The sequence below is a fragment of the Bifidobacterium sp. ESL0775 genome (assembly GCF_029395475.1).
Taxonomy (GTDB): Bacteria; Actinomycetota; Actinomycetes; order Actinomycetales; family Bifidobacteriaceae; genus Bifidobacterium.
On record NZ_CP113917.1, the window covers coordinates 1,957,394 to 2,188,079 of the forward strand.

At 58.5% G+C, this 230,686-nt stretch carries 183 protein-coding genes, 4 tRNA genes and 1 pseudogene (2 of these 188 cut by a window edge); 43 read left to right on the forward strand and 145 right to left on the reverse strand.

Annotated features, from left to right (window positions below):
- From OZX73_RS07610 to OZX73_RS07620, 3 genes are all read right to left on the reverse strand, one after another.
- Window positions 1-192, reverse strand: partial view of a glycosyltransferase family 1 protein gene (locus OZX73_RS07610; RefSeq protein WP_277149059.1) — the 5' portion only. The gene continues 978 nt to the left of window position 1, outside the view; 192 of the gene's 1,170 nt are visible here — the first part of the coding sequence; its start codon is at window positions 190-192; its stop codon lies beyond the left edge, outside the window.
- Window positions 193-395: 203 nt separating this feature from the next.
- Window positions 396-947, reverse strand: coding sequence for a low molecular weight phosphatase family protein (locus OZX73_RS07615; RefSeq protein ID WP_277149060.1), 552 nt, complete (start codon window positions 945-947; stop codon window positions 396-398).
- Window positions 948-959: 12 nt separating this feature from the next.
- Window positions 960-2,807, reverse strand: a complete 1,848-nt coding sequence (locus tag OZX73_RS07620; RefSeq protein WP_348519480.1) for a DUF4012 domain-containing protein — start codon at window positions 2,805-2,807, stop codon at window positions 960-962.
- 342 nt (window positions 2,808-3,149) lie between these two features.
- Between OZX73_RS07620 and OZX73_RS07625 the strand changes: the two genes are divergently transcribed.
- Together OZX73_RS07625 and OZX73_RS07630 are read left to right on the forward strand one after the other, a co-directional pair.
- A complete protein-coding gene (locus OZX73_RS07625; RefSeq protein ID WP_277149061.1) occupies window positions 3,150-4,841 on the forward strand; it encodes a sugar transferase in 1,692 nt (563 codons plus the stop codon).
- A 183-nt stretch (window positions 4,842-5,024) separates the two neighbouring features.
- Window positions 5,025-6,776, forward strand: coding sequence for an MFS transporter (locus tag OZX73_RS07630; RefSeq protein ID WP_277150968.1), 1,752 nt, complete (start codon window positions 5,025-5,027; stop codon window positions 6,774-6,776).
- Between the two features lie 206 nt (window positions 6,777-6,982).
- Here OZX73_RS07630 and OZX73_RS07635 read toward each other — a convergent pair whose 3' ends face one another.
- From OZX73_RS07635 to dapE, 13 genes are all read right to left on the reverse strand, one after another.
- Window positions 6,983-7,693, reverse strand: coding sequence for an HNH endonuclease family protein (locus OZX73_RS07635; protein WP_277149063.1), 711 nt, complete (start codon window positions 7,691-7,693; stop codon window positions 6,983-6,985).
- A 408-nt stretch (window positions 7,694-8,101) separates the two neighbouring features.
- The gene (rplA, locus tag OZX73_RS07640; protein ID WP_277149065.1) at window positions 8,102-8,797 is read right to left on the reverse strand and encodes a 50S ribosomal protein L1; all 696 of its coding nucleotides are present in this window, start codon (window positions 8,795-8,797) and stop codon (window positions 8,102-8,104) included.
- Window positions 8,798-8,811: 14 nt separating this feature from the next.
- The gene (gene rplK, locus OZX73_RS07645; protein WP_277149067.1) at window positions 8,812-9,240 is read right to left on the reverse strand and encodes a 50S ribosomal protein L11; all 429 of its coding nucleotides are present in this window, start codon (window positions 9,238-9,240) and stop codon (window positions 8,812-8,814) included.
- 416 nt (window positions 9,241-9,656) lie between these two features.
- Window positions 9,657-10,568 carry a transcription termination/antitermination protein NusG gene (nusG, locus tag OZX73_RS07650; protein WP_277149069.1) on the reverse strand — a complete coding sequence of 304 codons (912 nt, stop codon included), beginning with the start codon at window positions 10,566-10,568 and terminating at the stop codon, window positions 9,657-9,659.
- 30 nt (window positions 10,569-10,598) lie between these two features.
- Window positions 10,599-10,826, reverse strand: a complete 228-nt coding sequence (gene secE, locus OZX73_RS07655) for a preprotein translocase subunit SecE (protein ID WP_277149071.1) — start codon at window positions 10,824-10,826, stop codon at window positions 10,599-10,601.
- 29 nt (window positions 10,827-10,855) lie between these two features.
- Window positions 10,856-10,931: transfer RNA gene (locus tag OZX73_RS07660), tRNA-Trp, on the reverse strand.
- A 171-nt stretch (window positions 10,932-11,102) separates the two neighbouring features.
- Window positions 11,103-12,308 (reverse strand): pyridoxal phosphate-dependent aminotransferase, encoded by a 1,206-nt coding sequence (locus OZX73_RS07665; RefSeq protein WP_277149073.1) that lies wholly within the window; start codon window positions 12,306-12,308, stop codon window positions 11,103-11,105.
- A gap of 266 nt (window positions 12,309-12,574) precedes the next feature.
- A complete protein-coding gene (gene proB, locus OZX73_RS07670) occupies window positions 12,575-13,717 on the reverse strand; it encodes a glutamate 5-kinase (RefSeq protein ID WP_277149075.1) in 1,143 nt (380 codons plus the stop codon).
- Between the two features lie 58 nt (window positions 13,718-13,775).
- Entirely contained in the window at window positions 13,776-15,488 is a 1,713-nt protein-coding gene (gene obgE, locus OZX73_RS07675; protein ID WP_277149077.1) for a GTPase ObgE, read from the reverse strand.
- A 171-nt stretch (window positions 15,489-15,659) separates the two neighbouring features.
- Window positions 15,660-15,911 carry a 50S ribosomal protein L27 gene (rpmA, locus tag OZX73_RS07680; RefSeq protein ID WP_277149079.1) on the reverse strand — a complete coding sequence of 84 codons (252 nt, stop codon included), beginning with the start codon at window positions 15,909-15,911 and terminating at the stop codon, window positions 15,660-15,662.
- A gap of 42 nt (window positions 15,912-15,953) precedes the next feature.
- Entirely contained in the window at window positions 15,954-16,262 is a 309-nt protein-coding gene (rplU, locus tag OZX73_RS07685) for a 50S ribosomal protein L21 (protein WP_277143582.1), read from the reverse strand.
- 209 nt (window positions 16,263-16,471) lie between these two features.
- On the reverse strand, window positions 16,472-19,570 hold the full coding sequence (locus OZX73_RS07690; RefSeq protein ID WP_277149082.1) for an Rne/Rng family ribonuclease: 3,099 nt from the start codon (window positions 19,568-19,570) through the stop codon (window positions 16,472-16,474).
- Between the two features lie 262 nt (window positions 19,571-19,832).
- Complete coding sequence (gene dapE / locus OZX73_RS07695; RefSeq protein ID WP_277149083.1) at window positions 19,833-21,020, reverse strand: succinyl-diaminopimelate desuccinylase; 1,188 nt, start codon at window positions 21,018-21,020, stop codon at window positions 19,833-19,835.
- A 117-nt stretch (window positions 21,021-21,137) separates the two neighbouring features.
- Between dapE and OZX73_RS07700 the strand changes: the two genes are divergently transcribed.
- The gene (locus tag OZX73_RS07700) at window positions 21,138-22,079 is read left to right on the forward strand and encodes an AEC family transporter (RefSeq protein ID WP_277149085.1); all 942 of its coding nucleotides are present in this window, start codon (window positions 21,138-21,140) and stop codon (window positions 22,077-22,079) included.
- Between the two features lie 127 nt (window positions 22,080-22,206).
- On the opposite strand, the gene OZX73_RS07705 is transcribed toward OZX73_RS07700, so the two are convergent.
- The 9 genes from OZX73_RS07705 to OZX73_RS07745 form a co-directional block, all read right to left on the reverse strand.
- A complete protein-coding gene (locus tag OZX73_RS07705) occupies window positions 22,207-23,694 on the reverse strand; it encodes a Maf family protein (RefSeq protein ID WP_277149087.1) in 1,488 nt (495 codons plus the stop codon).
- 133 nt (window positions 23,695-23,827) lie between these two features.
- On the reverse strand, window positions 23,828-24,106 hold the full coding sequence (locus OZX73_RS07710) for a type II toxin-antitoxin system YafQ family toxin (RefSeq protein WP_277149089.1): 279 nt from the start codon (window positions 24,104-24,106) through the stop codon (window positions 23,828-23,830).
- Window positions 24,099-24,365, reverse strand: a complete 267-nt coding sequence (locus OZX73_RS07715) for a type II toxin-antitoxin system RelB/DinJ family antitoxin (protein WP_277149091.1) — start codon at window positions 24,363-24,365, stop codon at window positions 24,099-24,101. Before OZX73_RS07715 ends, OZX73_RS07710 begins: the two co-directional genes overlap by 8 nt.
- 118 nt (window positions 24,366-24,483) lie before the next feature.
- Window positions 24,484-25,560, reverse strand: a complete 1,077-nt coding sequence (thrB, locus tag OZX73_RS07720) for a homoserine kinase (RefSeq protein WP_277150969.1) — start codon at window positions 25,558-25,560, stop codon at window positions 24,484-24,486.
- A gap of 106 nt (window positions 25,561-25,666) precedes the next feature.
- Window positions 25,667-27,049: a homoserine dehydrogenase gene (locus OZX73_RS07725; RefSeq protein WP_277149093.1), complete on the reverse strand. Its 1,383-nt coding sequence runs from the start codon at window positions 27,047-27,049 to the stop codon at window positions 25,667-25,669.
- 95 nt (window positions 27,050-27,144) lie between these two features.
- On the reverse strand, window positions 27,145-28,761 hold the full coding sequence (locus OZX73_RS07730; protein ID WP_277149095.1) for a diaminopimelate decarboxylase: 1,617 nt from the start codon (window positions 28,759-28,761) through the stop codon (window positions 27,145-27,147).
- Between the two features lie 172 nt (window positions 28,762-28,933).
- Entirely contained in the window at window positions 28,934-29,344 is a 411-nt protein-coding gene (locus tag OZX73_RS07735; RefSeq protein ID WP_277149097.1) for a GNAT family N-acetyltransferase, read from the reverse strand.
- 110 nt (window positions 29,345-29,454) lie between these two features.
- Window positions 29,455-31,365, reverse strand: a complete 1,911-nt coding sequence (argS, locus tag OZX73_RS07740) for an arginine--tRNA ligase (RefSeq protein WP_277149100.1) — start codon at window positions 31,363-31,365, stop codon at window positions 29,455-29,457.
- Between the two features lie 252 nt (window positions 31,366-31,617).
- Window positions 31,618-32,463 carry a DUF3800 domain-containing protein gene (locus OZX73_RS07745; protein WP_277149101.1) on the reverse strand — a complete coding sequence of 282 codons (846 nt, stop codon included), beginning with the start codon at window positions 32,461-32,463 and terminating at the stop codon, window positions 31,618-31,620.
- A gap of 121 nt (window positions 32,464-32,584) precedes the next feature.
- On the opposite strand from OZX73_RS07745, the gene OZX73_RS07750 reads away from it, so the two are divergent.
- Window positions 32,585-32,782: a hypothetical protein gene (locus OZX73_RS07750; RefSeq protein WP_277149103.1), complete on the forward strand. Its 198-nt coding sequence runs from the start codon at window positions 32,585-32,587 to the stop codon at window positions 32,780-32,782.
- Between the two features lie 175 nt (window positions 32,783-32,957).
- Here OZX73_RS07750 and OZX73_RS07755 read toward each other — a convergent pair.
- Window positions 32,958-33,031, reverse strand: a tRNA-Arg gene (locus tag OZX73_RS07755).
- A 282-nt stretch (window positions 33,032-33,313) separates the two neighbouring features.
- Here OZX73_RS07755 and OZX73_RS07760 point away from each other — a divergent pair.
- Entirely contained in the window at window positions 33,314-33,940 is a 627-nt protein-coding gene (locus OZX73_RS07760; protein ID WP_277149105.1) for a hypothetical protein, read from the forward strand.
- Window positions 33,941-34,097: 157 nt separating this feature from the next.
- On the opposite strand, the gene OZX73_RS07765 is transcribed toward OZX73_RS07760, so the two are convergent.
- The 3 genes from OZX73_RS07765 to OZX73_RS07775 all read right to left on the reverse strand — a co-directional run bounded on the left by OZX73_RS07765 (window position 34,098) and on the right by OZX73_RS07775 (window position 37,859).
- On the reverse strand, window positions 34,098-35,069 hold the full coding sequence (locus OZX73_RS07765) for a tetratricopeptide repeat protein (protein ID WP_277149107.1): 972 nt from the start codon (window positions 35,067-35,069) through the stop codon (window positions 34,098-34,100).
- Window positions 35,070-35,199: 130 nt separating this feature from the next.
- Window positions 35,200-36,207, reverse strand: a complete 1,008-nt coding sequence (locus tag OZX73_RS07770; protein ID WP_277149109.1) for a hypothetical protein — start codon at window positions 36,205-36,207, stop codon at window positions 35,200-35,202.
- Complete coding sequence (locus OZX73_RS07775) at window positions 36,204-37,859, reverse strand: hypothetical protein (protein WP_277149111.1); 1,656 nt, start codon at window positions 37,857-37,859, stop codon at window positions 36,204-36,206. The genes OZX73_RS07770 and OZX73_RS07775 overlap by 4 nt, the downstream gene beginning before the upstream one ends.
- A gap of 115 nt (window positions 37,860-37,974) precedes the next feature.
- Here OZX73_RS07775 and OZX73_RS07780 point away from each other — a divergent pair, with 115 nt between their 5' ends.
- Window positions 37,975-38,952: an FKBP-type peptidyl-prolyl cis-trans isomerase gene (locus OZX73_RS07780; protein WP_277149113.1), complete on the forward strand. Its 978-nt coding sequence runs from the start codon at window positions 37,975-37,977 to the stop codon at window positions 38,950-38,952.
- Window positions 38,953-39,038: 86 nt separating this feature from the next.
- On the opposite strand, the gene nucS is transcribed toward OZX73_RS07780, so the two are convergent.
- The 10 genes from nucS to metA all read right to left on the reverse strand — a co-directional run bounded on the left by nucS (window position 39,039) and on the right by metA (window position 48,766).
- The gene (gene nucS / locus OZX73_RS07785; protein ID WP_277149115.1) at window positions 39,039-39,836 is read right to left on the reverse strand and encodes an endonuclease NucS; all 798 of its coding nucleotides are present in this window, start codon (window positions 39,834-39,836) and stop codon (window positions 39,039-39,041) included.
- Between the two features lie 183 nt (window positions 39,837-40,019).
- The gene (locus OZX73_RS07790; RefSeq protein ID WP_277149118.1) at window positions 40,020-40,304 is read right to left on the reverse strand and encodes a F0F1 ATP synthase subunit epsilon; all 285 of its coding nucleotides are present in this window, start codon (window positions 40,302-40,304) and stop codon (window positions 40,020-40,022) included.
- Window positions 40,304-41,797, reverse strand: a complete 1,494-nt coding sequence (gene atpD / locus OZX73_RS07795; protein ID WP_277149120.1) for a F0F1 ATP synthase subunit beta — start codon at window positions 41,795-41,797, stop codon at window positions 40,304-40,306. The genes OZX73_RS07790 and atpD overlap by 1 nt, the downstream gene beginning before the upstream one ends.
- Before the next feature lie 8 nt (window positions 41,798-41,805).
- Window positions 41,806-42,795 (reverse strand): F0F1 ATP synthase subunit gamma, encoded by a 990-nt coding sequence (locus tag OZX73_RS07800; protein WP_277149122.1) that lies wholly within the window; start codon window positions 42,793-42,795, stop codon window positions 41,806-41,808.
- 3 nt (window positions 42,796-42,798) lie between these two features.
- Window positions 42,799-44,427 carry a F0F1 ATP synthase subunit alpha gene (gene atpA / locus OZX73_RS07805; protein WP_277149124.1) on the reverse strand — a complete coding sequence of 543 codons (1,629 nt, stop codon included), beginning with the start codon at window positions 44,425-44,427 and terminating at the stop codon, window positions 42,799-42,801.
- 81 nt (window positions 44,428-44,508) lie between these two features.
- Window positions 44,509-45,336, reverse strand: coding sequence for a F0F1 ATP synthase subunit delta (locus OZX73_RS07810; protein WP_277149126.1), 828 nt, complete (start codon window positions 45,334-45,336; stop codon window positions 44,509-44,511).
- Window positions 45,337-45,418: 82 nt separating this feature from the next.
- Entirely contained in the window at window positions 45,419-45,949 is a 531-nt protein-coding gene (locus OZX73_RS07815; RefSeq protein WP_277149128.1) for a F0F1 ATP synthase subunit B, read from the reverse strand.
- 73 nt (window positions 45,950-46,022) lie between these two features.
- Window positions 46,023-46,253 carry an ATP synthase F0 subunit C gene (gene atpE, locus OZX73_RS07820; RefSeq protein WP_277149130.1) on the reverse strand — a complete coding sequence of 77 codons (231 nt, stop codon included), beginning with the start codon at window positions 46,251-46,253 and terminating at the stop codon, window positions 46,023-46,025.
- A gap of 132 nt (window positions 46,254-46,385) precedes the next feature.
- Window positions 46,386-47,201: a F0F1 ATP synthase subunit A gene (atpB, locus tag OZX73_RS07825; protein ID WP_277149132.1), complete on the reverse strand. Its 816-nt coding sequence runs from the start codon at window positions 47,199-47,201 to the stop codon at window positions 46,386-46,388.
- 524 nt (window positions 47,202-47,725) lie between these two features.
- Complete coding sequence (metA, locus tag OZX73_RS07830) at window positions 47,726-48,766, reverse strand: homoserine O-succinyltransferase (RefSeq protein WP_277149134.1); 1,041 nt, start codon at window positions 48,764-48,766, stop codon at window positions 47,726-47,728.
- A gap of 106 nt (window positions 48,767-48,872) precedes the next feature.
- Between metA and OZX73_RS07835 the strand changes: the two genes are divergently transcribed.
- From OZX73_RS07835 to OZX73_RS07845, 3 genes are all read left to right on the forward strand, one after another.
- Window positions 48,873-48,949, forward strand: a tRNA-Met gene (locus OZX73_RS07835).
- 1,217 nt (window positions 48,950-50,166) lie between these two features.
- Window positions 50,167-50,664 carry a hypothetical protein gene (locus OZX73_RS07840; RefSeq protein ID WP_277149136.1) on the forward strand — a complete coding sequence of 166 codons (498 nt, stop codon included), beginning with the start codon at window positions 50,167-50,169 and terminating at the stop codon, window positions 50,662-50,664.
- Window positions 50,640-53,144 carry a BspA family leucine-rich repeat surface protein gene (locus OZX73_RS07845; protein ID WP_277149138.1) on the forward strand — a complete coding sequence of 835 codons (2,505 nt, stop codon included), beginning with the start codon at window positions 50,640-50,642 and terminating at the stop codon, window positions 53,142-53,144. The genes OZX73_RS07840 and OZX73_RS07845 overlap by 25 nt, the downstream gene beginning before the upstream one ends.
- A gap of 291 nt (window positions 53,145-53,435) precedes the next feature.
- On the opposite strand, the gene OZX73_RS07850 is transcribed toward OZX73_RS07845, so the two are convergent.
- Window positions 53,436-53,741, reverse strand: a complete 306-nt coding sequence (locus OZX73_RS07850) for a helix-turn-helix transcriptional regulator (protein ID WP_277149140.1) — start codon at window positions 53,739-53,741, stop codon at window positions 53,436-53,438.
- A gap of 11 nt (window positions 53,742-53,752) precedes the next feature.
- The gene (locus OZX73_RS07855) at window positions 53,753-54,037 is read right to left on the reverse strand and encodes a type II toxin-antitoxin system RelE/ParE family toxin (RefSeq protein WP_277149142.1); all 285 of its coding nucleotides are present in this window, start codon (window positions 54,035-54,037) and stop codon (window positions 53,753-53,755) included.
- Here OZX73_RS07855 and OZX73_RS07860 point away from each other — a divergent pair.
- Window positions 54,014-54,628, forward strand: a complete 615-nt coding sequence (locus OZX73_RS07860; protein ID WP_277149145.1) for an addiction module antidote protein — start codon at window positions 54,014-54,016, stop codon at window positions 54,626-54,628. The two genes, OZX73_RS07855 and OZX73_RS07860, sit on opposite strands and share 24 nt — an antisense overlap.
- A 14-nt stretch (window positions 54,629-54,642) precedes the next feature.
- Here the strand turns inward: OZX73_RS07860 and OZX73_RS07865 are convergent, their stop codons facing one another.
- From OZX73_RS07865 to OZX73_RS07880, 4 genes are all read right to left on the reverse strand, one after another.
- A complete protein-coding gene (locus OZX73_RS07865; RefSeq protein WP_277149148.1) occupies window positions 54,643-55,107 on the reverse strand; it encodes a hypothetical protein in 465 nt (154 codons plus the stop codon).
- Between the two features lie 699 nt (window positions 55,108-55,806).
- Window positions 55,807-56,523, reverse strand: a complete 717-nt coding sequence (locus tag OZX73_RS07870) for a hypothetical protein (protein WP_277149150.1) — start codon at window positions 56,521-56,523, stop codon at window positions 55,807-55,809.
- A gap of 296 nt (window positions 56,524-56,819) precedes the next feature.
- A complete protein-coding gene (locus OZX73_RS07875) occupies window positions 56,820-61,523 on the reverse strand; it encodes an LPXTG cell wall anchor domain-containing protein (protein WP_277149152.1) in 4,704 nt (1,567 codons plus the stop codon).
- 425 nt (window positions 61,524-61,948) lie between these two features.
- Entirely contained in the window at window positions 61,949-63,031 is a 1,083-nt protein-coding gene (locus tag OZX73_RS07880) for a hypothetical protein (RefSeq protein ID WP_277149154.1), read from the reverse strand.
- Between the two features lie 319 nt (window positions 63,032-63,350).
- Here OZX73_RS07880 and OZX73_RS07885 point away from each other — a divergent pair, with 319 nt between their 5' ends.
- The gene (locus OZX73_RS07885; protein WP_277149156.1) at window positions 63,351-65,507 is read left to right on the forward strand and encodes a maltotransferase domain-containing protein; all 2,157 of its coding nucleotides are present in this window, start codon (window positions 63,351-63,353) and stop codon (window positions 65,505-65,507) included.
- Between the two features lie 230 nt (window positions 65,508-65,737).
- On the opposite strand, the gene OZX73_RS07890 is transcribed toward OZX73_RS07885, so the two are convergent.
- The 5 genes from OZX73_RS07890 to OZX73_RS07910 form a co-directional block, all read right to left on the reverse strand.
- Window positions 65,738-67,228, reverse strand: coding sequence for a Na+/H+ antiporter NhaC family protein (locus OZX73_RS07890; RefSeq protein WP_277149158.1), 1,491 nt, complete (start codon window positions 67,226-67,228; stop codon window positions 65,738-65,740).
- A 24-nt stretch (window positions 67,229-67,252) separates the two neighbouring features.
- Window positions 67,253-68,785 (reverse strand): amidohydrolase family protein, encoded by a 1,533-nt coding sequence (locus OZX73_RS07895; RefSeq protein WP_277150970.1) that lies wholly within the window; start codon window positions 68,783-68,785, stop codon window positions 67,253-67,255.
- 81 nt (window positions 68,786-68,866) lie between these two features.
- The gene (locus OZX73_RS07900) at window positions 68,867-69,583 is read right to left on the reverse strand and encodes a GntR family transcriptional regulator (RefSeq protein ID WP_277149160.1); all 717 of its coding nucleotides are present in this window, start codon (window positions 69,581-69,583) and stop codon (window positions 68,867-68,869) included.
- 83 nt (window positions 69,584-69,666) lie between these two features.
- Window positions 69,667-70,494: a PfkB family carbohydrate kinase gene (locus tag OZX73_RS07905; RefSeq protein ID WP_277149162.1), complete on the reverse strand. Its 828-nt coding sequence runs from the start codon at window positions 70,492-70,494 to the stop codon at window positions 69,667-69,669.
- A 1-nt stretch (window position 70,495) separates the two neighbouring features.
- Window positions 70,496-71,464, reverse strand: coding sequence for an SIS domain-containing protein (locus OZX73_RS07910; protein WP_277149164.1), 969 nt, complete (start codon window positions 71,462-71,464; stop codon window positions 70,496-70,498).
- A gap of 253 nt (window positions 71,465-71,717) precedes the next feature.
- On the opposite strand from OZX73_RS07910, the gene OZX73_RS07915 reads away from it, so the two are divergent.
- Together OZX73_RS07915 and OZX73_RS07920 are read left to right on the forward strand one after the other, a co-directional pair.
- Window positions 71,718-72,212, forward strand: a complete 495-nt coding sequence (locus OZX73_RS07915) for an inorganic diphosphatase (RefSeq protein WP_277149166.1) — start codon at window positions 71,718-71,720, stop codon at window positions 72,210-72,212.
- Window positions 72,213-72,359: 147 nt separating this feature from the next.
- Window positions 72,360-72,929: a manganese efflux pump MntP family protein gene (locus tag OZX73_RS07920; protein ID WP_277149168.1), complete on the forward strand. Its 570-nt coding sequence runs from the start codon at window positions 72,360-72,362 to the stop codon at window positions 72,927-72,929.
- Between the two features lie 5 nt (window positions 72,930-72,934).
- On the opposite strand, the gene OZX73_RS07925 is transcribed toward OZX73_RS07920, so the two are convergent.
- On the reverse strand, window positions 72,935-73,843 hold the full coding sequence (locus tag OZX73_RS07925; RefSeq protein ID WP_277149170.1) for a hypothetical protein: 909 nt from the start codon (window positions 73,841-73,843) through the stop codon (window positions 72,935-72,937).
- A gap of 420 nt (window positions 73,844-74,263) precedes the next feature.
- Here OZX73_RS07925 and OZX73_RS07930 point away from each other — a divergent pair, with 420 nt between their 5' ends.
- The 4 genes from OZX73_RS07930 (at window position 74,264) to valS (ending at window position 80,723) form a co-directional block, all read left to right on the forward strand.
- Window positions 74,264-75,031, forward strand: coding sequence for a response regulator transcription factor (locus OZX73_RS07930; protein ID WP_277149172.1), 768 nt, complete (start codon window positions 74,264-74,266; stop codon window positions 75,029-75,031).
- A gap of 320 nt (window positions 75,032-75,351) precedes the next feature.
- Window positions 75,352-76,020, forward strand: coding sequence for an endonuclease III (gene nth, locus OZX73_RS07935; RefSeq protein WP_277149174.1), 669 nt, complete (start codon window positions 75,352-75,354; stop codon window positions 76,018-76,020).
- A gap of 303 nt (window positions 76,021-76,323) precedes the next feature.
- Window positions 76,324-77,853: an ABC transporter substrate-binding protein gene (locus tag OZX73_RS07940; RefSeq protein ID WP_277149176.1), complete on the forward strand. Its 1,530-nt coding sequence runs from the start codon at window positions 76,324-76,326 to the stop codon at window positions 77,851-77,853.
- 119 nt (window positions 77,854-77,972) lie between these two features.
- Complete coding sequence (valS, locus tag OZX73_RS07945; RefSeq protein ID WP_277149178.1) at window positions 77,973-80,723, forward strand: valine--tRNA ligase; 2,751 nt, start codon at window positions 77,973-77,975, stop codon at window positions 80,721-80,723.
- Window positions 80,724-80,828: 105 nt separating this feature from the next.
- On the opposite strand, the gene OZX73_RS07950 is transcribed toward valS, so the two are convergent.
- From OZX73_RS07950 to rmuC, 15 genes are all read right to left on the reverse strand, one after another.
- Entirely contained in the window at window positions 80,829-81,710 is an 882-nt protein-coding gene (locus OZX73_RS07950) for a hypothetical protein (protein WP_277149180.1), read from the reverse strand.
- Between the two features lie 189 nt (window positions 81,711-81,899).
- The gene (locus OZX73_RS07955) at window positions 81,900-82,313 is read right to left on the reverse strand and encodes a chorismate mutase (RefSeq protein ID WP_277149182.1); all 414 of its coding nucleotides are present in this window, start codon (window positions 82,311-82,313) and stop codon (window positions 81,900-81,902) included.
- A gap of 133 nt (window positions 82,314-82,446) precedes the next feature.
- Complete coding sequence (gene rho, locus OZX73_RS07960; RefSeq protein ID WP_277149184.1) at window positions 82,447-84,495, reverse strand: transcription termination factor Rho; 2,049 nt, start codon at window positions 84,493-84,495, stop codon at window positions 82,447-82,449.
- A gap of 234 nt (window positions 84,496-84,729) precedes the next feature.
- Complete coding sequence (locus tag OZX73_RS07965) at window positions 84,730-86,412, reverse strand: NAD(P)/FAD-dependent oxidoreductase (protein WP_277149186.1); 1,683 nt, start codon at window positions 86,410-86,412, stop codon at window positions 84,730-84,732.
- 572 nt (window positions 86,413-86,984) lie between these two features.
- On the reverse strand, window positions 86,985-87,299 hold the full coding sequence (locus OZX73_RS07970) for a DUF2469 domain-containing protein (RefSeq protein ID WP_277149187.1): 315 nt from the start codon (window positions 87,297-87,299) through the stop codon (window positions 86,985-86,987).
- The gene (locus OZX73_RS07975) at window positions 87,296-88,507 is read right to left on the reverse strand and encodes a GNAT family N-acetyltransferase (protein ID WP_277149189.1); all 1,212 of its coding nucleotides are present in this window, start codon (window positions 88,505-88,507) and stop codon (window positions 87,296-87,298) included. The genes OZX73_RS07970 and OZX73_RS07975 overlap by 4 nt, the downstream gene beginning before the upstream one ends.
- Before the next feature lie 191 nt (window positions 88,508-88,698).
- Window positions 88,699-92,409: a leucine-rich repeat domain-containing protein gene (locus OZX73_RS07980; RefSeq protein WP_277149191.1), complete on the reverse strand. Its 3,711-nt coding sequence runs from the start codon at window positions 92,407-92,409 to the stop codon at window positions 88,699-88,701.
- 562 nt (window positions 92,410-92,971) lie between these two features.
- Window positions 92,972-94,471 (reverse strand): Asp-tRNA(Asn)/Glu-tRNA(Gln) amidotransferase subunit GatB, encoded by a 1,500-nt coding sequence (gene gatB, locus OZX73_RS07985; protein WP_277149193.1) that lies wholly within the window; start codon window positions 94,469-94,471, stop codon window positions 92,972-92,974.
- A gap of 24 nt (window positions 94,472-94,495) precedes the next feature.
- Window positions 94,496-96,034: an Asp-tRNA(Asn)/Glu-tRNA(Gln) amidotransferase subunit GatA gene (gatA, locus tag OZX73_RS07990; protein ID WP_277149195.1), complete on the reverse strand. Its 1,539-nt coding sequence runs from the start codon at window positions 96,032-96,034 to the stop codon at window positions 94,496-94,498.
- Complete coding sequence (gene gatC, locus OZX73_RS07995; RefSeq protein WP_277143481.1) at window positions 96,034-96,333, reverse strand: Asp-tRNA(Asn)/Glu-tRNA(Gln) amidotransferase subunit GatC; 300 nt, start codon at window positions 96,331-96,333, stop codon at window positions 96,034-96,036. The genes gatA and gatC overlap by 1 nt, the downstream gene beginning before the upstream one ends.
- 284 nt (window positions 96,334-96,617) lie before the next feature.
- The gene (locus OZX73_RS08000) at window positions 96,618-97,616 is read right to left on the reverse strand and encodes an ABC transporter permease subunit (RefSeq protein ID WP_277149197.1); all 999 of its coding nucleotides are present in this window, start codon (window positions 97,614-97,616) and stop codon (window positions 96,618-96,620) included.
- A gap of 11 nt (window positions 97,617-97,627) precedes the next feature.
- Window positions 97,628-98,623, reverse strand: coding sequence for an ATP-binding cassette domain-containing protein (locus tag OZX73_RS08005; RefSeq protein ID WP_277149199.1), 996 nt, complete (start codon window positions 98,621-98,623; stop codon window positions 97,628-97,630).
- A gap of 119 nt (window positions 98,624-98,742) precedes the next feature.
- Window positions 98,743-99,534, reverse strand: coding sequence for a TrmH family RNA methyltransferase (locus OZX73_RS08010; RefSeq protein ID WP_277149201.1), 792 nt, complete (start codon window positions 99,532-99,534; stop codon window positions 98,743-98,745).
- A 153-nt stretch (window positions 99,535-99,687) separates the two neighbouring features.
- On the reverse strand, window positions 99,688-100,314 hold the full coding sequence (locus OZX73_RS08015; protein WP_277149203.1) for an orotate phosphoribosyltransferase: 627 nt from the start codon (window positions 100,312-100,314) through the stop codon (window positions 99,688-99,690).
- Window positions 100,311-101,660, reverse strand: coding sequence for a DNA recombination protein RmuC (gene rmuC, locus OZX73_RS08020; RefSeq protein ID WP_277149204.1), 1,350 nt, complete (start codon window positions 101,658-101,660; stop codon window positions 100,311-100,313). The genes OZX73_RS08015 and rmuC overlap by 4 nt, the downstream gene beginning before the upstream one ends.
- Before the next feature lie 133 nt (window positions 101,661-101,793).
- On the opposite strand from rmuC, the gene OZX73_RS08025 reads away from it, so the two are divergent.
- A complete protein-coding gene (locus OZX73_RS08025) occupies window positions 101,794-102,909 on the forward strand; it encodes a hypothetical protein (protein ID WP_277149206.1) in 1,116 nt (371 codons plus the stop codon).
- A 241-nt stretch (window positions 102,910-103,150) separates the two neighbouring features.
- On the opposite strand, the gene clpB is transcribed toward OZX73_RS08025, so the two are convergent.
- The 13 genes from clpB to OZX73_RS08090 form a co-directional block, all read right to left on the reverse strand.
- The gene (gene clpB / locus OZX73_RS08030) at window positions 103,151-105,784 is read right to left on the reverse strand and encodes an ATP-dependent chaperone ClpB (RefSeq protein ID WP_277149208.1); all 2,634 of its coding nucleotides are present in this window, start codon (window positions 105,782-105,784) and stop codon (window positions 103,151-103,153) included.
- Window positions 105,785-106,175: 391 nt separating this feature from the next.
- Window positions 106,176-106,991 (reverse strand): fumarylacetoacetate hydrolase family protein, encoded by an 816-nt coding sequence (locus tag OZX73_RS08035; protein WP_277149210.1) that lies wholly within the window; start codon window positions 106,989-106,991, stop codon window positions 106,176-106,178.
- A gap of 74 nt (window positions 106,992-107,065) precedes the next feature.
- Window positions 107,066-107,389 carry an acylphosphatase gene (locus OZX73_RS08040; protein WP_277149213.1) on the reverse strand — a complete coding sequence of 108 codons (324 nt, stop codon included), beginning with the start codon at window positions 107,387-107,389 and terminating at the stop codon, window positions 107,066-107,068.
- Window positions 107,390-107,429: 40 nt separating this feature from the next.
- Complete coding sequence (locus OZX73_RS08045) at window positions 107,430-108,275, reverse strand: YggS family pyridoxal phosphate-dependent enzyme (RefSeq protein ID WP_277150971.1); 846 nt, start codon at window positions 108,273-108,275, stop codon at window positions 107,430-107,432.
- 297 nt (window positions 108,276-108,572) lie between these two features.
- A complete protein-coding gene (gene trpA / locus OZX73_RS08050; protein WP_277149215.1) occupies window positions 108,573-109,412 on the reverse strand; it encodes a tryptophan synthase subunit alpha in 840 nt (279 codons plus the stop codon).
- Complete coding sequence (trpB, locus tag OZX73_RS08055; protein ID WP_277149217.1) at window positions 109,405-110,604, reverse strand: tryptophan synthase subunit beta; 1,200 nt, start codon at window positions 110,602-110,604, stop codon at window positions 109,405-109,407. The genes trpA and trpB overlap by 8 nt, the downstream gene beginning before the upstream one ends.
- A 223-nt stretch (window positions 110,605-110,827) precedes the next feature.
- Window positions 110,828-111,637, reverse strand: coding sequence for a phosphoribosylanthranilate isomerase (locus OZX73_RS08060; RefSeq protein ID WP_277149219.1), 810 nt, complete (start codon window positions 111,635-111,637; stop codon window positions 110,828-110,830).
- A 9-nt stretch (window positions 111,638-111,646) separates the two neighbouring features.
- Window positions 111,647-112,498: an indole-3-glycerol phosphate synthase TrpC gene (gene trpC, locus OZX73_RS08065; protein ID WP_277149221.1), complete on the reverse strand. Its 852-nt coding sequence runs from the start codon at window positions 112,496-112,498 to the stop codon at window positions 111,647-111,649.
- A gap of 102 nt (window positions 112,499-112,600) precedes the next feature.
- Window positions 112,601-113,647, reverse strand: a complete 1,047-nt coding sequence (gene trpD / locus OZX73_RS08070; RefSeq protein ID WP_277149223.1) for an anthranilate phosphoribosyltransferase — start codon at window positions 113,645-113,647, stop codon at window positions 112,601-112,603.
- Window positions 113,648-113,735: 88 nt separating this feature from the next.
- Window positions 113,736-114,323, reverse strand: a complete 588-nt coding sequence (locus tag OZX73_RS08075; protein WP_277149225.1) for an aminodeoxychorismate/anthranilate synthase component II — start codon at window positions 114,321-114,323, stop codon at window positions 113,736-113,738.
- Entirely contained in the window at window positions 114,320-115,906 is a 1,587-nt protein-coding gene (locus OZX73_RS08080; RefSeq protein WP_277149227.1) for an anthranilate synthase component I family protein, read from the reverse strand. The genes OZX73_RS08075 and OZX73_RS08080 overlap by 4 nt, the downstream gene beginning before the upstream one ends.
- A gap of 325 nt (window positions 115,907-116,231) precedes the next feature.
- Entirely contained in the window at window positions 116,232-117,485 is a 1,254-nt protein-coding gene (locus tag OZX73_RS08085; protein WP_277150972.1) for a glutamate--tRNA ligase family protein, read from the reverse strand.
- A 149-nt stretch (window positions 117,486-117,634) separates the two neighbouring features.
- A complete protein-coding gene (locus OZX73_RS08090) occupies window positions 117,635-118,675 on the reverse strand; it encodes a DUF3152 domain-containing protein (protein WP_277149229.1) in 1,041 nt (346 codons plus the stop codon).
- A 481-nt stretch (window positions 118,676-119,156) separates the two neighbouring features.
- Here OZX73_RS08090 and OZX73_RS08095 point away from each other — a divergent pair.
- Window positions 119,157-119,230: transfer RNA gene (locus OZX73_RS08095), tRNA-Lys, on the forward strand.
- A gap of 67 nt (window positions 119,231-119,297) precedes the next feature.
- Here the strand turns inward: OZX73_RS08095 and OZX73_RS08100 are convergent.
- From OZX73_RS08100 to OZX73_RS08130, 7 genes are all read right to left on the reverse strand, one after another.
- Window positions 119,298-120,944 (reverse strand): MFS transporter, encoded by a 1,647-nt coding sequence (locus OZX73_RS08100; protein ID WP_277149231.1) that lies wholly within the window; start codon window positions 120,942-120,944, stop codon window positions 119,298-119,300.
- A gap of 340 nt (window positions 120,945-121,284) precedes the next feature.
- A complete protein-coding gene (locus tag OZX73_RS08105; RefSeq protein WP_277149233.1) occupies window positions 121,285-121,980 on the reverse strand; it encodes a PAS domain-containing protein in 696 nt (231 codons plus the stop codon).
- Window positions 121,981-121,999: 19 nt separating this feature from the next.
- Window positions 122,000-122,377, reverse strand: a complete 378-nt coding sequence (locus tag OZX73_RS08110) for a Rid family detoxifying hydrolase (protein WP_277149235.1) — start codon at window positions 122,375-122,377, stop codon at window positions 122,000-122,002.
- 25 nt (window positions 122,378-122,402) lie between these two features.
- Window positions 122,403-123,530 carry an aminotransferase class V-fold PLP-dependent enzyme gene (locus tag OZX73_RS08115; protein ID WP_277149237.1) on the reverse strand — a complete coding sequence of 376 codons (1,128 nt, stop codon included), beginning with the start codon at window positions 123,528-123,530 and terminating at the stop codon, window positions 122,403-122,405.
- A 10-nt stretch (window positions 123,531-123,540) separates the two neighbouring features.
- Entirely contained in the window at window positions 123,541-124,320 is a 780-nt protein-coding gene (locus OZX73_RS08120; RefSeq protein WP_277149239.1) for an amino acid ABC transporter ATP-binding protein, read from the reverse strand.
- The gene (locus tag OZX73_RS08125) at window positions 124,317-125,153 is read right to left on the reverse strand and encodes an amino acid ABC transporter permease (RefSeq protein ID WP_277149240.1); all 837 of its coding nucleotides are present in this window, start codon (window positions 125,151-125,153) and stop codon (window positions 124,317-124,319) included. Before OZX73_RS08125 ends, OZX73_RS08120 begins: the two co-directional genes overlap by 4 nt.
- A 107-nt stretch (window positions 125,154-125,260) precedes the next feature.
- The gene (locus OZX73_RS08130; protein WP_277149242.1) at window positions 125,261-126,241 is read right to left on the reverse strand and encodes an ABC transporter substrate-binding protein; all 981 of its coding nucleotides are present in this window, start codon (window positions 126,239-126,241) and stop codon (window positions 125,261-125,263) included.
- Between the two features lie 237 nt (window positions 126,242-126,478).
- Between OZX73_RS08130 and OZX73_RS08135 the strand changes: the two genes are divergently transcribed.
- From OZX73_RS08135 to OZX73_RS08145, 3 genes are all read left to right on the forward strand, one after another.
- Window positions 126,479-127,516, forward strand: a complete 1,038-nt coding sequence (locus tag OZX73_RS08135; RefSeq protein WP_277149244.1) for a LacI family DNA-binding transcriptional regulator — start codon at window positions 126,479-126,481, stop codon at window positions 127,514-127,516.
- A gap of 136 nt (window positions 127,517-127,652) precedes the next feature.
- Entirely contained in the window at window positions 127,653-128,693 is a 1,041-nt protein-coding gene (locus OZX73_RS08140; protein ID WP_277149246.1) for an ROK family protein, read from the forward strand.
- A 1-nt stretch (window position 128,694) separates the two neighbouring features.
- A complete protein-coding gene (locus OZX73_RS08145) occupies window positions 128,695-129,288 on the forward strand; it encodes an SIS domain-containing protein (RefSeq protein ID WP_277149248.1) in 594 nt (197 codons plus the stop codon).
- A gap of 128 nt (window positions 129,289-129,416) precedes the next feature.
- Here OZX73_RS08145 and ptsP (OZX73_RS08150) read toward each other — a convergent pair whose 3' ends face one another.
- The 13 genes from ptsP (OZX73_RS08150) to rpsF form a co-directional block, all read right to left on the reverse strand.
- Window positions 129,417-131,036: a phosphoenolpyruvate--protein phosphotransferase gene (ptsP, locus tag OZX73_RS08150; RefSeq protein WP_277149250.1), complete on the reverse strand. Its 1,620-nt coding sequence runs from the start codon at window positions 131,034-131,036 to the stop codon at window positions 129,417-129,419.
- Entirely contained in the window at window positions 131,036-131,296 is a 261-nt protein-coding gene (locus OZX73_RS08155) for an HPr family phosphocarrier protein (RefSeq protein ID WP_277149252.1), read from the reverse strand. Before OZX73_RS08155 ends, ptsP (OZX73_RS08150) begins: the two co-directional genes overlap by 1 nt.
- A gap of 69 nt (window positions 131,297-131,365) precedes the next feature.
- The gene (gene alsE, locus OZX73_RS08160; protein ID WP_277149253.1) at window positions 131,366-132,100 is read right to left on the reverse strand and encodes a D-allulose 6-phosphate 3-epimerase; all 735 of its coding nucleotides are present in this window, start codon (window positions 132,098-132,100) and stop codon (window positions 131,366-131,368) included.
- 172 nt (window positions 132,101-132,272) lie between these two features.
- Window positions 132,273-133,394 carry a PTS fructose transporter subunit IIC gene (locus tag OZX73_RS08165; protein WP_277149255.1) on the reverse strand — a complete coding sequence of 374 codons (1,122 nt, stop codon included), beginning with the start codon at window positions 133,392-133,394 and terminating at the stop codon, window positions 132,273-132,275.
- 20 nt (window positions 133,395-133,414) lie between these two features.
- Window positions 133,415-133,726: a fructose PTS transporter subunit IIB gene (locus OZX73_RS08170; RefSeq protein WP_277149257.1), complete on the reverse strand. Its 312-nt coding sequence runs from the start codon at window positions 133,724-133,726 to the stop codon at window positions 133,415-133,417.
- 86 nt (window positions 133,727-133,812) lie between these two features.
- Window positions 133,813-134,277 carry a fructose PTS transporter subunit IIA gene (locus tag OZX73_RS08175; protein ID WP_277149259.1) on the reverse strand — a complete coding sequence of 155 codons (465 nt, stop codon included), beginning with the start codon at window positions 134,275-134,277 and terminating at the stop codon, window positions 133,813-133,815.
- A gap of 89 nt (window positions 134,278-134,366) precedes the next feature.
- On the reverse strand, window positions 134,367-134,810 hold the full coding sequence (locus OZX73_RS08180) for a PTS sugar transporter subunit IIA (protein ID WP_277149261.1): 444 nt from the start codon (window positions 134,808-134,810) through the stop codon (window positions 134,367-134,369).
- Window positions 134,807-136,315, reverse strand: a complete 1,509-nt coding sequence (locus OZX73_RS08185) for a transcription antiterminator (protein WP_277149264.1) — start codon at window positions 136,313-136,315, stop codon at window positions 134,807-134,809. The genes OZX73_RS08180 and OZX73_RS08185 overlap by 4 nt, the downstream gene beginning before the upstream one ends.
- Window positions 136,316-136,651: 336 nt before the next feature.
- Complete coding sequence (locus tag OZX73_RS08190; RefSeq protein WP_277149266.1) at window positions 136,652-138,070, reverse strand: MFS transporter; 1,419 nt, start codon at window positions 138,068-138,070, stop codon at window positions 136,652-136,654.
- A 326-nt stretch (window positions 138,071-138,396) separates the two neighbouring features.
- Entirely contained in the window at window positions 138,397-138,843 is a 447-nt protein-coding gene (gene rplI, locus OZX73_RS08195) for a 50S ribosomal protein L9 (protein WP_277149268.1), read from the reverse strand.
- A 16-nt stretch (window positions 138,844-138,859) separates the two neighbouring features.
- Complete coding sequence (gene rpsR / locus OZX73_RS08200) at window positions 138,860-139,108, reverse strand: 30S ribosomal protein S18 (protein ID WP_277143412.1); 249 nt, start codon at window positions 139,106-139,108, stop codon at window positions 138,860-138,862.
- A 77-nt stretch (window positions 139,109-139,185) separates the two neighbouring features.
- Window positions 139,186-139,821, reverse strand: coding sequence for a single-stranded DNA-binding protein (locus OZX73_RS08205; RefSeq protein ID WP_277149270.1), 636 nt, complete (start codon window positions 139,819-139,821; stop codon window positions 139,186-139,188).
- A gap of 86 nt (window positions 139,822-139,907) precedes the next feature.
- On the reverse strand, window positions 139,908-140,204 hold the full coding sequence (gene rpsF, locus OZX73_RS08210; protein ID WP_277149272.1) for a 30S ribosomal protein S6: 297 nt from the start codon (window positions 140,202-140,204) through the stop codon (window positions 139,908-139,910).
- A gap of 233 nt (window positions 140,205-140,437) precedes the next feature.
- Between rpsF and OZX73_RS08215 the strand changes: the two genes are divergently transcribed.
- From OZX73_RS08215 to OZX73_RS08225, 3 genes are all read left to right on the forward strand, one after another.
- On the forward strand, window positions 140,438-142,636 hold the full coding sequence (locus OZX73_RS08215) for a zinc-ribbon domain-containing protein (RefSeq protein WP_277149274.1): 2,199 nt from the start codon (window positions 140,438-140,440) through the stop codon (window positions 142,634-142,636).
- Between the two features lie 426 nt (window positions 142,637-143,062).
- The gene (locus OZX73_RS08220; protein WP_277149276.1) at window positions 143,063-146,083 is read left to right on the forward strand and encodes a heme utilization protein; all 3,021 of its coding nucleotides are present in this window, start codon (window positions 143,063-143,065) and stop codon (window positions 146,081-146,083) included.
- A 227-nt stretch (window positions 146,084-146,310) separates the two neighbouring features.
- Window positions 146,311-147,324, forward strand: coding sequence for a ribose-phosphate diphosphokinase (locus OZX73_RS08225; RefSeq protein WP_277149279.1), 1,014 nt, complete (start codon window positions 146,311-146,313; stop codon window positions 147,322-147,324).
- A 159-nt stretch (window positions 147,325-147,483) separates the two neighbouring features.
- Here OZX73_RS08225 and OZX73_RS08230 read toward each other — a convergent pair whose 3' ends face one another.
- The 8 genes from OZX73_RS08230 to OZX73_RS08265 form a co-directional block, all read right to left on the reverse strand.
- A complete protein-coding gene (locus OZX73_RS08230) occupies window positions 147,484-148,497 on the reverse strand; it encodes a ribokinase (protein WP_277149281.1) in 1,014 nt (337 codons plus the stop codon).
- Window positions 148,498-148,531: 34 nt separating this feature from the next.
- Complete coding sequence (gene rbsD / locus OZX73_RS08235) at window positions 148,532-148,927, reverse strand: D-ribose pyranase (protein WP_277149283.1); 396 nt, start codon at window positions 148,925-148,927, stop codon at window positions 148,532-148,534.
- 115 nt (window positions 148,928-149,042) lie between these two features.
- Window positions 149,043-149,996, reverse strand: a complete 954-nt coding sequence (locus tag OZX73_RS08240) for a D-ribose ABC transporter substrate-binding protein (protein ID WP_277149285.1) — start codon at window positions 149,994-149,996, stop codon at window positions 149,043-149,045.
- A 63-nt stretch (window positions 149,997-150,059) separates the two neighbouring features.
- The gene (locus OZX73_RS08245; RefSeq protein ID WP_277149287.1) at window positions 150,060-151,049 is read right to left on the reverse strand and encodes an ABC transporter permease; all 990 of its coding nucleotides are present in this window, start codon (window positions 151,047-151,049) and stop codon (window positions 150,060-150,062) included.
- Window position 151,050: 1 nt separating this feature from the next.
- Window positions 151,051-152,571: a sugar ABC transporter ATP-binding protein gene (locus OZX73_RS08250; protein ID WP_277149290.1), complete on the reverse strand. Its 1,521-nt coding sequence runs from the start codon at window positions 152,569-152,571 to the stop codon at window positions 151,051-151,053.
- 219 nt (window positions 152,572-152,790) lie between these two features.
- Complete coding sequence (locus OZX73_RS08255; RefSeq protein ID WP_277149292.1) at window positions 152,791-153,792, reverse strand: LacI family DNA-binding transcriptional regulator; 1,002 nt, start codon at window positions 153,790-153,792, stop codon at window positions 152,791-152,793.
- Between the two features lie 414 nt (window positions 153,793-154,206).
- The gene (locus OZX73_RS08260) at window positions 154,207-154,776 is read right to left on the reverse strand and encodes a DNA-3-methyladenine glycosylase (RefSeq protein ID WP_277149294.1); all 570 of its coding nucleotides are present in this window, start codon (window positions 154,774-154,776) and stop codon (window positions 154,207-154,209) included.
- Between the two features lie 66 nt (window positions 154,777-154,842).
- The gene (locus tag OZX73_RS08265) at window positions 154,843-157,464 is read right to left on the reverse strand and encodes a phosphomevalonate kinase (protein ID WP_277149296.1); all 2,622 of its coding nucleotides are present in this window, start codon (window positions 157,462-157,464) and stop codon (window positions 154,843-154,845) included.
- Between the two features lie 443 nt (window positions 157,465-157,907).
- Between OZX73_RS08265 and OZX73_RS08270 the strand changes: the two genes are divergently transcribed.
- A complete protein-coding gene (locus OZX73_RS08270; RefSeq protein WP_277149297.1) occupies window positions 157,908-158,261 on the forward strand; it encodes a phenylpyruvate tautomerase MIF-related protein in 354 nt (117 codons plus the stop codon).
- A 1-nt stretch (window position 158,262) separates the two neighbouring features.
- Here the strand turns inward: OZX73_RS08270 and OZX73_RS08275 are convergent, their stop codons facing one another.
- The 9 genes from OZX73_RS08275 to ptsP (OZX73_RS08315) form a co-directional block, all read right to left on the reverse strand.
- Window positions 158,263-159,042, reverse strand: a complete 780-nt coding sequence (locus OZX73_RS08275; RefSeq protein ID WP_277149299.1) for a hypothetical protein — start codon at window positions 159,040-159,042, stop codon at window positions 158,263-158,265.
- A gap of 8 nt (window positions 159,043-159,050) precedes the next feature.
- The gene (locus OZX73_RS08280) at window positions 159,051-160,616 is read right to left on the reverse strand and encodes a formate--tetrahydrofolate ligase (protein ID WP_277149301.1); all 1,566 of its coding nucleotides are present in this window, start codon (window positions 160,614-160,616) and stop codon (window positions 159,051-159,053) included.
- A gap of 539 nt (window positions 160,617-161,155) precedes the next feature.
- Entirely contained in the window at window positions 161,156-162,772 is a 1,617-nt protein-coding gene (locus OZX73_RS08285; protein ID WP_277149304.1) for a C69 family dipeptidase, read from the reverse strand.
- Window positions 162,773-163,013: 241 nt separating this feature from the next.
- Window positions 163,014-163,571, reverse strand: a complete 558-nt coding sequence (locus OZX73_RS08290) for a YbhB/YbcL family Raf kinase inhibitor-like protein (RefSeq protein ID WP_277149306.1) — start codon at window positions 163,569-163,571, stop codon at window positions 163,014-163,016.
- A 233-nt stretch (window positions 163,572-163,804) separates the two neighbouring features.
- On the reverse strand, window positions 163,805-164,455 hold the full coding sequence (gene deoC, locus OZX73_RS08295; protein ID WP_277149308.1) for a deoxyribose-phosphate aldolase: 651 nt from the start codon (window positions 164,453-164,455) through the stop codon (window positions 163,805-163,807).
- A gap of 207 nt (window positions 164,456-164,662) precedes the next feature.
- A complete protein-coding gene (locus OZX73_RS08300) occupies window positions 164,663-166,192 on the reverse strand; it encodes a PTS ascorbate transporter subunit IIC (protein WP_277149310.1) in 1,530 nt (509 codons plus the stop codon).
- A 153-nt stretch (window positions 166,193-166,345) separates the two neighbouring features.
- The gene (locus OZX73_RS08305; RefSeq protein WP_277149312.1) at window positions 166,346-166,618 is read right to left on the reverse strand and encodes a PTS sugar transporter subunit IIB; all 273 of its coding nucleotides are present in this window, start codon (window positions 166,616-166,618) and stop codon (window positions 166,346-166,348) included.
- 117 nt (window positions 166,619-166,735) lie between these two features.
- The gene (locus OZX73_RS08310) at window positions 166,736-167,200 is read right to left on the reverse strand and encodes a PTS sugar transporter subunit IIA (protein ID WP_277149314.1); all 465 of its coding nucleotides are present in this window, start codon (window positions 167,198-167,200) and stop codon (window positions 166,736-166,738) included.
- Between the two features lie 80 nt (window positions 167,201-167,280).
- Window positions 167,281-168,936, reverse strand: coding sequence for a phosphoenolpyruvate--protein phosphotransferase (gene ptsP / locus OZX73_RS08315; protein WP_277149316.1), 1,656 nt, complete (start codon window positions 168,934-168,936; stop codon window positions 167,281-167,283).
- Window positions 168,937-169,170: 234 nt separating this feature from the next.
- Here ptsP (OZX73_RS08315) and OZX73_RS08320 point away from each other — a divergent pair, with 234 nt between their 5' ends.
- Together OZX73_RS08320 and OZX73_RS08325 are read left to right on the forward strand one after the other, a co-directional pair.
- A complete protein-coding gene (locus OZX73_RS08320; protein WP_277149318.1) occupies window positions 169,171-169,437 on the forward strand; it encodes an HPr family phosphocarrier protein in 267 nt (88 codons plus the stop codon).
- Between the two features lie 126 nt (window positions 169,438-169,563).
- Window positions 169,564-170,640 carry a LacI family DNA-binding transcriptional regulator gene (locus OZX73_RS08325; RefSeq protein ID WP_277149320.1) on the forward strand — a complete coding sequence of 359 codons (1,077 nt, stop codon included), beginning with the start codon at window positions 169,564-169,566 and terminating at the stop codon, window positions 170,638-170,640.
- 131 nt (window positions 170,641-170,771) lie between these two features.
- On the opposite strand, the gene OZX73_RS08330 is transcribed toward OZX73_RS08325, so the two are convergent.
- The 5 genes from OZX73_RS08330 to topA all read right to left on the reverse strand — a co-directional run bounded on the left by OZX73_RS08330 (window position 170,772) and on the right by topA (window position 176,897).
- A complete protein-coding gene (locus OZX73_RS08330; RefSeq protein ID WP_277149322.1) occupies window positions 170,772-171,923 on the reverse strand; it encodes a DNA polymerase III subunit delta' in 1,152 nt (383 codons plus the stop codon).
- A 210-nt stretch (window positions 171,924-172,133) separates the two neighbouring features.
- Window positions 172,134-172,760, reverse strand: a complete 627-nt coding sequence (tmk, locus tag OZX73_RS08335) for a dTMP kinase (protein WP_277149323.1) — start codon at window positions 172,758-172,760, stop codon at window positions 172,134-172,136.
- 107 nt (window positions 172,761-172,867) lie between these two features.
- Entirely contained in the window at window positions 172,868-173,140 is a 273-nt protein-coding gene (locus tag OZX73_RS08340; RefSeq protein ID WP_277149324.1) for a DUF4160 domain-containing protein, read from the reverse strand.
- Entirely contained in the window at window positions 173,133-173,366 is a 234-nt protein-coding gene (locus tag OZX73_RS08345) for a hypothetical protein (protein WP_277149325.1), read from the reverse strand. The genes OZX73_RS08340 and OZX73_RS08345 overlap by 8 nt, the downstream gene beginning before the upstream one ends.
- A 561-nt stretch (window positions 173,367-173,927) precedes the next feature.
- Window positions 173,928-176,897: a type I DNA topoisomerase gene (gene topA / locus OZX73_RS08350; RefSeq protein ID WP_277149326.1), complete on the reverse strand. Its 2,970-nt coding sequence runs from the start codon at window positions 176,895-176,897 to the stop codon at window positions 173,928-173,930.
- A gap of 81 nt (window positions 176,898-176,978) precedes the next feature.
- Between topA and OZX73_RS08355 the strand changes: the two genes are divergently transcribed.
- The 6 genes from OZX73_RS08355 (at window position 176,979) to OZX73_RS08380 (ending at window position 183,321) form a co-directional block, all read left to right on the forward strand.
- Window positions 176,979-177,155, forward strand: coding sequence for a hypothetical protein (locus OZX73_RS08355; protein ID WP_277149327.1), 177 nt, complete (start codon window positions 176,979-176,981; stop codon window positions 177,153-177,155).
- Between the two features lie 141 nt (window positions 177,156-177,296).
- Window positions 177,297-178,697 (forward strand): MATE family efflux transporter, encoded by a 1,401-nt coding sequence (locus OZX73_RS08360; protein ID WP_277150973.1) that lies wholly within the window; start codon window positions 177,297-177,299, stop codon window positions 178,695-178,697.
- Between the two features lie 457 nt (window positions 178,698-179,154).
- Complete coding sequence (locus OZX73_RS08365) at window positions 179,155-179,547, forward strand: helix-turn-helix transcriptional regulator (RefSeq protein WP_277149328.1); 393 nt, start codon at window positions 179,155-179,157, stop codon at window positions 179,545-179,547.
- Between the two features lie 65 nt (window positions 179,548-179,612).
- Window positions 179,613-180,938, forward strand: a complete 1,326-nt coding sequence (locus OZX73_RS08370) for a type II toxin-antitoxin system HipA family toxin (RefSeq protein WP_277149329.1) — start codon at window positions 179,613-179,615, stop codon at window positions 180,936-180,938.
- A 313-nt stretch (window positions 180,939-181,251) separates the two neighbouring features.
- Window positions 181,252-181,725, forward strand: coding sequence for a MarR family winged helix-turn-helix transcriptional regulator (locus OZX73_RS08375; RefSeq protein ID WP_277149330.1), 474 nt, complete (start codon window positions 181,252-181,254; stop codon window positions 181,723-181,725).
- A gap of 183 nt (window positions 181,726-181,908) precedes the next feature.
- A complete protein-coding gene (locus OZX73_RS08380; protein ID WP_277149331.1) occupies window positions 181,909-183,321 on the forward strand; it encodes an MFS transporter in 1,413 nt (470 codons plus the stop codon).
- 169 nt (window positions 183,322-183,490) lie between these two features.
- On the opposite strand, the gene OZX73_RS08385 is transcribed toward OZX73_RS08380, so the two are convergent.
- Together OZX73_RS08385 and OZX73_RS08390 are read right to left on the reverse strand one after the other, a co-directional pair.
- Window positions 183,491-184,048 carry a type 1 glutamine amidotransferase domain-containing protein gene (locus OZX73_RS08385; RefSeq protein WP_277149334.1) on the reverse strand — a complete coding sequence of 186 codons (558 nt, stop codon included), beginning with the start codon at window positions 184,046-184,048 and terminating at the stop codon, window positions 183,491-183,493.
- Window positions 184,049-184,147: 99 nt separating this feature from the next.
- Window positions 184,148-186,325: a DUF6541 family protein gene (locus OZX73_RS08390; protein WP_277149337.1), complete on the reverse strand. Its 2,178-nt coding sequence runs from the start codon at window positions 186,323-186,325 to the stop codon at window positions 184,148-184,150.
- Window positions 186,326-186,640: 315 nt separating this feature from the next.
- Here OZX73_RS08390 and OZX73_RS08395 point away from each other — a divergent pair, with 315 nt between their 5' ends.
- Together OZX73_RS08395 and OZX73_RS08400 are read left to right on the forward strand one after the other, a co-directional pair.
- Complete coding sequence (locus OZX73_RS08395; protein ID WP_277149339.1) at window positions 186,641-188,083, forward strand: ABC transporter permease; 1,443 nt, start codon at window positions 186,641-186,643, stop codon at window positions 188,081-188,083.
- On the forward strand, window positions 188,080-189,366 hold the full coding sequence (locus OZX73_RS08400; RefSeq protein ID WP_277149341.1) for an ATP-binding cassette domain-containing protein: 1,287 nt from the start codon (window positions 188,080-188,082) through the stop codon (window positions 189,364-189,366). The genes OZX73_RS08395 and OZX73_RS08400 overlap by 4 nt, the downstream gene beginning before the upstream one ends.
- Window positions 189,367-189,558: 192 nt before the next feature.
- Here OZX73_RS08400 and OZX73_RS08405 read toward each other — a convergent pair whose 3' ends face one another.
- The 6 genes and pseudogenes from OZX73_RS08405 to OZX73_RS08425 all read right to left on the reverse strand — a co-directional run bounded on the left by OZX73_RS08405 (window position 189,559) and on the right by OZX73_RS08425 (window position 198,990).
- Window positions 189,559-190,374, reverse strand: coding sequence for an HD domain-containing protein (locus OZX73_RS08405; protein WP_348519481.1), 816 nt, complete (start codon window positions 190,372-190,374; stop codon window positions 189,559-189,561).
- A pseudogene (locus OZX73_RS08835) lies at window positions 190,360-190,539 on the reverse strand (phosphohydrolase); the annotation flags it as partial. The pseudogene OZX73_RS08835 and the gene OZX73_RS08405, both read right to left, overlap by 15 nt.
- Before the next feature lie 146 nt (window positions 190,540-190,685).
- Entirely contained in the window at window positions 190,686-193,406 is a 2,721-nt protein-coding gene (locus OZX73_RS08410; RefSeq protein ID WP_277149345.1) for a KUP/HAK/KT family potassium transporter, read from the reverse strand.
- A 236-nt stretch (window positions 193,407-193,642) separates the two neighbouring features.
- Window positions 193,643-196,465 (reverse strand): KUP/HAK/KT family potassium transporter, encoded by a 2,823-nt coding sequence (locus tag OZX73_RS08415; RefSeq protein ID WP_277149347.1) that lies wholly within the window; start codon window positions 196,463-196,465, stop codon window positions 193,643-193,645.
- 228 nt (window positions 196,466-196,693) lie between these two features.
- On the reverse strand, window positions 196,694-197,650 hold the full coding sequence (locus tag OZX73_RS08420) for a TatD family hydrolase (protein WP_277149349.1): 957 nt from the start codon (window positions 197,648-197,650) through the stop codon (window positions 196,694-196,696).
- Window positions 197,651-197,661: 11 nt separating this feature from the next.
- The gene (locus tag OZX73_RS08425; protein ID WP_277149351.1) at window positions 197,662-198,990 is read right to left on the reverse strand and encodes an ATP-binding protein; all 1,329 of its coding nucleotides are present in this window, start codon (window positions 198,988-198,990) and stop codon (window positions 197,662-197,664) included.
- Window positions 198,991-199,247: 257 nt separating this feature from the next.
- Here OZX73_RS08425 and OZX73_RS08430 point away from each other — a divergent pair, with 257 nt between their 5' ends.
- On the forward strand, window positions 199,248-200,156 hold the full coding sequence (locus tag OZX73_RS08430) for a HipA domain-containing protein (protein ID WP_277149354.1): 909 nt from the start codon (window positions 199,248-199,250) through the stop codon (window positions 200,154-200,156).
- Between the two features lie 117 nt (window positions 200,157-200,273).
- On the opposite strand, the gene OZX73_RS08435 is transcribed toward OZX73_RS08430, so the two are convergent.
- Together OZX73_RS08435 and rsmI are read right to left on the reverse strand one after the other, a co-directional pair.
- The gene (locus tag OZX73_RS08435; RefSeq protein ID WP_277149355.1) at window positions 200,274-201,983 is read right to left on the reverse strand and encodes a hypothetical protein; all 1,710 of its coding nucleotides are present in this window, start codon (window positions 201,981-201,983) and stop codon (window positions 200,274-200,276) included.
- Window positions 201,984-202,396: 413 nt separating this feature from the next.
- Window positions 202,397-203,437 carry a 16S rRNA (cytidine(1402)-2'-O)-methyltransferase gene (gene rsmI / locus OZX73_RS08440; protein WP_277149357.1) on the reverse strand — a complete coding sequence of 347 codons (1,041 nt, stop codon included), beginning with the start codon at window positions 203,435-203,437 and terminating at the stop codon, window positions 202,397-202,399.
- 275 nt (window positions 203,438-203,712) lie between these two features.
- On the opposite strand from rsmI, the gene OZX73_RS08445 reads away from it, so the two are divergent.
- Complete coding sequence (locus OZX73_RS08445; protein ID WP_277149360.1) at window positions 203,713-204,537, forward strand: alpha/beta hydrolase; 825 nt, start codon at window positions 203,713-203,715, stop codon at window positions 204,535-204,537.
- 129 nt (window positions 204,538-204,666) lie between these two features.
- On the opposite strand, the gene OZX73_RS08450 is transcribed toward OZX73_RS08445, so the two are convergent.
- The 7 genes from OZX73_RS08450 to OZX73_RS08480 form a co-directional block, all read right to left on the reverse strand.
- A complete protein-coding gene (locus OZX73_RS08450) occupies window positions 204,667-205,704 on the reverse strand; it encodes a LacI family DNA-binding transcriptional regulator (protein WP_277149362.1) in 1,038 nt (345 codons plus the stop codon).
- A gap of 171 nt (window positions 205,705-205,875) precedes the next feature.
- Complete coding sequence (locus OZX73_RS08455) at window positions 205,876-208,176, reverse strand: glycosyl hydrolase family 65 protein (RefSeq protein ID WP_277149364.1); 2,301 nt, start codon at window positions 208,174-208,176, stop codon at window positions 205,876-205,878.
- Between the two features lie 137 nt (window positions 208,177-208,313).
- Entirely contained in the window at window positions 208,314-209,216 is a 903-nt protein-coding gene (locus OZX73_RS08460) for a carbohydrate ABC transporter permease (RefSeq protein WP_277149367.1), read from the reverse strand.
- Window positions 209,213-210,196: a sugar ABC transporter permease gene (locus OZX73_RS08465; RefSeq protein ID WP_277149369.1), complete on the reverse strand. Its 984-nt coding sequence runs from the start codon at window positions 210,194-210,196 to the stop codon at window positions 209,213-209,215. Before OZX73_RS08465 ends, OZX73_RS08460 begins: the two co-directional genes overlap by 4 nt.
- A gap of 223 nt (window positions 210,197-210,419) precedes the next feature.
- Complete coding sequence (locus tag OZX73_RS08470; RefSeq protein ID WP_277149371.1) at window positions 210,420-211,799, reverse strand: ABC transporter substrate-binding protein; 1,380 nt, start codon at window positions 211,797-211,799, stop codon at window positions 210,420-210,422.
- Between the two features lie 200 nt (window positions 211,800-211,999).
- Window positions 212,000-212,848 (reverse strand): histidine phosphatase family protein, encoded by an 849-nt coding sequence (locus OZX73_RS08475; RefSeq protein ID WP_277149373.1) that lies wholly within the window; start codon window positions 212,846-212,848, stop codon window positions 212,000-212,002.
- Window positions 212,849-213,076: 228 nt separating this feature from the next.
- Entirely contained in the window at window positions 213,077-214,165 is a 1,089-nt protein-coding gene (locus OZX73_RS08480) for a glycoside hydrolase family 172 protein (protein ID WP_277150974.1), read from the reverse strand.
- Between the two features lie 971 nt (window positions 214,166-215,136).
- Between OZX73_RS08480 and OZX73_RS08485 the strand changes: the two genes are divergently transcribed.
- Window positions 215,137-218,031: a BspA family leucine-rich repeat surface protein gene (locus OZX73_RS08485; protein WP_277149375.1), complete on the forward strand. Its 2,895-nt coding sequence runs from the start codon at window positions 215,137-215,139 to the stop codon at window positions 218,029-218,031.
- Window positions 218,032-218,813: 782 nt separating this feature from the next.
- Here OZX73_RS08485 and OZX73_RS08490 read toward each other — a convergent pair.
- A complete protein-coding gene (locus OZX73_RS08490; RefSeq protein ID WP_277149377.1) occupies window positions 218,814-220,295 on the reverse strand; it encodes an ATP-binding protein in 1,482 nt (493 codons plus the stop codon).
- Window positions 220,296-220,703: 408 nt separating this feature from the next.
- On the opposite strand from OZX73_RS08490, the gene OZX73_RS08495 reads away from it, so the two are divergent.
- On the forward strand, window positions 220,704-221,420 hold the full coding sequence (locus tag OZX73_RS08495; RefSeq protein WP_277149379.1) for a VTT domain-containing protein: 717 nt from the start codon (window positions 220,704-220,706) through the stop codon (window positions 221,418-221,420).
- Window positions 221,421-221,436: 16 nt separating this feature from the next.
- Here the strand turns inward: OZX73_RS08495 and OZX73_RS08500 are convergent, their stop codons facing one another.
- Window positions 221,437-221,607, reverse strand: a complete 171-nt coding sequence (locus OZX73_RS08500) for a hypothetical protein (RefSeq protein WP_277149381.1) — start codon at window positions 221,605-221,607, stop codon at window positions 221,437-221,439.
- A 316-nt stretch (window positions 221,608-221,923) separates the two neighbouring features.
- Here OZX73_RS08500 and OZX73_RS08505 point away from each other — a divergent pair, with 316 nt between their 5' ends.
- The 3 genes from OZX73_RS08505 to OZX73_RS08515 are packed head-to-tail and all read left to right on the forward strand — an operon-like array spanning window position 221,924 to window position 225,419.
- Entirely contained in the window at window positions 221,924-222,748 is an 825-nt protein-coding gene (locus OZX73_RS08505; protein ID WP_277149384.1) for a (Fe-S)-binding protein, read from the forward strand.
- Window positions 222,745-224,712, forward strand: coding sequence for a LutB/LldF family L-lactate oxidation iron-sulfur protein (locus OZX73_RS08510; protein WP_277149386.1), 1,968 nt, complete (start codon window positions 222,745-222,747; stop codon window positions 224,710-224,712). Before OZX73_RS08505 ends, OZX73_RS08510 begins: the two co-directional genes overlap by 4 nt.
- Window positions 224,713-224,717: 5 nt before the next feature.
- Window positions 224,718-225,419 (forward strand): lactate utilization protein C, encoded by a 702-nt coding sequence (locus tag OZX73_RS08515; protein ID WP_277149388.1) that lies wholly within the window; start codon window positions 224,718-224,720, stop codon window positions 225,417-225,419.
- 190 nt (window positions 225,420-225,609) lie between these two features.
- On the opposite strand, the gene OZX73_RS08520 is transcribed toward OZX73_RS08515, so the two are convergent.
- The 5 genes from OZX73_RS08520 to OZX73_RS08540 all read right to left on the reverse strand — a co-directional run.
- Entirely contained in the window at window positions 225,610-226,302 is a 693-nt protein-coding gene (locus OZX73_RS08520; protein WP_277149391.1) for an L-ribulose-5-phosphate 4-epimerase, read from the reverse strand.
- A gap of 249 nt (window positions 226,303-226,551) precedes the next feature.
- The gene (locus tag OZX73_RS08525) at window positions 226,552-227,910 is read right to left on the reverse strand and encodes an MFS transporter (protein ID WP_277149393.1); all 1,359 of its coding nucleotides are present in this window, start codon (window positions 227,908-227,910) and stop codon (window positions 226,552-226,554) included.
- Window positions 227,911-227,973: 63 nt separating this feature from the next.
- Complete coding sequence (locus tag OZX73_RS08530) at window positions 227,974-228,924, reverse strand: sugar kinase (RefSeq protein WP_277149395.1); 951 nt, start codon at window positions 228,922-228,924, stop codon at window positions 227,974-227,976.
- A gap of 500 nt (window positions 228,925-229,424) precedes the next feature.
- On the reverse strand, window positions 229,425-230,093 hold the full coding sequence (locus OZX73_RS08535) for a 3-keto-L-gulonate-6-phosphate decarboxylase UlaD (protein ID WP_277149397.1): 669 nt from the start codon (window positions 230,091-230,093) through the stop codon (window positions 229,425-229,427).
- 5 nt (window positions 230,094-230,098) lie between these two features.
- Window positions 230,099-230,686, reverse strand: the 3' portion of a protein-coding gene (locus OZX73_RS08540; RefSeq protein WP_277149399.1) for a hypothetical protein. It continues 402 nt past the right edge of the window; 588 of the gene's 990 nt are visible here — the last part of the coding sequence; the start codon falls outside the window, past its right edge; the stop codon is at window positions 230,099-230,101.

Below are 230,686 nucleotides of genomic sequence, written 5' to 3' on the forward strand. Positions count from 1 at the left end.
GACGAACACTCGGCCGCCAAGTGATTCAATCTCTTCACGCGGAACGAGTGTGGAGTCGGAATCAATGACAAAGTCGAACTGGACGCGACTACGGTCAATGAAACGATAATGGTTCATGATGGTCGCTTCGACACCACCACCAACCATGTGCCCCATGACCTGCATCACCCGAATAGGCGACTTTGCCGACATTACTCCACAACTCCTATGCTCTCTTGAATCTACTCTTTTAAATCACTCGAAGTTTCATTCCGCGATTACTTGGCCCACAAAATCAAACATCTGTGCAACACCACATTAGCGGATAATGTGTATATCAAATGGCGGTAATCGTTTTAGAACTTCTATTCTTCCAGAATCTCTCTATAAGCACAGCTGTAAATGGATATACCTTATTATTTAGTAACAATTGCTATGTCACTAACGATGCTGCGTAACGCATCATTCGTCTGGATTCCGGCTGCGTAGAACGCGGGAAACTCCTTGCCATGAGGGTCGTCAATGTCTGGTTGAGGCGCGATTTGTGGCCTGATGGACGGTGCCGCGGCGATGACCGAAAGCAGACGATCCTCAAGACCCGCCCCCTCAATCAGCCCTTGCCTGGCGGCATAGTCACATAATGCCGCAAACTCGGTAAGCGTGAACGTGTACTTCACCGCCTGAGGTGCCAAGACCACCACATCATGCCGTTGTCGGCGTTCGAAGCAAAGCAACAAATCAGCATTATTGGCAAGATTGGCAGTAAGACGACGGGACCTAAACGAGCTGGAATCGATGCCTACACTATCGAGCATCCGCGCGCTGTAGACCTCAATCGGATACGCATCAAGCCCTTGAGTGCCGGCGCTGGATACTGTAATGCCCGTTCCCTGCAAATATCGGCGCATCAGCAACTCACCCATTGGCGACCGGCTGATATTGCCGGTACATACGAACATAATGTGCATAAGTTCCTACGTCTACTTTCCGGTTGAGACTTCCCTGTCATCATCATCGACCATCGTGACCGCAGGATCTGCCCAACCCATGGGAGTCTGGTCGATGCCCAAATCGGTAATGGCCGAAGCATCAGTCGTCACATCAAAGGAGAGCACAACTGACGCTTCCGGAGCCACTTGTGCGACGGTGGCATAGAATGATTTTCCGTTCATCTGTTTCTGAACTGGTTTTGAAGCGTTGCCGGTAATTTGAAGCTTGGTGATAACACCACCTTTAGGCGGATAAAGCAGAACTTTCTCTACCCCCACTCCCTGTGGCTGACCAGCCTGATGGATACCGATGATGTAATCGGGAAGAGTATGCACCAAGGCTTCTGAAAGAGTGTTCTTCATGGTGTATTCGACGTGATAAGTTCGTTTGCCATCCTTGGCGACTCCCCGACTAGTGATACGCGAGAAACGGTGGATATACCAATCCATCTTTGATGCGTTCTGCTCGGTCAGATAGACACCGACATTGGGATGCGCAGCGTCACTCGGAGTGTGCGCCGTGTATCCTGCCTGGTCAAACCCTTTCTCCGTTTCTACATCAAATGAATACGCTGAAAAATGACGCCCTTGAGACATAGTGCCCATAATGTCGCTAACTTCCAACAATTTCTGTGTGCTCAATCCAGAAAACATGCCAGAAATCGACTGTTGAGCCACCATGCCGAAATATGCGTCCTGTGCACTAGGAGGATATTTCTGATAAATCGTATTCAGAAGAAACTCGGCAGTGTTATCGCCAGTGAGCACACGACCATCGGGTAACTTGACATTGCCATTGGATTTGAGTAGTTCTTGTAGAAATACAGGATCGACAAGCATCACTCCATCAAGCTGCTGTTTTGCACCCCAAGGAGTACGGCCCCAGATAGCCCGCATTGCTTCAGCCGAACGCTGGGTGTCTGGGAACACTGCAGAATCTCGGATATCAAAAGACATATTAAGAGGACCCCAGGCTTGGAATATCGCCCTTTCATCAGAACTCGGATCACCATCGCCATAAGGTTCGTAAGCTGTATTCGGCTTAAAATCCCCCACGGAAATCTTACCATTCTGGGCTGTGAGTACACCAACCGAACCAATGAGTCCACCTGAGGAACGAGCTTCGGAAGTAGTCATCGACATAATCGCATAATGGCGAGTTTGCGTTGAACCCAAAAAATTCGGCAATGATCTGAACAAACCAGCCATCTGACCGACTTTCCCGGCTATCAAATCTAGCTGAGAACCGGCTTTTTTATAAATCTCTTGCACCTTCCCTATCCGCGATTTGTTTTTCCCGGCAGGAAGCTGATGATAATTCTCCACCTCTCGTTGCAACACATCGTTAGCTTGAGACATGGCCTTCTGCGAGTTCAAGATGGGTTGCAAATCCAATTGTCCTGAATCCGTCATCAATTTGGCTGATTCCATGGCATCAGCTTCACTGACTAACTTTGGCATCGAATCATTTATAATTCCATCGAATGTAACCGTCATACCTTGCACTGTGGTGACATCATCACCAATCAAGGGGATTTTCGCAGCAACCTTCCACAGTTTTCGATGCGCAATGCAGTCGGCGCTTTTGGCTTCCTTGCCCGCTTGTGGAAGCCTTTGGGAAAGCCCGTCGAACATATTTATGTTACCGCTCCCCGTCACAGGAGCACTTGTAAGCGCGTCAACCGCAGCCTGCTCATGTGCCTTAACTTGTCTGACCTGGCCCACAAAATCTATCGCGCACCAAGCCAAAGCTACCAACAACGCCAAAATTACCAGCAAAATCCACGGCCATATACGATGCTTTATCCGGGCTCCCGGCAAGGAATGCTCCGCCTTCACTCTCTTCAATACAAATCCTTCCGAAGTGCTGTATCATTCCCACACGTTTATTTTCTCATCCATTATTTCAATGACCACGAACAAACAATGCTACAAACACCGATGTTTATTATGTCCTTATCTCTATTTCGCATTGTCGACAATAAAGTGCGGCCTGCCACAGCCATTGAACCCAGATTGCGACCAGACGTCAATCCAGCCACCATGTCATTATGGAGCATTGTCAAGAAAAGGTCGAAAGGAAGAATCCGTCCACTAAAACCAGCAAGCAGCTAAACATGCATATCAAACCATACATATATCATGTTGACGAAGGAATATCAAAAGGAGAGTAGCCAGACGATGACCGATGATGCAAATCGCCGAAACAATGGGTCTACTTCCTCCGTTGCCGACGATAAGGCTCAGCGAATAAGCCAATCGGAATCACATCGATTGATATCTTCATCACAAACCCAAACCGCAAGAGAGGAATCGCCAGACCACAAAGATTTTTTTGATGGTTCTTATTTTTCTGCGGGCGAGTCGGAACCTCAGAATAAGTTCCTTTTCGATTACTCACAGCCTGCGTGGGCTTATCTATATAATCTTTGCCTTTTTGCCCTTGACATTCTAATGACGCTTATCGCGTCGACAATCACTTTTTTCATCAATCCCCATAGTTTCTATTATTTGCAACGGCGCGCGCCGCACAACAACGCGATTTTGGAATTCATCCTTTTAGCTGTGTGCGCATGGATCATCAGCCTGATGATATGTGAAGCATATTCACGTCATACTATGGGCGAAGGATATGAACTCTACAGCAAAATCCTTAAGGCAACGTTAATCGACTTCGTCATGATTTGCACGCTGGGTTATATTCTCAAACTTGAGATTCCGCGTTTCCTGACCATTTTCGTACCGCTTATCACTGGCACATTGACTTTACTGGAGCGTTGGCTTATGCGCCGCTCCTTGCATTACAATCGGCGAAAAGGCGAATTCGTCTACTCGACCGTTCTGATCGGCTCACCGAAGGCGATTCACCAAATCTGCAAGCAACTGCAAAAAGATTCCGGCATTGGTTACAAGCCGATAGCTGTATGCCCTGTGGCGCTGGTTCCATCAGAAAAATCCTCCCAATCAAACACCCAACAACTGATTTCGGTTCCCTTTGTCCCGCAAAACGAGGAGGAAGCCAAGCTGAGGGTGCTTCCGGTGAATTCGCATCTTGCGGAAACCGCCAAAGGCCTCAAGGCCCGCACCGTCCTCATCACCGACGTGCTTTCACGTAATTCGGAAACGACGCGCACGTTGTCGCTGGCCGTCGAATCAATGGGCATCGAGCTCGCCATCGCCACTTCCGTGGCTGACCTCGGCGGAGCCTCCCTCCACTTCCGCAACGATCCCAACATGCCGGTGCTGACCGCGAAATTGCCGCAATACACGACACGGACACGCGTACTCAAACGCATCATGGATGTCGTCCTCTCGCTTGTCGCCATCATCATCACCGGCATCCCGATGCTCATCATCGCCTATAAAATCCATCAGGAAGACAAAGGACCGGTGATTTTCTCACAGAAGAGAATCGGCATTCTCGGCAAGCCGTTCACCATGTACAAGTTCAGGTCGATGTGCACCGACGCCGAAGAACTCAAAGACGAGCTCGCCAAGGAGAACGGACTCGAGAACCGCTTCATTTTCAAGATGAAGGACGACCCCAGAATCACCAAGTTCGGGCACTTTATCCGCAAGACCTCCCTCGATGAGCTGCCGCAATTCTTCAATGTGCTCAAGGGTGACATGAGCCTGGTCGGACCGCGGCCGCCGCTGCCCGAGGAAGTGGCCAGATACAACACACTCTATTCCTCCCGTCTTTTGGTGAAGCCCGGCATCACCGGCCCGTGGCAGATATCAGGGCGAAGCGCGCTGAGCAAGGAGCAATCGGAATTCGCCGACGTCTCCTATATTCAAAACTGGTCATTCACCGGGGACATCGCCATTTTGCTCAAGACCGTCATGGCTGTGGTGCGCGGCACCGGGATGTGACACCGAACCGTTCCTCCATCCGGCTGTTGGTGTAGTCTGAACCGAGAAAATCGAACGATGCTGAAGGCAAAAACCTCCTTCGCTGTCGTCATCAGCAAATGTTTTTTGGATATAGTGGGATACGTATGCAGACAACAATGAAAATTCCAACGCAGCAAAGAAGGAGCGACTGAACCAGTGCGAATATCAGCGAAATCCTCCTCCAAACAGCCGCTGTCAAAAGTCCTCACCAAAGAGGAATCGTACGTCGACGGACATCTGAGCCACGCGGCTTTCGTCTCCATCGCCGTGCTCACCTTCATCACCTTCATCGGCAACTTCACCCAGCTGCAGCTGAGCGCCGCGCTGCCGACCATCGTCCACGAGTTCGGCATCAACGTAACCACCGGCCAGTGGCTCACCTCCGTCATCCAGCTCGTGCAGGGCGTCATGGTGCCGCTGACGGCCTACCTCACCCGCCGCTTCTCCACCCGCCAGATCGTCATCACCTCGATGACCATCTTCACTTTGGGTTCGGTGCTCGCCTGGCTCGGGCCCACATTCAGCCTCGTGCTCGCCGGGCGTACGCTCGAGGCCATCGGCTCCGGAGTGATGTGGCCGGTGCTGCAGATTATCGTCTTCTCCGTCTACCCCATGTCCAAGCGCGGCGTGGCCATGGGCACCGTCGGCGTGGCCATGAGCGTCGCCCCGGCCATCGGCCCGACCTTCGGTGGCTGGCAGACCGACGCCAACGGCTGGCGCTCCATCTTCGTCTCGCTGACCATCGTCGGCGCCCTGGCCCTGGTGCTCGCCATCTTCTTCATGCACAACTTCAGCGAGCGCGACAAGGACGCCAAGGCCGATTTCTTCTCGGTATGCCTCTCCGTCATCGGTTTCGGCGGCCTGCTGTTCGGCTTCACCAACATCGAGACCTACGCGTTCTTCAACCCCATCGTCTGGCTGCCCATGACCGTCGGCCTCGTTGGTATCGTCTGGTTCGTCGTCCGCCAGGTCAAGGGTGCCAAGCGCTACAAGGCCGAGCTGCATGCCCTCATCGCCGGCTTGGAAGAAAACGAGCATCTGCAGAAGGAAGCGAACCAGCCCAAGAGCGTGGCAGAGCTGCGCGCGGCCATCAAGAGGCTCAAGGCCGACCCGGACTCCGCCGCCAAGGTCGAGGAACATTTCAAGACGTCCAAGGTGCGCGGGCAGATCGAGAAGATCCGCAAGCTGCAGCCGCCGCTGCTCGACTTGACGGTGCTCAAGAACAAGAACTTCCGCGTCGGCACCATCACCGCCGCCATGAGCTTCTTCGCTTTCAGCTCCATCACCGTCATCATTCCGCTGTTCATCCAGAACGACCGCGGCTATTCGGCGACGATCTCCGGCCTGGTGATGCTTCCCGGCGCGCTCGGACAATGCATCTCGCAGTTCGGCGGCGGACGGCTTCTGGATAGGTTCGGAGCGCGACCGGTCGCGCTCATCGGCTCCATCACGCTGATGACCGGCACCATCATGATGAGTTTCATCGGCATGGGCGTGCCGATCTGGTGGGTCTCGATCTGCCAGTTCACGCGCCAGATCGGTATGGGCTTCGTGCTGATGCCCATCACGACGTGGTCGCTCAACTGCCTAGCGGCGGGAAGCGTTTCCGCCGGTTCCGCCGTCACCAACACGGTCCGGCAGATCTCCGGCGCCATCGGCGCGCCGGTCCTGGTCATCCTCATGGAAGAGTTCACCAAGATCTTCCAGCGTTCGCTGGGTTCCGGCCACGCCAACGCAATCCTCGCCAACGTCTATGGCATCAGGGTGTCGCTCATCGTCAGCTCGTTCATCGCGCTGGGCATGGTCCTGCTGGTCACCTTCGGCGTGCGCGGCCAAGGCGCCGGCTCCGCCCGCGATCTCGCCAACCGCACCCTGCGCCACGTCCGCGTTCCCCGCGTCCACCTGCACAAGTAAGTCTCACGGGCTGAAAACCAATAAGCCGTCGATGCGTTGATGAAACCAACGTATCGGCGGCTTTTCGCATCCCTCGTTCTTATAGCTATCCGGGCGAAACATTGTATTACCGAAAACGGCTTTTCACGCCCCTGTTCTTATAACCCTTGTTCCATGGCTCTATGGCATCAATCCCCCGTGTTCCATCATTCCCCAGTCAAGGGGTCTCAGCGCTTGGGAATTTGCTGGGCAGGGCACGTCCGCAGGACCTTGGAGATGGCCTGTTTCTCAGCGGTGGTCACCGTGAGGTCATACTTCTCTTTGACTCCGACCTGACGGGCGACGTATGCGCAACGGAATTGGCGGTTCGCCGGCAGCCAGTAAGCGGCGGAAGCGGAACCCTTCTGCTGGTTCGCGGGGCCATCGACGGAGAGAAGGTTATAGGGATCATTGCCGTATTCCTGTTTTTGGGCCGCGTCCCATTTGTTCGCGCCGGACTGCCAGGCGTTTTCGAGCGCCACCACATGGTCGATCTGCACTGCGGCGCTCGTCTGCCTGCCTCGCACGAAATGGATGGTCTTGCCGGTGTATGGCTCCCGCAAGCTGCCTGATTTGACCTGGCAGGCGCTCGGCGCCTTATATTTGATCGCCGTCATGTCACGCTTGAGGATGTCGTCGCGGATGGTGCAGCCGTCGCCATCGTCGTCCGTGGTGTTGTAACCGAAAGAATCACGGTCATAACCGCGCGTGCTCGGGTGGTCGTCGACCGGCAATGTCGCCAACGCTTCCGCCACCGGCCCCGTCGCCACGTATTGGCCGGTCATCTGCGCCAGCGGTCTGCTCACTTTCGGCAGCACGAGCCCGACGGCGACGCCGATGAATCCGGCGATCAGCAGCAAAATCAGGAATCGCGTCACCAGACTGTCGAGGTTGATCACCCTCCGCCTAAAATGCGCGTTGCCACCCCCTCTGCCGCCTTGAAACGGCCGATGACCATAGTTATTGGGGCTAGCCCCAATCGTTCCTTTAATGCCTCTAATCGTCATGCCTTCCTATATTCCTTTTCTGATATTAACTATCACAATAAACAACTAACGAAATAACCACTTGCCCTGGTTAAGGAATATAAGAAATTTCGAGGAAACGCAAGGATCGAGCGTCATTTTTATGAAAAATCAAGATTTCTTGATATGGCGTCCACAGAAAACGCATTAAAAGCCGGCGCGACCAATCAGCCGAACCTGCAAGCATCGCATCCACAACCCGCAAAATCAAAGTTGCCCGGCACCTCTTGCGAAGTACCGGGCAACTGTTAATCAACTACGCTTTAAAACGCGTCACACGCCTCAGGAAAGCGGGGCGAGATCCAGCGGAACGCCGGGGCCCATCGTCGAGGTGAGCGTCGCCTTGGAGATGTAGCGGCCCTTCACGGTGGAAGGACGCAGACGCTTAATCTCGTTGGCAACGGCCTGGAAGTTCTCTTCCAGAGCCTTCTGGTCGAAGGACTTCTTGCCGATGATGAACGACAGGTTGCCGTTCTTGTCGACGCGGAACTCGATCTTGCCACCCTTGATGTCCTTGACGGCCTTGGCCACATCCATGGTCACGGTGCCGGTCTTCGGGTTCGGCATGAGGCCACGGGGGCCGAGCACGCGGCCCAAACGGCCGACCTTGCCCATCATGTCGGGAGTGGCGACCACGGCATCGAAGTCGAGGAAGCCGCCCTGCACCTTGGCGACCATGTCGTCGTCGCCGACCAGGTCAGCGCCGGCTTCAGCGGCTTCGGTGGCCTTCGGACCACGTGCGAACACGAGGACCGTTGCGGTCTTGCCGGTGCCGTTGGGCAGGTTGACCACGCCACGGACCAGCTGGTCCGCCTTGCGCGGGTCGACACCCAAGCGGTAGGTGGCTTCGATGGTCTCATCGAAACCGCGCTCAGGCATGCTCTTCAGCAGAGCAATAGCTTCGGAAGCGGTGTACAGATTGCTGCCGTCGACCTTCTCGGCCGATTCACGATATTTCTTGGAATGCTTGTTAGCCATCTGTTTATCCTCCCTCAGCCTTCGACCGTGATACCCATCGAACGGGCGGTGCCCGCGATGATCTTCATTCCGGCCTCGACGTCGCGAGCGGACAGATCGGCCATCTTCGTCTCGGCGATCTCACGGACCTGAGCCGAAGTGACAGAACCGACCTTGTGGGTCAGCGGGTTGTCGGTGCCCTTCTTGATACCGGCGGCCTTGAGCAGAAGCGCTGCGGCTGGCGGGGTCTTAAGGATGTAATCGAAGGAACGATCCTCATAGACGGTGATTTCGACAGGGATGACCTGTCCCATCTTGTCTTTCGTCGCTTCGTTGTAGGACTTGCAGAAGTCCATGATGTTGACGCCATGCGAACCGAGGGCAGGACCGAGCGGCGGGGCAGGATTGGCCTTGCCGGCCTCGATCTGCAGCTTGATCAGCGCAGTGACCTTTTTCTTAGCCATGGAAATGGCTCCTTTTCGTTGTCCGTGCGGTAATGACGGTCGCCCACGACACCTTGCGATATATCAGGTTCCAGCCATCTCAGTTTGTTGCTTTTCTTGCGAAAACAACAGACCAGACTACGGCAAAACCTTGGTATATCAAGTGTCACGGGTCTCCTCCCGCAACTGATATTGCTGTGCTGTGCTAGCGGGTCTCCCCTCCAGACACAAGCCTTTCTATTATTCCAAGTAAGCCCGACAAAATGTTCCGATCTTTATCCGACAAATCGCATCATTCCTACGCTATTGAATCGACTTAAGCGCCCAACTATGGTGCAAATGACAATTTGTAATGACAAGAATGAATGAACCATACAAAACAAGAATGCCGCAGACCTTGCGACCTGCGGCATCATCGAAAAACTAAACGAAGCGAATCAGACGATCTTCTCGACCTGGCTGAAACCCAGCTCGACCGGCGTATCACGGCCGAAGATGGAGACCAGGACGGTGAGCTTCTGCGTGGTGGGCTCGACGTCGGAAACCGCGCCGGCCATCGTGGCGAATGGTCCGTCGATAACGGTGACCTGATCGCCGACCTTGTAGGAGACCTCGACGGTGCGCTTCTTGGCAGCGGCAGGCTTATCGCCCGCCTCCTTCAACGCCTGGGAAGCAATCATCGGAGCCATCATCTTGACGACTTCCTTGCGGCTCAACGGCGCGGGCTCCTTGGTGGGGCCTACGAAACCGGTGACACCTTCCGTCTCGCGGACGATGCGGCGGGCGTTCTCGTCGGGCCACATGCGGATGAGCACGTAACCGGGCACGCGCACGCGGGTGACGACCTTCTTGCCCTTGTCGGTATGCTTCTCAACCTCTTCCATCGGCACTTCGATCTGGAAGATCTGGTCTTCGAGGCCATAGCTCTGGATACGGGACTCGACGTTGGCCTTCACACGCTTCTCATAGCCGGAATAGGTGTGGAGCACATACCACTTGCCATCCAAGCCACGCAGGCTCTTGGAGAACTCTTCGACCGCTTTGGCGCCGATGTCGTCAGCGTCCTCGCCCTCGGCGTCCGCCGAAGTGGCGTCGGCAGGCGTTTCGGAAGCCGTATCTGTTGCCTCAGCGGCTTTTTCAGACGTACCATCGGCCGCCTGTGAATCCTCAGCGGAAGCCGTATCTGCGGCGGAATCGTCAGAAGCCTTATCGGCGTTGCCCTCGGTCCCGATGTCAGCGACCGCATCCTGCGCAGCGCTATCAACGCCATCAGCAACGGCCGCAGACTGATTGTCGTCCGGCAAATCAGGCAATGCGTCCAAGCCTTCGAGATTTACTTCATTATCCATGCTGTCAGTCACCTTTAAAATCGTTTACGCTCAGCCGAAGATCCAGAGGGTCAGTCTGCCGAGACCAAAGTCCATCGCCGTGACGAGGACCATCAACAACACCACGAAAATGAACACGGCGATCGACCAGCCGGCCAGCTCCTTGGCGCTCGGCGTGACGACCTTGCGCAGCTCATCGATAACCTGCTTGATGAACAAGCCGATGCGCATGAAAATGTTCGGCTTGACGCTCTTTTCAGCTTCCTGTGCCTTCGCCATATCCGTCCTTCGTTTGGCTTGTGATTACTTGGCAGGGAAGGCGGGACTCGAACCCACAACCTACGGTTTTGGAGACCGTTGCGCTACCAATTGCGCCACTTCCCTAGGTGAACTCTGTCCACGATACTCGAAGCACGAGACCATGCGACATAAACCGCCGAGGAAATAGTCTAACCGCAAATCCGGTTTTCGTCCACTCCGTATGTCGCGCGGAAGATGCGGTATCGGGCATAAAAAGAACGTTCGGATTCAGCCAGTCGCGTGAACCAGTGGATTTCAGCCGACCCACTCTTTGAAGCGGCGCATGCCTTCGGCCAGATCTTCGTCTGCGAGCGCATACGAGAAACGCAGGAAGCCGGGGGCGCCGAACCCTTCTCCGGGGACGGCCGCGACATGGGCTTCCTCAAGGAGCAATGTGGCCAGTTCGGAGGAGGTCTTGGCAACCGTTCCGTTCTTGCCGAGCGGACGGTTCAACAGCGCTGTGACATCGGGAAGCGCATAGAACGCGCCTTTGGGCGTGCGACAGGTGACGCCATCGACGGCGTTGAGACCGGCGACGATGGCCTTGCGGCGCTTGTCGAAGGCCTTGCGCATCGTGGCGACCGCGTCAAGCGAGCCGGAAACCGCCGTAAGCGCGGCCTGCTGGCAGACATCGGCGACGTTCGAAGTCATGTGGCCTTGCAGCTTTGCCGCAGCCTTCGCCGCTGGAACGGGGGCGATCAGCCAGCCGACACGCCAGCCGGTCATGGCGTAGGTCTTGGCCACACCGTTCATGACGATAAGCTGGTCGCGCACTTCCGGTACGACGGCACCGATATATGCGGTTTTTTCGCCGTCATAGGTCAGGTGCTCGTAGATCTCGTCGCTTAAGACCCAAACGTGGTGTTCCACGGCCCACTCGCCCACGGCACGCACCGTCTTCTCGCTCCAGACCGCACCGGTCGGGTTCGAGGGAGTGTTGACGAACATGGCTTTGGTACGTGGCGTGCGTGCTGCCTCAAGCGCCTCGACTGTTGGCTCGAAACCGTTTTCGGCACCGCTGAAAACTGTGACGGGCTTGCCACCGGCCAGCTTCACGGCCTCGGGATACGTCGTCCAATAGGGAGCGGGAATGATGACCTCGTCGCCGGGATTGATGAGTATCTGCAGCGCCTCATAAACAGCCTGCTTGCCGCCGTTGGTCACCACGACCTGGTCGGGTGAGACCTCGTAGCCGGAGTCACGCAGGGTCTTCGCGGCAACAGCCTTACGCAGCGGCGGCAGACCCGGTGTCGGGGTGTAACGATGATTCTTCGGGTCGCGACACGCCGCGGCGGCCGCGTCGACGATGTAATCGGGAGTAGGGAAATTAGGCTCGCCAGCGCCGAAACCGATGACGTCGACGCCGCTTGCTTTCATCGCCTTCGCCTTGGAATCCACGGCCAACGTGGCACTCGGCGCCACACAATTGATACGGTCACTCAACGTCTGCCACTCTGCCATTTTTATCTCCCGCAAACTCGTTGATAATTTCCAACTTAAGACTAGACCGCAGTGGCGAATTGGCTAGGCGGATGTGCGTATAACGGAATTAGAGCACATTTCGCATAATTATTGCCACAAGCGTTATATAAAAAACGCCAATCGCGTCTATTCCCACATTCTGTGATTAACAACCAAAGATAGTCAACCATTCTCGATTTTGTATTACATCGAGTTTTGTGGATGGACTGTCAACTATTCCTTTAAGAAAATACCCGATGAAGCGGCTACAGCAGGACCAGATTGTCGCGATGGACCAGCGGATGGGCATATTCCTCGCCAAGCAGGCGCTTGAGCTGGGAGGTGTCGCGGCCGAGGGTGTGCGGAATCTCGTCGGAATCGAAGCTCGACAGGCCTTTGGCGATATGCTTGCCACCTTCGTCATCAATCCAAACCGGATCGCCGGCGGAGAAATCGCCATGTACCTCCAATACGCCGGCTGACAACAGACTGGCCTTGCCTCCGAGCACCGCTTTGATGGCGCCTTTGTCTCCAACCAACGAACCACGCGGATTCGCCGCGAAACCGATCCACAGACGACGTGAGGAATCGCGGTGGGCTGTCGGCGCGAAAGCCGTTCCTGTGGGTTTTCCTTTCAGAGCGTCTGCAATATTATTGGCGCTGGTAAGCACGACGGGAATGCCGGAATTGACCGCTATACGCGCAGCCTCAAGCTTGGTGACCATTCCGCCACTGCCGACACCCGACGAACTGCCGCCAACCGAAACCTTATCCAGAATCTCGTCGACGTCCGGCACGAAACCAATTCGCTTGGCGTCAGGCGTGGAAGGCGGAGCGGTATAGAGGCCATCGACGTCGGTGAGCAAAACCAACGCGTCGGCACGCACCAGATTGGCGACCAACGTGGAAAGATGGTCGTTGTCGCCGAAACGGATCTCGTTGGTCGCCAGCGCGTCGTTTTCGTTGACGATGGGCACCACGTTGAGGTCGAGCAGACGCCGCAGCGTGCGTTGGGCGTTGCGATAGCGCGAAGAACGCATCGTGTCGTCGGCTGTCAGAAGAATCTGGCCGACACGCACGCCGTAACGCGCGAAACCGGTCTCATAATGCTGCATCAGCACACCTTGGCCCACCGAAGCCGCAGCCTGCTGTGTCGAGACGTCGTCTGGCCTCGCGTCGAATCCCAACGGGCCGAAGCCCGCGGCGATGGCGCCGGACGAGACCAACACCAAGCGAGTCCCGTTTTTGGTGTGCTGTGCCAAAACCTCAACCAGCGCGCCGACCTTGTCCGTATCCAAATGGCCGGAAGGCTTGGTCAATGAGCTGGAGCCGACTTTGACCACGATGGTCCGAGCGTTCGCCACGGCAGCACGTACCTTTTCTTCCGTCTGCGTTTGAGTTTCCGACATTTTCCCTGCCACGCCTCGTGATTATTCTTCTACTGCTCGAAGGATCGCCGTGCGAACCTTATTTTTCGCCGGTTTCCGGCTCGCTGTTGTCATCATCAAACTCATGGCCGCCAAGAATCGCGTGCTCGTCGTGGCGGTCGTCGTCAACGCTTGGATCGGCCCAGTGGCCGGCGGAACGTTCCTGGCGCATCGCCTCGCGCACGGCGGTTTTGGCATCCATCATCTCGTGGTACTGGCGACGACGCTCGGCGTTGGTGCGGCGTCGGACTCGGTTGCCGTCGGCACCGTCATCCAAACGCAGATCCTTGCCTCGGGCACCCAGCTGGGCGCCGTCAAGCATTTCCGCGCCGGCGGCGATGGTCGGGTCCCAATCAAAGGCGACCGCGTTCTCGCCCTTGCCGATACGAACCTCATCGCCGGGTTTGGCTCCATGGCGACGCAATTCGTCCTCCACGCCCAAACCGGCCAAACGATCGGCGAGATAGCCTACGGCCTCGTCGTTGTCGAAATTGGTCTGGCGCACCCAGCGTTCCGGCTTCGCGCCGGTGACGGTGAACCACACCGTTCCCCTGCGGTTGCTTTCACGCTCAACCTTGAAATCAAGCGAGGTGCCACGTTCGTCATCGGAACGACGGCGGCGACGCGCCGTCTGCTCCAACGGCTTGATGACCACGCGTTCCTCGTCACGTTCGGCTTCCTCTTTGGCCAGCTTCACGCGTAGTTCGGTGACCATCTTGCCCAGAGCGAAGCCAAGCTCCTTCAAGCCCTCATGCGAGGCGGTGGAGACGATGAACGTCTTGAGCCCCATCTTCTCGAACTCGGGGCGCACGAACTCCGCCAATTCCTTGGCCTCGGGTACATCGGCCTTGTTGAGGATGATGACGCGCGGGCGTTCAGGGATCGGAATGACGCCGAGCGGCAGCTTGAGCTGGGCTGCGTATTTCGCCAGTTCCTCTTCCAGCGCGTGGTAGTCGGAAATCGGGTCGCGGTCCGGCTCGAGTGTGGCGCAATCGATGACGTGCGCGATGATTTCGGTGCGTTCGATATGGCGCAGGAACTCAAGGCCGAGCCCCTTACCTTCGGAGGCTCCTGGAATAAGCCCCGGCACATCGGCAATGGTATAGCGGTATTCCTCAAGACTGACCACGCCGAGGTTCGGCACCAGCGTGGTGAACGGGTAATCGGCGATTTTCGGCTTGGCCGAGCTCATCGCGGCGATCAGGCTGGACTTGCCTGCCGACGGGAAGCCCACCAAAGCAACGTCCGCGATCGACTTGAGTTCAAGTATTACATCACGTTCCTCACCTGGCTCACCTAGCAACGCGAATCCGGGAGCACGACGCGTCTTATTGGCCAGCGCGGCGTTGCCCAAACCGCCCATGCCGCCTGCAGCGGCGAAGAACCTGTCACCGACGTGGCGCAAATCGGCCAGCTCACGGCCGGGGTGCTTGGCCTTGCCTTGCGCGCCTTTGGCCTCGAAAATCACGGTTCCCGGCGGGACGGGCAGCACCACATCGGCGCCTTTCGAGCCGTCCTTGGTATCGCCCAGACCCATCGTGCCGCTTTCGGCCTTGCGATGCGGGACAAAACGATAATCCAAAAGGTTGTTGGCGTTTGCGTCGGCCACGAAGATGACGGAACCGCCATCCCCGCCGTTGCCGCCATTCGGGCCGGCCAGCGGCTTGTATTTCTCGCGCTTGACGCCCGCGGACCCATTGCCGCCATCCCCGCCCCTGACGTGGACGGTCACTCTATCTACAAAGTCTGTCATATTTCCTTACCTTACCGGTGGGTATTCATCTTCCCATATCCCCACCACGAGCCGCAGGATTATCGTTTTGGGCAGAAGTCGGCGTGGCTATATGGATTATTAAGACATGCAAAGAGGTCGCACCCGTGCGGGTACGACCTCTTTGATAAAAGCTAGTTAAGCTCGACTATCTCACTCGGAGACTACGTCGACGACCTTGCGATCGCGGCGAACACCGAACTTCACGTTGCCGTCGGACAGCGCGAACAAGGTGTGATCCTTGCCGGTGCCGACGTTCTGGCCGGCGTGGAACTTGGTGCCACGCTGACGAACGATGATGTTGCCGGCGACGACAGGCTCGCCACCGAACTTCTTCACGCCGAGGTATTGCGCGCTTGAATCGCGACCGTTGCGGGAAGCGGATGCGCCCTTCTTATGTGCCATTGTCTGTTCCTTTCAGTCTTTAAAACTTTCCGTTTCCTAAAATCAGGCGATCGCCGTGATCTTGATGACGGAAAGCGGCTGACGATGACCCTTGCGACGGGCGACACCAGTCTTGTTCTTGAACTTCTGAATGTTGATCTTCGGACCCTTGGCCTCATCGTCAACGACTTCAGCCTTGACGGAAACCTTGGCAAGATCCTTGGCGGCGAGCGTCACCTTGGCGCCGTCGACCACGAGCGCGACCGGGAACTCCACGGTATCGCCCTTCTTCGCATTGAGACGGTTGACCAGGATGACGTCACCGACCTCGACCTTTTCCTGATGGCCACCGGCCTTCACAATCGCGTACATATCTCGTTCCTTGCTATTTCGAAAGCTAAACTGCCCAGCACGTCTTCGACTTCCACGGCCAGACACCAGTCTTTTAGAGTACACCGACCCACGTACTAACGTCAACCAATATTAACGGCATGTCGGTACGTTGCGGACGACGCGGGGTGTTGTGTTCCCGATTTCACAAAAGAACAGGCAAAGCGGAATCAGGAACGCGGTTGATTCTTTCAGTCCTTGTCAACCGAGGACTCAGAGGACGAATCCGAATCGGACTCCTCTTCCTTTTCCTCATCGTTGGCCGCCACCGCAGCCGCGGCGATCTGCGCCAGCTTGGCCTTGACCGCCGGGCTGGAGCCCTTCGGGGCCTGCACTTCGGGGGCGCTGCCGTGTCCATGCTTGTTGGTGTGGACGAACGGGTCGCCGCCCTTCATGGCGTACGGATCGGCGTAATCGGCAGAAATCGTGGGTTCGTCATGGAGGATGAAACCGCGGCCCTTGCAAGTCGGGCATTCCTCGGAGAACGCCTCCACCAAACCCTGGCCGATACGCTTGCGGGTCATCTGCACGAGGCCCAGCGAGGTGACCTCGGCCACCTGATGCTTGGTACGGTCGCGCGCGAGGCACTCGACCAAACGCCGCAAGACGAGGTCGCGGTTGGCGGGCATCACCATGTCGACGTAATCAATCATGATCATGCCGCCGATGTCGCGCAGGCGCAGCTGACGCGCGATCTCTTCCGACGCCTCAAGGTTGCAACGGGTGACCGTCTCCTCGAGCGACTTGCCTTTGCCGATGAACCGGCCGGTGTTGACGTCGATGGTGGTCATGGCCTCGGTGCGGTCGATGACGATCGAACCGCCGCTGGGGAGGTAGACCTGACGTTCCATGCCCTTGCGCAGCTGGGAGTCGATCTGCCACTTGTCGAAGACATCCTTGCCCTGATGCTCCTCAGGATCCCACTTTTCAAGGCGGTCCTTCAAATCGGGGGCCATGGTGTCGAGGTATTCCTCGATGCGCTCGTAGACCTTGTCGCCTTCGACGATGAGCTTGGAGAAGTCGTCGTTGAAGATGTCGCGCACCACGCGGATGGCGACGTCGGGCTCGCCCTGCAGAAGCTTCGCACGCTTGCCGTTGTGATAGAGCTTGCGCTTGTCCTCGATCTTGCTCCACTGGCGCTTGAGGTTTTCGAGGTCCTTCTTCAACGCGTCCTCGCTGGCACCGTCAGCTGCCGTACGGATGATGACGCCCATGTCCTTCGGGGCGATCTTGGCGACGATGGACTTGAGCCTGCCGCGTTCGCGTTCCGGTAGCTTGCGGCTCACGCCGGTCATGCCGCCTGAGGGAACGAGCACGAGGAAGCGACCCGCGAGCGTGACCTGCGAGGTCAGGCGTGCGCCCTTGTGGCCGATCGGATCCTTGGTGACCTGCACGAGCACCGGATCGCCAGACTTGAAGGCGAGTTCGATGCGTCGCGGCTGGCCTTCGAGGCGCGTGGCGTCCCAGTTGACCTCGCCGGCGTAAAGCACGCCGTTGCGCGGCTGGCCGATGTCGACAAACGCGGCCTCCATGCTGGGCAGCACGTTCTGCACGCGGCCCAGATAGATGTTGCCGACGGTGGCGACCTCTTGGATATCGGAAACGTAGTGCTCGACGAGCACGTTATCTTCGATGACGGAAATCTGAGTATGCTGACCCTTTTCGCGCACGACCATCAGGCGGTCGACGTTCTCGCGACGGGCGAGGAAGTCCTGCTCGATCAGCTGGTTCTGGCGGCTGCGTTCACGGCGGTTGTCGCGGCGGCGCTGTTTCTTGGCCTCGAGACGCGTGGAACCTTCGATATCGGTGATTTCGTCGATATATTGCTGTTTGCGCGAACGACGGGAAGTTGAACGAGACGACGAATCACGCCCGCTCTCGCTTTCCTCGCCCTTGGAACCACGATGACGGCGGCGACGACGGGTCAGCGGCTGGTCGTCACTGTCTTCATCGGATTCGCGCCTGCGACGGCGACGGGTTTCACCACGGCCTGACGAATCCTCGTCACGCTCATTGTGCGATCCACGCCCACGGTTGCCACGGCTTTCGTTCTCGTCTTCCTCGGCCTCGTCATCCTCGCGTTCGCCACGGCTGGACCCGCGTCCACCGCGGGTGCGACGCGAGCCACGATCGTTTGAACGTTCACTTCCGCGGCCTCGACGCGACCGTGAAGCGGACTGTTCGGCCTCGACATCGTCGATGGGACGGTAGGTGATGTCGTCGTCCTCAAGGTCTTCCTCGATCTGTTCGACCTCATCGGCGGCATGGCGTTCCTCGGCGTTGAGTCTGCGGCGGCGATGGGTGCGGCGCTCGGCGTGTTCGGCAGCCTCTTCGTCATAGATATCATCGTCATCATCGCGGCGCGAGCGACGAGAGGAATGACGTGGAGAGTCCTCCTCATAGTCGCGTTCGTTTGCCCGGCCGCGTCTGGAACCGGACCTGCCGCCACGTTCCTCACGTGCCTCATCCGAATCCTCGTCGGCCCGCTCGGCATCGCGACGCGAATGGGAACCGCGGGAGGAACGACGGGAACCGCGCTGCGGACGATGCTCGTCATCCTCGTCATCGTCCTTGCCACGCGAACGGCCAGAACGGCGGGTATCTGCCGTCTCTTCTTGCTCCTCATCTCCCGGAAGCACCGGCTCGCGGAACAGCAATGAGGTCATCGGACGCGGCGTATGGTGGCTTTCATGGCCTTTTGGAAGTCCTTCGACGGCATCGAGAACACGGTCCTCGGTAGCCTCGATCTTGGATTCCGCGTCATCGTCATGTGAGGGTGCGGAACTTTTGGACACGCCGCGCGAACGCGAACGGGTGGTGCGACGATCGCGGTTCGATGCCGCGTTCTCGTCATCCTTGCCGCTTCTCGCGCTCCTACGACGTGAAGGGGAATCTTCATCGGATTCTTCGTCATCACGAACACGGCTGCGCGTGCGGGTCCTTTTCGTCGTGGAGGAACCGCGCGAAGCCGACGTGGATTTCCGCGTCCTGCCAGTTCCGATTTTCGGCGTTTCGTCGGAAGAACCGTCCTCATCGGACGCTTTCCCGGCGATTTCCGCCGCTTTGGCACTTTCGCGCTCCTCGACCTTCAATGCCACGTCGGCACCGGCCGCGCCCGCGCCACGGACTACACGGCGACGGACGACACGGCGACGGGTGGTGGACTCGGCATCGCCCGAAGAAGCGGATGCGGATGCAGAAGAAGATGAATTGGTATCGTTTAATTTGGCGTCGTCGACTTGGTCGACCCCGCCTCGGGTTGCTCTGGGCACAATGCTCCTTGACGACATGCTGCAACCATGTCGGCTTATCCGGCCGTCTACGGCTCTCACACCGCGCTCTCACCGCGGCCGCGCAACGGTTGCGCTCGTAGCCGGCATTCTAAAAGTCATACGTTCACGACGGCGGACACCGGCACTTGCGGATTGACACGCGAGGGGATCAACGCCAACGGAATTCGGCAACTTGCAGAATTACCAACTTTTATTATACGTCCTGCACGCGCCATTGCGGACAGAATTATCATATTGGCCGCAAATTCGACACCAAATGTCAGCGCAGCCAGTCCTCGAGGACGTCAGCCATAAGCGTGAGCTGGCTTTCCGGGATCTGCTCGTCGGCCTTGTGGGCCAAAAGCGGCGAACCCGCGCCCAGATTGACGGCAGGAACGCCGATGGACGAGAATCGGGCGACGTCGGTCCAGCCGAGCTTGGCCTGCGGAGCCAGTCCCGTCTTCTCCTCGACCAACTTGGCCAGGGAACGCGCGAGCGGGGCGTCCATGCCCGGGCGGGCGGACGGCGATTCATCCTTCATCTCGATGTCAAAGCCCTCGAACATGCCACCAGTGGCCTTGTGCTCACCGTTGCCCATTTCCGCCCCCGCGTCGGCACCCATCATCAACGCCTTGGCGGTGGGCAGATCCTTGTCGGGCGCGAAACGGTAATTGACATGCACACGACACTCGTCAGGAATGACGTTGGTGCCCTTGCCACCGGAAATCAAAGTGGCGTTGACTCCTTCGCGGTAGGTCAGGCCGTCCACTTCGACGTCCTTGGGAACGTAAGAGGCAAGCCGGTCCAAGACTTCGGCGGCCTTGTGAATGGCGTTCTCGCCCATCCAGGCGCGTGCGGAATGGGCGGCGACACCGTGGGTGACGACATCGAAGCGCATGGTGCCGTTGCAACCGCCTTCGATGCCGCAATCCGTGGGCTCGCCGATGATGGCGAAATCTCCTTGTATCCAATCAGGATGGGCCTTCGCCACTTTACCGAGGCCGTTTTTTTCGGCTGTCACTTCCTCGTGGTCATAGAAAACGTAAGTGAGGTCGTATTTCGGGTCCGTCATCGTCGCCGCGAGATAAAGCATCACAGCGTCGCTGGCCTTCATATCCGTCGCCCCACGGCCGAACATCACACGTTCGCCGGGATTCGCTTTCGCCACGTCCTCGCGGATGCGCTTGTCGCCCGGTTCAAGCCAGACCGGTGGGAAATTGTCGATGACCGGAACCGTGTCAAGGTGGCCGGCAAGCACGACCCGCTGCGAGCGCCCGAGCGAGGTCGAGGCGACAACCGTGTCGCCTATGCGATGAATCGTCAGATGCGGCTGCTGGCGCAGGAACGCCTCGACCTCGTCGGTGAGCGCCGTCTCATCGTCGGAGACGGAATACGACTTCATCAATGTTTCGAACAGACCGCTTAACGCTGCTTCGCGCGTGCCACCTTGCTTTATCGTCAAACTCATTCTTTCATCCTAGCTTGGACGATACACGTTGTGAGATTGGTCTTCACAAATTAGGGATAATGAGGCACTATATTAGGGTAAGCGTGGTTTATTCGACCACTCAAAGGGAGAGATTTCATGGGCTTGCTGAGCGCGATGCAGGGATTCGTGGTCATCGCCATCATCATCGGAACCGGATACGTCGCGGCGCGCTTCAACATCGGCGGGTCCACGGCGCAGATGGTCCTGAACCGTTACGCCTTCTTCGTCACCAACCCGTTTTTGATGTTCGCAATCCTTTCCAAAGAGCCGATCATGGAGATCTTCCACCCTTCGATTTTCGTCGCGTTCTTCTCGGCGCTGGCCGTGGGCGTGATCTTCCTGATCCTGAACAAGATGTTCTTCCACATGGGCCCGGCCGACGCGACGGTGGGCGCGCTCAACTCGCTTTACCTGAATTCGAACAACATCGGCCTGCCAATCGCCACCTACATTCTGGGCAACCCCGCGCTGGTCGCGCCGATTCTGGTGATGCAGCAGGCGATTTTCACGCCCATCGCACTGACGGTTTTGGACTACACGACCACCGGCAAGATGTCAGTCAAGAAGGCGCTGATGCAGCCCTTGCACCAGCCGTTGCTCATCGGCTCGCTCGGCGGGATCCTGGTCTCGGCCATCAGCGCATGGATCGGCTTCTACCCGATTCCGAAATTCATCTACGACCCGGTCAACATGATCGGGCAGGCGGCGGTGCCGATGATCCTGATGGCGTTCGGCATGTCGCTGCACGGCACACGCCCGATGCAGAACAAAAGCTCGCGCTCGGCGGTCATCGCGGTCACCGTTCTGAAGAACGTCGTGATGCCATTCATCGCCTTTTTGATCGCGTTCTTCATCATGGGCTTCCGCGGCAAGGTGCTTTACGCCTGCGTCGTGCTCGCGGCGCTGCCCGCCGGCCAGAACGTCTACAATTACGCGGCCCGCTACAATGTCGGCATGGCCTTCGCCCGTGACGGCGTGCTGATCTCGACGGTTTCCAGCCCCATCGTCATCGCCATCATCGCCGCGATTCTGAGTTGAAAACCGTGGGAATCGCTTTTGATGATTGCGGTTTTCTATATTTTATTCTTGTTTGACATCAAAAAAAACAGCTAAAACGTGAATACTTCATAGCTGCTTAATGTAATACATATTAAACACAGGACCTTTATTTATCGCGGTAATCGTTGGCCAGGATGTTGAGGCGTTCGACAAAATGGGGCCAATCGGCGTTCATCGCGGTCAAGAGCTTGCGCTTGGGCACCTCTTCAATCGGAATCCAGGCGATCTCCATGCTTTCGTCGTCATTGGGATGCGGATTGACCTCGCGGCCCGGCTTCTCGAAGGCGAAAACCGTGGTGTAGGCCCACGGGCCATGCTCCTCGCGATGCGTGCCGACGACCTCGATATCCTCCGGGGTGATGTTGGCCTCCTCGTAGCTTTCGCGCAACGCGCCCTCGATCGGGCTTTCGCCGTCCGCGAGCGCACCACCGGGGATGCCCCACGTGCCGCCTTCCGCGCTCCACATCGCGCGATGCTGCATGACGACGTCGGTGACCGCTCCGGTTTCCTCGCTGCGACGGGCGAGTAACACTCCGGCAGCACCGTTCAGGCCCCAATGGCGACGTCCGCAAGCGCACTGGACCCATCCGTCGCCGGGCTGGTGGACGTTGTCTTTCGGCGGCACCACCGACGCGGCCTGCGCCTTGGCGGTAGCGGTCTTGGTTTTGGCAGGTCCGGCCGAAAGCGATCTGGCATCAGCTTCCAGTTTCACCGCGGCCACCTTACCGAGGCCGACGTTCCACAGATCCGTCCACGCCACGCCCATTTTCCCAACCATGCGGCGCAACAGCGGCAGGCTCAGGCCGAGCACACCGCTCGGATCGCCGTCGATGCCATCGATGAAGGCGCCGCCAAGGCCTTCCAGCGTGAAGCAGCCCGCCACTTCCAGCGGCTCGCCGGACGCGATATAGGCCTCGATGTCGCGATCGGAATAATCACCGAAACGCACTGTGGCATGGCTGGAGGCCAGCTCCTGGCGGCCGGTGGCGAAATCGATGAGGCAATGGCCGGTCCACAACTCCCCTGACTTGCCACGCATCGCGCTCAGACGTTCGCGCGCGATTTCCGGCGTGTGCGGCTTACCCAACGCGACGTCATCGAAAAGAAACATGGAATCGCAACCGATGATCAGCGGGCCGACTTTGGCGTTCGTGAACCCGGGATGTTCGGCCAAAGCCTCTTTCATCAGTTCGGCCTCGACTGGAACGGCGACGTCTGAAAAATCGCGGGTTATCGTCGTCACATCGCCATTCGCGGGCTTCGTATTCGATTGGGACGCGGCCTGGGTCTCAGAATCATCATTCATTCCGGCCTCAAGCGGATAGGCGGTCACCTGCTCGCCGCTGGCGTCGCGAGCGGCCTCGGCGACCTGCCGATACGCCCGATAGACGCTCTGCGCCTTGGCCTGAGCGAGAATCATCACGCGCTGCTCGCAGCTCAGATCACCGACCGCGATGCCACGGGCTTTCGCCTCGGCGGCGACGGCGGCTGGCTCATCGACGTGCGAGACGTGGATAGTCGGGCTGATGCCAGCGGCATTGAGCACATTGCGCCGCGAAGGCGATTGCGAGGCAAGAATCAGCGGAATCGACATAACACTCCAAACATTGGCCGGCACAACCGGCATAGAACGTATCCACGTCTACCCTACCCAAATTTCGCACGAAATGTCAGGGCAAACCATATCAATGCGGGAAATCGAGGGCACTACCGCCAAATAAAATAATTCAGAACGTATCATCATGACCTGAAGTACTCATCAGGGTCAGCACAAGCCGCTTTTTCTCACGTCGATAAACCAGAAGCCAATCACCTTCGATATGCAATTCATGGTAACCGCGATAATTTCCCTTGAGCTGGTGGTCCCGGTATTGGCGCGTCAACTGAGACAAGTCATACACCCTTAAATCATCAAGAACCCGATACAGCTTTCGCAAATCATAGTGTTTCTTTTTAAGACGTTTCACATCCTTGATGAATTTACCGGTGTATTCGAACTCATACATTGTCGATAATCCGTTTCATGGCTTCGGCATCGCCCGCATAATACACCGGAGAGGCTTCAGCCTCGGCGATGTCCCGTTCCAGCGGAGTGAGGCTCGCGCGGAAAGGCAAACCACCATCACGCACAGACTGAGCCAGAAACATATTAATCGCGGTGCCCATGTCGAGACCCAGCTTGTCAAACAGCTCCGTTGCCTGATCCTTAAGGCTCTTTCTTGTCCTGATCTGAATACGCGAGATATCTTGTACAGCTTGTGCCATGTTGACTCCTTTATAGCAGATTTATACACAATACTGCTTTATTATAGTCATATTTGAGCCATTTTGGCTCTCTAAAGTCAAAACATTCGCGCCTTGAATACTTTCAAACCCTCAAACTTCATCCTTCAAGCTCGACCTGGACGCCTTGGGAGCTGACGGGGAGATGGAGGACGCGCCAGTGGCCGCCCTCGAGTTGGGTGGCGGCGGTTTCATCGATTCGGGCGGAGGCATCGCCGTAATGCAATACCAAGACGCAGGGGCCGGCTCCGGAAACTGCGGCGGCGAAACCCTTGGCACGCAACGTCTCGATGAGCTTCCAGGATGGGGCCATCAGCCCTTTGCGGTAGAGCTGGTGCAACCTGTCCTGCGTGGCGGCGAACAGCAAGGCGTTGGAACGGGAGGCTGAATCGCCATCGCCTGCGCCAGATCCATCTCCAGCTTTTTCCCGTTCGCCGCTCGACTTGGCCGCCAGAATCTGCGGGTTCATCGCAGCAGGGAGCAACGCCACACGCGAGACATTGAACACCGCATCCTTATAGGGCAACTTGCGTGGCAGGGCTTCGCGCGCCTTTTGTGTTGACAGTTCGAAATCGGGCACGAAAACGGCAGCGGTCATGGCCTCGGCCACCGGGTAATTGACCGTATGGAAACCAGCACGCAACGGCTCGCCGCCGGGGATTCCCACGGATCCCACGCCTTCGGCTGTCTCGAAATTCCATGAGACCGTGAGTCCTCCATAAACCGCGGGAGCCACATTGTCGGGATGCCCCTCGATGGAGGCGGCCATTTGGAAAATCGTCTCGCGATTGAGATCAGCGTCGCCTTGGGCGAAGGCGGCAGCCGCCGCGATGCCGGCGACGATGGCCTCGGCTGATGAACCCATGCCGCGGGCCTGGGGAATGTTGTTTTGCGCTTCCAAAGTGAAGCCGAAGCGGCGCAGGCCAAACGCCTCGCAAGCGCGACGGAATGTGGAGACCACCAAATGCGTCTCGTCGCGGGGCAACGTGTCCTCGCCCTCGCCGTGAATGATTACTTTGACGCTGGTATCTGAGTCATCATCAGTAACGTCTGTATTGAGCTTGAAGGTGAGCTCGTCGTGATAATCCAACGCCAAGCCGACGGTGTCGAAACCGGAACCGAGGTTCGCGCTCGTGGCCGGAACCCGCACCTTGACCTGCTTTGCCTTCGGCAACATTGACGCCATAGCCATCTCCTCGTCCATTCACACAACCGTTGAGGGCTGTGCTATACCGATACGTCTTGGTAGCAACAGCATAACGCAGACTTGAGGAAACCGGACCTTACATCTCGCGTAGGATCGAGGGATCGCCGATGACGAAATCGAACTTGCAGACGTCATCGACCGTCTCACGCAGCGTGTTCTCGTTGCACTGGTGCGTCACCACACGCAGGGTCTGCAACTCACCCGAATAACCCGGATCGTGCGGCGTAGGCCTCAAATCCTGGTTGATGCCGTTGATGGAAATGCCATGGTCGGCGAAGACCTTGGAGATCGCGGCGAGGATGCCGGGTCGGTCGCAGACGCGGAAACGCACAGCGAATTCGGCGCTTGACGCGCTCAATGGGGCCTTGGGCAGGTTCCGGTACATCGAGATCTGCGGGCCCGTGCCGCCCTGGACGATATGGCGCGCGACGGTGACGATGTCGCCCAAAACCGCGGAGGCCGTGGGAGCGCCGCCGGCGCCGCGGCCGTAGAACATGAGGTCGTCGGCTTCATTGGCGTGGACGAACGCGGCGTTGAAGCTGCCGTGGACGCTGGCCAGCGGATGGTCGTCGGGTATCAGCGCCGGATAGACGCGCGCGGAGACGCCGTCCTCGTCGTTGCTCACCACGGCGAGCAGCTTGATGACCTTGTGCTCAGCCTTGGCCAGGGCGATGTCGTCGGCGGTGATACTTGTAATACCTTCCATGGTGACATCATCAATGCTCACCGGGGTATGGAACGCGAGGGAGGCGACGATGGCCGCCTTGTTGGCCGCGTCCTCACCTTCGATGTCGCCGGTCGGGTCCGCCTCGGCGTAGCCCTTGGCCTGCGCATCCTTCAACGCAATGTTGAAATCGAGGCCTTTGGTGGTCATCTCATCAAGAATGTAGTTGGTAGTGCCGTTGAGCACACCCAAGACGCTGGTGACCTTGTCGCCCACCAGAGACTCGCGCAAGGGACGAATCAGCGGAATCGCGCCGCCCACGGCCGCCTCGAAGTAGATGTCGACGCCGTCTTCCTCGGCGGTGCGATAGATCTCCGGACCATATTTCGCCAGCAGCGCCTTGTTGGCAGTGACCACGGAAGCGCCGCTGTCGAGCGCCTTCAAGACAAGGCTGCGAGCGGGCTCGAGGCCGCCGATGAGCTCGACCAAGATGTCGCTGTGGGTGGCGACGTATTTGCTGTCGGTGGTCAGAAGCGATTTGTCGATCCACGGGGCGTTGACCTCTTCAGGGTGGAGGCAGGCGATGCCAGAAATCTCCAGCGGCTGGCCGATACGCTGCTGCAAATCGTCTTTTTGCTCGGTCAGTATCCTGGCGACCTGGGAGCCAACGGTGCCCACACCCAACAGACCCACGCGGATCGGAGTCGTGCTGTTGTGGATGCCTTTGCGCGGCGTCTCCACATCATCGCTTCGACCATCCGCCTGCTGCCGCGACAAACCTTCCAGCTGACCCATGTCACTCCCCGCTCTCATCGCTTTTACTGCACCGCTTTATATAGACGTACCAATCCTAGAAAATGAATCCGACAGATAACGAAAGCCGGATATCGTCAGCTCACATCGAGGGCGAGCAGGTCATCGATGGTCTGGCGACGGAGCATCAGATGCGCGTCCTTGTCGCTCACGGCGACCACCGCCGGAATCAACGCCTGGTTGTAGTTGCTGGCCATCGTGCGACCATAGGCACCGGTGACGGGGACGGCGAGGATGTCGCCACGTTTGAGGTCGCTCGGCAGTCGGCATTCTTTCACGAGGATGTCGCCGGATTCGCAGTGCATACCGACCACGCGGGCGAGCATGGAGTCCTTGAGATCGCCGTTTTCGTCTTTCTCGCCGCCGCAATCGCGATTGGCCAGCATCGCTGTGTAATCCGCGCCGTAGAGCGCCGGACGGATGTTGTCGCTCATGCCGCCGTCGACCGAGACATAAGTTCGTTCGTCAATCGGGTTGCCGGCCTCGTCTTTCGTGCCCTTCGGCAACGCGACGTGCTTGATGGTGCCGACGCGGTAGAGGGTGACGCCTGCGGGGGCGACGATCCAGCGGCCGGGCTCGAAGGAGATGACCGGGGCAGGCATGCCGAGCGCCTTGTTGATCGAGGTGACGGCCGACGCCAAGCGACCGAGCTCCACGTCGATGTCCATGGAATCCTCGGCATCGGTGTAGGCCACGGAATAGCCGCCGCCCAAATCGACTTCGGGCATCGTGTAGGCATCGGTGGCGTAGAAGGTCTTGCGCAGGAGCATCATGCGCCGCGCGGCTTCGATGAACGCGTTGGCGTCGTGTATCTGCGAGCCGATATGGGAATGGATGCCGACCAGCTCGAGGTCTTCCTGGCGCTTGTAGATGTCTTTGAGCACTGCGAGCGCTGGTCCGTCGGCCACGGCGTTCATGGCTTCGGCAAGCGCGCGTTCCTCGTCGGAGACCTTGACATGGCTGGTATCGTAGGGATATTTGACGGAGTAATCGAGCTTTGGCTTGTACGGAGTATTCACCGGCGCTGAGGCTGACGAGGCAGAACCACTGGCAGTTGTATTGTTCGGCTTGTTTTGGTCATTGCCGAGTTTGCCGAGAATATCAAGCATTTCCGGACCGACGCCGGCTGGCAGCAGCGGGACGCCGAATTTCTGGTCCTCGTGGGCGGTGGAGATGTATTCGTGGCCACCGGCGTGGATGCCAGAGGTGACACGCAACATGACGCGGGCGCGTTTGCCCAGGCGATGGGCGATGGCGGCGATGCGGGCGGGTTCGTCGGGCGAATCGACGACGATCTTCGAGAAGCCTTCCTTGATGGCCAGCTCGATCTCCTCGTCGGACTTGTTGTTGCCGTGCAGCACCAGCCTGCGTCCGGGAGCACCAGCGGCGAGCGCGATCTTGATCTCCCCCATCGAACAGGTGTCGACGTGCATGCCGGCCTGTGTGACGATGCGGACGATCTCCTTGGAAAGGAAGGCTTTGCCAGCGAAGCTGACGTGGGTGGTGTTGGTATTGAAGGCCTTGGCGGCGGAACGCACGAACTTTTGCGCACGGTTGCGCACTTCGTCGGTGTCAATCAGATAAAGCGGCGAACCGAACTCGCCCAGCAACGACTCGGCACTGTGACCATGGAATGTCAGTTCGCCGTTGCTATTGAACGCCGTCGCTTCCGGCCAAATCGGAGTGATGCCCATATCCGCCTCTTCTATTCGTGTGTCACATATTTTTGCTGTACATAACGATAGCGAATCGGCGTGAAAATGCAGGAATCATCTCACCTTGACGACTTATTTGCAGTAATCGCACAAGAAATCCCCTAAAGGGAATGCGATATATAAGGCAAATGCGAAAGCACAGTGAAAACATTCACCCGTTGCAAATCTGCATGGCGACGCCATCCGGCATGATCTCGAACCCATGCTTTTGATAAAACGCCGCGTTCTTGCTTTCCTCGGGCATGACTTCGATATAGAAATAATCGGCATAGCGCTGCTTGACCATCTCAACCATATGGCCGGCGATGCCCCGGCCTTGGTATTCGGGGTCAACCAGTACGTAATGCATATATGCCATCATCGAGGTGTCATCCAGAACGCGCACCAGTCCGACGAGCCTACTGCCGTCCCACGCGGAAAAGACCGTGGAAGAACCCATCAAGGCCTTATACAAACGTTCCGGGTACTTTCCGGAAACCCAACCGACGGAAAGGAAGAGACGCTCGACCTGATCCTGCGTGAAATGCTTTTCATCCGTGAATTTGAAGCCTTCGTTGGCCATTTTCTCTCCTTTGCTTCACTCTCTTCGTATTGAGCCTACCCAACACATACAAAAATCGGCCGCGTCGTTCCACAATGGAAAACGCGACCGATTCGTTATATATTCTTCTCTTACATCTTGTCGGGGGCGGTGACACCAAGCATTGCCAAGCCAGAGGCGATAACGCGCTGGACGGCATCGTTCAACTGCAGACGGGCTGCAGCGCGGGCCGGCTCCGGATTTTTGGCAACGCGCAAAGCCTCAAGCTTGGCAGCGTTTTTTTCGCGGGCTTCGAGATCGGTCAGATCCATCGGCACCACGCGTTCGAGGTTGTACCACTTGTGGTAGGTGCCCGCGAGCGCCTCGAGATAATGCGCAATCTTGTGCGGAGCGCGCAGGTCACCGGCGTCCGAGACGACGGACGGCCACTGGGCCAAAGCGCCGAGCACTTCGCCATCGGCAGGAGTGTCGAGCAGCGACAGATCAGCGGCATTCGCATCGATCTTCGCGGCTTCGGCGTTGCGGTCGACGTTGCAGCTGCGGGCATGCGCGTACTGAACGTAATACACTGGGTTCTCGTTGGTGTGCGAGGCAAGCACGTCGAGGTCGATGTCGACGCTGGTGTTGTAGTCGGTACGGGCGAGCGAGTAACGCGCTGCATCCACGCCCACGGCCTCGACCAGATCATCGATGGTGACGACGTTGCCGGCGCGCTTGGACATGCGCACGGCCTTGCCGTCCTTCATCACATTGACCAGTTGGCCGATAAGGATCTGCATGTTCTCGCCTGGTTTGTCGCCGAAGGCGGCGCACATCGCCATCATGCGGCCGATGTAGCCATGGTGGTCGGCGCCGAGCATGTAAATGGCGATGTCGGCAGGAGCGGAAGGCTTGCCATTACGGTGACGCTTGTTGTAGTAGTAGGCGATATCGGCTGCAAAGTAGGCATACTCGCCGTTGGACTTGATGATGACGCGGTCCTTGTCGTCGCCGTGCTTGGTGGAGGCGAACCAAGTGGCCCCATCCTTCTCATAGATGTCGCCCTGCTCGCGAAGCTTGGCGATGGCTTCCTTCACGGCACCGTCTTTATACAGGCTGTTCTCGTGGAACCATACGTCGAAGTTGACACGGAAATCCTTCATGGACTGCTGGATTTCAGCGAACATCATCGGCACCGCGCGCTTGCGGAACTCCTCGCGCTGCTCGGAATCCCCCTCGCCAAGAGGCTTGCCATCTTTATCGAGACCACCATCGACGCGCGGCAGGTTCAAAACATCGACACCGTCGGCCTTGGCCTCGGCGATGACGCGGTCGGCGATTTCGTTGATATACGTTCCCTTGTAACCATCAGACGGGGTTTCCTCACCGTGGGCCGCCGCGACGAGCGACTTGGCGAAGCGGTTGATCTGCTCGCCGTGGTCATTGAAGTAATACTCGCGCACAACCTTGGCGCCGTTGGCTTCGAGCACACGGGCCATCGAGTCGCCGGTCGCCGCCCAGCGCACGCCGCCGATGTGGATCGGACCGGTCGGGTTGGCCGAAACGAATTCGAGGTTGAGCGTCTTGCCACCCAAATGGTCGTTCAGGCCGAACTTGGTGGAATGAACGGTTTTCGCTTCAGTCCCAGTTCCAGCAGCTTCGGTAGCGCTGTCCTTGCCTTTCCAGACCTCCACACCTTTATCGACAGGCTCAACCTCAACAGCCTGATCGAGAATCTGCGAGACCACGGCAGCCGCAGAAGCGGAATCAAGCGTGATATTGATGAATCCAGGACCGGCCACCTCGACAGAGGCGATGCCATCGGCATCCCGCAACTTCGCCGCAAACGCCTCAGCCAGATCGCGTGGCTTCATACCGGCCTTCTTGGCCAGTTGCATCGCTACGTTCGACGACCAGTCGCCATGTGCGCGGTCCTTCGGCCGCATCACCGCCATCTTTTCAATCGGCGGAATCAGTTCAACAGTCAGTTCGCCGGCATCCCCCGCCGAAACCAACTCGTGTGCAATATCAGAAATAAGTTCACTCAACGCTTCAGGATTCATGTTCCACAGTCTAGCGTGTCTAGTGAACCAATCGAGCCCCAACCAAACGGCTGGAGCCCAATCTATAGTATCGCGGTTTTTCAACCGGCTACTTGTATTGTAAACCAAGATAACGAACAAAAGTCGTGCCAATCAAAAACTTGCCTTCTTTTTGCATGACATTGTTGACTTTGCTCAGCGAACTCCTGTATAATGAAATCACGATGAGCTTAGGTAAGAATTACCTTTGATTGTTGTCCCGCTCGGGGATTCTTATTGAATCCCCGAAGCTAATTCTGGTAGCAAATATTGAAACTTCCCCTCTGACAAATAAGAGATGCCAGATGTTCTATGCAAAACCGGGATTAAAATCTGCGCTATTTTCAATACTTCTCTATCTCCTTTTGAAACCATATTTTCCCTGTTTAACCGTGCGGCCCTATTGAGTATAAACAATGCTGTATCAATGGCCTGCAAACCAAAATGAGCCTTAGAATCCTCCCAATGAAATGGGAAATTTATCTTATCTAGCGGAGAAGAAATATAGCCTTCTGCCATACTCATTGTTTTATATTGCAATAAACGGCCTTCCTGAGCCGCCGGATCTCCAACTTTATCGGCTACAACCTCAATTTGTTTTATATTTTCCGTTTCCGCATAATAATTGACACGTTCAAGACAAAATTGCAACGCAAACGCATGAGGATTATAAGAACGCATTCCATATCTAAGAACGAGCTGTCGCTTATGTATTCCACGAACGAATAATTTCGCCCCACTACCAGCAATCGCTCTCATCAATGCTTTGTAGATAGCGACCGATGCACGGTGCTTACCTTTTAAAGGTTTCCAATCCTCTTTATATTGAAACATGCACTGCCCGTGAAATTCCGCATCAAGGGCAATGCCAAATTGTTGGTTTACCCTTTGAAGGATACTCACAAACGCATTATTTATATATGAAAGCTGCGCTTCGTCGACTAACAGACAGCCTATGTAATAAATGCCGTAACCTGAAGGCTCAGGGTTACCGACCCCATGAGGAGATTCTGATTCATCAATGAACGCGTAGTACATATCTATATCATACTGTACAAAAACATACAGCCGGGGAGCCATGACACTCCCCGGTTCGCATTATGAAATCGTTTATATTACGCCCTCCGCTAGGCGACCTGCCCATGAACAGGTCTACGGGAATAACGACTCTACGAGTCGATTCGCCCATTCCCTGGACTAGATGCCTTCCTACGTGGCCGCCATCGACAGCGGTATAAAGCATCACGACGGAAAATTCCACTTTGCAAAGCGTTCGCACGATGTTTACCACCATCAACAAAGCGCTTCCTTTACAATCTATCAGATAAAAAGAACTGCCGCAAGACAATTTTTGACTGTTCGCGTCGTACTTGAGGCACAAAACAAGGCAAAGGAATAAAGTATACTGAAAACTTTTTGATATTTGACGAATAGTTTAAAGTATACTGAAAACTTTTCGGAATCTAGCGGATAGTTTTAAGTACAGTGAAAACTATTTTATTCGTAGTTCACTGCGGTGTAGCAATTAATAATTCCCTGGGATTTTTAAGATCACAACGGCATCGCTGAATTTGTGGGCCCAACGGGATTCGAACCCGCGACCTTTCGCTCCGGAGGCGAACGCTCTATCCAGCTGAGCTACGGACCCAAACAACTTCTACAGCATAGCACCGCAACCGACCAACGGCGTGGCTTCGAGGCATTGGCTTGGCTGCTGGGCTTCCGGACGCATCCCGGGCTTTGGCGACATCCTTGTAAACCGCCAAACGGCAATGACTCGTCGGCCAAGACCGCATTGTTTTTCGTTGCCATACAAAATCATATCCATAACAGACGCTTGGAAATGAGCATTCTTGCGCATTTTGCCGTTCCGAATCGCATATATGCATAAGTAAGTGCGCAACGCCGCCATTTCGTCTAGACTTGGGTTATGGCTCCTGAAATGAACGATTTCGAATTCGACCGGCGGTTCTTCTGCCGGCACATGCCCGAGGAACTGGACGACGGCAGCGCGCCGACGCTCATCGTGCAAAGCTATTACGTTCACTCCGACAATTACGCGTTACGTGTACGGCTCATCAGCCGGAAAATCCGCATCGAGATGAACGCCGGCACCGACGCGATGGCGGTGCTCGACCAATACCGTGACGATTTCACCGAGGCGTCCGTCGCCATCAAGGGCCCGTCCGTAGGCGGAACCCGTTACGAGGCGCGGCGTGCCATCGACGCCAACATCGCGGCGGAGCTTATCAAGCGCGGCGGCGAAGTCATCATCAAGAACCGCTTCACGGCGTGGATCGGCGAGGACGGCTGGGACATCGACGTGTTCGGCGGATCCAACGCACCGCTCGTGGTGGCCGAGGCCAAACGCTCAAGGCCGTTGACGAACCTCATCATCCCCGACTTCTGCGTCACCGAGATCACTGACCAGACTCGTTTCTCCAACGATGGGTTGGCCGGCAAACCGTTCGGCACCTGGAGCGCGGACTTCGATTGCGAGCTGGCCGAACAAGGCCCCCACTTCGAGCAGATCTACGGCCGCAACCGGCACGAATGAATACCCCCGATGCATCTTTTCTAGCGGCAACGTTGCAAAGATGCGATTTGCAAATATCTAAGAGTAAAACAAACGGCACGATTCCGGTTGCAGGATTTGATTCTGCAGGGGAATTGTGCCGTTTGTATTATGCAATAAAAATTAGAGTTTGAATATATCAGTACATCAGCGTGGAGAGGCGGCGACGGGCGGCCTTGAGGCGTGGATCGTCGGGCTCGGGGATGACGAAGTACTCGAGCAAGCGCTTGCGCACCGGCTCCAAGTCGGCCTTGTGGCCGGCGGCGAGGAAATCAAGCAGGCGCGAGAACGCGTCCTCGATCTGGCCACCGATCATATCGACATCGGCGACGGCGAGCTGCGCATCAACATCATCAGGATGCTCGGCCGCGGCGGCGCGGACCTCGCGCACGTCGGCGTTGCCGGAACGGGCCAGCAACAAGGCCTTGGAACGCTCGCGCGCGGCCAGGGTATCGTTCGGATTGGCTTCAAGCACTTGAGCGTATGCCTCGGCGGCACCGGCATAGTCGCCGTCGGCCGCAAGCTGGTGGGCCTGCTGGTGCTCTGGCGGAACCTGCTCGGCCGCGTCCGATCCCTCGCCTGCTGCGGCGTCGGCATCCGGGTCGCCGGAATACGGCGCGGTACCGGTGACACCGGCCTGCTGAGCCAGTTGCACGATCTGCGGCAACAGGGTATCCGTAATCTGCGTCAATTCCTCGGCGCTCGGCAGACCCTCGAGAATCGGCATCGGCCGTCCGCCGATAAGCGCGAACAACGCGGGCGCCCCTTTGATCTGGAAGGCCTGGGCGATGCCGGGCTCAGCGTTGATGTCGACGCGAGCGAGCTGCACCTGTCCCTTCATACCATTGACGGCGTCCCCGAGTGTCTTGGCCATGGCGAACAGGCGGTCGTCGGTGGGAATCCACAGCAACAGCACCACGGGATAGGTGGCGGAGGTCTGCAGAACCGCCTGGAACGTGGATTCGGTGACGTCGATGACATAGCCACCGGCGCTCGGCGCACCACCGGCCTGTCCAGGTTCGGCCTGCACCTGATGCTTAATCGAGCTCAAATCGACCGCGCCAGCCAATGAGATACCCGGATTGGTCTGTGAATTGTTTGCTGCTGCCAAAAGTGCCTTCTTTCCACCTGCGTCTTTGCGACACAAAACTCGCTATCTACCCGATACCGTATATGACAATGTCTAATCTACCTGTTTCCCGACCCAGCACGGCGGCGCTTTGCCTGATGGCGGACCAGCTCTACAGCGCCTCGACCTTGATTGGCTGGCGTTCGGCGCCCACGGCGACGGCCTTCTTGCCTGATTTGGCCGGCGGCACGTAGAACGCGACCACATTGACGTAGGTGACCTTCATGGTCCCCGTGGCCTTGCCCTGGCCGAACAGGGCACGCTCGGCGTCACTGGCCGGCTGGGACTCGCGCCCTTCGCCGGCGGTGCGGGTCCATTCGGAATCGATCTGGGCGATGACCAGGTCGCCGCCGTCAGTGGAGCGCATGACCGCGATCTGGTCCTTGACGGGGGTGAACGTCTGGATCTGCGTGCCATGGTTGCGTTCCATGCCCTGCTGGACGGTCTGGGAGAGCTTGGTCAGGTCGTCGCGGAAGTAATCGCTCGCGAAATCGTTGAAATACTTGCTCTGTTGGCCCTTGACCAGCACGTCGGCATAGTCGTCGACGGTCTGCTTGGGCGAAAGCAACAACCCTGAGTCATCGGCGCTGCCCATGCTCGACCCAATCGAGGGGATGGCGAATTGCGGCAACTTGGCGCCTTGGAAAAGCCTCACCACACCCCACAGCTTGTAGTTGCTGCGCGGGCTTTGCTGCGTCAACACCAGCAGGCGCTTGGACTGCTGGTCCTGCGTGGTGGTCGTGATCGAGAAGATCGAACGCGGCCAGCCGGACTGGGTGGGGATGATCGTCTGGGCGATGTCCTTGGGAATGGTGGCCTTGGGGTCGAGGTTGCCGGTGGCTTGGGCGATCGCCAGTTCGCTGGTACGCACCTGAAGGGCCGGGCCGGTGACACGTTCGCCAAGCCCGTCCGGGCTCTTGGCTTTGTCGGCGGCATCAAGCGCGGAAAGCGTCGCGCCACGTATCTTCTTTTCCTGAGCTTCGGTGATGTCAGGGGTCTGCACCGATGATTGGCTGCCCTGCGGCTGGGGGGCTTGGTCTCCGCACGCGGCGGCGCCGATGAGGGTGGTCGCGGCCAATGCCGCAGCCGTCAACGTTCTCAGCAGTTTCTTGCCATTCATGCGTTCATCCCTCCCTTGTCGTCTTGCGGCTCGTCGCCAACGTCGTCTGATGACCTATCCGTTTCTGCGTCCGTCGTCTGGCCTTCATCCGTTTCATCCGTGGTCTTGTCTTCGCCGTCCTGCACGGAATCGTTGTCGGTCTCCGTGTCCTCCTGCGAGAACCGAGCGAAGTACGCGCGCAACTCATCGGGTGTGATGACGCCGGTCTCGTCCTCGGTATGGCCTTCGTCAATCATGGCGTCGGCGCTCGAAGTCCGTCTGCCCTCGCCGTCCCCATTCGCGGCATGGACGTCATCCGGCGTTCTGGACGATTCATCCAGCGATACGGCGACGGGAGCCGGCACGGGCGCGACGTTTTTCTCGCCGTCCTCGGAAGGACGGCTATGCCTGCCGACCTGCGTCTCCTGGTCACCATTGGATTCGGGTTCCTGCTCGGCCTTGCCACGGTGGCGACCAAAACCGTTGCCCGCCCCGCCATCTTCTTTAGGGTTCGTGGATTCATCGCCATCGTCGCGCATCTGCATATCCGCCACGAGATTGCGCCGGGTCGGATCGATGATGCTTGGGATTGACGGAGTCTCGTCATCGGCGTCGCCGCCAGCGTTGGCTGGCATGCTGCCAGTGGAGGCAGCCACGTTATCATCGCCATTTGTTCCAATATCCGCGTCGGATGCGCCGGACGTATCCGCAGAAGCGACCTTGTGCGAGGGCCGGTGGTTGTGGCTGGTATGCGCGATACTGGTGCGCAGCACGGCAATGCTGCCGGTCATCGCCTCCGAAATGGAGACCTCCTCGGCCTTCGCCGCCTCGCGCTTCTCACGACGGGCCTCGCGTTTGCGTTTGACCGACTCGTTGGCCGAGATGGCGAACAACGTAATCGACAATACCGTGAGCAAGACGCAGACCCCAGCCGCGATGAAGAACGGCAAGGCGTGGTTCGGCACCTTGTCGCGCACCCAATGCATGGTGATCGTCAGCTTGGGTTGCGTGGCTTTCTTGCCAGATTCCTTGGTATCGGATTGACTGGCGTCATCAGACTTATCGGCCCCGGCGGCAGAGCTGGCATCAGACGCGGATTTCGCCGAAGAGACCCCGGTATCGATGACCACGACCTGATCGGCCTTGACGTCGTTCAAGGTCATCGGAATCGTCCCGTTGCCGCAGCTGACGGACGTCCACATATCCGAATCCTTGAACGCCACCTCGTCGCCTGCGGCCCCGGCCGAGGCGAGCTTCTGCCCTTTGGCGGTTTTATTGGTAAGCGTCTTCCATTTGTGCAGGCCGGTGATGCGTGTATAGCTCTGCCCGGCCAGCCAACCCATGGCGTCCTTGGAGCTGCCCTGCGCGACGCAGGTCTTGGGGGCGGATTTGCCGGCGTTCTTGCGGTTTTCCGTGGTTCCCACCTTGACGTTCACCGTCTTGCCCAGAAGATTGAGCACGCCTGGATCGGTGACCACATATCGTGTTCCGGAGATCGAAGTGTCCGCGGTGACTTCGCTGGCGGGCTTCCAAATGGTCGCGTTCAACGCGCCCAACACGATGAACAGCACCGCCAGAAGACCGAAAATGGGCGCGACGACTCCACGCATGATGGTCGCATGCTTCGTGGGTTTGGCGTTGGGTTTACGCTGTTCGTCTTGTGTTGAAGTCATATTGACATATATTCTACAAGGTGTATCCGATAGAAAGCTGGGAATCCGCACGAAAGCTCTCCCATCCTAAGCGAATCCGGGCATAAATCAAGGTTCGGGGCTAAGGTGGTGAACCATGCATAACAACAATCTTTCACGGCGGTTCGGCCGCGCCCTCGCGGCGGCATGCGCCATCGCCTTGTCATTCGGTTTGGCGGCCTGCGGGTCGGGCAAGAGCGACAATTCCGGCAAATCCGCCGATTCCTCGAACGGCATCCAGATGGCGGGCGTCAAGGCCACCGGAGAACCCGGCAAGAAGCCGAAGATCACCTTCCACACCCCGATGAGCGTGGTCAACAGCTCATACGCGGTGCTGCAGAAAGGCAACGGAGCGACCATCAAGAAGAACAACCACGTCTGCGTGCAGGCCGTGGCGCTCAACGCCAAGGACGGCAGCGAGATGATGAGCACCTGGGAGAAGAACACCCCGGACTGCTCGATGGTGATGAATGAGCAGGGCATCAACAAAACGTATTACGATGTGCTCAAGAGCCAGAAGATCAACTCGACCGTGGCATTCGGCATCAACGACAAGAACAACGCCAAGACGTCGTACATCATGGCGCTCACCCTGGTCTCGCAATCCAAGCCGATCACCCGCGCCGAGGGCGACAAGGTCACCGACGTGCCGGCGAACCTGCCCAAGGTGACGCTTGGGAAAAATGGCGCGCCGTCCATTGACTTCAACGGCTACAAGCCCGGCAACGACCTCGTGGTCCAGCCGCTTATCAAAGGCAAGGGCAAGAAAGTGGCCGAGACCGACACCATCGACGCGCATTACACCGGCTGGGTGATGGGCCAGGATGGCAAGCCCTCGAAGTTCGATTCCTCATGGGACAAGGGCAAGGTCGCGAACTTCCCGCTGCAGAATGTCGTCGCGGGCTGGAAGCAAGGCCTAGCCGGCCAGACGGTCGGCTCACAAGTGCTGTTGGTCATTCCGCCGGCTTTGGGCTATGGCAACCAGGCACAGGCCAAGATTCCCGCCAACTCGACACTCTACTTCGTGGTCGATATCCTCTACGATTACGGCGAGACGCAACAATCCGGCCAGTGAGAAGGCTTGGAAGGCTGAGTTTTTCTAGCTGATAGGAAAATCCCGGACACCACTTCAATGTGGGTCCGGGATTTTTCATATCCGTTTCAGAACAGGCGCAGACTGTCGTCGTCGGTGCCCTTCATGTCCTCGTAGTCGAGGATGAGGCACTCGAAACCGCGCTCGGTCGCCAGGACGCGGGCCTGCGGGGTGATGGTCTGGGCGGCGAACATGCCACGGACGGGAGCGAGCAGCGGGTCCTTGTTGAGGAGCTTCACATAGCGGGTGAGCTGTTCGACGCCATCGATGCCGCCATGCCGCTTGATCTCGATGGCGACATGCTGGCCGTTGCCGTCGATGGCCATGATGTCGACCGGGCCGACAGGAGTCGGGTATTCGCGGCGCACGAGCTTCGCGCCCTTGCCGATGCGTTCTATCTGCTGGGCCAAATAATACTGGAGATGGTCTTCGACGCCATCTTTGACGAGACCCGGGTCCTCTCCCAAATCGTAGGTCTCATCGGAATAGACGTGCTGCACCGTCACCTCGAGGACGTCGGTCGACTTCTGCGCGGCCACACGGAACACTTTCTCCGGCACCGCCTCGGCACCCGCGTCGATATCGGTTTTGGCGGAATCCTCCGCAACGACGTCCCCTTCCGGATCCACCGACACCTCGGTTTCCTCTTTCTGGCTTACCGACACCATGCCATCGCCTTGTTCGGGCGTGACTTCCCTGATGGTGCAGGGCGCGGCCATCCAGTTGAGGGGCTTGTAGGAACCGAGTTCGGAGAAGATCAAGAGGCTCTGGTCGGCTTTGATCATCAGCACACGTTTGGCCATGGGCAACGAGGCGTTGAGCCTTCCGGAATAGACGGCGGAGCAGTCAGCAACAATAATTCGCACCCTGCTACTTTATCCGGGCCTCTGGGCGAGACTTCAAAACACGGCTCATCATTAATCTGCCATCGTCATATTTTGTCATACAGTTGAACACGCAACACACGATATATAGCAAAAGTGGAGACACCGATACGTTCGGTATCTCCACTCATTTGACGAAAGATGCCAACGACTGCGGCTATTCGGCTACTGCGTCACACTCTTCTTGACGTCATCGCCGGTTTCGGCGGCGACCGTCAGCGAGTTGGAATCGAACGACGCGAAGCCGTCGGAAACCTCGAAGCTGTGGCGGTTGCCGTCGACGTCCACGGCCGAGACGATGCCCTTGTCGATGACGGTCATCATCGGCTCATGGTCAGGAAGAATGCCCATGCCGCCCTCGCTCGCGGGGACGGTGACGGACTTCGCCTCGCCGACCCACAACGGACGCTCGGCGCAGACGATATTCACCTTCATCGTGGAGTCAGCCATCACGCATATTCCTTCTGCATGTCGTGCCACTTGTGCTCAAGGTCGTCGATGCCGCCGATGCCGTTGAACGCCTGTTCCGGCACCTCGTCGTAATCGCCGTCGCAGATGCGCTTGAACGCCTCGACGGTCTCATCGGCCTTGACATAGGAGCCTTCCAAGCCGGTGAATTTCTTCGCGACATAGAAGTTCTGGCCCAGGAACTGCTGGATCTTGCGGGCGCGGTTGACGGTGGTCTTGTCTTCCTCGCCGAGCTCATCGATGCCGATCAGGGCGATGATGTCCTGGAGCTCCTTGTTGCGCTGCAGAATCGCCTTGACGCGGTTCGCGGTGTCGTAATGCTCCTGGCCCACGTAGCGCGGATCGAGGATTCGCGAGGTGGACGCCAGCGGGTCGACGGCCGGGTAGATGCCCTGGGAGGCGATGTCACGAGAAAGCTCGGTGGTCGCGTCCAAATGGGCGAAGGTCGTGGCCGGGGCCGGGTCGGTGTAGTCGTCGGCGGGCACGTAGATGGCCTGCAACGAGGTGATCGAGTGGCCACGGGTCGAGGTGATGCGCTCCTGCAGAGAGCCCATCTCGTCGGCCAGGTTCGGCTGGTAGCCCACGGCGGACGGCATACGGCCGAGCAGCGTGGAGACCTCGGAACCCGCCTGCGTGAAGCGGAAGATGTTGTCGATGAAGAGCAACACGTCCTGGTTCTCGACGTCGCGGAAGTACTCGGCCATGGTCAGGGCCGTCAGCGGCACGCGAAGACGCGTCCCCGGGGGCTCATCCATCTGGCCGAAGACCAGCGCGGTTTTCTCCAAGACTCCCGCGTCGCCCATCTCGCCGATCAGGTCGTTGCCCTCACGGGTACGCTCGCCGACGCCGGCGAACACGGAGACGCCGCCGTGGTTCTGCGCCACGCGCTGGATCATCTCCTGGATCAGCACGGTCTTGCCGACGCCTGCGCCGCCGAAGAGGCCGATCTTGCCGCCCTCGACGTACGGGGTCAACAAATCAATGACCTTGATGCCCGTCTCGAACATCTTGGTGCGGCTTTCGAGCTGGTCGAAGGCCGGCGGATTGCGGTGGATGGACCAACGTTCCTTGATCTCGATATGCTCATCGGGCTTCTTGTTGAGAATGTTGCCCGTGACATCGAACACATGTCCCTTGGTCACGTCGCCGACCGGCACCTCGATGGGGCCGCCCGTGTCGGTGACAGCGGCGCCACGCACGAGGCCATCGGTAGGCTTCAATGCGACGGCGCGCACCGTGGAATCGCCGATCTGCTGCTCGACCTCAAGGGTGATCTCCTTGACGGTCTCGCCTTCGGTGTTGCCCACGTTGTTGATCTTGACTTTCAGGGCATTGTAGATGTCGGGCAGGTGCCCCGCCGGAAACTCGGCGTCGATCACCGAACCCTGGACGCGTGTGATGCGTCCGGCATTCAGGTCGATCGCTGGATCGGCGGAAGTCGCGCTGGACTGAGCCGTTGACTCGTTCTGTGCCATAAGCGTTCCTACTCTTCCTCTTTGTTCAGCGCATCCGCGCTGCTGATTATCTCAGTAAGTTCCTGGGTGATCGAGGCCTGGCGCGAGGCGTTGAGCTGTCGCGTAAGCGAATCGATCAGGTTGTTGGCGTTGTCGGTCGCGGTGTGCATGGCGTTCTGCCGGCTTGCCGTCTCGGAGGCGGCCGCGGTCAGCAGGCATTCATGGATGCGGGCCTGCACGTACTTCGGCAGGATCGCGTCGAGCACCTTGCGGATGTTCGGCTCGAAGTAATACAACGGCGCCGCGCTGCCGACCTTCGCCGAGGCGGTCACGTCGTTGACGTCATCCGGGGACTCGCCAGCGGCGGCCTCGGAATCCTCATCGACGTGCTTTTCGATGACGGGTTTGCCGTCATCATGCTTCTTGATCACTTCGACCGGCAGCATGCGCAGCACGCGCACCTTCTGCACCACCATGTTCACGAATTCCGTGAAGACGATATACAGCTCGGAGACACCGCCCTGCGCGGCCGGCTTCATGTAGTCGGCAAGCAGCAGGTCCGAGATCTCCTTGGCGACCTCGGTGCCCGGCTGATCGCTGTTGCCTTCCCACGTCGCCGCAATCTTGCGGTTGCGGTAGCGATAGTACGAGACGCCGCGACGGCCGTAGACATAGAGCAGAGGCTCCTTGCCCGCCTTGTCAAGACGCGCGAGCAGCGATTCCGTCTCGCGGATGATCGACGAGGTATAGGCGCCGGCCATGCCACGGTCCGACGTCAAGGCCAGGACGGCGACCCTGGGGTTGCGCTCCCGGGACTTGACGATCGGATGGTCGATATCGGTATGCTCGGCCAGCGACTGCACGGCATCGAAAATCGCGTCGCTGTATGGCTTCGCGTTCAACGCCACGGTACGGGCCTTGGCGATGTGCGAAGAAGCGATCATCTCCTGCGCGTTGAAGATCTTGCCCAACGACGTGGTGGAGGCGATACGTGATTTCAATCCGAGTTGCGAAGCCATGGGTTACTTGTCCCCCGCCACAATCTTTTCCTGCTCGATCTTCGTCGGCGTGGTGGCGACCGGCTTCTTGATGACCAACGGCTTGCCGCCCTTGGTCACGTAGTTGCCGCGGTATTCCTCGACAGCCGCGTCCAAAGCCTTCTCCGTCTCGTCGGTGAAATCACCGGTGTCGCGGATGGTCTTCATGATGTCGGTGTTGTGCTCGACATAATCCAGCAGGCCATGCTCGAAGGGCAGCACGTCGGCGATGTCCAGATCGTCGAGCTTGCCGTGGGTGCCGGCCCACACGGAGACGACCTCCTGCTCCATCGAATACGGGGAGAACTGGGGCTGCTTCAAAAGCTCGGTCAGACGTGCGCCACGGGTGAGCTGCGCCTTGGAAGCCGCATCCAAATCGGAGGCGAACATCGCGAAGGACTGCAACGAGCGGTACTGCGCCAGCGAGATCTTCAACGTGCCGGAGACCTTCTTCAGCGCCTTGCTCTGGGCCGCGCCACCGACGCGGGACACGGAGATACCGACGTCCACTGCGGGACGCTGGTTGGCGTTGAACAGATCGGACTGCAGGAAGATCTGGCCGTCGGTGATCGAGATGACGTTCGTCGGGATGTAGGCGGACACGTCGTTCGCCTTCGTCTCCACGATCGGCAGGCCGGTCATCGAGCCGCCACCAAGGTCATCGGAGAGCTTGGCGCAGCGTTCGAGCAAACGGGAGTGCAGATAGAACACGTCTCCCGGGTAGGCCTCACGCCCCGGCGGGCGACGCAGCAACAGGGAAATCGAACGGTAGGCCTCGGCCTGCTTCGACAGATCGTCGAAGACGATGAGGACGTGCTTGCCGTGATACATCCAGTGCTGGCCGATGGCCGAACCGGTGTAGGGGGCGATGTACTTGAAGCCTGCGGAATCGGAAGCCGGGCTGGCCACGATCGTGGTGTACTCCATGGCACCGGCCTCTTCAAGGCTCTGGCGCACAGAGGCGATGGTGGAGCCCTTCTGGCCGATGGCCACGTAGATGCAACGCACCTGCTTCTTCGGGTCGCCACTCTCCCAGTTCTGCTTCTGGTTCAGGATCGCGTCGATCGCGATGGCCGTCTTGCCGGTCTGGCGGTCGCCGATGATGAGCTGGCGCTGACCACGGCCGATCGGTGTCATCGCGTCGATGGCCTTCAATCCCGTGGAAAGCGGCTCGTCGACGGGATGACGATGCATCACATCGGGGGCCTGCGCCTCGAGAATCCTTCGGCCTTCGCTTTTGATCTCACCCAAGCCATCGATCGGTTTGCCCAGAGGGTCAACCGTACGCCCGAGATAGCCGTCGCCGACCGGCACGGAAAGCACTTCTCCGGTGCGCCGCACCTCCTGGCCTTCCTCGACACCTGCGAAGTCGCCGAGGATAACCACGCCGATCTCACGGGGATCAAGGTTGAAAGCCAGGCCGAGCGTGCCGTCCTCGAAGGTCAGCAGCTCGTTGGCCATGCAACCAGGCAGTCCCGTTACATGCGCGATGCCATCGCCGGCCGTCGCGACATAGCCCACCTCTTGGGTGGGAGTGTCGCTGGGCTTGTACGAATCGACGAAATCGTCGAGGGCCTTTCGCACATTCGCAGGATCAATGGTAAGTTCTGCCATGATCACTCCTTATTGATTAATTTGTTGACTGTAAGTCTTGTACGGCACTTTGCGGTGCCTTGTTCTCGTTGCGCGCCTCAGTCACATCTGGGTGGCGACCTTGCGCTTGAGCTGGGAAAGCTGGGCCTCGACGGTGTTGTCCATCACGTCCGCCCCGATCTGCACGCGCATGCCGCCGATGACGGAGGGGTCGACCGACGAGTTGATGTGCACCGGACGCCCGAGCTTGGCCGAGTAGATCGCGACCAGTCGCTTGATCTGCGGCTTGGTCAACGGCGTGGCCGTGGTGACGGTGACCATCGACTCACCCATGTGGCGGGTGAACTTGGCGATCAGCCATTGCACGGTCTCCAGGAAACGGCGGTGACGGGGGTTCGCGGCCACATGCTCCACCAGCCGCATCGTCACCTTGTTGAGCTTGGAGTCGCCGAAGACGGTGTGCAACAGGTCAAGGCGGGCCTTGGCCGGCACGAAGTCATCGGAAAGCTTCGAGCGCAGCACCGACATCTTGAGCAATGCCGAATGGATCTGCGCCAGCTCCACGGAAACCGTGAGCGTGCTGTCGGTCGCGTCGGCGTAATACATCATGGCGTCCACCGCGAAATCCTCGACGGCGTTGGCGATGTCCTTGACCCGGCTCCAATTGCGGGACACCAGATCGGTCAGGATGTCGACCGTCAAAGGATCGGCCTGGCCACCGAGAATGCCCGTGATGAGCTTGACCTTGTCGGCCGCTGGCCGGGACGGGTCGGTGAGGGAACGCTCCACCTGCGCGTCATGATCAAGCAGATCAGTGACGACGAACAGCTCATCGCCGATGCGCCATGCGCCTGTGCCCTTCTCCCTCAATCGTGGGGCCAGGGAATCACGCGATGTGCGATCGGCGTTCAACGACGCTTCACCTCGCATTGCTCACCTCCATTCGTTGAATAAACACTGTCTTCAATCCACCAACGGTGGCACGACTTTCCGGTAATGTCCGGAAACCGTGTCATTGCCCGTCTTTCGTTTTCTTGTCGAGATCGTCGATCATGTTGTCGAGCATATTGTCCTGCACATCGGCGTCCTGGAGCTTGGAGCCCAGGATCTTGCCGGCAAGCGCCGTGGCCAACGTGCCGACCTGGCTCTTCAAGCTCACCATCGCCTGCTGTTGCTGGGAGGCGATCGAACGCTGGGCGTTCGCGGTGATCTGCTCCGCTTCCTTGTCCGCGCGGGTGTGGGCGTCGGAGATGATCTTCGTCGCCTCGCTGCGTGCGCTGTCGGTGATCTTAGAGGCGTCAACACGGGCGTTGTTGAGCTGGTCCTCATACTTCTTCTTGGCCGCGTCAGCATCGCTCTTGGCCTTTTTGGCCTTGGCTATGTTCCCCTCAATCTTCGCCGAGCGCTCGTCAAAAACCGCCTGGAACTTCGGGAGGATGAACTTGTAGAAGGCCACCGCGATCACTATGAGAATGACCAATGACCACACAATGTCATACGACTTCGGAAGGAACAGTTCGATCCCGCCTGCTGCCTGTGGCATGGGCTTCTCCTTTCTTGCTTACGGTTTCCTTTGCGTATCTACGATTGAAACCTAATGTCTCGATGCGCGCGAACTACTTCGCCATGATGAAGACGACGAAGCCGAGCAGGCCGAGCAGCTCGATCATGGCCAGCGCCACGATCATGAAGGTCTGGATGGTGCCCTTGACCTCAGGCTGGCGAGCCATGCTCTCGAACGCCTTGCCGGCGAGGATGCCCATGCCCAGGGCCGGTCCGAGCACCGCGATGCCGTAGCCGAGGATGTCGATATTGCCCACAACCTGAGCGAGAGTGATGAGACCCATTTTGTTTCCTTTCCTAGGGAATTTCTTCCTTTGGCGGTTCCGAATGTCCGGGACCACAAATTTTCAATGCTAGTTGTTCAATTATAAATTTTCTATTTCCACGTCGTTGGGTATGGCCACGACGCGGCGCGATCAATCCTCTTCGAGAGGATAGCTCTGGCTGATGTACACCGCCGAAAGCGTGGCGAAGACGTAGGCCTGCAGCGCCGCGACGAAGATCTCGAAGCAGACGAAGACCAGGCCGCCGATCAGCCACATGCCGCCGACCAGAGTCATCACCTTGTTGGAGACCTCGATCAGGTAGAACTGGCTGAACGCCAGGCATGTGCCCACCAGAAGATGGCCGGCCAGCATGTTGGCGAAGAGTCGCAGCGTCAGCGAGAACGGACGCACGATGGCGATTTCCAAAAGCTGGATGGGGGCCACGAGGATGTAAAGCGGGGCGGGAACGCCGGTGGGGAAAAGCTCCCCCTTGAGGTATTTCCAAAGACCCTGCTCGCGCGCGGCGGCGATCCAGTACTGCACCCATGTCCACAGCGCGAAGACCAAAGGCGTGGCGATGGTGGCCGTGGCCGCCATGTTCATGCCCGGTATGATGCCGCATAGGTTGAACACGAGGATTGTCAGGAACATCGTGGTGATCATCGGCACGTAACGTTCGCCGCGAACCTTGCCGAGCACCTGATAGACGATGTTGTCTTTGATGAAGTCGAGAAGCCATTCCACCGCACCCTGCCAACGGCCGGGAACGACCTTGGCATGCGCCGCCGTGACACACATGATCGCCAATAGGACAATCGTGGCGACGATTCGAATGAGAATGATGCGATTGATGGCGAAAGGCGTGCCCTGGAAGAGGAGCTCCGGGGGCAGGAAATCGTCGACACCTGGCAGTTCGGGGCCAGCCTTGGCCGCCAACAGCACACTCGTGCCAACAGCTTCGATCATATTCCCTCCCTGATTTCATTCAGGCTTACCAGTCTATTCCATCCAAAAGAAATGAAACCGTTACATTCCGCAACGTGGTGCGGCTCGCGGACGACTCCATTACCTTTTGTTTTGGTCGACCGAAGATAGAGACAGCCATACGAAGCGCGGAGCTCCGACATGGCGATCAACTCCGAACGGCCGCAGACGATTGTACGTCGTTTTCTTGAGGAAATGTAAATTCAACTATATTTAGGCGTGATTTTTGACGGATGAAATGATAATTCGCTCGGTGATTTTTCACTGATGAAAAGCGTGAATGCCAATATTTGCAAGGTGTCACGGCACTCTCAGCGCAGCGGGCGGGTTCTTCCAAATTTCTTTCCGCTTAGCGTTTCGCGGGCCTTGGTAATTGGCACATATCATTGCCATCCATCCATTTATGACACGCATCGGGAGCTGAATCGGCTTGGGGACGTGTCAGCGCGAACCGGAACAGCCCGGCCCACGCGTCTGGATGATCGCCCGCGAAGGCTTCTGGCGATTCAGGTTTCGTCGGGAATGAGTCCGTAGCCGTCGTGTTCCAGCGGCTTGAAGTTGTCCGCACGCGGGGTGCCGGGCTCGTGCCTGATGGAGCGATCCGTGCCCAATTTTTTCTCTGCGCGAAGTTTTGGAACCTTCTTGAGGTCGTATGGGGTCGTTTCGTAGACCCAGTTGAGCCAGTTGCGCCACAGCAGGTTCGCGTGGGCGCGCCAGGAGAACAGCGGCTCCATCGTGGGATCGTCGTGCGGGAAATAGTTCGACGGGAACGGCACGTTGGTGAGGCCCTTGGCCTTGTCGCGCTCGTATTCGTCGCGCAAGGTGTACTTGCCGTATTCCCAATGGCCGAGCACGAAGACCTCGGAGAAATCGCGCGCGGCGATGAGGCCGGAACCGGCCTGCGGACCCCAGGTGAGCACCTGTAGGTCTGGATTGGCGGCGATGTCGGCCTCGTTCATGCCGGCGACGCGCGAGTGCGGTTGCAGCGAGATCTCGTCGAAGCCGTTGGTGATGAAGCAATACTCGTCCTGCAGATATTGCGGGAACACGCCGAAAAGCTTCTCCTTGAAATTCTGCTTGCGGATGCCGTAACGATAGTTGAGCCCGGCCATCGCGCCCCAGCAGAGGTACATCGTCGAGAAGACGTGGGTCTGCGCCCAATCGAGGATCTGCGTCAGCTCGTCCCAATAATCGACCTGCGTGAAATCAAGCTGCTCGACCGGTGCGCCCGTGACCACCAGGCCGTCGTAATAATTGTCCTTGAACGCGTCGAAGTTCTCGTAGAACTTGAGCAGGTGGTCGGCACTGACGTGGGTGGACTCATGGGTCGAGGTCTTCATGAAATCGATGTCGACCTGCAGCGGGGACTTGGAGACCAAGCGGAGCAACTGGGTCTCGGTCTCGACTTTCTTAGGCATCAAATTGAGGATGACCAACTTAAGCGGGCGGATGCGCTGTTGCTCCGCTTCAGGCTTCTCGATGGCGAAGATCCGCTCCGAATCGAGTATTTCACGCGCCGGCAGTCCGCTGGCAATCTTGATAGGCATGGTTCCATTATGGTCGCGGTTCTGCCCTGATAGCAAAAAACGCGCCGAAGATTTGACTTTTGTGCCATTACCCGTAATCTAGATTATTGCTGTCTTGAACAGCCGTCGCGGGGTGGAGCAGCTCGGTAGCTCGCTGGGCTCATAACCCAGAGGTCTCAGGTTCAAATCCTGACCCCGCTACCAACAAACCATTTGGTTCGAGGAATTTGGCCGGTGCGATTTTGAAATATCGCCCGGCCTTTTCTACATCTTCAATAGTCCAGACGATTTTGTTTTTCATTTTCTGGCTCAGTCCACTCGTCGAAACACCTAGAACCTTATCTTCAAGGAAGGCCTTCGACAGTCTGCTATTCCATAGGTATAACGCGACTGGGTCGCTGTGGCTGGCTGTGGCCGCGTTCGCATAAATCAACATCCGCGCCGCGGAAAACCATTCTTCCAAATCGGCAAGCGTCGCCTACGTTTGACTTTGATGACCCATATATTTATAATACAAGAGAATGCCCCGGTAAGTCACTCATGCGAAACATCATGAAACTCCGGGGTTCCTCATTTTCGATTCGCAGCCCAAGGCAGCTGGCTTAAGGTTATGAATCCGAGGGTTATAGGCCAAATTAGAGGAGCAACCCCGAATATTTAGCTTGAACACCCGTTTTCCTGCAGCCGCAGCCGTTCCGACCCATCCGTAAAGACGTTTCAATCACCGAATCAATACCGGCAAGCCTCTTGCGAGCATCAAGTTATCGCATTCAAAACCAATGTGCCACAAAATGCGACACGCCGTAGCACCCGGTTTTGGAACGCATTTCATACAATCGTCTCTTGCGACATCAAAACTTTCACGAACCCCTTCAAAATGCATGGCATTGCTGGGTTGCAAACCTTTTAAACATCTCCACCAAGCCGTCGCATGACGCGGTTTCCACGCGCCCGTGAACGGTTGTTTTTGTACCGGAAAGCCGTTAAGGTGTGGATTCATCGGAACGGCGGAACCGTATACGACAATGTATTACATCGCGGGTTCCGATTTTAAGAAAAAGGTTGGTGTTTGCCATGGGTGTCATCCGCGCGTTGGTCTCGGTGCTGGTTTGTATTGCAACGATGTCAACACTAACCCCCCCCGCAATACTGATCTAAACGAAACTTTCCCATCACTTCCCGACACCGCACAACCCCAATCCCCATCCTCATCCCGTCATCTTTCCCACTCTTCTTTTTCATCCGAGACCTCCAGCTCAACACACCTTTCTTACCCATCACAATCCACACCCACTTCCAAGTCTTCCGAATCCTCCAGAACGGCATCGCCGCGTGGCCACTCCGTCCCTTCCACCGTCCGTCCCATCTCAGACACCGTTGAGAGCCAAGGCCGAACCTCCCCTGTTGAACCATCGTCACCATTGACGCGCGGTGAGCCGTCGGTGGGCCTGCAGTCCGGATGCTCCGTGCGGCACGGCACGTGGGGCACGGCCTCATGGACGCTGGACTCCGACTGCACGCTGACCATCAACGGCGGCGACACAGGCAGCATGGCCAGTGCCACCGCGTTCGGCAATCGCGACACCGTCGGCAGCGTGGCCCACGACACCACCGACATCCTCATCAATGGCAGCCTCATCCTAAGGACCAATCTGGCGTTCTTCCTGTGGCCTTCACTCACCCATTTCCGCATGACCTCTGGCGCCAGGTTCATCCCAGCCGGCAGCGGCGGAGACCGCACGTTCTTCAGAGCCGGCCGACTCGCCTCGGTCGACACGACTGGCTGGGACCTCAGCCAAACTACCAACATGTACGGTATGTTCTCCGGCTGCACCAGCCTGACAAGCGTCAGCATGGTCGGTGCCGTAATCGGCACCATCACCAACATTACAGTATGTTCTCCGGCTGCACCAGCCTGACAAGCGTCAGCATGCCCGGCATCCACCTCACCGACGACACCAACATCAGCAGCATGTTCTCCGCATGCACCAGCCTCACCAGCCTCGATATCCACGGCTGGCACATCGGGAGGAACATCACCGGCCTCCCCAAGATAGTCCGCGTTGACGATGGTAGCTTCCTCAGCCACCTGGAGTATATTTCCGGATTTCTTGCCGGCTGCACCAGCCTGACGAGCATCGACGCGTCCGACATGTCCATCGTGAACACCACTTTCAAAGACCCTGAAAATAACGTGTTCACGGTGGCCCAGTGGTTTGAGATGTTCCACGAAGCGACCAATCTGCAGGAGTTGGATCTCTCCGGTCTCACCGTCACCGGCACCCCACTCACCAACCTGAGCGGAATATTCCCCGACACCAGCACAATCTACAAGGGCACGATCAGCGTCCTGTCCGACTGGCCGTCGCTGAGAAGCATCGACGTGACCGGCTGGGACATCGGCAGTCTCAGACTGGCCGCCATGTTCAGCGGCGACACGAGCCTCACCGCGGTCATCGGGCTCGACACCTGGGACACCAGCAACGTCACCGACATGAGCGGCATGTTCCAGGGCTGCTCCAGCCTTGCCAGCGTGGACGTCTCTCGTTTTGACACCAGCCTGGTCGCTGACCTCAGCTACATGTTCCAAGGCTGCCACAACCTCGTGGACATCGACGTCACCCACTTCAACACCAGCCAGGCCATCCACATGAACAACATGTTCAACGACTGTCCCAACCTCACCGTTCTTAACCCCTCCGGCTTCGACGTCACCGGCATCGTCCTGATCGACCACATGTTCAGCGGCGACAGCAACCTCAAGGAGCTCGACCTGAGCGGCTGGGACACCCGCAACGCCACCATCAACCAGAACGCCTTCCTCCCCGACGGCCTGCGCATGCTCGTCCTCGGCCCCAACACCAAGCTCTACAACGCCCAAAGTCAAGGCAGCCCCTTCGCCAGGGTGAACCAGAGCATCAACTGGGTGCAGATGCAGAGCTTCCAACCCGGGGCGGCCGAGGTCGGCCCGATCGGCAACACCGCGGCCATGGCCACGCGCGCCGCCTCAAGCAGCCCGGCAGGCTATTACACGGACAGCACGTACGTGGGCGCGACCCTGGTCGCCGACGCCAACGGCGGGGCAGGCTCCTACTCCACCGACATCGACACCACCAGCACAGGCACAACCATCACCGCGCCGGCAGCTACGGTGCTCACCGGGCACCGGGCGGGCAGCGTGTTCGACGGGTGGAACACCGACCGCTACGGGCGCGGCACCCCCTACCAGCCCGGACAGACCATCGCCAGTTTGACGCGGGGCGAGTACTTCCCCCACCAGACCATCACCCTCTACGCCCAATGGCGCGACATCAACGCGCCTGGAAGCCTCACCGCCACCTACCACCATTCGGGAGACACCATCACCGTCAGCGGCACGCTCGGCCATGACGACCCCGTCACCGCCTGCCTCAACCCCACCACCTGCCAGACCGCCACCGCCTCTGAGAGCGCGTGGACCGTGAGCTTCCCGACTGGCACGTTCGCCGGCGTGTACCCGGTGGGAGCGCAGTACTCGGTGACCGCTAGCAGCTCGGCCACCGACCCGACAACCCACACCACCGTCACCAGCCCCGAGGCCAAGCTCACCGGCACCCTGCCCTACACGAGCGTCACCCTCGCCAAGGACGGCGCCAGCACACCAGTAGGCACCGTACCCGACGTCACCCCCGTGTACACCGACACCAATGACGGCAAGGCGTACGTCAGCCTGCCGCGGCTCGCCGCGACGGGCGGCATCAGCGTGGCCGGCGGCTACCTCACCGGCTGGCACCACCAAGCCAGCCAAACCACACCCGAATACGCCACCCCCGGGGCCACCACCATACCCACGGCAGACGGCGCCACCGACCCAACCGGGCACACCAGTGTCACCCTCCACCCCGTCTGGAACATCCTCACCGCACCCACCGGCACCGGCCAGCGCTCCCCCACGGACAACGGCGTCAGGTTCACCGCCACCGGCCAGCCATGGACCAACACCGACACCATCACCCTGTGCGTCAAACCACACACCCAACCCAACTACCAGTCCGGCGACTGCACCACGCCAACCACCACCAGCGGCTGGACCAACGGCGACTACACCCTCAACAAGGACTACACCAGCACACAACTGCCCCAAGGCGGACAATACGATGTGAAAACCACTTTGACCACACCCGGCACCACCGACGTTTGGCGGGGCGACGGCACCACCCCAACCGGGTCCTTCGCCAAAACCAATGTGACCACGGTGCGCATCAGCGGTGCCTACATGGGCAGCCTGCCAATGACCGGCGGGCGCCCCCAACGCCTCGCCGCGATCTTCGCCACCGCCCTCGCCCTCGCGCTCCTCCTGCTCGTCGCCGCGGATTGGCTGCGCCACCGCCGCCAGTCCAACGCCCGCCACAGCAGATAAGACAGCCACACGGGCGACGATGCCCACACGACGAATCAAAGACTTCCCGCCAAGCCAACCAACACCCCGGCCCGGCGGGAACCCAACCGGGTGCCGGCACGGCAACCAACAACCCAAACCAACCACCGCGCCGACACCCACCCCAACCCTCGATCACCAGTGACCGCAGACCGTAAAACACCGGTGTCGAATCCTCACATAACAAAAGAGCCCGGAACCTCAACGATTCCAGACTCCAATGTTTTCACCTAAGCAAGCAATCAACTGTAAATCCCCAAACCAAACAGCCAATCACGCAAATTCAAGATTCTGCCCATCCGCCATACGCACATCAAGATGGAGCTCGGCACCGATGGCCTTGAGATACTTGCGCAAAGTCTGAATCTGGACATGCTCAAGATCGCCGGATTCCAACGTCGAGATGCGCTTCTGGCTGACGCCCATGTTCCTGGCAAGGTCGCGCTGGCTCAGATGCCGGGCCTTACGGGCCTCCTTGAGCTCATAGATCCGCATCTGCTCGCGCAGTTCCTTTTCCTTGCCTGCGACCTTCTCGCGGTCGATGCCATTGTCGTCAACAAACTGATTGACGGTATACATTGTGTTTCCCCCTAATTGTTCTTTAACCATTCACGATAAATACGTTCCGCTTTGGGTATCGCCTTCTTATACCAGCTGTTCCAAGCCGATCCACGGCTCTTGTCGCCCGCGACCAACATGACTGCTCGACGCCCAGGATCGAAAACGAACAGAATCCGAATCTCGCTACGTCCCGACGAACCAGGCCGCAGCTCCTTCAAAGCTTTTATCGACGAACCGGATATCTTCCCGACCAAAGGACGCTTAAGGTTCGGTCCATCTTCCTCAAGGATATGGATGGCAGCAACGACTTGCACGATGGTATCCTCATCCTGATCGTGCAACCACTCGCTGATTGGTGCGATATCGACTTGCCATACATTCCGATGATACCATATAAGGTATCAATATCAAAAACCACGCTGATGAAAAGCCAGCAACGACAATTCTTGAAAACGCTTAAGGAAACCGAGAGAGCAATGTTTACCACTGAGAAACCTGAATCCGGACATGTTACAGATCCGGTAGAAGCCAAGGCGACTGCGAAGCAACTTATGGAAAACGCAAGCCTCAATCCTGATGACGCCACCGTCGAAGATTACGACGCATCCGAAGTCCTCGACAACGAGACCGACATCCGCAATTACCTTGAAGCGATACTCGATGAGACGAAGGATCTTGACGACGACACCGCCGCCTCCATTTTCCTCGACGCTCTGGGCGACGCCGCGAAGACGGAAAAGAGGGTGAGCGATATCGCAAAGAGGGCGAACGTGACACGCGAAAGCCTCCACCGCTCTCTCACCGCGGACGCCAACCCATCTTTCCGCACCGTGTTCAGCGCGTTAAGGGAACTCATCGGGAACGGAAACACCAAAAACCTATTCATCAACCCTCAGCTGGCTTAATCCTTATTGGGCAGTTACTCATCCTGCTGTGTTGACTCGTCATCGAGCTTCTTTCCGGCTCCGCGCAGAGTCTTCTCGTCTCCCGGTTTCGGCTTGGCCCATATCGAAACGGCCAGATCGACGGCAACGACAAATGCGGGAACGAAAAAGTTGCCGACCGGATAGACCAGGTTGATCAGCAACATGACCACCACGAGCACGACGGGGTGGAGCAGAGTCGCGCCCCACGAGATGGGATAATCGGCATGATCTTTGCGGCAAAAATAACTATTGATAAAAACCTGAGGGAACGCGCTGATCACGACGGCCAGCGTCAGGAACGGCACGATGTGATCGGCAGAGTATGCGAGACCCATCACTTTCATGATTATCAGCGCAATCACTTCCGCGACGATGCAAGATATCAAATTGGCTGTCAGCATCCCCATAATCCGGTACTTGAACGCTATAGGTCGCCATTTTTCTTTCGAATTGCTCATCGCACCTCCTTGCCATGTTGTCACGTCTTTGTTCCACGTCGTCGCATCACTTCATCGCACTCGCCGACGTAGCCCGCCTTGCATACCAATTTGCCATTGAGCTTACCTTACGAGCGTTGCGGACGCAATTGGCAATGAAAGTGAAGGATAATATAACCTGATACGTTTCCACAAAAAAATTGCACGAAACGCATAGTGTTCAAATCGCCATATCGAAAACGATGCCAAGTGTTTACTTTTGTAAGGCAAATCCGCAACGCATGCCGAACAACCTGGCGTTTAGTCACAAAAACGGCTGGACCAACAAGATATGAAATCCGTTGGCCCAGCCGTTTGCTCAGTTTCAGTAGAATTATCTCCTTTATTTGGTTACTTTGACAGCGGTCAGGTCGTAGAGGGTGACGCCGTCGACGGTTTAGGACTTGAAGTTGGACTGGACCCATGTGGCGATCTGGCTGGAGGCGTTGGAGCCGCCCATTTGGTTGCCACCCATGCCGCCGCATGAAGGAGAGCACCGGATTGCAAACCGTCACTTTATCATTCGGATGCCGTGTCATCATGTTTCCGCTTCCGATTGATTCGTTAATTCCGCCATGCTTCCAGACTTCATGGATGACAGCAAAAAGTGATGGCTCCGGACTGAGCCGGAGCCATCACCAACGCAATACGGAAATCTCCTTTGCTACATCAATATGCGCATCACGCCTGAATCAGCGCGGAGTTCCAGCCTGAGGATTTGGAGGCAGAATTGCTGGCCGTGCCACCCCCGTTGGTTGCTCCCGAATCGTTTCCATTCGCGTTGCCACCGCGGCCTTGTGAACGGCCGGAACCGGATGCGCCGTTGCCGGAATCACCGGGACGGTTTCTACCATCCGAATGCTGCGAATCACCGTTGTTTGACGGGTTGTCGCCATTCTGCGGGCCTGAGCCATCGGCCTGACCGGAACCGTTGGATGGACCGGAACCGTCCTGGCCCGGTTGACCGCCGCCTCGCGGGGATTCACCCTGGCCTGTGCCTGGTTGGCCCGTTGCCCCGTGGCCTCCCCGGCCACCATGGCCTCCGGGCATCTGGTGTTGCGCCTGCTGGGGTTCTGGCGGCGTCACGGATTTCGCCGTGGCGACCCCGGTGATGGCTCCACCGACCAGCCCGCATGCCAAAGCGATGCCGATCACCGCGCCCCACATCTTGCCGGAATGACGCTTGGACGAGCCTGACTGCTGGCCATCGTCTCCGTTGACAGCGGACGCGTCGCCACCGGCCGGCGGATACTGTGTGTAAGTATCGCCCATCTCGAAGCGCGTGGTGGGTTGCTCGGCAAGCGGGCTATTGCCTGTCTGCCGGAACGCGGCGGTTTCTTCGGTGTCGGTACTACTGGCGTCGCGAGCGCCCATGGCATTGATGTTGTTGTCGTTCATATTGATATTCCTGTTCTATTCGCCATTCAAAAGTCATTAAGACGGCATTCGTATGGCATGTCTGTATCAATCAGATGGCGGGGCGCCCGGCAACCCCCTAATTACGCCGGACGCATTGGCCATCGTCCAAGCAGGGACACGGCAATCACCAATACCACTTATGCGTTCCCTGCGTGGATATTCTTATGGAACAACATCATCATGGGCAGGCGCTGTAACAGCGCCTAAAGGACGCCACGACTTTCAACAAACATTCTTGTGCATTTGCTGAATGATTGCTGAATTTCCATCAGGACTCACTGATGACGGGGACGATAGCGATGACGGGCCATGAACATCAGCATCGCAGCTCCGGCTATGAGCACGGCGGTCACCAGCGCGGCCCCGACGATCGAGGCGCCGGTCGACGCCAATGGACGCTGGTTGTACCCATTCCAATCGTCGAGATTCGAGGCCACGGGCCGCATGACCCTCATGACATTGCCATCAATTTCGGCGCTCGGTTCACCCTCGCCTCGCGTGAATGTTTTCGTGTCCACGATCCCCTCCTCGTCGGGTGAGGTCTGCACTTCCTGCAAGATGGCGCCACCAGAGCCTTCCGACCCGGCAGACCCTCGCGGCCCGAGCGCCGCCTGAAAACCAGAGCCGCTTATGGCACCCATCAAAAGCGTGGAATCAAACGAGGGTATCGCAGACGCCAGCGCGGAGCCGCCAGCAGAGGCACCACCGCCGACAGACTCAACGCCGCGGGCAGAAGCACCACCGCGAGCATCCCGCTTGGCGATGCCGGTGCCAGAATCCTCGCCCCATGGGTCGCGGTCCACCGCAGGCAATTCAGCCAGCGGCACGCCCGTGACTTTCGCGCGGTCCCTATGCTTCGAGGCGACGTCCTTCAATGTACCAACAACATCGACATGGTCCCCGGGCCGAAGCACTAACGTCGACCAATTCCTGGGATATTTAAGGCTTGTAATCGCGCCATCGCCGGAGATGGTGGTGTCCGTGATCTTGAGGTCCTTGGCCCGGAACACCGGGCCATGGCCACCTTCGTTATCACTGGTGTTGGTGACGGTGAAGACGATGTCGGTGTCACCCATCATCAGCAACGAATCACGGGGGTCGTCCCGGTCGCCGGTGGACCAGCCGCTGAGCTTGTCCCATTTCTCGATGTGCAGGCTCGGAATCAGTTCCGGCGTGCGCGTCCATACGACGTTCGACTCGTTGACCTTGCCATTCATGGCCTCCGTGAACCGGTTCTCATGGCGCTCGGTGGCCTTGAGACGACGGACTTGCAGGTAGGCGCACCATCCCTGTTCATGGGAGACATCGGCCGACGCCAGCTGCCGATAAGCCGGTGTCGCCTCGACGCCCATCGTCCCATCCGCGGCAGCTTCCAAGGTGAACATATCGCCGTCGAACGCCGAGCTGTCGAACCCGTTGCCCGCGATGCGGTGGCCTTTGGCGGCGAGCACGCGGCCGTCTGCGGCGTAGAGGTCGCGCGTGGCGTACACGGCCCACTGCCCCGTGTACTCGTCGTAAGCCGGGTCGAGCTTGTCGGCGATCTTCCAGACATCCACGGACGGATAGGCGCGATTGGCCGGAAGAATCGAGCTGTCGAGCCGATAGAGGAACGCACTGTCTTTGTAGACGCTGGAGCCGTTGACGGACTCGCCGCCTACGCTCACCACCACGTCCTTCACCGGATTGATGGGCTTGAGCGGGTTGGACACCTCGTTGGTCTCCTTGCGCACGTCGTTCTCGACCTGCATAGCCTTGTTCTTCACGACGTAGCCATCAGTGACCTTGGTGACCGTGTAGGGCAAGGTGACGTGATAGTGCTGGCCGAGTAGGGTCTGGTCGATGGCGGGATCGGTAAGCGGATCGTAGGCGTCCGAGTCCGAATAAGCCTTCAAGTCCGTGGGTTGCGGGTCGCCGCGTACAGTCTGGCCAGTAGCCGGTATCAGGGTGTCGACGCGTTTGGCGAAAGCATAGAGCACGCCGTCGCTTATCTGGATGTTGAATCCCGCCGTGTGGTCATAGCCGTCATCGCCCGTGACGGTGACGCCGGTCGGGTCGACCGTGAGGTATTGCTCGTCGAAGTCGTCGACAATGCCGAGCTTCCAGACCTTGTAGGCCGGGTTCGCTTGCGTGGCGTCGAGGTCGATGACGTAATTGCCGGTGTCCCCCTTGAGCAGGGTCTTGCCGTCGATGGACACGCCCGGGTCGCCTTGGTGGGCGGACTGGTTGTCGTGCTTGACCGGGTTCAGGCTGGGTGGGATGTTGAACACCACGTTCGACGGGGTCAGCGAGTCGTTCAAGGCCAGCACCCACTGGTTGCTGACCCGGTGTCCGGCGGGCATGCCCTTGAATGCGGTGCCTTCGAAGCGCAATTGGATGCGGGGCGTGCCGCCGGCCTGCCACTGGGCGATCAGCGCCGCGTCGGTGATGTCGACCGCCGCCTCGTGAGCCGTGTCGTCCCAACGGTTGGTGTACTTGGACTTGGCGATCATGCGGCCCGTGTTGAGGTCCATGAGCTCCAGGGTCTGCTTGTCAGGCTTCAAGTATCGGTCGTACTTGTCGGTGAGGGTGATGGTCTTCACCATATAGGCGAGGGAAGGCAGGTGGGGTTGGGTGTCCAGGTCGTACTCGACCTTCTGCCCGGGGTAGACGGCCTTGCCGTCGACCGATTCTTGCCCGCCACCCTGCGACGCCTCGCTGACGACGTCCTTTTTCACCGGCGGCACGTAGCCGCACACCTTGGGCAGGTTGGTGTCCTTGCCCTGCCGATTGACCTTCACGGACCCGGCGTTCAAGAGATCGGTGCCATCCGGATTGGTGCAGAAAGCAAGCTCGTCGCCGGGTTCCTTGTGGAAGTCCTCGCGGACCTTCTTGGCGCCACCGCCATTAGCGTAATTGGCGGTGAAAGGCACCAGCAACGTGAATTGCAATGGCCCATGGTGCGACGATTCCGAGACGAGATAGCCAGCCTTGGCCGTAGCGGTGATGGCGGTGCCCGATTGCGTGATATCGAATTTGTCGGTCACGTCAACGCCGGAGCCATTGATGCCAGCCACAAAGGATTGATCGCTGCGCGTCGCATCGGCCGCGTAGACGCGCACCTTGGAGAGCACCTGCGGGTCGACAAGGTAGTCGGCCTTGCCGTAATCATCGGTGAGGGTGAGACGGCTCAACTTCTGGGCGAGATTCGACGGATCCGCCACCGGCAGGTTCACCACGGCGGCCAGCTGGTCTCCGTCGAGGAAGGTCAGGTTGTCGGCGCCCGTCGCGTTGGATTTCGATGGGTCGATCACCGTCTGCCAATGGCCTGCGGAGTCGAGTTTCACCCAGCTCTTGTCGGGGTTCGGGCTCCAGATGAGCACAGGCGGCTCGTTGGTCGGGTTCGTGTGCCCGTTCCACGATTCGCTGCCCCGGTTGGTGACCGTGATGGTGGTGTGCGCGTCCACATCCATGCGCACCGTGCCGTTCAATATCAGCTTGACCTTGCGGTCGCGCAGCTGCTTCCTCGAGCCGGTGAGGATCACGGGCTTGGCCGTCGCGGTGGTCACGGTGCCGGTGTTGGCGACGGTGAAGCTGGAGGTCATATCGTGGTCATCGACCAGCACGCGGGCTTTTGAGACGTCGGAGAAATCAACATAGCCGGAAGCCGGGGTCCAATCATCGGTGATCGAATAGCTGTCAAGATCCTGGATGGTGTCCATCGGCAGTACACCGTTGACCACCGAGGAAATGTCGTCTCCGGTCACGAACGTCTTGTTGTCACTGCCCTTGTCATTGGTCCTGCCGGGGTCGTCCATTGCGGCGGCTTCGTCCTGGCTTTTAGCCCAGGCCTTGTTCGGGGCGGGCTCACGGGTCGGGAACTCCAAGTGAACCGTGTCTTGCGCGGGCATGGTGTTCCAGATGACGCTCGCCTGGTCGCCGGCCCTATCGGTCTTGGGATGGTCCATCACCACATCGAAGCTGAACTGATAAAGGTGGTCGAGCGGCATCTCGCCCTTCGACGCCACACGGTTGGCCGCAACGGTGTCGGTCGCCCTGTTCCAGGCCATCGTGAACTCCGCGGACACATCCGTGCTCGCGGTGACGTCCTTGACTTTCATGCGCCGGATATCGTAACGCTGGCCATGCGGGTCGATGACGTCCTTGAAATGCAACTCATAGCCGCCACGTCCCGTCTGCGACTCGATTGTGGTGGTGTTGGCCATGTCGTGGACGCTTGTGCCCTGGCCGATCGCCTTGCCCGGGGCCGGAGGCGCCACACTCGCCACGCCCCACTGTTCGGAAGCCTCACGGTCCGGTGTGTCCACACCATTTCTCATGTGTCCCTGCTGCGCCACCTGCACGTCGAACCAATACCGTCCCTCCTGCCAATGGGTCATGCCCAAATCGGACGGGGAGAACCTCGGACTCCAAGCATCGCCCTGGTTGGCGACCGTCACGCCCTTCGTCGCGCTACGCGAGGACACGTACCCGTCGGGCTGACCGTCATAACGCAACACCACATTCGCGTTCACGTTCTCCGCGATCGGTGAGCCATTGCGGCTCGTGTGGATCACATCGCTGATTGCGTCCGTCGCACCAACTTTCAGGCCTGCGGGAGCTTGCTGGTTCGTGGACACACTCAAGTCATAATAGCGAGGCGGCTGCTGGTTGTTGACCGCCAGGCACACCACTTGTACGCCACCCGGAGTGGCCGCCGCCTGCGCGTTGATGCCAGCTTCGAACATCGACTTGGCACGCATGAGCCAGCCGGCATCCCAGCCAATCAGGCTGCCCGCCGGATTTGCCGCGTTCCAATCATTGTGGAAGCGGTTCATGAAATCCGCACCGCCTGTACCCCAAAAATCGATGGTGTTGTACGAAGACGCCGACACAGTCATCATCACTCCAACCACGCGGGCCTGCGATGCGGGACCATCGGTGGGATCGGCTATCGCATTATTGATTGCGCCACGGCAAGCGTTACGCATCCTCGTCGTCATACTTGGCCCCATCGGCGTGCCAGGATTCGAAATCGCAAAGTTACTACTGATATGGCTTATCGCAAAATCAATCGAATCCTCACCCCAACCTTGTGAAGGAGCACTTATGTAATTACTGTTGTCCCAAAGCCAGAGAGCATCACTATTGGGCCCAACGCTGCCGCCTCCACCGACGCCTCCACCACTGATACCCATGCCAGCGTTCGCCACACCAGGAACCAGCATCGACAAAGCAACCAGTACGGCCACTCCGCCAGATGCCAAACGCCCAATTCCGCGCTTCAACCAATTACGTCTCATTTCCTTCTCCTCCATTCGGTAGGATGAAGGAAGAGCACCCGTAAGGGTTCTCTTCCAACTATTGGAGCCGTCTCCCCCGCCAATCCGCCAAGATTCACAGCGGGGGATACGACAAAAACTCAAAATCAATTATTCGGTGAGTAACAATCTCCCGGTCCAAAACAAATACCATGGGATGGGCCTTGCGGCCCATGGTCTTCGCCGCTACTTCCTGCAAACCCATGTATCTGTTTGCCTGACGAAGATGGAGCAGCCGGGGCCGAAGCACCACGCGATGAACGCGAGGAATCCGAACGGGAAGTCCTGCCTTTCGCAGCCTGCGCATTGGCTTGCTGCTGCGCAGCTTCAGCTGCCGCCTGCGCGTCCGCGGCGGCTTTCGCCTGAATACTTGCGTTGACACCATTCATCGCGTCATCCAACGCCTTTGACATCTGCTGCAAAACCGCAAGTTTCGACTTTTGGTCACCAAGCAATCCATTCGCCGCCTCGACCTGCTGCGAAAGCGCCGATCTCGTGGCCTCATCGGCCACATTTCCCGCCGAGGAGTCCAGCAGCTGCTTCGCCTGCCCGGTCTTGGCAGCCAACCCGTCCCGCGTATCCTTCAACGTCTTCGCGTCCCGACTCGCCAACACTCTTTTCGCCAGCACCCTGACGCCGGTTCTCGTCGATTTCAATGAATCAAGCTGAGCGGAAGCCTTCCTCCGCTGGCCTTCGGCTGCCGCACGGGAAGTGGCATCACAAGACGGCATGGCTGCATGTTGGAAACGCGTCAACGCTTTCTCTCCTTTCCGCAGTTTCTGCCAGACGAGCGTGTCGGCGACATCCTTCTTCTCGATTTTCAACGCCTCGATTGTGTTTTTGTCTAAATCCTTCCCGGCAAGCTCTTTCATCGCTTCCGCACTTTGTCGGCAATCCGACAACGCCTCTTCTTTGGCATGGCCGTTCCACGCCACCCCGCCGGCGACGCCTATGGCAACAAGGACCGCAACGACGATAACGACGATCCATAGGACTTTGCGCCGCCTGAACGGATGTTTCTTAGCACTCGTATCCGCAATATCCTCAGTGGATTGGTTGTCACTGTCGGGTTCCGATACTTCCCATTCCGGCCCACCATCATCGACAACGGGAGGAGGGACGTCTTTCTCCCCGCGATTCTGAGCGGTTTGTTCCAATTCATCATCCTGCTCTTGCTGATCCATCTTCATCTCATTTCCTTGTTCGCGAACTGATAGCATCCATCGTTGCATAATCTCGCAAATTTCCGAGCTGATTTCAGGTACTGTGGTCGAACGCTCGGGGTCTCGGCGTGTTGTGGATAACTCGATTTTCACTATCCACATTTCGCCGTTTTCAGGTCATCTTTGCCCGATTCGTCCACATGGTTGTCAACTATATTGTAATACAATTAAATAGTTATACACAAATTTTATCATTCCGTCCAAAAATGCCGAAAGCCATCAAGCCTGCCTTTACAATGAACAATACGGAACGATTCAACATATCGAAAACACAAGGCGGGAACAGATGGCAGCCAACACAACCAACCACGAATTCAACGAGCCGGCCACACCCAGCCTCCCTGTCGCCGCGCCCCACCAATTCGGGCGCATCGTCATCATGTCGGTCACGCCGTGCGAGGAACGGGGCATATTCCCGGCTCGCGTCGAACTTGGCGAGATGTTTACCGTCACCGCGCAGATTTTCATCGAAGGACGCAGTCATACAGGCGCCACCGCAATTCTGCGAAATCCACACGGCGATATCAAACAACGCGTCGCGATGACTTGCATCAATCCCGGTCTGGACCTTTGGAAAGCCGACCTTATCGCCGGTCAGCCCAGCGATATCAAGCCATGGGACAAAGGCTTCGACGAAATCCAACGACAGCTTGGCGAGTGGACGGTAACACTTGAGGGTTGGGAAGACACGTACGCTTCCTGGCTGGCCGATGCCAGAATCAAAGTCGATGTCAACGATGACGCTGAAAACGCTTTGGTTTCAGGTTCCCAGTTACTTGCCCGTTGGGCCGAGGACAAGGATGCCAAACTCGACGACACCCAGCAAGGCATCTTGCGAAAAGCATCCCAACAGCTTGCGGACGTCTCCTTGGATATCAAGCAGCGTCCCGCCGCCGCCGACAATCCGGCCATCGCGGAGCTGCATCGCTCGAACCCGTTGCGGGACGGCCTCACCGCGAGCGCCCCGCAACGTTTCAAGGTCGAGCGCCCAGAATCGAGCTTCACCGCTTGGTACCAATTCTTCCCACGCTCCGAAGGCGCCACCCGCGACCCACAAACCGGCGAAATTATACAGGGAACACTCAAAACCGCTTTATCGGGACTCGACCGGGCGAAGGCCGAAGGGTTCGACGTGGTCTATCTGCCGCCGATCTTCCCCATCGGTGTCACCAACCGCAAAGGCCGCAACAACGCCCTGGTCGCGGGGCCAAACGACCCCGGCTCCCCCTTTGGCATCGGCTCGTCGCTTGGCGGGCACGATACGGTCGATCCATTGCTCGGCACGATGGATGACTTCAAGGCGTTCTGCGCCTACGCGCACAGGCTCGGCTTGGAAATCGCGCTGGACTTCGCATTGCAATGCTCACCCGACCACCCGTGGGTTCGTGAGCACCCGAATTGGTTCCGCCACAAGCCTGACGGCACCATCGCGTTCGCGGAAAACCCGCCGAAGAAATACCAAGACATCTACCCCATCGATTTCAACATCGACATGCCCGGCATCGAGCGCGAGACCGAGCGCATTATGGACTTGTGGATTGAGGCGGGCATCACAATTTTCCGCATCGACAATCCGCACACCAAGCCCGTCCGCTTCTGGCAGGATGTCATCGAGGCAGTGCAACGCAAACATCCCGAAATCCTCTTCCTTGCGGAGGCTTTCACCCGCCCGGCCATCATGCGGGCGCTGAGCCTTGCGGGTTTCACCCAATCCCACAGCTATTTCCCCTGGCGCAACACCAAGGACGAGGTGGCCGAATACCTGCAGACCACCAACAGCGACGAGGCCTACTACCAGCACAACACGTTCTGGCCCACCACGCCCGACATCCTCACCGATTACCTGCGCGACAACGGGCCGGAAGGACATAAAGTACGCGCGGTGCTGGCAGCCATGGGCTCACCTTCATGGGGCATCTACAACGGCTATGAGCTGGTGGAGAACCGGCAGCAGGAAGGCCACGAGGAACAGGCCGACAACGAGAAGTACGAGATCAAGGTGCGCGATTGGAGCGAGGCCGACAAATACGGCATCGCCACGCTCTTGACCGATCTCAACCGCATCCGCCGCACCCACCCCGCCTGCCGCAGCTATCATGACCTGGCCATGTTGTGGACGAGCAATCCCAACGTCGTCGCCTTCGCCCGCCATATTCCGCCAATGTCGACCGGTTCGGCCGATGGCCAATGTGCTGATGGAGGCGCCGCCAATGACGCAACGGACCCAGCCCTCGGCGACACCCTCATCGTCGTGGTGAACCTCGACTGCAAGACCGCCCACACCTCGGAAGTCAACTTCGATCCGGCGTTGCTCGGCCTCCCACGAGACCACACCTTCGATGTATACGACGAACTCGGTGGCGGCACCTTCACCTGGTCGAGCAACAACAAAGTCACCCTCGACCCTGCCGAGCGCCCCGCCTATATTTTCGCCATCGCCTAACAGACGATTGCATTACATAAAAAATACCGGCTTTCAACAGGGCACCCAAAAACAATGGATAGTCTTCTAATCTGACCAATCACGTTAAGTAAATTGCCGAATCAGAAGACTATCCGCAACAAAAAACTGCTTATACTTGCTGCTTGGCTTATGCCTTGTTGCACATCGTGCAGCAATTTCAAACGCCAACTGTCACCAGGCGCAAATGCAAGCATAAGCAGACATAATCATCACACCAACGTAGCGACCCACAGCAAGACCGCAGCCACTACGAAGAGGATGGCGAATATCTTGGTGCCGACCTTGAGCCATTTGCCAAAGCTCACTCCCGCGACGGACAAGCCCGCAAGAAGCACGCCACCGGTGGGATTGATGATGTTCATCAGGCCATTACCGAACTGGTTGCTGAGCACGATGACATCACGGTTGATATGCACCAAATCCGCAAGCGGCCCCATGACCGGCATAGTCAAAGCCGCAGAGCCGGACGAAGACGGCACGAACAGCGTGATCAGGCTTTGCACCGCGAGCAGAATCGTGGTGAACAATGCCTTCGGCAGTCCACCCAGAGCCTGGGCCAGACTGTTAAGGATGGTATCGATGATGGCACCATTCTCAAGAAGGACCAGAATGCCGCGAGCCAAGCCGATGATCACGGCCGCGTAAACGAAATCGCCGCACCCGGAAACAAAGCTCTCGCACATCTCGTTGACGCTGAAGCGCGCGATGATGCCGATGATCAGGCCAACCGCAAGGAACAGAGCGGCAATCTCGGTCATATACCAGCCCTGGGCAAGGATCCCATAGACCATGACACCCAAGCCGATGATGAAGACGGCGATGACCGCCTTATCACGACCGGTGAATTTGGCTTCCTCTCCATTGGCCTTGTCTACACCGCTTAATTTGACGCGAAGTTGCAAATCGGTGTGATAGGACACGGAGGATTCCGGATTCTTACGCACTTTCAGCGCATAATGCATTGTGAAAGCGATGGCGATGGCTGTGAAGATGAACCAATAAATGAGTCGCAGCCAAAGCAGTGGATTGCCATGGATTTGGCCGATACCTTGCGCGATCAGCACGTTGAACGGATTGATCGTTGAAGCGATATATCCCACCTGGCTTGCCAAGAATAACGTCAGGATAGCCGTTATGGAATCGAAACCGAGTGTCAGCATGAACGAGATGAAGATAATGAACAGTGGAATCAGCTCTTCACTCATTCCGTAAGTGGAACCGCCGATACTCACCAAAATCATCATCAAAGGTATGACAAGCACACCCTTGCTCCCTAGAAAATCGGCAAGGGCACGAAGGCCTCGGTCGATGGCGCCGGTTTTGAGAATGATGCCGAAAGCGCCACCGAGAATCAACACGAACGCGATAACGTCAACCGCGGCCGCGATGCCATCGCTCGGGGCTTTGAGAACCTCCCAAAGCCCTTGCCCATGCCCCGCTTTCGCGATCTCATGGAACGTTCCAGGAATGACCACCGTACGGGAATCGCCCCCGACATTGACGGTCTTGGTTTTGAACTCGCCGCTGGGGATGATCCACGTCAGTACAGCCGCGACGACGAGCAGGAGAAACATCAGGGCATAGCTATGGGGAAAATGAAAATGGAACTTCTTATCTTTTTTGGTGGTCTGGATATCACTACCGCCTCCAGCATTTTCAGTTTCAATGCCGCATATCGCTTTCTTTACGAACTTCATCATTCGTCTCTTTTCTTTTAATGATTTCTATTGTTGGTAAACAACGTTGCCGTCGATGACCGTGCGGACGACCTTCGCGTCCTTCAACGCATCGTCATCGACTGAAGTCAGATCACGATCAAAGACCGTAAACGTCGAAGGCTTGCCGCTTCCCAGCGTCCGTTGCTTCTCATGCGAGCCGTCGCGGCACCAGGCTTTCAGCAAGTCGGCCGCGGGCATGGCGTATTCGGGGAACCAGTTGCCGTCGTTTTCGTCGAAACGACGTCGCGTGGCTCTGAACAGCGAATCCGGAACCGAAGTGATAAACAAGGGGCAGTCGGTGCCGCATGTCACCCGTGTACCGAACTGGCTGAGGTTGGTGTAGCGGTAAAAATCGCCGCCATCATCGCCTACGATGGTTTTGCCCATATAGGATTGCACCTTTGAAGGGTTCAGACCCAGAATCTGCGGGTAGATTTCCGCGGTGATCTCCGACTTCGCCATGACTTTCGAAGCGCGTTCGGTAATCATTTCCAGATCGCTCATGGAATGATGCGTTCCGGGCAGATGGTGGCGGGAAAGGATGTCGGCGGACATATCGATCGCTTTGTCGCCTTCCGCGGTCAGACAGCAGGAAATCCCCGCCTCGGAAAGCCTGGCGACGGTGTCTTCGACACTTTGGTAGTCGATTGACGGCTTGACACCGCCAGCAACGTACTCTCCGTATATGTCGCCGGTGCCATCGGCCACCACACCATCGACCATGACTTTGGCCCCACCAAAATGGAGTCTTTCCTGGCTGATATTTTCCCGTGCTTTGACCAACGTAGGAACATCAAAGGGCTTGGACACGGATTCGACATACATGCTCACATCAAGGACATGGTCATCGATGAGTCCGTGCACCGAACAATCATCGAAAACGATGTCTTTGCACGAGACGACACCGCGTGAAAGCAGCAGCTGCTGGAATCTTCGCCAACCGTCCCTCACGATGGTTTCGTCGGAAGTCATCTCGCGAATCAGCCTCCAACGTTTCTCCGCCGAAAGATCACCTTCGCTGAAACCGTATCGACGCACCGCCGCAGTGTTCATCCAATATCGCGTCCTGTCCTTATCGATGACGGTTATCGGGACAGCAGTCGAGACACCGTCCAGGACTTCCCGAGTCGCCTGCTCCAACCACGCTCCGCTATCCCAGCCGTGGGCGTATACAGGGCGATCCGGGTTCTTGGCTACCGTTTGCTCAATGATGTCGACCGCCTCCGAAAAATCAGAAAGCGACGCCAGGTCAATCCCGCAATTGGCAGACAACCATCCAGAGAAAAACACATGGTTATCGTGAATACCGGGCATGATGAAATTGTCGTCATCACAGAAAATGGTCGTCCCTTCGTCGGGGTCGCCATAATTCCAACCTTTTTCAACGGCCATAAGTTTCGGGCCGTCAAATAACAAATAACCCTGATAGGGGTTTGAGCCAACCCCGTCAAAAATATGACGGGATCGCACTATTGTTTTCATTTCAATTCTCCTGATGCGAGGAGGCGAAATCTCACTACCATGTAAACGACAAATCACCAATCAGGCATAGTACGGCCAAGGAATGCACTTACCACAACCGAAATATATGCGAGGTGAACCACGCATCTGACCTCTACATCAGATGCTGAACGTGTAGATTTCGCCTAGGAAATATTGATGACCTACATGAACCGGGTCATCGTGTTGATCGCAAATGAATGTATTGACTTTGAAAAATGGGGTCCCCACCACAACATCCATATCCTTGGTCATCTTCGAATCGGCCAGGACCATGCTGAGTATGGTTTCCTTGGGATGAATGGGCTCAATTCCGTATTTTTTGTCAAGCAGATGATACAAGGAGCCTGACAGGTCTTCGGTTTCAAGGAAGCTGAACCGTTCCAACGGAAAATAGTTGTTTTCCAACATCACCGGACGGCCATCGGCCATTCTCTTACGTTTGGTGAAAAGAACATCGGAGCCTGGCTCGATGCCAAAACAACAGGCGACATCTTCAGGAGCAGGAACCCGTTTCCGTTCCAACAGAATCGTCGTGGCCTTGAAGCCGGCCTGCTTGACACTATCGGTGAATCCGGAAACATATTCAATCCGGCGCTCGATGGTGTGGCTTCTGACGAACGTGCCTTTCCCTTGCTTCTTGAAAAGGTAACCATCCTTCACCAACTCGGAAACGGCTTTGCGTACCGTAATCCTCGAAACCCCATACTGTTTGCACAGCTCCGGTTCCGACGGGATCTTGGAACCCTGCGGATACTTCCCCGATCGAAGGGCGGCGAGCAGAGACGTTTTCAACTGAAGGTACATCGGTATTGTCGTGTTACCTTCAAGCATCATACGCCTTCCGCTTTGCTTCTATTTCACATCTATACTACCAAGCGGCGGCCTTAAGCCCTAGCCCACATTTCTCAAAATCTCAATCATTCGATCTGCGTGCCGAAGCCGAAGGAACCATCAAGCTGAACCGCCTGTGCGGCGAATCGTTGACCGTCCTCCATGCTCTCTTTCATCCCCTTTCCTTCGATTTCACGGGACAGCAGAAAAGCCGTCAAGAACGAGTCTCCTGCGGCCATAGTGTCGACCGCCTTGACAACATGCGGCGCAACCTCACGGAAATCTTTTCCGTCATACACGATGGTCGATCGAGACCCACGCGTGGCCATCAACACCTTGTTCGACGGAGAAAATATGTGCTTGAGCAACACTTGGACCTGATTGTCCGGCATGTCAACCGAGAAGAACCCGTATTGGACATATCCGATCGCACCCTGCAACGTGTCATTCGTGAACTCATCGGAGAAATCATAGGAAATCGGGATGCCCAACTCGCTGATTCGCGGCAACAGATGGTCGCAATGGCCCCAAATCCCCATGTGTATCAGACTGAATGTCTTCAGATACGCGATATCGTCATCGTCAAGCTGCAGTGGCTTCTCACCTGCCACGCCGCCTTCGTTGCTGCCGACGAAGACCCTGTCGCCATTAACGATATTGACTTTGGCGCAACCATTCTCACCGTGTTCGGTCCTGCTATGGCTACGGTCGATGCCCAGCTTGTCAATGCTGTCCTTGACATGCTGCGCCTGCTTGTCATCGCCGAAAACGCCCATGAACGCGGAATCGTAACCAAGTTTCTTCGCGAACGCGGCAAAGTTCATCGCGTTGCCACCCGGATACATCACGTTCAGATTGACATATTCGTCGACGACCTGGTCGCCCAAACCGAGGACTTTCTTGTTGGATACCATTTCAGTACTCAACCTTTCCCATGTAACGTCGTGCATCAAGATCATGGTCATGAACCTGGGAGAGGGCGAAACGATACTTGCTCAGAACGCTATAGAAAAGAATCGGGTTAAAGTATTCGCTCACGGAATCGTCAACGAGGTCCAGTCCAAGTTCCTTCGCATCCACGACTTCGACCTTCTCGGCATATTTGCCAAGGAACTTCAACGCACGCTCATCCAACTCACGTGTACGGCCAAGGCCCATCGCCATAATGAACGGGGTGTCCTTGTCAGTGACCTCGAACGGCCCATGGAAGAATTCGCCGGAATGAATCGGGGCGGCATCCAGCCACTGCATCTCCATCAGCGAGCAAATCGAGAAGCCATAGGCATGCCCATAGGAAGCGCCAGATGCCAGCACGTAGAACATCGGCTCATCCTTGTATTTCTCGGCGAATTCCTTGGTACGAGGAACCACTTCGTCCTCGGCGTTGCCCACCACTGTATCAATGATGTCCATTCCTTTACGGAATGCATCATAATGCTCGTAGCCCTCAAGCTCGTTGACAATCGAAACCGTCAAGTCAAGCATGATGGCCATCGGGTTGTTGTGCACGCGCTTTTCGTCTCCCCATTCATAGACAAACGAATAGTCGGATTCGGGCAGCAACGCCGCCTTCTTGTTATAGGTCAGACCAACCGTCTGCGCTCCGGCCTTACGAGCCACCTTGGCAGCCTCAACGGTTTCCGGGGTGCTTCCACTGTGCGAGCACAGCACAACCACCGAGGACTTCCCGAGCCTGGCGGGAGGCACATGGACGAATTCATTGGCTGTATACCAGCCACTCGTCAGTTTCTTGGATTCGGCCTTGACAAAATAGTCCGAAACATACATATCGACCAGTGAGCCGCCACAAGCCACGAAATAAATCTCAGAGAGTTTACCTTCGCTGGCTTTGACAATCTTCTTTGCCGTTGTTTCCACTTCCATTGATATCCTCCTTGCTTATCAATAAGACGTTATATAACGTCTTAATAAGAGTTATAGACGCTGAATCTGTTCCTGTCAAGCGAGGATGCCTTTTCTTGGAAATGTTCACAATTCAAAGACAGCGGAGATAGCCAAACCAAAAACACTTATCCTGCAACGACATGGTTTCCTACCCCACATCGGCGAGTATCTGCGCTAGACTTGGTTTCGGTAACAAAACCGTACATATCACGTACGTTCAAAAGGAGCAAACATGGCTGAAACGTTCAATGTCCTCGTCGAAATCCCACGTGGATCGAAGAACAAGTATGAGATGGACGAGGAGACCGGCCGCATCAAGCTCGACCGCACCCTCTTCACCGCGATGGGCTATCCGGATGATTACGGCTACATCGAGGGCACGCTGGGCGAGGACGGCGATCCGCTCGACGCGCTCGTCATGATCCCGAATTCCGTCTTCCCGGGCTGCGAGATCAAGTGCCGCGCCGTCGGCCTCTACCACATGGAGGACGAAGAGGGCGGCGACGACAAGGTGCTGTGCGTGCCCGCCGACGTGCGTTTCGACGACATCAAGGATGTCGACGACGTCAACGACTACCACAAGGCCGAAATCAAGCACTTCTTCGAGCAGTACAAGGCCCTGGAGCCCGGCAAGGAGGTCATGCCCGGCGATTATTGGACCGGCGTCGCCGAAGCCGAGAAGCAGATCAAGGCCTCCCGCGAGCGCCTCGCCGCCTCCAAGAAGTGAACGCAGGCTTTAAACCAAATAGCGTCTCATCCATTGTGATGTTGTTCATCACATGAGAAACAAACGTTAACGGGTGTTGGAATCCATATACTGGTTTCCAACACCCTGTTTTTCATTGTCTACCGGCCAACGAACCAGGAAGCGCTGATGATCGTCGAAATTCTGCTTATCGCGGTATCCGTCTCCATGGACGCCTTCGCCATCGCCATCGGCAAGGGGCTGGCCACCAAACATGTCAGACCGGTCAACGCCATCAAAACCGCGCTTTGGTTCGGCGGGTTCCAGGCGCTCTTCCCCATTCTGGGTTACTTTTTCGCTTCACTTTTCGGCAAGTACGTCGAGGCCGTCGACCATTGGATTATTTTCGGCCTGCTGGCGCTGATCGGCGGCAACATGATCCGCGAGTCTCTCGGCGAACCCGAGGAGGACGCCAAGGAGACCGCGCAATTCGATTGGCGGCACATGGCCCCGCTGGCCGTTGCGTGCAGCATCGACGCCTTCGCGGTGGGTGTGAGCTTCCAGTTCATGCCGCTCAACATCTGGGTCGCGGCCACCATCATCGGGGTCATCACCGGCGCCTTCTCCATCGCCGGCCTCTACTTGGGCCACACCATCGGCGTGCGTTGGCAACAGACCGCGCAAATCATCGGCGGCATCGTCCTCATCCTCATCGGACTGAAAACCCTGCTGGAGCACCTCGGCATCATCGCCTGGTGAGCAAATCAACCGACGAAAACAAGCAACGCAACCAGCGCGAGGAACACGACGAATCCGGCATACATCACAGGGGCAAGAGCGATAGCCACGCAGGATTGACGTTTGCGATCGCGATTGCCGCGGTATAGAGGCGAAAGGGGCATGCCGGCGGCGGCGTAGTCCTTCCACCAACGCGTCGAAGCCCAAGACAAGCCGGCCAACAAGGCGACGGCGATGACCGCGACAATCGCCACAATCCAAAGCCTCTTCGCGCCCAAACTTCCTGCACCGACATAGCGCAACAGCAACGGCGAAAGAACCCAGCCCGAGGCCCCTGCCATCGCAACGTCAAACATCAGGCTGTGCGACAGCGAAAGTACCATATCGGTGCGCTCACGACGCAACATCTGATGCAAGAAGCCGAGTATGACAAACACCGTCAAAACGACAAGAAGGGCGACAGCCCATACCGTGCAGATATGCATCAAAACAGAAGTCGGGATGGTGTCGAAGCTTGCGAATTCTGCCGCTGTGCGCTGCCCCGCGGCCTGATCGTTACGCGGCAGAACACGCATTAACAACGATTCCGTGCCGAAAATCATGACGACCGCGCCAGCCATGCCGACGACCGCATCGAAAAAGCTGCTATGCAAAGGCCACATTCCCATGGCCACAATCATCAGAATCAGCGGGATGACAACCGAAACACCAAGCCCAAGACGCCGGTCGAGAAGGCAGGAAACAACCAACAAAACAGCGATAATCACATATACGACGATTTGGAACATCACCATTCGTGTTGCGGTTCCGCTTGTTGGCGTAACAGGTGCGCCATTGGTGTTGCTTCCTGAGACATGGGAACGTTTTGCGACGGACGCCGAGACGTTCTCGTTGCGCACACAGGAGTCATTCGACGATTCCATAGCCTTCACCATTCCTGTCTTCATTTTCTATAGAGGTTCGTAGTATCTGCAGCGTTCTCGCCAACGGAAACACAGGCCGAACACGTTGCGTTTCGGCAATTGTCATTCCCCACAGCGCCCATTGACAACCCCGTTCCGTCTCGCATCGTTTTCCGTACCATTTTAGGCACGAAATCCCGTCATTCAAAACCCTGCTGTCTAGCTGCCTGCCGGTCTTCAAAACCGCGGAAACTCCGGCGTAACACCGCCGACACAAACAGGGTTTTCTATAAGAAATATGGTAGCCGCCAGTGTCCACAACCAGCAGGTACAATAGAGGCAATCGCATAAACCCCAATGACGTCGTACACACGGTGTCGAGCTATGCGTAGGTTGCGGCTGGAGAGCCAAGACCTACGAAAATCACGGGTCACGATTGGGAGGGAGGGCTCAATGACCGATTTGACATTGATGACGATGGCCCCCAACCCTGCCAGCGTGCTGCCAAGCCTCGCCCTGCTTTCCTACCGCGTGCGCGTGCTGCCGATGGACGCCGCGAGCCTCGTGAAACTTCCCGAAAACACCATTCTTTTCCTTGACGCGCGCGACGACCTCGCCAACGCCAAGACGCTGTGCAATCTGATCCACGCCTCAGGACTTTCCATTCCGATCATTCCTATTATCACCGAAGGCGGCTTCACCGCCATCAACATCCAGTGGGGTGTGGCCGACGTCATGGTGAGCAACGCATCCCCCGCGGAAGTCGAGGGACGCCTGCGGCTGGTCTGCGAGCGCGGCAATGCGGCCCCGACCGCCACACGCACGTCCGTGGAGCGCGAGAACTACCGCGACGACGGGCAGATCCGCTCCGGCGACCTGGTCGTGGACACCAAGGGTTATACGGCGACGCTCAACGGCGAACCGGTCAATTTGGCCTACAAGGAATTCGAGCTGTTGAAGTACCTCGTCCAGCATCCGCACCGCGTTTTCACCCGCGCCCAGCTCCTGCAGGAGGTGTGGGGCTACGACTACTACGGCGGCACGCGCACGGTCGACGTCCACGTGCGTCGTCTGCGCGCTAAGCTCGGCGGCGAATACGAGCACATGATCGGCACCGTGCGCAACGTCGGCTACCGTTTCGACCCGCCGGACGACGGCGACAGCGCCAGCGGCGACCACCACGACGACAATGCCGGTGACGCGGATGGCGACAATCTCTGAACCATTTTCGAAGGCGCGATGGCCGCAGAAACTGGTTCACGACAGAAAGCCGGCCGAAACAAAACCAGGCACTCCGTAGAGCTTCGGGAAACGTCGTCAAGAAACATTCCGGGCCTTGCCGAGACAAGGTCGACGCTATCTCAATGTAATACTTTCGCACGGCTGCCGGTTGGCCCAGGCGCCGCATCGACGGCCGTGCCATCGGCCTTGCAAACGACGCAAAGCGGGTGACAACGTTTCGCCGCGTGCCTATAGTGGGCAGAAGATCCGCCTCGTTTTCACAATGAAGCACCACCGTCAATAAAAGGAACGAACAGCCAATGCCCAGGGAGACCAAAGCGCAACGCGCCGAACGCATCCACGCCGAATACGACGTGCTGTGCCAGATGTTCCCCGAGGCGATGTGCACGCTCGATTACGAAACCCCGTTCCACCTGCTAGTCGCCACCGTGCTGAGCGCGCAGACCACGGACGTTCGGGTCAACAGCGTCACGCCGGAATTGTTTCGCGACTACGGCACGCCGGAAACACTGGCGGTGGCCGACCCGGAACGCATCGAGGACATCATCCACCCGCTCGGCTTCTACCACACGAAATCCGCCCATATCATCGAGCTGGCCGCGCAGATCGTCCGCGATTTCGACGGCGTGGTGCCCCAGACGATGGAGGAGCTCACCACGCTTTCGGGCGTGGGCCGCAAAACTGCCAACGTCGTGTTGGGCGACGCGTTCGGCGTGCCCGGCTTCCCCGTCGACACGCACGTCATCCGCGTGACCGGACGCCTGCGCTGGCGCACCGACTGGCGCAACAAGCACCCCGACCCGGTCAAGGTCGAGAAGGAAATCACGCAGTATTTCGAGCCTGCGGAATGGTCGAACCTCTCCCACCGCCTCATCCTCTTCGGCCGCAGCGTGTGCACCGCGCGCAACCCCGACTGCGAGTCGTGCCTCCTGAATGACACCTGCCCGTCCGCGTTCCACCCGCTCTGAGCCAGCGCAAACAGTAATACCAAAAACACTGGAAACACGCCGCCGAACGGCCGACGGCCAGCTTCCGCCGAATGTCGGCACCGCAAAATGCGAGCCATAAAACGCTCCACAAAACGCCCATCAAAACCGTTCTACAAAACACTTCACAAAAGCGCCGTCAGCCTCGTCACGCAACGCAATAAATCCCGATATCCATATCTAGACACGCCGTACATATTTGTCGTAGCCCAGTATTTCAAGCGTTTCAAGGGACCCTCAAAAGTTCTCAGGAATCATTCAGCACCCGCTAGTAAACTTTGACCCATGTCACGGCATTCGCAGCACTCGAGCGGACCAATGAAGGGTCTTGCGTTCTTCGGTGCCGCCGTGGCCGTGCTCGCCCTCGTCGCCGCCGGCTTTTCGCATTACAATCATCGCACGCAAAATGATCCGACGATGCTCCATTCCGGTTCGGAAATCACCGTCGGCCTGGACGGCCCGGCCCCGGAATCGCTGGATATCCGCTCGGTCGCAGGCAAAGAGCTCGACCAGGCGCTGATTGGCAATGTCTATGAGACGCTGGTGGGACGCGACCAAAGCAACAAGCTCGTCCCCTCCATCGCCGAAAGCTGGGAGGTCTCCAAAGACGGCCTCAACTACACGTTCACACTGAATCCCGACATGCGCTTCGCCAACGGCGACGCCCTCGACTCCACCGATGTGGTCTATTCGCTGCAACAGACCATCGAGAAGAACTTCATTGGCGCCCAAGACCTCACGGGCCTCAAAACCGTCAAGAACCCCGACACCTCGACGGTGCAGATCACGCTCAACAGCCCAAACCCGAGGCTGTTGCGGGCGCTTTCCTCGCGTGCGGGCATCATCTACGACGCGAGCGCCAACATCAACTACGCCAAGCAGACCAGCGGCAGCGGCCCGTTCACCGTTCACAATTTCACCCCCGGCGGCCCCATCGTCTTCGTGCGCAACCCCCTGTATTGGAAGGTGCAGGCGGCCAGCTCGCAGATGACCATGAGGTATTACAATTCGGAGGACGGGCTCCAGCAGGCGCTTAAGACGGGTGAGATCCAACTCGCCGTGCTGCGCCCCTCCGATTCGCCGCAACCATTCCGCAACGACAAGAAAACCAACGTTTCCAAAGGGATCACCACCTCCAAAGTGGTGCTCGCCCTCAACAACAACCCCGATTCGATCTTTTCCGACCAACGCGCCCGCACGGCCGTGCGTTATATTCTCGACAACGAGGCGATAGCCAAAAGCCAGCCCAACGCCGCAGCCGCGCTGAACGGCCCGATCAGCCCGCTCGAACCCGGCTACGACGACCTTTCCGCGACGTTCCCGCACAACCTCGACGAAGGCAAGAACGACATCAACTACTTCGGCCCCTCCTACATCGGCAACGTCACCCTTCTCGTCCCCAGCGAATACACCTCGCTCGGCCAGCAGATCGTCGAGCAATTGCAGGCCACCCGGCTCAACCCCGTGATGCAGGTGGTCGACGACGACACGCTTTCCCAACGCGTCGCCGACGGCGACTACAAAATGGCCATCACCACCATGCAAGGGCCAAACGACGTGGGGGCGTTCGCCAACGGCGTCTTCGGCTACCAGAACAGCCAGGCCCAGCAGGACTACCGCAACGCGCTGGCCTCCCCCAACGACATCGATTTCCAAAACAACCTGCGGGCCTACTCCAAATCGGTAAGCTCGGACGCCGCATGCGCCTGGCTTTACACCGAAAGCAGCATGGTGGTCGCAAACAATGACGTCACCGGATATCCCAAGAACATGACCGACGAGTACCTGCCGTTGCGCGACGTAAGGCTGAAGTAGCGGCCGCACACGACCAGGCAGCCGAGATTTTCGCGGTAATTTCAGGCTTTTTGCCCCACGATTCCATTTAATACGGGAATGCGCCTTGATGTCACCATTCCTTTCTAAAATTGGGCTTTATGACTGATCAGGACAATAGCATCATCAACGCAAGCCTTTCGCCCCTTCCCGACAGGGTCGGCGTCGACGGCCTGGAAGACAAATGGCGCGCCGAATGGAACGACGACGGCATCTACGATTTCGACATCCCGCGCGACGGCAACGGCAAGCCCGACCGCAAGGCCGTCTACTCCATCGACACCCCGCCGCCCACGGTTTCGGGCAGCCTGCACGTGGGCCACGTCTTCTCCTACACCCACACCGACGTCATCGCCCGCTACGAGCGCATGAAGGGCAAGCACGTCTTCTACCCGATGGGCTGGGACGACAACGGCCTGCCCACCGAGCGCCGCGTGCAGAACTATTACGGGGTGCGCGTCGACACCTCGCTCAAGTATGACCCCGATTTCAAGCCGCCGTTCGAGGGCACGCAGGGCAAGAAGCTCGAGGCCCGCGACCAGGTTCCGGTAAGCCGCAAGAACTTCGTGGAGCTGTGCGAGCGCCTGACCGCGCAGGATGAGAAGCAGTTCGAGGAGCTGTGGCGCTCCCTGGGCATGTCCATCGACTGGCGCCAGACCTACCACACCATCGGCGAGCACCCTCAGCGTGTGGCGCAGAAGGCGTTCCTGCGCAACCTCGCCCGCGGCGAGGCCTATCAGAAGGACGCGCCCGGCCTCTGGGACGTCACCTTCCAGACCGCCGTGGCACAGGCCGAGTTGGAAAGCCGCGAATACGACGGCTTCTACCACCGCGTCGCCTTCCGTTTCGAGGACGGCACCCCAATCTACATCGAGACCACCCGCCCTGAGCTCTTGGCCGCCTGCGGCGCGCTGATCGCCAACCCCGACGACGAGCGCTACCAGAAGTACTTCGGCCAGTACGTCTACTCCCCGCTCTTCAAGGTGAAGGTGCCGATTCTCGCGCACCCGGCCGCAGAGATGGACAAGGGCGCCGGCATCGCGATGTGCTGCACCTTCGGCGACCAGACCGATATCGAGTGGTGGCGTGACCTCAACCTGCCGACCCGCCCGATCATCCAGCGCAACGGCCGCATCATCATGAGCGTGCCCGACTGGATCACCGATCAGGGCGGCAAGAAGATCTTCGAGGAGACGGAAGGCAAGACCACCTTCACCGCCCGTAAGATCATCGTCGAGCACTTGCGCGAGTCCGGTGACCTCGACGGCGAGCCGAAGCCCACCAAACGTATGACAAACTTCTACGAGAAGGGCGACAAGCCGCTCGAAATCGTCACCTCCCGCCAGTGGTACTTGAAGAACGGCGGCACCGACATGAAGCTGCGCGCCGAACTCCTAGAGCGGGGCAAGGAACTCGAGTTCCACCCCGATTTCATGCGCGTGCGCTATGAGAACTGGGTCAACGGCCTGAACGGCGACTGGCTCATCTCGCGCCAGCGCTTCTTCGGCGTCCCGTTCCCGCTTTGGTACCCCGTGAAGGCCGACGGCGAGACGAATTACGATCACCCGATCACCCCCAGCGAGGACCAGTTGCCGATCGATCCGACCACCGACGTGCCGGCCGGTTATGACGAATCGCAACGCGACGTGCCCGGCGGCTTCACCGCCGAGAAGGACATCATGGACACCTGGGCCACCTCGTCGCTGACCCCGCAGATCGTCACGCACTGGGAGGAACCGGACCAGGACAGCAAGGACCTCTTCAACGCGGCCTTCCCGATGGACCTGCGCCCGCAAGGCCAGGACATCATCCGCACCTGGCTCTTCAGCACCATGGACCGCGCGCACCTCGAGAACCATTGCCTGCCGTGGGCGCACACCGCGCTTTCCGGCTGGATCCTCGACCCCGACCACAAGAAGATGTCGAAGTCCAAGGGCAATGTGGTCGTCCCCAAGGAGCCGATCGACAAGTACGGCGCCGACGCGGTTCGCTATTGGGCCGCCTCCGCCAAGCTTGGCCTCGACGCCACCTACGACGAAGGCCAGATGAAGATCGGCCGCCGTCTGGCCATCAAGCTCCTGAACGCCACCAAGTTCGCGCTGGCCATCGGCCGCGAGGACGACAACCATCACGTTGGTGCCGCGGCAACCGCCGCGTGGAATCCGGCCGATGTCACCGAGCCGCTCGACCGCGCCGTGATGGCCCGGATGGCCTCCGTCATCCGCGAAGCCACCAAGTCGATGGATGCCTACGAGCATTCCAAGGCCCTTGAGATCATCGAGGCTTTCTTCTGGCAGTTCTGCGACGACTACATCGAACTGGTGAAGAACCGCGCCTACGGCACCGCCGACGCGACTGGCAAGACGCCGTCTGAGGCCGCTGTGAAGTCCACACGCACCACGCTGGGCCTGGGTCTTGAGGCGTTCGCCCGTCTCTTCGCGCCGTACATGCCCTTCGCCACCGAAGAGGTCTGGCATTGGATGCACGCGGGCGAAGGCTCGGTGCACACTGCAGCTTGGCCGAAGGCCAATCTTTACGAGGCCGCCGCCGGCGACGCCGATCCCGACATGCTCGTCTGGGCCGGCAAAGCGCTGGCCGAGTTGCGTGGCTTGAAGTCACAGGCCAAGGTCTCCATGAAGACCCCGATCCTGAAGGCGACCTTGAATGTGCCTTCAGCCGGCAAGCAGGCCGTCGAGGACAGCCTCATCGACATCGCCGAAGCCGGCAAGGTCACCGGCCCGCTTACGGTCGCGGTCGATGATTCGGCCGATACCCCCGACAACGAGATCGTGGTGCGTGTCAGCGACGCTGAACTCGGCGAGCCGCCAGCCAAGAAGCCCAAGAAGAAGTAGGCTTGTGCCATACGGCTTGTGATAGTAGTCATAACAACGTAAGAGGGCTGCACTAATCAAAAGTGCAGCCCTCTTACGTTTTCTTTAGCCGTCAATCAGCGGGGTTCAGATCCCACCGCTTTTGCCGAGATCCAGGCGCTTGAGTTCGGGGACGACCGCCAGCGGATCGTTGATCGTGCTGACAGGGGCATCCTTGCCACCCTCGGTCTGCGCGTCAGCGCCATCACCGAAATCGTCATCCGGGTCGATGCCGGTCTCCTCGGATTCATCCAGCTCTTCCTCCGCGTCAGCATCAGCATCATCTAAGCCTTCCGACGCCTCGACATCAAGATCGTCATCACCCGGCACGTCCACGTCCTCTGCCTCGTCATCATCGGCCCCGCCATCATCGTCAACGTCATCGACGTCATCCAACGCGTCCGGATCGGCGTATTCCTTGGCGTCCTCGAACGCCACGGCTCCGGCTGAATCCGGCGAGTCTTTGCGGTCGTCCTTCGCCTCGCGCTCCTCCTCGCGCGCCGCGATGTCCTGCAAGGTGCGGGCGAAGCGCATCACCTGTTCGTCGGTGATGCTTTCCATCTTGGCCTTGGTCATCACCGAACGCATGACCATGCGGATATGCGTGACGTCGAACGCCGGCCCCTTCTCGCGCTTCGACTTGTCCTTTTTCGCGTAGATCTCCAAGCCATGCTTACCCTCATGCGCATGGACGTGCGGCGTCCATTTGTGTCCGGTTTGCGAGGCGTCGAGCAGCGTGGCGAGCCTGGCGATCAGCAGCGCGCTTTGCATGCTCGAAAGCCCGTACCACGAGCACATCAGATACCACGAGACCGAACGCTCCAACGTCCCGCCGAGAATTTCGTCGTATTCGTCCATCGCCATCTGCATCAGGAACAGCCGGTCCTCGAGCCGCTTCTCTGTGGTATCAAGGTTATCGACCATCTTGAAGTTCTTCTTGGTAATCTTCTTGCCATGTTTCTTGCCCATACCAGCCTCCATGCCGACATACGCCAAAACTCATTACAAGGCAATAGTATCATTTTTGGATGTTTCGTTTCCCGAGCATAACAAATGCGGAAATCATCGTTGACTCATTGGCATTCGCTTGGATATGGCTTTCAGACGATGACTTGCACATCAAAGAATGCAGAACCGTTCAAAAACTTGGCGTCTTTTTCAAGCGTAGATATCAAGCACTCCTGGATCGCCGCCGGCATCGGCGATGCGCTGGTGACGCTTCTTGGCTTCGGTGACCACGAACTCGCGGTAGTTCTCCTCGATGCTCGGGTCAAGTCCGGCGTTGATGGCGACCTCTTTGAGCCGCTTGGCCTGCTGGTTCTCACGTTCCCGATCCTCCGGCGCGAATCCCGCCTGGGCCTTCAGAACGCCGACCTCCGAGGTGTACTTGAAGCGCTCCGCAAGCAACGAGACGATGGCCGTGTCCACATTGTCGATGGATTGGCGCAGCTGTTTGATGCGCTCGACGGCCTGCGCGGTCTGCGGGTTTGCCTGTTCCTGCGCGTCGTCGATGGTGGTGTCGCGCCAACCCTCGCCTTGCGAGGTCTTGTGGTTCTCGGAAAAATCAGTCATGTCTTTACCATACGACAAGAGCACACCATTATCGCCATTCGTCATCGACCGATAGCACGGAAGCAGGCATACAAAAACGGCATCCAGCCGAAGCCGGATGCCGCTCGCGATGTAATACTAATACTCAGTGAAATCAGGCGTTGCCATTGTTCTGCTTGACGATGGCCTGCAGGAAGTCGCGGTTCGTAGCCGTCTTCTTCAAGCGCGGCACGATGGTCTGGTAGGCCTGCTCGGGCTCGAGGCCGCCAAGAAGACGACGCAGGCGGTAGATGACCGCCAACTCGTCGCTCGGGGTGATGAGCTCCTCGCGGCGGGTGCCGGAGGCGTTGATGTCGATGGCCGGGAAGAGACGCTTGTTGGCCAGGTCGCGCGAAAGGCGCAGCTCCATGTTGCCGGTGCCCTTGAATTCCTCGAAGATGACCTCATCCATCTTGGAACCGGTCTCCACCAAAGCCGAGGAGATGATCGTCAGCGAGCCGCCGTTTTCGATGTTGCGGGCCGCGCCGAAGAACTTCTTGGGCGGGTAGAGCGCCTGCGCGTCGACACCACCGGAAAGCACGCGGCCGGAAGCCGGTGCGGCGATGTTGTAAGCGCGGGCCAAGCGGGTCATGGAATCGAGCAGCACCACCACATCCTGTCCAAGCTCCACCAAACGCTTGGCGCGCTCGATGGCGAGTTCGGCGACGGTGGTGTGGTCGGATGCCGGGCGGTCGAAGGTCGAGGAGATGACCTCGCCCTGTACGGTGCGCTCCATGTCGGTGACTTCCTCGGGGCGTTCGTCCACGAGCACCACCATCAGGTGGACCTCGGGGTTGTTGGCCGCGATCGAGTTGGCGATGTTCTGCAGGGTGATGGTCTTGCCGGCCTTTGGCGGGGAGACGATCAGGCCGCGCTGGCCCTTGCCGATCGGCGCCACGAGATCAATCAAGCGGCCGATGATCTTGTTCGGCGTGGTCTCCTGCTTCAGGCGTTCCTGCGGATACAGCGGGGTGAGCTTGGAGAACTGCGGGCGGTTGGCCGCGTCCTCAACGCTCATGCCGTTGATGGTGTCGATGGACTGAAGCGGCACAAACTTCTGGCGCTGGTTGCGGCGTTCGCCCTCACGCGGCTCGCGGATGGAACCTTGCACGGCGTCGCCCTTACGCAGGCCGTACTTGCGGATCTGGCCCATGGAGACGTAGACGTCGTTCGGCCCCGGCAGGTAGCCGGAGGTACGCACGAACGCGTAGGAATCGAGCACGTCGACGATGCCGGCGACGGGGACCATGCCCTCTTTGCTCTCGCCACGACGCTCGCGGACCTCTTCCTCGTTGCCGTCCTCGTTGTTGTAACGGTCATTGCGCTCGTTGCGGTTCTCGCGGTCCTTGTAATCGTAATTGCGCTCGTTGCGCCCACGCATCCTGCGCTGGCGACGCTCGCCTCCGCGTTCCTCGCGATTGTAGCGATCGTTGTTGCGACGATTGTGACGGGTGAACTCGCGACGTGGCTCCTCTTCTTCCTTCACGTCGTTGCCACCCTCATCGTCGTTGCCGGGAACGGGCAGCGTGGCGAGGATATCATCCAGATCGCGGACCTCGTTGGAGGCGGTGTCGTGGCGGGATTGCTGCTCGGCGCGGAAGCTGCGACGATGGCTGCGCATCTCATCGCCCTCGTCCATCTCGCGCTCGCCGCGACGATGCGCGACAAACGACCTGCTCCGACGATGCAAGGGCTCCTCTTCGTCAAAAAGCTTCGGCTCCTCCGCCTGACGCTCGCCGTGGCCTTGCTCCTTGCCGGAAGCCCGCTTAGCATCGGCGTCTTCGGACGTATGGCTCGCGGAACGGATCGGTGCCTTCTCACGTTTTTCGGAAGCGCCCGACTCCGCTTTCCCGGCCTTGGAAGCGGATTCGCTTCGCTTGATCTCGGCGGAATCCTCGCTGCGCCTCGCAGCGGGAGCATGCTTTTCAGAGCTGGTGGCGTCAACCGCATCGCCTGTTTTCGCATCCGCCTTAGGCGCGGCCGGTGCGGCCTTGGGCGCACGGACCGTGACGCCGCTGGGGGCCTTGCCGCCCGTTCTTGCAGCTTGAAGGGTAGCGACCAATTCCGGCTTACGCATCGTCGACGTGCCGCGAAGTCCCATCTGCTTGGCGAGCGTTTTCAGCTCAGGCAGCTTCATATCCTCAATATTCTGGCTAGTTGCCACTATAATGTTGCCTTTCCTTGACTTCCTACGGCATTGCCCGGAAGCTTAATGAAAAAGATGCGGAATCGTAAAAACCGCTGATGAATGTTCGTTGCCACCACTGTGGTTTTCGAACTTTCCTTTAGCGTACAACCGTGCCATGACCTTCGCCACGCGTTGGGCGGCAGCGTGTCGAAAACAAAAGGCGGACACCCCGCAGGGCATTCGCCTTAAGTTGATGTCGGTTAATGAACGCTACTTTTCCTCGTGGTAGGACTTCTCGGTGTTGACCGACCAGACGTTCTTCTTGTCGGCGCGGCCGGACTTGATGTTGCCCACGGCTTCCATCGCGGTGGCCATGGAGTGGTCTTGGTTGTTGTAACGGTGCTGCCCGTTACGGCCCACGCAATAAAGGTTGCCGAACGAATCGAGGTAGTCGATGAGCTCAGGCATCTGGTCGTAGGTGTCGAAGTAGGCAGGGTACGCCTTCTTGACGTGCTCGCGGTGGGAGTCCATCACGTCCTCGGGGCCGTTGATCACGCGCATACGCGTGAGCTCCTTGATGGCCAGTTGGGTGGCTTCCTCGTCGGTCAGGTTCCAGAAATCGTCACCTTCCTCGCAGAAGTATTCCAAACCGATCCACACGGTGTCGTCGACGTCCTTGACCAGATAGGGGCTCCAGTTGTTGAAAATCTGGATCCGGCCGACCTTGTAGCCCGGGTCCTGCACGTAAATCCAGCAGTCCGGCACGATCGGCGGGTTGCCGAGCGTCTTCATGTCCGTCGTGTTCTTCAAACGCAGGTGACGCACGAGCAGACCCACAGTGACGAAATCACGGTACGGCAGGCCGTTGGCGACGCGCTTCATATCGGCAGGCACGTCCTCGGAGGTCGTGGCGACTTCCTTGGAAGCGGACTTCTTGGCGTTGTCGTCGGCGTCGGAAGCCTTGCCGGCCTCATCCTCCTTGGCCGCGCGATCGATCGCGTTGACCAGGTCCTTGACGGGCATGGACGAAATGAAATCATCGGCCTCAAGCTCGACGCGTTTGCCGTCGGCGTCCTCGTAGACCACGGAAGCGATACCGCCGTCAGCTTTCTGGCGCAGCTCGACCACGTTCGCGTCGGTCAGGACCTTGCCGCCATTGTCAACGACCTGGCCCTCGACGATCTCCCAAAGCTGGCCCGGACCAAGCTTCGGATACCAGAACTCCTCGATCAGCGAGGTCTCCACGTCTTTGGAGTCACGCTTCTTCGGCATCATCTTCTGGATGGCGTTCTTCAAAACCGCCACCACACTCAAGCCACGCACGCGCTGAGCGCCCCAATCCGCGCTGATCTCACGCGGGTGCCTGCCCCAAAGCTTCTCGGTGTAACCCTCGAAGAACATCGAGTAGAGCTGACGGCCGAAGCGGTTGATATAGAAGTTTTCAAGATTGTCTTCGGGAAGCTTGTGAATCATGCTCCACAGGTAGCTGAAGCCGGCCTTCATCGTCAGCTTGAACCCCAGCGCCTTGAACAGCGCCAGCGAAAGGCTGATCGGGTAATCCAGGAAATGCTGGTTCCAGAAGATGCGCGAGACGCGATGACGCTTGAGCATCACCTTGTCGGTCTTCTCCGGATCGGGGCCGCCGGGCTCGAGGTCATGGTGGCGTCCGAGCTTCTTATCGTCGTATGAGGGCGCGCCCTGCAACGGCATGATGTTCTTCCACCAGTCCATGATCCGGTCGTCCTTGGAGAAGAAGCGATGCCCGCCGATGTCCATGCGGTTGCCGTTGTGCTTCACCGTACGGCTGATACCACCGAACTCCTTGGTGGCTTCCAAAACCGTCACGTCATACTTGTCGGCGCCGCCGTCCTTCAACAACTCCCAAGCCGCGGTGAGTCCAGCAGGGCCACCACCGATAATCACCACAGACTTTTTTCCAGCATCCGCTGCCACATCTGCCTCCCGAAATACATACGTTGAAGCCAATACGCCCCACTACACAAATCATAATCAGCCTACACGCAAGCACAAACCAGCTCCACTAATGTGACCGAACATACACGAACATTCTTCAAATTTGCTGGAAATCTAATTGTTTTGGAACTAACTCACGATGGAGGGAAAGATATACTTCGCTCGGGACGCTCCTTGGCCGCTCGGCCGTGTCTTACGCCCGAGCAAAGCATATCTTCCCCTCCATCTTCAACAATCAACTGTTAATTAATAAAGGGATGAAATCATACGAGTCTATTTTTTATTCGCTTAAAAGTGCCCCTCAGAACTCTGACATCCTCCACAGTTCGTCTCCTAGCAAATCAGTAAGGCTGAGGTCTGTGAGAGGGAGATATGCGTTGTTATGGCGTAAGACACGGCCTGTGCAAAATTGGAAATTTTGCCTTCGCGCTCGTACATCGCGCTCACTTCGCCTACGAAAAGCCCACTGGGCTTTTCGCTTAACGGCTCAGCCAGGAGCGTCCCGAACAAAGTATATCTTCCCCTTCCAGACCGTCATGAGTAAATGATAATTACGCCAGAGAGTCAGGAATATCGATGTCGGACTTCTGCACTTCCTCTACGTTGACATCCTTGAACGTGACAATCCGCACATTCTTGACGAATCTCGAGGACCGGTACACGTCCCAGACCCACGCGTCGGTGAGCCGCACATCAAAGTAGACGTCCTGTCCGGCGGAACGCACGTTGAAATCGACCTTGTTGGCCAGGTAGAAGCGCCGCTCGGTCTCCACCACGTAGGTGAAAAGCTTGATGACGTCGCGGTATTCCTTGTATAGCGCCAGTTCGGCGTTCATCTCGTAATTATCGAGGTCCTCGGCGCTCACCGGTCGTTACCTCCTGCGGGTTTCGTTGTCTTGTCATCCGCAGAAGCGGTGCCATCATTGCCTTGGTCATGGTTGCTATGCCCGAGGTTGCGCCACCACGCCTTCTTGGATTTCTTGCTTTGGTTGGCGGAATACGGCCATGCGGAGGCATCGTCGCTATCACGCTTTTTGTCATGCGATTCCGTGTCATGATTCGATGGTTTCGATGAAACCTCATCGGCTCGGTGGTCATTCGACTCCACGGCAACGCCATCAGTTCGCGCGCTTTTGACGGAATCGTCACGAGCAGGGGAATTCGCACCCTTCTGCGCCCCGTCCTTCCGGCTTTGGCGACCGGATGAATCGCTTTCCGGCGCCTTCTCTCCACAACTGGCGTCGACGCCGGAAACCTCGGAGGTTTCCTTCCGCTTCTTGCGCTGCGCGATCTCGACAGAGTGCTCTCGAGCGGCCATGGCCTCCTTGACGCCGGGGTTGCCCTCGATGACGTGCATGCCGAAGGCGTCAAGCGAACGAATCGGGTCGTATTCATCGGCTAATGTATCAAGGACTATCAAATCCTGATACTTTCCGATGGAGGCGTCCCACAACGAATCGCGGGAGGTGCCCGACTTGATGAAGCCCAAGGACTGATAGACGGAAAGCGTGCGCGAGCTCTTCTCCGGCACCGCGATCCAGATGCGGTGCATGCCGAGCCCGACCGGCGGGGTGGCGAAGCCGTAGGTCATCACGCGGGGCATGGCGTCTCGCGAATAGCCGCGGCCGCGGTAATCCTTGCCGAGCATCACCTGGATACGCGCCGAACGCGCCCAGCCGTCGATGTCGATAAGGAAGATCATACCGATGACATTGTCGGTGGCTGCGGCGTCGACCTTGCCGTCGACATCGTGGTCGGCGTCGGTCATGATGGCCCAAGCCATGGTGCGACGGGCTTCGGGGTCGCCCACTCCCGAATCAGAAGAGGCGATGCCATTGACCCACGCCACCGAACGCTTGACCCACGCCTGGACGACCGCGCGCTCGGACTGCTCGTCCTTGCCGGTGTCGCCAGAGGCGTTGAAATAGACCTCGAGCTGGTCGAGTTTGGGGAGGTCATCAAGAGTGGCGGGGCGCAGATGCACCATCTCGCCGCGAATCTCGGGTATGTCGATGCGTTTGGGCAACTGACGTAAATCCGCCTGAACAGTAGGGTTTTCGGAGTTTCCAGACATTTGCTTTCATTCCTCCAACGCGCTTAGAATCTCCCTCAAGATTACCGTGTTCGCCTGACTATTCGCTTCGACGCCAATCATCCGCCGCCATTGCGGAACTCACGCCAAAATGTGTTCGAAAACGAGCATCAGGGCCGGATGCAGCGAAAACGTATCTGAACCCCAATGACTAAGCGCAAATCTTCGGAACGCTACTTCATGCGCTTCAAGCGAAAACTGAGTCCCAAAGCCGCCGACATCATGAGAAACGCGGTTATGACAATGGAAGCGACTCCGGCACCGGTGGGTGCCAGATTGCGGGTATCGGACTTGGAAGCTTGCTGAGCCCGAAACCGAGTTCTTTTATGCCCAGAGTTTCCTGGACCAAATTGCGTGGCCCTGGACTGATGGTGAGCAAAAGGAGGTCGGTTGTTCACGATCTGGCTGGGATCGCCACCAATCTCACCAAGTTTCGTCCACTCAGCCACCAAGGTGATGTCAGCGGTCACAGGATCGGTGGGATCGTAAAGCACCATGCTGCGAACAACCGAGTTCACATACCAACCAACGAACCGATAGCCCATACGCATTGGGGTCGGAAGCTCTCCCAAGAGGTCTCCATCGGCCACCACGCGCGGCGCAATAGGCATACCGCCCCCGGCATCGAACGTGATGATGCGAGCAGTCCTCCAATCCGCGGTAAGCACGACATCCGAGGTCACCGCCTCGGTGCCGTGGTAGTGAACATGGCCACCGACACCATCCGAAAGCCAACCTTTAAACACATACCCTGGTTTTGCCGACGAGGGCAACGTGCCCACATGGCCACCAACAGAGACAATGACATCCGAAGGTTCAGGGGTGCCACCTTGCGCATCGAACGACACCACATTCTCTGTACGCATCCAAACGGGGCGAATCCACACATCATGGTCCGGCATCGTGAAACCGGAGGAAACAAACGTGTTCCAAGGTCCGGAAGCCGAATCGGCTATCTGCCAATGATCGAACCCGTAATGTGCAGGAGCCGAGACTCTGGCCGAAGCCGGTTCGGACAACCCCAAGCCATACTGGCCCGAACCAAGCGGCGGGGCTCCGGACCACGAGCCGCCATTCCAATCATAATGGACGGTATGCGAGTTACGGACCCACACGGCTTTCAACGTGAGAGCAGAAGTCACTCTATCCGTCGCGAAATCCCAGGTCGCGCCACCAGGCATGGTCTCCCAATGGCTCAAATGCCAGCCAGGCTTCACTGTAGACGGCTCGGTGAACGTATCACCGTCATCGACCGCTTTGCTGGCCACCGGCGAACCGCCGTCGGTGTCGAATGAGACCTCCCACGTAGTCAACGGGCTGATATGACGCGTCACCGTGCCTGAATACACCTCACGACCATCATTCCATCGACCCAAAGAGATTTTAAATGCGGCCTTCACCTCATTCACCGATGACGCCACCGACGGCCATGTCACCGTGCCGGTGGACGGATCAAAGGTTGGACCCGCCGGTGTCGTATCTGAATGGGCCTCATGGGAGCCATCATCGGCATAGTCCGTCCAGGTCCAACCAGACACCAAAAGCGCGTAAGCGTTTCCTGACACCTTGCCAGTCGCAACCGTCACGTTGTCATACGATATGGCATCCGGAGCAGTTGTGATATGCTGCCCATTGATCTCCAGATTCATGATGTATCCCGAAGATATCTTGGGATATAAGGCGGATATATCTGAAATCTGATTTTCATTGAGGAAAAGCCCATTCAGATGAGGTATTGCCGCCAAAGGTGCCACATCCGCAATCTTATTGTGATTCAAATATAAAGTATCGATTCCACGGAAACCGGCAAGAGGGCGTAAATCGGAAATCCGATTGTATTCCAAAACAAGAAAACCCATTGAATCCAAACCAGAGAGAGGACTCAAGTCGGAAATCTCATTGTGCGCCAAAAAAAGATCGGTCACCGTCGAAGGAAGACGTAAGTTTTTGAACAATGAATCGGAAATAGAATTACTCGATAAATCCACTTCCCTTATGGTGGTGAAATCACGGAAATCCAAATCCGTCATCCGGTTATGATTCAAGCTAAGTCCATGTACACCGGAAGGAAGCGCAAGTCCGGCTACGGAAGGCAACCGGTTATAGGCCAAATTAAGGCTGAACAGGCTGGACGGAAGCGCCAGGCTCGATACTGACGTAAGCTCGTTATAACTCAAATCCAAAGATTTGGCACCGGGCGGCAAAGCCAAGCCGGACACCGACCTAAGGCCGTTGTTATTTAACTCAAAATACTGCACAGAGGCCAAACCAGGTGTATCGAAATTCAAATCAGTCATCTGGTTATGATTCAAGAGAAGATATTCCACACTTGGTGCAAGACTCAGGCCAGACACGGAAACGAACAGATTGTAAGTCAAATCAAGAGAACGCAAACCGGTGACACCGCTTAGCGAAGGCAATTTCGTAGAATCTGGCAACCGGTTATGCTGCACATAAAAATACAGTAAACCAGCGGGAAGCGATAACGCGGATGCATCGGTAATCTCATTGTAGCTAAGATCAAGCGATATCAACGTAGATGACAATGACAAACCCGACAGATCCATCAGCCGATTGTGCGACAAGCCAAGAGCCGTCAATGCGGGATAACCCGACATATTGGGGAGTTGAGAGACGCTCGCGATTGCATTGCTATCCAAAGACAGGCTATTCAAATAAGAAAACGACGGCAGCGACGACGCATCGGCAAGCCCTATCTTGGATAAGCCAAGTTGCTGTAATAACGGGAAACAAGCCAGTTGAGGCAGGAAGCCTCCAATAGACCCGGCAAGCGCGGGGTTGTTCCCCAAGTCAAGGACTCCAAAGTGCGAATCAGATGACAAAAGAGGCAGATTCGAGATATCCGTCAATTTGTTGGACGAAAGGTCAAGACCCTTCAAGTTCGTAAGCCGCGACAGATCGGGAATGGTTTCGATTTGATTGTTCCGCAAATCAACATATTGGACATATCCGCTATTCGACAACTGAGTAAGATTTGAAAGCGGGGATATGTCGATGATCTTGTTGCTGTTAAGATCAAGCTTAGAAAGGCGGGTAGCGCCTGACAGAGGGCCAATATCGGCAATCTTATTCCCGCTGAGATCGAGCTCAACAAGCTGGGAAAGATTTGACAGAGGACCAATATCGGCAACATTGTTATGCGCCAGATTCAAGTAAGACAAATTCGTCAGATTTTGCAAGGCGGTAATATCCGAAACCGAATTATAACCAAGTTTCAGAGAAGTGAGATCATGGAGATTCGCCAGAGGTGTGAGATCTGAAACCGAATTATCCTGCATCGAAATGCTTTGCAGATTTACAAGCTTTTCCACGCCATTGAGACTGCGGACCTGGTCATTATCATAATCAGTGTTGATATAAGTGATGCGTGTGGCCATGGACATGGTGAACGTATCACCAGTGGTCACAATGCCACCTAGAATTCTTTGTGCCACAGATGCCACTGCCGTTGCTAGATTGGCATCCGGAAAACAATCCGCAATCGTGCTCGAGCCGACCGTGCAACTGCTTTGCGGGCCAACTGCGCCTGGAGATGACAATCCCTGCGTCGAGGGAAACGCTGGTTGCCTCTTCTTTTTCATAGGTTGAAGCTGCGACTGCGGCTGCGTGCCTTCGGGTTTCTTCGTCCCTTCGCTTTCCGGGGCTTCGGGCTTTGAGGCCTGATTGGGATTCGTCGCCTCATCAGACCCCTTTGATTCGGAATCTGGTTTGTTGAAACCAGGCTGTTTTTCTTTTCCATCTTGACCCAATTGTGGCGCTGATTGAATCTTCGCTTGGCCAACCGACCTGCCGCTGACTGTAGGCTGCGCCGCCACGGCACCGGAAGGCAACATTATCGCCATACCCGCAATCAACGCGACCACGGTAAAGAACGCCTTCCGCGTTACGACTTTCCCGCGTCTCTTCACACGGCGCCATAATTCCCTTAAATATGACACACGCAATCGCTCTCCTTTTGAAAGCACTCATATACATGACGCACATAGGCCAAAATGCGAAATATCAAGCAATACAATGCTTAGTATAATAATACAGAGACAGTAAGCGCAATTATTGAGCAAATTATTATATATAGCGTATTTATTTATCTGGCAACAGTAAAAAATGTTTACGATATTCCGCAATGAATATCATTTTGAAAGGTCCGATTCCGACGGACTAGGGCAATGGCACCTTGGCAACCGCCAAAAAGCCTTTCAGCGACAGGACTTTAGTATGAAAAACCGGTTGGTTGGGCTTCTATCCAACCAACCGGTGGCACACCAGGCATGCGGTTTCATCGTCGAATTTACTTGTAAGCGGGAACCAAACCGTTCTAGCTGAAACTCGCTCGCCAAGCCCTTGGTTTAACCTTCGTGCTCGTAGTTCGCGCTTACCTCGACTGCCCGGAAGCCCTTGGAGCTTCCGGCTTAACGCCTCAGCGCATCAGCCCCTCATTTTCTTGATGACCAGAGCGCTGACGGCCTTGGCGTCGGCCTGACCGTGGGTGGCGCGCATGACGGCGCCGATGATGGCGCCCATCGGCTTCATGTTGCCGCTCTTGAGCTTCTCGGCCACATCCGGGTTGGCGGCGAGGGCCTCGTCAATCGCCTTGTCGAGCGCACCGTCGTCGGAAACGACCTGATAGCCGTGCTTCTTCACCACTTCGTCAGGCGTGCCTTCGCCAGCGAGCACGCCGGTGACGGTCTGCTTGGCGAGCTTGTCGTTGAGCTTGCCGTCGGCGACGAGCTTTTCGACCTCGGCCACGTCGGCCGGAGTGATCGGCAGCTCTTCAAGCGAGAGGCTGCGCTCATTGGCGACGCGCGAGATCTCGCCGAGCCACCACTTGCGGGCACCGGCAGCGGTCGCGCCGTCCTTGACGGTCTCTTCGACCAAGTCAAGCGCGTCGGCGTTGATGATGTCGCGCATCTCGAGGTCGCTGAGCTTCCATTCCTTCTGCAGGCGGGCGCGGTGCTCGCGCGGCATCTCAGGCATGGTCTTGGCGATTTCGTCGATGTGCTCCTTGGTGATGTGCAGCATCACGAGGTCGGGATCAGGGAAGTAACGGTAATCGTTCGCGTCGGACTTCACACGGCCGCCGGCCGTGGTCTGCGTGGCCTCGTCCCAGTGGCGGGTCTCCTGCAGGATCTCGCCGCCCTCATCCAAGATGGCCGCCTGACGACGGATCTCGTACTGCAAGGTCTTCTTGATACCGCGGAAGGTGTTGACGTTCTTGGTCTCGCTACGGGTGCCGAGCTTGATCTCGCCCTTCTTACGCAACGAGATGTTGACGTCGGCGCGCATGTTGCCCTGCTCCATGCGGCCGTGGGAGATGCCCAAGGCACGCACGATGTCGCGAATGGCACGCATGTAGGCGTCCGCAATCTCCGGAACGCGATCGCCGCCGCCCTCGACGGGCTTGGTGACGATCTCGATCAGCGGGACGCCGGCGCGGTTGTAGTCAACCAGCGAATGATCGGCACCTTCGATACGGCCGTCTGCACCGCCCACGTGGGTGTTCTTGCCGGCGTCGTCCTCGATGTGGGCGCGCTCGATCGGCACGCGGAACGTGCTGCCGTCGTCAAGCTCGACGTCGAGGTAGCCATTGCCGTTGGTCGGCTTGTCAAACTGCGAGATCTGATAGTCGCGAGGCATATCCGGGTAGAAGTAGTTCTTACGGGCGAACTGGCTCCACTCGTTGATCTGGCAATGCAGCGCCAGACCCAGCTTGATCGCGAAATCGACGGCGGTCTTGTTGACCACCGGAAGCGAACCTGGCAGGCCGAGGCTTACCGGGGTCAGCTCCGTGTTCGGCTCCGCGCCGAACTCCTCGTGCGCCGGGCAGAACAGCTTGGTCTGCGTGCACAGCTCGACGTGGGTTTCCAGACCGAATACCGGGTCAAATTCCTTGACGGCATCGGAATATTTCATCAATTTTTCAGCCATGATTTTATGCTCCTTGCCGTCCGATTACTTTGTGTTGCCAAGCCACGGGGTCTTGAGGGACTGCCAGATCGGGCCGCCCCACTGCTCCTCGAGGGCCGCTTCGAGCGCGGCCGCGGGCTTGTACATCTGCTCGTCGTGCTTCTGCGGGGCCATGAACTGGAAACCGACCGGCAGACCGTCGTCCGAAAGACCGGCGGGAATGCTCATCGCGGGGATTCCGGCCATGTTCGCCGGAATCGTGGCGACATCGCTCATATACATCGTCAGCGGATCGCTCAGCTTCTCGCCCAACTTGAAGGCGGTGGTCGGCGAGGTCGGCGCGACCAGCACGTCGGCCTTCTCAAACGACTTCGCGAAGTCGTCGATGATCAGGGTGCGAACCTTCTGCGCCGAGCCATACCACGCGTCGTAGTAACCGGCGGAAAGGGCGTAGATGCCAAGGATGATACGGCGCTTGACCTCGTCGCCGAATCCGGCCTCACGGGTGTAGGCCATCATGTTGGCGGCGGTCTGCGGAACGCCTTCGGGCGGCATCACGCGCAGGCCATAACGCATGCCATCGTAACGGGCCAGGTTGGAGCTGACCTCGGACGGCATGATGATGTAGTAGGCCGCGAGCGCATATTCAAGATGCGGGCAATCGACCTCGACGACTTCGGCGCCCATACTTTGCAAAAGCTGGACGGCCTCATTGAAACGGGACTCGACGCCGGGCTGGTAGCCGTCGCCGCTCAGTTGCTTGACGAGGCCTACGCGCACACCCTTGAGGTCACGCTTGTAGCCTTCGCGGGCAGCTTTGGAAATCGGCGGGACATCCATCGGGATGGACGTGGAATCACGCACGTCGTGGCCGCCGATTATCTCCTGCAACAGCGCGGAATCGAGCACGTTGCGGGAAACGGGGCCGATCTGGTCAAGTGAGCTCGCCATGGCGATCGCGCCGAAACGGGAGACACCGCCATACGTGGGCTTGACGCCAACCGTACCGGTCAACGAGCCGGGCTGGCGAATCGAGCCGCCGGTATCGGTGCCGAGCGCGAGCGGGGCCTCAAACGCGGCCACCGCGGAAGCGGAACCACCGCCGGAACCACCGGGGACGCGCGAGGTATCCCAAGGATTGTGGGTCGGGCCATACGCGGAATGCTCCGTGGAGGAACCCTGCGCGAACTCGTCAAGGTTGGTCTTGCCGAGCAACGGCATGCCGGCGGCCTTGAGCTTCTTGATGACCGTAGCATCGTACGGCGGGACCCAGCCCTCGAGAATCTTCGAGGCGGCCGTCGTGGGGATGCCCTTGGTGACGATCATGTCCTTGATGGCGATCGGCACACCGGCAAGTTCCGGCAGGCCTTCCGTATCGCCCGCAGCGTTCTTCTTGTCGAATTCGTCGGCCTGGGCGCGGGCCTCGTCGGCGGCAACGTGAAGGAAGGCGTGCAGATCCGGCTCGGCTGCATTGATCACGTCAAGTTCGGCATCGACCAGCTCGCGGCTGGAGACTTCCTTGTTGCGAATCTTCTCCGCCATCTGCGCGGCGTTGAGCTTCACCAATTCGTTTGTTTCGGACATCACTCGTCACCTCCAAGGATTCGCGGCGCCACGAACATGCCGTCTTCCGTGGCGGGAGCGCCGGAAAGCGCCTCCTCGCGGGTCAGCGGCTTTTCGGGGACATCGGGGCGCAGATACGCCTCAAGCGGGACCGGGTTGGCAGTGGGTTCGACGTCGTCGGACGCGACTTCCTGCACCTTGTTGATGGAATCGGCGATGACGTTCAACTCGCCTTGCATGCGGGTCGCTTCCTCGTCGGTGAGCGCGATCTGGGCGAGATGGCCCAGATGCTCGACTGTTTCTCTTGTGAAAGTAGGCATAACCTTAACTATATGAGTCGTCTGTGACGTTCAGATAACGGAATTCATCCCTAAAAGCAATCCAACCGATGATAAATCGGCATTCGTGCGCAAACCGTCATCAACAAGACAATCCTGCTGGAAAACGTACACTTTGAACCACTAAAAGTACGTTCACCAGCAGGACATCTTGTTTGCAACGCTACCGTTTTATCGCTAGCAGGATTACCACGTTTCCAACGATACCGTCTTATTCACACGGAATTCGTCTTGCCATGGCACAACGTGCGGTCAAGCCACACCATTTACTTCACATCACGCTTACTGACGAGGAGCGTGCCGATGACATAGAAGACCACGGTCCAGGCCAGCATGATCAGACCGCTCTGCCACCAACCCGGAACCGGCCAACCCTTCGGCACCATGCCGGCCTCGATTTCCGCGGCCCGCCCCGTCAGGAACGTGTTCACCAAACTCGATGGCATCAGCCGCGAGCACCAATTGGCCCAGAGCATGTGCCTCGAAAGGTTGGAAATGATGCCGAAAATCGAAGTGGCCATCATATAGATCACGACGAAAATGACCACGGCACCGGCCGTCGAACGCACCATCGCTCCCAGTCCCAGTGCGAATTCCGTGACCAATGTCGTCATCGCGGCACCACCGAGAATGACGATCAACGGAAGCCAACGCTCCTTCGAACCGAGCGGTGTCTGCTTGGATCCGGCGAACAACACCTCGACCACACCCCAGGAAATCAGCAGTGTGACCAGCGAAAGCGTAAAGGAGTAAATCGCCACCGCGACGGCCTTCGCATTCATGAACATCACACGCCGCGGGTTGACGACCAGCGACATCTGCACCGACGAGGTCGTGTATTCGCCGGTGATCGACAAGATCGCGACCACGCCTATCAGCACGATGCCGATGGCGAGGCTCTGCGAGACGCACTCGAGCACGATAGAACGCGGAATCGGCCGAGCCATCGCCATCCATTTGCCTTTGTCGTTGTAATGACTCTCCTGCTTGATGCCCCAAGCGAACAGGGCGGAAAAGCCAAGTGCCGTGAGGAAGGAGATGGCCGAGAGCCAGAGCGTTGAAGCGATGCTGAACAACTTCAACAGTTCGGAGCGGATGCTGCCGAAGAAGCTCAGACGCACATGGGCCATGCTGCGGTTGCGGTTGAGGTTCGCGGGACGTAGATTGGAAACCGCCGTTGGCCGCTTTTGCACGGTCTTTTGGTTCGTCGCATTCGTTGTCGTGCTTTTCGTGTTTATCATCATCGTCACGTTCGTGTTCGTCATTGCATTCGTCGTCATCGCGCCTGTCCCCCGTTCTGCTGCATTGCGTTGGTATATCGAACTGGCTGCTGGCCGGGCAATTCGCGAGTCACATACTCCGCCTGCGAATGGGTGAGCGCCATGTAGGCCTCTTCTAGCGAAACCTTTTCCTCTACCAGCTCGTAAGTCACCAATTGCGCTTGGGCGAAGACCTGGGCTGCTGCCTTAAGATCGGCTCCGGTGATATGGAACACGGCGCCTTCACGCGGGTCGGAGGCGGAACGTTGGTCGGATTTCACCTTCACTTGCGGAGCGCTGGCGAAAATGGCGATGAGTTTTTGCGGCTCCGGGGTGACCACGCGGATGGAATTGGTGGAATGCTCGGCGACGAAATCGTTGACGGTGGTCGTCTCGAGGATTTTGCCCTGTCCGATGATGACCAGGTTGTCGGCGGTAAGCGCGACCTCGCTCATCAGATGCGAGCTCAGCAGCACCGCGCGTCCTTCGCTGGCACAATAGCGGCAGAGCTCACGCACCCATTTGACGCCTTCGGGGTCCAAGCCGTTGACCGGCTCGTCCAGGACCAGATTGTGAGGGTCACCCAATAGGGCGGCGGCGATGGAAAGCCGCTGGCTCATTCCTAGAGAGAAGTTGCCGGCCTTGCGCTTCTTGACGCTGGCAAGGCCGGTCATATCGATGACCTCGTCGACGCGGCGTTTGGAAATGCCGTTGGTCAGCGCGAGCGAGCGCAGATGGTCGTAAGCGGAACGGTTTTTGTGGGCGGACTTGGCATCGAGCACGGCACCCACGCACGTCATCGGGGCGCCGGCCTTGCGGAAGTCTCCGCCGTCGATGAGCGCCTGCCCGGAATCCGCGGAAATCAGGCCAAGCGTCGCCCTCATCGTGGTGGATTTCCCTGCGCCGTTGGGGCCGAGAAAGCCCGTTACTTTGCCGTCTTCGGCGGTGAAACTGACGTTGTCAAGCGCGACTTTGGACCCGAATCGCTTGCTCAAATTGGTTATTTGAATCATGAGTTCAATATAACATGCGAGCAAAAAGGCCAAAGCCGGTCTAGGGGAGGTTTCAGGGTCCGCTCAGGGATAAATCAGGGTTCGCTCTCTGAGTTCATTGCGTTGCCTTACCTGTACATTCAGTCGGCCAAATGCTGGGAAATCCAGCAGTGCATAGCGACCGCGGCGGCGGCGCCGGCGTTGATCGAGCGCACCGAGCCGAACTGGGAGATGTAGACCACGTCATCAGCGAGTTCCAGCGCTTTTTGCGAAAGGCCAGGGCCTTCGGCTCCGAAAAGCATCAGGCAACGGTTCGGGAAACGGTAGGTTTCCATGGGCACCGCGCCGGGAATGATGTCGAGGGCGATGATGCGTGAGGCTTTGGCATCCTCGGCGATACGACGGTAATGGACTTTGTCCTCGGAGGATTCGGCCTTGGCCTCATCGGCTTCGGCCTGCTTGATTTCCTCGGCGATTTCCTGCTTCCAGCTTGTCACCAGATCCTCGATCGAGGGATGGTGGTCGACGTGCTGGTAAAGCTCGGTCATCAACGCGCCCTTGCGGTTCCACTTGTGCGGACCGACGATATGGACCTTGCGGGCGGCGAAGGCGTTGGCCGTGCGCACCATCGAGCCGATGTTGAAGTCGTGGGTCCAATTCTCGACGGCCACTTCAAAATCGTGACGGCCCTGCTTGTCAAGGTCGGCCTTGATGGCAGCCACCGACCAGTAACGGTATCTGTCAAGCACATTGCGACGGTCGCCATTGTCGAGTAATTCCGGATCAAAGCGCTCATCAAAATTAGGCGATTGCGGATTATCAGGGCGAGGTCCATTAGGATGGGTCTCAACCCACGGGCCGACGCCTACTTCACGGAAAACCGGCTCGCCGGAAGCTTGGGCTGCAGCAGTTATCGGATTGGGTTCGCGCATATCAATCGGCACTCTCCTCGGTCAATACATCAGCGTCAGCATCAATTGCAATTGAACCGCCGACAAATTTCAACTGCTCGATTTCCTTGGAATGCAATTGCCTGTTGTTTCCGCGACAAACTGTGACTGTCCTGAGACTCGATTTATACATTCCTAATCGGCTTTCTTTGCTGCAGTTGCGTTACTGCGCAACTCGTCCTCGTCGAAAGCCGTCACGAACGGCAGATTGTGCTCCTCATTGGAAACAGGGTTGATGACTTTGATACTGATAGCATCGCTGTCGCCGCTGACTCCGCCAATCAATGAGGCAATGGCAATTATTTGTGCATGTTCATGCTCAACAACACTGAAGTCAAGGCTCAGTTCGTTGCCATTGCGCAAAGTAACGAGCGACGAAGTCTGCACATACGATTTTTCAGAAAGCCAGGAATCCAGCAACACCACACGCTTGCCAGAGATGGACGGGCCTTTGATTGAAGGATAGACAAAGTCCATCACGAAGCCATCAATCTCACGGCCGCGAGCATGGGCGGCATGCATCACCGCGGTCACCATGGGAACGGCGGCAGCGGTCAACGCGCCAACCGCGTCAAAATCATCAAGCGCAAATCCCCGTTGCGCCAGTGCATCCAGCATTGCGTCACCAATCAATTCGGCACCGCGATGGTCAAGACTCACATCGAACAGCTCGCTGAATGGCTTTTTCTCGACCGCTGCCCGCAGAAGCATTTGCAATTCGCCGTTGCCGCCGACTTCGGTCCCACCACTTTCGGCACTCATTCCTTCTCCTCTGACTCCAGATTCAGCTCGGGCGCGGTCAGCTCATGCACGTTGGCCTTGTCGGAATCGACCATCTCGACCGGATCGATGACCTTGCTCGAATCGATCTTCTGCATTTTACGCGCCGTGACCAACACGCGCGACTCCAATGACGAGGCGAAGGCGTTGTAAGCCGAAACCGTGCGGGTGATCGAATTGCCAAGTTTGTTGGCCTTGTCTCCCAAAACCGCGAACCGTTCGTAAAGCTCGCGCGAGAGGTCGAAAAGCATCTTGGCATCGTCGGTGAGGCTCTGCTGCTGCCAAGCGAAGGCGACCGACTTCAGAACAGCCCACAACGTGACCGGCGAGGTCAGCGCGACCTTACGCGCGAAGGCGTCATCCATCAACGTCGGGTCGACCTTTAGCGCCGCCTCAAGCAAGGCATCATTGGGGATGAAGGCAATCACGAAATCGGGAGTGGTGTCGAAAGCGTTCCAATAGGCCTTGTCCCCCAAGGTCTTGACGTGCTCACGCAACGCCTTGGCATGGGCCTGAAGCAATTCGTCACGACGCTTGAGCTCGTCGACGGAGGCGGTGTCTGGAATCTCGCAGGCACGCTGGTAATCGGAATACGGCGCCTTGGCATCGATGGGGATGGTCTTGCCACCAGGCAGATACACCACCATATCCGGCCGTTGCACGTGGCCTTCGGGATCGGTGACGACCACCTGCGTATCGAAATCGACATGTTCCAGAAGACCTGCCGACTCGACGATGTTGCGCAACTGCGCCTCGCCCCACGCACCGCGCACCTTGTTGTTGCGCAACGCGGCGGAAAGCGAGCTGGTCTCCTTGTCCAAACGCAGCTGCTGGTCATTCAACCCCTTGAGCTGCTGGCCCAGGGAACCCATCTCATGCTTGCGGCCTTCCTCGATCTGGGTGACTTTCTGCTGCAAGGCGTCGAGGTTCTTCTGCACGGGCGCGAGCGCCGAAAGCACCTTGCTCTGCTCGGCCATCGCCTTGGCCTGCTCGACCTGCTTACGTTCTGCCGCCTGCCGTTCCTGCTCCTGCTGCCGCTGCACACGAAGCTGCTCGGCCTGTTGGGCCTGTGCCAGCTGGGATTTCACGAACGCGAGCTGCTGGTTCAGCCCATCGGATTGGGTGCGGTATTGCGCGGCCTGCGTGGTGAGCTCACTGATCTGACGGCGGAGCTCGTCATTCTGAACCTGCGCCTCTTCGATATCGGCTTTGTTGACATCCCGCGCGGTTTCCTGACCTTTGGATTTGCCCAGCACGAAACCGGCCACCAGCCCCAGCGCCGCGGCGAGGACGACCAACACGATTGCCACTACAGGATTTTCGAACATATGTTCTATTACACAGGATGGCGTGGACGAGGCACGGACGCTTTACTGTGCGTATATCTCGTGTCAATCGGCGCGTCGATATGGATATCGAAACAGCGAACTGGAATGATGAAAGGGTAACCAAGGAGGAACCGTGGGATTCGACTTATTCATGGGCGGTTTGGCGGTGGTGCTCGCCGCACTGGCGACATGGCTCATCATCCTCTTCTTCCGCTCGCCCACGTCGGCGCAATCGCCGGTCGAGACCGCGTTGCAAGGACTACGGAATCCCAATTCATCCTCCGATGCCCCATCGATGCCCACAAACAAAACCCTTAGCGGCAACGCAGCCGATGGCGATATGGAAACCGAACAAAATGGAGAGACCGAGGCTCAGATCTCGCGCATTTCGCGTCTGCTGATCCTCGCGATCGTGCTCGCCGTGGTCGTTTTCGTTCCCTCCCTGCTCAGCCGTTTCAGCGCAACGCTGGTGCCGTCATGGCTGGTCAATCCGTGGGTGCAGGCCATCTTGACCACGCCGACGATGTTCCTATGCGGCGCTCCGATCCATCGCGAAGGCTGGCATGCGCTCAGCCGCCGCACCCCGGACGTCAATTCGCTGATTTCATTGGGAGCCACGGGAGCGTTCATCTACAGCCTCGCGATTTGCGTGGCCCGCGGCCAGTTCCCGGAAGGCTCGCGACACGCCTATTTCGGCGGGGTCAATCTCATCATCGCTTTGGCATTGGCGATTGAGCTGGTCGAACTTCTGATTCTCCGCGATGTCGAGAAAACACAAAACTCCATAAGAGCGTCGCAAGGTCACCTCACAGCACCGCAAAGTTCTGCAGACGCTTTACAAAGCCATGCCGCAGCCTCGCAAGCTTCCGCAACAGCGTCGTCGCCAACTCCTGCAATGAAAGAAAAAGTCACCGCCAATAATAATTCAGCGACATCTTCTCATCCCGACACCGCCATCGGCGCAAACGCCGGTGCTGCCGCCCATGCCATCGCCGACCGCGCCTTCAACACCCTGATTGCCGGCATCAGAAAACTCGCACATTTCACGCGAATTTTTGTGATCACCGTCATTGTCATTGCGGTTTGGGCGTTCGCCCTGCTCGTGGCGTTCGGGCCACAGCCGCGTCTGACGCTCGCTCTGTTCGGCGGAGTCGGCGTGCTGGTCATCGCGGGATTTATCCTTGCCATCCTGGCGCTTGTCCTTATTATTAACGGACGCAGAAAAGCGCAACGCGATAACAATAATTAATGAAACAAACCAAGTATGTATTACGTACTAACTTGTTTCTTAGCTTAATGAAAATCAAGTCATACGGCCAAATTTCGTCTGTCTCCAACAACAAACCGCTATAACGACAACAAAAGAGCCGGACCATCGCATTGCTGCAACAGCCCGGCTCTTTGAGACGTTTAACGTTTTGCCGGTTTCGACTTACCGGTTGCGAAACGTCTTATTACTTACGTTGTGCAACCAGCTTCGTCACTTCAAATCACTTGTCCTCGTGATCCTCGTTCAGCGGGTCCTCGGGCATCGTGCTCAGCTCGAGGTGGTCGCCGCCGGTCTGGTCGACCAGGACAGTGTCGCCATCGTGAACCTTGCCCGAAAGCAACATCTTCGCCATCTGGTCGCCGACCTCGGTCTGCACCAGGCGACGCAACGGACGGGCACCGTAAGCCGGATCGTAACCGGCGTTGGCAAGCCATTCCTTCGCGGCCTTGGTGACGTCGAGCGTGATACGACGGTCGGTCAAACGCGACGCAACCTGACGCACCTGGATGTCCACGATCTCGCCCAGCTCCTCGCGAGTGAGCGGATGGAAGATGACCAGCTCGTCGAGACGGTTGAGGAATTCCGGCTTGAAGTGCGCGTGGACGGCGTCCATCACGGCCTTCTTCTTGGCCTCGTCATCCAAGTCAGGCTGCACCAGGAACTGCGAACCCAAGTTCGAAGTCATGATGAGGATCGTGTTCTTGAAATCCACGGTCCGGCCTTGGCCATCGGTCAGGCGACCGTCATCAAGCACCTGCAGAAGGATGTCGAAGATCTCGGGATTCGCCTTCTCCACCTCGTCGAACAACACGACAGAGTAAGGACGACGACGCACGGCCTCAGTGAGCTGGCCGCCCTCTTCGTAGCCGACGTAGCCGGGGGCCGCACCAATCAGGCGAGTCACGGAACCCTTTTCCATGTACTCACTCATATCGATACGCACCATGGCCTTCTCGTCGTCGAAGAGGAAGTCCGCCAACGCCTTGGCAAGCTCCGTCTTGCCCACACCGGTAGGTCCGAGGAAGAGGAAGGAACCGGTCGGACGGTTCGGGTCGGAGATACCGGCACGCGAGCGCCGCACAGCGTCCGAAACCGCCTGGATGGCTTCCTTCTGGCCGATGACACGACGCCCCAAGAACTTCTCCATATTCAGCAGCTTCTCGTTCTCGCCTTGCATCAAGCGGCCGACAGGAATGCCGGTCCATTCGGAGACGATGCCCGCCACCGAATCGGCGTCCACGTGGTCGGGAACCATCGGCTCGGTTTCCTCGCCTTTTGTGTTCTCCTCATCCGCGGCTTGCTCGGCCAGATCCAACTGCTTCTGGATCGCCGGGACCTCGCCGTACAGGATCTTGCTGGCCTTCTCCAAGTCGCCCTCACGGGTGTACTTGTCGGCCTGCACCTTCTTGGCGTCAAGCTGTGCGCGCAGGTCGCCGACCTTGTTGTGGCCGGCCTTCTCCTGGTCCCAACGGGCCTTCAAACCGGAAAGCTTCTCGCGGGTGTCCGCCAAGTCGCTTTGCAGCTTCTTGAGCCTGTCCTTACTGGCGGGGTCCTCGGCTTTCTTGAGCTGCATCTCCTCCATCTCGAGACGGGTCTCGCGACGTTGCAGCTCATCGATTTCCTCGGGCTGGCTATCCAACTCCATGCGCAGGTGCGCAGCGGCCTCGTCGACCAGATCGATGGCCTTATCAGGCAGCTGACGACCTGAAATGTAACGGTTCGAAAGCGTCGCCGCGGCCACGAGCGCATCGTCGCCGATGGTCACCTTGTGGTGCGCCTCGTAACGCTGCTTCAGACCACGCAGAATCGCGATGGTGTCCTCAACGCTCGGCTCGCCGACGAAGACCTGTTGGAAACGACGCTCCAGCGCCGGGTCCTTCTCGATGTTCTCGCGGTATTCGTCAAGCGTGGTCGCGCCGATCAAACGGAGCTCGCCACGGGCCAGCATGGGCTTCAGCATATTGCCGGCGTCCATGGAGCCTTCCGCGGCACCCGCTCCGACGATGGTATGGATCTCGTCGATGAAGGTGATGATCTCGCCGTTCGCGCTCTTGATCTCGTTCAAAACGGACTTCAGGCGTTCCTCGAATTCACCACGGTACTTCGAACCGGCCACCATCGAGCCCAAATCAAGGCTGATGAGCTTCTTGTTCTGCAAGGTCGTGGGCACGTCGCCCGCCACGATACGTTCCGCCAAACCTTCGACGACGGCGGTCTTGCCGACGCCAGGCTCGCCGATCAGCACCGGGTTGTTCTTGGTGCGGCGGGAAAGAATCTGGATGACGCGGCGAATCTCCTGATCACGGCCGATCACCGGGTCGAGCTTGCCTTCCTTCGCCTGCGCGGTCAAGTCGGTGGAATACTTCTCCAGCGCCTTGTAGGTGCCCTCGGCGTCCGGGCTGGTGACTTTCGCGCCGCCACGCACACTGGGAACGGCCTTGCGCAGGGCCTCGGCTGTCACGCCGTTGTTCCTCAAAATCGTCGCGCTCTCGTTGGGCGCGGCGTCGGCGATGCCGATGAGCAGATGTTCGGTGGAGACGTATTCGTCGCCCATCTTCTGCATTTCCTTCTCGGCCTGGGCCAACGCGGCCGTCAGCTGGCGGCTCGCTTGCGGCTGCGAGGTCGAAGAACCACTTGCGCTCGGCAGCGCTACCAGAGCGTTGCGCACGGCGGCACCTATCGTCTTGGGGTCCCCGCCCGCGGCGCTGATGAGCCCTGTGACCACGCTGTTTTCCTGACGCAGCAGCGCATCCATCAGATGCAAAGTATCTACCTGCGGATTGCCCGCAGCCGACGCGCTTTGAATCGCGTCTCCGATGGCTTCCTGAGCCATGGTCGTAAATTGTTGTTCCATGTTTTCCTCCGTCTGTTCGCCCTGTTCCTTCGTGAATCGTTGGAATGCAAGGCATAATTCAATATCTGTTAATTACAACCGCAAACAGAGGAGTTCTATTCCCAAAACTTGAGTCCTTTCGACTCAAGTTTTAGACCTCTTTGTCTAGTTCCGTGCCATCATCAATACCCCAAGCCAATAAATAAGGCGATGCACCAGCGAATTTATCTACGGAAATTCCTATTAATCCGTTCCCAAACCTTGCAAAAACGAACGGAGGGATATTAATAGTTACCCATATATGTAATACATAAAAGTGGACAGGTCAATAAAACAAACCGGCTGACGGAACTTATCCGCCAACCGTTCTATCCAAAACATTTACCTGATATATAGGTGAAACTTCTACGGTTCAGCCCTTGACCACGACGTTACGCAGGGAGCCGATGCCCTCGATGTTGACGATGGCCTCGTCGCGTGGCTTCAGTGTGCCGGAGGCGTTGGGGGTGCCGGTCATGATGACATCACCAGGCAGCAGCGTCGCAAAGCTGGAAATCCCGGCGATCTGCTCGGGAATGGAATGAATCAGGTCGGCTGTGGTGCCCGAGGCGGCGGGCACGTCCTCGCCGTTTAGGGTGAAGGAGATCTTCGTGTCCTTCCAGTTCAGGTCGGTCTCAATCCACGGGCCGAGCGGGCAGGAGGTGTCGAAGCCCTTCGCGCGCGTCCACATCGGATCGTCGCCCTGCAGGTCGCGCAGCGTCACGTCGTTGACGCAGGTGAAGCCGAGCACGTAATCCATGGCCTTTTCGACCGGGACGTTCTTGGCGATACGCCCCATGACCACGGCCACTTCCGGTTCGAAGTTCATGTCGTTGGAATAGCTCGGAATGACAATCGGATCATCCGGACCGATAACGGAAGTCGACGGCTTCATGAAAATGACCATCTCGCTGGGGGCATGCTCGCCGGCGGACTGGCCTTTGCTGTGCATGAATTCGGCGTGGGCCTCATAGTTTTTGGCCAGGCCGTAGACCTTGGAGGGAATGACCGGAGAGAGCAGGCGGATGCCCTCCTCGTCAATCAGATGGCGCTCACCGGTGGGTTGGACCGGCTGGGAGCCGAAAGGATAGCCGTCAAGCTCGACGAGGTAATCCTTCTTGTCGTTGCTGTCGGTCTGCACGAAGGCATAGTGCGGAACATCGTTATAGGAATAGCGTGCGATTCTCATGCCTTCAGCCTACGCCATTCTCTGCATGTTCCAAGTAACAAATCAAAAATCAGCCAAGAAATTAAAAACATCCATCAGGCGTCGCGACGGACGCGGAACTCGAAGCCCTCGTTGTCACGAAGCGGGATTTCCACGGTTTTCACATTCTCGACGTGACCCCATTGCGGGCCGTAGCCGAGCCGCTCGACGAACGCGGCGACCAGGCTTTGCTCGCCCTGCGCCTCAATCTCGACCGAACCATCGAAACGGTTGCGCACCCAACCGGCCACGTCGCAGCGCCGGGCCTCGTTGACCGCGAAATAACGGTAGCCGACGCCTTGCACCATGCCGGTGACCACCGCGCGCACGCGAATCACGCGGCCTTTATTCCCATTGCCTCTGCTACGCATCTTCTGCATGTCCTTTCATCGTTCCCCAACAACGTTGAAATGCGGCGCTTCAGATGAACGCGCGCTCGCCGAAAATCGCGGTGCCGACGCGCACGATGGTCGAGCCTTCGGCCACGGCGTAGTCCATATCGTGGGTCATGCCCATGGAAAGCTCGCGGCATTGTGCCGTTCCGTGCTCGCCGGAATTGAGAATCGCATCGCGGGTGCCACGCAAGTGCGCGAAACCGGCGCGTATCGTCTTTTCGTCGTCGACGTGTGCGCCAATGGTCATCAAACCTTGCAATTGCAGGCCTTCCAAAGCGCTAATCTGATAGGCGAGATCCACGGCCTCATCAGGTTCACAGCCTGATTTCGAAGCTTCCCCGGATTCGTTGACCTCCATCAGCACGCCGACGACGATGTGGCGGGCGACGGCGCGACGCGCGATTTTCTGCGCTTCCTCAAGCGAACCGACAGACTCGATGGTGTCGACGTAAGGCAGCACCTTGCCGATTTTGTTGGATTGCAGCTGGCCGATGAGATGGAACGGAATATGGCCGTTCGGCGCGGTTTGAGTGGCATCGGAACCATTGGAATTCTGCGCGTTCGCGGCGGCGCCCAGCGAAAAACCACGCTCAGCGCATTGACGGATCAGGCCCTCGGCCTTGGCGGAGATCTCCTGCGGACGGTTCTCGCCAATCATGCGCACGCCGGCGTCGATGGCGGCCATGATCTCGCCGACATCGCGGGTCTTGGTGGCCGCGAGCAACTTCACCGAGCCAGCTTCGCGGCCAGCCGCGACCTCGGTCTGCGCAATATCATCGAGCACGCGATGCACGCCGTCCGTGATTTCCTTGATTCTCGCCTCGTCGATGACCTCGTTGGCGAGATTCTTGTGATCCATATAAGCAGTCATCATTCCCCGCTTCCCACTTCGTTTTACCGACTCCATATTATGCATGCCCATGTCATCGCGCAGCAATGTCGGTAAATCGCACTTTTATACCGTTTACGTAAAAAACATGCAAAATACGACCTCTAAAACGCACTTTTCTCACAGTCACGTAAAAAACATGCAAAATGGCGACCGTATAGTGCACATTTCCCACAGTCACGTAAAAAACATGCAAGATACGGTCGCCAAAATGCACTTTTATGCATATAATCCGTCAGCACAGCACGGCAAGTACATCATGTATATGTGCTTGCCTTCTCAGTTCAGCCCGTGAACCGCACCGGCCAACGAACGGACATAGTCAGCGACGTACGGCACCGCGTCCTCGCCGTATTTGCCGACCATGCTCACGATGGCCGAACCGACGATGGCACCGTCCGAATCGGCGGCCATGGTGGCGGCCTGCTCGGGGGTGGAGATGCCGAAGCCGATGGCGGCGGGCACGTCGGTGACGGAGCGTACTTCGCGGATCATGCCCTTGACATCAGTGGTGATCTCCTTGCGCACGCCGGTGACACCGAGCGAGCTCACGCAATAGATGAAGCCCTTGGCATCCGAGGCGATGCTGTGGATGCGCTCGTGCGAGGTCGGGGCGATGAGGCTCACCAAATCAAGCCCAACGGCCGCCAGCGGCTCGTCGAATTCCGGCTTTTCCTCGTGCGGCACGTCCGGCAGAATCACGCCGTCGAGCCCGACTTCGGCCGCTCGGTGCGCGAAACGCTCAAGGCCGTAGGAATAGAGCACATTGGCGTAGGTCATGAAGACCATCGGCGTCTCGATATGATGGTCGTTGCGTAGGCGATCGACCAGCGCGAAAGCGTCGTCGGTGGTGGTGCCAGCAGCAAGCGCGCGGTTGCTGGCTTCCTGAATGACCGGACCTTCGGCCGTCGGGTCGGAGAAGGGAACACCCAGCTCAATCAGGTCGGCACCGGCATCAATCATCGCCGGCACGAGCTTTTCGGTCAATTCAATCGAGGGATCGCCAACTGTGACGAATGGGATGAAGGCCTTGCGACGGCTGCCGTCGGGGGCGGTGAACGCTTGCAAGATACGGGAACGGCGAGCTCCCTGCTTTGCCTGTGTTGTTGTCTCAGTCATGAAGATCCTCCCCACGGTAGCGGGCGATGGCCGCCACATCCTTGTCGCCACGCCCGGAAAGGGTGACGATGATACTTTGGTCCTTTGGCAGCGTCGGCGCGAGTTTCATGGCGTAGGCCACGGCGTGCGCGCTTTCGATGGCCGGAATGATGCCCTCAGTGCGGCTCAGGTATTCGAAGGCGTCGACGGCCTCGTCGTCGGTGATGGCGACGTATTGGGCGCGGCCGGAATCCTTCAGCGCCGCGTGCTCGGGGCCGACGCCCGGATAGTCGAGGCCGGCGGAAATCGTATAGACCGGCGCGATCTGGCCGTATTCGTTCTGGCAGAAGTAGCTCTTCATGCCGTGGAAGATGCCCAGCGAACCGGTGTTCATGGTCGCTGCGGTCTCCTTGGTGTCGATGCCGCGACCGGCCGCCTCGCAGCCGATGAGCTTCACGTCTTTGTCATTGATGAAGTTGTAGAAGCTGCCGATGGCGTTGGAGCCGCCGCCGACGCACGCGAGCACAGCTGCGGGAAGCTTGCCTTCGGCCTCGAGGATCTGCTCGCGGGCTTCCTTGGAGATGACGGACTGGAAGTCGCGCACCATCGTCGGGAAGGGATGCGGGCCCATGCACGAGCCGAGGCAGTAATGGGTGTCGGAGATGCGGCGCGTCCATTCACGGAAGGTCTCGGAAACCGCGTCCTTCAGCGTGCCGGTGCCGGTGGTGACGCCACGCACTTCCGCGCCCAAGAGGCGCATGCGGTAGACGTTCAAGGCCTGGCGTTCCATATCGACCTGGCCCATGTAGACCACGCACTCCATGCCGAACAGCGCCGCGACGGTGGCCGTGGCCACGCCGTGCTGGCCCGCGCCAGTTTCGGCGATCAGGCGGGTCTTGCCCATCCGCTTGGCGAGCAGCGCCTGGCCGAGCACGTTGTTGATCTTGTGTGCGCCAGTATGGTTCAGGTCCTCGCGCTTCAAATACACCTTCGCGCCGCCAAGGTCCTTGGTCATATTGTCCGCGTAATACAACAGCGACGGACGGCCGGCGTACTTCTTCTCGAGGTCGTCAAGCTCAGCGAGGAAGTCGGGATCATTTTTGTAATGGTTGTAGGCCTCCTCCAGCTCGTTGACGGCGCCCATCAGCGTCTCGGGGATGTACTGGCCCCCGTGGATGCCGAAGCGCCCCTTTGAATTGGGCGAATTGGTCATGAGATTGCTCCTTAATTTACAACATCTATGACAGTTGATTGTATGGTTATTTGACGGTTTTGACTGGTTGGATTTCCCATTGCGGATATCCAAATGTCGGATTTTTCAAGACTGCGTTTTGCGTGATTACCAGGCGGGCACCCGCCATCGCCGGCAATCATGGTGTCCATATTGGCCTTGAGGCAATCGAGATTTCGGATCCCCCATGGCACAAGCCTTTACACTATCTGCCATCGGCATCACCAGCTTCCGCTTTATTCGACGCTTCCCGCACGGCCTTGACCGCGGCGAACATCTTGTCCGGGTCCTTGAGACGGTCGGTTTCGACGCCAGAGCTCATATCGACACCGAACGGATGTGTGGCGAGAATGGCCTCGGCCACATTGTCAGGCGTGAGACCACCGGCCAGCATGAATGGACGATTGACATCACGAACCAATGACCAGTCGAACGTCCTGCCATCGCCCGCGCCAGCGTCGAGCAGCACCATATCGGCCGACGACTCGATGGCCTGTGCCACATCCAAAGCCTCGCGCACCTTGAACGCCTGCATGATCGGCAGGGTTACGAGCCCGCGCAGGTCGGCCAGATAATCCTCGTCTTCGTGCCCGTGAAGCTGGATGACGTCAAGGTCGGCATCACTCGCGATTTCCGCCACACGTTCGGCCGGTTGGTCGACAAACACTCCTACCGCTGCCGGCGGATTCACACCAGTTTCGGCGGCCTGGGCCTTCATATACTTGACCAGTTCAGCCACACGTTCTGGCGTTATCGAACGATGCGATTTGGGAAAGTCGATGATGAATCCGACGGCATCGCTACCAGCCGCCAAAGCGGCGTCCATATCCTGTTCGCGTTTCAACCCGCAAAGCTTGACTTTATAAGCATTTGCGGCATCCGCGCTCGCAGCGCCATCGGCCGAAGGCTCTTCATTCAAAATCGCACGAGCAACAATGGCGTCATCTTCAAATGGCACATCATTATCGAACGATTCCGAAGACGCGGGTCGAACCGATGCTGTCGAATTATTCATCGTGTTGCCTTACTTTCCAGCCATAGTCGCACCGTTGGCCGGACCGCCGCGAAGCTCAGCGAGCGCGGCGGTCTTGTCCGGCGAACGCATCAGCGTCTCACCGATCAGCACCGCGTCGACACCGGCCGCCTCGAGTTCCTCGACATCGGCACGGGTGGCCACACCGGACTCGGAAACGAAAATACGATCCGGACCGACGGTCGGGCGCAACTCGATGCTGTGGTTGAAGTCCACATCGAAAGTCCGCAGGTCGCGGTTGTTGACGCCGACCACGCGGGCACCGGCGGCGATGGCGCGCGGCACCTCGTCAGGCTGGTAGGCCTCCACCAACGCGCTCATGCCAAGTTCGTGCGCGAGCGCGGTGTAGTCCGCAAGCTGCTGGTCATCCAAAATCGAGCAGATCAGCAGCACCGCCGAGGCACCACAGGCGCGGGCCTGATAGATCATGTATTCGTCGACGATGAAATCCTTACGCAGCACCGGAATATCGACCGCCGCCGCGACCTGCCGCAGATGTTCATCGGAGCCTTTGAACCACGTCGGCTCGGTCAGGCAGCTGATGGCCGCCGCACCGGCCTTTTCGTAGTCGCGGGCGATGTCGAGGTAGGGATAGTCCTGCGCGATGATCCCCTTGCTGGGCGAGGCCTGCTTGAGCTCGCAGATGAAGCTCATGCCGGGAGCCTTCAGCGCACGCTCGAACGGGAACGCCGCGTCGCCGGTCTCCCCCGCAGCGACCTTCCGCGAGGCCACCTCACGAGCCTGAGCCTCCACCACCGCCTGCGGGGTCTGCGCCTTTTCCTCGGCCACGCGCTCGCGGGTCTTGGCAGCGATGCGCTGCAGGATGTTTTCGGAATCAGCCATTACCTTTGCACTTTCCTATTGTCGGTATCGAAGGCCACAAACTCACAAAACATTGTAATACACCTGATAATGCCTTCGTAGCCTTCCGTCATGTTTCGGACCTTACTTGTCGGCGTCGGCTTTGGCGAACGCCTGCGAACCGGCGACGAACGTGTCGAGCGTCTTCATCGCGGCGCCGGAGGCGATCTGCTCGCGAGCGATCTCGACGCCCTGCCCAATGGACGAGGCGACTCCGCAAACGTAGAGCGCGCAAGCGGCGTTGAACAGTGCGGCCTCAAGTTTCGGGCCGGTCTCCTTGCCGCCGAGGATGGCGCGGGTGATGGCCGCGTTCTCTGTAGGAGTGCCGCCGAGCAGGTCCTTCTTCTCGCAACGGGTCAGGCCGAACTCCTCGGGCGTCAGCGTCATCGGATGGTATTCGCCGTCGCGCAGCTCGCAGGCCGCGGTTTCGGCGGAAAGCGAGACCTCGTCCATCTTGTCGCGGCCGTAGACGACCAGCGCGCGCTTGACGCCAAGGCTTTCGAGCACGTGGGCGATGGGCTCCACGAGGTATTCGTCGTAGACGCCGAGCAGGAAGTACTCGGGGCGGGCGGGGTTGGTCAGCGGTCCGAGGATGTTGAAGACGGTGCGGAAGCCGAGCTCCTTGCGGATCGGGCCGACGTAGCGCATCGCGGTGTGGTAGCGCTGGGCGAAGAGGAAGGTGAAATTGTCCTTCTTGAGCAGGTCGACCGCCTCTTCCGGCGACAGCGAGATGTTCGCGCCGAGGGCTTCGAGGCAGTCGGCGGTGCCGCACTGCGAGCTGGCGGCGCGGTTGCCGTGCTTGGTCACCTTGGCTCCGGCGGCGGCCGAAATCAGGGCTGCGGTGGTGGAGATGTTGAAGGTGTTCGCGCCGTCGCCACCGGTGCCGACGATATCGAGCGTTTCGATGCCGGGGTGCGGAACGGGTGTGGCGAGTTCGCGCATGGCGGCCGCGCAGCCCGCGATCTCGTCGATGGTCTCGGCCTTGGTCGACTTGGTGGAAAGCGCCGCGAGGAATGCCGCGTTCTGGGTCGGCGTCGATTTGCCGCCCATGATCTCTTTCATCGCCTGATAGGCCTCGTCGTAGGTGAGGTCGTGCTTGTTGACGATTTTGACGATTGCTTCACTGATCATTTTTTACTTCCTTGTGATTGATTGTGGTTGGATTATTTTGTATTACTAATTTGATTATTGCCCGATTTAGAGATTTAAAGGTATCTGCTCAATTGCCGAACCTTTCGACAACACCGATGAAATTCCTGAGGATCTGCCCGCCGAGCGGGGTGAGGATGCTTTCGGGATGGAACTGGACGCCGAACATCGGGTCCGTGACGTGAGCCACGGCCATGATCTCGTCGGTTCCGTCGGTGCGGGCGACGACACGCAAGGTATCCGGCAACGTAGCTTTGTCGGCCTCAAGCGAGTGGTAACGCGCGGCCTGAATTCGCGCAGGCATGCCGGCGAACAGCGGGCAATCGTTGTCGAGCTCGACCGGCGAGGCCTTGCCGTGCATGAGTTCGGCAGCGGGGACGACTTTGCCGCCCAGCGCCTCGCAGATGGCCTGATGGCCGAGGCAGACACCCAGAATCGGCACCGTTCCGGAAAGCTCACGTACCACATCCTCGCAGATTCCGGCGTCCGCAGGCTTGCCGGGGCCGGGCGAAAGGACGATGCCGTCGGAGCCCAGCGCGGCGAGACCCGCCACATCGAGGTCGTCGTTGCGCACCACACGCACGTCCGGTTCGATGGAGCCGATGAGCTGGTAGAGGTTGTAGGAGAAGCTGTCGTAGTTGTCGACGATGGTGATCATGCGATGCCTCCATTCGCTTGATTGATGGCATCCACGACGGCGAGCGCCTTGTTGCGGCACTCCTCGAATTCCTTGTCGGGGTTGGAGTCGGCGACGATGCCCGCGCCAGACTGCACGCAGACCTTGCCATCGTGCTTGAAGGCCAGGCGGATGCCGATGCAGGTGTCGAGGTTGCCGGAGAAGTCGAGGTAGCCGATGGCGCCGCCGTAGATGTCGCGCGGGGAATCCTCGAGTTCCGCGATGATCTGGCAGGCGCGAATCTTCGGGGCCCCCGAAAGCGTGCCGGCCGGCAGCACCGCGTCGATGACGTCCAGCGCGTCCTTGCCGTCGGCGAGCTGGCCGGCGACCGTGGAACCGATGTGCATGACATGCGAGAACCGCAGGATATCGTGCAAGCGCTCGACCTCAACACTGCCGAGTTTGGAGACGCGGCCGATGTCGTTGCGCCCGAGGTCGACCAACATGTTGTGCTCGGCCAGTTCCTTTTCATCACTCAGCAAATCCTGCTCGATGAGCTTGTCCTCTTCCAGCGTCGCGCCGCGCGGGCGGGTGCCGGCAAGCGGATAGGTCAGCAGTTTGCCGTCTTCGAGGCGAACCAACGTCTCGGGTGAGGCGGCGGCGATCTCGATGTCGTCGCTGGACATGAAGACCATGTAAGGGCTCGGGTTTTCGGCGCGCATCAATCGGTAGGCGTCGAACAGGCTGCCCGTGGCCTGCGCCACGCTGGGGTTGGAGAGCACGACCTGGAAGATGTCGCCGGCGTAGATGTGCTCCTTCGCCTTCTCGATCATCTTGCCGTATTGTTCGCGGTTGAGCGTCAGCTTCAGATCGCTCTCAAGCTCCAGAGGCTTGAAGTCGTAGCGCTTGCCGTTGTCGAGAATCTGCTGCATCTGCTCGATCTGAGCCACCGCGTGTTCGTATGAGGCATCCACATCGTTGGTGTCGACGCCGGCGATGAGTTGCAGGCGCTGACGGTAGGAATCGAAGGAGATGAGCTGGTCGAAGAGCATCAAATCGACATCGGGCAAAGCCTTCGGATCGCGGGTTCCCTGCCGCAATGTCGGCTCGGCATAAGCGAAATATCCGAAGGAGAAGTAGCCGACCAGGCCACCGGCGAACGGCGGGAACCCTTCAAGGCGCGGGCTGGAATATTGCGCAAGCACCTTGCGGATCGCATCGCTGGGGTGGTCGACGTGCTGGTGCTCGACCACGACGTCATCGGCGCCTGAACCGGCAGGAGCGACGCGCTTGATAGTAAGGTCGCCGGCCTTGCAGGTCAGTTCCAGCGTCGGCGCGAATCCGAGGAAGCTGTAGCGGCCCATGCGCTGGTCGGCCTCGGCGCTTTCCAAGAGGAAGCAATGATTGGAGGCGGCACGCACCCGGCGCATGGCCTCGATGGTGGTCAGCCTGTCGGCGAGCAGTTCGCGCATCACTGGAATACGGCGGTATTTACCGGTTTTCGCCAGCCCGCGCACCTCGTCAAGTGTCGGCCGAATGCCCGCGTACCGCTTTTCGTCCGCGGCGTTCCGCCCGGCCGCGCCGCCGTTCGAACCAGCCGTAGCATCCGCACTCATGGTCACCATGGCACCTCCTGGAGGCTTCCACCTCATTTTGGGACTAAAAAAGCCCGTCCCAGCTGTCAAGTACAGCCAAGGACGAGCAAATAGCCCGCGGTGCCACCTTGGTTCACGGTTTCCCGTGCCCTTGAGACGCCAACACGTCTCCGGCAACTGACGTATGCCTTACGTCGCAGCCTCATCGTCGAAATCATCCGGCCAATCGGTGCGCCCTCAGCGGCCCACTCAACGGTTCGCATCTCGTCCCGGCTCTCACCATCCCAGGCTCGCTCATCGCGCGTTTCCGTCTACTTCCCCGCTTCATCGGTTTGTAGTGTTTAGTTATTGATGCTTACGCTACACTTCCGTTTTCGCGCCTGTCAAATACGTCTGTCCAATTCGGGTTTAAGATACGGTCAGATTTGTCCGCACGAATATCGTCAAAAGTGAAGTATTCCAAGGCTTCACGTGCGCTCATCGCAACCGGCCCGGAAGCGTCCGGCATGTGGACATCGCGAGGCCCGCGGATGCCAAGCAGCCATGCGCAATAGCCGATGACCTGTTCAGGTTTGACCCCATCCGCACGCAACGTGCCGATATCCAGCGAATGCTTCCGCTTGGCCAGCCGCGTTCCAGTCGGATCATCAATCAGCGGAAGGTGGGCATAAGCAGGACCATCAACCTGCTCAACCCCGTATTTCGCGGCGAAACCAGAGGCGATCAACGCACGACGAATCCAGATCTGCAGCGCCGTGGAACGCAGTAAATCACGGCCGCGCACGATGTCGTTGACACCCATCAACAGGTCATCGACCACCACGGCAAGCTGGTAGGAGAAGATGCCGTCGGAACGACGGATCACGGTGTCACCGACCTCGCGCGGCAAATCGAAACCCTGATGGCCGAATATTCGGTCGTCAAACGTGACGACGCTTCCCCACGAACTTTCTTCCGGCACTGCTATACGCCACGAATGTCGCTGCCCCGCTTCCAACCGCGAACGCACTTCGTCTGGTTGCTTGGCCAGCAATTTCCGACATGTCCCGGGATAAATCAAGAACCTGTCACCCTCCTGCGGAGCCGAGGCCGCACGTAAGTCGGCGCGCGAGCAGAAACACGGGTAGACCAACGGGAAATCACTCGATGATGCAACGTTATTCCAACTCGAACTTCTCGCAGTATCCGGATATTCGCCACAACCCCGAGTAGCCTCATTGCCTTTATCATCAAGACCATTAGCACCACTACCACTGCCCAAGCCGTTGAAGATATCAGTTTCACAATGATAGGAATCATCGTCAATGACATCATCCAAACTCATCGATTCCAGCGAACGCAAGGCCTCCTCATAGATTTCCGTGCGCTGCGACTGGTAAACCGGCTTGCCGTCCCAATCCAACCCAAGCCAGTGAAGATCGTCCATGATCCATTTGTCGGCGTCCTTCACCGCACGTGGCCCGTCGACATCCTCGATACGCAGCAGCACTTTGCCGCACTGCCCATCGCCGTCGCCGTCTCGACCGTTTCCTCCGCCTTCGCCCGAGCGATCGCCAGCATGCGCCGAAAGCCACGCGGCCAGCATCGCGTAAACGTTGCCGATGTGCATCCGCCCGGAAGGCGTAGGCGCGAAACGGCCGACTTTCAGACTTTGCCCGGCCACAGAAGTTTCAGCAACCGCCGATTCACCGGCAGAGGCAATCTCGTCATTTCGCACGGCACGCAACGGCTCAAACCGTGCATCCGCGCTTCCCCCACTCATTTGATCCAGAGCTCGGGATCCGTAGGCCACTCGTTGGGCTTGCAACCGCGCAGGCTCATCGATTGCTCCTGCATCAGCGGCGCGGGCGCGTTGGGCGCGGGGCAGGAGGGATCGTTGTCGATATGGCCAAGGCGATGGCCGACCTCGTGGTTGATGACCATGATGCGGTAGCGGTCGATCGACATTCCGACCCCTAGCATCTGCGGAGTGGCGCCGTTCCAACGGTCCTCGTTGATGATGACGTTGTTGCCCACGCGGCAGCTGTATTCGTCAGAGCAATTGCCCGAGAACGTGGTCATCAGCGACGGCTGCGAAAGGTAGATGACGAAATCGCAGTGGCTAGAATCAGCGCTATACGCGAAAGTCGCGCCGGCACGCGGCCAGCCACGCGGGTCGTTCAGCGTGCGGAAAATGATGTTCTCGAATTCCTGCTGCACATCGGAGCCGCCGACGTTGCCTTTCGTGCTCACGCAGTACGAATAGTGGCGGGCGAGTTTGCCGCTGGCGGACGCCGTCGCCTGCGCCTGCGCGAGCAACGCGGCCCGGCTCTGGTCGGTCAACACCGGCTGCGGGGTGGGCTTGGTGAGGTCGGCCGTTAGCGCCTTTCGCTTATCCGATTTTTTCGTATGACGTTTTGCCTTGGACTTTTTGACCGATTGGGACGAAGATGCCTGATGGCTGGCGACGGTGTGCGATATCGCCGTTTTCACGCCGAACGCGACGGCAGCGATGACGGCCAAGGCGACCACCAACACCACGATGCGACGAACCCAATATACGGTTTGCGGAATTTTCGGCGCCGCGGATTTGCGATGCCGGCGCGAAGGGTTCGCGGCTTGCGGATCATCGGCATCGGAGGCCAGCACCGAACCGATGAACCCGCCGGGAATATCGGAGACGGCGGTGCCTTTAGCCGGTTTCGTATCCGCGGAACCGTGCCGGGATGGTTGGGACTCGTGCGGACGCCTCACCGGCGACTTGCCATTTCTGCCGGGCTTTTCAGCGTCCCGGAATCCGAGAAAAACCGCGACCGCCATGAACACGCAGCGGACACCATGATTGAACGCGCGGATGGCGGCAAGGCAACCACGGCCAAGCGCACGCAAAAACGGCCTGACATATTGCGCCACGGACCGCAAAACAGCACGGCTTTGGGAGCGATACACGCCCCGCGAATGCCTGTTCGGCCGTCCATTGCGTTTCACATCGTCCCCCGGCTCAATTCAGATGGCTAAGCTTTCATGATAGACATTCTTGATGACGGAATGGACGAAACGCTCATAAGCCCATATTCCCATCAACATCGGCGACACCATGCACCGAACGCTTCTCCCGATATGCATAAATCGCTGGGCCAGCAACCAATCACGACCTGAATTACGTATTACAAAATGAGCTTCCCGGATACATCGAAGAACACGCTTACGCACGCGTCACGAGCCAGGGCGACACACCGCCTTGCACAATATTCACGGCGTATGTATACTATTCTCTTGGCTCTTGTAGTTTTAGACCAGCGCCCCTATAGCTCAGCTGGTTAGAGCAGCTGACTCTTAATCAGCGTGTCCGGGGTTCGAATCCCCGTGGGGGCACTTTCACCGCAGTCTTTGGCTGCGGTTTTTGTTTTTCCAGCACAGCATTGCTCGACGCTTGTCGCGGTTATCTTCCATAAGGCTGGCCGGTCAGGTCTTCCACAGTGGCGCGGACGGAGGGATCAACGTCGCTTGGATCGCCGCCGGCGCGGACACGGGCGGATTCGGCGAGCGCGATGCCATCCGTGTGTTTGTCGAGGTTGAAGCGACGCACCACGATGATGCAGACGACAATCGAAAGGACATACCAGCCAATCATCAAAGCGCCCAATCCATCGCGCGCCAACAGGGTCTGCGCGCTCCGCGAGGAATCGAAGCCGACGAATCCGAGCATCGCGCCCACCGCGATCGCCGAAAGCCCAGAGACCAGCTGGCGAAACCCGGCCTGGATGCCGCTGAACGTCGAGGCGCGGTACTTACCAGAGACGACCTGATCGACATCCGCGATGAACGGGAAAACGGCCCACGGCAGGTAACTTGAAGGCGCTTTGGCGACGAAGAAGAACAGGGTGCCCGCCACCGCGAACACCGTCCACCACGGTTCGCGCACCACGCCAACCAGCCGCCAGGCGGCGAAGAGCCAGGCCAGGCCGACCAGGCTGGCAGCGAAACTCGCCTCATACATGCGCTTCGGCCCGATACGCGTCATGGCCACGCCGAAAAGCGGGGTCAGCGGCACCGAGATGATGCCGGCGCTCAGGAGCAATGAGGCGAACGCGGCGGATTTGCTCCAGTCGTAAATCACGAAGAACACGAAGGTCTGGCTGAACACGTCGCCCGCGGTGAGCATGAGCAGGTACAGCGCCAGATGGCGGCGAAATATGGCGATGCGCAGCGTGCTGGCGTATTCGCGGAACATGACGCCCAGGCGGTGCAGCCAAAGCCTGACCTCGTCGCGCACGGAAAGACGCTGCCGCGAGCCCGCCTGCCCCGCGGTTCCATTGACGTACTTGCCGAATCCCGCCTCCTGCGGCGACATCTCCCACGTGCTTTTCCAGCAGATGAGGACGGCTAGGGCGAAGCAGATTGTGACGGCGATGGTGAAGATCATATAGCCCAACGGCCTGTGCTCGCCGAAAATGGACAGCGTCGCTCCCCCGAGCAGCAGGATCGTCGTGCCGGACGCCCCGGAAATCAGCAGGCGGACCGTGGAGAGCTTGGTGCGGTCGTCGAAGCCGTACGCCATCTCGCCCGGCAAGGTGTTGTAGGCCGAGGCGAAGAGCTGAGCGACGGTGACCCAGAGCACGTAGACCAGGAAATACACGGCGAAGGGTAGGCCGGGAATCCAGAGCAGCACACCGACGAGGATCAGCGGCGGCACGATCATCAGCAACAGGTGGCGCCGGCCGAAGCGGCGGCCAATTGGAAAGCGATAAAGATTATCACCTAGAATGCCGAACGAAAGCGCCGCCACGCCGCTGATGATGGCGCTCAGGCCCACCACCGCCTGGGCCGTGGAAATCGACATGCCGCAGAAACGCGTCCAGAAAAGCACCAGATACGTGCCGATAAGGGTGAGCTGGCCGCCGCCATAAATATCCCCGACACCGTAGCCGATGGCGTTGCCGAGGGTGATCGGGTCGCGCCGCGAATGGTGGTGGGGATGGCTCGGCTTTTGCGTACGCTCGGCATCGCCCGAAGAGGGCTGCGCCCGGGAATGCCGCGATTGGGAAAAGCGCTCCGAACGTTCGCCTCTTCGTCGAGACCAGCTCAAAATTATACGCTCCTCATGTCGGATGCAGCAAAAACAAACAGCCGATTACATGATAAACCGACCTTCAACGCAACACGTGGCAACAACGCGATATTTGCATGGTCCGCAGCATAGGCCATAAGCACAGCGCCCAATACCATCGCATGGCATCGACGAAGACGGAAACGAAACCGGCAACAAGCCGAAACGGCATGACCGAATCAGTCATCGTCATGCCTTCAAACGAACTAACCGGCTGCGCCGTTCCACGCTTTTGCGGTGTGAAAACGGCACAGCCGGTTAGCAATGACCTCACTGGCCAAAGGGCTGCCAGAAGGAAACAGCCAATGAAGACTAGCGTTCAGAAGCTCGAATGGTCTTTTCTGTCCTTTACAATTTTCTCGTTCTCAAGTTCCTTGAGATAGTTGTAAATGGTGAAACGAGTGACATCCAGCTCCGCCGCCAGACGGTCCACGGAATCCCTGATCAGGAAGAACCCCGAATCCTGGAGTTCCGCGACAATCGCCTTTTTCTGCTCCTTCTTCATCAGATCGACGGGGATGCCGACCTTCGCTATCGACTTCTTGACCAGCGAATCCTGCAGATTATCGACATTGTGCGGGAACACCTCGGTCTGGGCCTCGTCCAGGCCGTTCTCGTCGTCGCGGTAATCATTGATCAGCTTGTCGAGGGCGTCTCTGGCCGACAGCAGATGGGTCATGTCCTTGTTGAGGCAAAGGCAACCCACCGGCACGCCGTTGGCATCGCGAATGAAGACGGTGGAGCAACGCAAGAGCCTGCCATCCTCGCTTCTGGTGCTGTACGACAGCGAGTCCTCCTCCTTGCCGGAACTGAGTTTGGCAAGGAGCAGGTCCGTCATCGGGGCCCCGATTTTACGACCAGTCAAGTCACCGGAAACCGCCACGAGCGTGTTCGGCATCAAACGCAAATCATGCAGGACAATCTCATGCCCCGATCCCAACAAATCATAGAGCGCCGTTACCATCTGTTTCCACGGCGTCAGATCAAAATCAGGATCGGGTACGGGTTTCGACATCGTCGATTGGTCTTTCGATCTAGTGTTTGGCAATGAGTTCGATCTCGATCTTTGCATTCTTGGGGAGCTCCTTGACTCCGACTACTGCCCGTGCCGGTTTACAGGAACCAAACATTTCCTCATACATGGCATTGATAGACCCGAAATCAGCGATTGACGTTGTGTATACAGTAACTTTAACAACTTCGCTGACTTCGAACCCTGCCTTTTCAAGAATGGAGAAAAGATTTTTGATCGATTGGCGGGTCTGGTCGGAAATATCTGCTGGAATGGTTCCCGTTGCCGGATCCAATGGCAGCTGGCCGGAGATATACAGGGTGTCTCCAGACAAAATGCCTTGGGAATAGGCCCCGATAGCGGCGGGAGCGTTCTCTGTTTGAATTTGAGCGTTAGCCATGATACTTGTAAATAACCTTTCTTTATTATTGTTTCAGCGCCTCAGACAGAGACGTAACCAGCAAATCGTAAGTTTCCTGGGAACTTGTGGCGTGTGGGCTAATCCTGACGGTCTTGGGGTGCACGGAGCACACGATGCCCGCATCGGTCAGGACCTTGCCGATGCCGGCCGGGTCCTTTCCTTCGAACGACAGCGGAAGCACCGTGGATTGGTGCCTTGGATCGTCCGAGCGGAGCAGGCGCCCGCCAAGACGCTCGACATCCGCACCCAGACGCAGGGCGAAATCGTTGATTCTGCCGAATATCCATTCGACACCGACCGAATTGACCAGATGCATTGCGGCACTGAGCCTGCCCGAGGCCATCGGGTCGAGCGCGGTGATGCTGAAGCGCTCGATGCCCTTAGCGGGATCGTGCAGCAAGGCGTCGTAGAGATGCGGCGTCTGCGTGCCGAACCACCCGGAAAGCAGAGGCTTGTCGCAACGCTCCAGGGCACGCTGGGAGCAGTACATGAAACCGCTGCCCCATCCGGCCCTCAGCCATTTCTGGCCGCCGACCAACAGCACGTCGGCGAGCTTCCAATCCATGGGACTGGCACCAAACGCCTGGATTCCATCGACGACGAGCAACCGGTCGCCAATCGCCTCCCGAATCTCATCGAGATCCACCCTGAAGCCGGTCTGGAAATCGACCGCGCTGAGGGCGAGAACGTCCACCCCATCAAGATAGGGACGGATGTTCTCCGCGGTCGCGTCGCCGCTATAGGTCCGGGTCTTCAGCAGACCGGCGGATTCGGCGCGCTTCCACGGATAGAAATTCGAGGGGAACTCATGGTTGTTGAGCAGGACGACCGGAACGTGGCCATCAATCTGCCCCAGACTGAACGCCGCTTGGAAAAGCCCCTCGCTGGTGTTCGGCTGCATGGCTATCTGATTGGTGGGGACGCCAATGTATTGGGCGATCTCCTGTGTCGCGGAGACGACATAGCGATTGGAGAGATCCTCAGCGGTACCGACCTTCGCATGCTGCAGATCGATATCCATCTGGTGATTAATCGCTATGGCGGCCTCCGAGATGGGGCCGATGCCCGAGAAATTCAGGTATCCCGTCCCCTCATGGAACTGCTGGAGATATTCTTCCTGAGAAGTATTCATTGATTATCTCCTACAGAACCCTGGAAAGGAATTGCTTGGTGCGCGGATGCTGCGGATGGTCGATGACCTCCGCAGGCGTCCCCTCCTCGGCGATGACGCCTTGGTCCATGAAGTAGACACGGTCGGCGACCTGCCGGGCGAATCCGATCTCATGGGTCACAACGATCATCGTCATGCCGTTTTTCGCGAGGTCGATCATCACGTTCAGGACGTCGCCCACCAATTCCGGGTCGAGGGCCGAAGTCGGCTCATCGAAGAGGATGAGGTCGGGGCGCATGGCCAGCGAACGGGCGATGGCGACGCGCTGCTGCTGGCCGCCTGAAAGGCTGTCGGGGTATTGGCTCGCCTTCTCTTTGAGACCAACCTGGTCCAAAAGGGTCAGCGCCCTTTCCGTGGCTTCCTTCTTGTCCTCGTGCTTGACCTGTACGGGTCCCTCGATGACGTTTTGCAACACGGTGCGGTTCGGGAAGAGATTGAACCGCTGGAAGACCATGCCGATGGAACGTATCTGCTCGGCCACCTTCGCTTCCTTGAGCTCGTGGAGATGGCCATCCTTCTGCTCGAAGCCTATCGGCTGGTCACCGACCCAGATCTCTCCGTCGTCAATCGTCTCGAGATGGTTGATGCACCTCAAGAACGTGCTTTTTCCTGCGCCGGACGAGCCCAAAAGGCATACCACCTCACCGGAATGCACTTCCATGTTGATGCCCTTGAGCACCTCATGGTTTCCGAATCTTTTGTGGATGTTATAGGCTCTTACCAACGCCTCTCCGTTAGCAGCTGCAGTCATTTCCTGTTCCCCTTTCGAAGTAGGGCCGGTGGGGTCTTCAACGAATCAATGATCTTGTCGATGAGACCTCCGGATTCTTCCGCCTTTGCCGGGTTGTATTTCCTCTCAAGGAAGTACTGGCCGACGTTCGCGATCGAGACGATCACCATATACCAGAACGCAGCCGCGATAAGCGTCTCCATGATCAACAAGGTATAGGATGAAAGGCTGTTCGAAGCGTGGATGAGCTCCGCGAACCCGATGACCGAAGCCTGGGATGTTCCCTTGAGCATGTTGATGAAATCATTGCCGGTAGGCGGAATGATGACACGCATCGCCTGGGGAAGCACGACCCGGGACATGACCTTTCCAGGTTTCATGCCAAGGGAGGCCGCAGCCTCCCTTTGGCCCTTGTCTACCGATTGCAGACCCGCTCGAACGATCTCAGCCATATAGGCGCTCTCGTTGAGTCCAAGGCCAAGCAGAGCCGCGACAAACGCGCTGATGAGCTTGTTGGTGGACTGGTCGAAGAGAATGATGTTCGTGAACGGGATGCCGATGGTGACCCTGGGAAAAACCAGGGCCATGTTATACCAAAGCATGATCTGCAACAGCGTAGGCAATCCACGGAAAATCCAGACATACAGCCACGAGAAGACACGGGCCACAGGATTCTTGGAGATTCTCATCAGAGCGATGAATATGCCAAGCAGAATCGCTCCTCCCTGGGCGATGATCGCGAGGACGATGGTCCGCACGACGGCCGACAGGATGACGGGATCCACAATGATACCGGGGATCGAGGAATATTCGATGTCCCCCTTTGAAGCGCCGACACCAAGAGCGACAAGCAAAACGACGATGACTGCCCCGGTGACCCATCTACCCCAATGCCTTATGGGCGTCTTAGGTAGAAAGACATGTTCTTGCTGATTTGTTTTATCCGTGGGAAGAGACACAATCATTCTCCTGTATTAACCGTTGCTTGCTTGATCGCTCCGCCCTGGAGTCCCCAAGACTTGAAGAGCTTCATATAGGTTCCATCGTCCATCAGGCTCTGAAGCGCCTGCTGCACACAATCGCGCAGCTGGGAGTCCTTCTTGTTGAAACCGATGCCCAGCGGGCCGGCGTTGATCGACGGATAATCGACCATCTCGAAGAGCTTGCCGTGTCCGGCGGTCTTGGCGATGTAGACGGAGCTCGGCAGATCGTGCAGGATGACATCCACCCTTCCGGTCTGCAGCTGGGTCTGGTTCTGGGTGTCGGACTGCGTCACGGTCAGATCGAGCTTTGGCTTGCCCTTCGTCTCGCAGATCTTGGCGCGTTCCTTGGCATACGCCTCCTGGCTGGAACCGACGGCGACCGCGATCTTCGTGCCGCACAGGGTGTCGGGGTTCTTGATGTTCTTCGGATTGCCCTTGCGGACGAGGAACGTGATGCCAGCCGTGTAATAATCCACGAAGTCGACCTTCTCCTGACGGGCCTTTGTGTCGTTCATCGCCGCCATGGTCATGTCCACACGCCCGGATTCCAGACCGGTCACCAGGGAGTCGAAGGACATGTCCTTGTAGTTCATCTTGATGCCGAGCTTCTTGCCGATGGCCTTGGCCAGATCGACCTCGTCGCCGGCGGGCGTCTTGCCGTCTTTCCTGTACATGTTGTTAGGCGGGGCCTGGATGTAGGAGCCAATCGTGACCGCGCCGGCCTTCTTGACGGAATCTGGCAACTTGCTTTGCAGCGTCTTGTCCACCTTGATGCCGTCAAGAATCTTGCTGTTGTCGGGGATGGCGGAATCGGTGTCATCCGACTTCGACGACGACTTGCTGTCCGACGTCTTCGAGGATGTGTCGCCGTTCATGTTCACACCGCAGCCGGAGAATCCCATGAGGGCGACTACGACCAGCGCGGTTGATAACTTGCGGAAATTCGATAACTTCATCATTACCTTCTTTCTTACTGCTCAAGCATCTCTGCTTAAGGCTCAAACACCTCATCGGTTTGAGTAGCCTCATATTATCACACAATTTGTTGAATCTTTCAAAATTTTATTATTTTTTTCAAATTGTTTTTATCGTTTTATAAGTTTTGAGCTTCCTTATATATCTCACGCAAAAATGCGGCCTTTGCCAGATACCATCATCCCGGTAAAATCGGGCATTGTTCAAGCGATAGGAGATCCATGATGGCCATACGCCCGCAAAATCCCAATCGCAGACGAGTCACCATCATCGACATCGCAAAAGCGGCGGGAGTCTCGAAATCCACGGCCTCGCGCGCCCTCACCGGCAACGGGTACACCAGCGAGAAGGTGAGGCGACGGGTCCTTGCGGCCGCCGAGCGGCTCCATTACATTCCCGACGCCCACGCGCGCCAGCTGCGGGCGCAGACATCGAACATCATCGGCGTGGTCGTCTCGCAACTGGAGAACTCCTTCTACGCCGACCTCGCCTCCGGGGCCGCCCACGAGGCGAAAAACCGCGGATACATCACGCTGCTTTTCGACGACGATTCCACCTCCGACATTCTCGAGGCGATGCTCACGATGCGCGTCGCCGGCGTCGTCATCACCCCCACAGACGAGAAGACCACCAACCTGCTGCTGGCCAACAACATCCCGGTCGTGGAGGCGGACCGGGTCACCGCGACCGATCGCTGCGATTCGGTGTCGGTGAACAACCATGACGCGGTGGCGATCGCGACGCGCGACCTTCTGGACAAAGGGCACCGGCACATCGCCTTGCTGCTCGACGAGACGGACTGGACGACGGGGAAAGACCGGCTTTCTGGGTTCAAGGAATCCTATGCGCGAGAAGGGATCGACATCAGCAACGCGGAAGTCGGGTACGCGGGCTGGTCGGCGCAGGACGCCCGCGAATTAGTGGCTCGCCTGCTCGAGCAGAAAAGGGTCCCGACGGCGATATTCGCGGCGAACAACCTGCTCGCGGAAGGGGCCTACCGCGCGATCCAGGATGCAGGCATGTCGATTCCCGAAGACATCTCTTTGGTCTGCTTTGACGACGCGCCGTGGATGTCCATGGTCACCCCCGGAATCACGACCATCGCCCAGGACGCGGCCTTGTTGGGCACCACAGCGGTCCGGCAGCTCATCTCACGGATCGGCAATCCCCAGGCGCCCTTCCAAGCCACCGTCCTCAACGCGCACATCGAAAGCCGGGGGTCGGTGAAAGACATCAGCGGACAACAAAACAACGCGTGAAGGCACCGGAGCCTCCGTCCATATTTCAACAAAATAGGTAAATAATTTCCACAACAGTTTGACAATATGGGAACGTTTCCATATCATATTGAAGTGAATCGTCCATACAGATTCACTTCAACCAATGGAGGCGTTCATGAGGTTTCTCAACGATGACCAAAACCAAGACAGATTCGACGCGCATTCATCCAAGATTTTGGCATTCGACATAGGCGGGACGAAACTGGCCGCCGGAATCGTCAATGAAAGCGGCGAATGCAAAAACTTCACCTCTATCCCCACCCAGCGTGAAGACGGACCCAAAAAAGTGATCCCGCGCCTGCTCAAATTGGGCGAGCAGGTCATGGGCGACGAAAAGGGCATCCGGGCGATCGGCATCTCCTGCGGCGGACCACTCAATGCCAATACGGGCGTGCTGATCGGTCCACCGCATCTTCCCGGTTGGACCAACATCGCCATCACCCAGATCGCAACCAACCACTTCGGCCTCCCCGCCTACCTTGACAACGACGCCACCGCCGCGGCGCTCGGCGAGGCATGGTACGGCGCCGGAGCGTCGGCCAGCTCGATGATCTACCTGACCATTTCGACGGGCGTGGGAGGCGGCATCGTCATCGACGGCCGTCCTTATCGTGGCGCCACCGGCAACGGCGGGGAGTTGGGGCACATCACGGTCCGGCCAGGAGGCCGGCTGTGCTCATGCAAACGCCATGGCTGCCTGGAAGCCTATTGCTCCGGACGCAACATCGCCCGCCGAGCGCAAATCAAGCTGGACGAGGCGAGCTCCCTCGGACAGGTCTCCTCTCTGTCGCTTATCGACGACATCACGGCCGCCGACGTCTCCAGGGAAACCGCGGCCGGGGATTGGGTCGCCTCGACGGTGTGGAACGAGACGACCTCGATCCTCGGGCAGGCGCTCACCGATCTGGTCAACGCGTTCGAGCCCGAGGTGGCGATTCTCGGCGGAGGCGTCACCCGGGCTGGAGCCATGCTCCTCGATCCGGTTCGCGCCATCGTCAAGGAAAACGCGATGGAGCCGATAGCGCAGAAAGCCCGGATAGTCCTGGCAAGCCTCGGAGACGAGGTGGGGGTCATCGGCGCGGGAGCCATAGCCTTCGACCGGCTGGGAATCACCCGATCGGACATCCTCACGGACAAAGAAGAAAGGAACAAATAACATGCCCACTGCAGAAAACGAAGCGGCGGCCGACTACCTCGCCATCGCGCAACAGCTGGAATCGCTGCTTCCCACCATCATCAAGATCGGCGAGATGATGCGGGAATCGCTGGCCAAAGGCGGGACCATCTACACCCTCGGCAACGGCGGTTCGGAAGCGGACGCCCAGCACTTCACCGGTGAGCTCATCGGGCATTACAAACTCAACCGCCGGCCGGTACGGGCCGTCACCATAGGCACCGACGCCACCACCACGAGCTGCATCAGCAACGACTACAGTTTCGAGGAAATCTTTTCACGCCAGCTCGAGGCGTTGGCGCTTCCCGGCGATGTCGTCGTGGCCTTCACAACCTCCGGGCGTTCCCAGAACATCGTCAACGCCCTCAAGGCCTCCCAGCAGCGCGGCGCCACCACCGTGCTCATGAGCGGAGCCAACAAGGGGCCGGCCGATGAATATGCGGATTACATCTTCCGCTCCCCCACCGATAAGACGCCGCGGATCCAGGAAGTGCACACCTTCGTGCTCCATGTCATCAGCAACATGATCGACCAGTGGGCCACGCAAACCGACGAAAAGGGGAACACCCTGAACTGATCCATGACCCCGCAATAGATAAAGCGTGAGGCCGCGCCCGCAGTTGCGTCGACGGCCTCACGCCCAACATGTCAGATTAAAGAATAGATAAGTTTTCAAAACGTCTGAGCTGCGGAATCAGCCGCGTCTCAGCGCTCGCGTATCGCCTCCCTCAGCGGCAGGACGCTTGTCGGAGAGACCGACAGCTCGTCCAAGCCAAAGTCGAGGAAAGTCTCGGTCAGGCTCAGGTCGGCCCCGAGCTCGCCGCAGATGCCGCACCAGATGCCGGCTTCGTGCGCCGCGTCGACGGCCATCTTGATCATGCGCAGCACAGCGGGCGAATGCGGGTCGGCGAAGCGCGAAAGGTTCGGGTTCTGCCGGTCGCAGGCCAGGGTGTATTGCGTCAGGTCGTTGGTGCCGATGGAGAAGAAGTCGACTTCCTTCGCCAGCTCCGGGGCCATCACGACGGAGGCCGGGGTCTCCACCATGATGCCGACGTTGACGCCGTCGTTGAAGGCGATGTTCTTGGCGCGCAGATCGGCCTTGACCTCGTCGATGATCTTCTTGGCGTCGCGGACCTCCTGCACCGAAGTAATCATCGGCAGCATGATGGCGAGGTTGCCGAACGCCGAGGCGCGGAGCAACGCGCGCAGCTGCACCTTGAAGATCTCAGGCTGCGTCAGACAGATGCGGATGGCGCGGTAGCCCAGCGCGGGGTTGTCCTCGTGCTTCAAGTTGAAGTAGCCGACCTGCTTGTCCGCGCCGATATCGAGGGTGCGGATGACGACGAGACGATCGCCCATCCTCTGGGCGACCTCCTTGTAGGCCTCGAACTGGGCTTCCTCGGTCGGGAAGTCCTCGCTTTCGAGATACAGGAACTCGCTGCGGTACAGGCCAATGCCCTCGGCATCGTTGGCCAGCGCCGACGTGACGTCGGAGGGGCGGCCGATGTTCGCGTACAGGCGGACGGTCTGGCCTTCCTTGGTCTGCGTGGGCTTGCCCTTGAGCTCCTGGAGCAGGCGGAGGTGGTCCTCGTAGCTCTTCTTCTTGTCCTGGTAGGACTTGAGGTTCTCTTCGTCGGGGTCGACCAGCACGAGTCCGGCCGAGCCGTCGACGATGGCGGTTTTGCCGTCGTCTTCCGCGTCGAAGTCCTTGCCCAGGCCGATGACGGCGGGCAGGCCCATGGTGCGGGCGAGGATGGCGGTGTGCGAGTTCGCGGAGCCGTTGGCGGTGACGAAGCCCAAGACCTTGGAGCGGTCGAGCTGCACGGTCTCGCTCGGGGTCAGGTCAACGGCGGCGATGATATGCTGGCCGTCGGGGTCCTGGGTGGCGGTGTCGCACCCCTCAAGGATCTTGATGACGCGCTTGGAGACGTCGCGCACATCCGCGGCGCGGGCCTGCATGTAAGAATCATCCATCGCGGCGAACATCGCGGCGAATTGCTCGGCGGTGCCGTTGACGGCATACTCCGCGTTGACCTTCGATGTGGTGATCATCCCCTCGACGCTCTCCACATAGTCCGGGTCCTTCAACATCAAGCGATGCGCGTCGAACAGCTCGGCCTTGCCCTCGCCCAGTTCGGCCGCGGTCTTGTCGCGCAGCTTGCCGAGTTGGTCGATGGCGGTGTCGCGGGCGGCGCGGAAGCGCTGGACCTCGGCGGCCGAATCGTCGACGACGCGACGCTCGACGGACCCGTCACCGGAGTCGAGCACATGGATGGTGCCGATGGCGACGCCTGCGGAAACACCGGTTCCCTGAATCTTTCGCATCACAGGTTCTCCTTAAGGAAGGCCTCGAGCTCGCTGGCCGCAGCGGTCTCGTCCTCGCCTTCGATGTCGACGGTGATGGTGTCGCCACACTTGGCCCCAAGGCCCATGACGCCGAAGATGCGCTTGGCGTCGACGGTCTTGTCGCCGTCGGTCAGCGAGACCGCGGACTTGTAGCTCTGCGCCTTCTCGACGACTTTGCCGGCGGGACGCGCGTGCATGCCTTCAGGATCCGAGATCGTGAAAGTAAATGATGTTGCCATATTGTTCTCCTTTACCAGATTTGGCACCGATTGCCCCCAACCGATGCCAAACCCAAAATGCTAAAATCTTCAGTTCTTTGAGACGAAGCGGCCCGTGTCGAACCGGAAGCCGGTCGACTGCTCATACTCCGAAACCATTTGGTTGAACGACTTTTCGATATCGTCGGTGAGGCCGAAGAGGCCGCTGCGGCCGATGACGTAGACGTCGGGCTGGGCGTCGGAAATCATCTTCCAGTGCTTCAGGTTGGTGGAGCCGTCCATCTCGATCTCATAGCCGTAGCCGTTCTCCTCACGCAGGCGACGCAGCTCGACGATCTTGTCGAGCGTCGACTTGAGGAACGGCTGGCCGGCGAAACCAGGGTCGATGGTCATGATCATGACGTTGTCGAGCTGGTCGATATAGGGCATGATCGTGTCGATCGTGGTCTCCGGGTTGAGTACGACACCGGCCTTGAGGCCAGCGTCATGAATTTTCTTGATCAGGCTGAACGCCTTGCCATTGATCACTTCGGAGGGCATGTTGATGCGCTCGCACTTGATGTCGATGAGCTGGTCGATCCAGAACTCGGCGTCCGTGACCATCAGATGCGCGTCCATCGGCACGTCGGAGATCTTGCGGACCTGCTCGATGAACCACGGCGACAGGGAGATGTTCGGCACGAAATGGCCGTCCATGACGTCGATGTGATACATATTGACCTTGTCGTTCAGGAAGGTGATCTGCTCCTTGAACTGGTCCAAATCCATCGTCATCAGCGATGGCGCCAGCTGGATCTTGCGAGTGGTGTTCAATGTCTGTGTCATAACTATATGTATTACCTTTCGATAACAAGACCGGCCGTCCGATCGACCGCTGGTTGGTTAAAAGTGACGATGATTGGCCGCCTGCGCTGCCTGCCGTATAGCCGAAAAGCAGGCAGGCGACCAGTTGCCGGCCGGCTTGCGCCGGCCGATTTTGCTGCTATAGACCCACAGCTCAGTTGCTGACTTGGATGTCGTCCAGGTCGAGCTCTTCCTCTTCCTCGTCGGCCGCGTTGATGCCCGCGACTTCCTCCGGGGTGAGGTTCTTCTTGATCAGCGCATAGACAACGCCGGTGACGAACACGTTGGCGAGAATCGCCAGCAGGCCGATCCACCAGTTCTTGCCCATGGTCGGGAGCATCAGGAAGCCGCCGAACGGAACGGTCGCGCCTTCGCCGCCGGTCATGGACATGAGGATCGCGCCTTCGCACACGCCACCGAGGCCGGCAGCGACAATGCCACGGACGATGTCGTTCATGACGATCGGGATGGAGCCCTCGACGATGTTGACCACGCCCATCGGGACGGTGGACTTCAAGGTCTCGATCTCTTCACGGGTGTAGATGTGCTTGCGGAAGAGCTTGGCGACGAGGTAAGCGAAGCCGAAGCCGATCGGGGTAGCGGTGTTGGTCAGCTGCAGAGCGGTGACCGGGCCGTTGATGCCCTGAGCCTGCAAGGTGAGCGCGAACGCGAAGACGGTCTTGTTGATCGGGCCGCCGAAATCGACGATGGACAGGCCACCGATGACAGCGCCGAGCACGAGGTTGGAGGTGCCGTTGAGGCCCTTGAGGAGGTTGGTCAGCCAGGTGGTGAACCACGAGACCGGCGTACCAATGACATAGACCATCAACAGGCCGCTCAACAGCGATGCTATGAACGGCACGATCAGCGTCGGCATCAGGCCCTTGGCCCAGTTCGGCACCTTGAAGTACTTCAGCACGGCGAAGGCGATCCAGCCGGCGATGTAGCCGCCGATGATGCCGCCGATGAAGCCGGCGCTGATGGACACAGCCGCAAGGCCCACGACAAAGCCGGGAGCGATGCCGGGCTTGCCGGCGATCGAGAAGGCGATGCCGGTGGCGATGATGACCGGGAGCAGGCCGAGGGCCTTGCCGCCCAGGGTCGCCATGGCCTGGAAGAAGTCGAACTTGCCGATGACCAGCGAGTCCTGCGCCTTGCCACCGAACGCCATACCGATGGCGATGATGAAACCGGCGCCGCACACGATAGGAATCATGTACGAAATGGCGGTCAGCAGGTGACCCTTAAAATTAGCTTTTTTCCAAAAATCCTTCATAACTGACTTCCTTGTCTCTATTACTTTCCTGCGATCTCATGCATCTTGGCGATGAGCTTCTTCGGGGACTTGATCGCGACCTCCGTGGAGACCTTGACGACCTTGTGGTTCTTGAAGCGCTCTTCGCCCGAGATCTTGACATCCACCGCGAGGATCGCGATGTCGGCATTGTCGATCTCTTCCTGCGTCAGCGCGTTCTCGACGCCGATGGTGCCCTGGGTCTCGATCTTGATCTCGTCCCCGGCCGCCTTTGCGGCATCCTCGAGCTTCTGCTGCGCGAGGTAGGTGTGCGCGATGCCGATCGTGCACGCGGTAACTCCAACAATTTTCATATGTTGTGCTCCTTTTGTTCTCTTTGCTGTTGGTTGTTCTTGAAGTGGGCCAAGCGCTGTTGCCCGGCCCATCAAGTCTTTAAAATTCAGTCCTTGGTGAGCGCCGCGATGACGTCGTCCACGCTGCCGGCCTTGAGCAGGTCCGAAACGACCTCCTCCTTGCCGAGCTTGCGGGCGAGCATCGAAAGCAGCTGCAGGTGGCGCTTGCTTCCGGCGTCATCGGCGCCGACGGCGAAAAGCACCACGACCTTGGCGCCCGTGTCGTCCAGCGACTCCCACTCGATCTCGTCGTGCAGGATGGCGATGGCGATGCCGTTCTTCTTGACGGTCTCGCTGCGGCCGTGCGGGATGGCGACGTGCTCGCCGATGCCGGTGGCCCCCTGAGCCTCGCGCTCGTGGATCGCCTCGACGAAAGCGTCGACGGATTCGATGTAGCCGCAATCGTGCAGACGCTGCGAAAGCTCACGGAACACCGACTCCTTGTCAGTCGCATGGAAATCGGTAACGATCGTTCCGCGGTCGAGTGCCTCATCGAGTGATAAAGTTTCCACTGTCATGTTTCCCTTCATTGATTGTTTGCTGTTGTGTTCAAATTTGTTGGGTTCCGGTGATTGGAAATACCGGAAATATCAGAAATCCCCTAGGTCGCCTCGTCGGCGCGCAGGATGGATTCGACCTCCCGGCGCCCTTCGGTGCAGAATCTGCGCATGACGCTTTCATCGGCCAGCCGGTAGTAGAGATTCTTCAACGGCGCGATGTCGCGGGCCACGGCAGACTTCGGGATCAACGTGAACAGCACGCGGCTGACATGTGGCATCGACCCCCATCCCGCACAAGGATTGGCGAGTTTCAGGAACACCATCGCCGTGTCGGTGACGATAGCGCCTTGGATATGCGGATTGGCGAGATTGGCGGCAAGCAAGGTGTCGCCCTCGTATTCCCGGCTCTCCAGCATGCCCGCCACGCTCTCGCGCTCGGAGATCAGGCCATGCTTCCAGGCGAAATCCGCGAACCACGCGAAAAGCGAGGGCTTGTCCTTGATCACCGCGCCAGACGCGGGCTCCCATTCGATCAGGCACTTCATCGGATCACCGTCTTCCGGCGGATCTGGTCGGCCTGGCGCTCCAGGCGCTCCTGGTCCTCAAGCGTGAGCATCGCGCTGACCACGAGCGTCGGCACCGGCATCTCATCGTCGGCGAGATTGACGGTGGAGACCACCAAATCGACCTCGGGATGTTCCGCCAGTTCGTCGCCCAAGTCCTTGGTGGCCACGGTGGTGACGATGTTGAATTCGGAGAAACGGCGCTCGATCTTGGCGCGCAAGAGCTGGGCGGTGCCCAACCCGGTGGTGCAGACCAGGAGAATGTTGATGGGCGTCTGCTTGCTTTCGATGACCTGCGCGAAGTAGACGACGATGAAGCCGACCTCCTCGTCGTCGATCTCGTTGAGCCCGAAATGCCGCACCGCGCGCTTCGTCGCGTTCTTGACGACGTCGAAGAGACGCGGGTATTCCAGCTTGATCTGCTCAAGCAGGTTGTTCTTCACCTTGATGCCGTTTTGCAGGCGGTTGAGCAGCGGCTTCATGTGCTTGACGAGGCTCGAATAAAGGTCGTCGTCATCGATGTCCTGGTAGCCGGGCTCCTTGGCCACTTCGTCGATCAAGTAGCGCGTGACCTCACGCACCTGGTCGGGCATCTCCTGGGATATCGCGACGTTGTCGTCGATGCGCGAGGAGGTGAGGTACTGGTAAAGGTAATAGCTCTCGACGTCGGGCAGGGTGGCGTCGAGGTAGGCGTTCAAGTTGGCGATAATCTTCTTGCAGATATCGGCCATCTTCGGGTGCTTTTCGAACAGCTCGGCCGCCTCTTCGGGCGTCTCCCCGTCATCAATCAGCGAGCCGACCTCGCGGAAGCGCTCGACCAGGATGTAAAGGTGGGTGAACAAGTTGACGCTGTACGGGTACGGGATCTCGGCGTGGGTGAGGTCCTCGATCAGGTCGAGCTGGTGGGAGACGAAAGCCGCGTCGCGCTGGTGGACGCGCTGGTCGGGCTGCATGAACCGCCCGCTGGCCGCCACGTCGTCATCGTCGAAAATCAGATCGGTGATGGCCTTGCGGATGTCCTGCTCCACGCCCTCGACCCACACGCAATCGCTTGAATGCTCCAACGAGAGGTTGAAGCGCGAAAGCATCGTGCGCAGGACCTTCAGGTCCGAGGCGATGGCGGAGTCGCTGATGTAGAACTTGCCCCACAGCTCCTCGATGCGGTAGTGCTGCGGCGAGGTCATCAGCAGACGTTTCAAAACCTCGTCCCGGCGCTCCACCGGCGTGAGCTTGCCGACGTGCTCATCAGGTTGCTTGGTGGCGGCGCTTTCCTGTCGGAAATAATTGCGATAATTGAGCCGATAGCCGCGGCCACGCTGGGATTCGATCATCGGCTCGTCGCCGTTATTGCGTTCGTTGATCTGCGCGACCAGGCGGGTGACGGTCTTCGTTGAGACGCCGAGCATGGCGGACAACTCGGTTCCAGACACGAAATTACGCCGGTTCAACAGATATTCGATCAGATGTTTTTTGCTCTCAGTCGTCATCGCCATACCTCCTTATTTCACCAAACTAACGAAATTCGGCGGAAACACCCCGGCGAGACGAACACAACTCAGTCCGTAGCCAACGGACATTTCCCCCAAATGCCCAAAACAGACATGTTGATATATAGTATCTATTTATTTCGCGATGAGGTGGGAGCGTAACGGCTTTCAAATATGTAATAAATATGGTATTAGAAGATTTTTATTCGACATATTCGCATTCGTCTAGATATCTGGAATGATGTTTGATTCTTCGGTCTGTATCAACCACATTCATGAACTTTTTTGTTCATTGGAGAATGCGATGCTTTTCAAATCAACCGAATAAACCGGTGATCATGCTCCGATCGATCGCATCTCGACGGACGGGTCCTTGCGGATTTTAATGGAGACCAGCGTGATGGCCAACGCCACCAGCGCGAGCACGATGACCAAGGCGAACGCATTGGTCGCGCCATGGACGGCGGCCAGTTTGACGTCGTGCGGGAAGCGCGCCTCGCCCAAGGAGAGCGAAGACGAAAGCACGGTGGTCCCGAGGGAGCCGGCGTACTGCTGCAGCACGTTGAACAGGGAGTTGAAATCGGTCTGCTGCGAGGCGGGGACGAACTTGCTGGCGTCCGACATCGTGTTGCCGTAGCCGAAATTGAAGCCAGCGCGCATGAACATATACAGCAGCATCAGAATCACAACGGTCGATTTGCCTGTCAATATCCACAGGGCGACCGATCCGATAATCAGCGAGACGTTGGAAATCAGGAGCACCAGCGTGGGGCCACGGCGGTCGTAAAGCCGGCCGACGAACGGGGCGATGAACGCGCCGAGCAGCGATCCCGGCAGAAGCATCAGGCCAGCGGTCAGAGAATCGATGCCGAGGAAGTTTTCGGCGAAAACCGGCAGCAGGAAGGAGCTGCCGATGTTGATGAACTGGAGGATGGCGTAATTGGCGCCGCGAAGGCCGATGATGATCTTTTTAAAGAGGCGCAGGTTGAGCAGAGGCGACTTCGAGGTGAGGCAACGCCAGATAAACAGCCCAAGCGTAAGCGCCGCCACGCAAACGGCAATGGTGACAGTAAACGACCAGCCACCGTTCGCCCCGAACTGATCAAAAATCTCGGTGAAGCTCACCATGAAGAAACTCAGCAGCACCAAGCCGACGCCATCGAAGGACTTGCCGGCGCCCTGTGCGTCGAGGCGCAGGTTGGCCTCGCCAAGGACCCAGGCGACGAGGAGCAACGGCAAGGTGAACACGAAGATGATGCGCCAGGAGAAGTAGTAATTGATGAGGCCGCCGTAAGTCGGGCCGAGGGCAGGGGCAAACGAAGTGACCATATTCGCGATGCCGATGTAGGTGCCGCGGCGGTTCACGGGAACCAAGGAAAGAATGACATGGATCAGCAACGGCGTGGAGATGCCCGTGGCCGTGGCCTGAAGCAGGCGGCCAAGCAGCAAAAGCCAGTAATTAAGCGGCAGACAGCACAGGATGGTGCCGATGACGCTGACGATCACGGCGCAACGGAAGAGCGGGCGCGTGTCGAAACGCTTGAGCAGGAACGAGGAGGTGCTCATGATGATGGTGACCATCAGGAGGTAGCCCGAGGTCAAAAGCTGGATGGTCGAAAGCGGAAGACCGAACTCGCGGGTCATGGTCGGGAAGGTGACATTCAGCGAAGTCTCGGTGAGGATGCCGATGAAGGAAAGCAGCGCGGCCGCCGCGATGGATAGTTTGGTCTGTGTGGAAACACGTTCTTCTTGCAAATTCTCGAACCTCAATACGATTCCGCCGCTATCAGGCTTCAGGGTAGAACAGTTGATCGCACGCTCCGACCCTCCGAGCCCGCAACTTCTCCATTATACGCCGACCGCCGCGATAGCTTCACACATCATGCCGCCAGAATGCCCATCAGAAACACTCATTTGCAACATTGATGCAGAACACTCATCCATTGGCCTACAGCATGGCTCGAAACGCAACTTGCGAATCCACGGAACCGCAGATACGAAAATCCCGCCACACGATTACGTGCGACGGGATCTTCCTGCTTAAGCTTGCGGTTTTTTGAACCGTTATCAACAAACCGAAATTACTCGGCGACGACCTTCACGGTGAAGTTCGCGGAGATTTCGGGGTGCAGGGCCACGGTGGCGGGGAATTCGCCGGTGGTCTTGATGGTCTCGACCTTGATCGCCTTCGGATCGACGGCGGCCTTGGACTCGAGGGCGGAGGCGATGTCCATGGCGGAGATGCCACCGAACAGCTTGCCGGACTCGGAGACCTTGGCGCTCAGCTCGACGACGGTGCCGTCGATGGCTGCCTTGGCGGCCACGGCGTCCTCACGGGTGGCCACGGACTTGGCCAGGCGTGCGCGCTTCATCGCTTCGATCTGCGAAGCGGCGCCCTTGCTCCATGCGAAGGCGAGGCCCTGCGGGATGAGGTAATTGCGTGCGTAGCCGGGCTTGACCTCAACGACGTCACCGGAGTGACCGAGGTTGGAGACGGACTTGGTAAGAATAACCTTAGTTTCAGCCATTGTTCGTATCCTCCTATCAGCGGCCGTTGGTGGCGTAAGGCAGCAGGGCCATCTCGCGCGCGTTCTTGATGGCGCGGGAGATCTCACGCTGCTCCTGGATGGTCACACCGGTGATGCGACGCGAACGGATCTTGCCGCGATCGGAGATGAACTTGCGCAGCAGCGCGGTGTCCTTGTAATCGATCTCGGTGATCTTCGCGGCCTTCAGCGGGTTCGGCTTCTTCTTGAACGGCTTGACTGGTGGTTTTGGCCTTTTACGTGACATATCAATGTCTCCTTAACACTTATAAACGTCTATTTGTTGCTTTCGCGCCTCTTGGCGCTTTCGCTGGAACCGTTTCGCTAGAACTCCGGCTCATCGGAATCCCCGCCGAAATCGGAGCTGCCCCCGAAGGTCGAGAACCCATCACCAGAGTTGGCGGAACTGCCCCACGGATCGGCTGCGGGAGCCTGGGCTTGCTGGTTCTGCTGCGGCTGGGCCGATGCCCCGCCGGAGTAGCCTGCGCCGCCTTGGTAGCCGCCGTTGCCGCCGGCGTTATAACCGCCGCCATTGCTGGCGCCGCCGTTATAGCCTCCGCTGTTGCGGGAACCACCCTGGAACCCACCGTTGGAGGAGGACTGGCGCTGCACCTGGGCGGTGGCATAGCGCAGGGACGGGCCGATCTCGTCGACCGTCATCTCCACGACCGTGCGGTTCGTACCGTCATTGGCGGTGTACGAACGCTGCTGCAGACGGCCCTGGGCGATCACACGCATGCCCTTGGAAAGGGACTGCGCGCAATGGTCGGCCATATCCCGCCACGCGGAGCAGCGCATGAAGAGGGCGTTGCCGTCCTCCCACTGGTTCGTGTTGCGGTTAAAGGTCCGCGGCGTCGAAGCGATCGTGAAACTCGCGACCGACGCCCCGCTGCCGAGAGTGCGCAGCTCCGGATCAGCGGTCAGATTGCCGACGATCGTAATCGAAGTATCCCCTGCCATGACGTGCCTTCCTCACCAGCTTTTACGCTTCATAACAATGAAAGCAAAAAGCAAAATAGACTAAAATTTAATTCCCGATCTCGGGCTTACTTGACGTCCTTGCGAAGAATCTTCGTACGGATGACGGACTCGTTCAGGTTCAGGACGCGGTCCAGCTCGTCGTTCGTGGCCGGCTCGCAGCTGTAGTTGACGACGACATAGTTGCCTTCGGTCTTGCCATCGATCTCATAGGCAAGCTTGCGGCGTCCCCAGATATCAGGGTCGGAAACGGAACCGCCCTCTTTGGTGACGATTTCCATATACTGATCGGTCAGCTTCTTCAGGGCTCGCTCGTCAAGCTCCGGATCGGCGATGAACATGAGTTCATACTTGTGTGCAGACATCACCCACCTCCTTCGGACTAAAGTCGGCCGCGGTCTTTCCGCGACAGGAGTGTGTATGCGCGCCACATCATGACGCGAATCCGCGCCAGACATAGCTTTCCCATAATACGGGCTGCCTGCGACTTCAAACCACGCCTATTAAGGCATTGATAGCGCACATTCATTGAGATTGCCCGATGATACAGTGAGGTATCTTCTGGTTTTCGTCGCAGTGTTGAGAGAAAAGAGAGATTATGAAGTGCCCTTATTGCGGTGCGATTTTACCTGCCGACGCGCGGTTCTGCTCCAATTGCGGCAAGACAATGACAACAACAACGGCGACACCTTACGCGGCACCCTCACCGCAAAACGCGACATTTACCCCAGCCCCAGCTCAAGCCCCATCTCCAGTTGAGACGTCGCCGTCATCACCAACCCCGACACCAGTCCAGACGGCTCTATCATCACCAATCCAAACATCGGTTCAGGCAGCACCGGCCCAACCCTCAACTCCGTTCCAAGCCCCGACTTCGCCTTCGCGATACCCTGCCGGACAGCAACAGGCCCAATTCCCGTATCACGCCTCCGCCACCGGCAACCCCAACAATGCGTATCCGCCGGCACAACCCATGTATGGCGCCCAGACATCCATATCGAACCGCAACAGAACCCCAGCCAGGGGCAAGAAACCGCTGAAACGCATGCCCGCCAGTTTCGCGAGCGCCGACAACATCAAATCGATGGCCGCATCCCTGGGAATCGGGCTCGCTGCGGCCGTTATCGTGACGGCGCTGATCATGGGACTCTCTTATTTGGAGCCCCTCATATACCACAAGCTGCCGCACGCTCCCTATAACCCTCAATTCGCAATTTTTTATTATATTTTTCCATTAGGCATTAATCTGGGAGCAGGCATCACTCCCTCCATCAAAGCCCCGTTGCTTCCGAAACTCATCACTTTGCTTACCAACGGGACAGGGGGCGCGACTTCGATCTCGTTCCTTGACAAATCAGGAACAGTAATACCAAACGCACGTCTCCTGCAAAGAAGCGGAGTGGGGCTTCCGGGCATCGCCTTGCTTATCGGAGTGGCGTTCGGGGCCTACATGGTTTCCAGGCACTTTATCCTCCCTAAAATCCAGGAGACCATCGCCAGCTGCGCAATCATCGGCGTCATAGCGGGATTGGTCTATCTCTTGTTCGCCGCACTGTTCCCCATGCGTTACAGCGCCCCAGCTTATGAACTGGCGCCCAAGGGCTTCGCCATTGTGGATATTCCAGACGATAGTCCGATACCCAATCTGCATCTTATGGCCAGTTCCTTGACCTGGGTCACGTTTCTGATGGCTTTCCTGCTTGCCGGTCTGGGAGCCCTCATCGGCTATCGGCTCGGCCAACTGGCGAGCGAGAACGGAAACGTGTTCTCGGCGCTTTGGCGGTGGGCTCATCGCACCCGAGGCTTCCTACGCACCTGCCTGGAAGCGTTCGGTGTGTATTTCCCGATTTTCTTTGTCTATCATTTCATTTTGTACCTTGTGGCAATGTTGATGTGTTTCCCGTCTCTTTCCTCGTTCCTTTACGATTTCCCCGATAACTCGTTTTTCTATGCAGGCTCTTTCGGAGGGTTCTTCAATTACCTTGATTTTGACAGGAAACCTTACCATGGAGAGCTGGAAGTCGCGACGGGATTGACCACTAGGCCGATTTTCAATGATTCCTGGGATTATCCCTCCCTTCTCCGCAATTTCAACATTTTGACGGTATACATTCCAATCGCCCTGTTCATAATCGCCACCTTGTATATCGCACTCAGGGCTTCGGTGCGCAATCTGCAGGACCGGCCGAACGCCAGGTGGACGAACTGCTGGAAAGCCCCAGTCGTCACGGCATTGTTCTGGCTCATGGTTTCCGTCATCGTGGACCTGTCGACGACCAATCTGAGCACGACCACATCGACTCAATTGGCGCGACTTTTCGAAGAAACGAAAATGTACACCCACGAATACACCTGCGTCAGGGGCATCGCGCCTTGGCACCCGCTGATCATGGCGCTGGCCATGTTCATCGTCGAGGCTGTGGCGCTCAGCGTCGGGCCGAAAATCGTGTCCGCCATGCCTGGCCTGATGAAGATGCTTAAAGGGGCACTCGTGGGTCCGGTCTCCTCTGCGGCCGGGTCCACGGCCGCCAACAAGGCGATGACAACTCCTCAATATGTCGCGCCCGGCGCAGGAGTGACCCCTCAATACCTTGTACCCAGCCAAGCCGCAACCAATACGCAAGCCGGGAATCCGATTGCCGCTCAAAACAGCCGATACCCAAACGGCTGGCAACAACCGGGCCCGCAATACCCCGGGCAAAGCATGCCGGCACCCACCCAATCCACCCAACCTGCCCAGACCACTCAGCCCAATCAGCCGCCCCAATTTAACCAGCCCGGCCAAAAGCAGAGGTAACACCACCAACGGCAAAAGAACGACTCATTACACGCAACTTGCCCGACCGCCAATAGGCTTTGCCGCACCGTCAAGCACGGGTCACCATGTCTGCTCGCCGAAACACCCCAAGGCGACACTTTCCGCAGGCTAACGCAACGGCTGCGTAGAGGTGTTGAGACTTATGTGTTTGTTGCCCCTGACACATATCCTTGGGGATATTGGCGGGACCCTAATGACGGGGTCAGGAAGAGACAAGGAACAGGGAGAAAAAAGATGGTTTGCCCTCACTGTGGAGCGACGATATCCGAAAATGCCAGATTCTGCCCGCATTGCGGCCAGGGCACGGTCCCTGGAGGCGCGCAAACGCAGCAAAGCCCCAATGGGCAGGTAGGAAACGCGGCCACGGGGGCGCCGATGCCGACCACGTCAAGGTCCCCTCTCCCGTTGCCCAACGGACAGACCCCGACACCATCCCCTGCCTCTGGGGCTCCTGCACCCGGCACGGCAATCCCCATGCCGCAGGCCCAGAACCCACAGCCAGCGCCTTTCCAGCAGCCGACCGGCGCGATTCCCCAATTCGGCGCAATACCCAGCACGACCGGCAACGTGCCGACCGGCGCCATACCGACCGGGACGATGCCGACGGGAGCGATGCAAACAGGAACGATGCAAACCGGAGCAGCGCCAACCGGTACGGTTCCTCCAGGGACAACCGCCGCAGGAAACATGCCAGCGGGAGCCGCGCCGAATGGCGGTCAACCCTCGCAAACGCAACGACTGTACAAGGAGATCGTCACGCCAAGCAGCCTCAAGGCGATGGGCTCATCCCTCGGCTTCGGCCTGGGCGCGGCCCTGGTGCTCGCCCTGGCCAACGCGGGCGTGCTCGCGGCCGTGAGCCAAGGCGCGATGTCGTCGATGATGAACAACCTCGGCGACTTCTCGGAGCTTCTTGACGTCAAGTCCAGCAATTTCTTCCATACCGTCATCACGATGCTCGTGGCCGGCGTCGCGGGATCGTTCTCCCTGAAGGCTTCGGCGCTGGGGGTCTCCACCGACGACCTGGGCGCCAAGATCTCGATGTGGCTGCCGATGAGCCTTTCCGGCGTGGCGCTGTTGATCGGGGCGGCGTTCGGCGCCTACTTCATCGCGCATCGCGTCGGCATCCGTTTCAAATTCACCGGCATCGCGAGCGCCGGCGTCGTCGGGCTCGCCACGGGATTGGTGTACATAGCGCTCGGGGCCCTCTTCCCCATGAGCTCCTCGGCCTCCATGGGCATCGCGAAAGGCGAGGCGGCGCTCAACGGCGCCACGGTGCGCACGTTCATCATGGCCTTCGTCATCTCCGCCTTCGGCTCGCTGCTCGGCTATGCCTTGGCGCAATACGCCTCGGACAGCACCAACGTGTTCCGCGCCGCCTGGCGCTGGGGGCACCGCCTGCGCGGGCCGGCACGCACCTTCGTGGAGGCGTTCTCCATCTATGCCATCGCCTACACCATCATCGGCCTGATCGCGCTCGTGGTCGTCTCCATCTACGTCAAAACGCCCGTGGCCATATTGCTGGTCCCCGTCGTCATGCCGTATCTGCAATTCATCCTGCTTGACTTCTCGTCGTTCGGGGGCATCGCCACCAGTGGAAGCGACAACGCGGTCTCGATCACGTTCGGCTCCCTGTTCTCGGCCAAGCCGTGGGTGTTCATCCTCGCGGCCGTCATCTTCATCCTCATCACGTTCTATATCGCGTTGCGGGCCTCGGCGCGCGCCTCGCAAGACAAATTCTACGCCAAATGGGAGCACACGTGGAAGGCGCCGGTGGGCATGTTCGCGCTTTGGCTGCTGGTCACCTTCGTGCTGGCCAACATGGGCATGTCGGCGAGTTCCGACTCCGGATCGTTGGCCATCGTCTCGTGGTTCCCCTTGGTGGCCGCGGCCTGGGCCTTCGTCATCGAGGCCGTCGCCATGACCTTCGGGCCGGCGCTGCTGGTCTCCATGCCCGGTCTCTGGCAATTCGTGCGCGGCGGCTGCGTGGAGGCAACGCCGCAGAGCATCAACGCCTATGTGGACGCTTGCGGCGCGCGGTTCAAGCACCTTGGCGAGGACGAAACCGACGGTACTGCGGCGGCGCCGAATCCCGTTTCGAGCAATATGGCGGCCACCGCAAGCGAGAGCATGGTGTCCGGCACCTCAACGTCAGCGGTGCCCATGCCGGGCCAAACCGCGCCAGGCGCCGTCCAGCCCTTCCCCGAACCCAACCAAGCCGGCGGAAACGCACAGGCCTTTGCAACCGGGCCAATTCCCAACGGACCTGCATACTACCCGTCAGAGAACCTGTCCGCCGCGACTTCCGCAGCCCCCGGCAATGCCGTGAGCCTTGAAGACTTCAGCGTCGCCCCGCCCGTCGCCACCGGCGCGGGCACCGACACGAAAGCCATGGACGCCAAACAAAAACGCATCGTCATCATCTGCGCGGCCATCGTCGGCGCGTGCGTCCTCCTCGGCATCGCCTACAGCGTGCTCAGCTCGACCATTTTCAGCCCCAAAACGGTGGTCAACCAATACACCAGCGCCATCGCCGCCGGCGATTTCGACAGGGCCAACACCATCGCCGACCCGCAAACCAATGGTGCGAAGGCCAAACTGCTGACCAACAAAGCCGCCAAGCACGGCTCGACCATTTCCAACGCGCGCGTCACCTCCACCAAGAGGAACTCCGACGGTTCGACGTCGGTCGGCATCGCCTACACCCTTTCCGGCAAAACCCATAACGAGACGTTGACCGTGGTCTCGAAGAGCCGGAAGATGCTCATTTTCGACAACTGGGCCATCACCACCCCGCTGGTCACCAACCTGCGGATCGCAGCGCCCGACGCCGTCGGATCGCTCAACATCAATGGCATCAGTGTCTCCGGCGAGAACTCCAGCGGCAACGGCGGAGCCAGCAAGAACTCCGGGAAAACCTACGATTTCAAGGCCTACCCCGGCATCTACACCGTCAAAGCGGCGGCTTCCGACTACATGACCAGCAACACGCTGACGTTGCAACCGGATTCGCTGGACAGCAATTCCGACAATTCGGGCGCCGATGCCGTCATCAACGTCAAGCCGACGGACAAGCTCGAGGACGCCGTCAACGAGGCCGTCAAGAGGAAGATCGACGATTGCGCCTCGTCCACGGACGCCGACCCGGACGGCTGCCCCTTCGGGGAATCGTATTACGAATCGAACAGCAGCTATTCGGACTTCTCATGGAGCGTGAACTCCTATCCAAAGGTCGACGACGTCAACATGGAAAACTCGTCGTTCTCCACCGAATCGAACGAGGGGGAAATGAAGCTTTATTACAAGTACCGTTTCTTCGACGACGATGACTGGGAATCGGAGAACACCAACTGCGAGATCAGCGAGATCACCGGCACCTTCACCATCACCAACAACAAGGTGAAGGTGAGCTTCGACGATGACGACTGATGGGCCCGAGACCCGGTACGACGTTCATATCGTAATACATCAACTGAAGTAGGGGCGCAACCTTCCGCAGCCGCGGCGGCCGACCCCTCGCAACCCGCCTCGCGACGATTTGCGAGGGGTTGGCGCTATATTGGAAGTAGTTTCTGATGATCATCCTTGTTCCGAGGCGACCTGAGGCAATGCCGGGCTGGCGCACGGACACGGTGTCAACAAAGGGAAGGCGAGACATGTCGGCGATTCTCGAAGGCAAGCCCAAAAAGCGACTGGCGTTGGTGACGGGCCGGGCGTATCCGGAACAGGCCGAGGCCACGGCGGAGTGCCTGGGCACCGTGCCGCTGAAGACCACGGCCTACGACTTCGCGAACGGCGAGATGTATGTGCGCTATACCGAACCGGTGCGCGGCGCGGACGTCTTCGTCCTGCAATCGCACACCGACCCCATCAACAAGTGGATCATGGAGCAGCTCTTGATGATTGACGCGCTGAAGCGCGCCTCCGCCCGTTCCATCACCGTCGTGGCCCCGTTCCTCGGCTATTCACGCCAGGACAAGAAGGGCCTGGGCCGCGAGCCCATCACCGCCCGGCTGATGTTCGACCTCTTCCAGACGGCCGGCGCCGACCGCATCATGACCGTCGACCTGCACGCTTCGCAGGAGCAGGGCTTCTTCGATGGCCCTGTCGACCACCTGACCGCGATGCCGGTGCTGCTGGACTACGTGCGCAGCTCGATGCCGCTTCAGAACGCGACCATCGTCTCCCCTGACGCCGGTCGCATCAAGGTCTCCGAGCGGTGGGCGGCCAAGCTCGGCGGGCTGCCGCTGGCCTTCATCCACAAGACGCGCGACGTCACACGGCCCAACCACGCCGTGGCCCATGGCATCATCGGCGAGGTGCGCGATCGCGACTGCGTGGTCGTCGACGACATGATCGACACCGCCGGCACCATCTGCGAGGCCGTGCGCACCCTGCGCGAGGCCGGTGCGAAATCCGTGACGCTGGTCGCCACACACGGCCTGTTGTCCGGCCCGGCCATCGAACGGCTCAAAGACTGCGGCGCCCGCGAGATCGTCCTGATGGACACCGTCCCCGTCCCGGCGGAAAAGCGCCTACCGAACATGACCGTGCTCTCCATCGCCCCGCTGCTGGCCGCCGGCATCCGCTCGGTCTTCGAGTCCGGCTCGGTCTCCGGCCTCATGGAAGGCCTTCCCGACGACATGCATCCGCACAGCATCTACGCGTGAGCAAAAAGCCTCATATCCGTATTCAATAAACATATTCAATAAACAACGGGCGGGTGCGACTTCACTTTTCGAAGTCACACCCGCCCGTTTGATAATGGCCGTAACGCCGGCCACGCGATTCCGGTCCAGCCGATGTTCAATGACCGGCGGAACCCGGAATCATTGCGTTTGGAAACGTTCCTGGATCTGCTCGGCCGTGCCGTACGAAGCCTGCGCGCCGACACCGGTGGCGGCATATCCGGAGACGTAGGATCCCAATCGCGCGCAATCCACCAGTTCCAGGCCTACGGAGAGACCAGCGAGCAACGTGCCCATGAAGGCATCGCCGCAGCCGGTGGTGTCCACCGCATCGATGGTCACGGCGTCGACCTGCGTGGCATGGCCCTGATCAAGCACCATGCAGCCATCGGCCCCCAGCGTCACCACGGCCCTTTCGAAGCCGAACCGCTGCATCTGCCGCGCGACCTCAGACCAATCGATGCCCAGCCAATCGTCGTTGTCGGGCTCGTCGATATGCAGCAATTGCGCCATCTCATGCTCGTTGACGAGAAGGATGTCGGCGTGCTTGATGAGCTCGTCGGGCAAATGGTCGACGAACGGCGAATCGTTGAGCAAGACCTGCATACCGGCTTCGTGGCAAATCCTGGCGCACTCGCAGACCGTCTTCATCGGGCTTTCCAGACACAGTCCGAGCACCGGCGCCGAGGTGAGCTCTTTCTGGGATTCATGGACATATTCGACGGACACCTTGGCATTGGAGCCCGCGGAATAGACGATGGTGTTCTCACCATGCTCGTCGACGGTGATCACCGTCGTGCCGCTGGCACCGCTCAGATGCAGGACATGCGACACATCGACGCCGGCGTCCTGAAGATGGCCCAACAGGAATTTCGCGTTGGAATCGTCGCCGACGGCGCCAAACATATTGACATGCGCGCCAAGCCTGGCCGAGGCCGCGGCCTGGTTCGCTGACTTCCCTCCCGGGAGCAATTGCAAGGGACCGCCATTGATGGTCTCCCCGGGCTTGGGCAGCCTGGAGGCGACCACGGTGTAATCCGCGTTCATCGAGCCTATGACCGATATGCGCGCATTACCATCCCTGATGGCGTCAAGCAGCGGCAAGGCACCGCGCTCGGAGACATGGGCTCGTTGTCCATCCCGACTTTCAAGCATGATGGCAACCTTTCTTCAGTCGAATACCTATTGTCTAAAACGGTACACCACAACGGAAAATAACGTTGGAGAACGAGGTCGTCTCACCGGTGCGGATGACGAATTTCGCGTTCTTCACTTGGTCCTTCAAACCGTCGGGGCCATCGTGGGGCACGTAGGTCAGTGGGATGTCGAAACGATCCTTCACCCATTGCTCGGCAACGGTGCCCTTGGCCTCTTCGGCCATGGTCCCCGTCTCGAGGACGAGTTCCGGCTCGATGGCCTCAAGCACCTGCGTGAAGCGGGGGACGCCGAACACCAGGGCCAGATCGATCACCTCGACACCACGTTGCACCGGCAGCCCGGCATCCGAGACCACAAAGAGGTCCTTATGCCTCAAGCCGGCGAGTGCGGCGGAAAGTTGCGCATTCAATATTCCATGCGTCAACATAGTTATACTCCTTTAAGCATTGATTCTTGATCGATGCGTTCATTATAAAATTCGGCCCGTCACTTCGAAGGCAACGGGCCGAATCTCATTGTTTCAGTGCCGTGACCAGAAACCGTCACTCGAACTGGGAGACGTTGTCCTTGTTCACGGTCTTGACCGGGATGGCCTCTTTCTTCTGAACGCTTTGGCCCTTGACGAGCTTGGCGGCGGCGTCCACGGCCTTCTTGCCGAGGAGCTTCGGCTGCTGGGCGATGGTGCCCGCCAGCTTGCCGTCCTTCACGGCCTTGAGGCCGTCGGCGGTGCCATCGAAGCTGAAAACCTTGATGGACTGGCCGGCCTTGGCTCCAAGAGCCTGGACGGCGCCCAGCGCCATCTCGTCGTTCTCGGAGTAGATGCCGGTGACATTAGGATGGGACTGGACCAGGTTGGTGGTGACGTCAAGTCCCTGGGCGCGATCGAAGTTCGCGGTCTGCTCAGCGACGATCTTGATGTTCGGGAACTTCTTGATCTCGTCCTTGAAGCCCTTGCCGCGATCACGGGTGGAAGCAGCACCGGGGGTGCCTTGCAGGATCAGCACGTTGCCCTTCTCGCCAATCGCCTTGGCCAGGCCGTCGGCGGCTTGGGCGCCACCAGCGACGTTATCGGAAGCGATGTGGGAATTGACGTCCTTGCCGGTCACCGCACGGTCGACGGAGATGACGGGGAGCTTGGAGGAAAGCAGCGATGCCACAGCCGGGCCCGCGGCATCGGAGTCGACCGGGTTGATGATGACGGCCTTGGCGCCCTGCGACTGGGCGTTCTGGGCCTGGTTCTGCTGGGTCGAGGAATCGTTCTGGGCGTCGGAGACCTGAAGATCGATATTCATCTTCTTGGCTTCGGCCTGGGCGCCGTCACGCAGATCGACGAAGAACGGGTTGTTGAGCGTGGAGACCAGCAGGGCGACCTTGGTCTTGCCACCCGCGGCTCCTGAACCGCTGCCACCGCATGCGCTGGCTCCGGCCATCAACGTCGTGGCGCATACCACGGCGAGCGCGACGCGGACGCCTTTCTTGATCTTGTCGTTAATCATAATATTTCTTCTTTCTATTGGTTATCTTCTTTGATTTTGGATAATGATCACGAACAGCAATGATCAGTGGGCGTCTTCCTTGCGGCGCAGGGTATCGAAGCTCACGGCGAAGGCGATGACCAGGCCGATGACGACTTTCTGCCAGAAGGAGGACACATTGAGGATGTTGAGGCCGTTGCGGATGACGGCGAGCAGGATGGCGCCGACGAAGGTGCCGGAGACGCGGCCCTTGCCACCGGAGAGCGAGGCTCCACCGATGACCACGGAGGCGATGGCGTCCATCTCATAGCCATCAGCCGCCTGCGGCTGCGCGGAATTGAGTCGGCCGGCGATGACGAGGCCAGCGACGGCGGCGAAGATACCGGAGAGGATGAACACCGTGATCTGGGTCTTGTGCACCGAGATGCCGGAAAGCCTGGAGGCTTCCATGTTGCCGCCGACGGCGTACATCGAACGGCCCATGCTCGTGTAGTTGAGGATGACCGAGGCGATGATGGCCATGATGACCATCATGATGATCGGCACCGGGATACCGAGGATGTCACTGCCGAAGAAGTTGACCATGCCCGACGTCGAGATCGGCCGGCCATCGGAGATCACCAAGGTCAGGCCGCGGGCGACCGACATCATGGCCAAGGTGGCGATGAACGAAGGCAGCTTCAGATAGGCGTTGGCCAGACCCGAAAGGCCGCCGAAAACGGCGCCTGCGATCAGGCCGACGATGATGGTCAACCAGCCGGGCAGGCCCATGGAGGCGCCCGTGTAGGCCACCAGCATGCTGGACAGGGCCGCCACGGCGCCGACGGACAGATCGATGCCCGCGGCGACGATGACGAAGGTCTGCCCGAACGCCAGGATGGCGACGGTCGCGGCCTGGATGCCGACGTTCAGAAGGTTCGACGGCGTCAGGAACGCCGGTGTGGCGATCGCCAGGACAACGCACAGGATGATCAGGCCGATCAGAGCGCCGTTCCTGGCCGCGAAGCGCTTCACCACGTCCCAGGCGTGTGAACCGTTGCCTTTGGTCTTTTCTACAGTTTTGCTATCCGACATCTTACTTCTCCCTTTCATTACTAGCGGTTACCGGCTCTTCCTCATCCATGTGGGAGACGGCCAACGCCATGACCTTTTCCTGCGTCGCTTCGCTTGCGGGCATTTCACCACTGACCTTCCCGTTGCTCATCACGACGATTCGATCGGACATGCCGAGAATCTCCGGCAGATCCGAGGAAGCCATCAACACGGCACCACCTTGCTTGGTGATGGCGTTGATCAGCTCGTAGATCTCCACACGGGCGCCGACGTCGACGCCACGGGTGGGCTCGTCGAGCAAGAGCACCTTGACATTGGCCATGGCCCACTTGCCGAAGACGATCTTCTGCTGGTTGCCGCCAGAGAGGTTGCCCACCGTCTCGTCGATGTTGCTCATACGGATGTTGAGCTGTTCGGCCGTCTTCTTCTCGCGGCCAAGCTGACCCTTGAGGTCGGCGAAACCGAATTTCGAAGTCGGCAGCATGGTCGGCAGGCCGAGGTTGTCGGCGACGGAGGCGCCGAGGATCAGCCCTTGGGCGCGGCGGTCCTCGGGGACCAGGCCGACACCGGCGGCGATCGCGGCCGAGATCGAATTCTTGGGCAGCGGCTTGCCGTCCACCTCAACGGATCCGGAATCGTAATTGTCGGCTCCGAAGATGGCCCTGATGGTCTCGGTGCGCCCCGCGCCGACCAGACCGGAGAAGCCTACGACCTCGCCGGCATGGACCTCGAACGAGACATCATCGATGACACCCTCACGGGTCAGGTTGCTGACTTTCAGCAGGGTCTTGCCGGGCTTGCCGGCGACGCGCGGGAACTGCTCCTCGATATTGCGTCCGACCATCAAGCGAACAAGCTCGGATTCAGGGGTGTCGGCCGGGACCGTGTCGATGTACTTGCCATCGCGCAAGACGGTCACGACATCGCCGACCTTGGTGACCTCGTCCAAATGATGGGAGATGAAGACCATGGCGACGCCCTTGGCCTTCAGATCGCCCATGATGTCGAAGAGCTGGTCGCATTCCTTGCGGGTCAGCGCGGCGGTGGGCTCGTCGAGGATAAGGACCGACGCGTTCTGCATCAGCGCCTTGGCGATTTCCACCATCTGCTGCCTGGCGACGCCGAGCTCCTTCATGGGAGTGGCCACGTCCTCATCCAGGCCGATGAGCTTCAAAGCCGCTTCGGCTTTCGTCCTCATCGCCTTGTGATCGACGAAACCGCCCTTGAGCGGAAGGTCGCCCAGGAAAAGATTCTCCATGATCGACAACTCGGGAACAAGGTTCAGCTCCTGGTGGATCACCGCGATGCCCAGCTTGCGAGCGGCGTCGACATTGGGGATGACGACCTGCTTGCCGTCAATCTCAATGTGGCCCTCATCGGGCTGGTAGATGCCGCTCATCATCTTGATGACCGTGGATTTGCCAGCACCGTTCTCTCCAAGCAGCACATGCACTTTCCCGGGGTCGACCGTGATCGAGACATTGTCGACGACTTTGGAGTTGCCGAATATCTTCGACACACCAACTAACGATAACTGTGTCATGCCTTTCACTACTTTCTCTTCTGTATTCAATTACCCGAAGTTTTGCCTGTTTTAGGGTGTAGTAGGCCTAGGGATTTGGCCTTTGGCCTTGAAAAACAACCAAGCGTGCACGTGCGCACATCGCTGTTCGCGCTACACCTTTTTGATGGCTTGATTAGATCTGAGCTTGCTTATCCTCCTATGGATGTTCAGAAATGCCTGTCAGACGCCGATCATCGTCTACGCTGCGTTCCCCACGGAGCCACGCGGCACATACACGGTTTTGATGTGCTGGGAGCTCACCTTGCGGTGATGCTCGACCATGTCGAGGAACAGCCGAGCCCCCTTATGGCCTATCTCCTGGACCTGCTGGGAAATCACCGAAATCTGCGGCGTGGTGAGACGGAATAGCTCCAGGTCATCGAATGAGACCATGGACATCTCGTCGCCCAGCCTGATCCCCTCGCTGATGATCATCGACATCGCACGTATCGCATCCGGCGAATACCCGAAGATAATCGCCTTGACGCCGGAACTATGCATACGCCGGATCACCGACTCGCAGGAGGATTGCTCGAAACCGGTCGATTCCACAAAACAGTGTTCCTCGCCGAACATCTGCGAAGCCAGCTGGCGGAAAGCCAGTTCGCGTTCGCGCAACGACACCGAATCCAATATCGGCCCCGAGACGTAGCCGACCTTGTCGAACCCGCGACGATGGATGTCCTTCAGGGCATCCCTCATTCCGGGAACTGGATCAGAGTCAACGACAGGGACCTCGGGGAATCCCTCCACAATACGATCGACGAACATCACCGGCAGTTTCCTGTCGATAAGCAGTCTCAACGCGTCGGAGGAATCACCTTGGGGAACGATGATCGCCCCATCGATATGCTGCGAAAGAATGTTGGTGAGGAAAGCGTCTTGCTTGGCAACGTTTTCCGATGAAGTACCGATGAATGTGCAATAGCCGGCCTTGAGCAGAGTGTCCTGAACAGCATAGGCGAGATCCGCGAAGTAGCCGTTCCGGATATCCGGGACAAGCAGGCCGACCGTCCTTGTTTTCGAGGAACGCATCGCCTGGGCCCTGGAATCCGGGATATAGTTCAGATCCGCAACGGCCTGCTCAACCGCTTTCTTGGTCTTTGCGGAAATCCGCCCGGTTCCGTTCAACGCGCGGGAAACGGTCGAAACCGAAATGCCGGCGCGTTTCGCGACATCGCGTATGGTCACGTATGCCATCAACACCTCCTCTCTTTATGAAAATACCATTACCAGCACGCCAACCAAACTTGGCAGACGCCTTTATTTCCAACAGCCGACACGCATTGAACTTCTATGCTTAGTGTGTCAGATTGATTTGCTCCTCACCTTCCACAGAATCGAACTTCTTTGTCTTTTCGCGTAAGCGAATCCACGAAAATCTTTGGTAACTCAACTCGATTGTCTTCGCTGAACAATCTCCTTGTTTACTTGTAGTAACGTTCCCGCTATCAGGGTGACTTTTCTTGCCATCCTTTGCGGTAACGTTACCGCAATGATATATCCACTTTGAATAAAAAATCAAGTCACCAACGGGCGTGTCGCATGAAACGCAGAAATCTTCACAGATCTGGGTGCCGGGAAAACGGGTGGCCAACACCACGTGCTCTATCTTTACCGCGAAAGGTAGGGGTTGCCGGCGATGATGAAGCGGCGCGGGCGATCCTTGGCCTTGGTGATGCCGATGCGTTCGGTGGCTTCGATGCGCTCTGCAGGGCGCAACGCGCCAGTTTTGAGGCTCAGCGGAGGCTTGCGCAGGTCGTGGCCATAGAGGTCCATGGTGATGCCGAGCGACCTGCAGAGCTTGCCCGGGCCGTTGAGACAGTCCTTGACATGGCGGCCATCACGGCGCCGCTCGATGACCTCGGCCGTCCTGGCGTCCATCGGCTCGGCGGCACGGATGAGCGCGCCCGCGCCGAAACCCTCCTCGAACGCGGTGACGTTCATGCACAGGTTCGTGCCGTAGATCAGGTAGATATAGGCATGGCCGGACGGGCCGAACATCGCGCGGGTGCGCTCGCTTTTGCCGTGGAAGGCGTGGCTGGCCGGATCGAGCTGGTCGTAGGCCTCGGTCTCCACGATGCGCACGGTCAGGGTCTCGCCGTCGAGTTCGCGCGTCAAAATGCAGCCAAGCAGGCCTTTAGCCACGGTTTCAGCGTCTTCATCCAAGAAATCAGGAAACATGATTCCATTGAAGCCCGCACACTGGATTTATACAAAAGCGTGTCGAATGCATAAAATGTACCGCAATCAGCGCGAACGATGCGTGAGCGCCGGCAAATCGACACCCAGCAATCGGGCTTCCTCGGCAGTCTTGCCGGTGACAAGCAGGTCTGCGCGACGCAAGCCGGCGACGGTTCTCGCGCCAAGAAGCGCCATCAGCGAGCACACCTGGCTCTTCCAGCTGTTGATTTCGGCAATCAGGCCGTCTTCGCCGGATGCATTCAACACCTGCAGGAAATGGCCGGAAACGCCGACGGCCCGCGCCCCCAAAGCGAGAGCTTTCACCACATCGAGTGGGTTGCGTACGCCGCCAGAAGCAAGCACGGCAACGCCAGTCACGTCGGAATGATCCTGCGTGTTTTCAACGGCGCTCTTATCATTCACAGTCGAACCTGAACCCGCAACGCCACGCCGCTTGGCGTCATTGACACCATTGATATTCAAGCCAGCACCAGCCACGCCAAACCGTGCAGCACCATTGACGTCATCTGCGGAATCTGAAGAAAGTTCATAAGAACCATAGTCATTCGTTGTATTGCACTTATCTGGTAGCAATGCCAGCAGGCACAACGGCGTGGATTGGCCCCAACCCGCCATGTAGGCGTATTCGTGACCGGCACGCCGCGCGTTTTCGATGCGCGCGAAATCCGTGCCGCCCCGGCCGCTGACGTCGACCGTGCGCACGCCCAGTTCCGCCAGTTGGCGCACGGTTCGGGCGCTCATGCCGAAGCCGACCTCCTTGACCATCACCGGCACCGGCGAGGCCTTGACGATCTCGGCGATGCGGCGCGGCCAGGAGTCGAAATCGCGCACGCCTTCCGGCATGACGAGCTCCTGCGCGGCGTTGATATGGATCTGCAGAGCGTTGGCACCAATCATCTCGACGGCGTGCACGGCCTGCTGCGCAGTGACCGTCGCCCCGACGTTGGCGAAGACAAAACCGGACGGATCGTGCTCGCGGATCGTGGTGAAGGTTGGCTCCAGCTTGGGGTCGCGGATGGCCGCGTGCTGCGAGCCGGAGGCCATCGCCAATCCGGTCGCGGCGGCGACGCGCGCGAACGAGGTGTTGATCGCCGCGGTTTTGGCCGAACCACCGGTCATCGCGTTGATATAGAACGGCACATCCCATTTCGCGCCGCAAACCTGCGTGCCCATATCCACGTCGGCAACATCAATACTGCCCAAGCTGTGGTGGATGAACGCGATATCGTCAAATGCATTACGTTGCGCGTCCGCGTGCTCGGCCAGTGCGAGGCGCACATGGTCGTCCTTGCGGTTCGAACTCGGCACAAACTCTTGCGATTGCGGGTCAGCCGCATGGCCTGCTGCGACATTCGAAGCCGACAGATCCAACGTTGCCGGACCATTGACACCTGCGATACCAATACCAGCGAGCTCACCGTGGCCAGCCTGTTCAGAAAAATTTCCTTTGGCGCGCACGCTTCCGGCAATTCCAGCCGGCATATCGCCTGTGGTGCCACCGGCCCAATCCGCGATCTCAATCTGCGGGGCGTGCACCGACAGATCCAACGGCACGATGCCCTTCTCCTGCCAGCCGCGCGTGATGGCAGCCTCGTCAGCGCCTGGCCCGGCAATCGCGATGCCGCAGTCGCCGCCACCCGCACCCGAGCTTTTCGCCGCCGCACCATGGCGTTCGGCCACCTCGACCAAATCGCGCAGGGCCGGGGTCTCGATGACCACGCCGGTAAATGAGGAAAGGCCCTGCAACAGCTTACGGGCCTGCCGCACATGGGCGATGACGGCCTGCTCGTCGCCGCTAACCAACGCACCAGCCAGCGCGTCGACGCAGGCGTCGCTGCCGGCGAGGAAGTCCTGGTACATCCGCTCGTGCTCGGCGGCGCTTTGCTGCTGGACATGGCCGACCAGCGAAGGCGTGGAGGCGGGACTGCCGGTCCAGCCGACCATCAGGCGAAGGCCGCTGCCGGCCTCGAACGCGCGGAGCCGCGCGATGCTCAACCCCGGCCACGGCATGTCGATCAGCTCACTCAACGCCGTGTCCTGCAAGCGGTTGGTGACCCACTGCCGGTCGACCGCGGTGAAACGGATGCATCCTCCGAACAGGCTGGCCGCCAGGTCGCCGCCGGAACCGACCTTCTGGGCCCTGCTGGCCGCGACGAACGCGAGTTTGTATTGCTGCATCGGCTCGAGCTCAAGCCCATAGAACGCGGTGAGCGCCTTCATCATGGCCACCGTCACCGCAGCGGACGAACCCAGGCCGTACTTGCGACCGGAAGCGTCGTCCAGCTCGCTTTCGATGTTGACGTCGTAAATCTTGAGGGCCTTGCCCTGCTGCCCAGCCAATTCCTCGATGGCATGGATCACGGAGAGCACGAACGCCGCTCCCGGCTGCTCCAAGTCCGGAACCGCACGTCCCGCGCGACGCCGCCATGTCACCGAAGCCTCGGGATGGCCCGCGGAATGGATACGCCCGACCGGGTCCACGCCAAAGGGCTGCGGCTGTGAGGAAGAAGTGTCATGCTCGGTGATGCGCGCTGTAAGCAGGCGGTTGACGGCGATCAGGATCGCGGGATGGCCGTGCTCGACCACGGCGTATTCGCCGGCGATGTAGAGTTTGCCAGGCGCCGAGGCTACGCTGCTGTTCGGTTCCTGGGCTCCCCTACCGCTCATGTTCTTCCGTTCCTTCCCTCGCGTTCGCGGCCGTGTGTGCGCTGCGAATCGCCTCGCTGTCTTCCGGGCATCACCAAACGATGCCGCCGAGGCCGCGCGACGCACCTGCGGTGTCATCATTTCTAAATGTACGCACAACCGGCGCGCGGCGGAACGTCCAAGGCACACTCTGCACCAAATACCCCGATAATCTGCGCAGCACTGCCACATTACGCGTTTTTAGTCGAGCGGAAAGCGACGTCTCCCACAAAAGCGTGAATCACGAAACCAGATTGGCGGACATGGGAAAACGCTGCAAATTTCTCGGTATTTGAGGTCATCGTATATCGTAATACAAACTTGTCATACACAATAAACCGCTTTATGGGCATATCGACAAGACAAATCGAACCGCACGATAAGATAAGGAACACGTGCAGATTCACACCAACAAAGGAGCTATTATGCCAGTCATCCATACCCACGTTTCCGTTTCCACCACCCCCGAGCAGCGCGAGGCCCTGAAAGCCGCGTACGGCAAGGCCATCACCGCCGTCCCCGGCAAGACCGAGAGCTGGCTGATGTGCCCGTTCGAGGACAACATGCCGATTTACTTCGGCGGCACTGATGACAAGCCCGCCGCCTACGTCGAGGTCAACGTCATGGGCGCCCCCGGCAGCGTCGACCGCTCCGTTTGGGAATCGATGTCGAAGCAGATCATGACCGCGCTCCACGACCAGCTCGGCGTGCCCGAGGACCGCACCTACATTCGCTATACGGCCACGGGCGACTGGGGCTGGAACGGCGGCAATTTCTGATTCATCTGAATTTCAGATAGCGCACGAAGGCGCGCGGGTGGTCCTTGCCGTTTTTGACATTGCTGAAGCCGAACAGCGCATGGTCGGGCAGGCCCGCGGCCTTCCACGTCTGGGAGCGGGAGAGGTCGAAGCCGATGGCGCTTTTCGCGCTGGCGGCGGTTCTGCCTTGCGCGTCGACCAGAACCCCCAGATCCAAGTATTTCTTAAGCTCCGAGCCGGTGAGCACTTCCTCGGGCTTGTTGACAAGGCCGCGCTTATAGAGGGTCGCCAGCGTTTTTTGATCCGAGACCATGGCGTTGATCTGGCCGGCGGAGACCTGGGTCATGACCTTCGGTGAATCATCGGTGTAGCTGTTTTTGCCGATGGTCAGGTCGCTGCCGAAATCGACCAGACGCGAGTCCTTGATGCCATCGTATTTGACGAACCCGTCCTTCAACTCGCTGATTTGCGCTGAATCGCGGTGCATGTTCACCGCCTCCAGCGTGAACACCGGCGTGGGTGGCTTGGTCAGATAAGTGACCGCCAGCGAAACCACGATGGCGATGGCCACGACGACCAGCACCGTGCCCAAAAGGAAATTCTGGACGAAGAACGACCACTTCTCGTCGGCCGGCAGCTGGCGGAACGTCGTCCATTTGGATTGCCTGACATAGACGTTGTCTTTCGCCAACCCCGAAATGGCGGCACGCTGGTCGTCGTCCAGCGACTTGTCATCCCCGACTTGCCCTAGTGGCGTTTCGCCTTTGGCATCGCTATCGAAACCCTCGTCGTTTCCAGCCATACAGCGCTTCAGACGATTTTCGGCATCGGGGTGGTGAGCGACGTGGTGAGGTTGACCTGCACCACACCGGCGCCAAGATGCGGCTCGACCTTCTTCAGCGTCACCGTGCGCTCGTCGGTGGCGGCGGAATCGTCGTCGGTCATCGTGGCTGGGGACTTCACCGCTACCACCGCAAGGTCGTCGATGCTGGTGCCGACGCCGTTGCACAGTTCGGTCGCCGCGGCCAGCGACTCGGAGAATCCAAGCTTGAAGAGCACACGGTCGGCGGGGACGCCGTAAGCGTTGTCGGCGATCCACTTCACGTCCTCGACCAGGCCCATGCCCTTGTGGCTGGCACGGTTGTCGGCGGCTTCCGGGTCAGCAGAGTCAGCAGGCGCGTTGGCGGAGTTGGCGGAATCATTCGCTGAATCAAGAGCGCCGACAAACGCATCGAGCTGCGGGGCCAAAGCCTCGCCGCCGTCACGGAAGAGGTTGCCGATGATTGGAGCACGGAAGTTGAGTGATTTCGCAGTGTCGCGCAACGAATCGATCTGGTCATCCTCGCCGTCCCAGAGATTGACCAACGGGAAGGTGGGAATGCCAAGGTTTTCGAGACGATGGACATGGAACGGGTAGCGCCAGGCGAGCTTCGGGTCGTCGCGCCAGGTCGAGGCGCGGGTGACCACCACCGCGGCGGCCGGCCACTCTGCCCCGAACTCGCGGCAGGCGATGTCAAGCCATTTCTGGGCACCGGCGTCGGCGCCATACCCGGCCTCAACCACCACGACATCGTGCAGGGCACATGCCATTTCGACGGAAATCAGGCTTGGAATGCCCAGCGAGACGTTGGCGAACGGACCGCAGTGCACGTAGACAGGCGAACCGTTGACGGTTTCGGTCTGCGCCGGCTTCACCGCGTCGCCGAGGATGCCGGTGATGCGCCAAAGGTCGATAAATGAACCGAAAGCGACGGGGTTGCCGTCCTTGGTGCCGGCGACCATTTTCGAGACGCGTTCGGCGATCTCGTCCATGGAATGGGAAAGCACGACGATTTGCATCAGCTCGCAGGTCGGGGTCAAGACCACGCGTTCGGGCACATCGCCCTTGCCGCGGTCGACGGCAATCTGGCGCAGCGAGCGGGATGGCACTTCGGAGACGCGTGGCACAAGGATGGTATCGATAAGACCGTCGTCAATGGCCTTCTCCGCGAAGGAGACCAGCAGGTTCTGCGCGTTTTCGATGGCGGCCATCTCGCCGCACAGACCCCAGTCGATCAGCTCGGGATGGGAAAGCGAGGACTTGCCACCGCCAGAAGCCCCGCCCTTGGAGCCGGCCGCGGTGATGCCCATGCTCGGCTGACGCAGCACGGCGGTCGCGTCGATGCCGCGGGCACGCAACGCGTCGATCAGCGCGATGGTGGTGGTGGTTTTGCCTTCCCCGCGCGAGGCCTTCAATGGTGTATCGGCGGTGACCAGCACGACCTGTCCGTGCTTGCGCGGCTCGTCAGGGTGCGATGCCAGATAATCGAGATACCCAAACGCGTCAATCTTCTTGACGAGCCCATATTGGGTGGTGAATTGATCGATCAGAGCCATGCTATACCTGCCTTCAACGTTTGAGTGTGAATCCGCCAAGGCCGCGCCCGCAACCGCCACGAAACACGAGCGCCAACGAATCTCGCGCGCTTCCGATCACCGGTCTGGAGGCTGGCCCACTCCCCAAAGCCTATCAGCAAACGTCACCGCAAAGCGCCACCCGGTCACAACCAGTTCTTATGACTGCTTATCAGCGGCGTAACAGTTCCCAAATCCTGACATAGAAAACTCCAAATCATGACATAGCAACTTTCAAATCACTGACATAGAAGTTTCCAAGATACTGACTTAGAAGATTCCATAATCATGACTTAGAAATTTTCAAATCACTGATGTAGGAACCTTCACAATCATGACATAACAATTTATGAATCGTAACGGGGACGATTAGGCACAACCACTTCTGCCCCTAACCCTACCGAAACAGGTAGTTGCGGAAGCGTTAGAGGCAGGAGCTAATATTTGTGCCCCTAACCCTACCGAAACTTCAGGTTCCACATGGGTTAGGGGCACAGATGAATCGTCACGAGGGCAGCGACTCAGTTGTCGGAGCGGTTGAAGGCGTTGGCCATCTGCAGGGACGCGTTGTGCAGGACGATGTTGAGCAGGTCGTCGGTCTCGGCCTTGATCTGGTCGGACATCGACTGGTTCGCGGCCTTGAGTATCTCGCGCACCTCCGCGTTGCGGGTGGCGGCGATGATCTGGTCAGGCTCCATGGGCTCGACGTCGCCCTCGGGGTTGCCGGCGTTGAGCTCGGCCTGGGCCATCGACTCGGCGCTGGCCTCCTTGTCGCCGCCCAGCTTGGCGACCTGTTCGTCGGTGGCGGCGATCATGCGGTGCGCCATGCCGCCGGTCTTCTGCTGGTAACGCTCGATGGCGTTGTAGTTCTCGGCGTAGGTAAAGTTGCACAGCGCCGCGATGATGCGGTTGGCCCAGTAGAAGTTCTCGGAAGTCACGCGCATGGTGGTGCCGCCGAAGTACTCCGGGGTCGCCTCGACGTTCGGATAGAACGGCACGAGGGTGTTGAAGACGTTGGAGCCGTAGGTGATCCACTGGAGCGTACGGCTGGACTGCGGGCGGTACGGGCGAATCTGCACCAGCGAGAGGTGGCTCTGGCGGTTGATGCCGATGACGCGGTACATGTGGCGCGTGTGCTCGTCGCCGAGGTGGCCGTACGGGTCGAACTTCGTGCCCTGGAAGTGCGAGCTCAGCACGTATTTGATGTCCTCGATGGTGATCTTGCGCTCCGGCTGGCGGGCCCACGGGATATCGTCGGATTCCGGGGTGTGGTCGGCGTCCGGGCCGTCCCAGACCTCGTCGTAGGGATTGAAGAAACGCTGCATGAACCAGGCGCGCGGGGTGTTGTAAACGTGGTCCGCGTCGGAATGGGAACCGAAGGCGTCGCGCGGATTGAACGGCGTGGTCGCCTCGACGGCGAGGTCGAGGTGGTTAGCCTCGATGAACTCGGCCAGGTCCGGCGAGCACATGTGCTCCTTCTGCTCGCCCAACGCGTCCTCAAGGTCGAACTCGTCGATGCCGAGCTGGTTGGGCATGGTGACGTAGGCCTCGTCAGGCACGCGCTTGGCAATCCAATGGTGGCCGCCGACGGTCTCCATCCACCAAATCTCGTTCACGTCGCTGAAGGCGATGCCGTTCATCTCGTAAGTGCCGTACTTCTCCAGGAACGCACCCAGGCGCTCCACGCCTTCGCGGGCCGTCTTGATATACGGCAGGATGATCGGCAGGAAGTCCTCTTCGCCGACGCCGCCAGCGACCTCCGGCACGTAGCCGGGCTCGCCAACCTTCCCCTTGGCGGGAGCGAATTGGACGAACGGATCGGCACCCAGCACGCGCTCGTTGGTGGTCAGCGTCTCGGTGGCGCTGATGGCGACGTTCGCCTCGTTGACGCCGGCTTCGCCCCAGAAGCCCTCGGACTGGTCGACGTTGGGTACTGCGGTGTATTGCATCGGGTTGTCCGGCAACTCGACCTCGGCGTGGGTCTGCACGCTGCGATAACGCTTGGTCATATCCTCGGGACGGACCACAATGTAGCGCTTCGGGTCAAATTTCCCGTTCATCGAGTCCTCGTTGCGGGCGACGATGGTCGACCCGTCATAGCTCGCGTCCTTGCCGACCAGAATGGTGGTGCATGCCATATTTCTTGTTCCTCTCATTGAATTTCACGCGCGTCCTACGCGACAAAATACCTTTATTTGTATGTTAACGGTTACGCTTATCCAATTCAACGGAATCCGCCGGTTGTCTCATTATCCGTGAACGCATTCCAATCGCAACATGAGACAGCTGAAACCGAGTCCCGTCACCGGCCACATCAAGCACATCTGCAGCCATGAACGGTGAATCATCCTTTGCGATTTTGGGCTTCCGAAATCGTCGTTATTTCGCCGGATTGCCGATGAAGGTGATCTCGGCATCATCAATCGGGCCGTCGTAGGCGAGGATCTTGTGATAGAAGTCGTTCAGCCAGAAGCCCTGACGCATTTCCGGCAGCGGATTGACGGTGGCCCAGGCGTGAAGCACATAGCCATGCGGCTTGTCGGGCGGGGTCGGGCCGTTGTAGTGCATCGTCACCACTGGATTGCTCGAACCCACGAACTTGCTGGCGGCGCTGGTGCGGCCTTGCGCGGCCTCGGGGATCATCGTCGGCAGTTGACGTGAAAAGTCCGGCGGAATCTGCAGGGCGTGCGAATCGTTGAAATCGAACATCAGCGCGTCGATCGGCACGTTGGCCGCCGACCAGTGGATCCATTCGAAGCCACAGACCGGAATCGAATCCGGATCCGTGAGCTGCCAGTGCAGGTAATGCATGTTGGCCTGCACTTCGTCGATGTAGAACGGGAACGAGACGATCGGCGTGCCGTCGACCTTGTATTCCGGCGCCGCGGCACCCGTGAAATCGTCGGGAACGGTCGTGAAATCTGCTGAAATCTTCATGGTTCCAGTATCGCTCAGGCTTGTGACGAAATACGCCGGGACATAAAAAATCCCAACCCTGGTAAGAGGGTTGGGATAAGGGATTGGTCATACAGCTTATCGTTTGTCATACAAGCACTGGCAGGTACCAACTCCAACCCATCAGGACGCGAGCATAACAAACCAACAATCAAGTTTCGCGTACGACGGCTCCGACCTTGCCAAAGGCGAGACAGACAGCGCAAGCCAGGGAATCAGGCCTTGCCGATGATGGCCATGCTGGCGCTGACACCGAGGCGCTCGGCACCGGCGGCGATCATCGCCTCGGCATCCTCACGGGTGTGGATGCCACCCGCGGCCTTGACCTTGATGCGGTCACCGACGGCCGCCTTCATGATCTCCACGTCATGGACGGAGGCGCCACGAGTCGAGAAGCCGGTCGACGTCTTGACAAAATCGGCACCCGCGTCGGCGACCAGCTCGCTGGCCTTGGCGATCTCGTCATCGGTCAGCAAAGCCGTCTCGATGATGACCTTGACGACCTTGCCCGCCTCGTGACAGGTGTCGACGACGGCCTTGATGTCCTCGCTCACCTTGTCGTAATTGCCGCCCTTCATCTCGCCGATGTTCATCACCATGTCGAGCTCGTCGGCACCGTCGGCGATGGCCTGCTTGCTTTCCGCGACCTTGATGGCCGTGGTGTTGGCGCCAAGCGGGAACCCGATGACGCAGGCGGTGAGCACATCCGAGCCCTTCAGCTCCTCGTGTACACGCGGAACCCAATAAGGATTGACCATCACGGAATAGAAATGGTTGTCGCGGGCCTCGCCCACGACTTTGTCGATCTGCGCGGCCGTGGCCTCCGGCTTGAGCAACGTGTGATCCAGATAGCGATTTAATTCCATGGAATACTCCATTTTATCCAATTTAGAGATAGTAAGAAAAATCCCAACCCTCGGCAGGGAGGGCTGGGACGGGGTTGTGTGCCTGCCGCTATCGAGAATCATCGAAACCAATGAAATCAATAGGCAGGCAACGCAACGCAAGTGAAACACCGATAACCCAACCGGCCGGTGAAACCACCGACCGGATCAGATTGTTGGATATTCGATTCAGGCCTTCGCGGCGTCAGCCTTGGCAGCCTTGGCAGCGGCCTTGGCGGCAGCCTTCTCGGCGTCTTCCTGCTTCTTGACCTCAGCGATGAACTCAGCATGCTTGGCACCAGGCAGCCAACCGGTGTTGACGACCTTGACCTGCCAGACGCAGGCAATCGCGAACAGGACGACGGCAAAGATGATCAGCGCGATGCCACCGGCGACAGGGCCGAAGCCGGCAAGCTTGCCGGCGATCGTGCCATACCAGCAGAAGTCCGCATCGCCGAAGGTGGAGTTCTTGAGACCGAAAGTGCCCATGACAGTCATCAGCAAGGCAGGCAGGAAAGTAATCAGCAGGCCGTTGACGAAACCACCGAGGATGGCGCCGATACGACCACCGGTCGCGTTGCCGAACACACCGGCACCGCCACCATCGAAGAAGTGGGGAACCATGCCGGGCAGGATGAGGGCGACGCCCCAAGCGGGTCCAAGCCAGAAACCGATAAGCACCAGGGCGACGAGACCACCAGCGAAGGAGGAGAGGAAGCCGATGAGGGAGGCGTTCGGGCCATAGGGGAAGACGATCGGGATGTCGAGCGCGGGCTTGGCGCCGGGGACGACCCTCTTGGCGATGCCCTGGAAGGCGGGGACGAGCTCGCCGAGGATGATACGAACGCCGTAGAGGATGATGCTCACGCCGATGCCGAACTGCAGGGCCTGCGCGAACGCGGCCATGAAGAAGGCGCCGTAATCGGCCGGGTTGCTCGGGAAGATCTTCTTGACGACGTTCCAGGGGCTGACGATAGCCGCCCAGATGGCGAAGATCAGGTAGAGGACGACCATAAGCAGCGTGGTGGAGACCATGGAGTCACGAAGGAAGCTCAGGCCCTTCGGGAAGTTGATGTCCTCAGTGGACTTGGACTTCTTGCCGACAGCAGCGCCGATGGCGCCGGAAACGGCATAGCCGAGGGAGTTGAAGTGGCCGACGGAGAGCTGGTCGCCACCGGTGACGCGGTTGGTGAACGGCTGGGTGAAGGAAGGCATGACCACCATGATCACGCCCATCAGCACGGCGCCGACAATCACGACGAGGGTCTGATTGCTCTTGCCGAAGCCGAAGGAGAGCACCAAGGCCAGCAGCGTGGACATGAAGACCATGTGGTGGCCGGTCAGGAAGACATACTTCAGCGGGGTGAAGCGCGCGAGCAGCAGCATGATGATGAAGCTCAGCACGATGATGTAGGCCGAAGCCGCACCGAACTGGCTGGAAGCCTGGGCGGTGATGACCTCGTTGGTCGGCACGACGCCGTGGGCGCCGGTGGCCGTGAAGACCAGCTGGCCGAACGGAGCCAACGCACTGGTCACGACCGTGGCGCCTGCGCCGAGGATGAGGTAGCCCATGGCCGCCTTCAAGCCGCCCGCGATGACCTGGCCCGCGCTACGTTTCAGCGCGATGAGGCCAATCGCCGCCACGATACCGATCAGGTACGCGGGGACGTTGAGAATCTGCTGACTGATAAAGTTCAGCACATCGATAAGAACGTTCATTGTTCTTAGTCCTCTTTCTTATCTATTCTTTTTATCTCTGTTGTTGGGTCGCCATCGAACGTATTACAATCTACGCACGATGAACACGCCAGCGGCCACGCCTTCGGATTCCTTGTGGTTTCCAAGCCGTGGCCCTGCCGGCAAATTTTTTATTCAGTCCGCGTACTTCTCGAGGATGCCCTTAATCTCATCGGTATCCATGAAGTTCTGGACGGTCTCGACGGGCGTGGTGGTGCCTTCGAGCTCGGGGGCGAGCTGCGGGGAGGTGAGCACCAGGTCGTTCATGTTGGCCGTGCCCTTGGCGCTGCCCGCATCCGAAGTGGTGACGGTGACATCCATGCCCAAGTCGGCCGCGACGTTCTCGACATTGACCTTGAGCAACACGGAGGTTCCGATTCCGTTGCCGCAAACGCAAAGAATATCCATGATATTCTCCTTTCAGTTTCTGTTGACATATCTGCGCACCGACGGGTGCCGAGCGCGATACAAATAACGGTTACGGAACAAGCGGATTCTTGCCTCTCCCGTATGCCGAAGTCTGGATCATTGGTTGAGGATGTCCCGGATGGCCTCAGGCGTCTTGGCGTCCGCCAGGGCCTTGACCTTCTCGGGCTTGGAAAGCGCGCCCGCGATGGCGGACATCACCTTGATGTGCTCGCTCTCGTCGTGTCCGGCAAGGCCGATCACCAGGGTCACCGGGTCATTGGCCTTGTTGCCGAACTCGACCGGCGTGGAAAGCCTCACCCAGCTCAGGCCGGTGTGGAGCACCGCGTCGGACGGGCGGGAATGGGCCAGCGCCATGCCGGGGGCGATGACGATGTAAGGACCCATCTTCTCCACGGTGGCAATCATCTCGTCGGTGTAGGCATCGGTGGTGAAACCTGAAGCCACCAGGCCCTTGCCGGCCAGGCGAATGGCGTCCTTCCAGTCCTTGGCAGGCACGTCCAGCAGGAACGAGGAATCGGGCAGGAAGCCGTCGATATCGCTTTTTGCATCGTTGTTGGCCACGATCTTTCCTTTCTTGTGCGGGACATCCGTGATATCCCGAATGTTTTTCAGTTGCGCTGTTTACTTATGTTTTGTACAGATCATTCCGCCATGATCGAGTGGTAGAAGGCGCCGTGAAGGGCCTGATCGGCCTTTTCCTGCGCTTCCTCCCACGTGGTGTCGGCGAGCTGGGCGCGAACGTTGTCCAACGCGACCGGGGTCATCGACAGGGAATTGACGCCGATGGCGGCAAGCACCACAGCGAGTTCCGGATCGGCGGCGGCCTCGCCGCACACACCCACCGGCATGCCGTTGGCGTTGCCCGCGTCCGCGATCATCTTGATGGCGCGCAGCACCGCCGGGTGCCATGCGGTCTGATAGTTGGAAACGGAGCCCAACGTGCGGTCGGCGGCCAGCGTGTATTGCGTCAGGTCGTTGGTGCCAATGGAGACAAAATCGGCTACCTTGGAGACTTCCTCGGCCATGAAGGCGATCGAAGGGATCTCAGCCATAATGCCGACTTTCTTCAAACCCTTGGACTTGCCAAGCTTCACGAAGTAATCAGCTTCCTGCTCGTCGGTGACCATGGGGACCATCACCCACAAATCGGCGTTGGTCTGGGCGTCGGCGGCGGCCAAGGCGTCGAGCTGGTCGTTCAGGACCTGCTGGTGGACGCGCAGGGTGCGCAGGCCGCGAAGGCCAAGCGCCGGATTGGGCTCGTCCTCAGGAGTGAGGAACGGCAGCGGCTTGTCGGCGCCAGCGTCGAGCAGACGGATGACGACCTTCTTGCCCAGGAAGCGGCTGAGCAGCTCGGCGTACGCCTTGGTCTGCTCCTCGACGCTCGGAGCCTGCTCGTTGCCAAGGAAGAGGAACTCCGTGCGGAACAGGCCCACACCTTCCGCGCCGTACTCGAGCGCCGGATCAGCGTCTTCGGGCTTGCCGACATTGGCCAGCAGCGGGATCGGATGGCCGTCCTTGAAGGAACCGGCCTTGCCACGCAGTTGCTTGGCCTGGGCCACACGGGCCTTGACGGCCTCGGCCTGGTCGATCTGCTCTTGCGTTGGATCGGAGATGACCTCGCCATGACGGGCATCAACCACCACCGTGGTGCCGTTCTGCAAATCATCGGCCCCAGCTGCGGAGACAACGGCCACGATGCCACGGGCACGCGCCAGAATCGCGGTGTGGCTGGTCGGGCCGCCTTGGCTGGTGACGATGGCCAGGACCTTGGTCAAGTCCAGAGCGGCGGTGTCGGCAGGCGAAAGATCCTGCGCAACCAAGACAAATGGCTTGTCGCTTTGCGGGATGCCGGGGGCCGGAACGCCCATCAGATCGGCGATGACGCGCTGACCGACATCGTGCAGGTCGGCGGCGCGCTCGGCCATGTATCCACCGATATTGGTCAGCGTCTGCTCGAAACCGGCGAAGCCCTCGAATACCGCGCGTTCGGCGCTCTGCCCGTCATTGATGTGCTGCTTGATGGAATCCGACAATGCAGGGTCGGCGGCCATCTGGGCCAAAGCCTCAAGAATCGGGGCGGCTTGCTGGGCGCCCTTGTCGCCTTTGGCGGCCTGCGCCGAACGACGCTTCAGATCGTCGTTGACTTTGCCCAGCGAAACGTCGACACGCGCGATTTCGGATTCCGCGCTTTTCGAGGCGCTACGCGGCTCCTTCGAGGGCTCCGGCAGGGGCGCCGAAAAACGAAGGACCGGACCCACCGCCGCGCCGCGACCAATACCTGCACCGACAATATGCATATTCACTCCTTGACTTCTTGGCTTCGACAGCCCATTGAGTCGTCCACGACAACATAGGCCGCCGCCATCAACTTTGAGTAAAGCTTTCAGCTCGACTCATTATACACACTAAAATCCGCTTTGCAAAAACGGTAATCGTTTTCTCAATTTCACCCCAAAGGGATTCCCCGATGCTATACTTTTGTCTGTTCAATACCCATAACGGGCCTGTCCACAACATCAAAGGAGTGTCTTATGGCAACGGCAACACGCACCACAACCATCACAGATCCGGTCGGCATCCACGCACGTCCGGCCTCGCAGTTCGTGCAGGCGGTCACCGCCTCGGGCTGCACCGCCACCATCGCCAAGGGGAGCGGGGCTCCGGTGAACGCCGGAAGCATCCTTTCGGTCATGGGCCTGGGCATCCAGAAGGGCGACGAGGTCGCCGTCGTCGTCGAGGGCGACAACGCCGAAAAAGTGGCGGACGACCTCATCGAAACGCTTACCAAGGCCGAGTAGCGTATTGTAGTCCGGCTCCGTTAGCAGGAGCCGGACTACAATGGAAGCGTTGTTCGTAAGTTTTATTGGCCATTATGAGTCACTCGGTCCAATAAAACTGACCCACCACCAAGCTGGAGCACTCACATGAAACCACGGGCCCGTAAGCGTCACCCGGATAGCCCGAACAATTCCATCACCGAGGTGGCGGCACTCGCCAAGGTGTCCACCGCCACCGTCTCACGCGTGCTTTCGGGACGTCGCAAAAAAGACGACGACATCGCACGGCGTGTGCGTGACGCTGCTGAAAAACTTCATTATTCCGCCAATCCCGCAGCCAGCAGCCTGAGAAGCGACATCACCAACACCTTGGGTGTGGTGGTCCCCAGCCCCATCGACACCTTCAGCTCGCAACTGCTTTCCAAACTCGAGCCACGGGCGCGCGAAGACGGTAAATACATCCTGGCCAGCATGGGTGAGACGGCCGACGAGCAGAGCGAGTGTATCGATTCGCTGATCGCGCGTGGCGTGGACGGGCTTGTAGTCATCCCTGTCCCCGGGGCTGATCTTTCCGAAATCATCGCGCGCTCGGCCTCCGAGAAGACGCCCATCGTGCAGATTTCCGGGCGCAGCACCTCCTCCAAAGTCAATTGGGTCGGCATCGACGGGGTCGCCAGCATGCGCGAGGCGGTCACCCACATCACCGACCACAATGGCACGTCGATCATGTTCATGAGCCCGAACATGGATACCGACACGGCGCCGGACGCTTTCGTCGCCTTCCAGAACTCCGACCAGATCACCGGTTACCTGCACGAACCCGAATGGACCACTTTCGGCGACTGCACCATCCAACGCGGCTACGACGACACGCTCAAGGCCTTCGCCGACCCGGAGGACCATCCAAACGCCATCATCTGCTCTTCCGACGATATCGCCATCGGGGCGATGATGGCGCTGCAACGGCTCGGCATCCCGGTTCCCGGCGAGGTCAAGGTCATCGGCTTTGGCGATTCCCAACTGGCCGCCGCCTACCATCCCTCCATCACCTCGCTGAGGCCACCGTACGAATCAATGGCGGAGGAGGCGCTGCTGCTCATCGAGCTCAAGCGCGGAGGACGTCACCACCTGCCTTCGCACACCGCGTTCCCGCCGCAGGTGATCCGCAGGGAATCGACATCGGCGCCGCGCATCGGCACCAGCGACATGGCCGACCCGCGCTGACGGCAAGGCCTCACGCCGGAAGCACGCATCAGGGTTTCCCGTACTTCCGTGTTCCTTTGATATGGCTCTTTTCACTCCCTGAATTTCAGCTTCATAGCCGAATATCTGTAATACATATACTTTGTTGCAAATTACGGCAACAACGCGCAGAACAGAGCCTCGAAGAGGATGGTCTGGTTGCTGTTGCCGTTGAGCCGGCGGCGGGCGACGGAGACGGCATCAAGGCGGTCGACCACACCCTGACGGGTGAGGCTCTCGGCGAGATTGGTGATCGACGAACGGTTCTCGAGGTTGATCAGACCTACCGATTGTTCGGCGTTGTTCTGCAAAACCGCCACATCACGGTAGATGCTGGCGATGGTGTTCAGGTCGCGGTCGAGCACATCGCGGCTCCGACGAGTCGCCCGGCGCTTGATCTCGGTCTTCTTGCCGATCTGGTTGAACGCGCTACGCAGCTTGGGCGGTATGCGGTCCTTTTCGCCTAAGCCGTTGACATGCCGGAATTCCGCTTCCTGCTTGGCGGCCTGATCCTCGACGTCGGATTGCGCCTGGGCCTTGGCGTTGTCAATGAGCCGGCCCGCAAGCAGCACGGCATCCGAGGCGCGACGAAGGTTCAACACCCCAGACACCAGCTCCGCCCGGTCGCTCATCACCCGTTCGTTGGTGGCATAGAGACGGGCCACACCGATATGCCCTTCGGCCAGACGAGCCGCACGAGCCGCGGTTTTGGGCTCGATATGGTCGTGCGTTTCCAGGAATTTCGCCACGGCTTGCGTGGATGGCACCGCGAGGTTGACGATGCGCGTGCGGGAGCGGATGGTCGGCAGCACGTCCTCGGGGCTTGGCGCGCACAACAGCCAAATCGTGTGGGGGCTTGGCTCCTCGATCTCCTTCAACAGCACATTGGTGGTGCGCTCGAGCATGCGGTCGACGTCTTCGATGACGATGATCCGCCAAGGGGCGATGCTCGGCGTCTGCTCGGAGGTCTCGATAAGATCGCGCACCTCGTCAATGCCGATGGTAATCTTGTCGGTCGCCAAAACGCTGACATCGGGATGTGTTCCGGCCAAAACCTGCTCACTCGAGCGTTCCGGCTCATCGGACAAGCCATGGGTCGGGCTTTCCAAAGCCGCGGCGAACGCCCGCGCCACATTGGAGCGGCCGGATCCGGGAGGACCACAAATCAGCCAGGATTGCGCGATGGCCTTGGGATCGCCGGACGCGACGGCGCGCAGCCGCGCCACGACCTGGTCCTGGCCGACGATCGAGTCCCATACGCTCATTGTTCCTCCACTTGTTTCGTATTCCCACACTATTGCCAACCACCGATGACGGATAAATCCACGCTTCATCGGCAATTCATCCCGGTTTCAACCACAGCCGTGGCATTTCCCGGAAATTCTCACTCACAACAGAAAGTATTACAACTAAACTTTCTCGTTATTCACCACTTCAAAATCCATCAACCGCCCTATCAGCCATGGGACGCAAACCTACAACCCACACGACCAATCCTCCAGCAGGCCATCGGCATCGGCACGAATCTGATCCCAGACCTCGTCAATCGGCTTCGAGGCGTCGATGACCTTGAACCGCGAGCGCTCCTGCGCCGCCAAATCGAGGAACGCCTGACGCGTACGCTCCTGGAAGCCGTCGCCGGCCGACTCCATGCGGTCCTCGCTGTGGTCAAGCCGGTTGTGCGAAGCCGCCGGATCCATATCAAGCAGGTACGTGCGTTCCGGCAGCAAATTGTTCGTCGCCCACAGGCTCAAGTTCCACACTTCCTCTTGCGTCAGCTCGCGCCCTCCGGCTTGGTAGGCCAGCGACGAATCAATATAGCGGTCGGAAATGACCACAGCCCCACGCGCAAGCGCCGGCCGGATGACCTCGGCGACATGCTGGGCACGATCGGCGGCGAACAGCAGCGCTTCAGTGCGCGGCGCGATCTCGCCTCCATGCAACAGCAACCGCCGCAACGCCACGCCCAACTTCGTGCCGCCCGGCTCGCGGGTGACCACAACCTCGCGCCCCAGCTCTTCGACATAACGCTGCAAGCGCTCGACCTGTGTGGTCTTCCCCACCCCGTCGACGCCCTCAAACGAAATAAACACACCGCTCATGATTCTCAATTCCACTTATGAATAGCTTCCAAATCCACTTCAATTATCCGACACGCCAGTACTTTAAACGTGGACACCGCGGATGAAAGACCGACAATGGTTCATGCCTATTTATCGAAATGGTAATCATCGCCGAATTGGCGTGACCACCGATAAACAATTTTTTCGTATCTGCCTTCGACCGCATCCTGTATCTTGAGAATCTCATACTCGGAAAGCTCACCCCGATTGTGCGCCAGCCAAGCATGGCCATCTTTGGTCAAAATGAATTTACCAAGGTCACGTTTTCGTCCCTTACCGACATGCACATGGACACCATGATGCATATCTTGAGAGCTGAAAAACACCGAATAACCCATCACGCGAAACAGTTCAGTCATGCGCATACTTCCGATCTATTGACCGGGCACGCTCAATCATCTTGTAGTTCTGCCGAAAATACCGATGAACAAAATCCAGGCTATCTTTCGGGAAAGTCGACGATAAGATATTCCCGTCGTCATCAAGCACCGCTTTCCTGCCATACCCGATTTCCGTAATGGTCACCGTGTCGTCGTCATATCCCAGCCGAATACCATCTTCCTCAAGGAAATTATCGCACTCCATGTTGCACCTCCTTTCCTCCTGCAATACCGCCAATTGTAGCGGAAATGCGGGAGGACGCGAAGTACCCCGGGCTCCACGGGACCGAACTGGAACCCTTATCTTTGCATGACTGCGTTTGCTGCTGTTTGCCTTCGATTGAGCCACCGTATCCCGTTCCTTTCACTTGCATGGAATCTCCGTTGATTCCATCGAAGCACAAAACGCAAAATTCCCGAGGCAAAACAGGCCACTGTGGTCGAACGCTAGGGGTTATCCACATTTGAGGCGTGTCACAGGTTATGCCTGCCAGTTGTCCACAATCATCGGCAACGGCTACTCATTATCCACATTGCGTTTTCTGCTTGGCTTCAATCGTTGGCAAGTCATGAATTTCCCGTACCACACTACTCAGGAAATCACGTAATCACTTATAGGCACGAACCACGAGATTCTGTTCCGATGCCCAAAAAACGAAAACGGTGCGAAGGGCATCAGATAAAACACCATGCAATGACTTATCCCACCTCTTTAATGACAGAGATGGGATAAGAGCAACGGTAACATGTAATACAGATTCGTGTTTTACTTCTTGACCGCAGCCCTACGGGTTGTGGTCTTTTTGGCAGTGGACTTGCGAGTTGTCGACTTGCGAGTTGTCGACTTGCGGGTCGTCGTCTTGCGACGGCCGCGGCGCTTGGACGGGCCGGCGGCGCGCTTTTCGGCGAGCAGCTGGAAGGCGGTGGCCGGGTCGATGGACTCCGGAGTGTACTGCTTCGGGAGCGTGCGGTTGGTCTCGCCGTCGGTGATGTAGGCACCGTAGAAACCGTCCTTGATGGTCACGTTCTTGCCGTTCTCCGGATCGGCTCCGAGGTCGCGCAGCGGCGGCTTGGCCGCTCCCCTGCCACGCCCGCGGCCGTACTTCGGCTGAGCGAACAGCGCCTTGGCCTTGTCCAGGTCGACCGTGAAAATCTCGTCCTCGCTGCCAAGCGAACGCGTCTCGGACTTGCCGTCCGCGCCTTTCTTGGTGAGGTAGGGACCGTAACGTCCGTTGCTCGCGGTGACGACGGCCTCGTTGGTCTCGCCGGTTTTGGCGTCGGTCTCGTCGTATTTGCCGACCTCGCGCGGCAGGCTCAGCAACTTCAACGCCTCTTCGAGCGTAACTGTGTCAGGACTCATCGTCTTGAACAGCGAGGCCATCTTGGGCTTGGGCGCCGTTGATTTGGCGGTTTTCTTGGCACGGGTCTTGGTGGTTTTGGTCGACTTCGCAGAAGTCTTGCCATCGGCAGCACCAGCGGCCTCGGCAGCCTTCGCCGCTTCCGCCTTCGCCTCGCGTTCGGCCTTCATTTCGGCCTCGGCTTCGGGCGAGATCAGCGCCACATACGGCCCGAACCGTCCACTACGGACTTCCACGGTGCCTCCGGTCACGGGATCCTTGCCCAAGACGCGCGGACCGCCCGCGTTGTTCTTGATGAGCTCGTGGCCGGCTTCGATGGTCAGTTCGTCGGGAGCCATCGTCTCGGGAATCGAGGCGCGCTTGGGGTTGCCCTCGGTGTCCAAGTTCTTCGTGTCCTCAAGATAGGGGCCATAGCGGCCGACGCGCACCTGCAGGCCGTCGCCGATTTCGATGGTGTTGATGGCGCGGGCGTCGATGTCGCCGAGCTGCGCAACCTGCTGCTGCAGGCCTTCATGCGCCTCGTCCTGCGATTTCGCCGCGTCCTTGCCGTCGCCAAAGTAAAAGCGGGTGAGCCATTCCTTGCTGGTTTCCTCGCCTTGGGCGATCTTATCGAGTCCGTTTTCCATGTCGGCGGTGAACTGGTAGTCCACATATTTTGGGAAGTTGGTTTCCAAGAGCTTGGTCACCGCGAAAGCCAGCCAGGACGGGATCAGCGCACGGCCTCGCTCATAGACGTAACCACGGTCGATGATTGTGGAGATGATGCTGGCATAAGTCGATGGACGACCGATTTCCTTGGCCTCGAGCGTCTTGACCAGCGACGCCTCCGTATAGCGGGCAGGGGGTTGGGTCTCGTGACCATCGGCGGTGACCGCTGTGGCGTCGAGCACCTCGCCGGTTTTCATCGGCGGCAACGCCTCGTTGTCTTCGGACCTGTCAGTTTTGCTGGAAGCCTTGGCATCCTTGGCCTTGGAAGTAGACGATGCCGAAGCCGAAGGACGACGCGGCCAACCGGAGGCTTTGAGGAATCCGGGAAACTCGATGACGGTGCCGGAAGCCTGGAAGATGGCCTCACCACGCTCGCCGGCAGGCGCCGAAAGCCGGACGGTGGCCGTAGACCCGGTGGCATCGGCCATCTGCGAGGCAAGCGTGCGCTGCCAGATCAAGGTGTAGAGCTTCAGTTGATCCGGTGGCACTTTCGTCGCCAGCTCAGCGGGGTCATGAAACTTCGCGCCGGCAGGGCGGATGCATTCATGCGCTTCCTGTGCGCCGGCGGTTTTGGTGGCGTACTGCTTGGGCTTGTCGGAAAGATATTCCTTGCCGAAGTTCTTCGTGACCGACTCACGGGCGGCTTCAATGGCCTCGTGCGAAAGCGTCACGGAATCGGTACGCATATAAGTGATGAAGCCGTTTTCGTAAAGTCCCTGCGCGGCGCGCATGGTCTGGCGCGAGCTCATCGAAAGCCGGTTGCCGGCGGCCTGCTGCATGGTCGAGGTGGTGAACGGCGGCACCGGACGGCGGTGGTATGGCTTGGATTCCATCGACACCACGGTGAACGGCGCATGCTCAAGTGCTTGCGCAACGGCCTTGGTCTGCGCTTCATCAAGTTGGCAGACGTTGTCTTTTTGCGCGGCGGCAGTCAAGGCACCGGTGGAGGTGAAATCGCGCGAATTGGCCAAACGCGAACCACCCAGCGACACCATTCGGGACTCGAAATCAACGTTCTCACCCTGCGCGTCAGGCGCGGAGAGCTCGGCGATGACATCCCAATACGGCGAGCGCACGAACGCCATGCGTTCCCGTTCGCGCTCGACGATCAGACGCGTGGCGACGGACTGCACACGTCCGGCGGAAAGCCCCGGGCCGACCTTGCGCCAGAGCACTGGCGAAAGCTCATAGCCGTACAGCCTGTCGAGCACGCGCCGCGTCTCCTGCGCGTCGACCATATTGGCGTCCACGTCACGGGTCTTGCCAACGGCGTCTTTGATGGCGGCCGGGGTGATCTCATGGAAGACCATGCGGTGAACCGGGACCTTGGGCTTAAGCGTCTGCACCAGGTGCCACGCGATGGCCTCGCCCTCGCGATCCTCATCAGTCGCGAGGTAAAGTTCACTGGCGTCTTTCAGCGCGCTTTTGAGTTCGGCAACGGTTTTCTTCTTTTCCGGCCCGACGATGTAATACGGCTCGAAGCCGTCATCGACATCCACACCGAACCGCCCGAATTTCGCCTTCTTGGAGGCAGGCACCTGACTTGGTTGCGCCAGATCGCGGATATGGCCGACCGAAGCCATGACCGTGTAGTCCTTGCCAAGATAGCCGCCAATCTTCTTGGCCTTGGTCGGGGACTCCACGATGACGAGTTTCTTACCAGCCGCCATAACCGCTCCTTCACGTCTTGAGGTTACGTTCGCCATATTACCCACTTACCCACAGCATACAGCGAAACATCAGTGTAGCGCGTGGCGCAACATAATAATAAGGACTACCATACCGCGCCGAACATTCGCGCCACCGTGCTTATCTACGGCATGGACCCATACGATACACGATGGCCGGAAAGCGAATGCGGAATCAAAGCCGAGGGCAGCGCCAATACCGCTGCCGCACTGACGTCCATCGCGGCCAGACGAAATTGATATCCTCTCTGGCGATCCACCACGAACGCCGTTACAATGACAATCGCAAACGCCCCATAAACTACGGAAAACCTAAGAATCAGCACAGTGACGAAACAAGAGACAAGCGACAACAAAGAGACCGAACAAGCGGCAGACGACATGCACGCGCACGACGGGATGACGGCTTACGACCAAAACGACCAGGCAACAAACAGCGAACAAACGTATGACAAAGCCGAACGCAAGCGCGTCAACCGGCAGATTCTGGCGCTGGCAATCCCCACATTCGGCCAACTCATCGCCGACCCGCTTTTCGTCCTGATCGACACGGCCATCGTCGGCCATATCGGCGACACCGCGCTGGCCGGGCTTTCCATCGGCTCCACGGTTTTGCTCACTGTCGCGGGGCTGTGCAATTTCCTCGCCTACGGCACCACCTCGCGCGTCGGACAGCTCATGGGCGCCGGCCGCAAACGCGAAGGGCTGGAGACCGGAGTCGACGGACTTTGGCTGGCGCTGATCATCGGCATTGTTATTTCGGCGGCGTTCTTCGTTGGTGCCCGACCGTTGTGCTCGCTGATGGGGGCGCGTGGCGACGTGCTCGACAACGCGACTATTTATTTGCAGGCCGTCATTTTCGGGCTTCCGGGAATGCTGCTCGTTTACGCGGCCAACGGCATCTTCCGCGGGCTCAAGAAAGTCCGCATCACGCTTGTCGCCGCCGTTCTGGGCGCGGCGCTCAATACCGCACTTGACTTCCTGTTCGTCTTCGGGCTCGGCATGGGCATCATGGGTTCCGGGCTCGCGACGCTGATCGCGCAGTGGTTTATGGGCATTTATCTGGTCATCCCTTCATTGAAGTGGTCGCGCGACGCCGGCGCTTCGCTCGCACCGCGGATCTCGGGCATCACCGCCACCGCGGCCGACGGCCTGCCACTGTTCATCCGCACACTCGCCCTGCGCATCTGCCTGGTGGCGACCGTCGTGCTTGCCACGCACATGGGCACGCAGGTGCTCGCCGCCTACCAAGCCGTCAACTCCAGCTGGAACTTCGTGTTGAACATCCTTGACGCCATCGGCATCTCCGGCCAGGCGCTGGTAGCTACGGAGATCGGCGCGAAACGTTACGGGCGAGCCCGCGAGATGACGCGAATCTCGGCGCGTGCGGGACTTTACGGAGGCACCGGGGTCGGGATTGCGCTGGTTCTGCTGGGTTTCCTCGCCGCTCCCCTCTTCAGCCCGAACGCGGCCATCCAACACCTCATTATTATCGGCATGATCGTCGTCGCGGTCTTCCTACCGCTCTCCGGCTGGATGTGGGCGCTCGATGGCATCCTCATCGGTGCCGGCGACTACAAATACCTCGCCGTCACCTGCTCGATCGTCACCCTCATTTACCTCCCGCTAGTCCTCGCGCTCAACTTCATCGACAACGCCTACAACCCCAACTCCACCGTCCGTATGATCTTGCTCTGGGCCGTCTTCAACACCGTTTTCATCGGCGGCCGCAGCGTCTTCAACGGCCTGCGAGCCCGCGGCGACAAGTGGCTGAAGAAGTGAGGCTCCCTGGAAACCGCACACCCAAATAGGCCCATTTAAAATAGGAACCGTTATTTTCCACCATTCCATTTTTAAATGCCCCACTTCGGGTGTGTGCCTAAATACAAAACCAATACTTTCTGAACTTTTAATTCCTTCATTATTCGATAAAGTGAACAATCATAAATTGTTCGGAATACCGAACAATTATCAAATGTTTCAATTCCCGAGCATTTCGACGATGTACTGAATTCAGAACTTTCAATAAATGTAGCCATATAGTTACTTTTTCAAAATGTAATCAGTCTGCTACATTCTGCAATTATCACACTGACCATCTTTAGAGCTTGCCTCATTGTTCAACAGCAACCTCAATTCTGCTGTTCGCTATATCGAACAATTTCAATTTGTTCGTTTTACCAAACAACTATAAAATATTCGTTATATCAAACAACTATTCAAATCAGAAACCACAGCCATGAAAGAAACCTTTTCCCCGGCCATCAGATCGATGCCACAGCTTTCTGCGACAATCCGCGATGCCCGCAAGGCCGCAAAACTTACGCAAACCGAACTCGCCAAACGTACCAGTATCCCTCGCTCTTGGCTCGCACAATTGGAAAACGGGAAAATCGTCAATCCTGGGCTGGAAAGAATCCTCACCCTTTTCAGCGCACTCAACATAACCTGGACCGCACAATATTCATGGGATTTACCAGAGGAACCTCAATCGCCCAGCAAGAAACCGAAGCCAAAGAAATCAATCAAAACCGCGCCTAAGCCCAAGACAAAAAACGTCAGCTTCAATGAATTAGCCAATCGAGGAGAAAAGAAGACCGCTGCATTCCTTGAAAGCATAAATGCTAAATAAACATCAACTGGTAGCATGCATGTATCGCATCATGGTTGATGCCTCACCAAGAAAGAACGAAACTTATGAAAAGCAAAGAACTATACGCATACCTAGAAGGTGAACCCGTAGGAATATTGCGCGAAGACAACGACGGCAAACATAGCTTCACCTATATTCCCGAGGCCAAAGCGCAAATCTCTCTTTCCATGCCCATTCAGAAAGAGCCTTGGACCGGAAAACCCGTTGAAGCCTACATCGACGGAATATTACCTGACGACCGTGCGGTAAGGCAAAGAATCGCAAATCTTTACGACGTCAGAGCCAATAACCCATTCTCATTGCTTTCCGCCGTAGGTCTCGACTGCGCCGGCGGCATTCAATTTGTGGATGGCGACCACCTCGAAGAACTGAAGCGGCAAGAGCAGCTTCGTCCGATTTCAGAAGAGATCATCGGCAAGCGTCTGCTGGAGTTGTCTTCTTCGCAACCCAATTGGCAGAACAGCGATGAGCACTGGTCGCTGAACGGGGCACAAGGAAAAATCGCCTTACGAAAAAGCAGCAAAGGAAAGTGGTTCGAAGCACTTGGTGCGGCGGCGACCACTCACATCCTGAAACCCGGAGTCTCGGGATTGGAAGAACAGGCTTTCGATGAATATGTCTGTATGAAAACGCTGGAAAAACTCTGGGTGAAAGTCTCCGAATCCGAGTTCCGCAACTTTGCGGGCACGACAGCACTGGTCAGCACACGCTGGGACCGTTCATATTCTCTCAATCCCGACGGGAGTGACAAGGTTATTCGCATTCACCAGGAGGATTTGTGCCAGGCGATGAGCTACATGACCCGGGAGAAATACCAATCGGAAGGTGGGCCGGGAGCCGTTGCCATTATTCGATTTTTGCGGGCGAACCAACTCGGCGAGACCGACATCATCCAGTTCGTCATCGGGCTTATACTCAACTTCCTCATCGGCGGGACGGACGCGCACGCCAAGAACTATGCCATACTTGAACCAGTCGGCGAGGCGCCACGATTCGCACCGTTCTACGATATCGCCTCGATTTTCGCTTACGACCAGCGCGGCGACCGCAAGGGCGAGCGCAAGATGGCCATGTCGATCGGCGGCGAATACCACTACGAACGCATGGAGCTGAAACACTGGCTCAAGCTCTGCCAAGACGCGAAGCTCGACGCGGAGCTCATTGCCGGTTTGCTGCGTCATTATGCCGAAATCCTGCCGGATACATTCAATGACACAGCCAAATCTACCCTCACGGACGTAGCCAAACTCAAGATTTCTCCTGAATCGTTGAGAACCCCCAACGGAAGCTCAACAACCGAACGCAAGGAACTCGTCAATCGCGTCGGCGCAGGTATCAATCGCCAGTGCGACATGGTGCTTGGCTGGTAATTGCGCCGCATCAGCGAGAATAAGTAACTTATCGACGCCGGTTCTCCTGCCATATCGGTATATCGGCCAAGGAACTTGCACACCATATCGCAGAATATGTGTAAATTGCCTGCGAAATCACAACTCAGGAATGTAAGCACATTTTTCGCCATGAAACATCCTTACATCCCTATTTGATAAGCCTCAATAAACGGAACAAATCTACACATCCAAAACGAATGTCCGGACCCTCGATATTATTTGTTAGTTAGCTAACGAATTAATTTTGTCAGGTGACCTAGCGGCAGCCTGATAGTCGAGAAGGCAAGAAGAAATGACCGATACGCCGGATGGGCGGCCGGAGAACTACGGGCGTCTGCTGCAGCAGTCCTCGAGCGCGATGTCGCAGCAGCTCGGGCGGTTCGCGGCACGCTATGGGCTTACGGAAGTGCAGATGTCCGTCATCAACTTCATGAGCTCGCAGCCGGGCGGCGAAGTGGCGCAGCACGCCATCGAACAGGAATTCCATATCCAGCGCTCCACCGTCACCGTGACCTTGCAACGCATGGAGGCGCGTGGCCTGCTCACCCGCGAACAGGCATCTGACGACGCACGGCGCAAAACCGTGAGGCTCACGCCACGAGCCAAGCAGAGCGTCGAAGCCATCCACGGTTACATCGACAACGAGCAACGTGAGTTCGAGCGACGCTTCTCTCCCGCGCAAATCGCCGATTTCAAGGAGATGCTGGCGTTCTTCGCCCGCGCACGCGACGACGACCCCGGCGTCGAGCGGCAGCCACCACGATAATCAAAATGCGTTCACTGACACAGCCACTAATCGAAACCTTGTGATTCTCTTTAACGCGTTTCGACGGTAACCGGAAACACGTTGAAATAGCAAGGCGATTATGCGCAACCCGCTACGGTCTCAACCAGGAACCACCATCAACCATTTGCAAACAAAAAGAAAATTAAAGGATCAATACCAATAATGACCTCTGAAACAACGCAAACAGCCGCTGCCCCGCAACGGCAATCCGAGAAAATTCCGGGCAAGGTCTTCGGCGCGATCATCGCGGCCGGCCTGCTCTCGCTGAGCGGCGTGACCGTCGAAACCGCCATGAACGTCACCTTCCCGACGTTGATGAAAGAGTTCGGCATCAACACCGAAACCGTGCAGTGGGTGACGACGGCCAACCTGCTCACCATCGCCATCGTCGTGCCGCTGAGCGCGATGCTCAAGGCGCGATTCCGCACCAAGTCGCTTTTCATCGTGGCGAACCTTTCCTTCCTCGCCGGCCTCATCATTGAGATTTTCACCCCCAACTTCGCGCTGCTCGTGACCGGCCGCGTCATCCAAGGTGTCGGCGCCGGCATCGCGCTGCCGCTGATGTTCAACATCATCCTGGAAACGGTTCCGCCGCAACGCATCGGCCTGATGATGGGCTTCGGCACGCTGTTGACCGCTGTCGCCCCGGCCATTGGCCCGACCTTCGGCGGCATCGTCGTCTCGAAGACCAGCTGGCGCGTCATCTTCGCCTGCCTGCTGCCCGTCGTCCTCATCTCGCTGGCGCTCGGCATCGCCTGCATCCAGCAGAAGAGCAAGATCCGCGACATCAAGTTCGATATCCCGAGCATCATCCTCATCGCGCTGACCTTCTGCGGCCTCATCTTCGGCTTCAGCTCCATGACCACCAAGCCGATCTTGAGCCTGCAGGTCGCCGGCGCCATCGCCGTGGGCATCGTCGCGCTCGTGCTCTTCTGCATACGCCAGCTCAAGATCAGCGCCCCAATCATCGACATCCGCACCCTGAAGAACCTTCGCTTCTCCGGCTTTGTCATCGCGTTCTTCCTGCTGCAGGCGATCTCGCTGGGCCTGGCGTTCATCCTGCCGAACTATCTGCAGCTCGCCGACCATTCCTCACCGTTGGTCGCCGGCCTCACCTTGCTGCCTGGTGCCGCGCTCGGTGCCGCGCTTGCGCTGCTCGGCGGCCGCGTCTATGACGCCGTCGGCCCGAAGCCGCCGCTAATCTTCGGCGGGGCCTGCGCCATCATCGCGATGATCTGCTTCTTCGCGTTCGGCCATCACCTGAGCAGCGGCGCCGCGGCCGGATTCTACCTGCTCTACATGCTCGGCATTGGCCTGAGCTCCGGCAACATCATGACCACCGGCCTCTCGCACCTGAGCACCCATGAGCAGAGCATGGGCAACGCCATCTTCAACACCGCCCAGCAGTTCGCGGGAGCGGTGGGTACCTCCGTCGCCGCCGCCATCCTCGCGGCCGGCCAGGCCGGTGCCGCCAACGTCGCGGCGGGAACCGCGGCGGGCGCGACGATGACCTTCGGTGTCCTCTTGGTCGCACTGGCCGTCGAGTTCGCCGACATCCTCCGCTCGCTGTTCTAAAAGCGGCGATTAGCCAAATAGATACAAAAATGGCTGTGACGATGGTTCGTTAACCGTCGTCACAGCCATTTTTTACGTGCGAATCCGCACAAGTCGGTAGTTAGGTTTTCAGAAACGGCGGAATTCGGCCATTCTTGAAAACCTATCTACCGACTTGTGCGCCCAGCAGCTACTCCCCGAGCGCTTCCTTGATGGCGCCGACGAAGGCATCCAAATCGGCGGGCTTGCGGGAGGTGATGAGCTTCCAGCCGTTGGCATCGTCGACATGGAGCTCCTCGTCGACGTACGTGCCGCCGGCGTTGTTGATGTCCGCGGCGATATAACGGCAGGCGGTCAGCGTCTTGCCCTTAAGCAACTCGGAATTGACCAGCAGCCAAGCGCCATGGCAGATCGAGGCGACGGGCTTGCCCGCGGCGGCGAAGTCCCTGGCAAGCTTTTGCGCGGCCGGATCGACGCGCAGACGGTCGACGTTGCAGGTGCCTCCAGGCACGACGAGCATGTCGAAATCATCGGCGGAAACTGAAGAATAAACGGTGTCCGGCTCCACGATTTCGCCGACATAGCGGTCGTGCCGCACGGTCTCGATGGGCGCGAGTTCCGCCGCGGCCAGCGTGACGTCAGCCCCCGCGGCCCGCAAGTCGCGCAGCGGCCGGGTCATCTCGGTCTCCTCAATGCCCCAGTTGCGCACAATGATGAGCACCTTCGCGTCCTTAACCGATGTTGCCATGATCCTGTCTCCTTTATATATGCCGAATTCCAAACACTCTCATTGTATTAGGAGCGGCAGGGTTTGGCACATCCCCGCTGGCGCTCATCTGTGAATCGCTCACTTTGCGCATTCGATGCGGTAGAGCGCCCAACCCTTGGCGTAGGAGCCGTAAGAGCTGAAATCCTTGACCTTGACGAGCGCGCCCGCCTTCACATAGCCGTCGATGAGGTCCTGCCGGTGGAACGTATCGTATTGCTGGCGGAACGTGAACATCTGAAGGCTCGGGGCCTGCGGGCCCATCGCGAGGAAGTACTTCGGCACCGAGCCGTCGACCGGGCAGGTCGTGGCGGTCAGCTGGGATGGCTGGCCAGAACTGAACGCCGCCTCGGTTTGCGAGAAGATCACGCCGCCTTTCTCGTGCTTTGCGTTGTAGATCGGGAACAGCATGTTCGCGCCGAAAATGGCCGATCCGTACATCGAACCATTCAACGGATCCGAGATGATGAGCGCGTCGGTGCCGGTGGTCTTGAAGGTTTCTTGTAATACATTATATTTCGCTTCGGTGAGCTGCTCGTTTTGCGGCTTGCCGGAAAGCGTCACGTTCGCCGCCACATCCTGGCCCAGCGTCTCTTTCGCCGCATTGCCGAACTGGCAGGAAATCGCGAGCGCCGCAAGGACGATCACCGCGATGGCTTCGCTGACTTTGACGGACTCATCGCCCTTGTCGGCTTTGTCGGGCTGCGTCGCCGAGATCACCGGCTTATCCGAGACATCACCGCGGGATTGTTGCCCACTCAACCGCGCTATGGTGCACGCAGCGAAGACCAGCAACGGGATAATGGCGAATGGGATCATCGACAACGGGCGCGTCTCGGCGCGATACCACGCGGCCGCCACGATGTTCGGGAACCATCCGGTCAGCGAGGTCGAGCAGACATAGACCAAGCCGACCAACAGGAACGCCAGCATCAGCGAGATGGCGTCCTTGTCCATGCCACGCGGCGGAGCGGCGAGACGGGAGGCCCGGCGAGGAAAGACCTGCCTGCCGTCGGAAACCGCTTCGGACGGTTCACCGGTATTAGAAGCCGAAGTGTCAACACCATCGCCGACACCGGCAACTATGTCTTCGCCATCATTGACACCGGCACGAGCGCCAACGTCGACACCGTCACCGGAATCGGTAGTCTTACCGGCACCATCGCCGTCGCCAGCACCAAGGCCAGCGTTATCGTCGTCATCAGCAGCACCGTCATCATCACGTCCATCGAACGCGTACACGACCAGCCTTGACCTCACCGACAGGACGACCACCCCAATCGCGACAACCAACGAGACGACGACCACAATCGCCATGAACCAGCCAGCGGGGCCGCTGACGTTATCGGTGATGAAAACGCGCAAGGCCTCGGGCACGGTGCGATTGGGCACGTAGGTGTGGAACCAGCTGGAGGGGTCGAGGTAGCGGGAGGAATGGTAGTGACCGGTCATGTAGAAGAAGAAGGCGACGGCGCAGACGACGACGGCCGCGAGCGCGCCGAGGATCAGCTTGAATGGCAGGCGCAGCAGGATGAACGGCGCCATCAGCAGCAGCCAGGTGAAGGCGATGCGCGGATGCGCGAAAACGCACAACAGGCCGAACAACACGATTAATACCAGCCAGCGCACGATATGGCGACGCGCGGCGATGGCATCGAACAGACGCAAGGTGACATACAGCCAATACGGCAACAGTGTCGTGGCCAAACCGAACGAGATCAGCGGGCCGGAAGCCAGCATCAGGAAGGGGTGGCTGGCCGAGGCGACCGCGAGCAGCGGGACGATCAGCATCATGCAGCACGAGAACGGCCGCCAAGACGCCGACGATGAATCACGGGCCTCATGCGAAGCGGTTTCCCCGTCGACCTGGCGCGTCCAATAGCTCATCCAAAGCGACACCCCAGACGGCCAGACAAGCCCGGAAGTCACAAGCCAGACGAGATTGAACGCCCCATAGACGTTGACCCTGATGCCCAGGAACCGCCCCACCGCGATGATGGCCGCAGCGGCGAGATGGAACATGGGCGGGTAGTAATCGCCATTGGGCCACAGCCTTGTGGCCGCCCCGAGCCCCTCACGAAGGATCTTGCGGATGAAATAGTAATGAGCCGGCGCGTCGATCTCCTGCAACGGCAGGTTCCACGCGTCCCCGGTGTGCGGGAACCACGCGAGCACGACGCCGAACGCCGCCAGCACGCCGACCACCGAGCATAACGGCAACGCCGCGGCACGCAGACGTCGTTTCCATTTCGCATTCATCACCCGATTATCCTACCCACAACCGAATAAATGCACCCGCGCATGCCCCAACGCATACCAAATTCACAGAAAACTTTCAACATTTCTTGAGGTTTTGCACGTCCACGCCAAGCTCGGGCACATATACTGGGGACTATTGCCCATGCTGCGGCCTAGCATCGAAACCAGTGCAAGCCATGACGGCGGAAACATGTGACGCCTGTGTGCGCTCGGCGGAAGCCTGGGCACGCAACAAACGGGCCTGAACGCAGGAGAAATTGTATGTTCGTGCTAACCAATGCCTTCTCAACGGTGATACGCCACAAATGGCGGAGCATGATGATGTTGTTCGTCGCCGCGGTCATGATATTCGGCGTCGTCTTCGGCACGGCCGTCGACAGCGCCAATGGCAAGGCGCATGGTGAGACTTACGAGATGCAGGCACCGATCGCCGTCATCAGGCCGACCGCGGAGATGAAAGGCAAGCTCAAGGGCGACGACGCGGCGAGCGTCAAGAAATACCTGAGCTTTGATGAGTACGCCACATACGCGATGGGGCTGCAGCAGATCGGCGTGCAACAGCCGCAATTCTCCATCAGCGTCTCGTTGCCGATGCGCCAGGCGGGCGGCACGAAGGCCATCGCAGGCAAAAGCGACGAAAGCGCCAAGAAAACCGGCGGCGAGACCATGCTCTACAGCTTGTATGACAACGATGCCATCAGCATCAACCTGATGGGCAACTTCAAACTCGCACAAGGCAAGGCCCTCAACTACCAGTCCAAGGACAGCAAGAGCGCGCTCGTCTCCGAGGCGTTCGCGCGCAAGAACAACCTGAAGGTCGGCAGCACCTTCAAACTCGGCAACCCGACGGACAACACGAAGACCTATACGTTCAAGGTGCGGGGCATCTACGCCTACACCGACCCCGCGCCTGCCGGCAACGGCAGCGACGCCAAACTCGCCAAGGACAACCGCGACAACGCGGTCTATGCGGGCCCGGCGGCCTTCACCAAGAACAACCTCGCCACCGAGAAAGCCAGCGGCTGGGCGACGCCCCGTTTCGACGTCGGCTTCAAGCTGCAAGGCGTCGACCAGTACAAGAGTTTCGCCGAAATGGCCAAGATGATGAAACTGCCGAAGGGCTATGAGGTCAGCTCGCCCACGCTCGACCGATACAACGACTTGCTGAAGCCTTTGGATACGCTCGCTTCGGTGATGGGCAAGGTCCGTGTCGGGCTCTACGCCGGCGGCGGGGTCATCCTGCTTCTGCTCGTGGGACTTGGGCTGCGCCGCCGCACCGACGAGATCCGCATGGATATGATCATCGGCGTGACCCGCGGCCGTCTCGGCTGGCAATTCGCCTTGGAGACGTTGATGCCCACGCTGCCCGGGCTTTTGATCGGAGGCGTGGCCGGGGCCTTGGCCGCCAAGCCGCTTGGGTCCTCGCTGACCCACGGCATCGCGACGCCGGCGGTGTCCGCCTGCTGGATGGCCATGTGGTATTGCATCGCCATCGTGGCGGCGTTGGCCGTCATCGCCTTCCTGCGCGCGACCTTTACCAACTTGTCCCGCATCTTCGACGTCAGGTCCGCGAACGACGACGCCATCACTTTTGACGGGAAATCATCCGATAGCGACAATTCCAGTCAAATCGCGATAGACGGCGAAGACCAAGCCGAAGCGCAAGCCGTTTCCGATGGTGATTCGGATGATGCCAATAATGACAACGACGACCATAACGATCACGCAGCGGAAGACGACACGGAGGTTGAGGCATGAGCAACGACACCGACCCGAAAGACGAAGCCATGAGCAGCGATACTGACGACACCACGAACGAGGCGCTCAACGCCGAAACGGACGCGGCCAAAGACAACGACGAGGCCACCGCAACGGTCAAGTACGATGTCGTGTTCGACGATGACGACAACGCCCTGGATTTCGCCGATCTTGCCACCGCGAATGCCGATACCGGCGAAGTGGACGCAGAAGACGGCAATGACGGCTTCGCCGACAGCCCAGAAGACGTGGGCGACGATGGACAAGCCACGGCCTCGACGCCCGCGCGATCAAAGACGACGCACGGAAACGACAGCAACGCGGAAACCGTTGCGGGCCAAGCCAAGGCCAAGAACGAAGCAAGTGAGGCCGGCACCGAAGAAACTCCAGGCGAAAACGGCGAGGACAAGGCGCTTCCCGACAGCGCCGCGGAGGCCAACGCCAAGCGCGTCAACGAGACCCTTGGGCTGGCGGTGGAAGAGGAAAACGAGCTGGAGGCCCACGAGGCAAAATCGCCCACCATCGAGCCCGCCACGGTCATCTCCTCCCGTCTTGACAGGGAGACCATCACCGAGACGGACATCCTGCTGAAGCCGAACCCCACCTTCGCGTTTGACCACGTCACCTTCACCAACCGCAAAACCGGCCGCAATGTGCTCGACAACATCGACTGGTCGTTCTTCGCGGGTTCGCTCTACGCCATCACCGGCGCCGACGACGAGCAGCGCCGGGCCTTGCTCGCGCTCGCCTCGGGCTTCTACCGCCCCGACAGCGGACAGGTCATGGTCAAAAGCCAGAGCCTTTTGGAAATCGAGACCAACGAGATCCGCGGCCACCGCATCGGCCTGGTCACCCAACGCTACAGCGTGCGCGACGACCTCGACGCCCTGACCAACATCACGTTCACCATGCGGGCCTCCGGGCGCACGTTCCTCAAGCCGATTCCCGAGGCGGCGCGCGACGTGCTGAGATCCGTCGACTTCGACGAGGCGACCACAGGCGTGCTCGCCGGCGAGCTCAAGCCGGTCGACCAGCGCCGTCTGGCCATCGCGCGGGCCATCTGCTGCGAGGCGACCGTGGTCATCGCCGATGACCCCATAGGTGGACTCGATGCCGATGACCGCGACGCCATCCTCGATCTGCTTTCGCGTTTGGCCCACGCGCGGGACCCGAAGCGTTGCGTCATCGTCGTAACTCCCGAAGACACCAATGCCAGCGGAGAGACGGACGGCAACGCCGAGACCGATTACGAGGCCAAGGCCGACAAGATCTACTCGTTCTAATCGCAATCACATAGAGAGCTAGTCGCATCCTGGATTTGGCCGGATGATGGCTCGCGCTGATTCCCTCATACCATAAACGCGACCAAAAGCATGCATAACCGTGCTTTTGGTCGCGCTTTATTTATCGTTACGACGAAAAGCACGAAAAAACGGCCTGATTTCGTGCTTTTGGTCGCAACGACGCTCTACACACTACTCGTCCAGTTTCATGTCGAACTTCTTAGCGAGCGCTGGGATGTCGGGAACGCCGTACTTCCTGACGAGGTCGAGCCATTGGCGCTCGTTGGCCTCGCCGAAGCGGCGGGCCTTGCGTGCATAGGCCTGGGCAGTGAGGAAGCGGGGCGGGATGGACTTGCTGTTGTATTTGTCAGCCACCATCACCACCTCCTGTTCGAGGTTCATCGGCACGTAGTCGGCTGGCGGCAATGGCAGTCCCTGCGCCACGACCTGCTTGCGGGTCAGCCCCACTCCGGTATGGTTGCGCGCGAATTGGGCGATGGATTCGTCCACGCCCTGCGAAATCAGCCAGTCGTAGCCGCGCAGACCGTGCAGGATATAGTTCGGGCCGTCGAATTGCAGCTTTTCGCCGTCGGACCCGTCATGCTTCAAGACAAGGTACGTGCCGATATCGTGGAGCATGGCCCCCACCACCGCAAGGTTCTCATCGAGCAGGCGCGGCGGCACGATGCCGCCCGCCACCCCGTCGGTCGGCGGCACGGTGAAGGCAATGCCAAGATTGGCCGCGTCGTTGCGCTTCATGACGAGCGTGGCGGGGGTGACCTGTGTTGCGGAAGGCGAGCCGCCGTCCGCTTTGCCGCGCGAGCCACCATCGGCGGCACTATGGAAGCCATTATCCACATTGCCGTTTGAGCCGCTTTCAGCACCATCGTGAGCAACATCGAACGGCTGGCCCTCCGCGTCCGAACCGCTCGCCTGGCCTACTTGTCCCGCCCCATCAGAAGCGGAAACCGCGCCTTTCCCTGTGAGCTCCGGGGCGTCCTTCGGCAGGGTGCAGCGCCGTACGAACAGGGCGTTCTGCCGGCGCACCAGCTGCCGCGTGATCGTCGCGATGACGACGCAATGGGTGTGAATCAGGTCGTAGGCGGCCTGGGAAGGGGCGAGCTTGCGGTGCAGCTCATCCGTCTGGGCCAACGTAGGTATATATCCAGTCATAGCTCCATTGTAAGGAAGCGTGGGCATGCCACGTCACCACTGCGGCCCTGAACGAAATCCGGGGCCGGAAACGCAAATCACGCTCGAAACGACCCATCATCGGTCGTTTCCCCAATCAAGCAACCAAAGAAGCTTGGCTGTCATTCCTATTTGGCGTCGGTTCTCGTCTTGCTTTTCTTCGTTTCCGTTTTGGCAGAGACGTCTTTCGGCTTGGCTTTGGCAACGACACGCTTCACCGGTTCGGTTTCGACTGTCGCCTTATCCGTCGCGCCGGCCTGACTTTCGGGTTGACGCGCCTCGCGCGCTTTTGCTTGATGGCTGGAACGGAATGCGGTGCGCTTGAGCCTTGGTGGGCGCCGGGTGCTCAGGAAGAGCGGCTGGACCTCGACCACCGGATTATACGGAGCCAAACCGAACCACTTGACCGGTGAACCAGCCACACGACGGATGGAATACTTCATCTTGAGCGAGAGCGCCTCGCGGCCGGTGATCTTCGATTCCGGCATCAACGCCTTGTGCACCAAGACGTAACGCACCGTGCCGATATCGGGATCAGCGTCCACCTTCGGATACACCGACTTCTGCTCCGGCAGCTCGCCGGTGGCGGAAAGATCGTGCATCACCTGATGGATATAAGCAGGAATCGATTGCGAGACCTTGAAACCAAGCTTGATACGCACACGGAAGATATAATCCGTGCCAAAATTCTCGACCGAATACTCGCGCGTGAACGGCTCGTCGGTGGTTTGCACCGAAACGGCCCACCAGGCGCGGGCGCGCTTGGGATGGTCGGCGAAGATCGAGAAGAAGATATCCGTATCGAGGCGGCGCATCTCCGAATCCGAAGTCAGGTAGACGATGTTGTCGGCGAAATACGGAATACGGAAATCGTCATGCAATTTGGCGAGCGCGGGCTTGAAGTCACGCGGGCGCATGTGCCGACGCTGCGAACGCTCGATCTTGGTGCCGTCGTTCCACGTGATCATGACCAGCAGAATCAGCGCGGTCAGGAGCATAGTGAACCAGCCGCCGCGCAGGAACTTCGACATCGAGGAGATGAAGAAGAGCGAATCGGTGGTGATGAACAGGGCGAAGAAGCACATGGCGCCCACGCGATGGCGATGGTGCCAGACGTAAGTGGTCAGGAGGATCGTCGTCGCCAGCATCGTGATCGTCAGCGCCAGGCCGTAAGCGGCGGAGATGTGCTCGGAATCCTTGAACAGCGCCAAAACGGAGAGCGTGGCGACGCACAGCACGACGTTGACCGTCGGGATGTAAAGCTGGCCGCGGGTACGCGAGGGGTAGCGCACCTGAAGATGCGGCATCCAGTTCAGGCCAGTGGCCTCCGAAACCATCGTGAACGCGCCGGTGATCAGGGCCTGCGAGGCGATCACGCCCGCCGCGACCGAAAGGAAGACACCGAAGTAACGCACGTTCGGGTTCATCATCTCGAAGAACGGGTTGACATTGCCGAGCGTGGTGTTGCCTTGGTTCTTGAGCATCCACGCACCCTGCCCGAAGTAGTTGAAGACCAGCGCGACGTTGATGAAGGGCCAGGTGAAGTAGATGTTGCCACGGCCGACGTGACCCATGTCGGAATAGAGCGCCTCGGCGCCGGTGGTCGCCAAGAAGACCGTGCCCATCAGCGACAGGCCGGCGACGTTGTGCGAGCTGAAGAGGAACCGGAAGCCGTAGACCGGGTTGATGGCCGCGAACATGCTCCAGTCGCCGCTGACGTTGACCAAGCCGACCAGCGCAAGGAACGCGAACCAGACCAAGACGACCGAGCCGAAGACCTTGCCGATGCTCTCGGTGCCTCGAGATTGCACACAGAAGAGCAGGACGATAATGATGATGGTGATCATGAGCGTCAGGTTCGGGGTGTCCTGGAACGCGTGGGTGAGGGCGGGTATGGTCTTCAGGCCCTCCACTGCCGAGGAGATCGAGACGGCCGGGGTCAACACGGAATCGGCCAGGAAGGCCGCGCCGCCGATCATCGCGGGGACGACCAGCCATTTGCCGTAATGCCGCACCAGCGAGAACAGCGCGAAGATGCCGCCTTCGCCCTTGTTGTCGGCGTGCATGGCGACCAGCACGTATTTGACGGTCGTGATGAGCAGCAACGTCCAGAAAATCAGCGAGAGCATGCCGAGCACGGCGGGGCGGTCGATCTTCTCAAGCCCGCCTTGGCCCGCCAGGAAGGTCTGGACCGTGTAGAGCGGCGAGGTGCCAATGTCGCCATAGACCACGCCGAGCGTGACGATGGCCATACCCAGCGTCACCTTGTCGGGGCTGGACTGCACCTTGCGCCACCAGCGGCCCAATGGGCTGTGCGAGGTCTTGGTCAGCCTCTTGGCCTCTTCCTTCTCCTCTTTGACATGCTTGGCAATCTCCTCACGTTCCTCATGTGTCAGCGTGTCGCGCGAGACCTTGGGCGCGTTGGTGAAGGTGTCGGCGCGCAACAGCGCACGCTTCTCGGCCTCGACTGCCTTCTTCTCGGCGTTCACGGCCTTTTTCTCGGCGCCAGCGACCTTCTTTTCGGCATTGGTCACTTTCTTTTCGGCGTTGGCGGCTTTCTTCTCGACGCGATTGGCCTTCTTTTCGACCTTCTTCTCTGCAGTCGCCGCCTTCTTCTCCGCATGGACGGCGGTCTTCTCCACCTTGGAGGTTGCCTTGTCGGTTGGCGAAGACGCCTCGGACGCCTTGGCGAGCTTATCCACGGTCTTGGCCTCGGCGGAAGTCAGCGGGATATCACCCTGCTCCTTATCGTCATCCTGGGGACGACGCCGAGCCTCCTCAACCTGTCGTTCTTGCGAATGTCGCTGGTTTTTGGGTTGGCTCGACCCCTGATGTTGCGATTGCGCCATGATTGCCCTCCAAAAACGGAAAACCTTATCCGCTTATCTTCTTCTTCCGGACCGCTTGCCGGGCGCTTGAATTTACAGACCAACGGGATAGTCTAGCCATGTATCTTCAAAAACCAAAATCAGGGTTATATATCGGCATCCACAGGGTCATTTTCCGCATAAAATCGCGCGAAACCATACAAAATAGGGCCATCCGCATACGTGCGAATGACCCCAGGATTTCCGGCTGGTGCCGACTATGATGAACGGCGCTCAGATGTGCCGGGCTTGCCGGCATCGGAACGCGGCAGAACCACGGTCCGCTCACCGGTGTCGGCAGGAGCTAGTGTGCCTTTGCCCTCACGCTCGCCACTGCTCTTGGCGAGATCGGCGAGTCCTTGCTTCGCCGCCCGCGAGGTTTGCAATGCGTGCTCGGCCTGGACTGTTCTGACCGCCTTCAATGTCTTGGCGGCACGCAGGGCCTTGGACTTCTCGCTCTCGCTCAACGTCTCGGTCTCGGCCTTGGCTTTCACCGCGTTGAGCGCCTCAAGCCTAGCCTTTTTCTCAGAGGCATCGGCTTTGCCTTTGCCGTTTTTCGCGGATGACGAATGCATGTGGGCGCTTTCGTCCTTGGATTCGACATGACGCCTGCTGGCGCGCAACGCTACACGCTTGAGCCTCGGCGGACGACGGGTGGAGACGAAGAGCGGCTGCACCTCGACCACCGGATTATACGGTGCCAGACCGAACCACTTGACCGGTGACCCGGCCACACGACGGATGGAATACTTCATCTTGAGGCTCAGCGCCTCGCGGGCGGTCAGCTTCGATTCCGGCATCAAGGCCTTGTGCACCAAAACATAACGCACGGTGCCAATATCCGGGTCGGCGTCCACCTTCGGATACACCGACTTCTGCTCCGGCAGCTCGCCGGTGGCGGAAAGATCATGCATCACCTGATGGATATAGGCCGGAATGGACTGCGAGACCTTGAAACCAAGCTTGATACGCACACGGAAGATATAATCCGTGCCGAAGTTCTCCACGGAATACTCGCGGGTGAACGGCTCGTCCGTGGTCACCACAGAGACGGCCCACCAGGCGCGGGCACGCTTGGGATGGTCGGCGAATATCGAGAAGAAGATATCCGTATCGAGGCGGCGCATCTCGCCATCGGAAGACAGGTAGACGATGTTGTCCGCGAAATACGGGACACGGAAATCGTCATGCAATTTGCTCAGCGCGGGCTTGAAATCGCGCGGGCGCATGTGCCGGCGCTGCGAACGCTCGATCTTGGTGGCGTCGTTCCATGTGACCATAATCAGCAGGATCACCGCCGTGAGCAGCATCGTGAACCAGCCGCCGTGCAGGAACTTCGCCATGGAAGCGATGAAGAACAGGGTCTGAATGGCGATGAACACGATGAAGAAGACGCTGGCGAACACGCGCTTATGCTTGAACCAGATGTAGACGGTGAGCAGAATCGTCGTCGTGATCATCGTGATCGTCAGCGCCAGGCCGTAGGCGGCGGAGATGTGCTCGGAATCCTTGAACAGAGCGAGCACCGCCAGCGTCGCCACACACAGGACGATGTTGACCACGGGGATGTAAAGCTGGCCACGCGTGCGGGCCGGGTAACGCACCTGAAGATGCGGCATCCAGTTCAAGCCGGTGGCCTCCGAGACCATCGTGAACGCGCCGGTGATCAAGGCCTGCGAGGCGATCACGCCAGCGGCCACGGAAAGAATGACACCGACATAGCGGACGTTCGGGCTCATCATCTCGAAGAACGGGTTGACGTTGCCCAGCGCGGTGTTGCCTTGGTTGCGCAACATCCACGCGCCCTGACCGAAGTAGTTGAAGACGAGCGCCACGAAGATGAACGGCCAAGTGAAGTAGATGTTGCCACGGCCGACGTGGCCCATGTCGGAGTAGAGCGCCTCGGCGCCAGTGGTCGAAAGGAAGACCGTGCCCATGATGGCCAGGCCTGCCATATTGTGCGAGCTGAAGAGGAACTGGATGCCGTAGACGGGGTTGATGGCCTCGAAAATGCTCCAATCGCCGCCGATGTTGACCAGTCCCGTGATCGCGAGGAACGCGAACCAGACCATGACCACGGAGCCGAAGACCTTGCCGATCCGCTCGGTGCCGCGCGATTGCACGCAGAAAAGGATGACGATGATCACGACGGTGATCACGAGCGTCAGGTTGGTGTTCTCATGGAACACGGGCGCGAAGAGCGGGATGGTCTTGAGGCCTTCCACAGCCGAGGAGATCGAGACGGCCGGGGTCAACACGGAATCCGCGAGGAAGGCCGCGCCGCCCAGCATCGCGGGGATCACCAGCCATTTGCCGCGATGGCGGATCAGCGAGAACAGCGCGAAAATGCCGCCCTCGCCCTTGTTGTCGATGCGCATGGCGATGAACACGTATTTGACGGTCGTGATCAGCGTGATCGACCAGAAGACCAAGGAAAGCAGGCCGAGCACCGCGGGACGGTCGATGTTGCCGAGGCCGCCCTGCCCGGCGATGAAGGCCTGCGAGGTGTAAAGCGGGGACGTCCCGATGTCACCGTAGACCACGCCGAGCGCGACGACGGCCATGCCGAACGTCACCTTGTCGGGGCTGGACTGCATCTTGCGCCACCAGCGGCCGAACCGGCTATGCGAGGAGACCTTGGTGAGCTTCTTGGCCTCTTCCTGTTCCTCCTGCTCGTGCTTGGCGATGACCTGGCGCTCCTCGTCGGTCAGCGTGTCGCGCGAGACCTTGGGGGCGTTGGTGAAAGTGTCGGCGCGCAGCAGCGCCTTCTTCTCCCTGCTCACCGCGCGTTTTGTGGCGTTGTCCGTCGTCTTTTTCGTCCGTGACGTCGCGTTGCCCGTTTTCGCCGTTCTTGTTGATTTCGCGGAGGTCTTGGCGGAAGACCTTGCGGAAGACTTGGCGGAAGTCTTTGCAGCTCTGTGAACGGGTTTCTTCTCCGCCGACGGACTGTTATGCCCGCCATTTTCGGTGGTGTCGCCAGAGTTTTGTTGATGTTCCTGATTTTGAGGTTGTTTCGATTCGCGATCTTGCGATTGCGTCATGACTCGCCTTCCAGGCGGAGACTGATCCCCGCGCGCATTTTCTCTTCAGCCCGGCTACCGGGTGCTCTCATTTGTCAACAAATCGACAGTTTAGCCGAAAAAGTCCGATAAACCAAAATCTATCTTGCGCAATGAATGCGACAAAACTTCAAAATGATGCTGAATGAAGAGAATGAGTCGACCCAAGGTCACCTGGAGATATATTACAAATACCGCCATAACAGCGTCTCAAACGCCATACACGGCTTTCGTGGTCCGTCGCGTCGCTTCCGCGACTTCGCCTATCGGCAGATCGAGGGTGTCCGCGAGCGCTCTCAAAGTATACGGAATCATATAGGGCGCGTTCGGGCGGCCGCGATAGGGCATCGGCGCGAGATATGGGGCGTCGGTTTCCACCATGATATGGTCGAGGCCCACAATGGCCGCCGACTTGCGGATCTCCTCGTTGCCCTTGAAGCTCGAGGCCCCGGAAAAGCTCAGGTACCAGCCGTGTTCCTTGGCGATTTGGGCCAGCTCGGTGTCACCGGACCAGCTGTGGAAGACGGTGCGTTCGGGGCTGCCGTCCTTCAGAAGCGTTTCGATGACCTCTTGATGGGCGTCGCGGTCGTGAATCTGCATGGGCAGATTGAGTTCCTTGGCCAGCGCGATATGGGCGCGGAAGGCGTCGCGCTGAATCTCCATTGCGGCCTCGCCGGTGCGGAAGAAATCCATACCGGTCTCACCTATGGCGACCACCTGCTCGGGATATGCTGTCGCCAAGCGATGGACCTCCGCGAGGGCGTCCTCGAAGCTCACATCGTGCCACGGCTCATATTTGAGCGGCAACCCATCCGGCCCAGGCACTCCCCGATGGCCATGCAACACCGCCTCGTTCGGGTGGATCGCCAGCCCCGCGTGGACGGTTGCTGGATGGTCAAGCGCCATCTGGACGGCCACCTTGAGATTCGGCAGCTCGCAGCCCACATCAATGACGCCCTCGACGCCAACAGCCTTGGCCTGGTCCAGAATCTCGTCGACGCTGTAGACCGGCACCGGCGGCTGGTCGCGCTCGATGGCTTGCTTGTTCATCTCGCGCGCGAACGGCACCACACTCGCCACATGCGTGTGGTCATCAACCACATGCACCCCATCCGGCAACGCCTCCGGCGCCGGTGCCCAACTCCGATCCCGATGTTTCTTACTCATGCCGCCTAAGTCTAGTGCGCAAGACTCACAAGATCTTCGACCGCAAAATATGGGCCAACCGCCCAAAGTGGGACGTTCGTCATCCAATCTTGTTCGCGATAGCCCGACATAGAAGTTCTGTAACCATGCAATCCGGTTTTGGCGCAAAGCGACTTCAGGCTCTTGGCTCTCAGATTTTCCTCCGCCTTGGCTTCAAGAGGCGCAGCCGCGCCAGCATGTTCAACCACGAAATCTACCTCGGCTGTTCCATTTCCTCCTGCCGTCCAGTAATAGGGGACATTGCCTCCAGCGACAAGCTGCTGGCAAACATACTGCTCGGTCATCGCGCCCTTATATTCGGTTAGAGCCTTATCAGAAAGCAACACATCTTTGGCTTCGATTCCCATCGTTGCGCCAAGCAGACCGACATCGTGAAGATACAGCTTGAAAGCTGACAAATCCCGATAGAATTTCAGGGGTTTTGCCACTTTGTCGACACGATAGACGCGATTGGCTAACCCGGAATCGACAATCCACTGGATGGCCGTCTCGAATTGCCGCGCCCGCGCACCCTTGGCGATATGACCGAACACAAACTTGTGGTTCTCGCGGCCAAGATGCGCCGGAATGGAATCGAACGCCAAACGAACGCGTTCGGCTTCGGTACCATCGGGAATGTGCTTGGAGAAATCGGCGCTGTAATCGCGCAACAATCTGCGCTGCACCGCACGAGCAGCGGCATAATCTTCGTTGTTTGTTCCTTCAAGGAACACTTTAACTGCTTCCGGCATACCGCCGACATAATAGTACTCGCGCAGATAGCGTTCCAAGCGTTCGGAAAAAGCCGAAGCTGTTGCGAAATCGAGCCGCTCAACGACCTTGGCAAGCGGCTCCTGACCATTCGCCCACAAGAACTCGATAAACGTCATCGGGTACATATCGATCATTTCGACTTTTCCTACAGGAAAAGAAATGCCCGCATGCAAAGTAATTCCCAGATAGGAACCAGCAGCAACGATGTCCTGGTCCGGCACATCTTCCTTGAACGCCTTCATCAGCGTCATGGCTGAGGGAACTTCCTGAATCTCATCAATAATCACCAGTGTTTTGCCGGGTGCAATCGTCTGACCCACGTAGATTCCGATATTGGCCAACACTTGTTTAGCGTCGTATCCGACATCAAAGACTTTCTTCGCCTCGTCGTTCATCAGGTTGATATATGCACAAGACTCATATTCCTGCTGGCCGAATTCCTTCAGGACATACGTCTTACCCACTTGTCGAGCCCCACAAAGCACCAAAGGATTATGATCTTTGGAGTTTTTCCAGCGCTTCAGCTGAGCCATAATCGAACGCTTCATAATCACACCTTGCCAGTTTTACCCTAGGAAAAATCTTCACTAGTGACAATTTTACCATAGGAAAATTCCTCATTTCTGCCAGTTTTTATTAGGGAAAATCAAGCTATTTCCAACACTTTTGTCATAGATAAGAATATTAATTCTGCCAGTTTTTCAAGTTCCACAGATGATCAAAACTCAATTTTCCGGATCAATATATCTGTCGGGCTACACTGAGAATTGGATCAAGACGTTACACCACGCAAACGGAGGCACACATGCTGAAACTGGTGAACTTTGAACCGTGCCCCGATTCCGGACGGTTCTACGGAGGCGACGCGGGACGCAAGGTCGGCGTAAGCTGGAATGGCGACAACTGGATGCTTAAGTTCCCTGGCCCCACCAAGGAACTGGCCGGCTCTGTGCCGTCTTACACTTCAGCCCCGCTCTCCGAATTCCTAGGTTCGCAGATATACGCAATGCATGGCATCGACGTGCATGAGACGAGGCTTGGCATCCGCGAGGGAAAGCTGGTCTGCGCCTGCAAGGATTTCGAAGCGGGACACGGCAGACTTGTCGAATTCCGCGAGCTCAAGAACTCCATGTCGGACGATGAGACCGGATTCTCCGGCAGCCCTTCCGACGGGCGCAACGTCGTGTTGGCCGACGTGCGGGCCACCATCTACCGACACCCTTGGCTCAACCGGATTCCCGGCGTCATCGAACGGTTCTGGGATATGTTCATCATCGATTCGTTCATCCGCAACGTCGACCGCAACAATACCAATTGGGGGATCCTCATCGATGGCGAGACCACGCGGTTGGCACCCGTCTATGACAACGGCAGTTCACTTTACAACAAACGCACGCCGAAGCAGATTCGTGAACATTTACACGACTCCGACCTACTTCGACGTGATGTGCTGGACGTCCGTTCCTGCTACCTTGACGACCGCGGACACCACATCGCTCCCCTGAAATATATCGCTTCCAGGCAAGACGAAGAATGCAACAAGGCACTGGCACGATTCGTGGAAAGCTATGACCAGTCCCGACTCGACGCTCTTTTTGACAGCCTGCCAAACGAATACGCCGGCGTGCACGTGGCCGACAACGAATACCGCGAATATCACAAGCGCATCCTGACCCAGCGCTACGAACAGATGCTGCTACCGGTGTACCAGTAAGCGCCGTAGGAGCAATCAGGTTTCCTAGTGCGAAACAGGCTGACGGATCGGCGTCGGCCGTAAAACACAACCATTTCAAACTGGTCGCTTTGGTAAGGCGAGTCAGCAGCCGACAGCTTACACTTCGTCTTTTCCTTTCGTGGTCCTTTTCTTCTGATTCTTTTGTTTCAAGGTTCGCGTCCATACTTTGAACCGCCAAGGTATCGTTTTCATCCTTTCCCACCACAGCTTTGTCGGCTTCACCGTTTCTCGAGCATTCCACACCATGACGATGTATGTGAATGTGATGAAAGTGCTCATGGCAGACAGGAAATTCCTAAGCGCAGTCACTCCGACATCGGACGTAGACATCATTATCTCGACTACAGTCGATATGGACGAGAGATCTGCAGAATCGCTGTTCTCATCATAATTAAGTTGCAATAACGTTTGTATCAGTTGCCCTTGGGAGACGTCCCTAGCCGAAGAAGGCTCTAGAACATATTGACTTATCAATGCTGCCAGATCAGGCAAACGACCAACTAATTTCGAGTACTCATCGTAGAACAGCACAACTATCACTACACAGAAAACAACTCCTGCGAGTTGGTATGGGAACGAGTCTGCGACCCATTTCAAATCTTGATGTCGACAACTGTCGTATTCGGCGAAACATAACAGCACAAATTCCACAAGCGCTGCTACCTCAAGAGGAATCATAATCAGACAAACATCCAGATGTGTATATAGTCTCTGATCCACAAACAACTCGCCAAGCATAGTAAGCAGCAACGAATACACAGCCATGCAGAAACCACTCCAAAAAAGCTTAGCCCTATATACCCTATTGTGTCCAGACTCCGACACAACATTCAGAAGCGGAACAAGAAGAATTGCCAAAGCCATAGGTAAAATAACCCACCTTAAACCCAAATCCGTCTTGAGCGCCAACCACAGTCCCCAGCAGCCGAAACCCACAACACCAACGGACAACGACAGCGGAAAGGAACCGCCGTAGACAAGACGACGCCAGAGGCTTCCCGGATTCCTCAGCTCCTCATACTTCAGTGGAACATCAATTGAACACAAAAGAAAGCAAAAAAGAACAGCAAGAAACCAGAGAACAAGAACAAGAACACACCATTCCAACACTTTGACAGCGCCGGAATGCCACGCATCCAATGATATCGTGCAGACCAATGCCCCACAAAGCATGACGCAAGAAGGACCGTTCCGCCCACCCCATGATGGAAAAAGGGTTTGATATTGCATTCCCGATACACGAGGAGATGAATTTTCGCGATCGGCATCGTCTGCCCCTGGATTATATCTCAGTGCATCATATTGCCACCTTGTAGCCCATAAATCCAGAAGATTCGCAAGTATCAGAAAACCAACGGCGACTGCGGCACAGATATAACAAATCTCATGAGCCGACATGCCCCAAGCAGAGCCTCCAAGAAACACACAATGTATAAAAAAACCAAAAACGCTAAGGGGAATAGCCGCTAAAGCCAAAACCATCCTAGAACACGGATCTGCAAAAACAGCATAAAGCCTGTATAACCAAAACGCTTCCACCCCGGTGACAGCAACAATCAGAAGCCCACCAAGGCCGTACAATTCTTGCGTTTGCCACTCGACACCAGGATGATGGACGAAGAGAAACCAGAAGCATATCTCCTGAGCAGCTGAGAATAGAGCGGCAACGAGCGCCGCTATCTTGCGCCGTTTCTCATGTTTCTCATTCAGCACACGAAACGATACTCTTTGCTGGTAAAAGTTTTTCCAGCATGGTTTCCGCGCCAAAGAGATGATCATTTTATCAAGACAAGTGTGATATGCCACTTTGTGCCTACCTGACATTTTTGCGCGCGTCCAATCGTAGAATCGGCAAAATTATTTATTACCGATTGTATGTTATACATGCACGTTGTCCGAAGCGCCTCCGCATATCGCAACAGCAGCCAAGAGTACATTCAGCTCCCAATCGCCAAAATGTACGACAAAGACAAAAATACACGACTTACTTCATATCGTTTTCGAAAGGTGTCTCAGCCTTTGCAACCAGCTGGTCGACATGTCTCCATGCGGGTATAAACACCATCTTCAGCAAATTTTCCAATCACAGCAGTGCTCACAACAAACCTAGCATATTCAGTCAATCGACAGGTTAAACATCAATTGCACACTGCGCACCATCGAGCAGGGAAACATGCATCCTTCACCAAATCAGCAATGTCTGCTGCGCTTCGACACACTTACTTCAGCTTCAACGTGGCGGCGTAGACGGCCTTGCGGTTGGGGAGGGAGCCGTCGGGGAGAGGGTGAGCCTTGACCACCTCGGCGATGGCGTCCTTGATACGCTCGTTGGTTTTGCTGGCACGTTCGACGGCGAGCGCGGCCAAATCATCGATGCTCAGCACACTCGCCGTGGCTTCGCCGGCCTTGAGCGCCTCGTCCTCGCTGGCGCCGGCGATGACCAGCACGATTTCGCCGCGCGGCGGGTCGTTGATGACGGACTGATGGATTTCGCCGATGGTTCCGCGACGAATCTGCTCATAGTCCTTGGTCAGCTCGCGGCACAAGGCCATCGAGCGGTCTGGGCCGAACATTTCCAGCAGATCGCCCATCGTCTCGGCGATTCGGTGCAACGTTTCGTAGAAAACGATGGTGCGCCGCTCCCCCAGCAGAGAGCGGAAACGCTGAATGCGTTCGTTGTGCTTGCGCGGCACAAAACCCTCATAGCAGAAACGGTCGGTGGGCAGGCCGGAAAGCGCGAGCGCGTCGAGCACGGCGGACGGGCCGGGAGCGCAGGTCACCGGCAAGTCGCGCTCGATGGCACGACGGACGATGGCCACACCCGGGTCGTTGACTGTGGGCATGCCCGCGTCCGAGACCACCAATACCGTCGCCCCGCGCTCGACCTCGTCCAACAGGCCGTCGGCCTTCGCACGCTCGTTGTGGTCATGGTTGGCGACGACGCGCCCGCCAACATGCACGCCGAGCCGGTTGGCCAAATCGTAAAGCCGCCGCGTATCCTCCGCCGCGACGATGTCCGCGCGCTCGAGCAACGCCTTGAGCCTGGCCGAGGCATCACCCATATTGCCAATCGGCGTGGCAGCCAACACCACCGTCCCTCGCGGAACCTCGATCATCACACCGTCTTCCACGACTCCCCGTTCATGGGTTTCGTCTTCCGCCAAGTCACGTCCACCGCCACCATTTTCATGAACATTACGCTCATCAATCACGTTTTCTTGCATGTCGCGTTCCCCGGCTTCGTTTTCCGCAGCTTCCATATCGCTTGTTCCCATACTCCAAGTATCCATCACCACAATGACGCAGATAGTTTCGCAGAATCACGGAACTTCCCGACTTTAGTGCTTCTAACCGGTTATCCCGCCCTGTGTGACACGGGCTTGGCGGACAAAAGCGGTAGTGACCGGCTAGAGCAAAAAGATTATCCGCAGTGAACACCGTCGGGCAACCTTCTTAGAATCCGGAAGTAGGTATCGGCGTTGAGAATCGTATACATAAGACGACAAGCACCGCCGAATACGAAAAGGGGCATTAAATGCAATACATTACTAAAACCATCAAAGGCATCGACGGGAGCACCGCCACGCTCACCGGCTACATCATCGACAATTCGCCCGAGATCGACCCGAATCGTCGCCGTCCGGCGGTGCTCATCTTCCCTGGCGGCGGGTTCAACAAGGTGACCGACCGTGAGGCCGAACCCATCGCGATGATGGCCGTGGGCGCGGGCGTGCAGGCGTTCGTGCTGCGCTATTCCATCGCGCCCTCGCGCTACCCGGTGCAGATGCTCGAAGGTGCCGAGGCCATGAAGATCATCCGCGAGAACGCCGAAGCCTGGCACATCAATCCCGAAGCCGTCACCGTCATCGGCTTCTCCTGCGGTGGCCAGCTCGCAGCCTCGATGGCGACCACCACCGGCGACGACGTGATGCGCGAAAACGGCTACGACCCGGACGAGGTGCGCGCCAACGGCCTTGCACTGGGCTATTCGGTGCTCACCGCCGGCAAATACACGCACGCGGGCACAGTCGACAAGCTGCTCGGCGAGAAGAAAACCGATCAGAAGATGCTCGATGAAATCTCCTGCGAGAAGCACGTGGACGCCAAGACACCGACCACCTTCATCTGGCAGACCGTCACCGACGCGGTGGTGCCGGTACAGAACTCGCTGCTCTTCATCAACGCCTGCGTCGACGCCGGCGTGCCCGTCGAAGCGCACATCTTCCCGCACGGCCCGCACAGCCTCTCGCTGGACACCGCTGAGACGGCCGCGGCCGGCAACACCGCGCAGATCGAGCCGAGCGCCCAGGTCTGGCCGAGCCTCTGGGCCGCGTGGATCAAGCGCAACTTCGTCAAGTAGTAATGATCGAATCCCGGCCTTGCCGGTTTACTTCATCATTGCGTCAGGAACCCGCCAAACTCCCAACGGTTTGGCGGGTTCCTGTATAAATCTGCGAAAAACAAACGCAAACAGCAAGCGTAAACAGCGCTATCGCCTGTGACGCCACCTGCGCATGACATGCCCGGAGGAGCTTCGAACCACCAAATTGGTGTCGAACACCTCTTTATGCACCTCGTCGTCCCCGTTGATGGCTTGCAGCAGCAGCTCAATGACCCGCCTGCTTTCCTGGCGGACGGGCTGTTCAACGCTCGTCAGCCCGAACGCGAACGCCAGATCATTGCCATCGATGCCGACCACTGAAACCTGCCGCCCCGGCTCGATCCTGCGGTTGCGCAACGCCTGTATGGCGCCCATCGCCATCTCGTCGGACGAGGCGACGATGGCGGTGACATCGGGCCTGCGGTTAAGCAGCACGTTGGTCGCCGCGAACCCGTTATGCGCGGTCATGATGTCTGAGGGGGAATCAAGGCTGTCGCTGTATTCCAGGCCATGGTCGCGCAACGCGTTGCGCCAGGCGTCGCGGCGACGTTGGGTGGGGGCGTTCGGGCACTTGTCGTTGGTCATTCCTGAAAGGTGGCCGATGACCTTGTGGCCCAGGCCGATCAGATGCTCGCACGCCTTGGTCATGGCCAGCTCATCGTCGATGCCCACGCAGGAAAACCCCGGCTGGTCCACCGACAGAAACGCCGCGGGCACGTTCAGCGAGCGCAGAAGCTCGACCTCGTGCTCGTCGAAGAACAGGGAGAGCACCACCACGGCGTCGACCTTGCTGCGCAGGACCTCCGGATCGAAGGTCTTCCTGCCGACATCGTAATAATCCGGCAAGGTATACACCAGCGCGTCGTAATCATGCTCGCGCAACGTCAGCTCAGCGGCCTCGATGGCGTTAGCGAAGAACCAACGGGAGGCATCCGGAAGCACCAGTCCCACCGTATGCATGGAACCGCTCGCCAAGGACGCGGCGCTGTGCGAGGGGGTGTACCCCAGCTCGGCGGCCACTTGAAGGACGTGGGCGCGCGTGGATTTCCCGACACCAGGCAGGCCGCGGATGGCACGAGAGACGGTGGCCGTGGAGACATGCGCCTGCGAAGCCACCTCCTCGATCCTGACCTTTTTCGTACCCATCCTGACACCTCTGCAACATTGCCTATATAAAGAATAACAAGTATTCTTTACCATTCATTCCGTAATTCATCGAATGAATGTGATTACACCAATATAACCAATTATAGTGATGCAAGCCAATTTGCAAGTGGGTTTACCGGGAAGGGTGAACAAGCCGGCCGAAAGAACGGGTCAGATCTCGCGCGATTCCCCGTCCACGATGAGCGTGACGGGGCCGCCGGAAAGACGTTGGATATCGACTCCGTCATGGCTCACCGTGACCTTGAGACGCGATCCGCGCACCAGGATCTGATAGGTGAGGCTCCGCCATTGCTCAGGCAGACGCGGGTTCATCGAGATCTCGTCGCCTCCGGAATCGCGCAGGCCGCCAAAGCCCGCCACCACAGACATCCAGACCCCGCCGGCCGACGCCAGATGGATACCGTCGGTGGTGTTGCTGTGCAGGTTGGCGACATCAGCGTAAAGCGATTCAAGGAAGTATTTCATCGCCAGCTCGCCATGGCCGACCTCGGCGGCGATGATGCACTGCGAAGCCGCGGAAAGCGAGGAATCCCCGGTGGTCAGCGGATCGTAGAAGTCGAAATCGCGCCGCTTGGAATCCAAGTCGAAGCTCGAGGAGAGCATGTAGAGCGCCAGGACGGTGTCCACCTGCTTCAGGACGCGACGGCGGTAGATCACCAACGGATGGTAATGCAAGAGCAGCGGGCGTTCGGTGTCGTGCTCGAAATCCCAAGGCTCGCGACGCATGATGTCGTCGTCCTGGAGGTGGATGTTGAGCTTCTCGTCGTACGGCAGCTTCATCCTGTCGGCGGCCTCGCGCCAATGCGCGGGCTCGTCGAGTTTTAGCTCCAAGCGGCTCACCGCGGCCTCACGGTCCTCGTTGTTCAGCTGTTCCAAGGCGTCCGCGGCCTTGCGCAGGTTGAATTGCGCCATGACGTTGGTGTAGTAATTGTCATCCACCATCGCGGTGTATTCGTCCGGCCCGGTCACGGTGTTGATGTGGAAGGTGCCGTCACGGCCTATGTAGCCGATGCTCGCCCACATCCTCGCCGTCTCGACCAGGATGTCGATGCCCTGCGTGGCCATGAACTCATGGTCGCCGGTCAGGGAAACGTATTGGTAGACGGCGTAGGCGATGTCCGAATCGATATGATACTGCGCGGTGCCCGCCTCGAAGAAGGCCGAGGCCTCCTCGCCGTTGATGGTGCGCCACGGGAACAGCGCCCCGTCCACGCTCATCATCCTGGCGCGTTTGCGCGCGGCCGGCAGCATACGGTACCGGTAGGAGAGGATGTCGCGGGCCCGCTCCGGGTTCGTGTAGATCAGGAACGGGACGATGAACGTCTCGGTGTCCCAGAAATAATGGCCGGAATAGCCGGTGCCGCTCAATCCCTTGGCCGAGACTCCGTTGGTAACGGTCGCGGTGGCTTGGGCCAGTTGGAACAGCTCCCAATGCATCACCTGCTGGAGGCGGCCATCGCCGCCGTCATCGATGAGCACGTCGGTCTTGTCCCAGAAATCGCTGAGCCATTGGCGCTGCTGCTCCGCGATCGACTCATAGCCCAGGTTCACGGCCCAGTTGAGCGTCTGGGAGCATTTATTGATCAGCGAGGAGGAATTCCGCTCGCCGTCGATGGCGACCTGGAGTCCTCTATCGATTCCGATGGGATTGATCGGATAAGAATTATAGGAAGTGAAGCGCTCCACGCGCTTTTCGCCGCCGTCGGGCACCTCGACGTCGAAGACCTCGTGGATCATCTGGCCGTCAAGCTGCTGGCAGAAGCCCACGGCCATGGTGAGCTCGGAATGCAGGCAGTGGAAGGCGCCGAAGCTCTCGTCGGCGACGCCACGGGAGATGGCGTCGACCTCGAGTTTGCGCAGGCCGCCGTCGGCGATCATGTCAGCCTTGCGCGGATCGACGTCACGCGAGACGATCGGGTGGTCGGTGTTCATCTTGCCTTCGACGTGCACCTTGAGGGTGCGCCCGTGCGCGCGCAACGTGGTCACCGTGGCCATCAGGTCGGCACGGAACAGGCAGACCATGGTGACGATATCGACGTCGAGGCTCGCCCCGTCGCCTATCTCATAGGTGTAGGAGCGGGTGGAGGTGCCCGCCTTGAAATCAACGCTCTGCGAGATCTCCACCGGATCGGCGAGTTCCTTGCCGTCGATCGAGAACTTGAAATCCACGGTGTCGGGAACGCCTTGGATGACCTGCCCGACGCGCGCGAAACCGTAAGCCTCCTCGGCATGGCGGATGGAGAACGTCTCGTGGAAACCGCTCAGGAACGTTCCCGAACCCAGGTTTCGCGGGCCGTTCGCCTCGCCGCGCACGCCAATGGTGCCATTCGACAGCGAGAACAACGTGGCGGACTCGGAATCGGGATAACCATATTCACTGAATTTCCACGGGTCGATGGGATAACGCCTGCTATCCAGCGGATCGTGCGCCAAATCCTTCTGTAATTTCAAGTCACCGAGCAACGGTTTTACCTCTCTAAAATTCTGTTGTCCGCCGGTCTGACGATACGACTTGCCTTTCCGACGGACAACAGCACATACATTAACGATGTTCCGCCCACGTGCCAGACGCGCGGGCGGCCGGCCGATTAACCCTTCACCGCGCCAGCGAGCATACCACGGACGAAGTAGCGCTGCAGGAACAGGAACACCAGCACCGGCACGATCATGGCGATGAACGCGCCAGGAGCGAGGAGGTACCAGGCCGAGCCACGCGAGCCGACCATATCGGAAAGCCGTGCGGTCAATGGGGCTGTCGCGGGCGTGTTGCCGGCGAAGGCCAAGGCCACCAGCAGATCGTTCCAGACCCAGAGGAACTGGAAGATGGCGAACGAGGCCACGGCGGGGACCATGAGCGGCAGCACGATCTTCAGGAAGACCTGCACGTCGCCGGCGCCGTCGACCTTCGCGGCCTCGACGAGCTCACGAGGTATGTCGCACATGAAGTTGTGGAGCATGAAGATCGCCAGCGGCAGGCCGAAGATGGTGTGGCACAGCCACAGCACCCAGAAGGTGTTGTTGATGCCCCACTTGACGTATTGGGTCAGCAGCGGGATCATCGTCACCTGCACGGGCACGACCTGCAACGCGAAGACGATTACGAAGAGGATGTTCTTGCCCGGGAAATCGCACCATGCGAACGCGTAGGCGGCCAACAGGGCCAGCGTAATCGGGATGAGCACGCCGGGGATGGTGATGACGAACGAGTTGATCAGGTAGCTGCCCAGGTTGTAGCCGCTGCCGAGAACGGTCTTGTAGTTGGCCAGGCCGAAGTCCGACCAGTTCTTCGGCAGCAGGCTCGTCCACCAACCGGAGGTGGAGATGGCCATGCGGTTCTGCCGGAAGCTGGTGACCAAAAGGCCGACCGTAGGAATCGTCCACAGGGCGGCGATGATGATGGAGATCGCGGTCGCCCAAGGCGAGGACAGCTTGTTCTTGGTACGAATCAACGCCTTTTCGCGACGTGTCAGCTTTTTCTTTTTCTCACTCATCGTACGTCCTGCGACTTTCTCAACTGGAAGATATTGAACACGACCACGGGGATGACGATGATGAACATCAAGACCGCCAGGGCCGCGCCGAGGCCGGTGTTCTGGTTCTGGAACGACTGGGTATAGAACTCGTTGGCGATGACGGAGGTGTCATAGTTGCCGGCGGTCATCGTTCGCACGATATCGAAGGACTTCAGACCCGCCATGGCGACCGTGGTGACGACCACGACGATCGAGGGGCGGATCATGGGGATGGTCAGGTAGATGAACTGCTGCCATCCGTTGAGGCCGTCAAGCCTGGAAGCCTCCACGAGGTCTTCCGGAATGCCTTTGATCGCGGTGGAAAGCACCGTCATCGCGTAGCCCGCCTCGATCCAGATCATCACGAAGATGAGAAGGAAGGTGTTGAGCGGGGCGTTCATCAGCCATTGCGGGGCCGTGACCGTGTGTCCGAAAAGCTTGGCGACCCACACATAGACCGCCGAAAGCAGGCCGACGCGCTGGTCGTAGACGAACTTCCAGATGATGGAGGCGCCCACCATCGAGATGGCCATAGGCAGGAAGATCAGCATCTTCGCGAACTTCTCGTAACGCGTGCGATCGACGAGGACCGCGTAGACCAGGCCGACGATCGTCGACACCAGCGGGACCAGGATGGTCCACAGGACCGTGTTGAGCAGAACCCGCAGGAAATCAGGGTTCGTGAAAATCTGTACGTAATTGGCCCATCCCACGCCTTGCGTGCCGTCGCGACCGTAGAACGAGTTCCTGAACGTCACGATGCTCGGATAAATCAGGCCAAAGCAAATAAGCGCCAAACTCGGCAGCAGGAAAAGCAGTGCCACCCCCCATGATGGCATGCGCTTGGGCAGATTGGTGATGAACAGCACCACCGCCACTACAACGACGAACAACAATATGGCGAACAACATCGCCACTATTTTCTGGACACCCGATTCCGGGTGCAGCAATATATCCATGACACCGCCTCCATGCGGTCGATTCATCGGGGCTGCCGCGGACGCTTGACGGCGGACTTCCGCCATGCGAATTGAATACAAGCAACGTTAACGATTGCGATTGTCTGTCTTACAAACAAGCAACCCGATATAGATACGTTTTACATTTTGATGCGACCATGAATCGTGATCCGACGCCTTTGGCGGGTGCCGGATCACGAACAATCATGGCTTTATGCCGACTTTACTTATCCTTCGGCCAAGTCGCTTCGATCTGATCCAGGGTGTCCTTCTCAGACTTGTTCTGAGCGAAGTACTCGGTCATCTTCTTCCAGAAGCTGCCCGAACCGACTTCGGCGGGCATCATGTCGGAAGCATCGAAACGGAACTCGGTCTTCGGGTTGGTCAGCGTGTCGTAGGACAGCTTGTCAAGCTTGGAGCCGAGGAGCTTCTCGTCCATGCCCTTGTTCGGATAGACCCAGCCGCCAAGCTTCTTGGCGCGCTGATTGGCCCAATCCGGAGAGGAGAGGTAGGTCAGCAAAGCCTTGACCTCAGGACGATCGGAGAACGCGAAGGCGAAGTCGCCGCCACCGAGCATCGGGGCGCTGTCCTTGGTCTTGCCAGGCATCGGGAAGACCCAGGCGTCACCGTCCGGATCAATCTTGATGTTCGGGTTCGTGGACTTGAAGTTGGTCTGATAGAACGGCGCCATGTGCATCATGTAGCCAGTGCCATCAAGAAGCGGGTTGCCGGCGTCCTGCCAAGCCGTGGAGGCGATGGACTGCGAATCACCGAAACCACCGTTGACATAGTCGTTGTTCTTCAGGATCTTGCCGATCTCCTGGAAGGCGGACAGGATCTTCGGATCGTTGAACGGAATCTCGTGGTCGACCCACTTGTTGTAGGTGTCAACGTCGGTGAAACGAATCACGGCGTCCTCGAGCCAATCCGTGGCGGGCCAACCGGTGTCGGAACCGCCCTCGATGCCGACCGACCAGGGCTTGGTCTTGGTGCCCTTGTTGTCCGCGGCGATCTTCTTGGTGAGATCCATCATCTCATCCCAGGTCTCCGGGACCTTATAGCCCTTCTCCTTGAACTTCTTGGGAGAATACCAGATGAAGGACTTGGTGGAAGCATCGATGGCGACGCCGTAAAGCTTGCCGTCAACCGAGCCGTATTCCTTCCAATCCTTGGAATAGTACTTGTCGATGTTCTTGGCGACCGTATCGGGAACAGCCTTGACCTTGCCGGTCTTCACCATGCTCTTGAGCATGCCGGGCTGGGCGACGACGGCGATATCCGGAGCGGAACCGGACTTCACACGCACAGGAAGCTGCGTGGACTCATCACGAGAGCCCTCGAACTTGACGGTCGCGCCGGTGCACTGGCGGAATTGGTCGAACGACTTGTCGGTCGCATTGCCCTCATCGTCGATCCATGCGGTGTACATGGTGACGGTCTTGCCACTCAGATTGCCGTATTGCTTATACGCCTTGCAAGCGGCGCTGTTCGAAGCCGAATTGCTCGACGAGCTCGACGACGAGCCGCCACAAGCGGCCATTCCCGACAGCATGGCAAGGCTTGCCACCGCTGCGAGAGCTTTCTTTCCATTACTAATTTTCACTTCTCTACCTCCTTGTAACCAGTTCGGACGCCATTTAGCATCTTCACAGGTACAATAGTAAGCGCTTACTTTTTAAAACGCAAGCGCTCGCGATTTTTCTTTTATATCCGATATCCTCATTCTTGAAAATTTCTCGACAGGCCTATGCTGTCATATTTTCACGGACATCAGAAACCCAATGATGAGAATCCTAGAAGAGTCTACTCAGCCTTGGCTTTTCCGGCGTTGAAGTAGTCCATGGATCCGATTGGACCAGCCAGCGCGAACTTACCATTCTTGTAAGTGAGCTTGGTGACCGCGTCGTTGCCCATTCCGGCACCGGTGTACTCGGGGAACTTCTGCGCCAGCAGGAAGAAGTTGATGGCGGAGCCGGAGCTGACGACGAGCACATTGCCGCCGCCGTTCTTCATTTCCTTCTTGCCGATCGAGGTCAGGACATCGGTCATGCGCTTCTCGATGGCCTCAGCGCTTTCCGCACGCAATTCAGCGGGCAGATCAGTGCCCAGCTTGTTGGCCTTGTCGAGCTGGTAATAGCCGTTCTGCTGCACGACCGCGGCGTTGATGCCGTTCTTGGCGACCAGATCGTCATGGTCCTTGTAGCCGTAGTAGGCGGCGATGTCAACATCGTTCTGCGCGGCGTCCTGACGGCCCTCATAGCTGCCGAAATTGCACTCGCGCAACCTCCAGTCCTGCTTGAGCTGGATCGACTTGTTGCCGGAATACTTCAGCGCGCCCTCGGCGGTCTTCTCCTGGCGGGTCAGATCACCGGAATAAGCGGCCTTGAACTTGGTGCCCTTGAGTCCCAAGCCCAGATACTTGGCCCCATCGAGGCCTTGTTGCGTCAACGTCCAATCGCTCCATCCCTGCGAGCGATGCATCACGTTGGAAGCGGTCTGGCCATGACGGGCCAGATAAATCGTCACGGTTCCGTTGGCCTTGGGAGCTTCAGCGGTCTTGGCCGACGAGTCGTTGCCGCAAGCGGCCAACCCGGCCAGCATGGCAACGCCAGAGACCATCGCAATGGCCTTTGTGATGAAACTTTTTTTCACGGTTTACCTCCTTGTATTGTGCGCTTCTGCACGCACTCTCTTGTGACAACAATATTGTCATCACACGCAAAATAGTAAACGCTTACTCAGCAAATGACAAATTTATTTGCGTTTCTAAAATGACGAATCCCCGTTACGTCGATGCAACTTTTTTACATTGCTGGAGAATCCATCCCAAATTCCCAGCAATCATCCCATAACGTCAATAAACATGAACCCCACAGAGACTCACCGTGGCTGACGGAAGTGGCGGTCTCCGAGGGGCGGGAACGGGGTGTGGGGCTCGTTCTGGTACCAATACGCAACGCTGGCCACGTCGTCGCTACGTTCGAAAAGCCCGGACTCATCCGTGCCGATCTGCTGAATGGTCACGCGCAGGTCGTCCTCAAAGTAAATCGGATCGGGGATGTGCCAGCGGTAAAGGCCACGCGTCACTGGTGTGGCTTGGTCCCAGTAAGCGCTTTCGCGGCCGACAAGGCTCTGCGAGCGGAACGGGAAACCGACGAATGGGGCGCAATAGGTCTGCTCGTGCATGTGATTATTTTCATCGAACGCAGCGAAGCTCCACGCTCCGCCAAAATAATCCTCGGTTCCGGTGCTGGTGACGGTCGGATAATCGGTGTCGCCGTCGAGATAGAACTTGACCTCGCCCTCGCCCCACCAGCGGCTTTCCAGCGCTGTCAGCGCGAGGTAGGTGCCGACGTAAGTACCCTGGCCACGCACACCATCGAGGATCGTGTAATCCTGGGCCTCTTTGGTAACCCGTTCGCGGCGCCATTGGGCATGGAAACGCATCGCGTCAGCCGGCAGCGCGTCGTACTCGGTGTAATCGATCTGATAGAAGAACGCCGGAACATCCTCGTTATGGTCGCTGCGCAGGACGATTTTCGCGTGCTCGAACGGCATGGCGAAGTAGCAGTTGAAACCACGGTTGGGCGCGACCATGATGGGCATGGAATTGACGCGGCAATCCTGCGCGTGGCCACAGCAGAAGAAGTCGCCAATCGGGCAGACCACGGACGGGTTCTCCTCGCCATCCCAATAGAATTCGAGGATGAGGTTACGCAGGACGTTCGGGCCGGTGGGCGAGGTCTTGTCGGTCACAGTCATCCAGATATGGCGGATCACGCCCGGGCCGTCGACATCCATCAGCGTCACGGATTCGCCGGCCGGCACAGTGCCGAGGCAAGGCGTCCCCTTGCGCGAAGGCCCGAGTTTGCTGGCGGTCTGCGCCGCCACACCCTTGCCGCCGGTCGGGTTCTCCGCGTTGACGCACCGCGAGCGCCCGCGTGCCCCCGCCGTGGTCAGCCCGTCCATCAAGCCAAAGCCCGTGCCAAAGCCGAAACCGCTGGCCGCCGCGCCCAATCCTGCTTGCGCCCCATGCCTCGTCGCCATCTCGCTCATCCGAAAAACCTCCCTTGTTTCTCTTTCATTGCCACCCACCAAATTACCCAGCTTGTTTGACTAGAAACAAAGTGTCCTACGGCACTCTGTGATATCGCTATTACACGGTAATAACTTATAATTTTCCAGCCTTTGCTGAATGCCGCGGAAATTTGGATCATAAGATAAAAAAGACCAGACCGTTATCAATTGGGGAATGATTTGCCATTACCATCTCGTCATTTATCACATTCAAGCTCAATATGTCATAACATGCGACACGCCGTAGCATTCGGTTTTGGAAGGCATTCCCGCGCTCATCCTCACGCCACGTCAAAGATTCCACTAATTTCGTCAAAGCGTTCGCATTACCGAGTTGCAAACCTTCTAAACAGTTCCATCAAACCATGGCGCGACACTGTTTTCACTCGCCTGTGAAGGGTTGTTTTTGTACCGCAAACCCTATAAGGTGTGGATTCATCGGAACGGCGGAACCGTATTACGACAATGTATTACATCGCGGCTTCCGATTTTGAAGAAAAAAGGTTGGTGTTTGCCATGGGTGTTATCCGCGCGTTGGTCTCGGTGCTGGTTTGTATTGCAACGATGTCAACGCTAACCCCCCCCGCAATTCTGATCTAAACGAAACTTTCCCATCACTTCCGGACACCACCCAATCCTCATCCTCACTTTCACCCCACCGCACTTCCCAATCTTCTTCTTTTTCTGAACCTTCCGGTCCTACACTTCTTTCCAGACCATCCCGGCCCACACGCTCTTCCAGGTCTTCCGCATCCCCCAAGGCAACGTCGCGTCACAGCTCCCCTGCTTCTTCCACAGTCCACTCAGTATCCCACATCGTCGAAGGCCGGAGCCGAACCTCTTCCGCGGAGCCATCGTCGCCGTTGACGCGCGGGGAGCCGTCCGTGGATCCGCAAGGCTCATGCACCGCGCAGGCCGGCACATGGAACACCGCCAACTGGACATTTAGCACAGGCTGCACGCTGACTATCGACGGCGGTGCCAGCGGTGACACGGGCAGTGTGACCAGCGCCACCGCGTTCGGCAATTACCGCAACGCCGGCACGGTCGCCCATGACGCCACCGACATCCTCATTAAAGGCAGCCTCACCATAAGGACCAGCAACGCGTTCAACTGGCCGTCCCTCATCCAGTTCAGGATGGGTCGGAACGCACAGCTCATCCTCACCGGCAACGCAGGGTACTACATGTTCGCCGAAGCACGCCTGCTCGTCTCGGTGGACACGTCCGGCTGGGACCTCAGCCACGTTTCGGATATACAAGGCATGTTCTACGGCTGCAACAGCCTGGCCAGCCTCAGCCTGCCCAACCTCCACCTCGCCGACAACGCCAACCTCAACGGCATGCTCGGTAACTGCTCGAGCCTCGCCAGACTGGACATCCACGGCTGGCACGTCGGCAACATCATCGGCTTCCCAAAAGCATTCGACACCACCAACCTCCCCTACCCCCCCGTCCGTCACTTCACCAATGGTTTCCTGCATGACGTCACCAATCTGAAGTCGATCGACGCGTCCGGCATGACCATCGACAACAGCAGCGCTCCGGACTATGGAACCACGGTGTCCCGATGGATCGAGGCATTCCACGACGCGCCCGGCCTGCAGGAGCTGAACCTCGCCAACCTGACCGTCACCGGCAGAACAGTCACCGATTTGGACGGCAAAATCTACGACCCAGTCAGGACCTACACATACGTGACCAGCGTCCTGTCGAGCTGGCCGTCGCTCCAGAGCCTGGACGTGACCGGCTGGGACGTCACCCAACTCAACCTGACCAACCTGTTCCTCAACGACCCGAACCTCACCGCAATCATCGGCCTGAAAGACTGGGACACCTCGAATGCCACCAGCATGTGGAGCATGTTCTCCGGGGACGCGAGCCTGGCGAGCGTGGACGTCAGTCATTTCGACACCCGCAAAGTTGCCAATTTCGGCAAAATGTTCTACGGCTGCCACAAGCTGGTGGGCATCGACGTCACCGGCTTCAACACCAGCCAGGCCACCAACATGTCGGTGATGTTCTACGACTGCCCGAAGCTCACCGTGCTCGACCCCTCCGGCTTCGACATGCACGGGATCCAGGACATCTCCGGCATGTTCCAAGGCGACACGAACCTCAAGGAACTGGACCTGAGCGGGTGGGACCTGCGCAACGTCACCAACCATGCGGGCGCGCTCCCCAGCGGCCTGCGAATGCTCGCCCTCGGGGCCAACACCCGCCTCTACAACGCGCAAGGAACCCCGGCCGGCAACCCCTTCGCCAGCGTCAACCAGAACATCAACTGGGTGCAGATGCAAAGCTTCCAACCCGGAGCCCCCGAGGTCGGCCCGATTGGCAACACGGCCGCCCTAACCACGCGCGCCGCCTCCGCGAATCCCGCCGGCTTTTACACGGACAGCACCTATGTGGGCGCGACCCTGGTCGCCGACGCCAACGGCGGGGCCGGCTCCTACTACACGGACATCGACACCACCAGCGCGGGCGCGGCCCTCACCGCGCCGGCCGCCACCGTGCTCACCGGCCACCGGGCGGGCAGCGTGTTCACTGGGTGGAACACCGACCGCTACGGGCGCGGCACCCCCTATCGGCCCGGCCAGCAGATCGCCAGCCTCACACGGGGCGAGTACTTCCCCCACCAGACCATCACCCTCTACGCCCAATGGCGTGACATCAACCCGCCCGGCGGCCTCACCGCCACCTACCACCACACCGGCGACACCATACAGGTAAGCGGCACGCTCGGCCATGACGACCCCGTCACCGCCTGCCTCAACCCCACCACCTGCCAGACCGCCACCACGGCCGGCGGCACATGGACGGTCAGCTTCCCCGCCAGCACGTTCACCGGCGCGTACCCGGTGGGCGCGCAGTACTCGGTGGCCGCCAGCAGCTCGGCCACCGACCCCATCACCCACACCACCGTCACCAGCCCCGAAGCCAAACTCACCGGCACCCTGCCATGGACCACCGTCACCCTCGCCAAAGACGGCGCCAGCACACCCACCGGCACCGTACCCGACATCGACCCCGTCTACACCGACACCGGCGACGGCAAGGCGTACGTCAGCCTGCCCAGGCTCGCCGCGACGGGCGGCATCAGCGTGGCCGGCGGCTACCTCACCGGATGGAACCACTTGGCCAGCCAGTCCACACCGGAGTTCGCCACGCCAGGGGCGACCACCATACCCGCCACGGACGGCACCACCGACAGCAACGGACACACTTCGGTCACCCTGCACCCCGTCTGGAACATCCTCAACGCGCCCACCGGCACCGGCCAGCGCTCGCCCGCGGACAACGGCGTCAGGTTCACCGCCACGGGCAAGCCATGGACCAACAGAGACACCATCACCCTCTGCGTCAAACCACACACCCAAGCCGCCTACACCGACTGCACCGCACCCAAGACCACAAGCGACTGGGACGGTATCAGCGACTACACCATCAACCACGACTACACCAAGGAACAACTGCCCCAAGGCGGCGACTACGACATCAAAACCACGCTCACCACGCTCGGCGCCACCGACATTTGGCGAGGCGACGGCACCACCCAGACCGGAGCGATCACCAAGACCAGTACAACAACCACCCGCATCAGCGGCATCTACCTCAGCAGCCTGCCACTGACCGGCGGCCAGCCCCAACGGCTCGTCACATTCCTCGCCGCCGGGCTCGCCCTGGCGCTCCTCCTGCTCGCCGCCGCGGACCGGCTGCGCCACCAACGCCAAGCCAACGCCCGCCACAGCAGATAAGACAACCCGCATGGCCCAATCTCAAAATCACGCCACACACAACCAAGCGGAGACATGTTATAAAACCAAGCCAGACCAACGGCCGATGACACTGACCAGCCAGACGTCCCAAACAACAACCAGAGGCAAACAAGACCCAAGGCTAGTGACACCGGCCGGCCACATGGTATGGGACGCCGGATCGCAAAACCGCAGCCCAACGTCCCGCATCCATGAATAATCAAAAGACTTCCCGCCAAGCCAACCAACACCCCGGCCCGGCGGGAACCCAACCGGGTGCCGGCACGGCAACCAACAACCCAAACCAACCACCGCGCCGACACCCACCCCAACCCTCAGCAAGCACTCCACCAACTCAACGTTGTTTATTGGTGCGGCAGAAAGGCATCAATAAACAGCAACATTCCTTTATTTTCTAAAGAGCAAAACCTCACAGAAATTCTCGATTCGTGTTCCAATCAAAAATCTGTTATATTAAAAGAGAGCTTTCGGGCTCAACGAAAAGGCGGGAGGGACTCCCGCCAATGTTTCTTCACAGAGGAACGCATAGTTGCGTTCAACGTTTTCATCGACGAGTCCGGTGACTTGGACCTATAAACCCATCATGTGGAATATAAGGCAACTGTCACTATTGCCTTTGACGATTCTATACATCCGTTCGTCAGGCCTTCACACATAACTGTCTCACGAGTAGCCTACTCATAAGACAGTTAATGATGCTAGACTCATTAAATAAGAACAGTTGGCGACATGCCAAAAGTGATGGGTCAAAAGACGCCTGCTCACGCCTTGGGCTGCGGGCCTGGTTCCATGAACCAGATCCAAGCCGGGACTTGGTGAATGACTTGCTGACCACGGCGATAATCTTTGAGGCCGCCGTCAAGCACGATGAGCGTGGCCTCGTGCATGTCCTGTTCATCGAGCATTTCCCAGATGGCCCGCAATTCACGCTGGGCCGTTTGCTCATCATCCATCGAAACCGTGACCTGATAAAGCTCGTACGTCTCGCGGCTCAGCGCATCGCCGACGACGAAATCGACCTCATACCCATGTTTTTGCGTGCGATACGACGAAATGCCATCGCGCCGTAAACCGATGTTCCGGCGTCGCAATTCAAGGTAGACGGACTGTTCAAGCCGCTGGCCGACATCGCTCACGCTCGCACGCGAATAGGCGAGCGCCAGCCCAGGATCGATGGCATAGATCTTGGGGATTGAAGTGGTGTTGACGCTCAGAGACACCGAGAACTCCCTCAAAGCGAACAACAGATAGGCTTCTTCGCAATACCTCAGCACGTCGCTCAATAGCGCCCGGCTCGAATCCAGACCGGCGCTGCGCAAATCATTCTCTATTTTGCGCAGGGAAACGCTTCTGCCGTTCGAGCCAAGCACCCTTCTGGCGAAGGCCACCACCACTTGGGGGCGGCTGATGTCGTGGCGTTCCACGACGTCCCTGGCCACCACGCGCTGCACATAACTTTGCAACAAGGCGATGGCCTGTGGCGCGGGAAGGCTTTGCGCGGCAGGGAAACCTCCCCGATCGAGGTATTCGCTGAAAGCACGGCGCAAGCGAATTTGCTCTTCCGTGGAATAGTGGCTGGCGATGGCCTCGAATCGGGAAAACGAGCCAATCCCCTTGGCGCCAGTTTCACCAACTTCACCAACTTCCGTCACTCTTTTTCTGTCAGAAGTATTGTCCGCTTTGATGGTCTTGCGCGCAGCACCCTTCAGGGTGCCATGTGCACGGACAAACTCATGGAAAGAATAAGGCAACAACTCGAAATCCAGCGCGCGCCCACGAAACTCGGTCGACACCTCACTCGAGAGCATCTTCGACGACGAGCCGCTGACATAAATGGTCGCCTTCGTCGTGTCCACCACGCGGCGCAGCCACTTGCCCCAGCCGGCCATTTCCTGCAGCTCATCAAGAAACAGATACACTCCCCCATCCTGCGCTTGCGGGTGCAGCAGGAAGAAGGTCTCCAAGACCTCGTCGCCTGTGGATGCGGTGACGTGGCCAAGTCGATCGTCCTCGAAGTTGAAATAACAGACACGATCCGGCGCGACACCTGAGTCAAGCAACCGATCCATTTCCTGGAAAAGGCGAAAACTCTTGCCACTGCGCCTCATGCCGATGACGACTTTGACCAGATTGCCCACCTTGGGAGCAAGCGGCTCACCCAGGTCAAGGTCCCTCGGGACGATGGGACGAAAATCATCCAACGAGAAATCCTGTATCTTCTGCGCAATAACCGTGTTCATCATTCCTCCAACTGGTAAAGTAATCTTACCAGTTTTTCAAATATTGGCAATGTTACTTTACCAGTTTGCCGATAATTGGTAACTTTACTTTGCCAATTTTCGTTTAACTGGTCACGTAACCTTACCAGTTTGGGGAATTGGCGACTTTACTTTGACAGCCCAGCTCGGATTTGTGCAGATTCATCAGGGGGTCAGGCAGTTGGCAGACAATCGTAAGGTGGTTGCTGGTAAAGTGGCAAGTTGGGCAAATGAGATGTTGCTTACGTGCGGAACCCGCTATGGCGTCATTACTTCATAACGCTGGAGGCATGGGACGTGCGGCAGAGACTTGAGCACTTTCGGCCAATGACCGCAACGATTTGACCCAACGAATTTACACTTGCAATGGCATAGGACTACAGACGGGACATCATGGGTTTTATCCACTTCCTCATTGAGCTGCTGAAGGACCCGCGCACCATCATCGCCGGTTGGATCTCGATGGGGGTGGTGCCGACGCTCGGCTTCATCTTCCTCATCGTCTTCATCGAGACCGGAGTGGTCTTCTTCCCGTTTCTGCCCGGCGACTCCCTGCTGTTCGCGGCCGGCTTCTTCGCCGCGCCCGACGCCGTGACCGGCAAATCCGCGCTTCCGCTGATTGCGTTGCTTCCTGTGGTCTGGATCGCGCCGATCGTGGGCGACCAGTGCAACTACTTCATCGGCCACTTCTTCGGCCGCAAGATCATCGAAAGCGGCAAAGTCAAAGCCATGACCCCCGAGCGTCTCGCCAAGACGGAAGGCATGATCGACAAGTGGGGCCCGCTCGCCGTCTTCCTTGGCCGCTTCTTCCCCTTCATCCGCACGTTCATGCCATTCATCTCCGGCCTTTCCGGCATGCGTTGGCGCCGCTTCACCCCGTTCTCCGCGCTCGGCGGACTGACCTGGTCGACGCTCTTTACCCTGCTCGGCTATTTCTTCGGCGGCATTCCCGTGGTCCAGAACAATTTCGAACTGGTCATCGTCGCCATCCTCGCGATCTCCCTACTGCCCACCATCATCGGCCTGTTGAAGGCGAAGTTCGGCAAGAAGGAGACGAAAGTTACCGTTGAGGAAGTCGCAGAAACCGAAGAGAACGCAACCAATGACTGAGACAAGCTCGTTTCGTTCAGTTTCTCTGCGCCTCGTCGTTTTCCACACTTCGCCGTTTCCCTACGGCTTTGTCGTCTTCCCGCGCCTTCATCGTTTTCCACACTTCGCCGTCTTTCAGCGCCTTCATCGTCTTTTCGAACTTGGAAAAACATTGTGCACGGATTTCATCGACCTCACCATATTTCACTGATTCTTCTACGCCTCATCGTCCTTCCCTACTCTTCATTGATTTCTCTGATCTCATCACTTCAAACGTTCTAAGTATTTTTGTCTCAATAGCCCGGCAGCGCAGCTCGTATCATCTTTATAATGTGAGCAACATCACGTTGACAAATCGTAATTGTTGATAAAACGCCACTCGTTTTTCATGTTCTGCCTCTATCGTTAGATGTTGAAGGCTATAGGAAATGGAACATCGAACGTTATCACACGTGCAATGAAGCCATGTATGGCAGCCGCATGCCGAAAGGCATCAAACATGACGGCCAACTTAAGGAGTTGAGATGAAGGTAGTGATTTTCTCCACCTGCCTGGTCGACCTGATATTTCCCAATGTCGGGAAAGCCATGGTCGAGGTCTTGGAAAGGTTCGGCTGCGAGACCTACGTGCCCATGCAGCAGATCTGCTGCGGACAAATCACGTTCAACAGCGGGTATGTCAAGGAATCCACCAAGGTGATGCACAACGAGATTGACGCCCTGATGAGCGTCGACGCGGATTACATCGTCGGGCCCGCCGGTTCCTGCGTCAACATGCTCAAGGAGCTGCAGTTCCACCTGCCCAAGGGCGATGATGAATACAAGGCCAAGGCCCACGCGATGGCCGAGAAGACCTACGAGTTCTCGCAATTCGTCTACCGCGTGCTGGGCGTGCTCGACGCGGGCGCGGAGCTTGACGCCGTGGCCACCTACCACCGTTCCTGCCACATGACCCGTTTGCTCGGAGAGCGCGAGAGCCCTTATATCCTCATGGACCACGTCAAAGGGCTTAAGGTGCAGGAGCTGCCGCATATCGAGAACTGCTGCGGTTTCGGCGGCATGTTCTCCATGAAAATGCCTGAGGTCTCGCGGGAAATGGTCAATGAGAAGGTCGCGGATGTTGAGAGCACCGGCGCGCAGGTCCTGATCTCCTGCGATCCGGGGTGCCTCATGAACATCGGCGGCCGCTTCAACAGGCTGGGCAAGAAAATCACCATCATGCACCTGGCCGAAGTGCTCAACAGCAACGTCGACATGAGCCGCGTCAGGTACGTTGATGCCGACGAGCGCAAAGCCATCGACCAAGAGACTTTGCAACATTCCAACGCGCACGAGGAGGCCTTGGTATGAGCGACACCCAGATGGACGACACCATGTTCAAGCGCACCGGCCAGAAGACCGGCACGATGCTGCAATATGGCGACCCAGATTTCGTCAAGCGCGTCGAGACCAATGAGAAGGACAAGTTCGCGCACCGCGCCATCTCCAACGCGCAGGACGCGCAGTGGGTCAAGCGCGAGACCGCACGCGCGGAGCTTGGCAACTGGGAGGGCTGGCGTGACCTTGGCGAGCAGATTCGCCAACAGGCCATTCGCTACCTCCCCGACTATCTTGAGGAGTTCTCCGACAACGTCGAAAAACGCGGCGGGCACGTCTTCTTCGCCCAGACCGACGTCGAGGCGCGCGATTTCATCACCGATCTGGTGAAGAAGAAGCAGGCGCACAAGATCGTCAAGCCGAAATCCATGGTCACCTCAGAGATCGGGCTCGACAAGGCGCTGCTGAAGATCCCCGATGTCAAAGTCACCGAAACCGACCTGGCCGAATTCATCCTCGAGCTCGACAACTGGGATGAGCCTTCCCACCTGGTCTTCCCCGCGCTGCACAAGAACCGCGACCAAGTTCAGAAACTGTTCGCGGCGATCGGCTACAAGGGCGACAACGACCCGCAGCACGAGGCGCGTTTCTCCCGCAAGGTGCTGCGCGAACGGTTCCTCGAGGCCGACATGTCCATCACCGGCTGCAACTTCGCCGTGGCCGACCAAGGCATGGTCAACATCGTCACCAACGAAGGCAACGCCGATCTTTCCATGGCCATCGCGCCCACGCAGGTGGTCGTCATGGGCATGGAACGTATCGTGCCGACGCTACGTGAGGCCGAAACAATGGACAATATGCTCGTCCGTTCCGCCGTCGGTTCCAAACTCACTTCGTATTGCAGCTTCGTCTCGCCGAAGCTCCCCGATGAGGCCGATGGACCTGACGATTTCTATGTCGTCATTGTCGACAACGGGCGTTCCAACGCGCTCGGCACCGAGTTCGAGCCGATCCTGCAATGCATACGTTGCGCCTCCTGCCTCAACGTCTGCCCGATCTATCGCAACATCGGCGGCAAGGGCTACGGCTCCATCTATCCAGGGCCAATCGGCGTCGTGCTTTCGCCGTTGCTGCAAGGTGATTACGACGAATTCCATGACCTGCCGTACGCATGCTCGCTTTGCTCGGCCTGCACCGCGACTTGCCCGGTCAAGATTCCGTTGCACGAACTGATCCTGAAGCACCGCGAAGTCGAGATGAACGACAAGCACATGGGCGATCTCATCGCCGACACCGTCATGAAGGTCGTCGGCATGGGCACCGGCCATTCCTCGCTCTTCCGCACCGCCCTGACCTTCGATCACGTCGCGATGAACACGATCGCCAAGAAGGGCATCAAGGATCCGTCGACCGGCAAGCGCGTGCCCGACACGGCCAAGAACCTGAACGAAAACGGCAAGCACGAGGAATGGATGCCGTTCGTCTTCGGCGGATGGACCAAGGTCCGCGACCTGCCGGAGCCGCCGGCCCATTCCAAGAACTTCCGCACTTGGTATAACAAGCGCAAGACCGCGCAATACAAGGCCGCAGGCAACGACGTGGAATGGAACAAGGCCCAGGCCGAAATCCTCTCCAAGAACCCGAATGCACCCAAGTCGTTCGGAACGTATGACAACAGCGTCTCGGCACGCAAAGTCGGCCACAAGCAAGCCACGCCGTTGAGCGATGCGACCGTGCCGGAAGCCCTTGGCTCGATCGAGGAAGCCGGCGTATTGGTCACCGACCATACCTCGCACGCGAACGCCGCACGGCACAGCATCGCCGTGAACGAGGCGGGCAAGCAATCGACCGAGCAATCGATACCGCCCAAGGCACCGGTGCATTATGCGCCGACTGATGCCGGGGATCCGAGGAATGCGGGAAGCTCAGAGGCATCCACATCCTCACCTGCCGGCAACGCGGACCCAGCATCCACCGATAACGGGAAGAAGGACTGAACATCATGACCGATCGCGAAGTATTTCTCGATTATCTCGCCGAGAAAAGCGGGCGCCCGCGCCATCAGCTCAAGGACCATCCGCTCGAGCCGGTCAACGACCTGCCGGAGAGCACGCTTTCCGGCCACACGCAGGACGAGCTGCTTGAAATCGCGCGCAAGAACGCCCCGGCGGTGCACGTTGATTTCCAGACGACCGACAAGGCCGGACTGCCCGCCGCACTGAACAAGTTCATCGAAGCCAAGGCTGACGGCAAGCTGTTGCTGCCCACTTATGACGAGAACTACCAGGCGTTCGGACTCGAATCATGGCGAGACGGGCTCGACCCGAAGCCGGCGTTCTGGGTGCCGGGCGCGGGGCGCGAGGCCAACATCCAGGCGGCGAACCACTCGGAAGCGGCCATCGGTTTCGCCGACTTCCTGTGCGCCGAGTCCTGCACCATCACCGCGCCGACCACGCCGGGCCAAGGCCGTGCGTTCCATTTCCTGCCGGTGCACTATCTGAGCATCATCCGCAAGTCCAAGATCGTGGCGCGGACCCGTCAGGCAATGGATTACTATGAGCCCGCCCTGAAGTCCGGCGAGCTGAAGACCTCGAACCTCAACTTCATCACCGGCACCTCATCGACCGGCGACATCGAGATGGTCCTGGTCGTAGGCGTCCACGGCCCGCTCGACATGACCTATCTGGTCGTTGAGGATATGTGACTTCCAACCAACCCTAAACAAAAAGTGGTGCATCCCAATCAAAGGACGCACCACTTTTATATTGCCTGATGCTTCAACACATCAGCGTGCACCGACAACCGGAAATATGCGTGCGGCATCGTTCAGCCAGAGATGAAGGCGTACTTGAGGTACGTCGAAATCTCTGACTGGGCGATGACGCTCCATATTTTCAGTGCTGGCCGTAAACATTTTGATAACGGTCATTCAACTTGTCGATGTCTTCCTGCGCGATCGGGATGATGTCGCCGATCTGACGGGCGGCCCACATCGTGTGCGCCACCTCCTCGGTCATCGCAGCGGCCTTGACCGCGGACTCGCCGTCCTTGCCGATGGTGAACGGGCCATGGTTCTGCATCAGAACAGCCGGGGAATGAGGATACTTCTTGAGCGTCTCCACCACACCCTCGCCGATGGCTTCCGAACCGATGAGCTTGAACGGACCAACCGGCACCGGGCCACCGAACTCGTCGCCCATCATCGTCAGGCCGCACGGAATGTTCTGGCCAGTGGCGGCCCAAGCCGTCGCATAGGTGGAATGCGTGTGCACAACACCATAGACGTCAGGCATGTGGCGGTAGATATAGGCATGGGACTTGGTGTCAGAGCTCGGCGCGGCCAGGCCGTCCACCGGGTCACCGTTCAGGTCGCAGACGACCATCGATTCCGGCGTCAGGCTCTCGTAGCGCATGCCGGAAGGCTTGATCACCATCAGGTCGGCGGTGCGCAGGCGCTGCGAGACGTTGCCCGCCGTCCACACCACAAGGTTCCACTTGATCAGCTGCTCGTGCAGGGTCGCGACGACCTCGCGCACCTGCTTGACCTCGGCGCGGACCTCAGGACCAAAATCATCCAATGTAGTCATATTTTATTCCTTTCAAAAAGCCACAATCGACGCAAGACATCATCCGCCGACCGAGTGACAGTAAAACTATCGATTTTCAATATGTCATATCCATGCTATCGCTTACATGGAAGCCACAAGCCATATTCCACAGAATTTGAGCCATCAACGACAAATAAAAGCGCGAATCCGACGATAAGAAAAATTCCGCGAGGAGCGCCGCCTACACACCAACGTCAAGCGGCTTGCCCCTCACGGAACTTCAGCGAATCACAGGCTCTCGAGGTCCTTGCCACGGGTCTCCTGCGCGAAGAGGTAGGTGATCGCGCCGATGACCAGGCAGATGCCGAAGAAGGTGAACGCCTTGGTGATCACGGAGATGTCGATGTGCTGAGCGACGAAGCTGCCGCCGACGAGGATGCCCATGAGCGCCGGGCCGACGACCTTGGCGATGGCGCCGAGGCCATAGCCCAAGCCGAGGCCAGTGGAGCGCACGTCGTTCGGGAACTGCTCGCCACCGAAGGCGTTGAGGATGCCGAACGCGCCATCAGCGAAGGTCATGATGATGAGAATCGCGATGTAGAACTGCCAGCCGGAGCTGTGGAAGAACGCGGCGTAGAAGCAGCCAGCAGCGCCAACGATGCCGAAGAGGAACATCGTCCAGCGACGGCCGATGACGTCAGCGAGCCAAGCGGAGCCGAAGCGGCCGATGCAGTCGGCGACGGAGACGCCCATGAACAGGTAGGCCACCACCTGCGGGGTGAAGTGGAACGCGTCCTTCAGGAGCGTCTGGCCCCAGGACTGGATGGCGAAGCTGCCCATCATGAAGCAGAACGAGCCGATGGTGATGATGACCAGCGGACGCATGTGCTTGCTGAAGAGCTCGCCGTAGCCGACCTTCTTCTCGACCTCGACCTTGGGCAGAGCGCCGACCTGGTCGATCGGGAGCTCCATGGCCCAAGCCAAAGCCTCGCGGGCCTTGTCGTCCTCGCCCTTGGTCTGATAGAAACGAGGGGATTCAGGGACATAGTGCAACCAGACAAGCAGCAGCACCGGCAGGGCGCCGATGGCGATGAGGATACGCCAGTTGTCGCCGACGATGCTCTGCGAGACGGAGCCGAGCAGCAGGCCGAGCGGGATGAAGACCGACGCGAGGCCGGAGAGCATGCCGCGGTTCTTGCTCGGGACAAATTCCTGGACGTAAGGGATAGAGGTGATGTTGAGGCCGCCGACGCCGATGCCGACGCCGATACGCAGGATGGCCAGAAGCAGCCAGGCGCGGTCGGGCAGGAACACCGAAAGCACGGTGAAGACCACGAAGCAGATCACGCACCATTGGAAGGCGTGCTTGCGGCCGAACTTATCGGCCAGACGGCCCCACATGATGGAGCCGATGACCGTGCCCAAGCCGGAGCAGGCCAGGATGACGCCGGCCTCGAAGCCCGTGAGCTTCCACGCGGTGGTCAGCAGTGAGACCACGAAGCCGATGAGGAACATGTCGAAGAACTCGGAGACGTTGCCCAGGATGACCAACGAGATGATGCTCTTCTGATGACCGGTCAGCGGCCGGGTATCCATTTGTTCATACGCCGAAGCCGTTGGGGCCGGAGCGCTTGTTGTATTACTCATATTTCTTTTCCTTGTTTCTCTGTTTTTCACTGACTGATGTTTTTATGTCTTGAGAAACCTTGACTACCGGTCGATGTCGGTGCCGAGCGGGATGTCCAGCTCGTCGGGGCGGATGCGGGTCAGGTCGCCCTTGTGGGTGATGGCGAACTTGGAGGCGCGCTGGCCCCACTTGACACCTTCGGCGATGTCGCCGGAAAGGTAGCCGTGCAAGGTGGCGGCGACGAACGAATCACCAGCGCCCGGGCGGTCGATGACCGGAACGGCGGTGGTGTGGTATTCGGTGAAGCCCTCGGGAGTGCGCAGGTACGGGCCCTCCATGTGGTTCGTGGAGACGACGTACTCGGGGTCGAAGCGGTTCATCAGCTCGGCGGTCACCTCTTCGGGCGTGCCGGTGATGCCGAAGACCTTCTCGGCGTCCGAAATCGAGCAGAAGATGACATTGGCCTCCTCGGCGATCGGGGTGAGCACCTCGCGCGCACGATCGCCATCCCACAGCTTGTGGCGGTAATTGACGTCGAGCGCGAGCTTGGCGCCACGCTCAACCGCGTGGTCGGCGGCGTAACGCACGACTTCGGCGGTGGTGTCGGTCAGCGCGGCGGTGATGCCCGTCAGGAACATGAGCCTTGTGTCGAGCATCGAGTCCCAGTCGTAATCGTTGATGCCGGTGGCGCGGAACGGTGTCCAGTCACGGTCATAGATGACGTTCGCCGGCATCGGGCCCGCTCCCGGCTCCATGAAGTAGAGGGCCGTGCGGCCGCCGGGCTTGCGCACCATGGTCTTCATGTCGACGCCCACGGAACGGTATTCCGTCAAAATGTAATCGCCGAGGTCGCCTTCCGGCAGCGAGCTGGTCCACAGCGTCTTGCGTCCGAGCTGCGCCAGAAGACCGGCGACGTTCGCTTCGGAGCACGCGGGGTTCATGGATACGGAACGGGTGAACAGAAGGCGTTCCCCGCTGTTGACGGTGAAACGAATCTGGCCCTCACCGATGGTGGAAAGATCATAAGTTGCCATAGCTGCACTTCCTTGTAACTATTTGCTTTACGCTGCGCGCGCCTTTGGGGCGTTGCGCTTTTGTTTCCTGCCGAGTTCCGGCAGGCTGAGATCACAGGATTCGGCGCTTCCAGCCTCCGCGTTTTTACGCGGAAAAAGGAGTCATACGTTCCGAACCATCATTCCGATCCGCAACCGCGTTGCGTAGCCGCGACATGGTCGGAAAGACCGTTACCTATATCCTTCAGTTGACACAGACGACGGTGAAGTCGCATCCGATGGGCCGGATGCGAAACCGTGAATTTATTTATTTCGCAGAATGGCTTGGTACCAGTGTTGGTACCGCTACCAAACCATCCGTCGAATGATGTCCAATATGGCACGAATATGCACTCACCGAATACACATCTACAGATTCGCGCCACAATGGTTTTTGATTCAATTATGTGGTTTGCGCGCCCCGAATGTTGCACGAGGCGCACAAACCGGAAATATCAGCGCGAGGCTAATCGCCGCAGGTATTATTGCGGCCACACCTCGCTGATGGTGTCCTGCAGGTGCTTCGCGGCGGCCAGCGGGTCGTCGGCCTTCACGATGCCACGTCCGGAGATGATGACCCCGACCGGAGCGCCCTTGAAGAACGGCAGATCGTCGGCCTTCACGCCGCCGGTGACGGTGACCATGAAGCCCATGTCGTGCAGCTCCTTGATGCGTTGGATGTCGTTGGGGCCCCAAGTGAGCTTGCCGGCGACTTCCGCGTCACGGGAACGGTGGACGATGACCTGCGTGGCACCGAGACGACGCCATTCGCGGGCCTGATCCGGATCATACTTCTCACCGAGCTCGATCTGCACCTCGCCGCCGAACTCGTTGGCGACCTTGACAACCTGCTCGACGGTGGTCATCGAGGCACCGGCCACCACGGAGACCCAGTTCGCACCGGCCTCGAAGCAGTTGCGGGCGATCAGGGCGCCGGCCTCGGCGATGCGCACGTCGGCCAGGATCGTCTTGTTCGGGTAGAGGGCACGCACCTCGCGCACGGCCTTCAGGCCCTCCGCGATGATGAGGATGGTGCCGCACTCAATGACGTCGACCTGGCTGACCGCCTGGTTCAACGGACGTAGGGCGCTCGGCATATCGGTGGTGTCCAGCGCGATTTGCAGCATTGGACGTTGCAACTTCTCTGCCATTGAAATCAGCCTTCCTTCTTGAAGGTGAAGAACTTGGCGGCGTTCTTGATCAGGAGCTTGTCGACGTACTCGGGGTCGAAGCCCTCGTCGATCATGCGCGGGCCGTCGACGGCGGGGTTGTAATCCACGCCGGAGACGGAGCCGTAGGCCTTCTGGTAGGAGCGCTTGCCGGAATCGGTGCCGAGCAGGATGCGGTCTTCGAAGCCGTCCTTCTTGAACGCCCTGAGCTCCATCATGCGGTTGGAATCAGGCTGGTACTTGATGCGGTTGGTGCCGTCGATCTCGAGGTAGACGCCCAGGTCGAGGATCTTCTCGAGGTAATAGACATCGGCGTTGCGCTGGATGTGGCCGATGGCGATCTGGTCGGCGGGCACGCCCTGCTTTAAGAGCTCCTGGGCCTGCTCGAGACCGCAGGTGCCGTAGGTGGTGTGCGTGTTGACCGGGGCGCCGGTCTCGATGGCGGCGGCTGCGGCGGCCTCGAGGCACTTGTGCTCGAACGGGGTGATCTCGCCGTAGGCGGTGCCGACCTTGATGACGCCGGCCTTGTAGGGAGAACGGTTGACGAACGGGCCGGTGTAATCGTTCTGGTCGAC

What these genes read in the sequence shown, in the direction of transcription:
- OZX73_RS07615 (WP_277149060.1), bottom strand. Translation starts at nt 947, where the DNA reads ATGCACATTATGTTCGTATGTACCGGCAATATCAGCCGGTCGCCAATG.
- OZX73_RS07625 (WP_277149061.1), top strand. Translation starts at nt 3,150, where the DNA reads ATGACCGATGATGCAAATCGCCGAAACAATGGGTCTACTTCCTCCGTT.
- rplA (WP_277149065.1), bottom strand. Translation starts at nt 8,797, where the DNA reads ATGGCTAACAAGCATTCCAAGAAATATCGTGAATCGGCCGAGAAGGTC.
- rplK (WP_277149067.1), bottom strand. Translation starts at nt 9,240, where the DNA reads ATGGCTAAGAAAAAGGTCACTGCGCTGATCAAGCTGCAGATCGAGGCC.
- nusG (WP_277149069.1), bottom strand. Translation starts at nt 10,568, where the DNA reads ATGGATAATGAAGTAAATCTCGAAGGCTTGGACGCATTGCCTGATTTG.
- secE (WP_277149071.1), bottom strand. Translation starts at nt 10,826, where the DNA reads ATGGCGAAGGCACAGGAAGCTGAAAAGAGCGTCAAGCCGAACATTTTC.
- OZX73_RS07665 (WP_277149073.1), bottom strand. Translation starts at nt 12,308, where the DNA reads ATGGCAGAGTGGCAGACGTTGAGTGACCGTATCAATTGTGTGGCGCCG.
- proB (WP_277149075.1), bottom strand. Translation starts at nt 13,717, where the DNA reads ATGTCGGAAACTCAAACGCAGACGGAAGAAAAGGTACGTGCTGCCGTG.
- obgE (WP_277149077.1), bottom strand. Translation starts at nt 15,488, where the DNA reads ATGACAGACTTTGTAGATAGAGTGACCGTCCACGTCAGGGGCGGGGAT.
- rpmA (WP_277149079.1), bottom strand. Translation starts at nt 15,911, where the DNA reads ATGGCACATAAGAAGGGCGCATCCGCTTCCCGCAACGGTCGCGATTCA.
- rplU (WP_277143582.1), bottom strand. Translation starts at nt 16,262, where the DNA reads ATGTACGCGATTGTGAAGGCCGGTGGCCATCAGGAAAAGGTCGAGGTC.
- OZX73_RS07690 (WP_277149082.1), bottom strand. Translation starts at nt 19,570, where the DNA reads ATGTCGTCAAGGAGCATTGTGCCCAGAGCAACCCGAGGCGGGGTCGAC.
- dapE (WP_277149083.1), bottom strand. Translation starts at nt 21,020, where the DNA reads ATGAGTTTGACGATAAAGCAAGGTGGCACGCGCGAAGCAGCGTTAAGC.
- OZX73_RS07700 (WP_277149085.1), top strand. Translation starts at nt 21,138, where the DNA reads ATGGGCTTGCTGAGCGCGATGCAGGGATTCGTGGTCATCGCCATCATC.
- OZX73_RS07705 (WP_277149087.1), bottom strand. Translation starts at nt 23,694, where the DNA reads ATGTCGATTCCGCTGATTCTTGCCTCGCAATCGCCTTCGCGGCGCAAT.
- OZX73_RS07710 (WP_277149089.1), bottom strand. Translation starts at nt 24,106, where the DNA reads ATGTATGAGTTCGAATACACCGGTAAATTCATCAAGGATGTGAAACGT.
- OZX73_RS07715 (WP_277149091.1), bottom strand. Translation starts at nt 24,365, where the DNA reads ATGGCACAAGCTGTACAAGATATCTCGCGTATTCAGATCAGGACAAGA.
- thrB (WP_277150969.1), bottom strand. Translation starts at nt 25,560, where the DNA reads ATGTTGCCGAAGGCAAAGCAGGTCAAGGTGCGGGTTCCGGCCACGAGC.
- OZX73_RS07725 (WP_277149093.1), bottom strand. Translation starts at nt 27,049, where the DNA reads ATGGGTCAGCTGGAAGGTTTGTCGCGGCAGCAGGCGGATGGTCGAAGC.
- OZX73_RS07730 (WP_277149095.1), bottom strand. Translation starts at nt 28,761, where the DNA reads ATGGGCATCACTCCGATTTGGCCGGAAGCGACGGCGTTCAATAGCAAC.
- OZX73_RS07735 (WP_277149097.1), bottom strand. Translation starts at nt 29,344, where the DNA reads ATGGCCAACGAAGGCTTCAAATTCACGGATGAAAAGCATTTCACGCAG.
- argS (WP_277149100.1), bottom strand. Translation starts at nt 31,365, where the DNA reads ATGAATCCTGAAGCGTTGAGTGAACTTATTTCTGATATTGCACACGAG.
- OZX73_RS07745 (WP_277149101.1), bottom strand. Translation starts at nt 32,463, where the DNA reads ATGGCTCCCCGGCTGTATGTTTTTGTACAGTATGATATAGATATGTAC.
- OZX73_RS07750 (WP_277149103.1), top strand. Translation starts at nt 32,585, where the DNA reads ATGCCTTCCTACGTGGCCGCCATCGACAGCGGTATAAAGCATCACGAC.
- OZX73_RS07760 (WP_277149105.1), top strand. Translation starts at nt 33,314, where the DNA reads ATGGCTCCTGAAATGAACGATTTCGAATTCGACCGGCGGTTCTTCTGC.
- OZX73_RS07770 (WP_277149109.1), bottom strand. Translation starts at nt 36,207, where the DNA reads ATGAATGGCAAGAAACTGCTGAGAACGTTGACGGCTGCGGCATTGGCC.
- OZX73_RS07775 (WP_277149111.1), bottom strand. Translation starts at nt 37,859, where the DNA reads ATGACTTCAACACAAGACGAACAGCGTAAACCCAACGCCAAACCCACG.
- OZX73_RS07780 (WP_277149113.1), top strand. Translation starts at nt 37,975, where the DNA reads ATGCATAACAACAATCTTTCACGGCGGTTCGGCCGCGCCCTCGCGGCG.
- OZX73_RS07790 (WP_277149118.1), bottom strand. Translation starts at nt 40,304, where the DNA reads ATGGCTGACTCCACGATGAAGGTGAATATCGTCTGCGCCGAGCGTCCG.
- atpD (WP_277149120.1), bottom strand. Translation starts at nt 41,797, where the DNA reads ATGGCACAGAACGAGTCAACGGCTCAGTCCAGCGCGACTTCCGCCGAT.
- OZX73_RS07800 (WP_277149122.1), bottom strand. Translation starts at nt 42,795, where the DNA reads ATGGCTTCGCAACTCGGATTGAAATCACGTATCGCCTCCACCACGTCG.
- atpA (WP_277149124.1), bottom strand. Translation starts at nt 44,427, where the DNA reads ATGGCAGAACTTACCATTGATCCTGCGAATGTGCGAAAGGCCCTCGAC.
- OZX73_RS07810 (WP_277149126.1), bottom strand. Translation starts at nt 45,336, where the DNA reads ATGCGAGGTGAAGCGTCGTTGAACGCCGATCGCACATCGCGTGATTCC.
- OZX73_RS07815 (WP_277149128.1), bottom strand. Translation starts at nt 45,949, where the DNA reads ATGCCACAGGCAGCAGGCGGGATCGAACTGTTCCTTCCGAAGTCGTAT.
- atpE (WP_277149130.1), bottom strand. Translation starts at nt 46,253, where the DNA reads ATGGGTCTCATCACTCTCGCTCAGGTTGTGGGCAATATCGACATCCTC.
- atpB (WP_277149132.1), bottom strand. Translation starts at nt 47,201, where the DNA reads ATGATCGAAGCTGTTGGCACGAGTGTGCTGTTGGCGGCCAAGGCTGGC.
- metA (WP_277149134.1), bottom strand. Translation starts at nt 48,766, where the DNA reads ATGCCTATCAAGATTGCCAGCGGACTGCCGGCGCGTGAAATACTCGAT.
- OZX73_RS07845 (WP_277149138.1), top strand. Translation starts at nt 50,640, where the DNA reads ATGTTCTCCGGCTGCACCAGCCTGACAAGCGTCAGCATGCCCGGCATC.
- OZX73_RS07850 (WP_277149140.1), bottom strand. Translation starts at nt 53,741, where the DNA reads ATGTATACCGTCAATCAGTTTGTTGACGACAATGGCATCGACCGCGAG.
- OZX73_RS07860 (WP_277149145.1), top strand. Translation starts at nt 54,014, where the DNA reads ATGGATGGCAGCAACGACTTGCACGATGGTATCCTCATCCTGATCGTG.
- OZX73_RS07865 (WP_277149148.1), bottom strand. Translation starts at nt 55,107, where the DNA reads ATGAGCAATTCGAAAGAAAAATGGCGACCTATAGCGTTCAAGTACCGG.
- OZX73_RS07870 (WP_277149150.1), bottom strand. Translation starts at nt 56,523, where the DNA reads ATGAACGACAACAACATCAATGCCATGGGCGCTCGCGACGCCAGTAGT.
- OZX73_RS07875 (WP_277149152.1), bottom strand. Translation starts at nt 61,523, where the DNA reads ATGACGACGAGGATGCGTAACGCTTGCCGTGGCGCAATCAATAATGCG.
- OZX73_RS07880 (WP_277149154.1), bottom strand. Translation starts at nt 63,031, where the DNA reads ATGAAGATGGATCAGCAAGAGCAGGATGATGAATTGGAACAAACCGCT.
- OZX73_RS07885 (WP_277149156.1), top strand. Translation starts at nt 63,351, where the DNA reads ATGGCAGCCAACACAACCAACCACGAATTCAACGAGCCGGCCACACCC.
- OZX73_RS07890 (WP_277149158.1), bottom strand. Translation starts at nt 67,228, where the DNA reads ATGATGAAGTTCGTAAAGAAAGCGATATGCGGCATTGAAACTGAAAAT.
- OZX73_RS07900 (WP_277149160.1), bottom strand. Translation starts at nt 69,583, where the DNA reads ATGATGCTTGAAGGTAACACGACAATACCGATGTACCTTCAGTTGAAA.
- OZX73_RS07905 (WP_277149162.1), bottom strand. Translation starts at nt 70,494, where the DNA reads ATGGTATCCAACAAGAAAGTCCTCGGTTTGGGCGACCAGGTCGTCGAC.
- OZX73_RS07910 (WP_277149164.1), bottom strand. Translation starts at nt 71,464, where the DNA reads ATGGAAGTGGAAACAACGGCAAAGAAGATTGTCAAAGCCAGCGAAGGT.
- OZX73_RS07915 (WP_277149166.1), top strand. Translation starts at nt 71,718, where the DNA reads ATGGCTGAAACGTTCAATGTCCTCGTCGAAATCCCACGTGGATCGAAG.
- OZX73_RS07920 (WP_277149168.1), top strand. Translation starts at nt 72,360, where the DNA reads ATGATCGTCGAAATTCTGCTTATCGCGGTATCCGTCTCCATGGACGCC.
- OZX73_RS07925 (WP_277149170.1), bottom strand. Translation starts at nt 73,843, where the DNA reads ATGGTGAAGGCTATGGAATCGTCGAATGACTCCTGTGTGCGCAACGAG.
- OZX73_RS07930 (WP_277149172.1), top strand. Translation starts at nt 74,264, where the DNA reads ATGACCGATTTGACATTGATGACGATGGCCCCCAACCCTGCCAGCGTG.
- nth (WP_277149174.1), top strand. Translation starts at nt 75,352, where the DNA reads ATGCCCAGGGAGACCAAAGCGCAACGCGCCGAACGCATCCACGCCGAA.
- OZX73_RS07940 (WP_277149176.1), top strand. Translation starts at nt 76,324, where the DNA reads ATGTCACGGCATTCGCAGCACTCGAGCGGACCAATGAAGGGTCTTGCG.
- valS (WP_277149178.1), top strand. Translation starts at nt 77,973, where the DNA reads ATGACTGATCAGGACAATAGCATCATCAACGCAAGCCTTTCGCCCCTT.
- OZX73_RS07950 (WP_277149180.1), bottom strand. Translation starts at nt 81,710, where the DNA reads ATGGGCAAGAAACATGGCAAGAAGATTACCAAGAAGAACTTCAAGATG.
- OZX73_RS07955 (WP_277149182.1), bottom strand. Translation starts at nt 82,313, where the DNA reads ATGACTGATTTTTCCGAGAACCACAAGACCTCGCAAGGCGAGGGTTGG.
- OZX73_RS07975 (WP_277149189.1), bottom strand. Translation starts at nt 88,507, where the DNA reads ATGTCTGGAAACTCCGAAAACCCTACTGTTCAGGCGGATTTACGTCAG.
- gatB (WP_277149193.1), bottom strand. Translation starts at nt 94,471, where the DNA reads ATGGCTGAAAAATTGATGAAATATTCCGATGCCGTCAAGGAATTTGAC.
- gatA (WP_277149195.1), bottom strand. Translation starts at nt 96,034, where the DNA reads ATGTCCGAAACAAACGAATTGGTGAAGCTCAACGCCGCGCAGATGGCG.
- gatC (WP_277143481.1), bottom strand. Translation starts at nt 96,333, where the DNA reads ATGCCTACTTTCACAAGAGAAACAGTCGAGCATCTGGGCCATCTCGCC.
- OZX73_RS08000 (WP_277149197.1), bottom strand. Translation starts at nt 97,616, where the DNA reads ATGACGAACACGAACGTGACGATGATGATAAACACGAAAAGCACGACA.
- OZX73_RS08005 (WP_277149199.1), bottom strand. Translation starts at nt 98,623, where the DNA reads ATGATTCAAATAACCAATTTGAGCAAGCGATTCGGGTCCAAAGTCGCG.
- OZX73_RS08010 (WP_277149201.1), bottom strand. Translation starts at nt 99,534, where the DNA reads ATGCGCGAACCCAATCCGATAACTGCTGCAGCCCAAGCTTCCGGCGAG.
- OZX73_RS08015 (WP_277149203.1), bottom strand. Translation starts at nt 100,314, where the DNA reads ATGAGTGCCGAAAGTGGTGGGACCGAAGTCGGCGGCAACGGCGAATTG.
- rmuC (WP_277149204.1), bottom strand. Translation starts at nt 101,660, where the DNA reads ATGTTCGAAAATCCTGTAGTGGCAATCGTGTTGGTCGTCCTCGCCGCG.
- clpB (WP_277149208.1), bottom strand. Translation starts at nt 105,784, where the DNA reads ATGGAACAACAATTTACGACCATGGCTCAGGAAGCCATCGGAGACGCG.
- OZX73_RS08035 (WP_277149210.1), bottom strand. Translation starts at nt 106,991, where the DNA reads ATGAGAATCGCACGCTATTCCTATAACGATGTTCCGCACTATGCCTTC.
- OZX73_RS08040 (WP_277149213.1), bottom strand. Translation starts at nt 107,389, where the DNA reads ATGCAGAAGATGCGTAGCAGAGGCAATGGGAATAAAGGCCGCGTGATT.
- OZX73_RS08045 (WP_277150971.1), bottom strand. Translation starts at nt 108,275, where the DNA reads ATGACTGCTTATATGGATCACAAGAATCTCGCCAACGAGGTCATCGAC.
- trpA (WP_277149215.1), bottom strand. Translation starts at nt 109,412, where the DNA reads ATGACTGAGACAACAACACAGGCAAAGCAGGGAGCTCGCCGTTCCCGT.
- trpB (WP_277149217.1), bottom strand. Translation starts at nt 110,604, where the DNA reads ATGACCAATTCGCCCAATTCAAAGGGGCGCTTCGGCATCCACGGGGGC.
- OZX73_RS08060 (WP_277149219.1), bottom strand. Translation starts at nt 111,637, where the DNA reads ATGAATAATTCGACAGCATCGGTTCGACCCGCGTCTTCGGAATCGTTC.
- trpC (WP_277149221.1), bottom strand. Translation starts at nt 112,498, where the DNA reads ATGGCTGATTCCGAAAACATCCTGCAGCGCATCGCTGCCAAGACCCGC.
- trpD (WP_277149223.1), bottom strand. Translation starts at nt 113,647, where the DNA reads ATGATCAGTGAAGCAATCGTCAAAATCGTCAACAAGCACGACCTCACC.
- OZX73_RS08075 (WP_277149225.1), bottom strand. Translation starts at nt 114,323, where the DNA reads ATGATCACCATCGTCGACAACTACGACAGCTTCTCCTACAACCTCTAC.
- OZX73_RS08080 (WP_277149227.1), bottom strand. Translation starts at nt 115,906, where the DNA reads ATGGTGACCATGAGTGCGGATGCTACGGCTGGTTCGAACGGCGGCGCG.
- OZX73_RS08085 (WP_277150972.1), bottom strand. Translation starts at nt 117,485, where the DNA reads ATGCACATCGGCAACGTTTACGCGATGCTGGCCGCGTGGCTTTCGGCG.
- OZX73_RS08090 (WP_277149229.1), bottom strand. Translation starts at nt 118,675, where the DNA reads ATGGCGGTCGCGGTTTTTCTCGGATTCCGGGACGCTGAAAAGCCCGGC.
- OZX73_RS08105 (WP_277149233.1), bottom strand. Translation starts at nt 121,980, where the DNA reads ATGTCGAAACCCGTACCCGATCCTGATTTTGATCTGACGCCGTGGAAA.
- OZX73_RS08110 (WP_277149235.1), bottom strand. Translation starts at nt 122,377, where the DNA reads ATGGCTAACGCTCAAATTCAAACAGAGAACGCTCCCGCCGCTATCGGG.
- OZX73_RS08115 (WP_277149237.1), bottom strand. Translation starts at nt 123,530, where the DNA reads ATGAATACTTCTCAGGAAGAATATCTCCAGCAGTTCCATGAGGGGACG.
- OZX73_RS08120 (WP_277149239.1), bottom strand. Translation starts at nt 124,320, where the DNA reads ATGACTGCAGCTGCTAACGGAGAGGCGTTGGTAAGAGCCTATAACATC.
- OZX73_RS08130 (WP_277149242.1), bottom strand. Translation starts at nt 126,241, where the DNA reads ATGATGAAGTTATCGAATTTCCGCAAGTTATCAACCGCGCTGGTCGTA.
- OZX73_RS08135 (WP_277149244.1), top strand. Translation starts at nt 126,479, where the DNA reads ATGATGGCCATACGCCCGCAAAATCCCAATCGCAGACGAGTCACCATC.
- OZX73_RS08140 (WP_277149246.1), top strand. Translation starts at nt 127,653, where the DNA reads ATGAGGTTTCTCAACGATGACCAAAACCAAGACAGATTCGACGCGCAT.
- OZX73_RS08145 (WP_277149248.1), top strand. Translation starts at nt 128,695, where the DNA reads ATGCCCACTGCAGAAAACGAAGCGGCGGCCGACTACCTCGCCATCGCG.
- ptsP (WP_277149250.1), bottom strand. Translation starts at nt 131,036, where the DNA reads ATGCGAAAGATTCAGGGAACCGGTGTTTCCGCAGGCGTCGCCATCGGC.
- OZX73_RS08155 (WP_277149252.1), bottom strand. Translation starts at nt 131,296, where the DNA reads ATGGCAACATCATTTACTTTCACGATCTCGGATCCTGAAGGCATGCAC.
- alsE (WP_277149253.1), bottom strand. Translation starts at nt 132,100, where the DNA reads ATGACACAGACATTGAACACCACTCGCAAGATCCAGCTGGCGCCATCG.
- OZX73_RS08165 (WP_277149255.1), bottom strand. Translation starts at nt 133,394, where the DNA reads ATGAAGGATTTTTGGAAAAAAGCTAATTTTAAGGGTCACCTGCTGACC.
- OZX73_RS08170 (WP_277149257.1), bottom strand. Translation starts at nt 133,726, where the DNA reads ATGAAAATTGTTGGAGTTACCGCGTGCACGATCGGCATCGCGCACACC.
- OZX73_RS08180 (WP_277149261.1), bottom strand. Translation starts at nt 134,810, where the DNA reads ATGAAGTGCCTGATCGAATGGGAGCCCGCGTCTGGCGCGGTGATCAAG.
- OZX73_RS08185 (WP_277149264.1), bottom strand. Translation starts at nt 136,315, where the DNA reads ATGACGACTGAGAGCAAAAAACATCTGATCGAATATCTGTTGAACCGG.
- rplI (WP_277149268.1), bottom strand. Translation starts at nt 138,843, where the DNA reads ATGGCTGAAACTAAGGTTATTCTTACCAAGTCCGTCTCCAACCTCGGT.
- rpsR (WP_277143412.1), bottom strand. Translation starts at nt 139,108, where the DNA reads ATGTCACGTAAAAGGCCAAAACCACCAGTCAAGCCGTTCAAGAAGAAG.
- OZX73_RS08205 (WP_277149270.1), bottom strand. Translation starts at nt 139,821, where the DNA reads ATGGCAGGGGATACTTCGATTACGATCGTCGGCAATCTGACCGCTGAT.
- rpsF (WP_277149272.1), bottom strand. Translation starts at nt 140,204, where the DNA reads ATGTCTGCACACAAGTATGAACTCATGTTCATCGCCGATCCGGAGCTT.
- OZX73_RS08215 (WP_277149274.1), top strand. Translation starts at nt 140,438, where the DNA reads ATGAAGTGCCCTTATTGCGGTGCGATTTTACCTGCCGACGCGCGGTTC.
- OZX73_RS08225 (WP_277149279.1), top strand. Translation starts at nt 146,311, where the DNA reads ATGTCGGCGATTCTCGAAGGCAAGCCCAAAAAGCGACTGGCGTTGGTG.
- OZX73_RS08230 (WP_277149281.1), bottom strand. Translation starts at nt 148,497, where the DNA reads ATGCTTGAAAGTCGGGATGGACAACGAGCCCATGTCTCCGAGCGCGGT.
- rbsD (WP_277149283.1), bottom strand. Translation starts at nt 148,927, where the DNA reads ATGTTGACGCATGGAATATTGAATGCGCAACTTTCCGCCGCACTCGCC.
- OZX73_RS08240 (WP_277149285.1), bottom strand. Translation starts at nt 149,996, where the DNA reads ATGATTAACGACAAGATCAAGAAAGGCGTCCGCGTCGCGCTCGCCGTG.
- OZX73_RS08245 (WP_277149287.1), bottom strand. Translation starts at nt 151,049, where the DNA reads ATGTCGGATAGCAAAACTGTAGAAAAGACCAAAGGCAACGGTTCACAC.
- OZX73_RS08250 (WP_277149290.1), bottom strand. Translation starts at nt 152,571, where the DNA reads ATGACACAGTTATCGTTAGTTGGTGTGTCGAAGATATTCGGCAACTCC.
- OZX73_RS08255 (WP_277149292.1), bottom strand. Translation starts at nt 153,792, where the DNA reads ATGGCATACGTGACCATACGCGATGTCGCGAAACGCGCCGGCATTTCG.
- OZX73_RS08260 (WP_277149294.1), bottom strand. Translation starts at nt 154,776, where the DNA reads ATGTTTCCTGATTTCTTGGATGAAGACGCTGAAACCGTGGCTAAAGGC.
- OZX73_RS08265 (WP_277149296.1), bottom strand. Translation starts at nt 157,464, where the DNA reads ATGAGCGGTAGGGGAGCCCAGGAACCGAACAGCAGCGTAGCCTCGGCG.
- OZX73_RS08270 (WP_277149297.1), top strand. Translation starts at nt 157,908, where the DNA reads ATGCCAGTCATCCATACCCACGTTTCCGTTTCCACCACCCCCGAGCAG.
- OZX73_RS08275 (WP_277149299.1), bottom strand. Translation starts at nt 159,042, where the DNA reads ATGGCTGGAAACGACGAGGGTTTCGATAGCGATGCCAAAGGCGAAACG.
- OZX73_RS08280 (WP_277149301.1), bottom strand. Translation starts at nt 160,616, where the DNA reads ATGGCTCTGATCGATCAATTCACCACCCAATATGGGCTCGTCAAGAAG.
- OZX73_RS08285 (WP_277149304.1), bottom strand. Translation starts at nt 162,772, where the DNA reads ATGGCATGCACCACCATTCTGGTCGGCAAGGACGCGAGCTATGACGGG.
- OZX73_RS08290 (WP_277149306.1), bottom strand. Translation starts at nt 163,571, where the DNA reads ATGAAGATTTCAGCAGATTTCACGACCGTTCCCGACGATTTCACGGGT.
- deoC (WP_277149308.1), bottom strand. Translation starts at nt 164,455, where the DNA reads ATGGAATTAAATCGCTATCTGGATCACACGTTGCTCAAGCCGGAGGCC.
- OZX73_RS08300 (WP_277149310.1), bottom strand. Translation starts at nt 166,192, where the DNA reads ATGAACGTTCTTATCGATGTGCTGAACTTTATCAGTCAGCAGATTCTC.
- OZX73_RS08305 (WP_277149312.1), bottom strand. Translation starts at nt 166,618, where the DNA reads ATGGATATTCTTTGCGTTTGCGGCAACGGAATCGGAACCTCCGTGTTG.
- ptsP (WP_277149316.1), bottom strand. Translation starts at nt 168,936, where the DNA reads ATGCATATTGTCGGTGCAGGTATTGGTCGCGGCGCGGCGGTGGGTCCG.
- OZX73_RS08320 (WP_277149318.1), top strand. Translation starts at nt 169,171, where the DNA reads ATGGCAACGGCAACACGCACCACAACCATCACAGATCCGGTCGGCATC.
- OZX73_RS08325 (WP_277149320.1), top strand. Translation starts at nt 169,564, where the DNA reads ATGAAACCACGGGCCCGTAAGCGTCACCCGGATAGCCCGAACAATTCC.
- OZX73_RS08330 (WP_277149322.1), bottom strand. Translation starts at nt 171,923, where the DNA reads ATGAGCGTATGGGACTCGATCGTCGGCCAGGACCAGGTCGTGGCGCGG.
- tmk (WP_277149323.1), bottom strand. Translation starts at nt 172,760, where the DNA reads ATGAGCGGTGTGTTTATTTCGTTTGAGGGCGTCGACGGGGTGGGGAAG.
- OZX73_RS08340 (WP_277149324.1), bottom strand. Translation starts at nt 173,140, where the DNA reads ATGACTGAACTGTTTCGCGTGATGGGTTATTCGGTGTTTTTCAGCTCT.
- OZX73_RS08345 (WP_277149325.1), bottom strand. Translation starts at nt 173,366, where the DNA reads ATGGAGTGCGATAATTTCCTTGAGGAAGATGGTATTCGGCTGGGATAT.
- topA (WP_277149326.1), bottom strand. Translation starts at nt 176,897, where the DNA reads ATGGCGGCTGGTAAGAAACTCGTCATCGTGGAGTCCCCGACCAAGGCC.
- OZX73_RS08360 (WP_277150973.1), top strand. Translation starts at nt 177,297, where the DNA reads ATGCACGCGCACGACGGGATGACGGCTTACGACCAAAACGACCAGGCA.
- OZX73_RS08365 (WP_277149328.1), top strand. Translation starts at nt 179,155, where the DNA reads ATGAAAGAAACCTTTTCCCCGGCCATCAGATCGATGCCACAGCTTTCT.
- OZX73_RS08370 (WP_277149329.1), top strand. Translation starts at nt 179,613, where the DNA reads ATGAAAAGCAAAGAACTATACGCATACCTAGAAGGTGAACCCGTAGGA.
- OZX73_RS08375 (WP_277149330.1), top strand. Translation starts at nt 181,252, where the DNA reads ATGACCGATACGCCGGATGGGCGGCCGGAGAACTACGGGCGTCTGCTG.
- OZX73_RS08380 (WP_277149331.1), top strand. Translation starts at nt 181,909, where the DNA reads ATGACCTCTGAAACAACGCAAACAGCCGCTGCCCCGCAACGGCAATCC.
- OZX73_RS08385 (WP_277149334.1), bottom strand. Translation starts at nt 184,048, where the DNA reads ATGGCAACATCGGTTAAGGACGCGAAGGTGCTCATCATTGTGCGCAAC.
- OZX73_RS08390 (WP_277149337.1), bottom strand. Translation starts at nt 186,325, where the DNA reads ATGAATGCGAAATGGAAACGACGTCTGCGTGCCGCGGCGTTGCCGTTA.
- OZX73_RS08395 (WP_277149339.1), top strand. Translation starts at nt 186,641, where the DNA reads ATGATGATGTTGTTCGTCGCCGCGGTCATGATATTCGGCGTCGTCTTC.
- OZX73_RS08400 (WP_277149341.1), top strand. Translation starts at nt 188,080, where the DNA reads ATGAGCAACGACACCGACCCGAAAGACGAAGCCATGAGCAGCGATACT.
- OZX73_RS08410 (WP_277149345.1), bottom strand. Translation starts at nt 193,406, where the DNA reads ATGGCGCAATCGCAACATCAGGGGTCGAGCCAACCCAAAAACCAGCGA.
- OZX73_RS08415 (WP_277149347.1), bottom strand. Translation starts at nt 196,465, where the DNA reads ATGACGCAATCGCAAGATCGCGAATCGAAACAACCTCAAAATCAGGAA.
- OZX73_RS08420 (WP_277149349.1), bottom strand. Translation starts at nt 197,650, where the DNA reads ATGAGTAAGAAACATCGGGATCGGAGTTGGGCACCGGCGCCGGAGGCG.
- OZX73_RS08425 (WP_277149351.1), bottom strand. Translation starts at nt 198,990, where the DNA reads ATGAAGCGTTCGATTATGGCTCAGCTGAAGCGCTGGAAAAACTCCAAA.
- OZX73_RS08430 (WP_277149354.1), top strand. Translation starts at nt 199,248, where the DNA reads ATGCTGAAACTGGTGAACTTTGAACCGTGCCCCGATTCCGGACGGTTC.
- rsmI (WP_277149357.1), bottom strand. Translation starts at nt 203,437, where the DNA reads ATGGAAGCTGCGGAAAACGAAGCCGGGGAACGCGACATGCAAGAAAAC.
- OZX73_RS08445 (WP_277149360.1), top strand. Translation starts at nt 203,713, where the DNA reads ATGCAATACATTACTAAAACCATCAAAGGCATCGACGGGAGCACCGCC.
- OZX73_RS08450 (WP_277149362.1), bottom strand. Translation starts at nt 205,704, where the DNA reads ATGGGTACGAAAAAGGTCAGGATCGAGGAGGTGGCTTCGCAGGCGCAT.
- OZX73_RS08460 (WP_277149367.1), bottom strand. Translation starts at nt 209,216, where the DNA reads ATGAGTGAGAAAAAGAAAAAGCTGACACGTCGCGAAAAGGCGTTGATT.
- OZX73_RS08465 (WP_277149369.1), bottom strand. Translation starts at nt 210,196, where the DNA reads ATGGATATATTGCTGCACCCGGAATCGGGTGTCCAGAAAATAGTGGCG.
- OZX73_RS08480 (WP_277150974.1), bottom strand. Translation starts at nt 214,165, where the DNA reads ATGGACGGGCTGACCACGGCGGGGGCACGCGGGCGCTCGCGGTGCGTC.
- OZX73_RS08490 (WP_277149377.1), bottom strand. Translation starts at nt 220,295, where the DNA reads ATGATGAACACGGTTATTGCGCAGAAGATACAGGATTTCTCGTTGGAT.
- OZX73_RS08495 (WP_277149379.1), top strand. Translation starts at nt 220,704, where the DNA reads ATGGGTTTTATCCACTTCCTCATTGAGCTGCTGAAGGACCCGCGCACC.
- OZX73_RS08505 (WP_277149384.1), top strand. Translation starts at nt 221,924, where the DNA reads ATGAAGGTAGTGATTTTCTCCACCTGCCTGGTCGACCTGATATTTCCC.
- OZX73_RS08510 (WP_277149386.1), top strand. Translation starts at nt 222,745, where the DNA reads ATGAGCGACACCCAGATGGACGACACCATGTTCAAGCGCACCGGCCAG.
- OZX73_RS08515 (WP_277149388.1), top strand. Translation starts at nt 224,718, where the DNA reads ATGACCGATCGCGAAGTATTTCTCGATTATCTCGCCGAGAAAAGCGGG.
- OZX73_RS08520 (WP_277149391.1), bottom strand. Translation starts at nt 226,302, where the DNA reads ATGACTACATTGGATGATTTTGGTCCTGAGGTCCGCGCCGAGGTCAAG.
- OZX73_RS08525 (WP_277149393.1), bottom strand. Translation starts at nt 227,910, where the DNA reads ATGAGTAATACAACAAGCGCTCCGGCCCCAACGGCTTCGGCGTATGAA.
- OZX73_RS08530 (WP_277149395.1), bottom strand. Translation starts at nt 228,924, where the DNA reads ATGGCAACTTATGATCTTTCCACCATCGGTGAGGGCCAGATTCGTTTC.
- OZX73_RS08535 (WP_277149397.1), bottom strand. Translation starts at nt 230,093, where the DNA reads ATGGCAGAGAAGTTGCAACGTCCAATGCTGCAAATCGCGCTGGACACC.